The sequence below is a fragment of the Amycolatopsis sp. NPDC049691 genome (genome assembly GCF_040675005.1).
Taxonomy (GTDB): domain Bacteria; phylum Actinomycetota; class Actinomycetes; order Mycobacteriales; family Pseudonocardiaceae; genus Amycolatopsis.
In genome coordinates this window covers 560,686-787,235 of sequence record NZ_JBFANX010000001.1, presented here as the reverse complement: position 1 = coordinate 787,235, position 226,550 = coordinate 560,686, and the positions used below count along the sequence as shown (strand labels likewise).

General features: G+C 71.9%; 213 protein-coding genes (2 of these 213 only partly in view). 72 read left to right on the top strand and 141 right to left on the bottom strand.

Features of this window, described 5'->3' with window-relative positions; genetic code table 11:
• Positions 1 to 2,902: the 3' portion of a S8 family serine peptidase gene (locus tag AB0J40_RS03760; protein ID WP_364447001.1), read on the top strand. Its footprint begins 794 nt before the window's first position; the window shows 2,902 of its 3,696 coding nt (coding positions 795-3,696); the start codon falls outside the window, past its left edge; the stop codon is at positions 2,900 to 2,902.
• On the opposite strand, the gene AB0J40_RS03755 is transcribed toward AB0J40_RS03760, so the two are convergent.
• The gene (locus tag AB0J40_RS03755; protein WP_364446998.1) at positions 2,895 to 3,929 is read right to left on the bottom strand and encodes a helix-turn-helix domain-containing protein; all 1,035 of its coding nucleotides are present in this window, start codon (positions 3,927 to 3,929) and stop codon (positions 2,895 to 2,897) included. The two genes, AB0J40_RS03760 and AB0J40_RS03755, sit on opposite strands and share 8 nt — an antisense overlap.
• A 202-nt stretch (positions 3,930 to 4,131) precedes the next feature.
• Here AB0J40_RS03755 and AB0J40_RS03750 point away from each other — a divergent pair, with 202 nt between their 5' ends.
• From AB0J40_RS03750 to AB0J40_RS03730, 5 genes are all read left to right on the top strand, one after another.
• Entirely contained in the window at positions 4,132 to 6,720 is a 2,589-nt protein-coding gene (locus AB0J40_RS03750; protein ID WP_364446995.1) for a tetratricopeptide repeat protein, read from the top strand.
• 129 nt (positions 6,721 to 6,849) lie between these two features.
• Entirely contained in the window at positions 6,850 to 7,593 is a 744-nt protein-coding gene (locus tag AB0J40_RS03745) for an SDR family oxidoreductase (protein ID WP_364446992.1), read from the top strand.
• Positions 7,594 to 7,617: 24 nt separating this feature from the next.
• A complete protein-coding gene (locus tag AB0J40_RS03740; RefSeq protein ID WP_364446989.1) occupies positions 7,618 to 8,472 on the top strand; it encodes an SDR family NAD(P)-dependent oxidoreductase in 855 nt (284 codons plus the stop codon).
• A gap of 150 nt (positions 8,473 to 8,622) precedes the next feature.
• Positions 8,623 to 9,924 (top strand): DUF1800 domain-containing protein, encoded by a 1,302-nt coding sequence (locus AB0J40_RS03735; protein ID WP_364446987.1) that lies wholly within the window; start codon positions 8,623 to 8,625, stop codon positions 9,922 to 9,924.
• On the top strand, positions 9,921 to 11,129 hold the full coding sequence (locus tag AB0J40_RS03730) for a DUF1501 domain-containing protein (protein ID WP_364446984.1): 1,209 nt from the start codon (positions 9,921 to 9,923) through the stop codon (positions 11,127 to 11,129). Before AB0J40_RS03735 ends, AB0J40_RS03730 begins: the two co-directional genes overlap by 4 nt.
• On the opposite strand, the gene AB0J40_RS03725 is transcribed toward AB0J40_RS03730, so the two are convergent.
• Together AB0J40_RS03725 and AB0J40_RS03720 are read right to left on the bottom strand one after the other, a co-directional pair.
• A complete protein-coding gene (locus tag AB0J40_RS03725; RefSeq protein ID WP_364446981.1) occupies positions 11,126 to 12,430 on the bottom strand; it encodes a HAMP domain-containing sensor histidine kinase in 1,305 nt (434 codons plus the stop codon). The genes AB0J40_RS03730 and AB0J40_RS03725 overlap by 4 nt on opposite strands.
• On the bottom strand, positions 12,427 to 13,107 hold the full coding sequence (locus AB0J40_RS03720; RefSeq protein WP_364446978.1) for a response regulator transcription factor: 681 nt from the start codon (positions 13,105 to 13,107) through the stop codon (positions 12,427 to 12,429). Before AB0J40_RS03720 ends, AB0J40_RS03725 begins: the two co-directional genes overlap by 4 nt.
• A 134-nt stretch (positions 13,108 to 13,241) precedes the next feature.
• Between AB0J40_RS03720 and AB0J40_RS03715 the strand changes: the two genes are divergently transcribed.
• Complete coding sequence (locus AB0J40_RS03715) at positions 13,242 to 13,682, top strand: hypothetical protein (RefSeq protein WP_364446976.1); 441 nt, start codon at positions 13,242 to 13,244, stop codon at positions 13,680 to 13,682.
• Between the two features lie 25 nt (positions 13,683 to 13,707).
• Here the strand turns inward: AB0J40_RS03715 and AB0J40_RS03710 are convergent, their stop codons facing one another.
• Positions 13,708 to 14,742 carry a DUF3592 domain-containing protein gene (locus AB0J40_RS03710; protein ID WP_364446973.1) on the bottom strand — a complete coding sequence of 345 codons (1,035 nt, stop codon included), beginning with the start codon at positions 14,740 to 14,742 and terminating at the stop codon, positions 13,708 to 13,710.
• 189 nt (positions 14,743 to 14,931) lie between these two features.
• On the opposite strand from AB0J40_RS03710, the gene AB0J40_RS03705 reads away from it, so the two are divergent.
• Both AB0J40_RS03705 and AB0J40_RS03700 read left to right on the top strand, forming a co-directional pair.
• A complete protein-coding gene (locus AB0J40_RS03705; protein WP_364446970.1) occupies positions 14,932 to 15,549 on the top strand; it encodes a TetR/AcrR family transcriptional regulator in 618 nt (205 codons plus the stop codon).
• Positions 15,550 to 15,626: 77 nt separating this feature from the next.
• Positions 15,627 to 16,715, top strand: a complete 1,089-nt coding sequence (locus AB0J40_RS03700) for a winged helix DNA-binding domain-containing protein (protein ID WP_364446967.1) — start codon at positions 15,627 to 15,629, stop codon at positions 16,713 to 16,715.
• Here AB0J40_RS03700 and AB0J40_RS03695 read toward each other — a convergent pair.
• The gene (locus AB0J40_RS03695) at positions 16,712 to 17,668 is read right to left on the bottom strand and encodes a YafY family protein (RefSeq protein WP_364446964.1); all 957 of its coding nucleotides are present in this window, start codon (positions 17,666 to 17,668) and stop codon (positions 16,712 to 16,714) included. The genes AB0J40_RS03700 and AB0J40_RS03695 overlap by 4 nt on opposite strands.
• A gap of 112 nt (positions 17,669 to 17,780) precedes the next feature.
• Between AB0J40_RS03695 and AB0J40_RS03690 the strand changes: the two genes are divergently transcribed.
• Entirely contained in the window at positions 17,781 to 18,239 is a 459-nt protein-coding gene (locus AB0J40_RS03690; RefSeq protein WP_364446961.1) for a nucleoside deaminase, read from the top strand.
• 21 nt (positions 18,240 to 18,260) lie between these two features.
• A complete protein-coding gene (locus AB0J40_RS03685; protein WP_364446958.1) occupies positions 18,261 to 19,226 on the top strand; it encodes a 2-oxoglutarate and iron-dependent oxygenase domain-containing protein in 966 nt (321 codons plus the stop codon).
• Here the strand turns inward: AB0J40_RS03685 and AB0J40_RS03680 are convergent.
• Positions 19,220 to 19,660: a hypothetical protein gene (locus AB0J40_RS03680; RefSeq protein ID WP_364446955.1), complete on the bottom strand. Its 441-nt coding sequence runs from the start codon at positions 19,658 to 19,660 to the stop codon at positions 19,220 to 19,222. The two genes, AB0J40_RS03685 and AB0J40_RS03680, sit on opposite strands and share 7 nt — an antisense overlap.
• Before the next feature lie 137 nt (positions 19,661 to 19,797).
• Positions 19,798 to 21,069, bottom strand: coding sequence for a GGDEF domain-containing protein (locus AB0J40_RS03675; protein WP_364446952.1), 1,272 nt, complete (start codon positions 21,067 to 21,069; stop codon positions 19,798 to 19,800).
• A gap of 228 nt (positions 21,070 to 21,297) precedes the next feature.
• Between AB0J40_RS03675 and AB0J40_RS03670 the strand changes: the two genes are divergently transcribed.
• A complete protein-coding gene (locus AB0J40_RS03670) occupies positions 21,298 to 22,257 on the top strand; it encodes a chitinase (RefSeq protein ID WP_364446949.1) in 960 nt (319 codons plus the stop codon).
• 134 nt (positions 22,258 to 22,391) lie between these two features.
• On the top strand, positions 22,392 to 23,780 hold the full coding sequence (locus AB0J40_RS03665; protein WP_364446946.1) for a cytosine permease: 1,389 nt from the start codon (positions 22,392 to 22,394) through the stop codon (positions 23,778 to 23,780).
• Here the strand turns inward: AB0J40_RS03665 and AB0J40_RS03660 are convergent.
• Together AB0J40_RS03660 and murJ are read right to left on the bottom strand one after the other, a co-directional pair.
• Positions 23,744 to 24,226 (bottom strand): hypothetical protein, encoded by a 483-nt coding sequence (locus AB0J40_RS03660; RefSeq protein ID WP_364446943.1) that lies wholly within the window; start codon positions 24,224 to 24,226, stop codon positions 23,744 to 23,746. The two genes, AB0J40_RS03665 and AB0J40_RS03660, sit on opposite strands and share 37 nt — an antisense overlap.
• Positions 24,227 to 24,352: 126 nt before the next feature.
• The gene (gene murJ, locus AB0J40_RS03655) at positions 24,353 to 26,134 is read right to left on the bottom strand and encodes a murein biosynthesis integral membrane protein MurJ (RefSeq protein ID WP_364446941.1); all 1,782 of its coding nucleotides are present in this window, start codon (positions 26,132 to 26,134) and stop codon (positions 24,353 to 24,355) included.
• Positions 26,135 to 26,257: 123 nt separating this feature from the next.
• Between murJ and map the strand changes: the two genes are divergently transcribed.
• A complete protein-coding gene (map, locus tag AB0J40_RS03650) occupies positions 26,258 to 27,040 on the top strand; it encodes a type I methionyl aminopeptidase (RefSeq protein WP_364446938.1) in 783 nt (260 codons plus the stop codon).
• Between the two features lie 36 nt (positions 27,041 to 27,076).
• Here the strand turns inward: map and AB0J40_RS03645 are convergent, their stop codons facing one another.
• Both AB0J40_RS03645 and AB0J40_RS03640 read right to left on the bottom strand, forming a co-directional pair.
• Positions 27,077 to 27,334 (bottom strand): hypothetical protein, encoded by a 258-nt coding sequence (locus AB0J40_RS03645; RefSeq protein ID WP_086672410.1) that lies wholly within the window; start codon positions 27,332 to 27,334, stop codon positions 27,077 to 27,079.
• A 327-nt stretch (positions 27,335 to 27,661) separates the two neighbouring features.
• Positions 27,662 to 28,744 (bottom strand): aldo/keto reductase, encoded by a 1,083-nt coding sequence (locus AB0J40_RS03640; RefSeq protein WP_364446934.1) that lies wholly within the window; start codon positions 28,742 to 28,744, stop codon positions 27,662 to 27,664.
• Between the two features lie 87 nt (positions 28,745 to 28,831).
• Here AB0J40_RS03640 and AB0J40_RS03635 point away from each other — a divergent pair, with 87 nt between their 5' ends.
• Entirely contained in the window at positions 28,832 to 29,671 is an 840-nt protein-coding gene (locus tag AB0J40_RS03635) for a helix-turn-helix transcriptional regulator (protein WP_364446931.1), read from the top strand.
• Here AB0J40_RS03635 and AB0J40_RS03630 read toward each other — a convergent pair.
• From AB0J40_RS03630 to AB0J40_RS03595, 8 genes are read right to left on the bottom strand one after another with little or no spacing between them, the layout of a single operon-like run.
• Entirely contained in the window at positions 29,631 to 30,227 is a 597-nt protein-coding gene (locus tag AB0J40_RS03630; RefSeq protein WP_364446928.1) for a TetR/AcrR family transcriptional regulator, read from the bottom strand. The genes AB0J40_RS03635 and AB0J40_RS03630 overlap by 41 nt on opposite strands.
• The gene (locus AB0J40_RS03625) at positions 30,224 to 31,060 is read right to left on the bottom strand and encodes an NAD(P)-dependent oxidoreductase (RefSeq protein ID WP_364446925.1); all 837 of its coding nucleotides are present in this window, start codon (positions 31,058 to 31,060) and stop codon (positions 30,224 to 30,226) included. Before AB0J40_RS03625 ends, AB0J40_RS03630 begins: the two co-directional genes overlap by 4 nt.
• Positions 31,061 to 31,070: 10 nt before the next feature.
• Positions 31,071 to 32,237, bottom strand: coding sequence for an acyl-CoA dehydrogenase (locus tag AB0J40_RS03620; protein ID WP_364446922.1), 1,167 nt, complete (start codon positions 32,235 to 32,237; stop codon positions 31,071 to 31,073).
• Positions 32,234 to 34,183: a biotin carboxylase N-terminal domain-containing protein gene (locus AB0J40_RS03615; RefSeq protein WP_364446919.1), complete on the bottom strand. Its 1,950-nt coding sequence runs from the start codon at positions 34,181 to 34,183 to the stop codon at positions 32,234 to 32,236. The genes AB0J40_RS03620 and AB0J40_RS03615 overlap by 4 nt, the downstream gene beginning before the upstream one ends.
• A 7-nt stretch (positions 34,184 to 34,190) precedes the next feature.
• Complete coding sequence (locus tag AB0J40_RS03610) at positions 34,191 to 35,789, bottom strand: carboxyl transferase domain-containing protein (protein ID WP_191984197.1); 1,599 nt, start codon at positions 35,787 to 35,789, stop codon at positions 34,191 to 34,193.
• Positions 35,786 to 36,934, bottom strand: a complete 1,149-nt coding sequence (locus tag AB0J40_RS03605; RefSeq protein WP_364446916.1) for an acyl-CoA dehydrogenase family protein — start codon at positions 36,932 to 36,934, stop codon at positions 35,786 to 35,788. Before AB0J40_RS03605 ends, AB0J40_RS03610 begins: the two co-directional genes overlap by 4 nt.
• A complete protein-coding gene (locus tag AB0J40_RS03600) occupies positions 36,931 to 38,619 on the bottom strand; it encodes an acyclic terpene utilization AtuA family protein (RefSeq protein WP_364446914.1) in 1,689 nt (562 codons plus the stop codon). The genes AB0J40_RS03605 and AB0J40_RS03600 overlap by 4 nt, the downstream gene beginning before the upstream one ends.
• Positions 38,616 to 39,407, bottom strand: a complete 792-nt coding sequence (locus tag AB0J40_RS03595; protein ID WP_364446911.1) for a TIGR03084 family metal-binding protein — start codon at positions 39,405 to 39,407, stop codon at positions 38,616 to 38,618. The genes AB0J40_RS03600 and AB0J40_RS03595 overlap by 4 nt, the downstream gene beginning before the upstream one ends.
• Before the next feature lie 141 nt (positions 39,408 to 39,548).
• On the opposite strand from AB0J40_RS03595, the gene AB0J40_RS03590 reads away from it, so the two are divergent.
• The 4 genes from AB0J40_RS03590 (at position 39,549) to AB0J40_RS03575 (ending at position 45,206) form a co-directional block, all read left to right on the top strand.
• Positions 39,549 to 40,388 (top strand): enoyl-CoA hydratase-related protein, encoded by an 840-nt coding sequence (locus AB0J40_RS03590; RefSeq protein ID WP_364446908.1) that lies wholly within the window; start codon positions 39,549 to 39,551, stop codon positions 40,386 to 40,388.
• Entirely contained in the window at positions 40,385 to 40,990 is a 606-nt protein-coding gene (locus AB0J40_RS03585) for an acetoacetate decarboxylase family protein (protein ID WP_364446905.1), read from the top strand. The genes AB0J40_RS03590 and AB0J40_RS03585 overlap by 4 nt, the downstream gene beginning before the upstream one ends.
• Positions 40,991 to 41,215: 225 nt before the next feature.
• Complete coding sequence (locus AB0J40_RS03580) at positions 41,216 to 44,116, top strand: ribonucleoside-diphosphate reductase subunit alpha (protein WP_364446902.1); 2,901 nt, start codon at positions 41,216 to 41,218, stop codon at positions 44,114 to 44,116.
• Between the two features lie 16 nt (positions 44,117 to 44,132).
• Positions 44,133 to 45,206, top strand: a complete 1,074-nt coding sequence (locus AB0J40_RS03575) for a ribonucleotide-diphosphate reductase subunit beta (protein WP_125310633.1) — start codon at positions 44,133 to 44,135, stop codon at positions 45,204 to 45,206.
• 46 nt (positions 45,207 to 45,252) lie between these two features.
• Here AB0J40_RS03575 and AB0J40_RS03570 read toward each other — a convergent pair whose 3' ends face one another.
• The gene (locus AB0J40_RS03570; protein ID WP_364446899.1) at positions 45,253 to 45,609 is read right to left on the bottom strand and encodes a DUF2255 family protein; all 357 of its coding nucleotides are present in this window, start codon (positions 45,607 to 45,609) and stop codon (positions 45,253 to 45,255) included.
• Positions 45,610 to 45,712: 103 nt separating this feature from the next.
• Between AB0J40_RS03570 and AB0J40_RS03565 the strand changes: the two genes are divergently transcribed.
• Positions 45,713 to 46,624 (top strand): alpha/beta hydrolase, encoded by a 912-nt coding sequence (locus AB0J40_RS03565; protein WP_364446896.1) that lies wholly within the window; start codon positions 45,713 to 45,715, stop codon positions 46,622 to 46,624.
• Here AB0J40_RS03565 and AB0J40_RS03560 read toward each other — a convergent pair.
• Positions 46,612 to 47,016: a pyridoxamine 5'-phosphate oxidase family protein gene (locus AB0J40_RS03560; protein ID WP_364446893.1), complete on the bottom strand. Its 405-nt coding sequence runs from the start codon at positions 47,014 to 47,016 to the stop codon at positions 46,612 to 46,614. The two genes, AB0J40_RS03565 and AB0J40_RS03560, sit on opposite strands and share 13 nt — an antisense overlap.
• 82 nt (positions 47,017 to 47,098) lie before the next feature.
• Between AB0J40_RS03560 and AB0J40_RS03555 the strand changes: the two genes are divergently transcribed.
• Entirely contained in the window at positions 47,099 to 48,040 is a 942-nt protein-coding gene (locus AB0J40_RS03555; protein ID WP_364446890.1) for an AraC family transcriptional regulator, read from the top strand.
• A 55-nt stretch (positions 48,041 to 48,095) separates the two neighbouring features.
• On the opposite strand, the gene AB0J40_RS03550 is transcribed toward AB0J40_RS03555, so the two are convergent.
• Positions 48,096 to 49,913, bottom strand: a complete 1,818-nt coding sequence (locus AB0J40_RS03550; RefSeq protein WP_364447310.1) for a diguanylate cyclase — start codon at positions 49,911 to 49,913, stop codon at positions 48,096 to 48,098.
• A 237-nt stretch (positions 49,914 to 50,150) separates the two neighbouring features.
• Entirely contained in the window at positions 50,151 to 51,611 is a 1,461-nt protein-coding gene (locus AB0J40_RS03545; RefSeq protein WP_364446887.1) for a cytochrome P450, read from the bottom strand.
• Positions 51,612 to 51,836: 225 nt separating this feature from the next.
• Between AB0J40_RS03545 and AB0J40_RS03540 the strand changes: the two genes are divergently transcribed.
• Positions 51,837 to 52,298, top strand: coding sequence for a peroxiredoxin (locus tag AB0J40_RS03540; RefSeq protein WP_364446884.1), 462 nt, complete (start codon positions 51,837 to 51,839; stop codon positions 52,296 to 52,298).
• Between the two features lie 196 nt (positions 52,299 to 52,494).
• Here the strand turns inward: AB0J40_RS03540 and AB0J40_RS03535 are convergent, their stop codons facing one another.
• The 5 genes from AB0J40_RS03535 to AB0J40_RS03515 all read right to left on the bottom strand — a co-directional run bounded on the left by AB0J40_RS03535 (position 52,495) and on the right by AB0J40_RS03515 (position 56,923).
• On the bottom strand, positions 52,495 to 53,016 hold the full coding sequence (locus tag AB0J40_RS03535) for a GNAT family N-acetyltransferase (protein WP_364446881.1): 522 nt from the start codon (positions 53,014 to 53,016) through the stop codon (positions 52,495 to 52,497).
• Positions 53,013 to 53,546, bottom strand: a complete 534-nt coding sequence (locus AB0J40_RS03530; RefSeq protein ID WP_364446878.1) for a GNAT family N-acetyltransferase — start codon at positions 53,544 to 53,546, stop codon at positions 53,013 to 53,015. The genes AB0J40_RS03535 and AB0J40_RS03530 overlap by 4 nt, the downstream gene beginning before the upstream one ends.
• A gap of 41 nt (positions 53,547 to 53,587) precedes the next feature.
• Positions 53,588 to 54,793, bottom strand: a complete 1,206-nt coding sequence (locus AB0J40_RS03525) for an LCP family protein (protein WP_364446875.1) — start codon at positions 54,791 to 54,793, stop codon at positions 53,588 to 53,590.
• 95 nt (positions 54,794 to 54,888) lie between these two features.
• A complete protein-coding gene (locus AB0J40_RS03520; protein WP_364446874.1) occupies positions 54,889 to 56,136 on the bottom strand; it encodes a cyclopropane-fatty-acyl-phospholipid synthase family protein in 1,248 nt (415 codons plus the stop codon).
• Between the two features lie 94 nt (positions 56,137 to 56,230).
• Positions 56,231 to 56,923, bottom strand: coding sequence for an alpha/beta fold hydrolase (locus AB0J40_RS03515; RefSeq protein ID WP_364446872.1), 693 nt, complete (start codon positions 56,921 to 56,923; stop codon positions 56,231 to 56,233).
• 116 nt (positions 56,924 to 57,039) lie between these two features.
• Between AB0J40_RS03515 and AB0J40_RS03510 the strand changes: the two genes are divergently transcribed.
• Positions 57,040 to 57,768 carry an SIS domain-containing protein gene (locus AB0J40_RS03510; protein ID WP_364446869.1) on the top strand — a complete coding sequence of 243 codons (729 nt, stop codon included), beginning with the start codon at positions 57,040 to 57,042 and terminating at the stop codon, positions 57,766 to 57,768.
• Positions 57,769 to 57,881: 113 nt separating this feature from the next.
• Positions 57,882 to 59,048 (top strand): serine hydrolase domain-containing protein, encoded by a 1,167-nt coding sequence (locus tag AB0J40_RS03505; RefSeq protein WP_364446866.1) that lies wholly within the window; start codon positions 57,882 to 57,884, stop codon positions 59,046 to 59,048.
• Positions 59,049 to 59,090: 42 nt separating this feature from the next.
• Here the strand turns inward: AB0J40_RS03505 and AB0J40_RS03500 are convergent, their stop codons facing one another.
• Positions 59,091 to 60,962 (bottom strand): ABC transporter ATP-binding protein, encoded by a 1,872-nt coding sequence (locus AB0J40_RS03500; RefSeq protein ID WP_364446863.1) that lies wholly within the window; start codon positions 60,960 to 60,962, stop codon positions 59,091 to 59,093.
• 97 nt (positions 60,963 to 61,059) lie between these two features.
• Complete coding sequence (locus tag AB0J40_RS03495; protein ID WP_364446860.1) at positions 61,060 to 61,494, bottom strand: MarR family transcriptional regulator; 435 nt, start codon at positions 61,492 to 61,494, stop codon at positions 61,060 to 61,062.
• Positions 61,495 to 61,566: 72 nt separating this feature from the next.
• Here AB0J40_RS03495 and AB0J40_RS03490 point away from each other — a divergent pair, with 72 nt between their 5' ends.
• Both AB0J40_RS03490 and AB0J40_RS03485 read left to right on the top strand, forming a co-directional pair.
• A complete protein-coding gene (locus AB0J40_RS03490) occupies positions 61,567 to 62,418 on the top strand; it encodes an LLM class flavin-dependent oxidoreductase (RefSeq protein ID WP_364446858.1) in 852 nt (283 codons plus the stop codon).
• A 33-nt stretch (positions 62,419 to 62,451) separates the two neighbouring features.
• Positions 62,452 to 63,810: a glycosyltransferase 87 family protein gene (locus AB0J40_RS03485; protein ID WP_364446855.1), complete on the top strand. Its 1,359-nt coding sequence runs from the start codon at positions 62,452 to 62,454 to the stop codon at positions 63,808 to 63,810.
• On the opposite strand, the gene AB0J40_RS03480 is transcribed toward AB0J40_RS03485, so the two are convergent.
• The 5 genes from AB0J40_RS03480 to dgt all read right to left on the bottom strand — a co-directional run bounded on the left by AB0J40_RS03480 (position 63,797) and on the right by dgt (position 71,394).
• The gene (locus AB0J40_RS03480) at positions 63,797 to 64,006 is read right to left on the bottom strand and encodes a helix-turn-helix domain-containing protein (protein WP_003071237.1); all 210 of its coding nucleotides are present in this window, start codon (positions 64,004 to 64,006) and stop codon (positions 63,797 to 63,799) included. The genes AB0J40_RS03485 and AB0J40_RS03480 overlap by 14 nt on opposite strands.
• Before the next feature lie 177 nt (positions 64,007 to 64,183).
• On the bottom strand, positions 64,184 to 65,812 hold the full coding sequence (locus AB0J40_RS03475) for an ABC-F family ATP-binding cassette domain-containing protein (protein WP_364446852.1): 1,629 nt from the start codon (positions 65,810 to 65,812) through the stop codon (positions 64,184 to 64,186).
• A gap of 137 nt (positions 65,813 to 65,949) precedes the next feature.
• Positions 65,950 to 66,591 carry an acVLRF1 family peptidyl-tRNA hydrolase gene (locus AB0J40_RS03470; RefSeq protein ID WP_364446849.1) on the bottom strand — a complete coding sequence of 214 codons (642 nt, stop codon included), beginning with the start codon at positions 66,589 to 66,591 and terminating at the stop codon, positions 65,950 to 65,952.
• A 58-nt stretch (positions 66,592 to 66,649) separates the two neighbouring features.
• On the bottom strand, positions 66,650 to 69,526 hold the full coding sequence (locus AB0J40_RS03465; RefSeq protein ID WP_364446846.1) for a S8 family serine peptidase: 2,877 nt from the start codon (positions 69,524 to 69,526) through the stop codon (positions 66,650 to 66,652).
• Positions 69,527 to 69,822: 296 nt separating this feature from the next.
• On the bottom strand, positions 69,823 to 71,394 hold the full coding sequence (gene dgt / locus AB0J40_RS03460) for a dGTP triphosphohydrolase (RefSeq protein WP_364446843.1): 1,572 nt from the start codon (positions 71,392 to 71,394) through the stop codon (positions 69,823 to 69,825).
• A 105-nt stretch (positions 71,395 to 71,499) separates the two neighbouring features.
• On the opposite strand from dgt, the gene AB0J40_RS03455 reads away from it, so the two are divergent.
• The gene (locus tag AB0J40_RS03455) at positions 71,500 to 71,889 is read left to right on the top strand and encodes a PASTA domain-containing protein (RefSeq protein ID WP_364446840.1); all 390 of its coding nucleotides are present in this window, start codon (positions 71,500 to 71,502) and stop codon (positions 71,887 to 71,889) included.
• Here AB0J40_RS03455 and AB0J40_RS03450 read toward each other — a convergent pair.
• On the bottom strand, positions 71,886 to 72,521 hold the full coding sequence (locus tag AB0J40_RS03450; RefSeq protein ID WP_364446837.1) for an SRPBCC family protein: 636 nt from the start codon (positions 72,519 to 72,521) through the stop codon (positions 71,886 to 71,888). The two genes, AB0J40_RS03455 and AB0J40_RS03450, sit on opposite strands and share 4 nt — an antisense overlap.
• Positions 72,518 to 72,868 (bottom strand): metalloregulator ArsR/SmtB family transcription factor, encoded by a 351-nt coding sequence (locus AB0J40_RS03445; RefSeq protein ID WP_364446835.1) that lies wholly within the window; start codon positions 72,866 to 72,868, stop codon positions 72,518 to 72,520. Before AB0J40_RS03445 ends, AB0J40_RS03450 begins: the two co-directional genes overlap by 4 nt.
• A 146-nt stretch (positions 72,869 to 73,014) precedes the next feature.
• Here AB0J40_RS03445 and AB0J40_RS03440 point away from each other — a divergent pair, with 146 nt between their 5' ends.
• Positions 73,015 to 74,679, top strand: a complete 1,665-nt coding sequence (locus tag AB0J40_RS03440; protein WP_364446832.1) for a GGDEF domain-containing protein — start codon at positions 73,015 to 73,017, stop codon at positions 74,677 to 74,679.
• Here AB0J40_RS03440 and AB0J40_RS03435 read toward each other — a convergent pair.
• On the bottom strand, positions 74,659 to 75,264 hold the full coding sequence (locus AB0J40_RS03435) for a TetR/AcrR family transcriptional regulator (protein WP_364446829.1): 606 nt from the start codon (positions 75,262 to 75,264) through the stop codon (positions 74,659 to 74,661). The two genes, AB0J40_RS03440 and AB0J40_RS03435, sit on opposite strands and share 21 nt — an antisense overlap.
• A gap of 41 nt (positions 75,265 to 75,305) precedes the next feature.
• Between AB0J40_RS03435 and AB0J40_RS03430 the strand changes: the two genes are divergently transcribed.
• Positions 75,306 to 76,478, top strand: coding sequence for a glycosyltransferase (locus tag AB0J40_RS03430; RefSeq protein WP_364446827.1), 1,173 nt, complete (start codon positions 75,306 to 75,308; stop codon positions 76,476 to 76,478).
• On the opposite strand, the gene AB0J40_RS03425 is transcribed toward AB0J40_RS03430, so the two are convergent.
• The 4 genes from AB0J40_RS03425 to AB0J40_RS03410 are packed head-to-tail and all read right to left on the bottom strand — an operon-like array spanning position 76,465 to position 80,067.
• Positions 76,465 to 77,607: a sulfotransferase gene (locus AB0J40_RS03425; RefSeq protein WP_364446824.1), complete on the bottom strand. Its 1,143-nt coding sequence runs from the start codon at positions 77,605 to 77,607 to the stop codon at positions 76,465 to 76,467. The two genes, AB0J40_RS03430 and AB0J40_RS03425, sit on opposite strands and share 14 nt — an antisense overlap.
• Before the next feature lie 8 nt (positions 77,608 to 77,615).
• The gene (locus AB0J40_RS03420; protein WP_364446821.1) at positions 77,616 to 78,404 is read right to left on the bottom strand and encodes an SDR family oxidoreductase; all 789 of its coding nucleotides are present in this window, start codon (positions 78,402 to 78,404) and stop codon (positions 77,616 to 77,618) included.
• Positions 78,401 to 79,591 carry a hypothetical protein gene (locus tag AB0J40_RS03415; RefSeq protein ID WP_364446818.1) on the bottom strand — a complete coding sequence of 397 codons (1,191 nt, stop codon included), beginning with the start codon at positions 79,589 to 79,591 and terminating at the stop codon, positions 78,401 to 78,403. Before AB0J40_RS03415 ends, AB0J40_RS03420 begins: the two co-directional genes overlap by 4 nt.
• Positions 79,588 to 80,067, bottom strand: a complete 480-nt coding sequence (locus tag AB0J40_RS03410; RefSeq protein ID WP_364446815.1) for a nuclear transport factor 2 family protein — start codon at positions 80,065 to 80,067, stop codon at positions 79,588 to 79,590. Before AB0J40_RS03410 ends, AB0J40_RS03415 begins: the two co-directional genes overlap by 4 nt.
• Before the next feature lie 39 nt (positions 80,068 to 80,106).
• Between AB0J40_RS03410 and cysD the strand changes: the two genes are divergently transcribed.
• The 3 genes from cysD (at position 80,107) to AB0J40_RS03395 (ending at position 83,481) form a co-directional block, all read left to right on the top strand.
• Positions 80,107 to 81,036, top strand: coding sequence for a sulfate adenylyltransferase subunit CysD (gene cysD, locus AB0J40_RS03405; RefSeq protein WP_364446812.1), 930 nt, complete (start codon positions 80,107 to 80,109; stop codon positions 81,034 to 81,036).
• Entirely contained in the window at positions 81,036 to 82,844 is a 1,809-nt protein-coding gene (cysC, locus tag AB0J40_RS03400; RefSeq protein WP_364446809.1) for an adenylyl-sulfate kinase, read from the top strand. Before cysD ends, cysC begins: the two co-directional genes overlap by 1 nt.
• Before the next feature lie 61 nt (positions 82,845 to 82,905).
• Positions 82,906 to 83,481, top strand: coding sequence for a hypothetical protein (locus tag AB0J40_RS03395; protein ID WP_364446806.1), 576 nt, complete (start codon positions 82,906 to 82,908; stop codon positions 83,479 to 83,481).
• Here AB0J40_RS03395 and AB0J40_RS03390 read toward each other — a convergent pair.
• From AB0J40_RS03390 to AB0J40_RS03375, 4 genes are all read right to left on the bottom strand, one after another.
• Positions 83,478 to 84,188: a methyltransferase domain-containing protein gene (locus AB0J40_RS03390; RefSeq protein ID WP_364446803.1), complete on the bottom strand. Its 711-nt coding sequence runs from the start codon at positions 84,186 to 84,188 to the stop codon at positions 83,478 to 83,480. The genes AB0J40_RS03395 and AB0J40_RS03390 overlap by 4 nt on opposite strands.
• Positions 84,189 to 84,207: 19 nt before the next feature.
• Positions 84,208 to 84,858, bottom strand: a complete 651-nt coding sequence (locus tag AB0J40_RS03385) for a response regulator transcription factor (protein WP_364446801.1) — start codon at positions 84,856 to 84,858, stop codon at positions 84,208 to 84,210.
• Positions 84,846 to 86,066 (bottom strand): histidine kinase, encoded by a 1,221-nt coding sequence (locus tag AB0J40_RS03380; protein WP_364446798.1) that lies wholly within the window; start codon positions 86,064 to 86,066, stop codon positions 84,846 to 84,848. Before AB0J40_RS03380 ends, AB0J40_RS03385 begins: the two co-directional genes overlap by 13 nt.
• 191 nt (positions 86,067 to 86,257) lie before the next feature.
• Positions 86,258 to 86,782 (bottom strand): snapalysin family zinc-dependent metalloprotease, encoded by a 525-nt coding sequence (locus tag AB0J40_RS03375; RefSeq protein ID WP_364446795.1) that lies wholly within the window; start codon positions 86,780 to 86,782, stop codon positions 86,258 to 86,260.
• A 167-nt stretch (positions 86,783 to 86,949) separates the two neighbouring features.
• Between AB0J40_RS03375 and AB0J40_RS03370 the strand changes: the two genes are divergently transcribed.
• A complete protein-coding gene (locus tag AB0J40_RS03370; protein ID WP_364446792.1) occupies positions 86,950 to 88,875 on the top strand; it encodes an AarF/UbiB family protein in 1,926 nt (641 codons plus the stop codon).
• On the opposite strand, the gene AB0J40_RS03365 is transcribed toward AB0J40_RS03370, so the two are convergent.
• Both AB0J40_RS03365 and AB0J40_RS03360 read right to left on the bottom strand, forming a co-directional pair.
• Entirely contained in the window at positions 88,799 to 89,029 is a 231-nt protein-coding gene (locus AB0J40_RS03365) for a hypothetical protein (RefSeq protein WP_364447320.1), read from the bottom strand. The genes AB0J40_RS03370 and AB0J40_RS03365 overlap by 77 nt on opposite strands.
• Before the next feature lie 185 nt (positions 89,030 to 89,214).
• Positions 89,215 to 89,547: a YnfA family protein gene (locus AB0J40_RS03360; RefSeq protein ID WP_364446789.1), complete on the bottom strand. Its 333-nt coding sequence runs from the start codon at positions 89,545 to 89,547 to the stop codon at positions 89,215 to 89,217.
• An 18-nt stretch (positions 89,548 to 89,565) separates the two neighbouring features.
• On the opposite strand from AB0J40_RS03360, the gene AB0J40_RS03355 reads away from it, so the two are divergent.
• On the top strand, positions 89,566 to 90,357 hold the full coding sequence (locus AB0J40_RS03355; RefSeq protein WP_364446787.1) for a DUF4184 family protein: 792 nt from the start codon (positions 89,566 to 89,568) through the stop codon (positions 90,355 to 90,357).
• On the opposite strand, the gene AB0J40_RS03350 is transcribed toward AB0J40_RS03355, so the two are convergent.
• From AB0J40_RS03350 to AB0J40_RS03320, 7 genes are read right to left on the bottom strand one after another with little or no spacing between them, the layout of a single operon-like run.
• On the bottom strand, positions 90,347 to 90,748 hold the full coding sequence (locus tag AB0J40_RS03350) for a metal-sulfur cluster assembly factor (RefSeq protein ID WP_364446786.1): 402 nt from the start codon (positions 90,746 to 90,748) through the stop codon (positions 90,347 to 90,349). The two genes, AB0J40_RS03355 and AB0J40_RS03350, sit on opposite strands and share 11 nt — an antisense overlap.
• On the bottom strand, positions 90,745 to 91,194 hold the full coding sequence (gene sufU, locus AB0J40_RS03345) for a Fe-S cluster assembly sulfur transfer protein SufU (RefSeq protein ID WP_364446784.1): 450 nt from the start codon (positions 91,192 to 91,194) through the stop codon (positions 90,745 to 90,747). Before sufU ends, AB0J40_RS03350 begins: the two co-directional genes overlap by 4 nt.
• Complete coding sequence (locus AB0J40_RS03340) at positions 91,191 to 92,480, bottom strand: cysteine desulfurase (RefSeq protein WP_364446782.1); 1,290 nt, start codon at positions 92,478 to 92,480, stop codon at positions 91,191 to 91,193. The genes sufU and AB0J40_RS03340 overlap by 4 nt, the downstream gene beginning before the upstream one ends.
• Before the next feature lie 38 nt (positions 92,481 to 92,518).
• Positions 92,519 to 93,289 (bottom strand): Fe-S cluster assembly ATPase SufC, encoded by a 771-nt coding sequence (gene sufC / locus AB0J40_RS03335; protein WP_364446780.1) that lies wholly within the window; start codon positions 93,287 to 93,289, stop codon positions 92,519 to 92,521.
• Positions 93,290 to 93,317: 28 nt separating this feature from the next.
• Complete coding sequence (sufD, locus tag AB0J40_RS03330; RefSeq protein WP_364446778.1) at positions 93,318 to 94,490, bottom strand: Fe-S cluster assembly protein SufD; 1,173 nt, start codon at positions 94,488 to 94,490, stop codon at positions 93,318 to 93,320.
• A gap of 2 nt (positions 94,491 to 94,492) precedes the next feature.
• On the bottom strand, positions 94,493 to 95,941 hold the full coding sequence (gene sufB / locus AB0J40_RS03325) for a Fe-S cluster assembly protein SufB (RefSeq protein WP_364446775.1): 1,449 nt from the start codon (positions 95,939 to 95,941) through the stop codon (positions 94,493 to 94,495).
• Positions 95,938 to 96,717: a metalloregulator ArsR/SmtB family transcription factor gene (locus tag AB0J40_RS03320; RefSeq protein WP_364447307.1), complete on the bottom strand. Its 780-nt coding sequence runs from the start codon at positions 96,715 to 96,717 to the stop codon at positions 95,938 to 95,940. Before AB0J40_RS03320 ends, sufB begins: the two co-directional genes overlap by 4 nt.
• A 171-nt stretch (positions 96,718 to 96,888) precedes the next feature.
• Here AB0J40_RS03320 and mptB point away from each other — a divergent pair, with 171 nt between their 5' ends.
• Genes mptB through AB0J40_RS03305 form a run of 3 tightly spaced genes read left to right on the top strand, consistent with a single transcriptional unit; the run spans position 96,889 to position 100,232 of the window.
• Positions 96,889 to 98,520, top strand: coding sequence for a polyprenol phosphomannose-dependent alpha 1,6 mannosyltransferase MptB (mptB, locus tag AB0J40_RS03315; RefSeq protein WP_364447304.1), 1,632 nt, complete (start codon positions 96,889 to 96,891; stop codon positions 98,518 to 98,520).
• A gap of 6 nt (positions 98,521 to 98,526) precedes the next feature.
• Positions 98,527 to 99,453 (top strand): ABC transporter ATP-binding protein, encoded by a 927-nt coding sequence (locus AB0J40_RS03310; protein ID WP_364446773.1) that lies wholly within the window; start codon positions 98,527 to 98,529, stop codon positions 99,451 to 99,453.
• On the top strand, positions 99,450 to 100,232 hold the full coding sequence (locus AB0J40_RS03305) for an ABC transporter permease (protein ID WP_364446770.1): 783 nt from the start codon (positions 99,450 to 99,452) through the stop codon (positions 100,230 to 100,232). Before AB0J40_RS03310 ends, AB0J40_RS03305 begins: the two co-directional genes overlap by 4 nt.
• Positions 100,233 to 100,243: 11 nt before the next feature.
• Here AB0J40_RS03305 and AB0J40_RS03300 read toward each other — a convergent pair whose 3' ends face one another.
• Positions 100,244 to 101,113 (bottom strand): hypothetical protein, encoded by an 870-nt coding sequence (locus tag AB0J40_RS03300; RefSeq protein ID WP_364446767.1) that lies wholly within the window; start codon positions 101,111 to 101,113, stop codon positions 100,244 to 100,246.
• A gap of 140 nt (positions 101,114 to 101,253) precedes the next feature.
• Between AB0J40_RS03300 and AB0J40_RS03295 the strand changes: the two genes are divergently transcribed.
• The 3 genes from AB0J40_RS03295 to AB0J40_RS03285 all read left to right on the top strand — a co-directional run bounded on the left by AB0J40_RS03295 (position 101,254) and on the right by AB0J40_RS03285 (position 103,667).
• Positions 101,254 to 101,553, top strand: coding sequence for a hypothetical protein (locus tag AB0J40_RS03295; RefSeq protein WP_364446764.1), 300 nt, complete (start codon positions 101,254 to 101,256; stop codon positions 101,551 to 101,553).
• Between the two features lie 181 nt (positions 101,554 to 101,734).
• Positions 101,735 to 102,700, top strand: coding sequence for a COX15/CtaA family protein (locus tag AB0J40_RS03290; RefSeq protein ID WP_364446762.1), 966 nt, complete (start codon positions 101,735 to 101,737; stop codon positions 102,698 to 102,700).
• A 37-nt stretch (positions 102,701 to 102,737) separates the two neighbouring features.
• A complete protein-coding gene (locus AB0J40_RS03285; protein ID WP_364446759.1) occupies positions 102,738 to 103,667 on the top strand; it encodes an acyl-CoA desaturase in 930 nt (309 codons plus the stop codon).
• 310 nt (positions 103,668 to 103,977) lie between these two features.
• On the opposite strand, the gene AB0J40_RS03280 is transcribed toward AB0J40_RS03285, so the two are convergent.
• From AB0J40_RS03280 to AB0J40_RS03270, 3 genes are all read right to left on the bottom strand, one after another.
• Positions 103,978 to 105,120, bottom strand: a complete 1,143-nt coding sequence (locus tag AB0J40_RS03280) for a hypothetical protein (RefSeq protein WP_364446756.1) — start codon at positions 105,118 to 105,120, stop codon at positions 103,978 to 103,980.
• A gap of 93 nt (positions 105,121 to 105,213) precedes the next feature.
• On the bottom strand, positions 105,214 to 106,074 hold the full coding sequence (locus AB0J40_RS03275) for a hypothetical protein (RefSeq protein ID WP_364446754.1): 861 nt from the start codon (positions 106,072 to 106,074) through the stop codon (positions 105,214 to 105,216).
• Positions 106,071 to 106,373, bottom strand: a complete 303-nt coding sequence (locus AB0J40_RS03270) for a hypothetical protein (RefSeq protein WP_364446751.1) — start codon at positions 106,371 to 106,373, stop codon at positions 106,071 to 106,073. The genes AB0J40_RS03275 and AB0J40_RS03270 overlap by 4 nt, the downstream gene beginning before the upstream one ends.
• A 92-nt stretch (positions 106,374 to 106,465) precedes the next feature.
• On the opposite strand from AB0J40_RS03270, the gene AB0J40_RS03265 reads away from it, so the two are divergent.
• A complete protein-coding gene (locus AB0J40_RS03265) occupies positions 106,466 to 107,434 on the top strand; it encodes a quinone oxidoreductase (RefSeq protein WP_364446749.1) in 969 nt (322 codons plus the stop codon).
• A gap of 45 nt (positions 107,435 to 107,479) precedes the next feature.
• Here AB0J40_RS03265 and AB0J40_RS03260 read toward each other — a convergent pair whose 3' ends face one another.
• Genes AB0J40_RS03260 through AB0J40_RS03245 form a run of 4 tightly spaced genes read right to left on the bottom strand, consistent with a single transcriptional unit; the run spans position 107,480 to position 111,981 of the window.
• A complete protein-coding gene (locus AB0J40_RS03260; RefSeq protein ID WP_364446746.1) occupies positions 107,480 to 108,043 on the bottom strand; it encodes an FKBP-type peptidyl-prolyl cis-trans isomerase in 564 nt (187 codons plus the stop codon).
• 10 nt (positions 108,044 to 108,053) lie between these two features.
• Positions 108,054 to 110,291, bottom strand: coding sequence for an ATP-binding domain-containing protein (locus AB0J40_RS03255; protein ID WP_364446743.1), 2,238 nt, complete (start codon positions 110,289 to 110,291; stop codon positions 108,054 to 108,056).
• A 60-nt stretch (positions 110,292 to 110,351) separates the two neighbouring features.
• Positions 110,352 to 110,978 (bottom strand): hypothetical protein, encoded by a 627-nt coding sequence (locus AB0J40_RS03250; protein WP_364446740.1) that lies wholly within the window; start codon positions 110,976 to 110,978, stop codon positions 110,352 to 110,354.
• Positions 110,979 to 111,000: 22 nt separating this feature from the next.
• On the bottom strand, positions 111,001 to 111,981 hold the full coding sequence (locus AB0J40_RS03245) for a heme o synthase (protein WP_364446738.1): 981 nt from the start codon (positions 111,979 to 111,981) through the stop codon (positions 111,001 to 111,003).
• Between the two features lie 283 nt (positions 111,982 to 112,264).
• On the opposite strand from AB0J40_RS03245, the gene tkt reads away from it, so the two are divergent.
• Genes tkt through pgl form a run of 6 tightly spaced genes read left to right on the top strand, consistent with a single transcriptional unit; the run spans position 112,265 to position 120,419 of the window.
• On the top strand, positions 112,265 to 114,367 hold the full coding sequence (gene tkt, locus AB0J40_RS03240; RefSeq protein ID WP_364446735.1) for a transketolase: 2,103 nt from the start codon (positions 112,265 to 112,267) through the stop codon (positions 114,365 to 114,367).
• 14 nt (positions 114,368 to 114,381) lie between these two features.
• On the top strand, positions 114,382 to 115,494 hold the full coding sequence (gene tal, locus AB0J40_RS03235) for a transaldolase (RefSeq protein WP_364446732.1): 1,113 nt from the start codon (positions 114,382 to 114,384) through the stop codon (positions 115,492 to 115,494).
• Positions 115,495 to 115,502: 8 nt separating this feature from the next.
• A complete protein-coding gene (locus tag AB0J40_RS03230) occupies positions 115,503 to 117,125 on the top strand; it encodes a glucose-6-phosphate isomerase (protein WP_364446729.1) in 1,623 nt (540 codons plus the stop codon).
• Complete coding sequence (zwf, locus tag AB0J40_RS03225) at positions 117,122 to 118,645, top strand: glucose-6-phosphate dehydrogenase (protein WP_364446727.1); 1,524 nt, start codon at positions 117,122 to 117,124, stop codon at positions 118,643 to 118,645. Before AB0J40_RS03230 ends, zwf begins: the two co-directional genes overlap by 4 nt.
• Entirely contained in the window at positions 118,642 to 119,643 is a 1,002-nt protein-coding gene (opcA, locus tag AB0J40_RS03220; RefSeq protein ID WP_364446725.1) for a glucose-6-phosphate dehydrogenase assembly protein OpcA, read from the top strand. The genes zwf and opcA overlap by 4 nt, the downstream gene beginning before the upstream one ends.
• On the top strand, positions 119,640 to 120,419 hold the full coding sequence (gene pgl, locus AB0J40_RS03215; RefSeq protein ID WP_364446722.1) for a 6-phosphogluconolactonase: 780 nt from the start codon (positions 119,640 to 119,642) through the stop codon (positions 120,417 to 120,419). The genes opcA and pgl overlap by 4 nt, the downstream gene beginning before the upstream one ends.
• 42 nt (positions 120,420 to 120,461) lie before the next feature.
• Here the strand turns inward: pgl and AB0J40_RS03210 are convergent, their stop codons facing one another.
• The 3 genes from AB0J40_RS03210 to AB0J40_RS03200 all read right to left on the bottom strand — a co-directional run bounded on the left by AB0J40_RS03210 (position 120,462) and on the right by AB0J40_RS03200 (position 123,416).
• Positions 120,462 to 122,369, bottom strand: a complete 1,908-nt coding sequence (locus tag AB0J40_RS03210) for a tetratricopeptide repeat protein (RefSeq protein ID WP_364446719.1) — start codon at positions 122,367 to 122,369, stop codon at positions 120,462 to 120,464.
• Positions 122,370 to 122,524: 155 nt separating this feature from the next.
• Entirely contained in the window at positions 122,525 to 122,779 is a 255-nt protein-coding gene (locus tag AB0J40_RS03205; protein WP_364446716.1) for a hypothetical protein, read from the bottom strand.
• A gap of 73 nt (positions 122,780 to 122,852) precedes the next feature.
• A complete protein-coding gene (locus AB0J40_RS03200; RefSeq protein ID WP_364446713.1) occupies positions 122,853 to 123,416 on the bottom strand; it encodes a helix-turn-helix domain-containing protein in 564 nt (187 codons plus the stop codon).
• A 126-nt stretch (positions 123,417 to 123,542) separates the two neighbouring features.
• On the opposite strand from AB0J40_RS03200, the gene AB0J40_RS03195 reads away from it, so the two are divergent.
• On the top strand, positions 123,543 to 124,631 hold the full coding sequence (locus AB0J40_RS03195) for an NAD(P)/FAD-dependent oxidoreductase (protein WP_364446711.1): 1,089 nt from the start codon (positions 123,543 to 123,545) through the stop codon (positions 124,629 to 124,631).
• 291 nt (positions 124,632 to 124,922) lie between these two features.
• Positions 124,923 to 126,122 carry a histidine kinase gene (locus tag AB0J40_RS03190; RefSeq protein ID WP_364446708.1) on the top strand — a complete coding sequence of 400 codons (1,200 nt, stop codon included), beginning with the start codon at positions 124,923 to 124,925 and terminating at the stop codon, positions 126,120 to 126,122.
• A gap of 229 nt (positions 126,123 to 126,351) precedes the next feature.
• On the opposite strand, the gene AB0J40_RS03185 is transcribed toward AB0J40_RS03190, so the two are convergent.
• From AB0J40_RS03185 to AB0J40_RS03160, 6 genes are all read right to left on the bottom strand, one after another.
• Positions 126,352 to 126,696 (bottom strand): RNA polymerase-binding protein RbpA, encoded by a 345-nt coding sequence (locus AB0J40_RS03185; RefSeq protein WP_364446706.1) that lies wholly within the window; start codon positions 126,694 to 126,696, stop codon positions 126,352 to 126,354.
• A 107-nt stretch (positions 126,697 to 126,803) separates the two neighbouring features.
• Positions 126,804 to 127,034, bottom strand: coding sequence for a preprotein translocase subunit SecG (gene secG, locus AB0J40_RS03180; RefSeq protein ID WP_003071471.1), 231 nt, complete (start codon positions 127,032 to 127,034; stop codon positions 126,804 to 126,806).
• Between the two features lie 127 nt (positions 127,035 to 127,161).
• Positions 127,162 to 127,947 carry a triose-phosphate isomerase gene (gene tpiA / locus AB0J40_RS03175; RefSeq protein WP_364446703.1) on the bottom strand — a complete coding sequence of 262 codons (786 nt, stop codon included), beginning with the start codon at positions 127,945 to 127,947 and terminating at the stop codon, positions 127,162 to 127,164.
• Positions 127,947 to 129,161, bottom strand: a complete 1,215-nt coding sequence (locus tag AB0J40_RS03170; protein WP_364446700.1) for a phosphoglycerate kinase — start codon at positions 129,159 to 129,161, stop codon at positions 127,947 to 127,949. Before AB0J40_RS03170 ends, tpiA begins: the two co-directional genes overlap by 1 nt.
• A gap of 5 nt (positions 129,162 to 129,166) precedes the next feature.
• The gene (gene gap / locus AB0J40_RS03165; protein WP_364446698.1) at positions 129,167 to 130,171 is read right to left on the bottom strand and encodes a type I glyceraldehyde-3-phosphate dehydrogenase; all 1,005 of its coding nucleotides are present in this window, start codon (positions 130,169 to 130,171) and stop codon (positions 129,167 to 129,169) included.
• Positions 130,172 to 130,567: 396 nt separating this feature from the next.
• Positions 130,568 to 131,746 (bottom strand): winged helix DNA-binding domain-containing protein, encoded by a 1,179-nt coding sequence (locus AB0J40_RS03160; RefSeq protein ID WP_364446695.1) that lies wholly within the window; start codon positions 131,744 to 131,746, stop codon positions 130,568 to 130,570.
• Positions 131,747 to 131,817: 71 nt separating this feature from the next.
• Between AB0J40_RS03160 and AB0J40_RS03155 the strand changes: the two genes are divergently transcribed.
• A complete protein-coding gene (locus AB0J40_RS03155) occupies positions 131,818 to 132,462 on the top strand; it encodes a LysE family translocator (protein ID WP_364446692.1) in 645 nt (214 codons plus the stop codon).
• Here AB0J40_RS03155 and AB0J40_RS03150 read toward each other — a convergent pair.
• From AB0J40_RS03150 to AB0J40_RS03130, 5 genes are read right to left on the bottom strand one after another with little or no spacing between them, the layout of a single operon-like run.
• Positions 132,443 to 132,769: a helix-turn-helix domain-containing protein gene (locus tag AB0J40_RS03150; protein WP_364446689.1), complete on the bottom strand. Its 327-nt coding sequence runs from the start codon at positions 132,767 to 132,769 to the stop codon at positions 132,443 to 132,445. The two genes, AB0J40_RS03155 and AB0J40_RS03150, sit on opposite strands and share 20 nt — an antisense overlap.
• Entirely contained in the window at positions 132,766 to 133,557 is a 792-nt protein-coding gene (locus AB0J40_RS03145) for a TIGR03620 family F420-dependent LLM class oxidoreductase (protein WP_364446686.1), read from the bottom strand. Before AB0J40_RS03145 ends, AB0J40_RS03150 begins: the two co-directional genes overlap by 4 nt.
• A gap of 37 nt (positions 133,558 to 133,594) precedes the next feature.
• A complete protein-coding gene (locus AB0J40_RS03140) occupies positions 133,595 to 138,064 on the bottom strand; it encodes a hypothetical protein (protein WP_364446683.1) in 4,470 nt (1,489 codons plus the stop codon).
• Positions 138,065 to 138,074: 10 nt separating this feature from the next.
• Positions 138,075 to 138,875, bottom strand: a complete 801-nt coding sequence (locus AB0J40_RS03135; RefSeq protein WP_364446681.1) for a hypothetical protein — start codon at positions 138,873 to 138,875, stop codon at positions 138,075 to 138,077.
• Positions 138,875 to 140,347, bottom strand: a complete 1,473-nt coding sequence (locus AB0J40_RS03130) for a hypothetical protein (RefSeq protein ID WP_364446678.1) — start codon at positions 140,345 to 140,347, stop codon at positions 138,875 to 138,877. Before AB0J40_RS03130 ends, AB0J40_RS03135 begins: the two co-directional genes overlap by 1 nt.
• A gap of 62 nt (positions 140,348 to 140,409) precedes the next feature.
• Here AB0J40_RS03130 and AB0J40_RS03125 point away from each other — a divergent pair, with 62 nt between their 5' ends.
• The 3 genes from AB0J40_RS03125 to AB0J40_RS03115 all read left to right on the top strand — a co-directional run bounded on the left by AB0J40_RS03125 (position 140,410) and on the right by AB0J40_RS03115 (position 144,511).
• On the top strand, positions 140,410 to 140,847 hold the full coding sequence (locus tag AB0J40_RS03125) for a PPOX class F420-dependent oxidoreductase (protein WP_364446675.1): 438 nt from the start codon (positions 140,410 to 140,412) through the stop codon (positions 140,845 to 140,847).
• 38 nt (positions 140,848 to 140,885) lie between these two features.
• Entirely contained in the window at positions 140,886 to 141,725 is an 840-nt protein-coding gene (locus tag AB0J40_RS03120; RefSeq protein WP_364446672.1) for a coproporphyrinogen III oxidase, read from the top strand.
• 221 nt (positions 141,726 to 141,946) lie between these two features.
• Positions 141,947 to 144,511: a PQQ-dependent sugar dehydrogenase gene (locus tag AB0J40_RS03115; protein WP_364446669.1), complete on the top strand. Its 2,565-nt coding sequence runs from the start codon at positions 141,947 to 141,949 to the stop codon at positions 144,509 to 144,511.
• A 48-nt stretch (positions 144,512 to 144,559) separates the two neighbouring features.
• Here the strand turns inward: AB0J40_RS03115 and AB0J40_RS03110 are convergent, their stop codons facing one another.
• Positions 144,560 to 144,928: a hypothetical protein gene (locus tag AB0J40_RS03110; RefSeq protein WP_364446667.1), complete on the bottom strand. Its 369-nt coding sequence runs from the start codon at positions 144,926 to 144,928 to the stop codon at positions 144,560 to 144,562.
• Between the two features lie 163 nt (positions 144,929 to 145,091).
• On the opposite strand from AB0J40_RS03110, the gene AB0J40_RS03105 reads away from it, so the two are divergent.
• The gene (locus AB0J40_RS03105) at positions 145,092 to 146,207 is read left to right on the top strand and encodes a hypothetical protein (protein ID WP_364446665.1); all 1,116 of its coding nucleotides are present in this window, start codon (positions 145,092 to 145,094) and stop codon (positions 146,205 to 146,207) included.
• On the opposite strand, the gene AB0J40_RS03100 is transcribed toward AB0J40_RS03105, so the two are convergent.
• Positions 146,182 to 146,790 carry a TetR/AcrR family transcriptional regulator gene (locus AB0J40_RS03100; RefSeq protein ID WP_364446662.1) on the bottom strand — a complete coding sequence of 203 codons (609 nt, stop codon included), beginning with the start codon at positions 146,788 to 146,790 and terminating at the stop codon, positions 146,182 to 146,184. The two genes, AB0J40_RS03105 and AB0J40_RS03100, sit on opposite strands and share 26 nt — an antisense overlap.
• Positions 146,791 to 146,860: 70 nt before the next feature.
• On the opposite strand from AB0J40_RS03100, the gene AB0J40_RS03095 reads away from it, so the two are divergent.
• Complete coding sequence (locus AB0J40_RS03095; RefSeq protein WP_364446660.1) at positions 146,861 to 147,787, top strand: sterol desaturase family protein; 927 nt, start codon at positions 146,861 to 146,863, stop codon at positions 147,785 to 147,787.
• Here AB0J40_RS03095 and AB0J40_RS03090 read toward each other — a convergent pair.
• Entirely contained in the window at positions 147,673 to 148,569 is an 897-nt protein-coding gene (locus AB0J40_RS03090) for a helix-turn-helix transcriptional regulator (RefSeq protein WP_364446657.1), read from the bottom strand. The genes AB0J40_RS03095 and AB0J40_RS03090 overlap by 115 nt on opposite strands.
• A 164-nt stretch (positions 148,570 to 148,733) precedes the next feature.
• On the opposite strand from AB0J40_RS03090, the gene AB0J40_RS03085 reads away from it, so the two are divergent.
• Positions 148,734 to 150,122, top strand: coding sequence for an MFS transporter (locus tag AB0J40_RS03085; RefSeq protein WP_364446654.1), 1,389 nt, complete (start codon positions 148,734 to 148,736; stop codon positions 150,120 to 150,122).
• A gap of 1 nt (position 150,123) precedes the next feature.
• Here the strand turns inward: AB0J40_RS03085 and AB0J40_RS03080 are convergent, their stop codons facing one another.
• The 5 genes from AB0J40_RS03080 to uvrC form a co-directional block, all read right to left on the bottom strand.
• The gene (locus tag AB0J40_RS03080) at positions 150,124 to 151,140 is read right to left on the bottom strand and encodes a glucosyl-3-phosphoglycerate synthase (RefSeq protein WP_364446651.1); all 1,017 of its coding nucleotides are present in this window, start codon (positions 151,138 to 151,140) and stop codon (positions 150,124 to 150,126) included.
• A gap of 139 nt (positions 151,141 to 151,279) precedes the next feature.
• On the bottom strand, positions 151,280 to 152,272 hold the full coding sequence (whiA, locus tag AB0J40_RS03075; RefSeq protein WP_086671216.1) for a DNA-binding protein WhiA: 993 nt from the start codon (positions 152,270 to 152,272) through the stop codon (positions 151,280 to 151,282).
• Entirely contained in the window at positions 152,263 to 153,264 is a 1,002-nt protein-coding gene (gene yvcK / locus AB0J40_RS03070; RefSeq protein WP_364446648.1) for a uridine diphosphate-N-acetylglucosamine-binding protein YvcK, read from the bottom strand. Before yvcK ends, whiA begins: the two co-directional genes overlap by 10 nt.
• 1 nt (position 153,265) lies before the next feature.
• The gene (gene rapZ, locus AB0J40_RS03065; protein WP_003101350.1) at positions 153,266 to 154,123 is read right to left on the bottom strand and encodes an RNase adapter RapZ; all 858 of its coding nucleotides are present in this window, start codon (positions 154,121 to 154,123) and stop codon (positions 153,266 to 153,268) included.
• Between the two features lie 42 nt (positions 154,124 to 154,165).
• On the bottom strand, positions 154,166 to 156,121 hold the full coding sequence (gene uvrC / locus AB0J40_RS03060; RefSeq protein ID WP_364446646.1) for an excinuclease ABC subunit UvrC: 1,956 nt from the start codon (positions 156,119 to 156,121) through the stop codon (positions 154,166 to 154,168).
• Positions 156,122 to 156,287: 166 nt separating this feature from the next.
• Here uvrC and AB0J40_RS03055 point away from each other — a divergent pair, with 166 nt between their 5' ends.
• Together AB0J40_RS03055 and AB0J40_RS03050 are read left to right on the top strand one after the other, a co-directional pair.
• On the top strand, positions 156,288 to 157,019 hold the full coding sequence (locus tag AB0J40_RS03055; RefSeq protein WP_364446643.1) for a trypsin-like serine protease: 732 nt from the start codon (positions 156,288 to 156,290) through the stop codon (positions 157,017 to 157,019).
• Between the two features lie 56 nt (positions 157,020 to 157,075).
• Positions 157,076 to 157,852 (top strand): exodeoxyribonuclease III, encoded by a 777-nt coding sequence (locus AB0J40_RS03050; protein ID WP_364446640.1) that lies wholly within the window; start codon positions 157,076 to 157,078, stop codon positions 157,850 to 157,852.
• Between the two features lie 21 nt (positions 157,853 to 157,873).
• On the opposite strand, the gene AB0J40_RS03045 is transcribed toward AB0J40_RS03050, so the two are convergent.
• The 5 genes from AB0J40_RS03045 to rpe form a co-directional block, all read right to left on the bottom strand.
• Positions 157,874 to 158,269: a PH domain-containing protein gene (locus AB0J40_RS03045; RefSeq protein ID WP_364447301.1), complete on the bottom strand. Its 396-nt coding sequence runs from the start codon at positions 158,267 to 158,269 to the stop codon at positions 157,874 to 157,876.
• A 35-nt stretch (positions 158,270 to 158,304) separates the two neighbouring features.
• Complete coding sequence (gene ribH / locus AB0J40_RS03040) at positions 158,305 to 158,811, bottom strand: 6,7-dimethyl-8-ribityllumazine synthase (protein WP_364446638.1); 507 nt, start codon at positions 158,809 to 158,811, stop codon at positions 158,305 to 158,307.
• Positions 158,808 to 160,136 (bottom strand): bifunctional 3,4-dihydroxy-2-butanone-4-phosphate synthase/GTP cyclohydrolase II, encoded by a 1,329-nt coding sequence (locus AB0J40_RS03035; protein WP_364446635.1) that lies wholly within the window; start codon positions 160,134 to 160,136, stop codon positions 158,808 to 158,810. Before AB0J40_RS03035 ends, ribH begins: the two co-directional genes overlap by 4 nt.
• Positions 160,133 to 160,762, bottom strand: coding sequence for a riboflavin synthase (locus tag AB0J40_RS03030; RefSeq protein WP_364446633.1), 630 nt, complete (start codon positions 160,760 to 160,762; stop codon positions 160,133 to 160,135). Before AB0J40_RS03030 ends, AB0J40_RS03035 begins: the two co-directional genes overlap by 4 nt.
• Before the next feature lie 80 nt (positions 160,763 to 160,842).
• A complete protein-coding gene (gene rpe, locus AB0J40_RS03025; protein WP_364447298.1) occupies positions 160,843 to 161,514 on the bottom strand; it encodes a ribulose-phosphate 3-epimerase in 672 nt (223 codons plus the stop codon).
• 121 nt (positions 161,515 to 161,635) lie between these two features.
• On the opposite strand from rpe, the gene AB0J40_RS03020 reads away from it, so the two are divergent.
• The 4 genes from AB0J40_RS03020 to AB0J40_RS03005 all read left to right on the top strand — a co-directional run bounded on the left by AB0J40_RS03020 (position 161,636) and on the right by AB0J40_RS03005 (position 166,227).
• Positions 161,636 to 162,835, top strand: a complete 1,200-nt coding sequence (locus AB0J40_RS03020) for a histidine kinase (RefSeq protein ID WP_364446630.1) — start codon at positions 161,636 to 161,638, stop codon at positions 162,833 to 162,835.
• Positions 162,832 to 163,491 carry a response regulator transcription factor gene (locus AB0J40_RS03015; protein WP_364446627.1) on the top strand — a complete coding sequence of 220 codons (660 nt, stop codon included), beginning with the start codon at positions 162,832 to 162,834 and terminating at the stop codon, positions 163,489 to 163,491. The genes AB0J40_RS03020 and AB0J40_RS03015 overlap by 4 nt, the downstream gene beginning before the upstream one ends.
• A gap of 156 nt (positions 163,492 to 163,647) precedes the next feature.
• A complete protein-coding gene (phoA, locus tag AB0J40_RS03010) occupies positions 163,648 to 165,042 on the top strand; it encodes an alkaline phosphatase (protein WP_364446625.1) in 1,395 nt (464 codons plus the stop codon).
• 102 nt (positions 165,043 to 165,144) lie between these two features.
• Positions 165,145 to 166,227 (top strand): serine hydrolase domain-containing protein, encoded by a 1,083-nt coding sequence (locus AB0J40_RS03005; protein ID WP_364446622.1) that lies wholly within the window; start codon positions 165,145 to 165,147, stop codon positions 166,225 to 166,227.
• Between the two features lie 3 nt (positions 166,228 to 166,230).
• On the opposite strand, the gene AB0J40_RS03000 is transcribed toward AB0J40_RS03005, so the two are convergent.
• From AB0J40_RS03000 to fmt, 3 genes are read right to left on the bottom strand one after another with little or no spacing between them, the layout of a single operon-like run.
• Positions 166,231 to 166,728, bottom strand: coding sequence for a flavoprotein (locus tag AB0J40_RS03000; protein ID WP_364446619.1), 498 nt, complete (start codon positions 166,726 to 166,728; stop codon positions 166,231 to 166,233).
• The gene (locus tag AB0J40_RS02995; RefSeq protein ID WP_364446616.1) at positions 166,725 to 168,149 is read right to left on the bottom strand and encodes a transcription antitermination factor NusB; all 1,425 of its coding nucleotides are present in this window, start codon (positions 168,147 to 168,149) and stop codon (positions 166,725 to 166,727) included. The genes AB0J40_RS03000 and AB0J40_RS02995 overlap by 4 nt, the downstream gene beginning before the upstream one ends.
• Positions 168,146 to 169,072: a methionyl-tRNA formyltransferase gene (gene fmt, locus AB0J40_RS02990; protein ID WP_364446615.1), complete on the bottom strand. Its 927-nt coding sequence runs from the start codon at positions 169,070 to 169,072 to the stop codon at positions 168,146 to 168,148. Before fmt ends, AB0J40_RS02995 begins: the two co-directional genes overlap by 4 nt.
• A 100-nt stretch (positions 169,073 to 169,172) precedes the next feature.
• Between fmt and AB0J40_RS02985 the strand changes: the two genes are divergently transcribed.
• Positions 169,173 to 169,706 carry a GNAT family N-acetyltransferase gene (locus AB0J40_RS02985; RefSeq protein ID WP_364446612.1) on the top strand — a complete coding sequence of 178 codons (534 nt, stop codon included), beginning with the start codon at positions 169,173 to 169,175 and terminating at the stop codon, positions 169,704 to 169,706.
• A gap of 1 nt (position 169,707) precedes the next feature.
• On the opposite strand, the gene ggt is transcribed toward AB0J40_RS02985, so the two are convergent.
• On the bottom strand, positions 169,708 to 171,504 hold the full coding sequence (ggt, locus tag AB0J40_RS02980) for a gamma-glutamyltransferase (RefSeq protein WP_364446609.1): 1,797 nt from the start codon (positions 171,502 to 171,504) through the stop codon (positions 169,708 to 169,710).
• A gap of 213 nt (positions 171,505 to 171,717) precedes the next feature.
• On the opposite strand from ggt, the gene AB0J40_RS02975 reads away from it, so the two are divergent.
• Entirely contained in the window at positions 171,718 to 172,515 is a 798-nt protein-coding gene (locus tag AB0J40_RS02975; protein WP_364446606.1) for a lysozyme, read from the top strand.
• Positions 172,516 to 172,590: 75 nt separating this feature from the next.
• Here AB0J40_RS02975 and AB0J40_RS02970 read toward each other — a convergent pair whose 3' ends face one another.
• From AB0J40_RS02970 to AB0J40_RS02935, 8 genes are read right to left on the bottom strand one after another with little or no spacing between them, the layout of a single operon-like run.
• Complete coding sequence (locus tag AB0J40_RS02970; RefSeq protein ID WP_364446604.1) at positions 172,591 to 173,634, bottom strand: MSMEG_0565 family glycosyltransferase; 1,044 nt, start codon at positions 173,632 to 173,634, stop codon at positions 172,591 to 172,593.
• The gene (locus tag AB0J40_RS02965) at positions 173,634 to 174,464 is read right to left on the bottom strand and encodes a carbon-nitrogen hydrolase family protein (protein ID WP_364446601.1); all 831 of its coding nucleotides are present in this window, start codon (positions 174,462 to 174,464) and stop codon (positions 173,634 to 173,636) included. The genes AB0J40_RS02970 and AB0J40_RS02965 overlap by 1 nt, the downstream gene beginning before the upstream one ends.
• Complete coding sequence (locus AB0J40_RS02960; RefSeq protein WP_364446598.1) at positions 174,465 to 175,295, bottom strand: carbon-nitrogen hydrolase family protein; 831 nt, start codon at positions 175,293 to 175,295, stop codon at positions 174,465 to 174,467.
• Positions 175,292 to 176,662 carry an MSMEG_0567/sll0787 family protein gene (locus tag AB0J40_RS02955; protein WP_364446595.1) on the bottom strand — a complete coding sequence of 457 codons (1,371 nt, stop codon included), beginning with the start codon at positions 176,660 to 176,662 and terminating at the stop codon, positions 175,292 to 175,294. Before AB0J40_RS02955 ends, AB0J40_RS02960 begins: the two co-directional genes overlap by 4 nt.
• A 1-nt stretch (position 176,663) precedes the next feature.
• Positions 176,664 to 177,734 carry an MSMEG_0568 family radical SAM protein gene (locus AB0J40_RS02950; RefSeq protein ID WP_364446592.1) on the bottom strand — a complete coding sequence of 357 codons (1,071 nt, stop codon included), beginning with the start codon at positions 177,732 to 177,734 and terminating at the stop codon, positions 176,664 to 176,666.
• Positions 177,735 to 177,743: 9 nt separating this feature from the next.
• Positions 177,744 to 178,256, bottom strand: a complete 513-nt coding sequence (locus AB0J40_RS02945) for an MSMEG_0572/Sll0783 family nitrogen starvation response protein (RefSeq protein WP_003073383.1) — start codon at positions 178,254 to 178,256, stop codon at positions 177,744 to 177,746.
• 4 nt (positions 178,257 to 178,260) lie between these two features.
• The gene (locus tag AB0J40_RS02940) at positions 178,261 to 179,097 is read right to left on the bottom strand and encodes an amidohydrolase family protein (RefSeq protein ID WP_364446589.1); all 837 of its coding nucleotides are present in this window, start codon (positions 179,095 to 179,097) and stop codon (positions 178,261 to 178,263) included.
• Entirely contained in the window at positions 179,097 to 180,416 is a 1,320-nt protein-coding gene (locus AB0J40_RS02935; protein WP_364446587.1) for an MSMEG_0569 family flavin-dependent oxidoreductase, read from the bottom strand. The genes AB0J40_RS02940 and AB0J40_RS02935 overlap by 1 nt, the downstream gene beginning before the upstream one ends.
• Positions 180,417 to 180,737: 321 nt before the next feature.
• Here AB0J40_RS02935 and AB0J40_RS02930 point away from each other — a divergent pair, with 321 nt between their 5' ends.
• Positions 180,738 to 181,565: a carbon-nitrogen hydrolase family protein gene (locus AB0J40_RS02930; RefSeq protein WP_364446584.1), complete on the top strand. Its 828-nt coding sequence runs from the start codon at positions 180,738 to 180,740 to the stop codon at positions 181,563 to 181,565.
• Here the strand turns inward: AB0J40_RS02930 and AB0J40_RS02925 are convergent.
• From AB0J40_RS02925 to AB0J40_RS02875, 11 genes are all read right to left on the bottom strand, one after another.
• Positions 181,546 to 182,898, bottom strand: a complete 1,353-nt coding sequence (locus tag AB0J40_RS02925; protein ID WP_364446582.1) for a PepSY domain-containing protein — start codon at positions 182,896 to 182,898, stop codon at positions 181,546 to 181,548. The genes AB0J40_RS02930 and AB0J40_RS02925 overlap by 20 nt on opposite strands.
• Before the next feature lie 11 nt (positions 182,899 to 182,909).
• A complete protein-coding gene (locus AB0J40_RS02920; protein ID WP_364446579.1) occupies positions 182,910 to 184,544 on the bottom strand; it encodes a copper resistance CopC family protein in 1,635 nt (544 codons plus the stop codon).
• A complete protein-coding gene (locus AB0J40_RS02915) occupies positions 184,541 to 185,275 on the bottom strand; it encodes a DUF1775 domain-containing protein (protein WP_364446578.1) in 735 nt (244 codons plus the stop codon). Before AB0J40_RS02915 ends, AB0J40_RS02920 begins: the two co-directional genes overlap by 4 nt.
• A gap of 69 nt (positions 185,276 to 185,344) precedes the next feature.
• Entirely contained in the window at positions 185,345 to 187,663 is a 2,319-nt protein-coding gene (locus tag AB0J40_RS02910) for a copper oxidase (RefSeq protein WP_364446575.1), read from the bottom strand.
• Positions 187,664 to 187,862: 199 nt separating this feature from the next.
• Positions 187,863 to 188,369 (bottom strand): hypothetical protein, encoded by a 507-nt coding sequence (locus AB0J40_RS02905; RefSeq protein ID WP_364446572.1) that lies wholly within the window; start codon positions 188,367 to 188,369, stop codon positions 187,863 to 187,865.
• Between the two features lie 7 nt (positions 188,370 to 188,376).
• Entirely contained in the window at positions 188,377 to 189,342 is a 966-nt protein-coding gene (locus AB0J40_RS02900) for a PDR/VanB family oxidoreductase (protein ID WP_364446570.1), read from the bottom strand.
• 209 nt (positions 189,343 to 189,551) lie between these two features.
• Positions 189,552 to 190,385 carry a helix-turn-helix domain-containing protein gene (locus AB0J40_RS02895; RefSeq protein WP_364446567.1) on the bottom strand — a complete coding sequence of 278 codons (834 nt, stop codon included), beginning with the start codon at positions 190,383 to 190,385 and terminating at the stop codon, positions 189,552 to 189,554.
• Positions 190,386 to 190,515: 130 nt separating this feature from the next.
• A complete protein-coding gene (locus tag AB0J40_RS02890; RefSeq protein ID WP_364446564.1) occupies positions 190,516 to 191,325 on the bottom strand; it encodes a hypothetical protein in 810 nt (269 codons plus the stop codon).
• Positions 191,326 to 191,766: 441 nt separating this feature from the next.
• The gene (locus tag AB0J40_RS02885) at positions 191,767 to 192,486 is read right to left on the bottom strand and encodes a helix-turn-helix domain-containing protein (protein ID WP_364446561.1); all 720 of its coding nucleotides are present in this window, start codon (positions 192,484 to 192,486) and stop codon (positions 191,767 to 191,769) included.
• A gap of 411 nt (positions 192,487 to 192,897) precedes the next feature.
• Complete coding sequence (locus AB0J40_RS02880; RefSeq protein ID WP_364446559.1) at positions 192,898 to 193,524, bottom strand: hypothetical protein; 627 nt, start codon at positions 193,522 to 193,524, stop codon at positions 192,898 to 192,900.
• Complete coding sequence (locus tag AB0J40_RS02875) at positions 193,521 to 193,946, bottom strand: OmpA family protein (RefSeq protein WP_364446557.1); 426 nt, start codon at positions 193,944 to 193,946, stop codon at positions 193,521 to 193,523. Before AB0J40_RS02875 ends, AB0J40_RS02880 begins: the two co-directional genes overlap by 4 nt.
• A 347-nt stretch (positions 193,947 to 194,293) precedes the next feature.
• Between AB0J40_RS02875 and AB0J40_RS02870 the strand changes: the two genes are divergently transcribed.
• Positions 194,294 to 194,503 (top strand): Rv0909 family putative TA system antitoxin, encoded by a 210-nt coding sequence (locus AB0J40_RS02870; protein ID WP_364446554.1) that lies wholly within the window; start codon positions 194,294 to 194,296, stop codon positions 194,501 to 194,503.
• Positions 194,504 to 194,608: 105 nt separating this feature from the next.
• Positions 194,609 to 194,863 carry a hypothetical protein gene (locus AB0J40_RS02865; RefSeq protein WP_364446551.1) on the top strand — a complete coding sequence of 85 codons (255 nt, stop codon included), beginning with the start codon at positions 194,609 to 194,611 and terminating at the stop codon, positions 194,861 to 194,863.
• A gap of 10 nt (positions 194,864 to 194,873) precedes the next feature.
• Here AB0J40_RS02865 and AB0J40_RS02860 read toward each other — a convergent pair whose 3' ends face one another.
• A complete protein-coding gene (locus AB0J40_RS02860) occupies positions 194,874 to 195,473 on the bottom strand; it encodes a TetR/AcrR family transcriptional regulator (RefSeq protein WP_364446548.1) in 600 nt (199 codons plus the stop codon).
• A gap of 87 nt (positions 195,474 to 195,560) precedes the next feature.
• Between AB0J40_RS02860 and AB0J40_RS02855 the strand changes: the two genes are divergently transcribed.
• The 3 genes from AB0J40_RS02855 to AB0J40_RS02845 all read left to right on the top strand — a co-directional run bounded on the left by AB0J40_RS02855 (position 195,561) and on the right by AB0J40_RS02845 (position 199,164).
• On the top strand, positions 195,561 to 196,703 hold the full coding sequence (locus AB0J40_RS02855) for an epoxide hydrolase family protein (RefSeq protein WP_364446546.1): 1,143 nt from the start codon (positions 195,561 to 195,563) through the stop codon (positions 196,701 to 196,703).
• A gap of 134 nt (positions 196,704 to 196,837) precedes the next feature.
• A complete protein-coding gene (locus AB0J40_RS02850) occupies positions 196,838 to 198,097 on the top strand; it encodes a lipase (RefSeq protein WP_364446543.1) in 1,260 nt (419 codons plus the stop codon).
• Positions 198,098 to 198,108: 11 nt separating this feature from the next.
• Positions 198,109 to 199,164 (top strand): alpha/beta hydrolase, encoded by a 1,056-nt coding sequence (locus AB0J40_RS02845; RefSeq protein ID WP_364446541.1) that lies wholly within the window; start codon positions 198,109 to 198,111, stop codon positions 199,162 to 199,164.
• On the opposite strand, the gene AB0J40_RS02840 is transcribed toward AB0J40_RS02845, so the two are convergent.
• The 14 genes from AB0J40_RS02840 to pyrR all read right to left on the bottom strand — a co-directional run bounded on the left by AB0J40_RS02840 (position 199,161) and on the right by pyrR (position 214,664).
• Positions 199,161 to 199,958: a hypothetical protein gene (locus AB0J40_RS02840; protein ID WP_364446539.1), complete on the bottom strand. Its 798-nt coding sequence runs from the start codon at positions 199,956 to 199,958 to the stop codon at positions 199,161 to 199,163. The genes AB0J40_RS02845 and AB0J40_RS02840 overlap by 4 nt on opposite strands.
• A gap of 87 nt (positions 199,959 to 200,045) precedes the next feature.
• Positions 200,046 to 202,142, bottom strand: coding sequence for a primosomal protein N' (locus AB0J40_RS02835; protein ID WP_364446538.1), 2,097 nt, complete (start codon positions 202,140 to 202,142; stop codon positions 200,046 to 200,048).
• Between the two features lie 89 nt (positions 202,143 to 202,231).
• A complete protein-coding gene (gene metK / locus AB0J40_RS02830; protein ID WP_364447295.1) occupies positions 202,232 to 203,434 on the bottom strand; it encodes a methionine adenosyltransferase in 1,203 nt (400 codons plus the stop codon).
• Positions 203,435 to 203,527: 93 nt separating this feature from the next.
• Positions 203,528 to 204,748: a bifunctional phosphopantothenoylcysteine decarboxylase/phosphopantothenate--cysteine ligase CoaBC gene (gene coaBC / locus AB0J40_RS02825; RefSeq protein ID WP_364446535.1), complete on the bottom strand. Its 1,221-nt coding sequence runs from the start codon at positions 204,746 to 204,748 to the stop codon at positions 203,528 to 203,530.
• The gene (gene rpoZ / locus AB0J40_RS02820) at positions 204,741 to 205,010 is read right to left on the bottom strand and encodes a DNA-directed RNA polymerase subunit omega (protein ID WP_072480291.1); all 270 of its coding nucleotides are present in this window, start codon (positions 205,008 to 205,010) and stop codon (positions 204,741 to 204,743) included. Before rpoZ ends, coaBC begins: the two co-directional genes overlap by 8 nt.
• Positions 205,007 to 205,660, bottom strand: coding sequence for a guanylate kinase (gmk, locus tag AB0J40_RS02815; protein ID WP_364446533.1), 654 nt, complete (start codon positions 205,658 to 205,660; stop codon positions 205,007 to 205,009). Before gmk ends, rpoZ begins: the two co-directional genes overlap by 4 nt.
• On the bottom strand, positions 205,657 to 205,974 hold the full coding sequence (mihF, locus tag AB0J40_RS02810) for an integration host factor, actinobacterial type (RefSeq protein ID WP_003096398.1): 318 nt from the start codon (positions 205,972 to 205,974) through the stop codon (positions 205,657 to 205,659). The genes gmk and mihF overlap by 4 nt, the downstream gene beginning before the upstream one ends.
• 107 nt (positions 205,975 to 206,081) lie before the next feature.
• A complete protein-coding gene (pyrF, locus tag AB0J40_RS02805; protein ID WP_364446530.1) occupies positions 206,082 to 206,930 on the bottom strand; it encodes an orotidine-5'-phosphate decarboxylase in 849 nt (282 codons plus the stop codon).
• Positions 206,927 to 210,241 (bottom strand): carbamoyl-phosphate synthase large subunit, encoded by a 3,315-nt coding sequence (gene carB / locus AB0J40_RS02800; protein WP_364446527.1) that lies wholly within the window; start codon positions 210,239 to 210,241, stop codon positions 206,927 to 206,929. The genes pyrF and carB overlap by 4 nt, the downstream gene beginning before the upstream one ends.
• The gene (carA, locus tag AB0J40_RS02795) at positions 210,241 to 211,362 is read right to left on the bottom strand and encodes a glutamine-hydrolyzing carbamoyl-phosphate synthase small subunit (RefSeq protein WP_364446524.1); all 1,122 of its coding nucleotides are present in this window, start codon (positions 211,360 to 211,362) and stop codon (positions 210,241 to 210,243) included. The genes carB and carA overlap by 1 nt, the downstream gene beginning before the upstream one ends.
• Positions 211,359 to 211,853, bottom strand: coding sequence for a transporter (locus tag AB0J40_RS02790; RefSeq protein WP_364446521.1), 495 nt, complete (start codon positions 211,851 to 211,853; stop codon positions 211,359 to 211,361). The genes carA and AB0J40_RS02790 overlap by 4 nt, the downstream gene beginning before the upstream one ends.
• Positions 211,853 to 213,139 carry a dihydroorotase gene (locus AB0J40_RS02785; protein ID WP_364446519.1) on the bottom strand — a complete coding sequence of 429 codons (1,287 nt, stop codon included), beginning with the start codon at positions 213,137 to 213,139 and terminating at the stop codon, positions 211,853 to 211,855. Before AB0J40_RS02785 ends, AB0J40_RS02790 begins: the two co-directional genes overlap by 1 nt.
• Positions 213,136 to 214,068 carry an aspartate carbamoyltransferase catalytic subunit gene (locus AB0J40_RS02780; protein WP_086841743.1) on the bottom strand — a complete coding sequence of 311 codons (933 nt, stop codon included), beginning with the start codon at positions 214,066 to 214,068 and terminating at the stop codon, positions 213,136 to 213,138. Before AB0J40_RS02780 ends, AB0J40_RS02785 begins: the two co-directional genes overlap by 4 nt.
• A complete protein-coding gene (gene pyrR, locus AB0J40_RS02775) occupies positions 214,065 to 214,664 on the bottom strand; it encodes a bifunctional pyr operon transcriptional regulator/uracil phosphoribosyltransferase PyrR (protein ID WP_364446517.1) in 600 nt (199 codons plus the stop codon). The genes AB0J40_RS02780 and pyrR overlap by 4 nt, the downstream gene beginning before the upstream one ends.
• 248 nt (positions 214,665 to 214,912) lie before the next feature.
• On the opposite strand from pyrR, the gene AB0J40_RS02770 reads away from it, so the two are divergent.
• A complete protein-coding gene (locus AB0J40_RS02770) occupies positions 214,913 to 215,401 on the top strand; it encodes a helix-turn-helix domain-containing protein (protein WP_003096372.1) in 489 nt (162 codons plus the stop codon).
• Positions 215,402 to 215,491: 90 nt separating this feature from the next.
• Here the strand turns inward: AB0J40_RS02770 and nusB are convergent, their stop codons facing one another.
• The 3 genes from nusB to AB0J40_RS02755 are packed head-to-tail and all read right to left on the bottom strand — an operon-like array spanning position 215,492 to position 217,642.
• The gene (nusB, locus tag AB0J40_RS02765) at positions 215,492 to 215,947 is read right to left on the bottom strand and encodes a transcription antitermination factor NusB (protein ID WP_285453753.1); all 456 of its coding nucleotides are present in this window, start codon (positions 215,945 to 215,947) and stop codon (positions 215,492 to 215,494) included.
• The gene (efp, locus tag AB0J40_RS02760) at positions 215,947 to 216,510 is read right to left on the bottom strand and encodes an elongation factor P (RefSeq protein WP_125315891.1); all 564 of its coding nucleotides are present in this window, start codon (positions 216,508 to 216,510) and stop codon (positions 215,947 to 215,949) included. Before efp ends, nusB begins: the two co-directional genes overlap by 1 nt.
• A 43-nt stretch (positions 216,511 to 216,553) precedes the next feature.
• A complete protein-coding gene (locus AB0J40_RS02755; protein ID WP_364446514.1) occupies positions 216,554 to 217,642 on the bottom strand; it encodes a Xaa-Pro peptidase family protein in 1,089 nt (362 codons plus the stop codon).
• A 62-nt stretch (positions 217,643 to 217,704) separates the two neighbouring features.
• Here AB0J40_RS02755 and AB0J40_RS02750 point away from each other — a divergent pair, with 62 nt between their 5' ends.
• Entirely contained in the window at positions 217,705 to 218,256 is a 552-nt protein-coding gene (locus AB0J40_RS02750) for a B-4DMT family transporter (protein WP_364446511.1), read from the top strand.
• Between the two features lie 32 nt (positions 218,257 to 218,288).
• Here the strand turns inward: AB0J40_RS02750 and AB0J40_RS02745 are convergent, their stop codons facing one another.
• The 10 genes from AB0J40_RS02745 to AB0J40_RS02700 form a co-directional block, all read right to left on the bottom strand.
• Positions 218,289 to 219,770, bottom strand: coding sequence for a beta-xylosidase (locus tag AB0J40_RS02745; protein ID WP_364447292.1), 1,482 nt, complete (start codon positions 219,768 to 219,770; stop codon positions 218,289 to 218,291).
• A 226-nt stretch (positions 219,771 to 219,996) separates the two neighbouring features.
• On the bottom strand, positions 219,997 to 220,911 hold the full coding sequence (locus AB0J40_RS02740; RefSeq protein WP_364446509.1) for a GNAT family N-acetyltransferase: 915 nt from the start codon (positions 220,909 to 220,911) through the stop codon (positions 219,997 to 219,999).
• The gene (gene aroQ, locus AB0J40_RS02735; protein WP_086671145.1) at positions 220,908 to 221,339 is read right to left on the bottom strand and encodes a type II 3-dehydroquinate dehydratase; all 432 of its coding nucleotides are present in this window, start codon (positions 221,337 to 221,339) and stop codon (positions 220,908 to 220,910) included. The genes AB0J40_RS02740 and aroQ overlap by 4 nt, the downstream gene beginning before the upstream one ends.
• Positions 221,336 to 222,445 carry a 3-dehydroquinate synthase gene (aroB, locus tag AB0J40_RS02730; RefSeq protein ID WP_364446506.1) on the bottom strand — a complete coding sequence of 370 codons (1,110 nt, stop codon included), beginning with the start codon at positions 222,443 to 222,445 and terminating at the stop codon, positions 221,336 to 221,338. The genes aroQ and aroB overlap by 4 nt, the downstream gene beginning before the upstream one ends.
• An 8-nt stretch (positions 222,446 to 222,453) precedes the next feature.
• On the bottom strand, positions 222,454 to 222,975 hold the full coding sequence (locus tag AB0J40_RS02725) for a shikimate kinase (RefSeq protein WP_364446504.1): 522 nt from the start codon (positions 222,973 to 222,975) through the stop codon (positions 222,454 to 222,456).
• Entirely contained in the window at positions 222,972 to 224,159 is a 1,188-nt protein-coding gene (gene aroC, locus AB0J40_RS02720; RefSeq protein ID WP_364446501.1) for a chorismate synthase, read from the bottom strand. Before aroC ends, AB0J40_RS02725 begins: the two co-directional genes overlap by 4 nt.
• A 48-nt stretch (positions 224,160 to 224,207) precedes the next feature.
• On the bottom strand, positions 224,208 to 224,972 hold the full coding sequence (locus AB0J40_RS02715) for a prepilin peptidase (RefSeq protein ID WP_364446498.1): 765 nt from the start codon (positions 224,970 to 224,972) through the stop codon (positions 224,208 to 224,210).
• Positions 224,973 to 225,125: 153 nt separating this feature from the next.
• Positions 225,126 to 225,767: a zf-HC2 domain-containing protein gene (locus tag AB0J40_RS02710; protein WP_364446495.1), complete on the bottom strand. Its 642-nt coding sequence runs from the start codon at positions 225,765 to 225,767 to the stop codon at positions 225,126 to 225,128.
• Positions 225,764 to 226,276 carry a sigma-70 family RNA polymerase sigma factor gene (locus AB0J40_RS02705; RefSeq protein WP_364446492.1) on the bottom strand — a complete coding sequence of 171 codons (513 nt, stop codon included), beginning with the start codon at positions 226,274 to 226,276 and terminating at the stop codon, positions 225,764 to 225,766. Before AB0J40_RS02705 ends, AB0J40_RS02710 begins: the two co-directional genes overlap by 4 nt.
• A gap of 4 nt (positions 226,277 to 226,280) precedes the next feature.
• Positions 226,281 to 226,550 carry the 3' portion of a hypothetical protein gene (locus tag AB0J40_RS02700; protein WP_086678274.1) on the bottom strand. It continues 99 nt past the right edge of the window, so only the last 270 of its 369 coding nucleotides appear in the window; its start codon lies beyond the right edge, outside the window; its stop codon occupies positions 226,281 to 226,283.

Here is a 226,550-nt window from a genome sequence, read left to right as displayed (position 1 = left end):
CCGGCTCAAGGGCGCCGCGCCGGGCGCGAAACTGCTCGTCGGCAAGGTGCTCGACGACGACGGCTTCGGCTACGAGTCCTGGGTCCTCGCCGGGATGGAGTGGGCGGCGCACTCCGGCGCCAAGGCGGTCAACATGAGCCTCGGCGGCGGCCCGACCGACGGCACCGACGCGCTCAGCGTCGGCCTCGACGCGCTCAGCGCACAGACCGGCACGCTCTTCGTGGTGGCCGCGGGCAACGACGGCGAGCAGGGCGCCTACACGGTCGGCTCGCCGGGCACCGCCGAGGCCGCGCTGACCGTCGGCGCGGTCGGCCGGGACGAGAAACTGGCGCCGTTCTCCAGCCGCGGCCCGCGCCTGGGCGACAACGCCGTCAAGCCCGACATCACCGCGCCCGGCGTCGGCATCGTCGCCGCCCGCGCCGCGGGGACCGCCATGGGCGACGTCGTCGACGACCACTACACCGCCGCCTCCGGCACCTCGATGGCCACGCCGCACGTCGCCGGCGCGGCGGCGATCCTCGCCCAGCAGCACCCCGGCTGGACGGGCCGGCAGCTGAAGGACGCGCTGGCCGGCACGTCCCTGACCGCCACCGGGCTCTCGGTGTTCGAGCAGGGCGGCGGCCGGGTCGACGTGGCCCGCGCGGTCAAGCAGCAGGTCTTCGGCACCGGCACGCTCGACCTCGGCGCGGTCGAGGACGGCAAGGGCGCGGTGTCCAAAGAGGTCACCTACACGAACGTCGGCACCACGCCGGTTTCGCTGAAGCTCGCGCTCGACGCCAAGTCCCTCGCCGGTGTCCCCGCCGGCTCCGGGATCCGGGTCGACAAATCCACTGTGGACGTTCCGGCCGGTGGGCAGGCGAGCGTCACGATCACCGGCGACCCGGCGAAACTGGCGGCGGGCACCTACAGCGGGCGGCTCACCGCGACGGCCGACGGGGTGGCGGTGCACACCGCGCTCGGCGCGGACAAGACGGCGCCGAAGCACAAGGTCACCCTCACTGCGCTCGACCTGCAGGGCAAGCCGGCCGTCGCGCCGTGGCTGCTGATGTACGGCGAGGACTACCGCTTCGACGTCAACACCTGGCTGGGCGGCGGAAGCCTGACGGTCGAGCTCGGCGCGGGCGTGTACTACCTGACCGCCGAGGTCGACGGGACCCGCGACGGCCTCACCGTGTCCCAGGTCGTCCTGCCGGAGCTGCGGATCACCGGCGACACGACCGTCGTGCTGGACGCCCGCAAGGCGGTGAAGGTGGACATCCAGACCCCGCAACCGTCCGAACAGGCCGGGATCTGGAGCTACTACACCTACCGGGAACTCGGGCCACGCCGGATCGCGAACTACGCCATGCAGTTCGACTACACCCGCGAACTCCGCGTCACCCCGACCCCGAAGGTGACCACCGGCGCCTTCGAGTTCGGCTCCCGCTGGTCGAGGATCGCACCGCCGTTGACGGTGAACGTCCTGGGCGGCCGGGACGCGCTGACGAACCGCTACCTGGCCGGCTCGCCCAAACTGGACGGCCGGCGGTTGCTGCAGGCCGTCTCCGCGGGGCAGGGCAAACCGGCGGACTTCCAGAACGTGCGCGGGAAGGCCGCGATCGTCGACCCGGACCCGGCGGACTACAACCGCGACGACGTCTCCCGCGCCGCCGCGGACGCCGGGGCGGCGATCGTCTTCATCGTCGTGCCGGACGGCTGGGGCACCGCCTCGGTGCCGTCGAACAGCGTGCCGTCGATCAGCGCGGCGCCGTTCCTCAAGATCCCGACCGTCCAGCTCGACCGCGGCGAGGGGCTCGCGCTGCTCGAGAAGATCAAGCGCTTCCCGGTTCTCCTGAGCCTGCAAGGGGTCGCGGTCAGCCCGTACCTCTACGACGTGGTGCAGACCGAACGCGACCGGATCCCGGACCAGCCCGTCCACCGGGTCACCGCGGCGAACACCGCGACCGTCACCACCCACTACCGCCAGACCGGCAGCGGGGGTGAGGCCAAGGAACAGCGGTTCGCGTGGAAGCCGTGGCAGGACTTCGCCGTCAACGAGTACCAGCGGTACGTGACGACGCCGTCGACGCGGGTGGAGTACGTCAGCTCCGGGGACGTCCTGTGGCAGCACCGGGTCAAGCACGGGCTCATCTGGGACGAGATGTCCCCGCTCCAGGGCGGCATGACCGCGGCGCCGCGCACCTACACGGGGAAGGAGAACATCACCGAGGACTGGTTCGCGCCGGTCGTCCGGCCGGCCATCCCGCGTGGCGTGCCGGGCTCGGAGTCGACCCGTGAAGGGGACAAGCTGCAGATCCGGATCCCGGAGTTCGTCGACAGCCAGGCCGGGCACTACGGCTTCAACGAAGGCGACGACCAGGCCGGCCCCGCCGTCACGTCGGCGAAGCTGTTCCGCGACGGCAATCTCGTGTCGGAACAGCCGTACGCCTTCGGCACCTTCCCCGCCGGCGCGGACCCGGCGACCTACCGGCTCGACCTGTCGGTGCGGCGTGACTCGCCGGAGTGGCTGTTCGGCACCGGTACGCAGACGTCGTGGACGTTCCGCTCGGCCCGGTCGGCGGCCCCGGCGCTGCTTCCGCTGCTGCAGCTGGACTACACGGTCGACGCGGACGCAGGCAACCGGCTCCCGGCCGGACGCAAGGCCAGGATCGGCCTGACCGCCCGGTTCCAGGACGGGATGGCCGCGCCGGACGTGCGGTCGATGAGGGCCTGGGCGTCCTACGACGACGGCAAGACCTGGCGCGCCGTCGACGTCAGGCGCACCGGGAAGTCCTACGAGGCCACGATCGACCACCCGGCGCTCGGCGCCACGAACTCCTACGTCGCGTTGCGGGTGCAGGCCACCGACAACGCGGGCAACGCCGTCGACCAGACGGTGCTGCGGGCGTACGGGCTCAGCTAGGAACGACGTCGCTCAGGGGCTCCGGGTGCCTTCCGCCGCTTGGCTGCAGGAGGTACCCGGGGCTCGGCTCGTCCAGCCAGCCGAGCTTGCTGGCCTGCCAGGCCAGCTGCATCCGGGTGCGGGCGTTGACCCGGCGCATGAGGTCCTGCAGGCGCCGCTGGACGGTCCGGTAGCTGACGTTGAGCTGGGTCGCGATCGACTTGTCGCTGACCCCGCCGATGAGCAGGGACAGCAGCCGCCGCTCGTCGGGGTCGAGGTGGGCGGTGGGCGCGGTGTCGCCGATCCGCAGCGGCGACGCGCGTTCCCAGTAGACCTCGAACAACGCGACCAGCGCGGACAGCAGGCTGCTTTCCCGGACGAGCGCGGCGGTGGGCTCGCCCGTGCTGTCGTGGCTGACCAGCGGGCACAGCGCCACCTTGCGGTCGGAGATGGCCAGACGCACCGGAAGCTTCGAAATCGAGCGGGCGATCTCGCCGCCTTCGATCCCCTCCAGGACGTTGACGATCCGGCCGGGTTCTTCGAGCAGCCCGGTCTCGTAGATCACGCGGTACTGCACGCCGCGCGCCTGGGCCAGCGCCTCCTCGACGTTCTCGGACGCCGCCATCGCGACGTTGCCCTCCAGGCAGAACCACAGGGACTCTTCGCGGGCGCTGCGCTGGATGGCGAGGGCCTGCCGCCGGATCGCGTCCGCCCCGGTGACGACCTCGACGAGCTGCGCGGAGTCACGCCGCCGTGCGCTGCCGCGGTACTCCTCGGCGAGCTGGGACACCGCGGCCCTGGCGGCCTCCAGTTTCTCCTGGCCCCGCACCAGCAGCGGGCCGAGGGAGACATCCGGTGGCGCGGACATGTAGTGCCCGTCGGCCATGCTGACGAGCCCCTTCGCCAGCAGGACCTCCAGGATCGGCTCCACCTCGCCGCGGCCCACGCCGGTCTGGCCGGCGATCTCGTCGGGTGCGGTCCGGTAGCCGCCGACGATCACGCGGTAGACCCGTTCTTCGTCGGGAGTCATGCCCAGCGCTTCCAGCACCCTGCCTCCTAGCCACGCGGCCAAAGCGTCCCATCGGCGTCGACGGCTCGTGGACAACGTACAACGCGGGTGCGGACCGGTCCTGTCCCCCGGCGGCCTTCGACCGGTCGTTGCGGCGTCCGGTTGACGGCCGTTGTGCTCTCGTTCCTCGCCTGCTCATGCTGGGACGGCAGACGTTGCCGGAACGAGTGACGAGGTCGCCATGCCCGCGGTGCATCGCACGATCCTCGTCGTGGACGTCGAGCGGTACGGCTCGCCCGTGCGGTCGGACTCCGACCGCGTGGCCATCCGCGCCGGGCTCTACCGGGCCCTCGAAGACGCGTTCGCCAAGGCCGCGCTCCGGTGGGATGACTGCGACCGGCTGAACAGCGGCGACGGCGTCCTCGTCGTGGTTCCGCCGACGGTGCCGAAGAGCGCGTTCGTCGAGCTGCTGCCCGGCAACCTGATCGCCGGGCTGCGCCGGCACAACCAGCGCAGCGGCAGCACGAGGCAGATCCGGCTGCGGATGGCACTTCACGCCGGCGAGGTCCGCTACGACGAGCACGGGGTGGTGGGCACCGCGGTCAACCACGCGTTCCGGCTGATCGAGTCGCACGCCTTCGGGTCGATGTTCGCCCGCTCGGACGGCGAGCTGGGGCTGGTCGTTTCGGCGTGGTTCTTCGACAACGTGGTCCGGCACAGCGATCTCGGTGTCCCCGACGCGTACCGGCCGCTGTACGCCGCGGTCAAGGAGACCGAGACGACCGCGTGGGTGCGGCTCTGGGGCGGCCAGGCGACACCGCCGCCGGTGGTCACCGCCCCGCCACGCCAGCTTCCGCCGCCGAGCCGGCATTTCGTCGGCCGGACCGCGGAACTCGACGCGCTGGCTTCGTTCGTCATGGCCGGCGACGCGCAGACCGTGGTGATCACCGCCATCGCCGGCACCGCGGGCATCGGCAAGACGACGCTCGCGACCAGGTGGGCCAATGCGGTCCGCGGCCGCTACCCCGACGGTCAGCTGCACGTCGACCTGCGCGGCTTCGACCACCGCGCCGAGCTCGATCCCGTCCAGGTGCTGCACGGGTTCCTGGAAGCGCTGGGCGTCGCGGCGTCGGCGATGCCCGGCGACCTGGACGGGCGGTCGGCGCTCTACCGCGGGCTCCTCGCCGACCGGCGCATGCTGGTCATGCTGGACAACGCCCGGTCCGCGGAGCAGATCCGGCCGCTGCTGCCGAACTCCCCGACGTGCCTCGTGCTGATCACGAGCCGGGACCGCCTGGACAGCCTGGTGGTCCACGAGGGTGCGCACCGCCTGAGCCTGGACGTGCTGCCCGAAGACGACGCGGCGCGCGTGCTCGCCTGCCACATCGCGCCGGACCGGATCGCCGCCGAACCCGCGGCCGTCGCCGACCTCGTCGAGCTGTGCGCGCGGCTGCCGCTGGCGTTGAGCATCGTCGCGGCGCGCGCGGCGAACCAGCCGCTCCTGGCACTCAGCCGGCTCGCCGGGCAACTGCGCGACGAGCGGGATCGGCTGGACACGCTCGACCTCGGCGGGCACGACCTCGACTTCCGCGCGGTCGTTTCCTGGTCGTACCGCCGGTTGTCGCCGAAGGCAGCACGGCTCTTCCGCCTGCTCGGCGTCCACCCGGGACCCGACATCGACGTGCTCGCCTGCACGGCACTGCTCGACGACGGACGCGTGCGCCCCCTCCTCACCGAGCTCACCGCCGCGCACCTGCTCGAAGAGCACCGACCGGGTCGATTTCGCTTCCACGACCTGCTTCGCGTGTACGCCCAGGAGTGCGCGGAGCTTCAAGAGCCTGAACTCGAAGCGGTGAAGGTTCGTATCCTGGACCACTACGTGGCTGCCGCGCTGGTAGCGGACTGCCACGTACTCCCCTGGCGCGAAGGGGTGTTCCGCCCCGCTCCGTCCGCGGACACGATCCCGTACCTCACCGGCTACCACGAAGCCATGGCGTGGCTGGCGGAAGAGAACGCCACCCTGCTCGCGATCGTCGACTTCGCTGCCCGCACCGGTTTCGCCGACCACGTCGGCCGGCTCGCGTGGGCGTTGAACACCTTCCTCAACCGCACCGGTCAACGCCACGAACGAGAAGCGGTGCTCCGCAAGGCGCTCGCGGTCGCCCGCGACGACGACGCACGGCTGATCGCGTTGCCCGCCCTCGCCCGCGCGCTGTTCCGGCTGGGACGCCACGAGGAAGCGCAGGAGATGTTCGACGCCGCCGCCGCGATGGTCGCCGACCGCGACGACCGCGACGCGAAGATCAGGGTGCTGATGGGAAACGCGGACTTGTACGAGGACCAGAAGCTGCACGACAAGGCGCTCGAGTGCCTGCGGCGGATGTGGTCGCTGGTGCGGGAACTGCCGAACCCGATGCTCCACGCCGACACGCTCTGCAGAATCGCCCGGCAGCAATCCTGGCTCGGCTCACCGGCCGAGGCGCTCGAGCTGGCCGAGCGCTCCCTCGATCTGTACCGCGGCATCGACCATCGCGACGGCGAGGCGTACGCGTGCATCACGCTGGGTTGTACGTACCAGGCGCTCGGCGAGTACGAGCGCGCGCTCGAGTGGTTCGAGCTCGCGTTGGCGACCGACCGCGAACTGGGCGTCCAGTACTGGGAGGCGGAGGCCCTGATCCAGATCGGCGACACGCATCGGCTGTGGGGCGCCCGAGACGAAGCGATAGCGGCGTGGAGCGAGGCCGCCTCGATCCTGGATCGGCTGCACCATCCCGAAGTCCTCGACGTCCGGGCCAAATTGGACGGCTTCGCCACCGAGGTCTCATCGTGACGCGGCCGCGTCGGGCCACTCGGTCCGTACATCGGATCGACCCATGCCCACCGCTCTGACCGAAAGACGTCCGGCTGTGACCTGGTTCACACCTGGTCACAGCCGAGCCGGAACCGGTGTCTGGTGGGCATGACGAACACGGAACAGACCACGGTGTTGATCACCGGAGGCAACAAGGGACTCGGTCTCGAGGCGGCCCGTAGGCTCGGCGAGCTGGGCTGGACGATCTTTCTCGGCTCGCGCGACAAAGATCGCGGACAGGCGGCGGCCGACAAGCTGGCCGCCGGCGGCGCGCACGTGGTCCTGGTCCCGCTGGACGTGACTTCGGACGAGTCGGTGGCCGACGCCGTGCGGCTGGTTCGACAGCACACCGACCGGCTGGACGTGCTGATCAACAACGCCGGCGCGCCGGGCGGGGCCGTCCACCCCGCGGAGGCCACGGCCGACGAGATCCACTCCGTCTACGACACCAACGTGTACGGGCCGGTCCGGGTCACGCACGCGTTCCTGCCCCTGCTGCGGGCCGCCGATCAGCCTCGGGTGGTGATGGTGTCCAGCGGCGTCGGCTCCTTCGCGGTCGTGACCGACCCGAACCAGGCCGCCTCGAAGATGCACGAGCTCGCCTACAGCTCGTCCAAGGCGGCGCTGAACATGCTCACCGTCCGGTACGCCCAGGCGTTCCCGGACATCAAGTTCAACGCCGTCACGCCCGGCGAGGTCGCCAACCGCAAGTTCGCCGCCACGGACATGAACAACCACACGGGCACGCTGACGGTCACCGAGGGCACCGACCCGTTCATCGAGCTCGCGACGCTCGGCGCCGACGGACCGACCGGGATCTTCGTCGACCGCCTCGGCCCCGTGGCCTGGTAACCACCTCCACCGAAAGGGAAAGACGTGAACAGCAAGGTTTGGTTCGTCACCGGTTCCTCCCGCGGTCTCGGTCGCGAGTTCGTCGAGGCCGCCCTGTCCCGCGGTGACAAGGTGGCCGCGACCGCCCGAACGGCCGCCAGTCTGGACGACCTGGTCACCAAGTACGGCGACGCGGTGCTCCCGCTCGAGCTGGACGTGATCGACAAGGCCGCTGTCTTCGCGAGCGTGCAGCGGGCCAAGGACCACTTCGGCCGGTTGGACGTCGTCGTGAACAACGCCGGGTACGCCCAGGTCGGCGCGATCGAGGAGCTGACCGAGCAGGAGATGCGGGACCAGCTGGAGACCAACCTGTTCGGCGCGCTGTGGGTCATCCAGGCCGTGCTGCCCCACCTGCGCGAGCAGGGCGCGGGGCACATCGTCCAGCTGTCCTCGGCGGCCGGGCTCATCGCCGTCCCGCTCGGAGGCGCGTACCACGTCTCCAAGTGGGCGGTGGAAGCCCTGAACGAGGCCCTCGCCGGTGAGGTCGCCGGCTTCGGCGTCAAGGTGACCATCATCGAGCCCGGCGGCTTCGCCACGAGGGACGGCAAGAACCCGAACCCGCTCGACAACGGCCACCTGGCCCGGACGAACCCGGCCTACGACGACGTCCGCCGGCGCTTGGCCGGCTTCACGAACAAGCAGCCCGCCGGCGACCCGGCCGCCGCGGCCCGGACGCTCCTCAAGATCGCCGACATGGACAACCCGCCGCTTCGAGTCCTTTTCGGACAGGGTTTCTATCCCATGATCCAGCAGGCCTACGCCGACCGCCTCAAGACCTGGGCCGACGGGCAAGACCTTTCGGTGGCGGCCCACGGCAAGCTCGACCAGGACGCCCGGTGACGCGGGTCCGGCAACGAGCAGGCCTTCAGCCGCTGCCACGTCGCCATTGACACTGCGCGGGCAGCGTCCGGCGGTGGGTAGCTGTGGGTTGGCTTAAGAAAGGTCTCCGGACGTCGCGGCCCGGCCGCCCCGAAGCCCACCATCGGAGGCATGGTGGTGCTCTCCGAACGAGCGGCCGTCCGGCGGCTGCACGACCGCCTCGGCTTCGGGCCGCGGCCCGGCGACCTCGACCGGGGGTTCGCCGAGACCCGTGACCGGCTGCTGGGCGACGGGCCGGACGCCGGGGCGGCCGCGACGCCCATGCCCGATCTCGGGCCGCCGCCGGACAAACCCGGCAAGAACGCCGACCAGACCGCGAAGCAGCAGGCCCGCAAGCAGACCCAGGCGCAGGCCACGCAGGCCGTGAGCTGGTGGCTGGACCGGATGGTCGCCGCCGACCTCGCCTCCGTGGAGCGGCTGACCTGGTTCTGGCACGGCCACTTCGCCACCGGCGAGCAGAAGGTCCGCAGCCCGGCGCTGATGCTCGCGCAGAACCGGACCCAGCGCGAACACGCCCTCGGCAGCTTCACCGACCTCGCCCGTGCCATGGTCGTCGATCCCGCGATGCTGCTGTGGCTCGACGGCAACAGCAACAAGGCGGGCAAACCCAACGAGAACCTCTCCCGCGAATTCATGGAGCTGTTCACCCTCGGCGTCGGGCACTACACGGAAAACGACGTCCGCGAGGCGGCCCGCGCGCTCACCGGCTGGACCGCCAAGCGCGACGCCGCCGGCGCCCAGCTGGTCGCCAAGCGCCACGACGACGGCGTCAAACACATCCTCGGAGCCGTCGGCGACTTCGCCGCGCAGTCCTTTGTGGACCTCGTGCTCGGCAGGCCCGAATCGGCGCCGTTCGTCGCCGGGCGCGTCTGGTTCCGGCTCGTCTCCGCCACACCGCCGCCGGCCGACGCGCTCAACCGCCTGGTCGCCGCCTACGGCGGCCGCCGCGACATCCGCGCGCTGCTGCGTGCCGTCACCGACGAAGCCGCCTTCCACGACAGCGCGACCTCGCTGGTCAAGCAGCCCGTCGAGTGGCTGGCCGGGCTGCTGCGCGCCCTGGGGGTACGGCCGGCGAAGCTCGACGACAAGACCCGGACCCAGCTGCTGGCGGCGTTGCGCGGAATGGGCCAAGTACCGTTCCAGCCGCCCAGCGTCGGCGGGTGGGCGGCCGGCGGGGCCTGGCTGACGACGTCGGCGGGCGTGGCGCGCCTGCACGCGGCCCAGCTGGTCGCCGAGCACGCCGACCTGGGCGCGGTGGCGACGGCGCGGGACAAGGCCGGCGCGATCGGCGACCTGCTCGGCGTCGACGCGTGGTCGGACCGGACGCGCGCCGCGCTGGCCGGCGTGGCCGGCAACGTCCGCCAACTGTCCACAGTGGCCGCTTGTGCCCCCGAATACGTAGTGAGCGGGTGACGATCGTGCAGCAGGTGAACCGTCGCAGGTTCCTCACCGCGACCGGCGTGACGGCCGCCGCGGCCCTGGCCGCCGGCGCCACGCAGATCGACTGGGGGCAGCTGCTGTCGGCGGCGCAGGAGAACCCGCTCGACCCGGACGCGGGCGTGCTCGTGGTCGTCACCCTCTACGGCGGCAACGACGGCCTCAACACCGTCGTCCCCGCGGGCGACCCGGCGTACCAGGACGCGCGCCCGGAGCTGGCGTATAGGCCGGAAGAGGTGCTCGACCTCGGCGAGGGCCTCGGCCTGAACCCGGGCATGAAGGGGTTCAAGTCCCTCTGGGACGACAAGCAGCTCGCCGTGCTGCGCGGCGTCGGCTACCCGAAGCCCGACCACAGCCACTTCCGGTCGATGGCGATCTGGCAGACGGCCTCGCCGGAGACGTCCGTGCCGACCGGCTGGCTCGGCCGCTGGCTGGACGCCACCGGCGACGACCCGCTGCGCGCGGTCTCGGTCGACCCGGTGCTGCCGCCGCTGCTCGCCGGGGAGCGGACCGCGGCGGCGTCGCTGCCGGTCGGCGGGCTCAAGCTTCCGGAAGGCGCGCTGGGCAAGGCGTTCGAAGACCTCGGCGCCGCCCAGCCGGGCGAAGGGCTCTGGCAGGCACGCGCCGCGCGGTCGGTGACCGACCTGCACCGGGCCGTGCAGACCCTGGGAAAGCCCGGCGAGAGCGGGAAGAAGGCGAAGGGCGAGCTGGCCGCCCAGCTGGACGTGGTCGCCGGGCTGATCGAGGCGGGCGTGCCGACGCGGGCGTATTCGGTGTCGCTGGGCGGGTTCGACACGCACGCCGACGAACGCGGCACCCAGCAGCGGCTGCTGACCGAACTGGACGGTGCGCTGACGCCGTTCGTGCAGCGGCTGGCGAAGTCCGACCGCGGCAAGCAGGCGATCGTGCTGGTGTATTCGGAGTTCGGCAGGCGCGTCACGGCGAACGCCAGCCAGGGCACCGACCACGGCACCGCGGGTCCGGTGTTCGTCCTCGGCTCCCGCGTCAAGGGCGGGTTCCACGGCGCCGAGCCGAGCCTGACCGACCTGGACGACGGCGACCTGAAGCTGACCACGGACTTCCGTGACGTCTACGCGACGCTGGTGGAGGACGTGCTGGGCACGGAGGCGGGCAAGGTGCTGACCGGCCACTCCGGCCGGCTGGACGGCCTGTTCGCCTAGCCCGCGGCCGGCAGCCCGGTCAGCCGGAACCGGGCTCCCCCGCCTGGCGCGGCCTCGCACCACAGATCGCCGCCATGGGCACGGGCGAACCCACGGGCGATCGGCAGGCCCAGTCCCGACCCACCCCGGCTGCGCGCCGCGTCCAACCGGACGAGCCGGTCGAAGATGCGCTCACGCTCCGGTCCCGGGACGCCGGGCCCGGTGTCGGTCACCGTGACGCCGTCGCCGGTGACCTCCAGGGTGAGCGTGCCCCGGCCGTCCATCGCGCGGACGGCGTTGCCGGTCAGGTTGGCCAGGATCTGCGTGAGCCGCGCCCGGTCGCCGAGCACGATCGTGTCGGGGCCGGTGATTTCGACCGTGACGTCCGGCGCGGTCAGCCGGACCTGCTCGGCTTGCGCGGTGGCCAGTTCCCGCAGCGGAACCGGTGCCCGCTCGAGTTCGGCGCCGGCGTCGAGCCGGGCCAGCTCCAGCAGGTCGCCGACGAGTTTCCCGGCCCGCTGCGACTCGCGGACCACGAGCAGCTCCAGCTGCTCCCGCCGTTCGTGCGGCGTGTCCGGAGGTTGCTGCAGCAACGCCTCGGCCGCCGCTTGGACGCCCGCCAGCGGGGTCCGCAGTTCGTGGGCGGCGTCGGCGACGAACTGCCGGGTCCGTGCCTCGGAAGCCCGAGCCGCTCGCTCGGCGCCTTCGAGCGCGTCGAGTGCGGAGTCGAACGCCGCCGCCGCGCGGCCCAGCTCGGTGCCGGTCCGTTCCGGCGCGAGCCGGCCGCCCCGCTCGCCGGAGACGATCGAGCGCGCCAACCGCGTCATCGCGTCCAGCGGCGCGAGCGCGAACCGGACGGCCAGCAGCAGCGCGACCGCGGCGACGACCAGCGCGCCGACGCCGGTGGCCAGCAGCACCCACCGCAGGCTCTGCTCGGCGGCCGCGATCAGCGAGTCGTCCGCGGTGAGGGTCAGCTTCGCGCCGTTGATGCGGGCCGGCCCGGCCAGCGTCGCGCGCACCTGCCGGATCCGGGCGTCCGCCGGCAGGCCGGGCCCGCCGAGGACCGTGCCGTCGGGCAGGGTAAGCGACCCCTGCACCCCGCGCGTCTCGACGCGCCGGAGCAGGTTCGGCGGCGCCACGTTCTGCTTGGCGAGCTGCTGCGCCAGCTGGACCCGGGCGGTGAGCACCGCGTTGACGTCCCGTTCGGCCTGCGCGCGGAACACCGCGTCCACCACCAGGCCGACCGCGACGAGCACCACGGCCAGCACCACCAGCACGGTGACCGTGACCCGCCGGCGCAGCGAAGCGGTCCGCAGGCTCACGGCGCACCACGCAGGACATACCCCTGGCCGCGCACGGTGTGCACCACGCGGGGTCCGTGTGCTTCGAGCTTGCGCCGCAGCGTGCTGACGTTGACTTCGACGAGGTTCGGCGCGGAGTCGCCGTAGCCCCACACCGAGGTGAGGATCTGCGTCTTGGAGACGACCCGGTCCCGGTGCTGGGCGAGGTACAGCAGCACCTTCCATTCGGTGGAGGTCAGCTCGACATCCGCGGCGCCATAGCGGGCCCGGCCGCCCTCGACGTCGATCACGAGGTCACCGATCTCGACCGTCGGCCGGGTGCGGCCGGTCCGGCGCAGCACCGCGGTCACCCTCGCGACCAGTTCGGCGAGGACGAACGGCTTCACCACGTAGTCGTCGGCGCCCTCGCCGAGCCCGCGCAGCCGGTCTTCGACCCCGTCCCGCGCGGTCAGCATCACCACCCCGGCGGCCGAGGTCCGCCGGATCACCCGCAGCAGCTCGAACCCGTCCCGGCCGGGCAGCATCACGTCCAGCACCACCAAGTCCGGGCGGACGCGGACGAGATCGGTTTCGAGAGCGGCTCCGTCGGGCCGCGAACGCACCGAGAAGCCCGCGTCGGCCAGCGCCGACTCGACCGGCACGCGGATCGCCTCCGCGTCTTCGATCACCAGGATGCGCGGCGGCGTCGGGTCCTCCACCCGGCCCAGCCTAGAGGCGACCACCGCCGCGCCGGCTGCTTGCGACGTCGACGAACTGGTGCTAAATCAGAATTGGCACTCACGGCCACCGAGTGCTAACCATGCGGAGCGCCTACGACGGACGGAGGACGATCATGGGGCTGAACAAGGTCTGGATCCAGACGCTCAGCGACGGCCTGCTGCGCGCCGACCAGATCGTCGGCCTGACCGCGCACGCCACCCCGTCCCTGCCGGGCAAGACCTCACGGTGGCTGCTGGACGCCACCGTCGCCGTCCCCGCGGGCAGCGGCGGCGGCAACGGCTGGGACATCGGGATCCTGCACCGCACGTTGATCCAGACCCCCGCCGAACCGGCGGGCGCGCCCGAAGCACTCGCCCGTCTCCTGGCCGAGCTGGACCAACCGGACAGCGCGGGCGTGATCACGCCACTGGCCACCGACCCCCCGCTCACGGACGCGGCCGCGAGCACGGTCCGATTCGCCTTCACGTCCTTCACCGGCGACAGCCCCGAAGCGAACAGCACCCATTCGGCCGCCCAGCCGTCCGAGGCTTCGCAACCACAAGAAGTTCCGTGACGCGGGGAGTGATCGCGGCGCTGTCTCACCGCCGAGATCGGGTGACCCGCGGCCCTTCCGCGGAGCCGGGCACGGCGTGCGGGCGGGGCTTGCGGGGACCGTACGGGAACAGGACGACCATCCGCCGCCCCCAGCCGCCGATCCACGCTCGGCGATTCTCCTCGCCTGCCAGGAACCCGGTGCCGTGGCCCGACATCGTGGTCCGCAGCACCAGCTCGCTGCCGTCGCGGTAGCGGACCAGGACCTCCGCGGTGTGCCCGCGGGCCAGGAAACCGGGCACGACGGTCACCGCCGCGATCCGCCAGCCGGTGCGGGCCACCGCTCGGGCGCGGCGGCGCCAGCCCATCGCCGCCTTGGCCGCGAACGGCAGCCCGGCCACGCCGGCCACCAGCGGGAGCACGCTGAAGCCGACGAGGATCCGGTTCTCGTTCGGCTCCTCGGTGGTGCGCACGTGCCGCGGGTCGTCCGGGTCGTAGACGACGGTCACCGCGTCACCGGCGCGGTACGAGCGCGCGGAGTCGCGGGCGATCTCCTCGGTCCAGGACTGGCCCGGTGAGTGGTAGCGGACCCAGAACGACGACGGGCCCCGCGTCGGCTCGTGGACCGAGAGCACCACGCCTTCGACGCGGACCCCGGTGACGAGGAGGGCGGCCGAGGCATGGTCGGCGGCGATGATGCCGGCGAGCCCGCCCGCGAACACCGCGGTCCAGACCAGCGCCAGCGCCGCCGCGCGCCGGGCGATCCGGCGCAGCCCGGCGGTCTGCGCGTCGAGGTCGATGCGGCCCTCTCCGTTGGTCGCGTCGCGGGCGGGCAGCCAGGCGCCGTAGCCCGGCAGCTCGGCACGCAGCCGACGGTCCGGGATCCCCAGGCGATACGCGCCGAAGACGGTCAGGGCAAGGGATCCGGTCAGGATGGCGGCCTCGGTGGGGAGTTCGCCCTCCTCGAAGACGTAGGCCGGATCGAGCAGCGAGTAGGTCGTACCCGCGCCGACGAACAGGAAGACCAGCACCGCGACCACCGTCGCGACCAGCCAGGCGGTCCGACGTCTTCCAGGCTCCACCAGTCGAGAATAGGACCGCCGGACGGCGCCGTTCCTGCGAGAAAGGCACAGGCAGCTGCGGCAACCGAAGGGCCTCCGGCAGCGTGTCGACACCGGGATGGTTCCCCCGAAACGTCAGGTTAGCGCCCGCTTACAATGGGCACGACCGCGGCCGGCCATCCTGGGCGGTGGGGTCTGGGAGGATCACGGATGACGATGTCGCTGTCGGCCGATCTGTGGCCGGACGTGCAGCCCGAGACCGCTCGCCGGTTGATGCTGGCCGGGGTGGAGGCCTTCGCCAAGCGCGGGTACCACGCCACCACCACGCGGGACATCGCCGGGGCCGCCGGGATGAGTCCCGCCGCCCTCTACGTGCACTTCCCCTCCAAGGCCGCGCTGCTCTTCGCCATCAGCCGGTACGGCCACGAGCAGACCCTCGCCCTCGTCGAGAACGTCGTCGCGAAGGAGTCCGACCCCGTCGAACGGATCCGGCTGATCGTCGAGGACTTCGTCGCCTGGCACGCGCGACGCCACACCGTCGCCCGGGTCGTCCAGTACGAGCTGCAGGCCCTGCCCGAGCAGGAGTTCCAGGTGGTCGCCGAGCTGCGGCGGCGCATCGAGCGGATCGTCCGCGAGGTCATCGCCGACGGCGTCGAGGACGGCGTCTTCACCGTCTCCGACCCGCACATTTCGGCCCGCGCGGTGCTCTCCCTCGGCGTCGACGTCGCCCGCTGGTACACCGAGCGCGCCCGCCAGACGCCGGCCGCGCTGGGCAAGGAGTACGGCGGCCTGGTGCTGCGTATGCTCGGTGTGTCGCAGCCGCAATAGCGGACCCTCCCTGTCCGCTATCCCTGACACCCTGGGCCCATGACCTCGGATACCGAACCCGACGGGCAGAAGCCGACGTGACCGTGCTCGGCACCGCGGCCCTCAACCGCGCCACCCTCGCCCGGCAGCTCCTGCTCGACCGTGCCGACCTCGCCGTGCACGACGCCGTCGCGCACCTCGGCGGCCTGCAGGCCCAGGAACCGCAGGAGCCGTTCACCGGGCTGTGGTCGCGGCTGCGCGGGTTCGACCCGGCGGCCCTGTCGGACCTGCTCACCGGACGGCGCGTCGTGCGGACGCACCTGATGCGCCGGACCGTCCACCTGCTCACCGCCGACGACGTCCTGGCGTGGCGGGCGCGCTTCGACGCCATGCTGCGCCAGCGTGTCCTCGGCACCTACCGGCGTGAGCTCGACGGCGTCGACCTCGAGGAACTCGAAAAGGCTGGGCTCGCCATCCTGGCCGACGGCGAGCCGCGGTCGATGGGCGACCTCGCGCGGGCGGTCGCCCACCGGTGGCCGGATGCCGGGCCGCGGCCGCTCGGCGAAATGCTCGTCGCCGCGCTGATCCCCGTCGCCCAGCTGCCGCCACGGGGGCTGTGGCGCGTCAAAGCCGGCGTGCGGAACCTGCCCCTCTCGACGTGGCTGGGCCGCGAGGTCGACCCGCTCGCCGCGGACGACACGGTCGGGCGGGCGCTGGTCCGCCGCTACCTGGCGGCCTACGGCCCGGCGGCGACGGCGGACCTGCGCGCGTGGTCCGGCCTGGCCGGGCTGCCCGCGGCGGTGAAGGCCGTGCGCGACGAGCTGGTGGGCTTCCGCGACGAGCGCGGCCGCGAGCTGCTCGACCTGCCGGACGCGCCGCGCCCCGACCCGGGCACGCCCGCTCCCGTGCGGTTCCTGCCGGCCTTCGACAACGCGATCCTCGGCTACGACGACCGCACCCGCGTCATCGACGACGCCCACCGCGGGCTCTCGGTGGCCGGCGAGCGGGTCGTGCTGGTGGACGGCCGGGTCTCGGCGACGTGGACGGTCGAGCACGACACCGTCACCGTGGTACCGCTGCGAAAACTGGCCAAGGCCGAACGCACCGCCGTGGCCGAAGAGGGAAGCGCGCTGGCGGCGTTCCTCTCCGACGGCGAAAGCGATCGCGTCCGGCTGGCAGCGAGCTAACCGACCGCGCGCGCGAAGCGCTCGGCCACCTCCCGCAGCCGCTCCACCAACCCCGGCGGGGCCTCCTCCACCACGAAGTCGTACCCCCACTGCGCCAGGTAGTAGGGCACCGTGTCCAGGGTGTTCGCCCCGGTCCGGACCCGGCAGCTGTGCTCGTCGATCGGCTCCACCGCGCCGGCCGTCGGCGGGACGCGCCCGGCCAGCACCGCCGCCGGCGCGGCCACGCGCAGCACCAGCCGGTGCGGGTACGGCGCCGACGAAATCTGGCGGGACACGTACGCCGCCAGGTCCTCGGCCGGCGGCTCGCGCGGGGTGAACCGGAAGCTCGCCGCCGGCACCCCGGTGATCCGGTCGACGCGGAACGTGCGCCAGCCGGCGCGGTCCAGGTCGTAGGCGACCAGGTACCAGCGCCGTCCCGTGTGGACCAGCCGCAGCGGCTCGACCGACCGCTCCGTCTCGGTGCCGGCGTGGTCGCCGTAGGGGAAGCGCAGCCGCTCGTGGTCGCGGCAGGCCGCCGCGATCGCCGTCAGCACCGACGCGTCCACCACCGGGCCGCCGCCCGGGAGCGACACCGTCGCCGCGCCCAGTGCGCCCACCCGCGGCCGCAGCCGGGCCGGGAGCACCTGCTCCAGCTTCGCCAGCGCGCGCACCGACGTCTCCTCGATGCCGCTGACCGTGCCGTTCGCCGCCGTGCGCAGGCCGACCGCCACCGCGACGGCCTCGTCGTCGTCCAGCAGCAACGGCGGCAGGGCGGCGCCCGCGCCGAGCCGGTAGCCGCCGGCGACGCCGGGCGTCGCGTGCACCGGGTACCCCAGGGACCGCAGCCGCTCGACGTCGCGGCGGATCGTGCGGACGTCGACCTCCAGCCGCGACGCGAGGTCCGCGCCCGGCCAGTCGCGGCGGGCCTGCAGCAGCGACAGCAGCCTGAGCAGGCGTTCCGATGTCCCGTACATGGGACGCAGTGTGCCAGACATCGAGGACAGGATCCGTCCGCGATCCGCCCGGAAGGTGCAGTTGAATCGTCAAACACTTGCCACGGACGGGCTCGGGCGGAAAGAGTGACGCATGCCGATCGACCCGGACGCCCTGCTGGCCGTCGCCCGTGAAGAAGCCGAGCTGGGCAAGGCCGAGGGCGGCGTGCCGATCGGGGCCGCGCTGTTCGACACCGCGGGCACGCTGCTGGGCCGCGGGCACAACCGGCGCGTGCAGGACGACGACCCGTCGATGCACGCCGAGACCTCGGCGTTCCGCAACGCCGGCCGCCGCCCGCACTACCGCGACACGATCATGGTCACGACGCTTTCGCCGTGCTGGTACTGCTCCGGGCTCGTCCGTCAGTTCGGGATCGGGCGCGTCATCATCGGCGAGGCGACGACGTTCCACGGCGGGCACGACTGGCTCGCCGGGCTCGGCGTGGAGATCACCCTGCTCGACGATCCGGCCTGCACCGCGCTGATGACGGAGTTCATCGCCGCGCGCCCGGACCTGTGGTTCGAAGACATCGGGGTCGAAAAGTCCGAATAGGACAGTGCTTGAGGAGCCGGTATGCCGTCAACCGTTCCGCTCGTGGACCTCTCGCCGTGGTTCGCGGGCACGTCCGAGGGCCGGGCCGAGGTGGCGACGCGGATCGACGCGGCGCTGCGGGAGTCCGGGTTCCTGCTGGTCACCGGGCACGGCGTGCCGGACGACCTGCGCCACCGGACGCGTGAGCTGGCGCGGGAGTTCTTCGCGCTGCCCGAAGACGTCAAGCAGCGCTACGCCGTCACCGTCGGCGGTCGCGGGTGGCTGCCGCCGGGCGTCGAAGCGAACGGCTACGCCGAGGGCACCGAGACCCCGCCGGACCTCAAGGAGTCGTACTCCGCGGGCGCGGACCTCGGCGTCGGGGTCGCCGAGATCGACGGGTTCTGGTTCCAGCCCAACGTCTGGCCGGCCGAGGTCCCGGGCCTGGCCGAGACGGCGACGGAGTACATGCGCCGGATGCGCGCGCTGTCGGACCACCTCCTCGAGATCTTCGCCGCGGCCCTCGGCCTGGCCGAAAGCCACTTCACGCGGCACACGGCGCACCCGACCTACACGTTCAACATCAACTGGTACCCGCCGATGACCCACGTCGGCGAGCCGGCGCCGGAGCAGTTCCGGATCGGCCCGCACACCGACTTCGGCACGGTGACGGTGCTCGACCGCCAGGCCGGCCTCGGCGGCCTGCAGGTCTACACCGCCGACGGCGAGTGGGAGGACGCGCCGTTCCACCCGGACGCCTTCACGGTCAACATCGGCGACCTGATGGCCCGCTGGACGGGCGACCGCTGGCGCTCGACCCGCCACCGCGTCCTCCCGCCGGCGGCCGCCGCCCCGGACGAGGACCTGGTGTCGCTGATCTTCTTCTACGAGACCGACCACGACGCGCGGATCACGTCACTGGCCCCGCCGCTGGGCAAGACGACCTACCCCGAGGTCATCGCCGCCGACTACCTGCGCGAGAAGCTCGACGCCATCACGGTTACTCAGTAGCAGATCTGCTTCGCGGTCGCGGGCGGGACCTCTTCGCACAATTCCCCCGTTCCCCCGTTCACCGGAACCCAGGTCCCGTTCCGGTGGGTGAACAAAACGCTGCCCCCGTCGATTTCGTTGGTGAAACGCGCGAACGCCCACGGCAAGACGCATTTGATGCGCTGCAGGCCGTTGCCGTCGACGATCAGCGCGCCGGAGAGCTTTTCGTCCGCCTTGAGCGCGGCTTCCAGCGCCGCCTCGGTCGCCGAAGCGCAGACGCTCACCTTGGCCGGCGCGGGCTTCGCCGCCTGCGCGGACGTGGTGGCCTGCGCGGGAGCGACGACGGCCGTCGTCGCGGCCGGTGTCATGGTCGCGGGCGGCGCCGTCGTGGTCGACCCGACCGCCGGCGCATCCTGCTGACCGGTGCAGGCGGACAGAATTGCCGCCGCCGCCACGACGACGCCGGCTCCGATGGCATGACGAAGTGAACGCATTGTTTCCCCCTGGATTTCCCCGGCGGCCCCTCGCCGCCTTCCTGCCGTTCAAGACGCCCGGCGGTATGTCCGGTTGCCGGGCATTCCTAACGGACGGATCACGACGCGGGTTCGGCGCAGATCGTGCGGTTGCGGCCCGCCGCCTTCGCGCGCAGCACCGCCGCCTCCGCCGCCAGCAGCGCGTCCGCCAGTTCCGCCCCGGGCGGGCAGCCCGCGACGCCGATCGACACCGTCACGCCGACGAACTGCGGGCCGTCGCCGGACGCCTTCAGCGCCACCAACGTCGAGGCCACCCGCAACCGGATCCGCTCGGCGATCGCCATCGCGTCGAAGGGGCCGGTGCCCGGCAGCAGCACCGCGAACTCCTCGCCGCCGGACCGGCCCACGAGGTCCGCGGCCCGGACCTCGTCGCGCAGGGTGTCGGCGACCGCGCGCAGAACGGCGTCGCCGATGCGGGCGCCGTAGCGGTCGTTGAGCTGGCGGAAGTGGTCGAGGTCGAGCACCAGCACCGCCTGACCGGGGCCGTGGCGGCCGAGCCGGTCCAGTTCGGCTTCGGCGGCGCCGCGCCAGGACGCCGCGGTCAGCACGCCCGTGCCGGGATCGAGGGTGACGTGGTCGCGGCGGCCGTGGCCGAGCCCGCCGCGGTGCAGCACGACGGTCGCGCCGGCCAGCACCGGGACCAGGAGGGGCGCGGCTTCGACGGCCCAGGCGAGCGGCAAGGCGAAAGCCGTCATCGCGGCGTCGAAGGCGTGGCCGGGAAGGGCGGCGCGGAGCCGGCGGGGTCCGTCGGCGGCGGTGACGAGCGCGGCGTTCACCGCCAGGAACACCACGCCGGCGAGGGTCAGCAGGGCGACGGTGCGCGTATCGAGGACTTCGCCGAGGGGGCGGGCTCCGGTCGCGGTGAGGAACGCGCCGGCGACGAGACCCGCGAGCGCCGTCGCCGCGGCGCCGAACACCTGCCGGTACCCGGGTCTTCTGCGGACCCGGAACCACTGGTGCAGCGCGGAGAGCACGACCAGTGCGACGGCGAGACCCGGCCGGAGCACGAGGACCCCGGCGAAGATCCACGGCGTGTCGACGCCGGGGCCGAGGAGGGTGTCCTCGCGGTGGCGCTCCACGGTCCTGGCGAGCTCGGCCGAGGCGAGCATGCCGGCCAGGAGCAGCGCGAACGGCGTGAGCATGACCGCGAGCGGCGGGAACCGGACGGCGGCGAGCACGGTGGCGGCGACGGCGAGGACGTCGATCGCGACGAGGTAGAGGACCTGACCGCGGCGCGGCAGCCGCCAGAGCGCCCAGCGCCCCGGCACGACGGCGGGCAGGAACCGACCCGGGCGGCGTCCTCCGCCGGCGGCGACCGAATCCCCCACCATTTCGGCAAAGTAGCCGGAATGGCGGGCGGTGTCACTCCGCCTTCAGGGGAATCTCACGCCCGCCGACGCTGGGCACCCGCGCGCGCACCGTGGGTCATTTTCCGGCCGAAGGAGGGTTGACACGCAACATTGGTCTAGTCCACTGTGTGGTGGCACACACTGCTCCTCCCGGGTTGATCCCGCCGCCTCAAACCGGAGGTGCTCCACCTGCGCAATTGGAGGACCCCCATGAAATCAGTGCGCCGTCTGGTGACCCTCGCGCTCGCGGCGACAGCCGCGCTGGCGACGGCGGTCGGTCTCGCCCCGCAGGCCATGGCCGCGGTCGACCCGGTGCTCGCGTCCCCGTACCTGTACCAGTGGGGCGGGCAGACCAGCCCGACCGCGGCGATGTCCGCGACCGGCGTGAAAGCGTTTACCCTCGCGTTCGTCCTCTCCGACGGCACCTGCAACCCGAAGTGGGACGGCAGCCGCTCGCTGACCGGCTCCGACAAGACGATGATCCAGAACATCCGCAACGCGGGCGGGGACGTGATCCCCTCCTTCGGCGGCTGGTCCGGCACGAAGCTGGGCTCGAAGTGCACGTCGGCGAGCGCGCTGGCGGGCGCCTACCAGAAGGTGATCGACGCCTACGGCCTCAAGGCGATCGACCTCGACATCGAGAACACCGACGAGTTCCAGAACAACACGGTGCAGGACCGCATCTTGGGCGCGGTCAAGCTGACCAAGCAGAAGAACCCGAACCTGAAGGTCGTCATCACCATCGGCACCACCACGACCGGCCCCGACTCGTGGGGCAAGCGCCTGATCAACCAGGCCAAGGCGATCGGCGCGCCGGTCGACGTCTGGTCGGTCATGCCGTTCGACTTCTCCAGCGGCGGTGACATGGCGGCGATGACGAAGTCCGCGGTCGACGGGCTGAAGAACCAGCTCAAGACCACCTTCGGCTGGACCGACGACACCGCCTACCGGCACAGCGGCCTCTCGTCGATGAACGGCAAGACCGACAACGCGGGCGAGACGGTCACGGTCTCGAACTTCACCTCCATCCGCAGCTACGCGACGAGCCACCACCTGGCCCGCTTCACGTTCTGGGCCACCAACCGCGACTGCAGCGGCGGCGGCGAGTGCAGCGGGATCACGCAGGACAAGTACGCGTTCACGAAGATCGTCGCCGGGTACGCCGGCTGACGCGAGACCCGTAGTGGGGCTGTCGGAGGCCCTCTCACCGGCATCGGGGCCGGTGAGGGGGCCTTCGCGGGTACCGGTCAGCGGGACCGGGATTCCGTCACACCGCCGAAATCTTCGTCGCCTACCGTCTTCGCATGACGAGCACCGAGCACCCTTCCTACGGGCACCCTTCCTACGGCGACAAGGTCGTCGCGGTCGAGCCCGGCGGGGTCGAACCCGTGGCCGACGCCGACCGGCACGGCACGCCCCGGCAGCTCGCGTGGACGTGGGCCTCGCCCAACCTCGAGTTCGCCACCGTCTTCGTCGGTGTCCTCGCCGTCACCGCGTTCGGGCTCTCCTTCACCCAGGCCGCGCTCGCCGCGGTCGTCGGCAACGGGCTGGGCGCGCTCGCGCACGGCGTCCTGAGCGCCCGCGGCCCGCGGTACGGCGTGCCGCAGATGGTGCTCGGGCGGGCCGCCTTCGGCTACCGCGGGAACCTGCTGCCCGCCGCGCTCATGTCGGTCATGGCGGGCGTCGGCTGGTTCGCCGTCAACAGCGTCAGCGGTGCCTTCGCGCTCGCCAGCCTCACCGGGCTGCCGACGCTCGCCTGCCTGGTGCTCATCGTCGCGCTCCAGATCGTCATCGCCTTCTTCGGGCACAACCTCGTGCAGGCGTACGAAAAGTACGTCTTCGCCGTCCTGGCCGTGGTGTTCGCCGTCGCGAGCGTGGTCGTCTTCGGGCAGTCGGGCGCGACCACCAACTCCGGCAGCGTGGGCGGGTTCCTGCTCGCCGTCGGGACGGCGTTCGGCTACACCGCAGGCTGGAACCCCTACGCCGCCGACTACACGCGCTACCTGCCGAAGACCGCGTCCCGCCGGGCGATCGGCCTCTACGCCGGCAGTGGCCTGTTCCTGTCGACGACGGTCCTGATGCTCGCCGGCGCCGCCTCGACGACCATCGCGGGCCCGGCCGAGGACAACCCCACCACGGCGTTCACCGGGCACCTGCCCGGTTTCCTCGCCGCCGCGACGCTGCTGGCGATCACGCTCGGCGCCGTCGCCGCGAACGTCCTCAACGTCTACTCGGGCGCGCTCGCCTTCCTCGCGCTCGGCATCCGGCTGCCGCTGGCGTGGCGCCGCGCCGTCGTCGCGCTGGCGTTCGGCGCGGTCGGGTTCGTGCTGGCCTGGCTCGGGCTCGCCGACGCCGGACACGCGTACGAGAACTTCCTGCTCGTGATCGCCTACTGGATCGGCCCGTGGCTCGGCGTGCTGCTGGCCGACCACCACCTGCGCCGCGGCACGGAGTTCGGCGACCTGCTCTTCGACAAGGGCCACCGCAACGTCGCCGGGTTCACCGCGTTCCTCGTCGGGCTCGTGGTGTCGGTCGGGTTGTTCGCGAACCAGGCGCTCTACACCGCGCCGATCCCGAAGGCGGTGCCCGGCACCGGCGACCTGACGTTCGCCGCCGGGTTCGTGCTCGCCGCCGGCACGTACCTGCTGCTGCGCCGTCAGCGCACCGGCGTGCCGTCGCGGCGGCAGCCGTAGGGGGAGCAGCCGCTCCAGTCCCAGGTGGGCGAGGGCAGGGTGACCGTGATCGTCGGGGACGGCGGCAGCTCCACCGTCACCGTCGGAGTGGGAGTCGGCGTCTTGCGCGCGTGCATCACCACCGGGGACGGCGTCGTCGTGCGCGTCGGCACGGCGAGCACGGTCGACGTCGGGACGCCGGTGGCCGGCTGCAGCTGCGGGAACTGCGTGGTCCCCGGGACGGGTTCGGGCCGCGACGCCAGGACGACGACCAGCCCGCCCAGCACCACGAACACCGCCGACGCCAGCGCGATCCGGCCCGCCGCGCCGCGCGGCTCTTCGCCGGGATCACGGCGGGCCGCCGTCTCGGCCGAGCGCGAGCCGGGTCGCCGCGGGCGCACACCGGCCTGCTGCAGCAGTTCGTCGACCGAAACCCGGTCCCGCCGCTTGCGCGCCCTGCGCGTCATGCACGACCTCCGCCCATCGCTGATCGGGGTGGATATTAGGAAGCCGCGCCGGAATTGTAAACGCGCTGATCGCAGCGGTCTCGTTACCGTTTCGAGACATCCGGATCGCGTTCCCGGCCGTAGTCGTCAACGAGGCGCGAACCGCCGCAGGAGACCGCCCACGCGCCGGGTCACCGGAGTGAACTCCGGCAGCTTCAGCAACGCCAGCAAGCCGAACGGGACGGCCATCCCGAGCAAGGTCTGGACCGGCAGTTTCACCCACGCGCCCGCGATCGTGCCGAGGGAGCCGGGCACCGCGTAGCCGGCCAGCACCGCGGTCGCGACACCCAGCGCGCTGACCGAGAGGGTGATCAGCCCGACCCGCAGCGACCGCTTGCTGCGCAGGTGCCCGAGCCGGACCCACAGCCAGACCTGGCCGAGGACGGCACCGACGACGAACCCGGCGCCGTTGACGAGCATCACGCCGTAGACGACGTGTTCGCCGTCGAGCAGCCCGCGGCACAGCAGCAGCAACGGGATCTTGACCGCGGTCATCACGAGCATGATCAGCGTGGGCGTGCGGGCGTCCTTCATCGCGTAGAACACCCGCAGCTGCAACATGACCAGCGCGAACGGCAGCAGCCCGACGGCGGACACGGCGAGGGTCTGGCCGAGCCGCTCGGCGTCGTCGAGGGTGCCGCGGCCCCAGGTGAAGATCGCGATGCCGACCGGCGTGCCGACGACGGCCAGCACGGCGGAGATCGGCACGAACAGCACCGTCGAGATGCGGGAGGCGAGCGAGAGGTCGCCGACGAGCGCGACCGTGTCGCCGTCGGCCGCGGCGCGGCTCATCCGCGGCATCAGCGCGGTGAGCAGGGAAACGCCGAGGATGCCGTACGGGAGCTGGAACAGCAGGGACGCGTAGCTGTAGGCCGTGACGCCGCCGCTGCTGCCGTGCGTCAGCACGCGGGTGGTGACGACGAACCCGACGTGGCTGACCACGACGTAGCCGAGGATCCACGCGGCGAGCCCGCCGAACTCCCTGATCCGCGGGTCGAAGCCCCAGCGCCAGCGGAACCGGAACCCGGTGCGCAGCAACGCGGGGATCAGCACCGCGGCCTGCACGACGATGCCGAGCGTGGTGCCGAGGCCGAGGACCAGCAGCTTCGGATCGCCCATCCGGACCGGGTCGAGCGTCAGCTCCCCCGGCACGACGGCGAACACGACGAGCGTGCCGGTGACGACGACGTTGTTCAGCACCGGCGCCCAGGCCGGCGGGCCGAAGACGTTGCGGGCGTTGAGGATCGCCGAGAGCAGCGCGAAGAGACCGTAGAAGAGGATCTGCGGGAGCAGCAGGTACGCGAGCGCGGTGGTCAGCGCCGGATTGGCGGTCGGGGACGATTTGTCGACGTAGAGCGCGGTGAACAGCGGCGCGATGGCCACCGCGACCGCCGTGCCGACGGTGAGCAGCACCAGCGCCATGGTGATCAGCCGCTGCGTGTAGGCGCGGCCGCCGTCCGGGTCGTCCTGCGAGCGGACCAGCAGCGGCACGACGACGCTGGCGAGGACACCGCCGAAGAGCAGTTCGAAGACGATGTTGGGCAGGGTGTTCGCGACGGTGAAGGAGTCGTTGACGACCCCGGTGCCGACGACGGCGGCGAGCAGCAGCTTCGCGACGAACCCGGTGATCCGGCTGACCGTCGAGGCGACGGCCATCCGGCCGCTCGAGCGGGCAAGCGACGACCCCGCGCCCTCGCCGCGGCCGGCGGAGACGGGCGAGGCGGGCGGCCGCGCGACGATCTGGGTGGCGAACTCGTCGTAGGGCCGCCGGGACAGGTCGAGGTCGCGGGTCGGCCAGTGGGGACCGCGCAGCTCGCTGGGGAGGAAGACCGTCGCCTCGTCGTCGACCGGTGGTGGGGGTTCCGCCATGGCTCAAGCCTGCCAGGTCGGGCGGGCTTTCGTGACTCCGTGCGAGGCACTGGTATTCCTATACCGGGACCGTGCTACCGTTCCGGTATAACTATACCGACCCTTTGTGACGCGAGGTTTTTCGTGATCGAACTGAAGTCGCCCGCGGAAGTGGACCGCATGCACGTGACCGGCCGCTTCGTCGCCGAGATCCTCACCGAGATCGGCCGGCTCGCCGACGTGGGCGTCAACCTCCTGGACCTCGAGCACCACGCGCGCGGGATGATCAAGCGGCGCGGCGCGGAGTCGTGCTACTGGGACTACGCGCCGTCCTTCGGCAAGGGCCCGTTCCGCAACGTCATCTGCCTGTCGGTCAACGACGCCGTCCTCCACGGCCTGCCGCACGACTACGTACTGCGCGACGGCGACGTGCTGACCGCCGACCTCGCGGTCAGCATCGACGGGTGGGCGGCCGACTCGGCGCGCACGGTCATCGTCGGCACGCCCGCCGAGGAGGACCTGCGGATCGTCCGCGCCACCGAGGAAGCCCTGGAGGCGGCGATCGACGCGGCCCGCCCGGGCAACCGGCTGGGCGACATCTCGGCGGCGATCGGGGCGGTGGCCGCCGAGTACGGCTACCCGGTCAACACCGAGTTCGGCGGGCACGGCATCGGCCGCACCATGCACGAGGACCTGCACGTGCCCAACAAGGGCACCCCCGGCCGCGGGATGAAGCTGCGGCCGGGCCTGACGCTCGCGCTCGAACCCTGGTTCGCGCGCACGACCGACCGGATCGTCTACGACCCCGACGGCTGGACCATCCGCTCGGCCGACGGTTCCCGGACGGCCCACTCCGAGCACACGGTGGCGATCACCGAAGGCGACGCCCGGGTGCTCACCCGGCGCGAGTCGGAATCGAACACCTGATCGAGCCGCGACCGTGCGTGACGCACGTGCAGGTGCTCAGGCGGCGACGGTGATCTCCAGCGCCGCGCGTCCGGCCTCGGTCAGTTCGGCGGGGACGCGGCCGGTGGCGGCTTCGACCGCGGGACGCAGGTAGCCGCCGTGGGCCAGTGCGTGGGCCGTCATCTGATCGCAGCACGCGAATCCGTCGATGAACAGGTCGGGCTCGCAGCTGCACGACATCTGCGCACGTCCCGCCGCCACCGCCTTCAGCATCGCCATCGCGCGGTGGGTGAGCTCGACTCCTGAACCGGACACCGGACTGCCTTCCTCTGCTGATCTGCTACGTATAGTCATTCGCCCGTTGGGCCTATTGTGTTACTTACGACACTATGACGGTTCGGAGCAGGTTCGGGTTCCGGATGGGTGGGGGTTTCGTCGGTGAGCGGTTCGGGGGTCTCGGCGAACGGTCGCCTTGAACGGTCGCCTCGAGCGGCGGCCTTGAGCGGTTGCCTTGAGCGGTTGGCGGGCGCGGCGAACGGTCGCTCTGGCAGGTCCCCGTTTTGAAAGATGCCCTCGCCGGGCGGGCAGGCTCTGGGATGGCCCTCGCTGTCCTCTCGCCTTGGCTGGTGGGTTGCCGGGTGGTCATCCCAGCTGTTCTCTCGGGGTCCCGAGGGGACTCTGGCTCTCGTGGCTGGGTTCGAACTTCAGGTTGCCTCGCGTCACCGCTCGGATGTGGTCGCCTGCCAGCAGGTCGTGGGGGTAGCCCAGCTCGATCTTGCTCGCCTCCTCCAGCCGGGTCGCCTGCGCGTCGGTGAACTCGACCTCCAAGGCTCCGAGATTGCCCTCCAGCTGCTCGGGCGTCCGGGCGCCGATGATCGGGGCCGTCACGCCCGGGTTTCGCAGCAGCCATGCCAATGCGACCTGTGCCGGCGTGTTCCCCAGCTCCCCGGCCACCTCCGTCACTACGTCCGCTATCGCGAGGTTTCGCTCGGTGACCATGCCCAGTCCGGCGTTGAAGCTCTCGCGCGCGCCCGAGGGGGCGCCGGCGCCGTACTTGCCCGTCAGCAACCCGCCCGCCAGCGGTGAGTACGGCGTTACCCCCAGCCCCATCGTCCGGGCCATCGGGATCAGGTCGCGCTCCGCCGCCCGGTTGATCAAGTTGTACTCGACCTGCAGCGCCACCAATGGGGACCAGCCGCGCAGGTCCGCGGTCGCCTGCATGCGCGAGATCTGCCACGCCGGTGCGTTCGAGATCGCCACATACAGCACCTTGCCCCGGCTGACCAGGTCGTCCAGACCACGCAGGATCTCCTCGACCGGGGTCGTGAAGTCCCACACGTGCAGGAACAGCAGGTCGACGTAGTCCGTGCCCAGCCGCCGCAGGCTGGCCTCCACCGACGCCGCCAGGCTCTTGCGGTGGGCTCCCGTCGAATTCGGGTCGCCGGGGCGGCGCAGCGTCGAGTACTTCGTCGCCAGCACGAGGCTCTCGCGGTTGTCGCGGGTGAACTCGCCGAGCAGGCGCTCGGCACTGCCGTCGGTGTAGGTGTTCGCGGTGTCGATGAAGTTGCCGCCCCGCTCGACGTACGTGTCGAACAGCTTGCGCGCCTCCGCCTTCTCCGCGCCCCAGCCCCACTCGGTGCCGAACGTCGCCGTGCCCAGTGCCAGCGGGGAAACCCGCAGCCCGGACCGGCCCAGCAACCGGTAGGTGTCGAGTGTCGATGTCATGGCGGCGAGTCTTCGCTTTCGACAGACCGGCGTTAAGGGAAAGGACTTCCTGGGAACACGCGTCCCACCCTCGCCGTTGCAGCGATCATGACGACCCCCACCGCGGAGCTGGCCGCCTTCCTGCGGACCCGGCGGGAACGCCTGGACCCGCGCGACTTCGGCCTGCCGCCGCGGCGGCGGACCCCGGGGCTGCGCCGGGAAGACGTCGCCGAACTGGCCGGGATCAGCGTCGACTACGTCGTCCGGCTGGAACAGGCGCGCGGGCTGCGGCCCTCGGCGGATGTCGTCGAAGCCCTCGCCGAGGCACTGCGCCTGGGTCCCGACGAACGCGCCTACCTCTTCGACCTGACCCGGCAGCGCCCCCGGGACGACGGTGAGCTCGCCACCACCGCGACACCGCCGCTGGCCCGGCTCGTCACGGACCTTTCGCCGCTGCCCGCCATGCTCCTCAACCACCGCTACGACGTCCTGGCCTGGAACGCCGAAATGGCCCGGCTGCTGGTGGATTTCGGCACGCTGCCGCCCTCGCGGCGCAACGCGATGTGGCTGTGCCTGATGCACCCGCGGGTGCGCGAGTTCTACGTCGACCGGGAAACCGTGGTGCGGGAAGGGATCGCGCACCTGCGCGCCGCGTGGGCCGCACACCCCGACGACCGGGCGCTGACCGGCCTCATCGCCGAACTGACCACCGGGAACGCGGAGTTCGCGCGGCTGTGGGCCGAACGGGACGTCAAGGTCAACGGCCGCGGGCGCAAGGTCGTGCGGCACCCCGAGGCCGGCGTGCTCACCGTGCAGTTCGAGACGCTGCGGCCGGTCCAGGACCCCGACCAGCTGCTGGTGATCCACCGCGCCGCCGACGAGCGGAGCCGGGCGGCGCTCGACCGGCTCACCCGAGCCGCAGCTCCAGCGTCCGCGCCCACTCCCTGACGATCTGCTTGCGGCGGCGCGCGTCGTCGGTGAGCAGGTTCGCCAGGCCCAGGCCACGGCCCAGGTCCAAGGTGGCCTGGACCAGCTCGCGCACCCCCGGCCGGGACTCGTCGACGCCGAGCAGCTCCACCGCCACCCGGTGCGCCTCGCGCCCGACCCGCGCTTCCAGGGGCACCAGCACGTCCCGCAGCGCCTCGTCGGTCGCCGCGACCGCCCACAGCTGCAGGGCCGCGCGGAACAGCGGCCCGGTGTAGAGGTTCAGCAGCATCTCGACGACGCGTTCGGTGCGCGACGGCCCGCTCGGCAGGTCCGCGGCCTGCGCGCGCAGCTCGTCGATCTGCGCCTCGCCGAGCAGGTCGACCGCCGCCACCACGAGGTCCTCCCGCGTCGGGAAGTGGTGCTGGGCCGCGCCGCGCGAGACGCCGGCGCGCTCGGCGATCCCGGCCACCGTGACGCCGTGCCAGCCGCGCTCGCCGAACCCGTCGAGCGCGGCCTCGATCAGCCGCCGCCGCGTGGTGCGGCTGCGTTCCTGCTGGGGTTCGCGGACGCCGGTCAAGCCGGTTCGACCCAGAAGTCGAGCTGCAGGTCTTCCTCCGCGGTGTCGCCGACGCGGTACTTCGCGAAGTCGGTGACGCCTTCGGCCCGCAGCACCTCGTCGTCGAGGAAGAAGTTCCCGGTGACCTCCCGGCTCGGCTTGGTCAGGATCGCGTACGCGGCGTCGGCCATGATCTCCGGCGTCCGGCTGCGCGACGCCAGCTCCGCGCCGACGACGTTGCGGATCGCCGCGGTGTCGATCGTGGTGCGCGGCCACAGCGAGTTCGCCGCGATGCCGTCCTTCTTCAGCTCGGCCGCGAGCCCGACGGTCACCAGGCTCATCGAGTACTTCGCGATGCTGTAGGCGAGGTGCCCGGCGGTGAACCACTTCTCGTCGAGGCTGATCGGCGGCGACAGCGTCAGGATGTGGGCGTTCGCGGCGTTCTTCAGGTGCGGGATGGCCAGTTTGGACAGCAGGAACGTGCCGCGCGCGTTGATGTCCTGCATGAGGTCGTAGCGCTTCATGCTGACCTGCTCGGTCGGGGTCAGGTCGATCGCGCTGGCGTTGTTCACGACGATGTCGATGCCGCCGAACTGCTCGACGGTCTTCGCCACCGCGGCGGCGACCACGTCGTCGTCGCGGACGTCGCCGAGGATCGGCAGGGCGTGCCCGCCCGCCTTCTCGATCGCCTCCGCCGCGGTGTAGATCGTGCCGGGCAGCTTCGGGTGCGGCTCGGCCGTCTTCGCCAGCAGCGCCACGTTCGCACCGTCGGCGGCCGCCCGCAGCGCGATCGCCTCGCCGATGCCGCGGCTGCCGCCGGACATGATGATCGTCTTGCCGTCCAATGTGGCCATGTCGACTCTCCTAGTAGGACTTCGGCAGGCCGAGGCTGTGCTGACCGACGAAGTTCAGCACCATTTCCCGGCTGACCGGCGCGATCCGGCCCAGCCGCACCGCCGTGACGAGCGTACCGAGGCCGTACTCGGTGGCGAGGCCGTTGCCGCCGTGGGTCTGCACGGCCTGGTCGGTCGCGCGGATGGCCACCTCGGCGGCGGCGTACTTGGCCATGTTGGCCGACTCCCCGGCGCCGAAGTCGTCGCCGGAGTCGTAGAGCGACGCCGCCTTCTGCGTCATCAGCTTCGCCAGCTCCAGCTCGATCTTGATCTCCGCGAGGGGGTGCGCGAGGCCCTGGTGGGTGCCGATCGGGGCGCCCCAGACCTGCCGCTCGTTCGCGTAGCCGACCGCCTTCGCCAGCGCGTACCGGGCGATGCCGAGGGAGAACGACGCGCCCATGATGCGCTCGGGGTTGAGGCCCGCGAACAGCTGCGCGATCGCCGCGTCCTCCTCGCCGACCAGCGCTTCGGCCGGGAGCTTGACGTCGTCGAGGAACAGCGAGAACTGGTTCTCCGGCGCGACGATGTCCATCGGGATCTTCGTGTACTCGAAGCCCTCGGTCCCCGTCGGCAGGATGAAGAGCGCGGGCTTGAGCCGGCCGGTCTTCGCGTCCTCGGTGCGGCCGACGACCAGCACGGCGTCGGCCTCGTCGACGCCGGAGATGTAGACCTTGCGTCCACTGAGGACCCAGCCGTCGCCGTCGCGCTTGGCCGTGGTGGTGATCTTGTGCGAGTTCGAGCCGGCGTCCGGCTCGGTGATCGCGAAGACCATCCGCTTGCTGCCGTCGGCGATGCCCGGCAGCCACTGCTTCTTCTGCTCTTCGGTGCCGAAGCGGGAGATGACGGTGCCGCAGATGGCCGGCGAGACGACCATCAGCAGCAGCGGCGAGCCCGCGGCGGCGAGCTCTTCGAGCACCGCGGCGAGGTCGGCGATGCCCGCGCCCCCGCCGCCGTACTCCTCGGGGATGTTGACGCCGAGGTAGCCGAGGCGCCCGGCCTCGTCCCAGAGTTCGTGCGTCTTCTCGTCCGCGCGGGCCTTGCGGGCGTAGTACTCGTGCCCGTACTTGGCGCCCAGCTCGGCGACGGCCTTGCGAAGCGCGATCCGCTCCTCCGGCTCGATGAAGTTCATCGCGTTCATTCTGCTTCTCCCACCACCGCGAGGATCGTGCCCACTTCGACCTGTTGTCCGACCGTCACCGGCAGCTCCGCGACCACGCCGTCGGCGGGCGCGGCGATCCGGTGTTCCATCTTCATCGCTTCGAGCCACAGCAACGGGTCGCCCGCCTTGACGGGGTCACCGGCCTGGACGGCGAGCCGGACGACGGTGCCCGGCATCGGCGCGACCAGCGACCCGGCGGCCAAGGCCGCGTCCGGGTCGGCGAACCGCGGCTCGGCCTTCAGCGCCACCGAACCGAGCGCGGAGTCCACGTAGGACACGCCGTCGTGCCGGGCGACGTCGAACGCGCGCCGCACCCCGGCGACGTCCAGCACGACCCGTCCCGGCTCGGCGCTGACCAGTTCGGCCTCGTACCCGTCGGCTTTCAGGCCGTCCCGGGTGAGCGAATAGACGACCTCGTGTTCGCGGTCGGCCACGGTGAAGACTTTGCGCTGCCCGGCCGAGCGGACGTTGCGCCAGCCACTGGGCAGCCGGCCCTGCGTGGTCGCTCGCGCCCGGTTGCCCGCGGCGTCCGCCAGGGCCGCGGCGAGCGCGGACAGCCGTTCGGTGTCGGGTGTGGCCAGCGGCGCGGCGAGGGTGTCGAGGCCATGGCGGTCGAAGAACGCCGTATCGGTTTCGCCGGCCAGGAAGGCTTCGTGACGCAGGATGTTGACCAGGAGGTCGCGGTTGGTGACCACGCCGTGGATCTTCGTCGCGGCCAGTGCCTTGGCGAGCCGGCGGGCGGCCTCGGCGCGGGTCGGGGCCCAGGTGATCACCTTGGCGAGCATCGGGTCGTAGTGGACGCCCACCACCGAGCCGGTCTCGAAGCCGGAGTCCAGCCGGAGCCCGGGGCCGTGGGTGAACGACCGGTCCACATCGGGCACTTCGAACGTGTGGAGCGTGCCGCTCTGCGGCTGCCACCCGGCCGCCGGATCTTCGGCGTAGAGCCGGACCTCGATGGAGTGCCCCACCGTGGGTGGCGGATCGGCCGGGAGCCGCTCGCCTTCGGCGATCCGCAGCTGCAGCGCGACCAGGTCGAGGCCGGTGACGTTCTCGGTGACCGGGTGCTCGACCTGCAGCCGGGTGTTCATCTCCAGGAAGTAGAACCGGCCGTCGGGCCCGGCGAGGAACTCGACCGTGCCCGCACCGACGTAGTCGATCGCCTTGGCGGCCTTGCGCGCGGCTTCGAACAGCTCCTCGCGCATGGCCGCGTCGACGAACGGCGACGGCGCCTCTTCGACGACCTTCTGGTGGCGGCGCTGGATGGAGCACTCCCGCTCCCCCACCGCCCACACCGTACCGTGGGTGTCGGCGAGCACCTGGACCTCGATGTGGCGGCCGGTCTCCAGGTACCGCTCGCAGAAGACCGTGGGGTCACCGAACGCGGAGCCGGCCTCCGCGCTGGCGCCTTCCACCGCCTCGGCCAGCTCGTCGAGCGAGCGGACCACGCGCATGCCACGGCCGCCACCACCCGCGGATGCCTTGACCAGCAACGGCAGGTCGTCCTCGGTGACCGAAGCCGGGTCCAGTTCGGACAGCACCGGGACCCCCGCGGCCGCCATCAGCCGCTTGGACTCCACTTTGGAGCCCATGGTCTCGATGGCCTCCGGCGGCGGGCCGACCCACGTCAGCCCGGCGTCGAGCACGGCCCGCGCGAACGCGGCGTTCTCGGAGAGGAAGCCGTACCCGGGGTGTACGGCGTCGGCGCCGGTGTCGGCCGCGGCCTTCACCAGCAGCTCGGCACGCAGGTAGGTCTCGGACGGCGCATTGCCGGGCAGCCGCACGGCCGCGTCGGCCTCGAGGACGTGCGGCGCGGCGGCATCGGCGTCGGAGAACACCGCGACCGTACCGATCCCGGCGTCCCGGCAGCTCGAGAAGACGCGGCGGGCGATCTCGCCGCGGTTGGCGACCAGCAGGTTCTGGATCATCGCTCACTCACATCCGGAAGACGCCGAAGCCCTCGGCGCCCTTCACTGGTCCATTGTGGATCGCGGACAGGCTCAGGCCCAGCACGGTGCGGGTGTCGCGCGGGTCGATGATGCCGTCGTCGTAGAGCATGCCGGAGAGGAACATCGGCATCGACTCGGCTTCGATCTGGCCTTCCACCATGGCGCGCATCGCCTTGTCGTGCTCCTCGTTGTACTCCTGGCCGCGACTTTCGGCCGCCGCGCGGGCCACGATGGAGAGCACGCCGGCCAGCTGCGCCGGGCCCATCACCGCGGACTTCGCGCTCGGCCAGGCGAACAGGAAGCGCGGATCGTAGGCCCGGCCGCACATGCCGTAGTGGCCGGCGCCGTAGGACGCTCCCATGAGGACGGACAGGTGCGGCACCTTCGAGTTCGAAACCGCGTTGATCATCATCGCGCCGTGCTTGATGATGCCGCTCTGCTCGTACTCCTTGCCGACCATGTAGCCGGTCGTGTTGTGCAGGAACACCAGCGGTGTGTCGATCTGGTTGGCCAGCTGGATGAACTGCGCGGCCTTCTGCGACTCCTCGCCGAACAGCACACCCTGGGCGTTGGCCAGCACGCCGACCGGGTAGCCGTGGATGCTCGCCCAGCCCGTCACCAGCGAAGAGCCGTAGAGCGGCTTGAACTCGTCGAAGTCGGAGCCGTCGACGACGCGGGCGATGACCTCGCGCGGGTCGAAGGGCACTTTGAGGTCGGTCGGGACGATCCCGAGCAGGTCTTCGGCGTCGTAGAGCGGCTCTTCGTAGTCCGGCTTCGGCGTCGGGCCCTGCTTGGTCCAGTTGAGCCGCTTGATGATGTTCCGGCCGAGGCGGATCGCGTCCTGCTCGTCGACGGCCAGGTAGTCGGCCAGGCCGGACGTCCGCGCGTGCATCTCGGCGCCGCCGAGCGACTCGTCGTCGGACTCCTCGCCGGTGGCCATCTTGACCAGCGGCGGACCGCCGAGGAACACCTTCGCGCGTTCCTTGACCATCACGACGTAGTCCGACATGCCCGGCAGGTACGCCCCACCCGCGGTGGAGTTGCCGAAGACCAGCGCGACCGTCGGGCAGCCCGCCGCCGAGGCGCGCGTGATGTCGCGGAAGATCCGGCCGCCGGGGATGAAGATCTCCTTCTGCGTCGGCAGGTCCGCGCCGCCGGACTCGACGAGGTTGATCGACGGCAGCCGGTTCTGCGCGGCGATGTCCGCGGCCCGGAAGCTCTTCTTCGTGGTCCACGGGTTGCTCGCGCCACCCTTGACCGTCGGGTCGCTGGCCGAGATCAGGCACTCGACGCCTTCGACGACCCCGATGCCGGTCACCAGGCTGGCACCGACGCGGTAGTCGGTGCCCCACGCGGCCAGCGGCGACAGCTCCAGGAACGGCGAGTCCTGGTCGAGCAGCAGCTCGATCCGCTCGCGGGCCAAGAGCTTGCCGCGCTTGCGGTGGCGCTCGACGTACTTTTCACCGCCGCCGGCCACGGCCTTGGCCTGCTCGGCGTCGATCTCGGCGAGCTTCTCCAGCATCGCCTCGCGGTTCGCGCCGAACTCGGCGGCCCGCGTGTCCACTGTGGACCTCAAGGTAGTCACGAGGTGTATCCCAATCGCTTCGCGGCCAGGCCGGTGAGGATCTCGGTGGTGCCGCCGCCGATGCCGAGGATCCGGACGTCGCGGTAGTGCCGCTCCACTTCGGACTCGCGCATGTAGCCGAGCCCGCCGTGCAGCTGGACGGCCTCGTTGACCACCCACTCGGCGGCTTCGACGGCGGTGTTCTTCGCGAAACAGGCTTCGGCGATGACCTCTTCCCCCGAGACGTGCCGGATCGCGGCCTGCCGGGTGTAGGTCCGGGCGACGTCGACGCGCCGCGCCATCTCGGTGAGCTTGTGCTGCACGACCTGCCGCGAGATGAGCGGCCTGCCGAACGTCTCGCGCAGCCGGCACCAGTCCAGCGTCAGGTCGAGCGCCCGCTGGGCGTGCGCGTACGCCTGCACGGCCAGCGAAAGCCGTTCGGTGACGAACTGGGTGGCGACCTGCGCGAATCCGCTGTTCTCGGCGCCGACCAGGTTCTCCACCGGCACCCGGACGTCCACGTAGGACAGTTCGGCGGTGTCGGAGCAGAGCCAGCCCATCTTCTCCAGCTTGCGCGACACGGTGAACCCGGGCGTCCCGCGCTCGACGACGATCAGGGAAAGCCCGTGGGCGCCGTCGCCGCCGGTGCGCACGACCGTCGTGACGAAGTCCGCGCGGCAGCCGGAGGTGATGTAGGTCTTGGCGCCGTTGACGACGTATTCGTCGCCTTCGCGGACGGCGGTGGTCCGGATCCCGGCGACGTCGGACCCGCCGTCGGGTTCGGTGACGGCCAGCGAACCGATCTTGTCACCGGCCAAGGTCGGGCGGACCCAGCGTTCGATCTGCACCGGGTCGTTCGCCTCGGCGATGTGCGGGACGGCGATGCCGCAGGTGAACAGCGACGCGAAGAGCCCGCCGGACCCGCCCGCGTAGTGCATCTCCTCGGCGACGACCAGCGCGTCGAGGTAGTTGCCGTCGCCGCCGCCGACCTCCTCGGGGAAGGCGACGCCGAGCAGGCCCAGGTCCCCGGCTCTGCGGTGCAGGTCGCGCGGCAGCTCGCCCGCGCGCTCCCAGTCGTCGAGGTGCGGCAGGACCTCCTGCTCGACGAACCGGCGGACGGTCTTGCGCAGCTCGGCCCGTTCGGGCGTCCGGAAGGGATCGGTCACAGGAGCACCTCGGGGACGTCGATCTCGCGGGACCGCAGCCATTCGCCGAAGGCCTTGGCCTGCGGGTCGAACCGCGCCTGCGACGCGACCCCCTGGCCGAGGATGCCTTCCACGACGAAGTTCATCGCCCACAGGTTCGGCAGCAGGTAGCGCGTCACCGGCAGGTCGGCGGTCTCGGGCAGCAGCAGCTTGAACTCGGGCACGGTCAGCCGGTGCACCAGCCACCGCCACGCTTCTTCGGACCGCACCCAGACGCCGAGGTTGGCGTTGCCGCCCTTGTCGCCGCTGCGGGCACCGGCGATGGTGCCCAGCGGGACGCGGCGCACCCGCCCGTGGTCCAGGGGTTCGGGCAGCGCCGGCTCGTCCACATCGGACAAGTCCCGAGTGGACGTCGAAGGCGCGATGTCGACCCGCATCCCGTCCGGCAGCACGGCGACGTGCGGGACCTTTTCCGCCGGCACGTACGCCGCGGTGTAGACACCGAACGGCGAGGCGTCCGAAGGCGGCGCGGTGACGTGGAAGCCCGGGTAGCTGGCCAAGGCGAGTTCGACGGCGGCGCCGGTGAACGCTCGCCCAGCCACCTTCGGGTCGGCGTCCTTGACGGCGACGTGCAGCAGCGCACTGGCGGTCTGCTCGGTGTCGGCGTCGGCGTGGTCGGTGCGGGCGAGGGTCCAGCGGACGTCGGCGGGCGGCCGCTCCTTCAAGGAGGCTTCGAGCTGTTCCTTCACCAGCGCGGCTTTCGCCTCGATGTCGAGTCCGGTGAGGACGAACGTCGTCTCGTTCCGGAACCCGCCGAGAGTGTTCAGCGCGACCTTGAGCGTGGGCGGTGGAGCTTCCCCGCGGACGCCCGAGATGCGGACACGGTCGGGTCCGTCCTGGCTCAGGGAAAGCGTGTCGAACCGGGTGGTGACGTCGGGCCCGGCGTACCGCGCGCCGGTGATCTCGTACAGCAGCTGGGCGGTGACGGTTCCGGTGTTCACCACTCCCCCGGTGCCCGGGTGCTTGGTGATGACGCTGGAGCCGTCGGCTTCGATCTCGGCGATCGGGAAGCCCGGCACGCCCAGGGAGTGCTCGGTGAAGAACGCGTAGTTGCCGCCGGTGGCCTGGGCGCCGCATTCGATGACGTGCCCGGCCGCGACCGCGCCGGCGAGGGCGTCGAAGTCGTCGCGGGCCCAGCCGTAGTGCGCGGCGGCCGGGCCGACGATGACCGAGGCGTCGGTGACGCGGCCGGTGACGACGACGTCGGCACCCGCGTTCAGGCACTCGACGATGCCCCACGCGCCGAGGTAGGCGTTGGCCGTCAACGGCTTTCCGAGGTCCAGCTCGTCCGCGCGGGCCACGAGGTCGTCGCCTTCGACGTGCGCGATCTTGACGTCGAGGCCCAGTTTCGAGGCCAGTTCGCGGAGGGCGCCGGCGAGCCCGGCCGGGTTGAGCCCGCCCGCGTTGGCGACGATCTTGACGCCCTTTTCCCGTGCCAGGCCGAGGTTCTCCTCCATCTGGCGCAGGAACGTCTTGGCGTAGCCGCGATTGGCGTCCTTCATCCGGTCGCGGCCGAGGATGAGCATGGTCAGCTCGGCCAGGTAGTCGCCGGTCAGGACGTCCAGCGGGCCACCGGTGAGCATCTCGCGGACCGCGGAGAACCGGTCGCCGTAGAAGCCGGAGGCGTTGCCGATGCGGTAGGTCATGCGAACTGCCCCGGCTTCCGCCCCGCTCCGGGCGGCCCGGCGAAGGCCTGCGCGATGCCGAGCCACTCCTCGACGTCGGCGCCGTGCGCGACCAGGTCGGTGTCGGCCGGGTGCCGCCGCTGCGTGACGACCAGGCAGAAGTCGAGCGCGCTGCCGGTCAGCTTCTGCTCGGCGTCTTCCGGGCCGAACGCCCAGGTGGAACCGTCCGGCGCGGTGAGTTCGACGCGGAACTCCTCCGCCGGCGGGGCGAGCGAGTTGACCTTGTAGGCGAAGTCGCGGGTGCGCGTGCCGAAGCGGGCGATGTGCCAGATGCGGGCGGTCGGCTCGCGGGTGAGCCCGAGGGCGTCGAAGACGTCCTGGCCGTGTGCCCAGGTCTCCATCATCCGCGCGGTCGCCATCGAGGCGGCGCTCATCGGCGGGCCGTACCAGGGCAGCTTCTGCCCGTCCGGCACCGCGGCGAGCGCTTCGGCGAGCGCGGCCCGGCCTTCCCGCCAGTCCGCGAGGATCTCCGCGGGTGGCCGCCGCGCCCCGGCCTCGGCACCGTCGTCGACGTAGGTCTCCCCCGCCTTGAGCAGCTCCTCGACCTCGGCCTGCCAGTCCTCCGGGCGGGCCGCGGCGATCAGGGCCTTCCGGTCGGTCCAGGCCAGGTGCGCGATCTGGTGCGCGATCGTCCACCCTTCGGCGGGTGTCGCCCGCGCCCAGTCCGGCGCCGGCAGGTCCGCCACCACGTCGTCGATCGTCCGTGTCTCCGCGTCGAGATCCCCGAGGATCACGCCGAGGTCCGCCATCGCCCGCCTCCTTGCGTCCTGGCGCCCAGCGTCGCACCGGCCGCCGGAAAAATCAAGCACGCCTGATTGTTTCGGCCCGGACGCTGCGAACCCACTATTGACATCTTGCCAGTAGCGTCGGACTGCAATACTTTCCTGACCATGGCCGACTACGCCGAGATCACCTACGCCGTCGCGGACCGGATTGCCACGGTCACGCTGAACCGCCCCGAGGCGCGCAACGGCTACACGATCCGGATGGCCGACGAGCTCGGCGCGGCGATGGACCGAGCGGACCGTGACGAGGACGTCCGCGTGGTCGTGCTGACCGGGGCGGGCAAGGACTTCTGCGTCGGCGCCGACCTGTCGCAGGGCGGTTTCGACTTCGACCCGTCGACGGGTCCGGACGCGGCGTGGCAGGAGCCCGCCGGCCGGTGCTCGAAGCGGATCTTCACGATGAACAAGCCGGTGATCGCGGCCCTGCACGGCGCGGCGGTCGGCGGCGGCGTCACGATCACGCTCTCGTGCGACTACCGGCTCGCGTCGGAGGATTCCCGGTTCGGCTTCGTGTTCACCCGCCGCGGGATCTACCCCGAAGGCGCGTCGGCGTGGTTCCTCCCCCGGCTCGTCGGCATGGGCACGGCCCTGGACTGGATGATCAGCGGCCGCGTGTTCCCGGCGGCCGAGGCTCTGGAAAAGGGTCTGGTGCACAAGGTTTTCCCGGCGGGAACGGTGCTCGACGAGGCTTACGCGCTGGCTCGCGAGATCGTCGCGACGACCGCCCCGGTGTCGGTCGCGGTGACCCGCCAGCTGCTCTACCGGATGGCGAGCGCCGAATCGCCGTTTCCGGTGCACGAGCTGGATTCGAAGCTGATCGGCGGTCTGGGCGCGAGCCCCGACGCCGTCGAGGGCGTCCTGTCGTTCCTGCAGAAGCGGCCGCCGGAGTTCGGCATGCGCGTCGACAAGGACCTGCCCCCGTACCTCCCTTGGTTGGACGCATGAACCGCTACCCACCGCAGCCCTGGCACCTGACCGCCGACGCGCGGGTCTCGATCTGGCGGGTGCCGCCGTCCGCGTTGCCCGCCTTGCCCGCCGGCGCTTCCCCATTGCTGGTCGCCGGGATGGCGTCGGTGTTCACGGCGTGGATCGACTACACCCCGCCGGGCGAGATGTCCTACCACGAGCTGCTGGCGGCGGTGTCGATCAAGGCGCGCCGGGTGTCGTGCTCGATCACGGAGATCTGGGTCGACAGCGAGGCGTCGATGGCCGGCGGCCGCGAGCTGTGGGCGATCCCGAAGGGCCTGGCCACCCTGGACTTCACGAGCGGCCCCACCTTCACGGCGACCGCGGCCACGTCCGACGACTGGATCGCGACGGCGGCCTTCAAGCGCCGCCCGGGTCTGCCACTGCGGATCCCGACGTCGTTCGAGGTGGTCCAGGAGCGCGACGGCCTGCTCCGGACCCCGGTGAGCGCGAAGATCGGCCCGCGCCCGGCGTCGGCGGACTGGAGCTTCAACCCGGACGGCCCGCTGGGCTACCTCGACGGCCGCCGCCCGGTGGCGAGCCTGGAACTGCCTTCCTCGGAGTTGCGCTTCGGCGCCTGAACTGCACCTCTGGGTGATCACGTAACCCGCCAGGGTGAGCCCCCGACACGCCATCCCTTGGGTCCCGCGCGGGGACCGACCCCTACATGTAGTCTCTGGTGACCGGCAGCCCCCAGCGACGGGGAGACCGCTGCGGAGGGTCGCCGGGCAGCTTTGAAGAACCTGCAGCGCACGGCCTCGCGAGGCCGTGCGGCGATCCAACGCGCCCAAAACTTGGAGACACGCATGTCAGTCGAAACCGGTCAGCGGCCCTCCGCCGCCGACGCACCCACCGCGATCCGGGTCATCCGGCGGGACGGCAGCGTGTCGCCGTTCGACGCCGGGAAGATCTCGGTCGCGCTGACCAAGGCGTTCCTCGCGGTCGAGGGCGGCGACGCCGCCGCGTCCTCCCGCGTGCACCACGTCGTCGCCGAGCTGACCCAGCAGGTCGAGACCACCCTGCTCCGCCACGCCGGCCCCGAAACCGCCCTGCACATCGAGCAGATCCAGGACATCGTCGAACTCGCGCTGATGCGCGGCGAGCACCACAAGGTCGCCCGCGCCTACGTCCTCTACCGCGAGGAGCGCAGCAAGGCCCGCGAGGCCGCCAAGCCCGCCGCCACCGAGGCCGCCTTGAACGTCAAGGGCGCCGACGGCGTCCTGCGCCCGCTCGACTGGGCCCGCGTGTCCCACGTCGTGGGCGAGGCCGTCGCCGGGCTGGAGGACGTCGAAGCCGAGCCGGTGCTCGCCGAGGCCAAGCGCAACCTCTACGACGGCATCAGCGCCGACGAGCTGGCCCTGGCCCAGGTCCTGGCCGCCCGCGTGCTCGTCGAGCAGGAGCCGAACTACTCCTTCGTCTCCGCCCGCCTGCTGCTGGACAAGCTGCGCGGCGAGGCGCTGAGCTACCTGGCGGGCAAGCCGCGCCAGGCCAGCCAGGACGAGATGGCCACCGAGTACCCCGCGTACTTCCGCGCCTACCTGCGCCGCGCGGTCGAGCTGGAGCTGGTCGACCCCGAGCTGCAGCGCTTCGACCTGGACAAGATCACCGCCGCGATCCGCCCCGAGCGCGACCTCGACTTCGGGTTCCTCGGCCTGCAGACGCTCTACGACCGGTACTTCCAGCACCACGACGGCACCCGCTTCGAGCTGCCGCAGGCCTTTTTCATGCGCGTCGCCATGGGTCTCGCGATCCGGGAAGACGACCGCGAAGCCCGCGCCATCGAGTTCTACGAGCTGCTGTCGAGCTTCCACTTCATGGCGTCCACGCCGACGCTGTTCAACTCGGGCACCACGCGCCCGCAGCTGTCGTCCTGCTTCCTGACCACCGTGGACGACGACCTGGACTCGATCTTCCAGGCCTACAAGAACAACGCGCTGCTGGCCAAGTACTCGGGCGGCCTCGGCAACGACTGGACCCCGGTCCGCGGCCTCGGCGCGCACATCAAGGGCACCAACGGCCAGTCGCAGGGCGTCGTGCCGTTCCTCAAGATCGCCAACGACACCGCCGTCGCGGTCAACCAGGGCGGCAAGCGCAAGGGCGCGGCCTGCGCGTACCTCGAGACGTGGCACGTGGACATCGAGGAGTTCCTCGACCTGCGCAAGAACACCGGTGACGACCGCCGCCGCACCCACGACATGAACACCGCGAACTGGGTGCCGGACGAGTTCCTCCGCCGCGTCGAGGCCAACGCCGAGTGGACGCTGTTCTCGCCGAACGAGACGCCGGACCTGCACGACCTCTACGGCAACGAGTTCGCCGCCCGCTACCGCGAGTACGAGGCGATGGCCGACCGCGGCGAGATCAAGGTGTTCCGCCGGATCCGCGCGGTCGACCTGTGGCGCCGCATGCTGACCATGCTGTTCGAGACCGGCCACCCGTGGATCACGTTCAAGGACCCGTGCAACCTGCGCTCGCCGCAGCAGCACGTCGGCGTCGTGCACTCGTCCAACCTGTGCACCGAGATCACGCTGAACACGACCACCGACGAGGTCGCGGTCTGCAACCTCGGCTCGGTGAACCTGCTCAAGCACGTCACCCCGTCCGGTTTGGACACCAAGCGGCTCGAGAAGACCGTGCGCACGGCCGTCCGCATGCTGGACAACGTGATCGACATCAACTTCTACACGATCCCGGAGGCGCGCCGCTCCAACCTGCGCCACCGCCCGGTCGGCCTGGGCATCATGGGCTTCCAGGACGCGCTGTTCGAGATCGGCGTCCCGTTCGCCTCGGAAGAGGCCGTCAAGTTCGCCGACGTCTCGATGGAGCACCTCTCCTACTACGCGATCTCGGCGTCGACGGACCTCGCCGAGGAGCGCGGCCAGTACCAGTCGTTCGAGGGATCGCTGTGGAGCAAGGGCATCCTGCCGATCGACTCGATGCAGCTGCTCATCGACGCGCGCCAGGGTGACGGCCTCGACGTCGACCTGTCGTCCACCCTGGACTGGGCGCCGCTGCGCGAGCGCGTCAAGACCGTCGGCATGCGCAACTCCAACGTGATGGCGATCGCGCCGACGGCGACGATCTCCAACATCTCGGGCGTCGGCCAGTCGATCGAGCCGCTGTTCCAGAACCTGTTCGTCAAGTCGAACATGTCCGGCGACTTCACCGTCGTCAACCCGCACCTGGTGAAGAGCCTCAAGGAACGCGGGCTCTGGGACGAGGTCATGGTCAGCGACCTCAAGTACTTCGACGGCAGCCTCGGCCAGATCGACCGCGTGCCGGACGACCTGAAGGCGCTGTACGCGACCGCGTTCGAGATCGAGTCGAAGTGGATCGTCGACGCCGGTTCGGTGCGCCAGAAGTGGATCGACCAGGCGCAGTCGCTGAACCTGTACATCGCGGCGCCCAGCGGCCGCAAGCTCGACGAGCTGTACCGCTACGCGTGGCACAAGGGCCTCAAGACCACGTACTACCTGCGGGCGCAGTCCGCGACGCACGTGGAGAAGAGCACCCTGCGCGGCACCGACGGCAAGCTGAACGCCGTCTCGGCCACCCCGGCGCCCGCCGCGGTGCCGGCCGCGGCGCCCGCTCCGGCCCCGGCCCCGACGCCGTCCCCCGCGCCGAAGCCGGCGCCGGACGTCGACTTCGTGGCCACCGAAGGCGCCGCCTGCCGCATCGACGACCCCGACTGCGAAGCCTGCCAGTAAAGGAATCCCTGCACAGATGACGAACGTGGAGACGACGGACGCGACCGGCCTCGGGGAGATCGAGGTCGGCGCCGCCCGGATCAACGTCGACGACAAGCGCATGATCAACGCGCGCGCCGACGTCAACCAGCTGCTGCCGATGAAGTACAAGTGGGCGTGGGAGAAGTACCTCGCCGGCTGCAACAACCACTGGATGCCGACCGAGGTCGCCATGCAGGCCGACATCGCGCTGTGGAAGTCGCCGGACGGCCTCACCGAGGACGAGCGGCAGATGCTCAAGCGCAATCTGGGCTTCTTCGCAACCGCGGAGTCCTTGGTGGCCAACAACATCGTGCTCGCGGTGTACCGGCAGATCACCAACCCCGAGTGCCGCCAGTACCTGCTGCGCCAGGCGTTCGAGGAGGCCGTGCACACGCACACCTTCCAGTACATCTGCGAAAGCCTCGGCCTGGTCGAGGGCGAGCTGTTCAACATGTACCGCGAGGTTCCGTCCATTTCGGACAAGGACGCGTGGGCGCTGAAGTACACGCAGAACCTGGAGAACCCGGACTTCGAGACCGGGACGCCGGAGGCCGACCAGGCGTTCCTGCGCGACCTCGTCGCGTTCTACGTGATCTTCGAGGGCATGTGGTTCTACACCGGTTTCGCGCAGATCCTGTCGCTGGGCCGCCGGAACAAGATGGTCGGCATCGCCGAGCAGTACCAGTACATCCTGCGTGACGAGTCGATCCACCTGAACTTCGGCATCGACTGCATCAACCAGATCAAGATCGAGAACCCGCACCTGTGGACCGAAGAGTTCCAGGCCGAGGTGCGCGGGATGCTGCAGGAGGCGTGCGAGCTGGAGGTCGCGTACGCGCGCGACACGATGCCGCGCGGCATGCTCGGCCTGTCGGCGCAGTTGTGCGAGCAGTACATGCACTTCATCACCGACCGGCGCGCGCAGCAGATCGGCCTGGCGCCGATCTTCGGCGAGACCGAGAACCCGTTCCCGTGGATGTCCGAGGCGATGGACCTGAAGAAGGAGAAGAACTTCTTCGAGACCCGCGTCATCGAGTACCAGTCGGGCGGCGCGCTCGACTGGGACTGAGGTCCGCCGGGCCCGGCCACGCCTTTCGGGGCGTGGCCGGGCTTTTTCACGCCACCGGGTCGATCCGGACCGTCGCGGCCCGGGCCTCGGGGCTCGCGACGAGGGCGTCGGACACGGGTCCGTACTTGCCGGCGAAGGCGGCGTCGAGGCCGGCGGGCGGTTCGACGACGGGCGTGAACGACACCGCGCGGGTGATGCCGCCCAGCTCGATCCGGCCGTGGCCGTGCTCGCTCGCCGCGCGGTACCAGCGCGAGCGGACGCCGCGGTAGGCCCGGACGTACACCCCGCCGTCGACGACCGCCAAGCCGATCTCGACGCCAGGCCCGCCACCGTCCCCGGCGGTCAGGACGAGCGAGTAGCCGTCGGCGAGCCGGGCGAGGTCTTCGGGTGTCCAGGTGGTCATGGTTCCAGTGTGGAGCTTCCGCGACGCCGGTGCGGGGGCAGGATCCTGCCCAGGCAGGAACTCTCGGCTTTTCGCCCCCCGCTCGTCAGGCGATGGTGTCTTCATGACCAAGACCACCGTCACCTTCCCCAGCGCCGGCCTCGACATCGCCGCGCACCTCTACGTCCCCGACGACACCGGCGCCCCGCGCCCGGCTCTTGTCGTCGGCCACCCCGGCACCGGTGTCAAGGAGCAGACCTCCGGGACCTACGCGCGGCTGATGGCCGAGCGCGGGTTCGTCACTCTGGCCTTCGACGCCGCCCACCAGGGCGAGTCCGGTGGCCTGCCGCGCGGCCTGGAGGATCCGGCCCAGCGGATCGAAGACTTCAAGGCCGCCGTCTCGTTCCTCACCACCCGGCCCGAGGTCGACGCCGGCCGGATCGGGCTGCTGGGCATCTGCGCCTCCGGTGGCTACTCGCTCGCCGCCACCGGTGGCGACCACCGGGTCAAGGCCGTGGCGACCGTCTGCACGGCCGAACCCGCCCGCCAGTTCCGCTACGGCGCCGACGGCACCCAGGACCCGGCCGTCTTCCAGGGCCTGCTCGACGCCGCCGCGCAGGCGCGCACCGCCGCCGCCCGCGGCGAGGACCCCGGCGTGCTGACGATGTTCCCCGAAACCGCCGCGGAAGCGGGCGCGCTCGGCGGGCAGCACGGCATCGAAGGGTGGGAGTACTACTGCGGCGCCCGCGGCCACCACGAGCGGTCGGCGAAGTTCCTCACCTGGGACAGCGTCGACAAGATGGCCGCGAGCGACGTCTTCCACGCCGTCCCGCTGATCGGCCCGCGGCCGATGCTGCAGATCCTCGGCGAGCGCGCCGTCACCGCGTGGATGGGCCTGGAAGCGCACCGGCGCGCGACCGGCCCCGCCGAGATCCACTGGATCGCGGGCGCGAGCCACGTCGACCTCTACGACAAGCGCGAGTACATCGACCTCGCCGTCGACAAGCTCGCCGGCTACTTCGGTCAGTACGTGTAGCGGCGCACCTTCTCCGGGTGGATCACCAGCCGGAGCTGCTCCACAGCCAGGATTCCCTTGAGGTCCGCCGCACGGGACGGGTCGTCGAGGTCCCAGTACCGCGCGGCCAGTCGCGCCGCGAGGTCGTGCGCCCCATCGGGTTCGAGGGAAACCGGGCCGGCGGCCGAAACCCACCGTTCGCGCTCGCCCACCGGGGCCGCCACGACGAGCGACGCCCGCGGGTCGCGGCGCACCCGGCGCACCTTCGGCGAGTCCGGTTCCGTGAACAGCTGGATCGTGCCTTCGGCCGTCGCCTCGAACCAGACGGGCCGGGGCTCGCCGCCCGCCACCGTCAGGAAGCCGTGGAGGGGCCGGCGGAGGAAGTCGAGGTCTTGTTCGGTCAACGCGGTCATGACGACCAGTCAACCCGGTCCGCTCGGACGATCCCATGGGCAGAACACCGGAACACCTGCGTGATCGTCTAACCTCGGCGAGGTGGACGCCTTCGGTGACCTCTTCCGCGACGTGCGGGCCCACGGCTCGCTGTTCGGCAGCTCGGCCCTGTCCCCGCCGTGGGCCCTGCACTTCGTCGACGGCGCGCCGCTGACCCTGTGCACTGTCCTCGCCGGCGGTGGCTGGATCGTGCCGGACCACGGGACGCCCGAACCGCTGCGCGCCTACGACACCGTCGTCGTGCGCGGGCCCGGGACGTTCACCTTCGTCGACGAACCCGGCACCACCGCGGAACCGGTGGCGTGCGGGGAGTTCTGCGCGGCACCCGAGCAGGGCGGGACCCGGCACCGGCGCGGCTGGCACGATCCCGGCGAAGGCACGACGACCCTCATCACGGGCGCCTACCCCGTCCGCGGCGAGATCGGCCGCCGGCTGCTGGACGCCCTGCCGGTCGTGCTGCGCGTGGACGGCGGCGGCACCGGCGACGCCGTGCTGGACCACCTCGCCGCCGAGGTCGCCGTCGACGCGCCGGGCCAGCAGGTGGTGCTCGACCGGCTGCTGGACTGGATGCTGGTCTGCACGCTGCGCGAGTGGTTCGACCGGCCCGGCGGCGCACCCCCGGCGTGGTGGACCGCCCAGCGCGACCCGGTCGTCGGCCGAGCGCTGCGGCTCCTGCACGCCGAACCGGCGGCGCCGTGGACGGTCGGGACGCTGGCCGCCCGCACGGGGGTGTCGCGCTCGACGCTGGCGAAGCGGTTCGGCGACCTGGTCGGCGAACCACCGCTGACGTACCTGACCCGCCACCGCATGAGGCTCGCGGCGGACCTCCTGGTGGAGCGCGACACCGCGACGGTCGCGGAGGTCGCGCACGCCGTGGGGTACGCGGACGCGTTCTCGTTCAGCGCGGCGTTCAAGCGGGTGCGCGGCCGCACCCCTTCGGACGTCCGGCGCGCCCGGAACCACCGAGGGGCCGCAGCGCCATGACTCCGACCGCGGGTCGGCAAACAGGGGTCACCAAGGCCACATCGGTTCCGGCGGGTCAGGTGCCGGGGTGCCGCGCGATCAGCTCGTCGACCTCGTCGCCCGTTGCCGAGTCCGTCACGAACGGGCCGCGCGCCGCGATCACGCCCAGCTGTCGCAACCTGGCCGCCTGTTCGTACGTGCGGACCCCCTCCGCACCTACCCGGAGCTTCAGCTCGCGCGCCCGTGTCACCAGCTGCGTCAGGTGCCGCAACGCCGGCTCCGGCGGGGAATCGGTGTCCAGCGCGTCGACCACCGGGCCGGACAGGATGACGTGGTGGACCGGCAGCCGGTGCTGCGGGATCAGCTCCAGGTCGGCCGAGCCCGAGATCGTCAGCACCAGCTGCGTGCCCAGGTCGGCCAGCACCGCGAACGAGTCCAGAACCTCGCCGCGCGGGTCGAGGACCGAATCCCGGTCCGTGCACAGCCGCAGGGCGTTGGCCGGCAGCTCGTGCTTGTCCAGCTGCTCCTTCACCAGCAGGACCAGGTCCGGGTCGATGGCCAGGCGGGTCGGCAGCCGGACGCACACGTCCGGGGCCGCGTCGCCGAAGCGGGTGCGCCAGCGGGCCGTCGCCGCCAGGGACTCCGCCAGCAGCCAGCGCCCCAGGGGCACCGTCATCCCCGTCGTCTGCGCCAGCGGGTAGAACTCGTCCGAATCCAGCTCGCCCTTCTCCGGGTGGTTCCAGCGCAGGCCCGCGTTGACCGCGGCGAGGCGGTTGGGGTCGGCCAACCGCACCGTCGGCTGGTAGACGAGCGAGAACTCGCCGTTCTCCAGCGCCCCGGCGATCACCGCGCCCAGCTGGTAGCGCCCGCGGTCGCGGGCGTCGAGTTCGGGGTCGAACAGCATCCACTGCGCCTTGCCGGCCTCCTTGGCCCGGTGCAGCGCGATCTCCGCCGCCCGCAGCAGTTCCGCCGCGCCGCCTTCGACGGCCGCGCGCACCACGATGCCCGCGCTCGCGCTCACCCCGATGCCGTGCCCGCCCAGGTAGATCGGCTCGTTGAGGTCCTCCAGGGCCCGCTCGACGAGTTCGACGACCTCGGCGGCGGTGAGCTGCCCGCGCAGCAGCACCGCGAAGCCGTCGCCGGACAGCCGCGCGACGAACCCGTCGTGGTGGCCGGTGAACACCGCCGACAGCTTGCCCGCGACCCCGCGCAGCACCTGGTCGCCGACGCCGGCGCCGAGGCCGTCGTTGACCACCTTGAAGCCGTCGACGTCGAGGTAGATCAGCGCGATGTCGTCGCGCGCGCCGGCACCGAGCGCCGCTTCGAGCTTGGTGGTGAACGACGACGCGTTGGGCAACCCGGTCAGCGGGTCGTGGACGTTCTGGTGCAGCAGCCGTTCCTGCAGCAGGTGCAGCTCGTTCGCGTCGGACACCATCAGCACCGGGTAGACCGACCCCGGCCGGTCGCCGGGCAGCCGGGCGAGGGTGACGTCGGTCCAGAGCTGCCCGTCCTCGGTGTGGTCGAGCAGCATCCGCTCCTGGTAGCGCTCACGACCGGCCCGCACCTGCTCGAGCCCGGCCTTGAGCCGCGAGACGTCGTGGTCGGTCGAGCCGAGGTCGGTGAGGTGCCGGCCGCGCAGCTTGTCCGGCGAGCAGCCGAGCAGCTGGCCGAGCGCGAGGTTCGCCTCGACGATCTCGCCGCCGGGGTCGGCGAGGGCGATCCCCATCGGCGACGCGGCGTAGAGCGCCGTGAACCGCCGCAGGGCGCCGTCGTGGCCCGGGCCGGCGTGGTCGACCGCGTCGTGCGCGATCTCCAGCAGGAGTGGCTCCAGCTCCTCCGGGGGAAGTGTTACTCCTTTGGTGTCGGCCAACGTCGCCGCCCACCTGCGCGCCACGTCCAGCAGTCCTGGCGCGGCACCGGGCTCAGGCACACTCCACCTCTTCATGCACAGGTCAGGCCAGTTCAGCCACGGTGTCGGGGATCATGAAGCCACACTAGGTACCCCTCGGCCGCGACCGATGCCACGCCATCATGCGCGTAACGGGGTGTCTACCGGCTGAACGAGTGAACGAATCTCCACAAGCGGTAACTTTTCGTTACACCCTGTATGCAGTGGCAGACACTCCGCGGGTCAGCGACGGATCAACCGCACCGGAAGTCCGTCGGCGGGGACCGGAAGGGACACGTAGTCCCACTTCGCGGTGTAACTCTCCGGAACCGACCAGCGGTACGCCCGCAGCATTTCGTGCATCAGCAACTTCACCTCGAGACTGCCGAAGTGGAGCCCGATGCACTTGTGCGCGCCGCCGCCGAAGGGCATCCACGCCATCCGGTGCGACTTGTCCTCGCGCCGCGGCTCGGCGAAGCGCTCCGGGTCGAACTCGAAGGGGTTCGTCCAGCACTCGGGCGTGAAGTGGTTGACCGTCGGCGAGACGCCGCACAGGGTCCCGGCGGGGATGTAGTGGCCGAGGACCTCGGTGTCCTTGACGGTCTGGCGGGTCAGCGACGGCACCGGCGCGACGAGCCGCAGCGCCTCCTTCATGACGAGGTCGAGGGTCTCCAGCCGGTCGATCGCCTCGATGTCGAGGACGTCGTCGCCGAGAGCCAGCGACTCCGCGCGGGCGCGCTCCTGCCACTCCGGGTGCTTGGCGAGGTAGTAGGCCATGGCGCTGCTGGTGATGGTCGTCGTGTCGTGCGCGGCCATCATCAGGAAGATCATGTGGTTGACGATGTCGGTGTCGGTGAAGCGGTCGCCTTCTTCGGTGGTGGCGTGGCAGAGCGCGGTGAACAGGTCGTCGCCGTCCGACTTCCGCTTGGCGGGCAGGGTTTCGCTGAAGTAGCGCTCGAGCACCTTCCGCCCGTGCAGGCCCGCCGACCAGCGCCCGCCGGGCACCGGGAAGCGCACCAGCGCGGTGCCGGCGCGCACGGAGCTGACGAAGGCGCGGTTGATCCGGTGGGCGTCGGCGCCGCTGCGCATGCCCATGAACACGCGCGTCGCGACGTCGAGGGTCAGCTGCTTGAGCGCCCAGTACAGCCGCGGGCGCTCGGTGCCTTCCCAGCTCGCGACGCCTTCGCGCAGCGCCGGGCCCATTTCGCCGACGTAGCCCGCCAGGCGCGGGCGGGTGAACGCCTCCTGCATGATCCGGCGGTGCAGGTGGTGCTCGCCGAAGTCCATCAGCATCAGGCCGCGCTCGAAGAACTTCTCGATGAAGAACTTCCAGCCCTCCTGGGAGAACGCCTTGTCCTTGTTGACGAGCGCGATCTGCGTCGCCTCGGGCCCGGACAGCGCGACGATCCGCCGGCCGAAGCCGCCGGTCCAGGACACGGGGCCGTAGAGCTCGTAGCGGCGGAGGCCGAAGGCGGGCCCGAAGCGCATCATCTCGAGCATGTGCCCGACGACGGGCGGCCCTTCGTCGCCGAGGACGGGCTTGAGGCCGCTGCCCGCGGGCGGCGTCGCGAGCTCCTTGACCGGCCACCGCGACCGCAGCCACCGTTCGTCGACCTTGGGCGGCAGGGGCAGCGCGGTCAAGGGCGGAACGCGCTCGCGCAGCGCTTCGGCGGCTCGGCTGACGGTGCCCGGCAAAGTGACCATCTCCCCGCTGAGATCGGCTACCCCTCCACGATGCACCCTTGTTGACGGTCTGACAACACCTGGGCGGACCTCTTTTCGGGTGATCGGTCCGAGGCAACCAGGCGCCGAAGGCCGCGGCAAGATCACGATGAACGACCACGGCGTCACGCGGGAGACCAAGCCGGTGCGGCGGCGGCTCCGAAGAACCGGCAGGATGGGTTCTGCCGCCGACGAGAAGGGACGTCCATGGACGCCGGAGACCTCGCCCCCGACTTCACGCTGCCCGACGACCGGGGCGCCGAGCGCACGCTGTCGGACTTCCTGGCCACCGGGCCGGTCGTGCTGTTCTTCTACCCCGCCGCGATGACCACCGGCTGCACCGCCGAAAGCTGCCACTTCCGCGACCTCGCCGCCGAGTTCGCCGAGCTCGGCGCGCACCGGATCGGGATCAGCCCGGACGGGGTCACCAAGCAGCGGCAGTTCGCCGAGGCCAACGGCTTCGACTACCCGCTGCTGTCCGATGTGGAGGGTGCGGTCGCGAAGCAGTTCGGCGTCTGGCGGAAACTGCTGCCGCTGCACGCCAAGCGCGTCACGTTCGTGATCGGCGAAGACCGGACGATCCTCGAGAAGATCAAGAGCGAGCTGAACTTCACCGTGCACGCCGACCAGGCGCTCAAGGTGCTGCGGGAACGCAACAAGGTGTCCTAGCGGCGCCACCCCCGCGGGGGCCAGCCCGGCGGGCGGCGCACGCCGGCCGCCGGCCATCCCCGCGGGCGGTCGCGCCGGCGGCGCCGGCCGGCGTACTCGTGCGCCTCGGCGCGGTTGCCGCGCCTCTCGGCCCGGCTCGCGACCGTGCGTCGCTCGCACAGCCACCGGTGACCCGGTTCGGTCACGTAACCCAGGTTCACGGCTTCTCCCAACGCCAGACGTGGTTGACACCCGTGCACGACGGGGCGAGCGGCTTCTCGGCCGGCTCCTCGCGCACCTTCTCGAAGCCGAGGCGGGCGGGCACCGCTCCACTTCGGACGTTCAGCTCGTCGTGCTTGATCTCGACGTACCCGGCACCCAGCCGGAACGCCTCCTCGGCGAGCAACCGGACCGCGCGGGTCATCAAGCCGCGGCCGGTGTACCCGGACGCCAGCCAGTAGCCGATCTCGACCCCGCCCTCGCGCCTCATCGTGCCGATGCCACCCGCGACCGAGCCGTCGACGCGGATGGCGAAGTCGTGCGTTTCCCCGCTCTCCCAGGTCTTCCGGGTGCGCCGCAGGAACTCCGCGCTGTCTTCGGCGGTGTAGCCGTCGGTCGCCCAGATCAGCCAGGCCCCGAGGTGGCCGAGGGACCCGCCGACGGCCGCGGTGAGGTCCGGCTCGTCGGCGAACGTCCAGCGGGTCAGCGTGAAGCCGTCGCCGGCGTAGGTCTCCTTCACGGCTTCTCCTTCCGCCACACCTGCTTGACACCCGCACAGGCCGGCGGATGAACGCCTTCCTCCGCGGGTTCCTTGCGCACCACCGAAAACCCGAGCCGGTCCGGGACCGCTCCACTTCGGACGTTCGCCTCGTCGTGCTTGATCTCGACGTACCCCGCACCGCGCGCGAAAGCGTCCGAGACGAGCAGCGCCACCGCGCGCGTCACCAAGCCGCGGCCGGTGAACTCCCGCGCGAGCCAATAGCCGATCTCGACGCCGCCCTCGCGGGTCATCACGCCGACACCGCCCGCGAGCGAGCCGCCGACGCGGATCGCCCACTCGTACGCCCGGCCGGTTTCCCAGTTCTCGTGCGTCAGCCGCAGGAAGTCCGCCGCGGACTCGTCCGGGTAGCCGCCCACCGCCCACGGCACCCAGTCCGCGAGGTGCGCGCCGGAACCCGAAACGGCGGCCGCGGCCGCCGGCCCGTCGCCGGACCGCCAGCGGGTCAGCGAAAACTCGTCACGGGTGAACGACTCGGCCGGGGTCTCCATGGCGTCCATGGTGCCCCGGCCGAATCGAAACCGCGCCCGATTTAATTGACGATGACGCTGTCCGGGATCTCCGTGTCGTTCTTCAGCGCGTCGAACAGCTGCTTCGACTTGGCCTTGTCCCAGTTCTCCGCCGACCCGTTCGTCACCGGGACCGTCGTCGTCACCACGCCGCCCGAAGAGATGCCGCGCATCGCGATCGCCAGGCCGGCCAGGTTGTGCACGTGGTCGCCCGAGTCCATCGTCAGCGCGTCCGGGCCGGAGCCCAGCAGCGGGAAGAAGTGGAACGGGTTGAGCAGCGTGCCCGGGCTCGCGATCTGGCTCACCAGCGCGCCGATGAACTTGCGCTGGTTGGCGACGCGGTCGAGGTCCGAGCGCGGCGTCGCGTCGCTGTGGCGCATGCGGACGAAGCCCAGCGCCGAGCGGCCGTCGAGCGACTGGCAGCCCGCCTTGATGCTGATCCCCGTCACCGTGTCGTTCATGTCCTTGTCGATGCACATGTCCACGCCGCCGATCGCGTCGACGATCTTGGCGAACCCGCCGAAGCCGATCTCCGCGTAGTGGTCGATGTGCAGCCCGGTGGCGCCCTCGACGGTCTGCGCCAGCAGCGACGGCCCGCCCAGCGAGAAGGCCGCGTTGATCTTGTTCGTGCCGTGGCCCGGGATCTTCACCTGGGAGTCGCGCGGCAGCGACAGCAGTGTCGGCTTGGTGGAGTTGTCCGGGATGTGCGCGACCATGATCGTGTCGGTGCGCTGCCCGCCGCCCGCCGCGGCGACGTCGCCGGTGGCAAGCCGCTCTTCGTCCTCGGCGGTGAGGCCTTCGCGGCTGTCGGAGCCGACGATCAGCCAGTTGGTGCCGGACGCGGCGACCGGGCGGCCGGAGTAGTCGGTCAGCGCGTCGACGCGCTTGATGGAGAACTCCAGGTAGACCCAGATGCCGGCGAGGAACACCACGAACACCAGCAGCAGCGTCAGCAGGATCCTGCCGAAGCTCCAGCGGCGCCGGCGCGGCGGCCGGGACGGCGGGTAGTCGTCGTCGGGCCGCCGGGGCGGGTCCTGCCGGGGCGGCGGGGGCGGCGCGTACTGCGGCTCGTCCTCGCGGGTGCCCATCGGGCGGGTGCGCTCGTCGTACGGGCTGCGGCCGCGCCCGGGCAGCGGCATCATCTGCGCGCGCTGGTGGTCCCGGGGGCGTGCGGGAGGCCGGGGCGGCATGCGGCGCCCGCCGTCGTCGCCACGGTACGTCATCTCCATCACCCAATCCCGATCCGGACAAAACTGTCGTCGTCAGTACACCGCACGTCCTCTACAGGAGGACGTCCGGCACCGGGTCGGGTTGTCCGGCGGGGTTACCCGCCGGTCGCCTCGTAGCCGAACTGGTGGACCTTGAGGTACCCGGAGCGGAACCCGGCCTCCGAATAGGCCAGGTAGAACTCCCACATCCGGCGGAAGACGTCGTCGAACCCGAACCCGGCGATGTCGGCCCAGCGGTGCAGGAACCGTTCGCGCCACAACCGTAACGTGCGCGCGTAGTCCTGGCCGAACTCGCGCATCCCGGCCAGCTTGAGCCGGGTGTTCGCCTTGACGCCCTCCTCGATCGAGCGCACCGACGGGATGATGCCGCCGGGGAAGATGTACTTGTGGATCCAGGTGTAGGCGCGCGAAGCCGCCAGCATCCGATCGTGGTCCATGGTGATGGCCTGCAGGCCGAACCGCCCGCCGGGGCGCAGCCGCTCGCCGATCACCCGGTAGAACTCCGGCCAGTAGGACGCGCCGACGGCCTCGATCATCTCGACGCTGACCACGGCGTCGTACTGGCCGCTCGACTCGCGGTAGTCGCACAGCTTCACGTCGACGCGGTCGGAGAACCCGGCCGCGGCGATGCGCTCGGTGGCCAGCGCCCGCTGTTCCTCCGAAATGGTCAGTGACGTCACGTGCGCGCCGCGGGCGGCGGCGCGGATGGCGAGTTCACCCCATCCGGTACCGATTTCGAGGACTTCGCTGCCCTCGCGGACGCCGGCGTAGTCGAGCACGCTGTCGATCTTGCGGTGCTGCGCCCCGGTGAGGTCGTCGCCGGGGCCGAACAGCGCCGAGGAGTACGTCATCGACTCGTCGAGGAACGCGCCGAAGAGGTCGTTCGACAGGTCGTAGTGCCGGTGGATGTTGGCCCGCGCGCCCTCGAGGGTGTTCTCCTCGGACGGTGGCTGCGTGCGCTCGGCGATCCGCCGGAACTTCTGCAGCGCCGGCGGCACCAGGGTGGCCATCCGCTCGGCGAACGGCGTCAGCACCTCGGCCAGGTCGGAGGCGGTCCAGTCACCGGCCATGTAGGACTCGCCGAAGCCGATCTTGGCGTCGACGCCGAGGCGGTGGAAGAAGGACTCCGGCCGCAAAATGCGCATTTCCGGCGATTCCGGGCCACCGGCACCGAGGACGGTGCCGTCCGGGAACGTCACCCGCACGTCGAGCGGGCGGACGGCACGGCGGAACAACGCGGCGGCGATCCGCGCGCGCAGCGCGGAGTGCGGCGGAGCGGCCAGACCCGGCCAGCGGGACTCGTCGGGGATTTCCCGGGCACGGTCAACACTCGAGGTGGTCACGGTTCTCCCTCCGGCCGGCCAGGTACGCCGGTGATCGATCCTAGTCGCCGCACCCCCGCGGCGCGCTTCGCCGAATGCCCTGTTCGGGGCCCTTTCACACGGGTATCCGCAGGCGCTCGGGCCCCGGCGCGGCCCAGGCGCCGCGGAGCTCCGGGCCGGGGTTCCCGGCGAGCACTTCAAGTGTGAAAGCAATCGTCAGCCGGGTCCACACGGACGACCGGCGGAGCATCGCGTGGCCTTCGTTGGCGATCTCGAACCGGGCGACGCGGGCGGCGACGCCCTCGGCGCGTTCGGCGAAGGCGTGCGACTCGGCCGGGCTGGTCATCCGGTCGCGGGTGCCGTGCACGATCAGCACCGCCCGGCCGGCGACCGCGTCCACCGGCTCGCCGCGGGGCGTCCACGGCGCCAGCGCGCACACCCCGCGCACGGCCGGGTCATCGGCCACGCGCAGCGCCACCCGGGCACCCATGGAGTGGCCGACCAGCACGACCGGCAGGCCGGGGTGGTCGGCGCGGATGCGTTCGAGGGCCCACCGGGCGTCGTCGACGGGGTCCATCGCGGGGGCGTTCCAGCCGTAGCGGCGGTTGCGCACCAGGCGCACCTCGACGCCGTGGCCGCGGCCGGCGCGGTGCAGGGCGCGCGCGATCGGCACCATCCGCAGGAAGGCGAGCTTCCAGGGCGCCACCCTGCCGGTGCCGCGTTCGGCGCCGCCGTGCAGCACGAGCACGACCGCCTCGGTCCGCCCGCGCGCCGGCCACACCGACACCGCTGGTTCCGCTTCGCCCACCCCACGTCCTCCTGACACCGCATCCGGGTCAACCCCGCCCGCCCACCGGGCTATTCCACCGCGCACCACCATCTTCGCGGTAGATTCGGCGCCCGATCCCCTACGGAAGGGTGGGTGTGGTGAGCGCCACGGACATCTCGGGCAGCGTCGCCAAGCAACTGGCGGACGTCGAGCAGGCCAACGCCGAGGCGGTACGCGAAGCCGCGGACCTGGTGCTGGGGGTGATCCGGGCCGACGCACTGGTCTATACCGCCGGGGCCGGACACTCGCTGGCGGCCGTCGCCGAGACGTTCTACCGGGCCGGCGGCCTGGCCTGCGTCTACCCGCTGTACCACCCGGACCTGCTGCCGCTGCACGGCGCGGTGAGCAGCACGCAGACCGAGCGGCGCAGCGGGCTGGCCGCCGAAGTGCTGGCCGAGCGCGCGCCCGGACCGGACGACGTGCTGGTGGTCTTCTCGACGTCCGGGTCGAACCCGTACCCGGTCGAGCTGTGCATCGAAGCCCGCAAGCGGGGGGCCGCGGTCATCGCGATCACGTCGCGGGCGTGCGTGGCGGCGGCGCCGAAGCGGTCGTCGAGCACCCTCGTGGAGCAGGGCACGGTGGTGCTGGACTCGCTGGTGATCCCCGGCGACGCGAGCTACCCGCCGGACGCGCCGCGCACCGCGCCGCTGTCCACTGTGGTCAACGCGTTCCTGTGGAACCTCGTGCTGGCCCAGGTCTACGACCGCGGCACGGCCGAAGGGCTCGACGTCCCACTGTGGCGAAGCTCCAATGTGGAGGGTGGCGACGAGGCCAACGCGGCGCTGCTGGCCAAGTACGGCGAGATCGTCCCGCGGCTGCGCTAGCCCATCTCGTGAAAAAGCACCGGCCGGGCACGCCTTGACGGGCGTGCCCGGTCCCCTTTAGCGTCGACATACCGACTGGTCGGTGTGGACCGGTCGCTCCCCGAGGAGGTCCGATGGACAGCGCCACGGCGACGGTGCACGGCGAATGCGCTCCCGGCTTCGAACCGGTGCGCGCGGCCTTCGAGGAGAACTTCCGCTCCCGTGGCGAGCTGGGCGCCGCGTTCACCGCCCTCCGCGACGGCGAGGTCGTGGTGGACCTGTGGGGCGGCTGGTCCGGGCCCGAGCGCACCGCCGAATGGCAGCCGGACACCCTCGCCAACGTGTGGTCGACGACCAAGGGCATGACGGCGATCTGCGCGCACAAGCTCGTCGACGCCGGCGAGCTGGACGTGGACGCGCCGGTCGCGAAGTACTGGCCCGAGTTCGCCGCGGCGGGCAAGGCGGAAGTCCCCGTGCGGTGGCTACTCACCCACCGCTCCGGCGTCCCCGGGATCGGCCTGGACCGGCCCGTGCGGGTCGAGGAGCTGTACGACTGGGACCTCATGACGTCGCTGCTGGCGGCGCAGGAACCGTTGTACGTGCCCGGTTCCGCGGGCGGCTACCACGCGCTGGCCTACGGCTGGCTCGTCGGCGAGGTCGTCCGGCGGATCGCCGGGCAGGGCATCCGCGAGTTCTTCGCCGAGCAGGTCGCCGGGCCGCTGGACGCGGATTTCTCGATCGGCCTGGCGTCGGACGCCGACCTGGACCGCTGCGCGACGCTCGTCGACCCGGTCATGACCGAGGAGATGGCGAACGCGCTGGCCACGGCGTTCGCCGCGGCCGGCCCGGTCGCGCAGGCCGCGCTGACCAACCCGCAGCTGGCGGGCCACCACGCGAACGACCCGGCGTTCCGCCGCGCGGTGATGCCGGCGTTGAACGGCCACGGCACGGCCCGCGCGATCGCGACGATCTACGGGGCACTGGCCACCGGCGGCCTGCTGTCGGCGCCGACGCTGGCTCGCGCGCGGGAGAGCCAGGGCAAGGAGATCGACGCGGTCCTCGGCCTGCCGAACGAATGGGGGCTGGGCTTCTACCTGGGCAGCGACGCCCGGGGCTTCGGCCCGAACCCGGCGGCCTTCGGCCACGACGGCCTGGGCGGTTCGACGGGCGGCGCGGACCCGGAGAACGGCATCTCCTTCGGCTACACGCTCAACCAGCTGGGCCCGCTGATCCGCGACGACCCGCGGAAGATGGCGCTGGTCAACGCGGTGTACGAGAGCCTGGACGCGCAGCAGGGCTGACAGCGAGGTGGCGCGCGGCAACCCGCGCGCAACCTTGCCTGCTCACGCCACCGCCGGCTCCTCCTCCGCGAACTGCGTCGCGTGCAACGTCGCGTACCGGCCACCTGCGGCCAGCAGCTCCTCGTGCGTGCCGCTCTCGACGATCTCCCCGTGCTCCAGCACCAGGATCCGGTCGGCCGCCCGCACCGTCGACAGCCGGTGCGCGATGACCAACGCCGTCCGGCCGGCCAGCGCGTGGGTCAACGCCTCGCCGACCGCCGCTTCGGACTCCGAGTCCAGGTGGGCCGTCGCCTCGTCGAGGATGACCACCTTCGGCTGCGCGAGCAGCAGCCGCGCGATGGTCAGCCGCTGGCGTTCGCCGCCGGACAACCGGTAGCCGCGCTCGCCCACCGTCGTGTCGAGGCCGTCGGGCAGCGACCGCACCAGCTCGCCGAGCCGCGCCCGCTCCAGGGCCTCCCAGATCTCGTCGTCGGTGACGCCGGGCCGCGCGTAGGCGAGGTTGGCGCGGATCGTGTCGTGGAAGAGGTGCCCGTCCTGCGTCACGACGCCGACGGTTTCCCTCAGCGAAGCGAAAGTCAGGTCGCGGACGTCCACATCGGACAGCCGCACCGACCCGGAGTCGACGTCGTACAGGCGCGGCAGCAGCGACGCGATCGTCGACTTGCCCGCGCCCGACGACCCGACCAGCGCGACCATCTGACCCGGCTCGGCGCGGAACGAGATGCCGTGCAGCACCTCTTCGCCGCCGCGGTGGTCGAGGGTCGCGACGTCTTCCAGCGACGCCAGCGAGTACCGGTCCGCCGCCGGGTAGCCGAAGCGGACGTCCGAGAACTCCACCGAAACGCCGTCCGAAGCGGGCAGAGCACGCGCGTCCGGCTTCTCCTTGATCATCGGCTCCAGGTCCAGGACCTCGAAGACCCGCTCGAAGGACACCAGCGCGGTCATGACGTCGACGCGGACGTTGGCCAGCGCGGTCAGCGGCGCGTACAGCCGGGTCAGCAGCAGCGCCAGCGCGACGACCGTGCCCGGCGCGAGCACGCCGGTCAGCGCGAGGTAGCCGCCGAGGCCGTAGACGAGCGCCTGCGCCAGCGCCGAAACCAGGGTCAGGCTGGTCATGAACCAGCGGGTCAGCATCGCGGTCCGGACGCCGATGTCGCGCACCCGCCCGGCCCGCAGGGCGAAGTCGTCCGCCTCCTGCACCGGCCGGCCGAACAGCTTCACCAGCGTCGCGCCCGGCGCGGAGAACCGCTCGGTCATCTGCGTCGTCATGCCCGCGTTGAGGTTGGCGGCCTCGCGCTGCAGCCCGGCCATCCGGCGGCCGAGCCGGCGCGCCGGCACCACGAAGATCGGCAGCAGCACCAGCGCGAGCAGGGTGACCTGCCACGACAGCGTCAGCATGACCGCCAGCGACAGCGCCAGCTGGATCGTGTTGGTGACCAGGCCGGACAGCGTCGCGGTGAACGTCCGCTGCGCGCCGATGACGTCGTTGTTGAGCCGCGAGACCAGCGCGCCGGTGCGGGTGCGGGTGAAGAACGCGATCGGCATCCGCTGCACGTGCTCGAACACCGCGCGGCGCAGGTCGAAGATGATGCCTTCGCCGATGCGCGCGGACTGCCACCGCTCGACCAGGCCGAACCCGGCGTCGGCGATCGCCAGCGCGGCGATGACGACGGCGAGCCAGACGACCAGCGGCAGGTCACGCCCGCCGACGATCGCGTCGACCACCTTGCCCGCCAGCACCGGCGTGGTCACCGCGAGGACCGCCGAGACCACGGTCAGCACGAGGAAGGCCAGCAGCCGCCGCCAGTGCGGCCGGGCGAACCGCGCGACGCGTTTCAGCGTGCCGCGGCTCAGCCCCTTCGGCACGTCGTTGGCGCGCATCGCCGAGCTCAGCAGCGCCCAGGTGTTGTCCATGGGGAACCCCCAGTCTCAAAACCTCTACTATAGCTGAGGTTTTCTCCGGATATGACCTGGACAACGCGGCCGCTGTCCGTTTGCTTCCCGCCGCCGTTCACTCCCCGCGAACAACCCGCCCCAGCGCGTCCCGGAACTGCTCCGCATCCGCGAGGGGCGCCAGCAACCGTGCCTCGGCCCGCCCGGTGACCTCTTCGCCTTCCGCGCGGACCCGCTCGCCTTCGGCGGTCAGCGTAACGAGGCGCTTGCGGCGGTCGCCCGGCGCGACCTCGCGCCGGACCAGTCCCTTGGCTTCCAGCTCGTCGACGAGCGCGACCATCGTGGTCCGGTCGATGCCCAGGCGCGCCGCACCGTCCTGTTGGGACAGCGCCGGGCCGTCCCCGAACAGCGTGAGCAGCGCGAGCTGGCGGCCGGTGATCCCCAGCGGGGCGTACAACGGCTCGGCCAGCTCGGCGAGCCGCAGCTGGGCGTGCTTGAGCAGGTAACCGAGGCGCCGTGTGACGGCGGGCGGCGCACCGAGGTCGCTGGACATGTGAGAACTCTACCTCTACGCTGATCGTCAGTTGTACTGATGATTCTATGAGCTGATAATCAGGAGGTCACGATGACCACGGTCGGGCTCAAGCCACCCCAGCAGCACATCGGCATCGCCGCGCTCCGCCGGATCTGGGCCGTCGCCGACGACGCCGGGTTCGACGGTTGCTGGGTGTTCGACCACCTGGCCCCCATGGGCCGCGACCGGACCGGCGACATCTTCGACGGCTGGACGCTCCTCGCGGCGATGGCCGAAGCGACGAAGCGGGTGCGCATCGGCTGCCTGGTCTCGGGCAACACCAACCGCCACCCGGGCACGCTGGCCAAGATCGCGGCGACCGTCGACCACCTCTCCGGCGGACGGCTCGACGTCGGCCTCGGCGCCGGCGGCGACACCCTCACCGACGCGATGATGGGCACGCCGACACCACCGCCGGTCGAACGCGTCGAAATGCTCGCCGAGACCTGCGAGATCCTCGGTCTGCTGTGGACCCGGCCGGAAACCGGTTACGCCGGCCGCCACTACACGCTCACGGGCGCGGTCAGCGATCCGAAGCCGGTGCAGCCGAAGCCGCCGCTGTGGCTGGGCAGCAGCGGCGAGAAGCGCGGCCTGCGGGTCGTCGCGTCGCACGCCGACGTGTGGCTCAACGCGGCGCTGCCGGGCACGGAAATCGCCGAGCTGCAACGGCTTTCGCGCGTGCTCGACGAACACTGCGCGGCAGTGGGGCGCGACCCGGCGACGATCCGCCGGGCGGTGCAGTTCCGCCTGCCGTCCGATGCGGACAGTGCGGTGCGGCTGGCGCGCAGCTACGTCGAGGCGGGCTTCACCGAGCTGGTGCTGATGCCGACCGGGCACGACGACGTCGAGAAGGCGGTCGACGCGGCGGCGGAGCTGCTCCCCCGCCTGCGCGACGTCGGCTGAACCGGGCAGCGGGGCCCTCGGTAGCCTCAAGAGGTGGAAACGGAGGTGGGCCGGGCGCCCGCATGGCGGCGCGCGGCACAGCTCTTCACGGCCCCCGCGCGCGAACCCGGCGCGGCCGCCCTGCGCTGGGACCTGGGCTTTTACCTCGCCTGCCTGGCTTTCGCGCTGCCGACCGCGCTCGTCGCCGAGTTCTACGGCTACCGCGTCTGGGGCAACTTCGCGACCGTCGCGTACGGCTTCGGCGCGCTCCACAGCGGGTGGCTGCTGCTGCTGTCGGCGCGCAGCGGCCGTACGCCGCACGGAGTACTCGGCTCGCGCTGGTGCGGCATCGCCGCGGTCGCGCTGTTGGCAATGATCCTTCCGTTGCTGCTTCTGGTGATCCGTCGGCTGACCGGGGTGGACTGGCTGATCACGCCGTTCTCGTGGGCCGCGCAGCCTGAGGTCTGGGTGATCGAGCGGTCCGCGGATCTGCTGCTGCACCACGGAACCCCATACGTCGACGTCACCGCGCTCGGCCGGGCGCCGGAGGTCAACGACTACACCCCCTACGGCCCGGTCATGGCGGTCTTCGGCCTGCCGCGGGCGCTGTTCGGCGGCACCCCGCTCGGCGACGCGCTCACCGACGCCCGCTGGATGTTCGCCCTCGCCGCCTGCGCGTGCGTGCTGGGCACGCTGAAGCTGCTGAAGTGGCCGAAGGTGCCGGTCGGCGCCGCGCAGCTCGCGCTGGCCTGCCCGCTGACCGCGCTCACCTGGGCCGTCGCCGGGCCGGACCTGGCGATCGTCGGGTTGCTGGTGCTCGCCTGCGCGCTCGCCGCCACCGGGCGGGCCGCGTGGTCGGGCCTGGTACTGGCGCTGGTCGTCAGCGCGAAGCTCATCGTGGCGCCCGCGGCCGCGGTGCTGGTGGTGTTCGTGCTGGTGCGCCGGGGAAGGAACGGGCTGGACTGGCCCGCGGTCGGGCGGTTCGCCTCAGCGCTGGTGGCGACGACGGCCGCGCTGCACCTGCCCGTGTACCTGGTGGATCCGGCGGCGTTCGCCGAGCACGTCTTCCGGTTCCCCCTCGGGATGGGCGTCGTACGCTCGCCCGCGGCGAGCCCGCTGCCGGGTCACCTCGTCGCCGAGCTCGGCGTCCTCGGCCGGGTGACGGCGTTCGTGCTCGTCGGCGCCGCGGCCGTGGCCATGCTGGTCTGGCTGGTGCGCCGGCCCCCCGCGAACGGCTCCGGCGCAGTCCTGCGCATCGCCGTCGGACTCGGCGCGTTGATCCTGCTCACCCCGGCCACCCGCTACGGCTACCTGGTGTACCCGCTGGTCCTGCTCGGGGCCCACCTGGTGTTCCGCGTGGCCGAAGCTCCCGCTGCGCCCCCCGCGCAGCAGTCCGCGACTACTTCTTCTTGACCCGCGTGGCCCCGCCGCGCCCCCGCAGCTGGACTCCGGACTCCGACAGCACCCGGTGCACGAACCCGTAGGACCGGCCCGTCGACTCCGCGAGGGCCCGGATGCTCGAGCCCTTCTCGTATTTCTTCTTCAGGTCAGCGGCCAGCTTGTCGCGCGTGTTGCCGGTGATCCGCGCGCCTTTCTTGAGATCAGCCACGTCGATCGCCTTCCCGCCGAGAGTGTTCTGGGCCACATATCGGCCCCTGCCGGGGCAATGATCGAACACTGAGCGCCGGATTGCCAGACGACAGCCCTAAAACAGCCGAAATTGCGATCACATTGGGCCATTCCAGTGCCGGGCGGGAGTGATCTTGCACCCGAATGGACGCATCGATCACGCGAGCTGGACAAGTTCCAGGTAGTCCGCCGACCAGTGGTCCTCGGTGCCGTCGGGCAGCAGGATGACCCGCTCCGGCTCGAGCGCCTCGACCGCGCCGGGGTCGTGGGTGACCAGCACGACGGCGCCCGCGAAGCTGCGCAAAGCGTCCAGGACCTGGGCGCGGCTGGCCGGGTCGAGGTTGTTCGTCGGCTCGTCGAGCAGCAACACGTTGGCAGCGCTGGACACCAGGCCCGCCAGGGCGAGCCGGGTCTTCTCGCCGCCGGAAAGCGTGCCGGCCGGCTGGTCGAGTTGTTCGCCGGTGAAGAGGAAGGAGCCGAGCAGGTTCCGCAACTCCTGAGCGCCCGTGTCCGGGGCGAGATGTCGGATGTTTTCCCACACCGACGCATCATGATCAAGAGTTTCGTGTTCCTGTGCGTAATAGCCCAAACGCAATCCGTGACCCGGAACGACGGATCCGGTGTCCGGGGTTTCCATTCCGCCGAGGAGCCGGAGCAATGTCGTCTTTCCCGCGCCGTTGAGCCCGAGTACGACGACCTTCGAACCGCGGTCGATCGCGAGATCGACGCCGGTGAAGATTTCCAGTGAGCCGTAGGACTTCGAGAGGTCCTCGGCGGTGAGCGGGGTCCGGCCGCAGGGGGCGGGCTCGGGGAACTTGATCCGGGCGACCTTGTCGGCCTGACGGGTGTCCTCGAGCGCGTTGAGCATCTGCTCGGCCCGGCGGGCCATGTTCTTCGCCGCCACGGCCTTCGTCGCCTTCGCGCCGAGCTTCGCGGCCTGCTGCTGCAGCGCCGACGCCTTCTTCTCGGCGTTGGCGCGCTCGCGGCGGCGGCGCTTCTCGTCGGTGGCGCGCGCGTCGAGGTAGCGCTGCCAGCCCATGTTGTACAGGTCGAGCTCGCCCCGGGTGGCGTCGAGGAACCACACCTTGTTGACCACGTCGGCCAGCAGCTCGACGTCGTGGCTGATCACGACCAGGCCACCGTCGTGCTGCTTGAGGAACCCGCGCAGCCAGTTGATGGAGTCGGCGTCGAGGTGGTTGGTCGGCTCGTCGAGCAGCAGGATCGTCTCGGACTTGCCGCCGGCGCCCGCTTCGGCCGCGGCGAACAGGATCCGCGCCAGCTCGACGCGGCGGCGCTGGCCGCCGGAAAGCGTCTGCAGCGTCTGGGCGAGGATCCGGTCGGCCAGGCCGAGGTTGGAGCAGATCCGCGCGGCTTCGCTCTCCGCGGCGTACCCGCCGAGCGACGCGAAGCGCTCTTCGAGCCGGGCGTAGCGGTTGATGGCCTTGTCGCGCGCGGCGTCGTCGACGAGCTCGGCCATCGAGGCCTGCGCCTTCTCCATGTCGCGCATCAGCTTGTCGAGGCCGCGCGCGGACAGCACGCGGTCCTTCGCGGTGACCGAAAGATCACCTTCGCGCGGGTCCTGCGGCAGGTAGCCGAGCTCGCCGGTGCGGCGGACCTCGCCCGCGTGCGGCTCGCCTTCGCCGGCGAGGACCTTCAGCGAGGTGGTCTTGCCCGCGCCGTTGCGGCCGACGAGACCGATGCGGTCGCCGGACTGGATGCGGACGGTGACGCCGTTGAGCAGGATGCGCGAACCAGCGCGCAGCTCAAGGCCGGTGGCCGTGATCAAGGGAAACTCCCGTGGAAAGGGGGCGTACGGAGGACAGCGTCAGGCGGCCGCGAGGGCCGCGGCGTCACTCCAGCTGGATATCCACGAGGACCAGTGTACGGGCCGGGGTCGAGGGGTTTTTCCGGACGTGTGCGGTCTCACCCGTCGCGCAGCGTGACCTGCACCGACAGCGCCCGCGCGGCGGCGTCCTCGAGAACGGCGTAGCTCGGGTCGCCGACGTCCAGCACGCGCGGTTCCGCACGGGCGAACAGCGGGGCGAGCCGGCGGTCCTCGCGCAGCTCGTCGAGCGCGCGGCGGTCTCCGCCGAGCACCACGGCGTCCACTGCGGACAGTCGCGGGACGAGCACCTCGAAGGCGTCCTTCGCCGCGTCTTGGAGCGCGTGCCGCGCCTGTCCCGCGCGACGCCGGGCGAAGCGCTGCTGCGACCAGCCGCCCGCGGCGGAGCGGCCCTGCACCAGGTGCCGGTCGGTGCGGGAGACCTCGATCCGGCCGTCCCGGGCGATCCCGACGCTGTGGCCGCCGAGCCGCACCAGCAGGAGCGCGATCCGCCGGGGCACGAGGGCGTGGGCGGCGAGGGAACTGCCCTCGGGGAGCGGTCCGAAAGGGACGGTCGCGGTCGCGGAGGCCCCGTCGGCCGCGGTCACCCGGACCTCGAACGGCGCGGTTTCGGTGGCGGTGATCCCACCGTGCCGCTCGGCGAACCGGGCGAAGAACCCGTCCAGGCGCTCCGGCGGCACCTCGACCGCGCGGCCGCCGCCCGCGACTTCCCGTGGCTTCACGGGCGAAACGGTACGGGGCCGCCGCGATCACCGCGACGGCCCCGCTCCGGACCACTGCTTACAGCGGGTGCACCGGGCCGTTGTTCGTGTAGCCCCGCACGTTCGACGGCGCGCCGGCCGCCGGGGGCTGGACGAACCCGTTGATGTGCAGGGCGACCGAGCGGATCGAGCCGACGTCGCCGCCCGCCGCGTCGACCACGCCGAACGTCCACGTGCCGTCGACCGCCGCACCGGTCAGGCCGCCGGTCAGCGCCTGCGTCGGCCGCCACGAGCCGGTGAACGGCGCGTTGGCCGAGGTCACCGTGCTGAACGCGGCCGCGGCGTTGTCCGCGAAGACGACCTGGCACAGGTTCTTGCCGGAGCCGCCGTTGCGCTGGAACACCGTCGCCTTCGCACCCGAAGGCGCCGTCAGCGTGCCGACCAGGTCACCGACGTAGGAGTGGTTGAGCCCCACCGTCGTCGAGTTCGGGTCGGTGCTGCAGGTGGTGCCGTCGACCGAGAACGTCACCTTGGACGCGCGGCCGACCCCGGTGACCGGGATGGTCACCGACGCCCCGACCGGGCTGTTGTCCGGGATCGCCACCGGCGCGCCGGTGTAGGCGAAGTCCTGCGCGACCGGCGACGGGGTGCCGACCGGGAGCGAGAACGACGTCGTCGTCGGCGAGTGCGCGCCGGCGAAGGTGACGCGGGCGTTCAGCACGACCGGCGCGCCGAGCTGCTGCGTCGCCGGGACGGTGATGGTGAAGTCGTTGACGCCGGTCTGTCCCGGGCTGATGGTGCCGTAGGACTTCGACCGCGGCGCCACCGTGACACCCGGGGTCGGGCTGCTGAGCACGACGCTGGTGGACACGGCCGTGCCGTCGCCTTCGTTGGTCACCGGCAGGGTCACCTTGGCGGTGTCGCCCGGGTCGAGCGCGGAGCCGCCGTCGGCCGGGGTGACCGTCGGCTGCTTCGCCACCGCGAGGGGCTGCGGGCTGGCGCCGGTGTAGGCGAGCACCTTGTCCGCGAGGATGACGCCGGCGCCGGTGAAGTTGTCGCGGCCCGGGGTTTCGATGTCGATCGCGGTGTTGATCAGTGCCTCGCGCACCTCGGACGGCGGCAGGCCGGGGTTGCCGGACAGCACCAGCGAGGCGATGGCGGCCGCGTGCGGCGCGGCGGCCGAGGTGCCGAAGAACGGGTTGAACCCGGTCACGCTGGTCTGCACGCCGTCGGCCGCGGTGATCTCCGGCTTGTTCCGGACCTCGCCGCCGGTCGAGGACACGTTGCCCGGGGTGATGGGCGTGCCGTCGGCTTCGTAGAACACGCGGCGCGGGCCGTCGGAAGTGAACCGCTCGGCCTTGGTGGCACCGCTGAACGCCGCCGGGTACGGGCCCGCGGGGTTGGCCGGGTCACCGGGCTCGAGGGCACGGCCGAAGGCCTTGGCCGCCGGGGCCGCCGCGACGCTGAAGGCGTCCCGCGCGGCCGAGTGGCCGACCGTGACACCCGGGGTGTTGTAGGCCTTGAGGCCGTCCGCCGAGTCCTTGAACCGGCCGCGCAGCGCGGACAGCGACAGGTAGCGGTTCGCACCCGAGAACTTCACGACGGCCAGGCGCAGCCCGGTGCCGCCGAAGAGCGGCGTCTGCAGGATCTCGTACGGGTCCTGCGTGCCGTCCTGGACGTTCTGGCTGAAGCTGACCACGGCACCCGCGGCGTTGAGCAGGTAGAGGTCGTAGTCGTTGGCCGAGTGCCCGAGCGGGTCGGACCAGTGCAGCGTCACCGGGACGCCGGCCGAGGAGGCGTCGGAGATGGGCTCGTAGATCTGGTTGCCCGCGGCGCCGGCGAAGTTGTGCGCGACGCCGGCGAACTTGCCGACCGACTTGCCGGAGTCGACGAAGTCGCCCTCCCAGTGCGCGGCGGTGCCGTCGGCGACGTTGCCCTCGTTGCCCGCCGAGGAGAAGTACAGCGCGCCGTTCGCGGTCACGTCGTTCACGGCCTGGGCGATGATCCAGTCCTGGAACGGGGATTCCTTGAAGTAGATGACGTCGTCGACGATGACGTCGCAGTGCGACTCGAAGCGCAGCTTGCGGATGTTGTCCGCGAAGCTGGCGTCGGAGTTGAACGCCGAGGCGAAGCCGAGCTTCGCGTTGGGCGCGAGGTCGTGGATGATCTCGAGCATCGCGGTGCCCTCGTCGCCGTCGCCCTCCTGCCCGGCGATGACGTCGACGTCCGGCGGGAGCTCACCCTTGGCCACCGAGGCGGCCAGGGAGTCGACGCCGTCGGACAGCGCGCACGCCTTGACGCCGACGCCGGTGACGCCGAACTGCTGGCGGGCGAGGTCGGCGTTGTGGGCGCGGTCGCCCTCGCTGGTCAGGGTGGCGGCCGCCGCGGCGCTGCGCTGCGACTTCGCGGCAACCGCTTTCTGCAGCTCACCGGCGATGCGGTCGGCCTTCTGCTGCTTGGTTTCGGTCTTGGCCGGCGTCGTCGCCGGGGTGGCCAGCTCGCGGGCGGTCATGGCCTGGTCGGCCTGCTCGACGCGCTGGACGTCGCCGCGGGCGGCGATCGCGGTGACCTGGCTCAGCGGCACCTCGGCGCGGACGCTGCCGTAGCGGTCCGACACCGCGCGGATGCCCGCACCGGCCTTGGTCAGCGAGCCGATGAGGTCCGGGGTGACCTTGCTCGCGCGGATGTCGACCAGGACGGTCCCGGCCGAGGACACCGCAGCCCCCGACTGCAGCGCGGTCAGCTGCTTGGCGACGCCCTTTTCGGCGACGAGCAGCTTGCTGTCCACTTTGGACTCGGCGGCCGAGCGGCCCGCCTTGACCGCCTGCAGCGCGGCGATCTGCTGCTGGGCGGTTTCGGTGAAGGCGTCCGGAGTGGACGCGGTGGCGGCGCCCGCGACGGGCGGCGACACGAGGCCGAGCGCGGCGAGCAGTGCCGCGGCCCCGGCGGTGAGCACAGTGGATCTCGATCTCGTGGAACGGGTACGACGCACGAGCGCCCTCCGATATCTCCAAGGCGCGTGCCCCGACTCACGCTGACCGACGCCGGTGATCACCGGCTGGATCAAGCTAAGTACGGTGCGTTCATCGTAAAAAGCGGCCGTTGGAGTGACAAAGGACGGATAATTTCCCGAACCGGCCACAGGTCGTAGGCCGTTCAGCGCAACGGAATGCCGGTCACCGGACAACCACCGGACAACGGGTTCGCGACGTGCAACGGCCGTCCGCGGCGGCGGAACCCGTTACCGGCCGGTCAGAGCACGAACGAGTCCGACCACGGCTGCGCGGCGCGGCCCGACAGCGCGTCCAAAAGGGTCACTGCCTGCTTGTCGGTCAGCGAAGCCACGAAGTCCACGACCGCGCGGCCCCGCGCCAGGCCGCGCACGGCGTCCGGCCCGGACACCGGCTCCCCCGTCGCCCCGACGAGCAGCTCCGGCGCCGTGCGCGCCAGCCCCGTGTACTCCGCGTGCGCCAGCTCGACCAGGTCGTGCAACCGCCGCGGCAGCCGCGAAACCTCGTCGCGGTCGGACAGCCACGCGTCGAGCGCGTCGACCAGGCTGGTCACCAGCCCGGCCTGGCCACGCTGGTGCAGCGCGAGGTCCGGGCGCAGCAGCACGAACCGGCGGTGCACGAACTTGAGCACCTGGACTTCGTGCCACTGCGCGGGCCGCAGCGAGACGTGACCGGCGCGGGTGGAGGGGTCCGCCAGCACGAACACGCCGTCGACCAGCCTCGCGGTCCAGTTCGCGGAGAACGCCGCCGTGGCCTGCTCGGCCTCGATCGAGCCGTCGAACTCCCCGGCGAGCAGCCCGTCGACCAGTTCGGCGCGCACCCGCGCGACGGCGGCGGCGAACGCGTCGTCGTCGACGATCCACGCGTCCTTGACGTGCATCCGGCGGCGGACGCGCTCGAGCGAGCGACCCGGGCGGCGCAGTTCGGCGTGCAGCGTCTCGTCGTCGAGCGCGGCCAGCTCGCCCGCGTGCTCGAGCCACTCCCCCAGCTCCGCGGCCACCGGCGCGTGCTGCAGGACGCCGATGCGGTGGAAGTCCTGCAGGTCGTGGATGGCGTAGGCGATGTCGTCGGCGGTGTCCATCACGGACGCTTCGACCGTCTGCTGCCAGCCTTCGACGCGCCCGGCGAACGCCGCGCGCGCCTGCTCGAAGTCGTCGAGTTCGGTGGCGTAGGCGGAGAACTTGGCCGCGCCGGTGCCGGGCAGGTCCTCGGGTTCGCCGGCCCCGCGCGGCGGGACGGCCATCGCGGACGGGTGCGGCGCCGGGTGGTGCAGCCGCAGCCACGGGTACTTGAGGACGGCGGCGCGCACCGCCGTGGTGAGGTCGAGCCCGATCGCCGACGGCCCGCGCACGTCGGTCGTGGTGATGATGCGGAACGTCTGCGCGTTGCCTTCGAAGCCGTCGGCCAGGCCGAAGCGGTGCCGGGCGATGCGGTCGAGCGTCTGCTCGCCGAGGTGCCCGAACGGCGGGTGCCCGAGGTCGTGGGCGAGCGCGGCGGCCTCGGCGACGTCGGGGTCGCAGCCGCCGAGCTTGTCGGCCAGGCCGGCGTCGGGCCCGGTGGTGATCCGCTCGGCGATGGCGCGGGCGACCTGGGCGACCTTCAGGCTGTGGGTCAGCCGGTTGTGCAGCAGCCCGGCCCCGCCGGCGCTGACCACCTGCGTCACCCCGCCGAGCCGGGCGAAGAACGGCGAGGCGGCGATGCGGTCGCGGTCGATCCGGAACGGGCTGGTCGCCAGGTCGGTGAACCCGCCGACGTTGGCGACGGGGTCCCGCCGCGCCACCCTCGGGTCGGTGTGTTCGCTGCCCTGATCCATGCGCCCGACCTTATCCGGCGGGTTCCGGTTCACCCGATCGATGGGCAACATCACGAGTTCGCGGATCGATTGAAGGGGGTATCCGCCACAGGAAGAGGAGCCGCCATGAACCGCCCGATTCGCCTCGCCGCCGCCCTGGTGCTCGGTACCGGGCTCGCCGCCTGCGGCGCCGGGCCGGCGGGCGGCCCCGCGTCGACCACCGCAACCGTCACGACCGGCGCCGAAATCACGACCTCCGCCGCGCCGGCCCCGACCTCGGAGCCGGCAAAGCGGATCAAGGTCCCCGACGTCTCCGGCATGAACCACCAGGACGCCCAGGACGCGATGCAGCGCGCCGGCCTCTACAACCTGCGCGAGGTCGACGGCACCGGCCGGGGCCGGGCGCTGGTGATCGACCGCAACTGGGTCCAGACCGGCCAGGACCCGGCGGCGGGCACCGAGGTCCCGGCCGACGCGGTGATCACCCTGACCGCGGTCAAGTACACCGACCGCTAGGCCTCCGGCGGGGTCGTGTAGGCCTTGAGCGTGCGGTCGGCCGCCGCCCGGGCCTGCTCCGGGTCCGCGCCCGCCGCGACGTCGGCTTCGTACCAGGCCTCGCCCGACGCGGTCATGAACCGGATGCCGTCGGGCGACATCATCCAGGCCATCGCGGCCTCCGGGTCGACGGCCGTGCCCGGCGCGCGCAGGTGCAGGACCAGGCCGACCAGCGCGCCGTCCCAGCCGATGCCCACCGCACCCGGGCCGAACTCGCCCCAGCGCTCGTCGACGTGGGCGACGTGCTCCAGCTCGAACCGGGTGCCGTCGCCCTCCGGCGTCAGGCGCACCTCGATCCAGCTGACGTTGCCGCCGAACTCCCAGGTGGCGGCGAAGCTCTTCGGCGGGTCGCAGCGTTCGACCGTGCCGCCCGCGTTGCCCTCGAACTGGTACTTCCCGCCGACCTTCAGCTCGCCGCTGACCGGCAGGAACCAGCGCGGGATGCGCTCGGGGTTCGTGCAGGCGTCCCAGAGGTCGTCGACGTCGGTGTCGTAGACCTGGCTGATCGTGAGGACGCGGGCCTCCTTCCCCTCGAGCACCCGGTCGCCGAGCGTCCGGCGGACGGCGCTGATCTGGTGGCTGACCTCGATCACGAACCTTCTCCTTCTTCGGTGTTTCGCCGGGCGCGCTTGCCGCGGGCGATTTCGGTGGCCAGTGCGTCGAGCGGCGGGGTCCAGAACCGGCGGAACCGGTCGAGCCAGGCGTCGACGTCGCGCAGCGGGTCGTGCCCGACCGCGTACAGCCGCCGCGCGCCGTCCTGGCGGACGACCGCGAAGCCGTTGTCCCGCAACACCTTCAGGTGCTGCGACACCGCCGGCTGCGAGATGCCGAACTCGGCCCGGATCACCTCGGTCACCGCGCCGGCGGCCCGTTCGCCCTCGGCCAGCAGCTCGAGGATCCGGCGGCGGACCGGGTCGCCGAGGACGTCGAACGCGTGCACGTCGTCAAGCTACAAGCAGTGACTTATATAAGTCAAGGCTGAACTAGTGGCGGACATCACTCTGCGTTACTCCGATGTGGGTAACGGCGGTGAACATCAGTCGACATCCGTTTCGTTTCGCGGCCCGACCCGCGACGATCGGGGGCGTGAAGTCGCCACGCGCGGTCCGCTTCGCCTTCCAGCCGCTGTACAGCCTCCACACCGGGGGCGTCGTGGCGCACGAAGCGTTGGCCAGGCCGGGCCAGGGCACCGTCCCCGAGCTGCTCACCCAGGCGCGCCGCGAAGGCCGGCTCGCCGAGGTCGACCTCGGCCTCGCGATCGCCGCCGTCCGGCAGGACGAGACGGCGCTCCCCCTGCACCTCAACCTCTCCGCGCGCACCCTCGCGGCGCCGGCGGCGATGTACGACGACCTCCTGGCCGAGCTCGGCGACGCCGGGCGCCGCACGCGCGACGTCGTCCTCGAGATCGGGCCGCCGTTCGCGCCGCTGCCCGCCGACCGCGCGCTGGCCGGGATGCGGACGCTGACCGAGCTCGGCTTCCGGCTCGCGCTCGACGGCCTCGGCCGCGGCGACCTGCCGCTGGGCCTGCTCGTCGACGCGCCGGTCGACCTGGTCAAGCTCGACCGCACGGTGCTGCGCGGGCTGCCCGACGACCAGGCGTCGGTCGCCGTCGTCGAGGCGCTGCTGCACTACACGAACCGCACCGGCACGCGGCTGGTCGCGACCGGCGTGGAGACCGACGGGCAGCTCGACGCCGTCCGCGGTCTCGGCGTCCGGATCGCCCAGGGGAACCTGCTCGCCCCGCCGACCGCCGCCGGGCCCGCCCCGGCGCTGCTCACGCGGCCCCAGCAGGCCCCGCGTGCGCCGGGGCCGGCGCAGTGCGTCGGCGACTTCCTCCGGCCGGCCACGACGCTGCCGGAGTCCGCGACGTGCGACGAAGTCCGCGAGGTGCTGGCCGCGGCCGACGCGCCCTCGGGCGTCGTCGGGGTCGACGAGCTGAACCGGCCGCGCTGGTCGGTCGACCGGACGCGGTTCCTGGTCGCGGTCACCGGCCCGTACGGGCACGCGTTGCACGCGAAGCGCCCGGCGGCGCGGCTCGCGGACACGCCGCACACGATCGAGGCCCGCGCGGGCGCGATGGAGTTCCTCGAGCTGGTCACCGACGCCGACTGGGGCCGCACCGGCGACGACGTCGTGGTGGTCGACGAGGCCGGCCGCTGCCTCGGTGTGGTGCTGGTGACCGAGGTGGTGCGCGGGGTGGCCGAGGCGAAGGTCGAGGCCGCGGCGGCGCTGAACCCGCTGACCCGGCTGCCGGGCAGCGACACGGTGGCCCGCGACGTCGCCCGCCGGATCACGATCGGCGAGCCGTTCGTGGCGGCGTGGCTGGACATCGACGCGTTCAAGGCGGTCAACGACACGGCGGGCTTCGCGGCGGGCGACGACCTGATCCGCGAACTGGGCGGCGCGCTCACGGCGTTGTCCGGGCAGCTGCGGCGGATGCGGGTGAGCCACGTGGGCGGCGACGACTTCCTGGTGGTCTGCGACGTCGACGAGATCGCGACCGTGGCGGGAGCGCTGCTGGACCGCCAGTGGACGGCGGACGGGATGCCGGTGACGGTCTCGCTGGCGACGCTGGTGTGCGCGAGCGGGTCGATCCGCTCGTACCAGGAGGTGTCGCGGCTGCTGGCGCCGTTGAAGAAGCGCGCGAAGGCGGTGCCGGGGTCGAGCTGGGTGCTGAGCCGCCCGGGCGCGGACCGGGTGGAAGTGCTGCGCGGCATCGGCACCCGCGGCCTACAGGCGGCCGCCGGCTAGCTGGGCCCGGATCGCCTCGGCCGTCCAGGTCACGTAGTCCTCGTGCGGCCAGCCGCACACCCCGGTCAAGTGGTCGTAGGCCTCGTGCGACGTCAGCAACCCGATCGCGTCCGCGAGCCGGTCCGAAGCCGGTGCCCCCGCCTGCGTCAACCGCTCCTTGATCTCCGCCCGGCGGGCCACCGCCAGCTCCGCGCGGACCGCCGCCACCGCGGGGTCGGCCATCGCCGCCGTCGTGAACGCGCGCCAGATCGGCAGGGACCGGCGTACGCCCGACGCCAGCCGCGCGACCAGCTCCGGCAGGTCCTCCAGCGTGCTGCGCCCCACCAGGCCGTCCAGGTCCACCGCGTCCGGGTTGCCGGCGAAGCCGTCGCGGAACGCGGCCAGCAGCAGATCCGCCTTGCGGCCGGTCTGCGTGACCGTCTCCAGGCTCACCTCCGCCGCGGCCGCGATCTGCCGCATGCTCGTGCCCGCGTAGCCGCGCTCGGCGAACAGCCGCCCCGCTGTCGCCACCACGTGGGCGCGGGTCTGCCGGGCTCGCGCCGAGCGCACGGGTGACGAGTAGCGGCGTCGTTCGGGTATCGTCATCAATTGGATGGTACAGCGTATCGGTCAATCAAGGGGGAACCATGGCCCGCGTCCTCGTCTGCGTCCAGCCGGCCCGCGGCCACGTGGGCCCGACCAAGCCGATCGTCGAAGCCCTGCTCGCCGCCGGGCACGACGTCACCGTCGTCACGGGCAAGCGCTACCGGGAGGCCTTCGGGACGGCCACCGTGCGACTCCTGCCGCCGGAAGCCGACTTCGACGAAACCGACCTCGACGGCTCCATCCCCGGCCGGGCAGGAAAACGCGGGCTGCGGCTGGCGCGGTTCGAACTGGCGAACTTCGTGGGCGCGCTGCCCGCCCAGCTGAGCGTCCTGGACCTCGACGTCGACGTCGTCCTGTGCGACCCGCTCTTCATGGCCGGCCTCGAGCTGGTGCGGCGCGAGCACCGGCCGCGCGTGCTGGTGCTGGGCTTCCTGCCGTTCCTGCCACCGGTGCCCAGCGGCCCGAACAGCGCGATCCTCAAGGTGTTCGCGCCGTGGGTGCTCGGGCCGGCGCAGCGGCGGGCTCGTGAGGTGCTGGGCGAGGACCCCGGCATGCTGTTCGCGGACTGGCCGCTGCACAGCGACGGCGTCCTGCAGATGACCTGCCCCGGCTTCGAATACCCGCGCCCGAACGCCCCGCTGCACTTCATCGGCCCGACGACGGTCAGCGGCGCGAGCGAGCACCCGCTGCCGCCGTGGTGGCCCGACCTCGACGGCTCCCGGCCGATCGTGCACGTGACCCAGGGAACGGTGGCCAACGACGACCTGAGCCGGCTGGCCGAGCCCGCGATCGACGCCCTGGCCGGCGAAAACGTCCTGGTCGTCGTGACGACGTGCGGCGGCACGCTGCGGCCCGGCCCGCTGCCGGACAACGTCCGCGTCGCCGATTTCCTGCCCTACGACGACCTGCTCCCCCGCTGCGCCGCGGTGGTCACGAACGGCGGGTACGGCGGCGTCAACCACGCCCTCCGGTACGGCGTACCGCTGGTCGTGGTCGGCGCCAGCCAGGACAAGCGCGAGGTGGCCGCCCGGGTCACCTGGTCCGGCGCCGGGATCGGCCGCGCGCGGGGTTCGGCGTCACCGAAGACGCTGCGGCGGGACATCCGCACCGTCCTGGCCGAGCCGCGCTACCGCGACCGGGCGAAGGAGCTGGCCGCGGAGATGGCGGCCGCGCCGTCGATGGCCGAGGTGGTCGAGCTGATCACGGGGCACTGAACCGCTCGTCGACCTCCGCCGCCGTCAACCCGAAGTCCTCCAGCCGGTAGCGGTGCACCGGCTTCCGGTCCCCCGACCGGCTTTCCGCGTGCAACGCCGTCATCGCCGCGCGGGCCTCGTCCGTCAAGGACAGTCCGAAGTGGTCGTACACAGTGGACACCGTGCCGATCGGGTCGGCGACGAAGTCCTCGTACGCCACGTCGCAGAACTGGGCCGCGGCATAGCGGGCGCGGGCCGTGCGGAACTCCTCCGCGCCGCGGGCCCACAGGTCGAGCTGGGAGCGGCCGATCACCTCGCCGCGGAACTTCGTGGACCAGCCGTCGGCCGCCTTCTCCGCGAGGCTGCACATCGAGCCCATGATCGTGCGCGGCGCGCGGTGGGTCTGGATCACCAGCGCATCCGGGTACGCCGCCATCAGCGCGTCCAGCGCGAACAGGTGGCTCGGGTTCTTGAGCACCCAGCGCTTGCCCGCGTCCGGCAGCCCGATGAGCTGCAGGTTGCGCCGATGCCGGGCGTACGCGTCCGTCCAATCCTGCTTCGCCAGCCAGCGCGAGTACCGCGGCACGTGCGCGAGGCATTCGAAGGAGATCGACCGCATCGACTGCCGCAGCAGCTGCCAGCACTCCTCGACCTGGTCCGCGGACATGTGGTGCACGCCCATGAACTCCGGGTGCTCGACGTGGTGGCGCTCGTAGCCGGCCTGGATCCCTTGGTACACGGGGTTGTCCGGCCACGTCGCGCGCGGCGGCCGCGGCTGCGGGACTTCGGCGAGCCACACTTCGAGGCCCTGGTGCCCGGGGTCCTCGGCCAGCAGCCGGTGCAGGGCGGTCGTGCCGGTGCGCGGCAGGCCGGTCACGAAGATCGGCCGCTCGATCGCCACCGAAGCCGACTCCGGGTGCTGCTTCCAGCCCGCCTCGCTGAGCAGCCGCGCCACGAGCGCGCCGCGTAGGAACGCCCGGTGCACCTTGTTGCCGTACGGCGTGAGGTCCTCGTCCGCCTCGTACGACTCCAGCAGCACGCGCAGGCCTTCGAGGTACTCGTCCGAGCCGAAGTCGTCGAGCCCGGTGAGCTTGGCGGCCGACGCGTGCAGGTCCTCGACGGTGCCGACGTCTTCCCGGCCGGGACGCATGGAACCTCCTAGTGGTGGTACTCGCCGCCGTTGACGTCGAGGCACTGCCCGGTGATCGCCCGCGCCATCGGCGAGGCGAGGAACACCACGGCGTCGGCGATCTCGTCCGGTTCCGGCAGCTTGCGCAGGTCTATGGTGGACGCGGTTTCGGCGTAGACCTCTTCGGGGGTGATGCCGCGTTCCTTGGCCAGGTAGGCGAAGTACCACTTGAGGTTCGGCGCCCAGATGTAGCCGGGCGCGACGGTGTTGACGCGGATCCCGTCCGGCCCGAGTTCGCTGGCCAGGCTCTGCGAGAGCGACAGCAGCGCCGACTTCGCCATCTTGTACGCGCCGAACGTGCGCCGCGAATGCCGCAGCACCGCCGAATTGATCATCACCAGCGAGCCCTTGCTCTCCTTGAGCGCGGGCAGGAACAACCGGGTCAGCCGCAGCACCGAGATGCCGGCCGTCTCGAACCCGGCGCGGACGGCGTCGAGGTCCACAGTGGCCAGATCGGTCAGCGGCGGGACGGCGAAGGCGTTGTGCACCACCGCGTCCACCCGGCCGAACGCTTCGAGCGCCTCGCGCACCAGGTTCGCCGCGGAATCGGCGTCGTCGATGTCGGTCCGGACCGCGACAGCACGCCGCCCGAGGTCGGTCACCTCCTTGGCGACCTCGGTGAGCCGCGATTCGGTGCGCGCCGCGAGCACGACGTCCGCGCCCGCCTCCGCGCTGCGCACGGCGATCGACCGGCCGAGCCCCGGCCCGATGCCGGATACCACGACCACCTTGTCCCGCAACAGGTCCGGCACACTCACCCCAGCATCCGGGCGGCGACGGCGTCCTGCCGCGCCGCGATCCGCGCCGACCACTCGGCCGGCGTCACGCGTGCTTCCTCGTGGTACGGCAGCCGGTCCGGCAGCTCGTCCACCTTGACGACCTCGACGACCGGGCCGTCCTCCGGGCCGAGGTCGCGCGCCAGCCGCTGCCAGCGGATCTGGACGTACCCGCGGTCGTGGCCCGTGCGCTCCAGCCAGTTCGCCAGGCCGGGATCGCGCTCGCTGATCACGAACCGGATCCTGCCGTCCGGGTCGACGCGGGCCTGGTCGGCGGTGAGGCTCGTCTGGTGGTTGATGTAGTCGAGCGAGACGTACCAGAGGCTGCCGAGCTGGATGCCCTGGTACGGCGCGTCCGCACACCGCGGCACGGTGACGATCATCGCCTCTTCGTCGCTCAGCTCGTAGTGCCCGGCCGAGGAGAACTGCGTGGTCAGCCCGCCCGGCGTCGACCGCGGCTCGGTCATCGTGTTCACCGGCAGGTTGTCGTAGAACCACTTCGGGAACGCGAGGAACGTCTTCAGGCGGCTCAGCAGGATCTTGCCGGTGACGCCGTAGCGCTTGGCCAGCGCCGACCGGTCCGGCACCGGCGGCGCCTGGCCCGCCGTGTCGACGCACCGGATGCGGATCTCGCCGCGCTTCTCGGTCGCCCAGTCGCTGTGGACCTCGCGCACGACGAGCATCGACGCGCCTTCGCCGAGGACGAAGTAGTTCGGCCCCGGGTTCTCGCGGGCCGGGCCGAACCGCAGCTCGAACCGGCCGTCCTCGTCGATGTCGATGGCGCGGTCGTCGAACGCGGCGAGGCTGTCGGGCACCACGACCGGCGAGTAGTCGCCGTTGAGGATCTGGAAGCTCAGGTCGGCGGTGGTCCCGCGGACGCCGGTGACCACGTATTCGCGGTCGGCGCGGATGTTCGCGTTGAAGTACAGCGTGTCCGGGTTGTCCAGGCCCATCTTCGTGTACGGCCCGGTGGACGCGGTGAAGTACGGGAAGTCGCGCTGGTAGGCCCAGGCCATCTGCAGCGACGCGCGGATGCTGCCCGCGAGGTAGTCGAGCCCTTCCAGCAGGCCCTGCTCGGTCTGCGCCGGCGGCGCCTCGGTAATCAGCTTCTCGGCCTCGACGATCGCGTCGGCGAACGGCCGCGTCAACGAGAACTCGTTCTCGATCATGCCGGAACGGCCCAGCGGTTGGCGAGCAGCCGGAAGCCCGGGTTGCCCTCCCACGAGAGCATCGACTCGTAGGTCCGGACGTACCCGATGTGCGACATCCGCCAGGCGCCGTCGGCGTCCCGGCGGTAGGTGTCCTCGTAGAAGGCGGCGCCCTCGATGATCACCTTGTGGTCGGGGACGATGACCTTGTCGGTGAACGACCACCGCCCGGTCGCGGTGTCGCCGTCGACCTCGATCTCGGGCTGACCTGCGTGGTGGACGGTGATGATGCCGTTGCCGAGGCTCGTGGTGAGGAACTCGAGGATGGCCTCGCGCCCCTCGAACTTCTTCCCGTCCCCGCCCACGGCGTGCGTCCCGTAGTCGGCCGTGGCGTCGACGGTGAACGTGTCGGCCACCTCGTCCCACAGCTTCAGGTCCACCCCGCGCAGGTACCGGTACTTCAGCCGCTTGATCTCTTCGAGTACGACCAGGTCCATGTGCACAGGGTCCCGCACCGCTTGACCGATGACAAGAACATGTTCTACTTTTTTCCGGTGTCCGTGGCCTATGAGCTGTCCCACCTGGCCGCGCTCGAAGCGGAGGCCGTGCACGTCTTCCGCGAAGTCGCGGCGACCTTCGAACGCCCGGTGCTGCTCTTCTCCGGCGGCAAGGACTCGGTGGTGATGCTGCACGCCGCCGCGAAGGCGTTCTGGCCGGCGCCGCTGCCGTTCCCCGTGCTGCACGTCGACACCGGCCACAACTTCGACGAGGTCATCCGGTTCCGCGACGAGACCGTCGCCGCCCTGAACCTGCGCCTCGAAGTGTCCAGGGTGCAGGATGACATCGACGCCGGCCGCGTCGTCGAGGAGACCGGGCCGCGGGCCAGCCGCAACCGGCTGCAGACGGTCACGCTCCTGCGCGCGATCCGCGAAGGCGGCTTCGACGCCGTGTTCGGCGGCGCCCGCCGCGACGAGGAGAAGGCGCGCGCCAAGGAGCGCGTGTTCAGCTTCCGCGACGAGCACGGCCAGTGGGACCCGCGCGGCCAGCGCCCGGAGCTGTGGAACCTCTACAACGGGCGGCACCGGCGCGGCGAGCACATCCGCGTCTTCCCGCTGTCGAACTGGACCGAGCTGGACATCTGGCAGTACGTCCGCGACGAGCGGATCGCGCTGCCCCCGCTGTACTACGCGCACCGGCGCCCGGTGGTCCAGCGGGACGGCATGCTGCTCGCGGCCACGCGGTTCCTGTCCCTTGTGGACGGCGAGACGCCGTACGAGGCGACCGTGCGCTTCCGGACCGTCGGCGACGCCACCTGCACCGGCTGCGTCGAATCGTCGGCGGCGACACCGTCCGAAGTGGTCGCCGAGGTGGCCGCCACGCGCGTCACCGAACGCGGAGCCACGCGTGCCGACGACCGGATTTCCGAGGCAGGCATGGAAGACCGCAAGCGGGAGGGCTACTTCTGATGCAGCTGCTGCGGATCGCCACGGCGGGGAGCGTGGACGACGGGAAGTCCACTTTGATCGGCAGGCTGCTGTTCGACTCGAAGGCGATCTTCACCGACCAGCTCGCCGCCGTCGAACGCGCCAGCCGCGACCGCGGCGAAGACTACCCGGACCTCGCGCTGCTCACCGACGGCCTGCGCGCCGAGCGCGAGCAGGGCATCACCATCGACGTCGCCCACCGCTACTTCGCCACGCCCAAGCGCAAGTTCATCATCGCCGACACCCCGGGGCACCTGCAGTACACGCGGAACATGGTGACCGGCGCGTCGACGGCCGACCTGGCGCTGGTCCTGGTGGACGCGCGCAAGGGCGTGCTGGAGCAGTCGCGGCGGCACGCGTTCCTCGCGTCGCTGCTCGGCATCGGGCACCTCGTGGTGTGCGTGAACAAGATGGACCTCGTCGGCTGGTCGCGGGAACGGTTCGACGAGATCCGCGAGGACTTCCGCCGGTTCGCGATGAAGCTCGACGTCGCCGACCTGACGTTCGTGCCGGTCTCGGCGCTGCACGGCGACAACGTCGTCCACCGCAGCGCGAGCATGCCCTGGTACGAAGGGACTTCGCTGCTGCACCAGCTGGAGGAGGTGCACGTCGCGTCCGACCGCAACCTGATCGACGCGCGGTTCCCGGTGCAGTACGTCATCCGCCGCGCCGACTTCCGCGGTTACGCGGGCACCATCGCGGGCGGGGTGTTCAAGCCGGGCGACGAGGTCGTGGCGCTGCCGTCGGGATTCACCTCGCGGGTGCGCGCGGTGTGGGGCCCCGGCGGGAAACCGCTTTCGGAAGCCTTCACCGGGCAGGCGGTCGCGGTCGAGCTGACCGACGACCTGGATCTGGGGCGCGGCGCGATGCTGTGCCGGCCGGGCAACCGAGCGGAGTCGGCCCGCGAAGTCGACGCTCTCGTGTGCTGGTTCTCGGAGCGGTCGTCGCTGACGCCCGGCGCGACGTACGCGGTCCGCCACACGACCACCGAGACGCGAGGCACGGTGGAGCGGCTGGAGTACCGCCTCGACGTGACGACGCTGCACCGTACCGAGGCTAAGTCGTTGTCGTTGAACGACATCGGCCGCATCCGGCTGCGCACGCGGGCGCCGTTGCTGTTCGACCCGTACCGCCGCAACCGCGCGACGGGCGGGTTCCTGCTGGTGGACGAGCACACGGGCGACACGGTCGCGGCGGGCATGATCACCGGGGCGCCGACGTCCCCGGTGGTCTGGCACCAGGCGGCGGTCCGCCGCGAGGACCGCCCGACCCGCGGCGCGACGGTGTGGCTGACCGGCCTGTCGGCGTCGGGCAAGTCGTCGGTGGCGGTGGAGCTGGAGCGCCGCCTGGTGGCGGCGGGCCGCCCGGCGTACCTCCTGGACGGCGACAACCTCCGCCACGGGCTGAACGCCGGGCTGGGGTTCAGCCCCGAGGACCGCGCGGAGAACGTGCGGCGGGTGGCGGAGGTGGCGCGCCTGTTCGCGGACGCGGGCGTGGTGGCGATCGCGTCCCTGATCAGCCCTTATGCGTCGGACCGGGCTTCGGCGCGGGCGATCTCCGGGGAGCTGCCGTTCGTGGAGGTCTTCGTCGACACGCCGTTGGAGGTCTGCGAAGCACGCGACCCGAAGGGGATGTACGCGAAGGCGCGGGCCGGGGAGATCACCGGGTTCACCGGCATCGACGCGCCGTACGAGCGCCCGTCGTCGCCCGACCTGGTATTGAAGCCGGCCGACGGCGACCCGGCGACGATGGCGGCGGCGATCCAGGCCCTCCTCGACGACGTCGGCTGACGATACCGGTACGTTGCAAGATCGAGACCGCACGCGAGTGGTCAAAGGTTAGATTACCGACATGCGCTTTCTCGGGGGGATTCTCGCCGCCTGCCTGCTGACCGGTGTCGCCGCGTGTTCGGGCGGCACGCCGTCGGCCGCACCGCCGGCGTCGACCTCGGCGGCGCCGTCCAGCACGGTGAGCAAGCCGAAGACGACGGCACCCACCTTCACGCCGGCGGCCTCACCGGCCACCTTGACCGCGGCCTGCCCGTTCCTCAGCGCCGAGGAGATCATGCAGGCGCTGACCCAGGTGCTCGCCAGTGGATCGAAGGAGAGCGATCCGGTGCAGACGGGCGTCGGCAAGGCTTACGACTGCGAATACGGCGGCGGCCGGACGGGGAGCCTGTACGTCGCCACGGACTCCACCACGCCCGCGCAGTTCCTCGCGCGAACGAAGAAGGACTGCACGAACGTGGTGCCACTGCCGGGGATCGGCGAAGGTGCGCTGCACTGCACGACGAAGGACGCGGGCGAGCAGCTCGTCGTCGCCAAGCACAGCCACGGACAGCTGCGCACCGCGACCCTGTTCCTGGGCTCCGAGGGCCGCGCGGACAGCTACACCACCCTCGCGAAACTGCTGGCCGACCGGCTCTAACCGGCCTCGACCACGAAGAACAGGAAGCTCGGGAACGTGTCGAGCAGGTGGAAGTCGTCCGGGAACAGGTCCCGCGCTTCCGGCACCGGGTGCGGTTCGCTGATCACGGCGATCCGGAAACCGGCCGCGGTGAAGGCGTCGGTCATCGCGTGCAGCGGCTTGTGCCAGAACGTCATCCGCGCGGCTTGGCCGTGCAGCTCGAACTCGTCGGTCCAGGTGTAGGACTCGAAGTAGTCGGGCCGGGGGCCGGTTTGGCGGTGGATCAGGTTGTTCATGAACGGGTGGTTGACCGACGCGATGAGCCGGCCGCCGGTCTTGAGCACCCGCCGGAACTCCGCCAGCGTCGGCGCCCAGTCCCGCAGGTAGTGCAGCACCAGGGACGCGACGACATCGTCGAAGGCGTCGTCGGGATAGGGCAGCGGCTCGGCGAGGTCGGCGACGCGCAGGTCGGCGTCGGCGCCGAGCCGCTTCCGGGCGTGCTCGATCATCGCGGCGCTCTGGTCGAAGCCGGTCACCACGGCGCCCCGCTCGCGCAGCGCCGCGAACAGCGGGCCCGAGCCGCAGCCGGCGTCGAGGATCCGCCGTCCGGCCACGTCGCCGGCGAGCGCGAGGGTGGCGGGCCGTTCGTAGTAGGCGTTCATCAGGCTGGTTTCGTTCTCGGCCGTGTAGGCATCGGCGAACTCGTCGTACGCGGCAACCGGAGTCATGCGGCCCATAGTGCCCGCGTCAGCCCGCCGGCGCCACGAACCCCGAGTCGTACGCCCGGATCACCGCCTGGGTCCGATCGCGCGCCCCGAGCTTCGCCAGCACGTTGCCCACGTGGGTCTTCACCGTCTGGATCCCCAGGTACAGCTCGCCCGCGATCTCCACATTGGACAGTCCACTCGCCATCAACCGCAGCACTTCGCGCTCGCGCTCGGTCAGCCCCGCCGCCGCCAAGCCGTCCCCGGACGGGGCCCGGTGCGCCGCCAAGCGGCGGATCGCCGACGGGAACAGCACCGAATCGCCCGTCACCACCGTGCGGATCGCCGCCACGATCTCCTCCGGCCGCGCCCGCTTGAGCAGGAACCCGCTCGCGCCCGCGAGCAGCGCGTCGTACACGTAGTCGTCGTTTTCGAAGGTCGTCACCACGATCACCTTCGGCGGCCGGTCCACAGTGGACATCAGGTGCGCGGTGGCGCGGATCCCGTCCACCGCGGGCATCCGCACGTCCATCAGGACGACGTCCGGGCGCAGCCGCGCGACCAGGCCGGGCACCTCGGCGCCGTCGGCCGCTTCGCCGGCCACCGCCAACCCCGGCTCGCTCTCGACGATCGCCCGGAGCCCGGCGCGGATCAGCGGCTCGTCGTCGACCAGCAGCACGCTCAGCTCCCCCACGGCACCCGCACCTCGACCTCCCACCGCTCGTCCACCCGCCCGGCCGACAGTTCGCCGCCCAGCACCGCGACCCGCTCGGTCATCCCGCGCAGGCCGCGGCCGCCGCCGGCGCTGCCCGTGCCGCTGCCGAGCGGGTTGGCGACCCGGGCGGCCAAGCCGTGCGCGGTGACCGCGAGAGCCACCGTCACCGGGACCCTACCGGCGTGCCGGACGGCGTTGGTCAGGCATTCCTGCAGGATCCGGTACACCTCGCGCGACACCACCGCGGGCACGGCGGCCAGGTCGCCGTCGATCGACGCGGTGACGTCGGTGCCGGCCAGCCGGGTCGTGTCGAGCAGGGTCGGCAGCTCGGTCAGCGCCGGCTGCGGCGTCCGGGCCGCCGCCTCGTCGCGCAGCAGCCCGAGGACGTGGTCGAGGTCGTCGAGGGCGGTGCGGGCGGACTCCTCGATCGCGCCGAGCGCGCGTTCGGTGAAGTCCGGGTCGGTCCGCAGCGTCCGCCGGGCGGCGCCCGCCTGGAGGGTGACGACGCTCAGCGCGTGCCCGACCGAGTCGTGCAGTTCGCGGGCCAGGCGGTTGCGCTCGGCGAGCTGCCCGGTCCGCCGTTCCAGCTGGGCGATCCGGTCGGCGGCGGTCATCCCGAGCAGCCGGGCCGCGACCCGGCGCAGCACGCCCCCGACCACCCAGACGGCGTAGACGAGCACCACCGCGGCGAGGGTGAAGGCGACGGGCAGCCACACCGAAGACCAGCCGGCCGGCACGGTGACCTCGCCACCGCCGTCGGTCTGGAAGAGGTGCCCGGTGAAGACGGCGCTGACCGAGACACCGATCGCGACGGGGGCGGCGAGGCTGAAGAAGCTGACGACGAACCCGGCGACGACGTGCACGACGAACATGACGGCGGCCCGCCGCCGCCCGGGCCGGCTGCGCGGTTTCGCGGGCGCATCCGGAACGGGATCGTCGAGCAGCTCCCGGACGGCGGTGGATTCGAGGACGTGCACGGCGGGCAGGAAGGCGGTCCCGCCGAGGACGAGCAGGGTGATGGCGCCGCCGACGAGGACGGCCTGCTCGGCGGTGGTGACGAAGGGCAGCACCGAAGGCACGGCGACGGCGGAGAAGAGCAGGTAGGGGACGCTGATGGCGCCGCCGAGGACGAGGTAGACCCAGCGACGGTAGGTCGCTTTGCTCGTCAGGGGGCGGAGGATGCGCACGGGCCGATCTTCGCAGGCGGCGGAGGTGTGCGCCTCCCTCTCGAGGTGGAGGCAGCCCCCGCCCTCTCCGGGGGTCCGGCCCCGCACCCAGTGTATCGGGCCCGCCCGACCAAAAGCCGGAAAGCGCGGGGCCGGAGCCTGGTTGTCCACAACGCGGGCCGGATGTGGACAACCAGGCCGGCCGTGGTTGCTCAGGCGACCCGGTGCGGGGTTTCGGCCGCCGCCAATCCGTTGACCCACAACGACTGCACCTTCGCCGCCTCGGCCGCCGACGGCTTCGCGTTCTTGCACGACGTTCCCGGCCCGTGTCCGGACATCAACTCCGTGCACGGGCCCTCGTAGTGGTCCGGCAAGCCCAGGTTGTGGCCCAGCTCGTGCGCCGCGATGCAGGTCGGGTCGTAGCCCTCCGCCACCTGGCTCGTGTCCAGGTAGATGTCGCCTCGGCCGTGGCCGTTGGTGTTCGTGTACGAACCGCCGCTGTGGATCTCGTGGAACTTGATCGTCGCGCCCGTGCTGCGCTTGACCAGCTTCACGTCGGTGACCGCGGCGTTCCAGTTGGCCGCGCCCTGGTCGATCTGGGCGAGGTAGTCCGGTGCGCCCGTCGAGCTGTAGTAGAGCGTCGTGACCGCGGCCGCCGAAGCGGCGGGCGTGAAGCCCAGGCCCAGCGGGGCCACCAGGGCCAGTGCCGCGATCCGGCTGATCACGCGTGCGTCCATCGTGTCTCCTTCGTCCGATTCAGAGAACACTTCACCGTGGTTCGAGCGATCAGGTTAGAAGTCCACGGACACCGCGGCCACGGCCGAAAGTAGCTCCCTCGCCGGAGGGAGCCGCGTCCCGCCGCCGCGTGAGCCCGCCGGCCCGGCCGCCGTGGTCTGCTCGCCCCATGGACATCCTGCTGGGCCTGCTGACCCTCCCCCTCTACGCGCTCGTGCTGTGGCCGCTGGTGGTCGCGTCCCGGCGCGTGCTCGGGGTGCGGATCGGCGCCGTCCGCGCGCTGTGCGGGGCCGCGTTCGGCTGGCTCGTCGCGGGCGGTATCGGGCAGGCCTTCCCGGTATCCCTGCTGCACCACGGCGGGGCGGCCATCGGCCTGCTGATCCCGTTGGCGGGCAGCGCTTTCCTGGCGACGCTGATCTTCCTCTTCGTCGCCGAGCTGGCCCTGCCGCGCGGGTTCCGGCCGCGGTCGCTGCGCGCCAAGGTCCGGCGCGCCCGCCGCTACTCGCAGATCAGCCGGATCGCGGTCAAGCACGGCCTCGGCCGCTACCTGACCGGCCGCGACGAATCCGGCGTCCGGCACGCCAAGCTCGCCCGCTCCCTGCGCCACGCGTTGGAGGAGGGCGGCGTGACGTTCGTCAAGCTCGGCCAGCTGCTGTCGACGCGCGCGGACCTGCTGCCGCCGGTGTTCGTCGACGAGCTCGCCAAGCTGCAGGACCGCGTGGCGCCCGCGAAGGCCGACGCCGTGTGGGCCGTGCTCACCGAAGAGCTCGGCGGCTCGCCCGACGACGTCTTCGCCGAGTTCGACCCGGAACCCCTGGCCGCCGCGTCGGTCGCGCAGGTCTACCGGGCTCGTCTGCGAAGCGGTGAAGACGTCGTGGTCAAGGTGCAGCGCCCGGGCGTGCGGGAGCAGGCCGAACGCGACATCGACATCGTCCGCCGCGTCGCCGCGGCCCTCGAGGACCGCGCCGATTGGGCGCGCTCGCTCGGGGTCGCCGAACTCGCCGACGGGTTCGCCGAAGCGCTGGCCGAGGAGCTCGACTTCACCATCGAAGCCCGCAACATCGCCGCTGTGGCCGCCACGTCGTGCCCGAACGTCGCCCTTCCGACCGTCCACAAAGCACTGTCCACCGAGCGGGTGCTCGTCATGTCCCGATTGGCCGGAAAGCCACTGGAGACGGCCCCGGCGGCCGACCGGAAGCGGCTCGCGCGGGCGCTCCTGCGGTGCCTGCTCGACCAGGTGCTGCTCGGCGGCGTCTTCCACGCCGACCCGCACCCGGGCAACCTCATGCTGCTCCCCGACGGCCGGCTGGGCCTGCTCGACTTCGGCTCGGTCGGCCGGCTCGACGCCGGGCTGCGCGGCGGCCTGCAGAACCTCGTGCTGGCCCTCGACCGCGGCGACCCGGCGGCCCTGCGCGACGGCCTGCTGGAGATCGTCGACCGCACCGGCGACATCGACGAGCAGCGCCTCGACCGCGCGCTCGGCGCGCTCGTGGCCCGCCACTTCGGCCCCGGCCGCTCCCCCGGCCTCGACCTGTTCACCAGCCTGTTCCGGCTCGTCGCGGACTTCCGGCTGAGCGTGCCGCCGCCGGTCGCCGCGGTGTTCCGGGCGCTCGCCACCGTCGAAGGGACGCTCTCGGCGCTCGACCCCGGGTTCGACGTCCTGGCCGAGTCCCGCGCGTTCGCCGCCGAGCAGGTCGGCACCCGGCTCCGGCCGGACTCGCTGCGCCACACCGCGCTCACCGAAGTCATGGCGCTGCTGCCGGTCCTGCGCCGCCTCCCCCGCCGCGTCGACCGCATCGGCGCCGCGCTGGAGGAGGGCAGGCTGTCGGTGAACGTCCGGCTGTTCTCCGACGAGCGCGACCGCGACGTCGTCACGACGCTCGTGCACGAGGTCCTGCTGGCGTTCGTCGGCGCGGCGACGGGCCTGATGGCCGTCCTGCTGCTGGCCGGCGACGGCGGGCCACGCATCGCCGCCGGCCTGACGCTGCACCAGGCGTTCGGCTACAACCTGCTGGTGATCAGCGCACTGGTGGGGCTGCGGCTGCTCTTCGTCGTCTTCCGCCGCTCCGGACGGCGGTCACGATCAGCCCGATGACCGCGACGGCGACCAGCACGACCCCGGCGAGGATCCACCAGCGCAGGCCGGTGAACGTGGTGTCGTAGAACGGCGCGCCGGGCAGGCCCGCGTCGGTGAACGCCGTGGTGCGGGGCAGCGGTGACGGGTAGAGGACGGCTCCGGCGCCGACCACGAAACCCCACGCCGCGGAAACGCGAATCGTCCGCGTTGCCGCGCTGGTCCCCGAGCGCGAACACCTCACCCTCGTGCACGCGGGTGAGGTAGGGGGTGGTCACGACCGAGTCGTGCGCGTACTCGTCCTGGCTGAGGTAGTTCTCGGTCCGGTCATGGTCATCTATCGGGCCGCCCTCGGCTTCGTTACCCCGTCCGGGGCGCGTACATGATCACCGCGACCCCGGCCAGGCACAGCAGCGCGCCGAGGACGTCGTAGCGGTCCGGGCGGTAACCGTCCGCGACCATCCCCCAGGCCAGCGAGCCGGCGACGAACACGCCGCCGTACGCGGCGAGGATGCGGCCGAAGTGGGCGTCCGGCTGGAGCGTCGCCACGAAGCCGTACACGCCCAGGGCCAGGACCCCGCCGCCGATCCAGAGCCAGCCGCGGTGTTCCCGCACGCCCTGCCAGACCAGCCACGCGCCGCCGATTTCGCAGACCGCCGCGGCGAGGAACAGGACGATCGAACGCAGCGGCACCCCGGGATACTAGCTCCCGTGCCGTTCACGCTGAGTCATCCGGCCGCCGTGCTCCCGCTGGCGAGGCGTCCCCTGGTCCCCTCCGCCCTCGTCGCCGGCTCGGTGGCGCCGGACGTCTTCTGGTTCGTGCCGCGGCTGCCCGGGGTCGGCTTGACGAAGACGCACGAATTCGCGTCGGTCCTCTGGCTCGACCCGCTCCTCGCGCTGGCCGGCTTGGCCCTGTTCCAGCTCCTGCTGAAGCGGCCCCTGCTCGCCCTCGCGCCGAAACCCCTCGCCGAACGACTCCCCCGCCACTTCAGCTGGCGGCGGCCGGGCCGGCTGGCGCTCTCGCTGGTGCTCGGCGCCGCCACGCACGTCGGCTGGGACGCGTTCACCCACGAAAGCGGCGGCTTCCCCTTCCTCCGGACCCCGATCGTCACGGGGATCGACGTCGGACGGCTGATCCAGCTGCTCAGCACGATCGCCGGCGCCGCGGTCCTCGCGTGGTGGCTCGTGCGCTGGTACCGCACGGCGCCCACCCGGGAGGTCGCGCCGGGCACCCGCCACCGCAAGGCCGTCTCGGCGTTCCTGAGCGGCGGCGCGCTCACCGGCGTCCTCGTGCAGGTGCTGCCGTTCGTGGCCCACCACGATCCGATGACCCACGCGGGTGTCGTCGGCAACGCCACCTACCTCGCGGTCACCGGCGCCGGCAGCGGGTTTCTGGTCGCGCTCGTCGGCTACGCACTGGCCTGGCACGCGCGGTATAGGTCGTTATACACAAGAAGGGCCGCTCCGGAGAGCGGCCCTTCCGAGGAAGCGGTCAGACGGTGAAGCCGAGGGCGCGCAGCTGCTCGCGGCCGTCCTCGGTGATCTTCTCCGGGCCCCACGGCGGCATCCAGACCCAGTTGATCCGGAAGTCCTTGACCAGGCCGCCGCTGGTCAGCGCGGCCGACGTCTGGTCCTCGATCACATCCGTCAGCGGGCAGGCCGCGGACGTCAGGGTCATGTCGAGGGTGGCCGTGTTGTCCGGCTCGACGCGGATGTCGTAGACGAGGCCGAGGTCGACGACGTTGATGCCGAGCTCGGGGTCGACGACGTCGCGCATGGCTTCTTCGACGTCCTCGATCTTGGCGAGGTCGAGGTCCTGCTTCGCGGTGGTCTCGGCGTCGAGGTCGGCGGCGGTCCGGCCCTCGCGAGTGTCGGTGGCGGTGTCTTCGGTCATGCCTTTTCAGCTCCACTGGTCGTCCGGGCGACGGCGTCCTTGAAAGCCATCCAGCCGAGGAGGGCGCACTTCACGCGGGCGGGGTACTTGGCGACGCCGGCGAAGGCGACCCCGTCCTCCAGCACGTCCTCGTCCGGCTCGACCTTTCCCTTGCCCTGCATCAGTTCCACGAAGGCGTCCATGGTGGTGAACGCCTCCTCGATCGTGTGGCCGACGACGAGGTCCGTCAAGACCGACGTCGAGGCCTGGCTGATCGAGCAGCCCTGGCCGTCGTAGGAGACGTCGGCGACCTTCCCGTCGTCGACCTTGACCCGCAGCGTCACCTCGTCGCCGCAGGTCGGGTTGACCTGGAACGACTCGGCGTCGAACGGGTCGCGCAGGCCGCGCCCGTGCGGGTTCTTGTAGTGGTCCAGGATGATCTCCTGGTACATGCTCTCCAGGTTCACTGTCCCACCCCGAAGAACTTCTGCGCCTCGCGGATGCCCGCGACGAGGGCGTCCACTTCGGACAGGTCGTTGTAGAGGTAGAACGACGCGCGCACGGTCGCCTGCGCGTTGCAGGCCCGGTGCAGCGGCCACGCGCAGTGGTGGCCGACGCGCACGGCGATGCCGAGGCTGTCGAGCACCTGGCCGGCGTCGTGCGGGTGCACGCCGTCGATCACGAACGACACGGTCGCGCCCCGGTCCGCCAGGTCGGTCGGCCCAACGATCCGGACACCCGGGATCGCGCCGATGCCTTCCAGCGCCGCCGCGGCCAGTTCCTTCTCGTGGGCCGCGACCCGGTCCATGCCGATGGCCGAGAGGTAGTCGACGGCCGCGCCGAGGCCGATGGCCTGCGACGTCATCGGGACGCCCGCCTCGAACCGCTGCGGCGGCGGCGCGAAGGTCGAGCCCTCCATGCGGACCATCTCGATCATCGACCCGCCGGTCAGGAACGGCGGCATCGCTTCGAGCAGTTCGGTGCGGCCGTAGAGGACGCCGATGCCGGACGGGCCGAGCATCTTGTGCCCGGAGAACGCGGCGAAGTCGACGCCGAGGGCGTGGAAGTCCACGGGGAAGTGCGGCACCGACTGGCAGGCGTCGAGCACGGTGAGCGCACCGACGGCCTTGGCCTTCTCGACCAGCAGCGAGACCGGGTTGACCGTGCCGAGCACGTTGGACTGGTGCGCGAACGCGACCACCTTGGTGCGCGGCGTGATCAGCTCGTCCACATCGGACAGGTCGAGGCGGCCGTCGGAAGTGACCTTGAACCACTTCAGCGTCGCCCCGGTACGCTGGCACAGCTGCTGCCACGGCACGAGGTTCGCGTGGTGCTCCATCTCGGTGACGACGATCTCGTCACCCGGGCCGACCACGAACCGCGCGACCTCGGGACCGGCGGTGGCGGCGTTGCTCATCGAGTACGCGACGAGGTTGATGCCCTCGGTGGCGTTCTTGGTGAACACCAGCTCTTCGGGGTCGGCGCCGACGAACTCGGCGATCTTCGCCCGCGCGGACTCGTAGGCGTCGGTCGCCTCTTCCGACAGCTGGTGCGCGCCGCGGTGCACGGCGGCGTTCGACGTGAAGACGTACTCGCGCTCGGCCTCGAACACCGCGGTGGGACGTTGCGAAGTCGCCCCGGAGTCCAGGTACACCAAGGGTTTCCCGTCGCGGACCGTGCGCGACAGGATGGGGAAGTCGGCCCTCAGGGCCGCCACGTCCAGTGGCAAAGAGCTGGCCGAGGTGGTGGTCATCGGGCCGACTCCTCTCGTTCTCGGTGTGGTGGAACGGGTCAGACCGCGGCGGGCTCGGTCTTGCCGGTGTACTTGACGTACCCGTTTTCCTCGAGCTCGTCGGCCAGTTCCTTGCCGCCCGACTCGACGATCTTGCCGCCCGCGAAGACGTGCACGAAGTCCGGCGTGATGTGGCGGAGGATCCGGGTGTAGTGCGTGATCAGCATGACGCCGACCTCGCTCGAAGCCTTGTACGCGTTGACGCCCTCGGAGACGACGCGCAGGGCGTCGACGTCCAGACCGGAGTCGGTCTCGTCGAGGATGGCGATCTTCGGCTTGAGCAGCGCCAGCTGCAGGATCTCGTGGCGCTTCTTCTCGCCGCCGGAGAAGCCCTCGTTGACCGAGCGCTCGGCGAACTCCTGCGAGATCTCGAGCTTGCCCATCTCCTCCTTGACCTCCTTGACCCAGTGGCGCAGCTTGGGGGCCTCGCCACGGACCGCGGTGGCCGCGGTGCGGAGGAAGTTGGACATGGACACGCCCGGCACCTCGACCGGGTACTGCATCGCGAGGAACAGGCCCGCGCGGGCGCGCTCGTCGACGCTCATCTCGAGGACGTTCTCGCCGTCGAGCAGCACCTCACCCGAGGTCACTTCGTACTTCGGGTGGCCGGCGATCGCGTAGGACAGCGTGGACTTGCCGGAGCCGTTGGGGCCCATGATCGCGTGCGTCTCGCCCGACTTGATGGTCAGGTTGACGCCCTTGAGGATCTCCTTGGCGCCCTCGTCGGTCGTGACCGAGGCGTGGAGGTCCTTGATTTCCAGGGTAGCCATTTCTTCGTTTCCTAAGTTCGGTGAGCGGTCAGGCGCCAACGGCTTCGAGTTCGGCTTCGATCGCGGCTTCGAGGCGCTCGCGCACCTCGGGGACGTCGATCTTCACCAGGATCTCGTGGAAGAACCCGCGCACGACCAAGCGCCGCGCGGCTTCCTCGGCGATCCCACGCGACTGGAGGTAGAACAACTGCTCGTCGTCGAACCTTCCCGTCGCGCTCGCGTGGCCGGCGCCTTCGATCTCGCCGGTCTCGATCTCGAGGTTCGGCACCGAGTCCGCGCGGGCGCCCGGGGTGAGCACCAGGTTGCGGTTGAGCTCGTAGGTGTCGGTGGCCTCGGCCGCGGCGCGGATCAGGACGTCGCCGATCCAGACCGTGTGCGCGTCGTCGCCCTGCAGCGCGCCCTTGTACATCACGCGCGACTTGCAGTTCGGGACCGCGTGGTCGACGAAGAGGCGGTGCTCCTGATGCTGGCCCTGGTCGGCGAAGTAGACGCCGAGCATCTCGACGTCGCCGCCCTTGTCGGCGAAGGTCGCGGTCGGCGAGACGCGGACCAGGTCGCCGCCCAGGGTGATGACGGTGTGCCGCAGCGCGGCGTCGCGGCCGAGCTTCAGGTGCTGCTCGGAGACGTGCACGGCGTCGTCGGCCCAGTCCTGGACGCTGACCACGGTGACCTTGGCGCCGTCGCCGATGACGAACTCGACGTTGTCGGCGTAGGTGCCGGAGCCGACGTGGTCGAGCACGACGACGGCCTCGGCGAACGCCTCGGCGCGGACCTGCAGGTGCCCGTAGGCGACCTGGCCCTCGCCCGGGCCGTGGATCCGCAGCACGGACGGCTTCGACGCCTTCGTCTCCTTCGGCACCGTCACGACGGTGGCCTGCTTGAAGGACGAGTACGCCTGCGCGGCGATCCGGTCGCTCGGGACGCCGGCGGCACCCAGCCGCTCGTCGTCACGGCCGACGGTCTCGATCTTCAGCTCGGGCGCGGCCTCGGCGTCGAGCGTGATCTCGCCGGTGGCGACGGCGCTGCCGTCGTGCAGGCCGCGGAGGCGCTTCATCGGCGTGAAGCGCCAGTTCTCCTCACGACCACCGGGGACCTCGAAGGCCTCGACGTCGTAGGAGGTGAAGCGCTCCGCGCGGGAGGCGGCCGGGATGACCGCCCCCTCGCGAAGAGCCTCGGAAACGTTGTTCTCGGTAACCGACATGACTAGCCGACGGACCCTTCCATCTGGAGCTCGATCAGGCGGTTCAGCTCGAGCGCGTACTCCATCGGCAGCTCACGGGCGATCGGCTCCACGAAGCCGCGCACGATCATCGCCATCGCCTCGGCCTCGTCGAGACCGCGCGACATCAGGTAGAACAGCTGGTCCTCGCTGACCTTGGACACCGTGGCCTCGTGGCCCATGGACACCTCGTCGTTGCGGATGTCCACGTACGGGTACGTGTCCGAGCGCGAGATGGTGTCGACCAGCAGCGCGTCGCAGACCACGCTGGAGCGCGAGTGGTGCGCCCGCTTCGCCACGCGGACCAGGCCGCGGTAGGAGGTGCGGCCGCCGCCGCGCGCCACCGACTTCGACACGATGGTCGAGGACGTGTGCGGCGCGAGGTGCTCCATCTTGGCGCCCGCGTCCTGGTGCTGGCCCTCGCCCGCGAACGCGACCGACAGGACCTCGCCCTTGGCGTGCTCGCCCATGAGGAACACCGACGGGTACTTCATCGTCACCTTGGAACCGATGTTGCCGTCGATCCATTCCATGGTCGCGCCCTCTTCGCACTTGGCGCGCTTGGTGACCAGGTTGTAGACGTTGTTCGACCAGTTCTGGATGGTCGTGTAGCGGCAGCGGGCGCCCTTCTTGACGATGATCTCCACGACCGCCGAGTGCAGCGAGTCGGACTGGTAGATCGGCGCCGTGCAACCCTCGACGTAGTGCACGTACGCACCTTCGTCGACGATGATCAGGGTGCGCTCGAACTGGCCCATGTTCTCGGTGTTGATCCGGAAGTAGGCCTGCAGCGGGATCTCGACGTGCACGCCCTTCGGCACGTAGATGAACGAGCCGCCGGACCACACCGCCGTGTTCAGCGCGGAGAACTTGTTGTCCCCGGCCGGGATGACCGAGCCGAAGTACTCCTGGAACAGCTCGGGGTGCTCGCGCAGGCCCGAGTCGGTGTCCAGGAAGATCACGCCCTGCTCCTCCAGGTCCTCGCGGATCTGGTGGTAGACGACCTCGGACTCGTACTGCGCGGCGACACCGGCGACGAGGCGCTGCTTCTCCGCCTCGGGGATGCCCAGCTTGTCGTACGTGTTCTTGATGTCCTCGGGCAGTTCCTCCCAGGAGGTGGCCTGCTTCTCCGTGGACCGCACGAAGTACTTGATGTTGTCGAAGTCGATCCCGGAGAGGTCGGCCCCCCAGTTGGGCATGGGCTTCTTCTCGAAGAGCTTGAGCGCCTTGAGTCGCGCTTCGCGCATCCACTCCGGCTCGGACTTCTTCGAGGAGATGTCGGTGACGACGTCCTCATTCAGCCCGCGGCGGGCGCTGGCGCCCGCCACGTCGGAGTCCGCCCAGCCGAACGCGTACTTGCCAAGGGACTCGATGGTCTCTTCCTGGCTCAGTGGCGCGGTGGTGGGAGTGCGCTGCTCGGCAGCGGCAGTCATGCGGGTTTCCCTCCATTCGGGATCCGTGCTGTGTGCCCCTCGGGGGACACCGTTCTCACCGGCTCGGGATGGGCCGGCTGACCCGCCGTGACGGGTACGTGGGTGGTGCACGCGGAGTCACCGCGCGCGATGGTCGCCAGCCGCTGGACGTGGGTGCCCAGCAGCTCGGCGAACGCCTCGGTCTCCGCCTCGCACAGCTGCGGGAACTCCGCGGCGACGTGGGCGACCGGGCAGTGGTGCTGGCAGAGCTGCGCACCCACGTTCTGACCGGGTGCCGGGGCACCGACCTGGCGGGTCGACGCAGCGTAGCCCTCCCTGGTCAGCGCGGCCGCGAGGGCTTCCGCGCGCGCCGCGGGATCACTCGCCCCGGTGATCGCCGAGCGGTGCGGCCCGACCAGCTTCTCGATGCGGCGCTCGGCGAAGGCGCGGACGGCGTCTTCGCCGGCGTGCTCGGCGAGGAAGCGGATGGCCGACACGGCCAGGTCGTCGTAGGCGTGCCCGAACCGCGCGCGGCCGGGCTCGGTGAGCAGGAACAGCTTCGCCGGACGACCCCGGCCCCGGGGTCCGCGGCGCGGCGCGTCCCTGGTCTCGGCCTCGCCGTCGGCGAGCAGCGCGTCGAGGTGCCGCCGGACGGCCGCGGGGCTGATCCCGAGCTGCTCGGCGACCACGACGGCGGTCATGGGACCCTGTTCCAGCAGGAGCCGGGCGACCTCGTGCCGGGTCTTGCCCTCGGCGCTGACCTGCGACGGGACGTGCGGGTGCGCGGCGCGGGGCATGTCGCCGCCCGCCTGGTCACCCGCCTCCGTCTTTTTCACAACACAAGTGTGTCTTATTTCCGGATGACCCGCAAAGGCGGGGTCTTCGGCAGTGACCCGACTCACTCCCGGGCGGACCGATACCCTGCACGCGTGGCTGTGGGCGAACATCCTGCGCAGCAGGACCGGCAAGTGGCGGAGCTGGACACGGGCAGTGCCCACCCCGTCACGCTTTCGCCCGTCCGCCCGCTGGAGCCGCTGCCCCTGGAGGCCGACGAGCGGCGGGGCCTGAACGTCGTCCGCCGCTTCGGCACGGTCGGGTCGCTCTTCCTCGCCCTGGGGTCCCTGGGCGCCGGCGCCGCCCCGGTGATCAACCCGGTGCAGGAGATCCCGGTGCTGCGGCTGTTCACCCGGATCCCGACGGTGTCGCTGGCCATCGCCATCTCCGGGATGGGCATCCTGGTGCTGAGCTGGCTGATGCTCGGCCGGTTCGCCCGCCCCGACAGCGCGCGGCTCGCGTCGCAGGGCCAGCTCGCCCGGACCATCGCGCTGTGGGTGCTGCCGCTGCTGGTCATCCCGCCGCTGTTCTCCCGCGACGTCTACAGCTACCTCGCGCAGAGCGAGATCGTGCACCGCGGGATGGACCCGTACGTGCTCGGGCCGGCCCAGGCCCTCGGCGTCGCCGACCCGTTCACCGCGGGCGTGTCGAACATGTGGCGCGAGACGCCGGCGCCGTACGGGCCGCTCGTGCTGCGCCTCGGCGGCTGGCTCGCGCCGCTGGCCGGCAACAGCATCGCCGTCGGCGTGCTGCTGCAGCGGCTGCTCGCGCTCGCCGGCGTCGTCCTCATCGTCTGGGCGCTGCCCCGGCTGGCCCGCCGCTTCGGCGTCCAGCCCGCGACGGCGCTGTGGCTCGGCGCGCTGAACCCGCTGCTGATCTTCCACTTCGTCGCCGGCGCCCACAACGACGCGCTCGCCGTCGGCCTGATGCTCGCCGGCCTGGAGGTCGGCATCCGGCGGCTGCCGATCCGGGTGAAGGGCGACACGCCACCGCCGCTGGCGCGCGGGGAACTGCTGTACATCGGGCTGGGCGTGGCGATCATCACCCTCGGCGTCGCGGTCAAGCTGCCCGCGGTGTTCGCGCTGCCGTTCTTCGCCGTGATGGTCGCGCGGCGCTGGCACGGGCGGCTCAAGGACCTCTTCTACGCCGGCGCGCCGATGGCGGCGTGGTTCGGCGTCGTCCTCGTCGCCGTGTGCTTCGGCACCGGGCTCGGCTTCGGCTGGGTCGGCGCGACCTTCAACACCCCGGGCCTGGTCCGCTCCTGGATCTCGCCCACCGCCGAGCTGGCCAACCTCTCCGGCGTCCTCGGCATCGCCCTCGGCCTCGGCAACCACACCAACGGCCTGGTGCCGATCCTCGGCGCGCTCGGCTACCTCGTGGCCGTCGCGATCACGGTCAAGTTCCTGTGGGACAGCTTCAAGTGGCGCTACCGGCCGATCATCGGCCTCGGGGTGTCGCTGGGCGCGGTGATGATCCTGCAGATCAACCTGCAGCCCTGGTACGTCCTGTGGGCGGTCATCCCGCTGGCGGCCGCGGCCGGGACGTCCCGCTTCCGGGTGGCCGCGGCGGTGTTGTCCGCTGCCCTGCCGTTCCTGCTGCCGCCGACCGGCAGCACCTTCGACGGCCGCCCGTACGTGCTGCCGTTCGCCTACGTCGCGGCGATCGTCGTGTGCGGCGGCGGGATGCTGGTCGTGCGGCGCCTCGCGCCCGTCCTGCTGTCCAGGCCGTCCCCGCGGCTGCCCGCGCGGGCCGAGCCCGTATCGTGACCCGATGTGAGTGCCCCCGCCGTCGAGATCACCGGGCTGGTGAAAAGCTACGGCTCCACCCGGGCGGTCGACGGTCTCGACCTGCGGATGGAGCGCGGCAGCCTGCTCGCCCTGCTCGGCCCGAACGGGGCCGGCAAGACCACCACCGTCGAGGTCTGCGAAGGCTTCCTCAAGCCTGACGCCGGTTCGGTGCGCGTGCTCGGCCTCGACCCCGTCCGCGAATCGGCGCAGCTGCGCCCGCGCGTCGGGATCATGCCCCAGGGCGGCGGCGCCTACCCCGGCGTCCGCGCCGACGAAATGCTGAACCTGGTGGCCTCCTGCGCGGCGTCCCCGCTCGACCCGGCGTGGCTGCTGGAGGTCCTCGGGCTGGCTTCGGTCCGGCGGACGCCGTTCAAGCGCCTGTCCGGCGGGCAGCAGCAGCGGCTTTCGCTGGCGTGCGCCCTGGTCGGGCGGCCCGAGCTGGTGTTCCTCGACGAGCCGACCGCGGGCATGGACCCGCAGGCCCGCCGGCTGGTGTGGGACCTGCTTTCGGCGTTGCGCCGCGACGGCGTTTCGGTGCTGCTGACCACGCACCTGATGGAGGAGGCCGAGGCGCTCGCCGACACGGTGGTGATCGTGGACCACGGCAAGGTGGTCGTCTCGGGGGCACCGCAGTCGCTGACGGTGGACGAGAGCGGCACCGCGGGCCTGCGGTTCAAGGCCCGCACGAGGCTGGACACGGCGTTGCTGACGGCGGCGCTGCCGGCGGGCTACGCGGTGCGCGAGTCGGCGCCGGGCACGTACGTCGTGGCCGGGTCGGTCGACCCCCAGGTCGTGTCGACGGTCACGGCGTGGTGCGCGCAGCAGGGCGTCCTGCCGGAGGAGCTGCAGGTCGGCAGGCGGACGCTCGAAGAGGTCTTCCTCGAGCTGACCGGACGGGAGCTGCGGGCATGACTTTCGCTCCCGGCACTTTCACCCCGGCCCCCGGGCGCGGCTCCCTCGGCCGCATGCTGCGGACGCACGCGCGGGTCGAGGCGAGCTTGACCTTGCGCCACGGCGAGCAGGTGCTGCTGACGCTGCTGATCCCGCTGGCGCTGCTGATCGGGTTGTCGCTGCTGGACATCCTGCCGGCGTCGTCGCTCGGCTCGACGTCCAAAGTGGACTGGATCACGCCCCGCATCCTGGCGCTGGCGGTGATGTCGTCGGCGTTCACGGGCCAGGCGATCGCACTGGGCTTCGACCGGCGCTACGGGGTGCTGAAGCGCCTGTCGGCGACGGCGTTGCCGCGGTGGCTGCTGGTGGCGGGGCGGCTGATCGCCGCGCTGGTGGTGGTCGTCCTGCAGTCGGTGATCATCGGCGTGGTGGCCGCGTTCCTCGGGTGGTCGCCTTCGCTGTCCGGGCTTTTCTCGGCGGTGCTCCTGCTGGTGCTCGGGACGTTGGCGTTCGGGGCGCTGGGCGTGCTGCTGGGCGGCGCTCTGCGGGCCGAGGCGGTGCTGGCGTTGGCCAACATCGTGTGGTTCGTGCTGCTGCTGGCGGGCGGCATCCTGCTGGCGCCTTCGTCGCTGCCTTCCGGGCTGGCTGTGGTGGTCGAGCTGCTGCCTTCGGGCGCGCTGGCGGAGGGCATGCGTTCGGCCTTGGTCGATGGGGCTTTCGCGCCCGGGCCGCTCGCGGTGCTGGCCGTCTGGGCGGTGCTGGCGGGCGCGTTGGCTTCGCGCACCACGAAACTTACCTGACCGAGGCCGAGTCACCCTTTCGGAAGCGCTGTGCCCCACTTCCAGGCAATTCCGACCCGCTCTCCCGGTGACAAGCTCCGAGCAATGAACTCCACGTACCGCGACGAGGAAACAGTCAGCATCCGCCGTGAACCGGGCGGCGGCTCGTCGTATATGACGGCGTCGGGTGGACCGACGAGTTTCCAGCACGTCCGCGGGATGCTGTCACGTGAGAATTGGGCCCGGACCAGCACCTCCCGAGCGCCCTGACCGGTGATCACGCTCTCGGAGAAGCCGGTGTACCGAGCGGGGTGGACATAGCGGCTCCTCGTGGCGAAGAACCCGTATTCGCCTTCGTTGAGCGGAGCGGCCAGCATCACGTCGACAAGGAGCACATCGCCTCCTTCCGAAACCGAGACGGGCCTAACCTTGCCGATCGTGCAGTTGAGGTACGGCTCGACATTGACCTTCCCACGCCCGGAATGGCTCACTCCCCTCCGCGCCGCGGCCCGGACGACGTAGCGGTCCACCTCGTCGCTCGTGGCCCTGATCCAGCGCTCGACCGTGCGGGTCTCCCTGGTCCCCCTCCCGCTGACGAACGAGGTGACGACCAAGCGGTCCAGGTACACCGGATCCCAGAGGTCGTTGTGCGCTTCACCCCTTGGCAGCGGCGTCTTCCGAGTAGCCGACCACAGCGCCCATAACTCCTGTTCGTCACCGTCCAGGTAGAGGCCGACTTTCTTGACGAATTCCCATGCCGGAACCCGTGATCCTCGGAGCATTTCATTGACCGTCGTGTGGCTGACATCGCCCACCGCGGCGGCAATCTTCCGGGTGCTGGGCTTCCCGGCTCGAAGGTGCAGCTTGCGCAGTTCCGCCGCCAGTGACTCCTCGGGCGTCACGAAGACCTCCTTCGATGCGTCACCAGCATGAAAGAAGTTGCCAGCCACCGTAAGCGTCTGTAACGGCACTCATTACCGTCGGTCCGCTACCGACCGTCATCGTGGTTCGCACAAGTTGCTGGGACCAAGGAAGTGCCCCGATGCCCAAGTCGAGCCGGTCCACCTCACGAGCCAGCCGGTCGCGAACCTTGGTCGAGGTCGGCGGAGCCGCAGTCGTATCCCTGGGTTCGGCGGCCGGTCTGGTCGCTTGGATCAACGGAGAGCCGGTCACAGTCGCGGTTCTCTCCTCCGGCGCGGCGATCGCTGCGTTGCTGAACGCTCTGGTCGCTGTCGCGGCGTTCCTGGCCGGCCCCTCGGGTGACGACGTCGCTTCGGACCAATCACGCGGACGAGAGATCGGCATGAACGACGATCGGAAAGGCGAAGCCGAACCCGACTGAGTCACAACCTGCGGCCCCCAGAGCGGTCGACCCCGCCGGTCCTTCGTCCGGGTCTCCGTCCCGGCACATGACATTCGGTCTCCCCCCGCGCGTGACCTAGGTCCCTTGCGCCCCACGTCCCTCTTGTGGGCGCCGGGACCTGCCGAAAGCCCGTTTCCCGCGCGGTTCTACCATCGACGGCGTGCCGTTCACCAGCCTCGTCGCCCGCCTGCCGTTTCCGTCCGCCGCCGTGCAGCGGGCCGTCGGGATCGCCGCCGTCGTCGCGCAGGCGCTGATCGGCGTCACCGGCTCCATCGTGCGCGTCACCGGCTCCGGCCTCGGCTGCCCGACGTGGCCGCAGTGCGTCGCCGGCAGCCTCGTCCCCAAGCACGACTCCGGCATCGACGCCCTCAACCAGTGGATCGAGTTCGGCAACCGGCTGCTGACCGGTGTCGTCATCGTCGTCGCGGCCATCGCCGTCATCACTGCCTGGCGCGTGCAGATCGACCACCCCTCCCGCAAGCGCCTGGTGAAGCTGGCCTGGACGATGCCCGGCGGCGTCGTGCTGCAGGCCGTCGTCGGCGGGATGACCGTGCTCGCGAAGCTCGAGTGGTGGACCGTCGCGATCCACTTCCTCGCCACCACTCCCCTGGTGTGGCTCGCGGTCCTGCTGCTGCGCGCGTTCCGCGAGGGCGACGAGCCGGCGCGCTCGCTCGTGCCCGCGTCCGGCCGGGGCATCCTGGTGGCGCTGGCCGTGGTGATGTGGCTGGTCCTCGCGGCGGGCACGACGGTGACCGGCGCCGGCCCGCACAGCGGCGACATCAACACCCACCGCCTCGACGCCCCGGTGGAGTCGCTCGCCCAGGTCCACGGCGGTCTCCTGGTGCTCTACCTGCTGCTGCTCGCGGTGTTCGGCCTGCAGCTGATGCGCATCGGCGCGCCGAAGGGCCTCTGGCAGCGCTACATCGTGGTCTGGGTGGTCGCGGTGGCGCAGGGCGGGCTCGGTTCGCTGCAGTACGCGCTGGGCGTGCCGGAGGCGATGGTGTCGTTCCACGTGCTCGGCGCGATGGCGGTGATCATCGCGACGGCGTCGCTGTGGGTCGGCAGCCGCGACCGCGGCCCGGTGGTTTCCCTGACGGCGGCCCCTAAGGAACTCGCCACCGCCTGAACACACCACCGTAACTCGGTGCGGTTACGGTGCGCCCATGACGACGCGCTCCGCGCCCAAGCCGCTCATCTCCCACCGCCGGGGCACCGGCGAGATGCTCGTGCTGAAGACGTTCCTGCTGGTGCCGTTCGCGGCGCTCCTGCTCGCGGTCCCGCTGGTGTGGGGCTGGGGAATGACCTGGATCGACTTGATCCTCGCGGCGGCGTTCTACGTGTTCGCGACGCTCGGCGTGACGGTGGGTTACCACCGCTACTTCACGCACGGAGCGTTCAAGGCGTCCCGGCCGTTGCGCGTGGCTCTGGCGATCGCGGGGAGCATGGCGGTCCAGGGATCGGTGATCTTCTGGGTGGCGAGCCACCGGCGGCACCACGCGTTCGCCGACCGCGAGGGTGACCCGCATTCGCCGTGGCTGTACGGGACCTCGCCGTCGGCGTTGCTGCGCGGGTTCTGGCACGCGCACATGGGGTGGATGTTCTCGCGTGAGGTGACCAACGCGGACCGGTTCGCCCCCGATCTGGTGGCGGATCGCGATCTGCGAGTGGTGAACCGGTACTTCTGGTTGTGGATCACGTTGAGCCTGGCCCTGCCGGCTGTGCTGGGCGGGTTGCTGTCGTGGTCGTGGTGGGGCGTCGTTACCGCGTTCTTCTGGGCGGGGTTGGTGCGGATCGCTTTCCTGCACCACGTGTCTTGGTCGGTGAATTCGATTTGTCACCTGATCGGGGAAAGGCCGTTCGCTTCGCGTGACAAGGCGGCGAACTTTTGGCCGCTGGCGTTGTTGTCGATGGGCGAGTCGTGGCACAACTCGCACCACGCGGACCCGACTTGCGCCCGGCACGGGGTGCTGCGGGGACAGGTGGACGTGTCGGCGCGGGTGATCCGGACCTTTGAGCAACTCGGCTGGGCGACCGACGTTCGGTGGCCTCGAGCTGATCGGCTCACCGCCAAGCGGGTAAGCGAACAAGCATAATCTGCCTGCGACGCCACGAAAGAGAGACGGCCCGCTCGGTCGTGTCGCCCAGTTCCTCCTACGGTGAGCCAACTTTCCCATCACCGAAGGAGACTCATGGAGAAGTGCAGCACCACTCCGAGATGTGAACCGACCCAGCGACTCGTGACGGCGGGTACCTCGATCCTCGTAGTTGCCGCAGCAATCGCTATCGGATTGAGCAGTTACGGACCAGCGAGTACCACGGCTACCCTTGCGGCTACTGTCAACATCTCGGCTCCGCCCGCAGGCGGCGGGGGCGGCAACACCGGGAACCTCATTGGCGGAGGCTTCACCCTGGTGACGAGGACTCCCATCTGAACGCGATACCGTAGCTCTCTCGCGGATGACACCCGTCAACGAAAGTGTGGCGGACAAACCCGTCCCCTACGGGAAGCAGATGTGGATCACCGTCTGGTGGTTTCCGGGTCCGCTCGAATTCGAGCTGTTCCGAGTACCACCAGCACGCCTCGGGAAGGTGCTTCGCGTCGAAGCTCAGCTGGATCGTCAGTCCGCCGGGCTCGATGCCGTGGTGGTCGATATCGACGTTGAGCCACCGGCGTTCCTCGTCGAGCTGCCCGTCGAGCGCCTCGGAAACGAACGTGTAGCGCTCACCCTGCCGCAGCCTCCGGCGAAACCGCAGGCGCGCCTGGATCGGGTCGCCTGGGTGCACCCAGGGTGAGGCGACCACCCGGCACCCCCACAGGGCCGTCACCGGCAGGTCCTCCGGGTCGTGCTCCCAGCCGATCGCCGCGTGCGTGTCGTAGCCGTCGACGCCGTCCTCGCAGGCGATGATGTCGCGTTCGGTGATGCGGCGCCGGATCGTCCGGCGGTGCATCACCGCGGTGATGAGCATGCGCTCGATGAACACCGGTTGCGCCCCTTGCGACGCCGCCCGGGCGCGCCAGGTGCGCTCGTCCGCCGCCCGGCCGATGCTGATGTACGCCGGCCAGTCCGAACCGGCCGCCAGCTTTTCCCCCAGCGAGGGCGCCAGCGCCGCGAGCGACGACCTCCAGGCTTGGTGCATCGGCGTGGGAGTGGTTGGCGGCGGATCGCCGAAGACGCCCGGTGGCAGCATCAACTGCCGGAAGCGGTCGCCCAGCGTCGCTTTCCACGCGGTCCCGCCCGGCGCCGGCGGGATCCGGAACGCCGCCATCAAAGTGTGGCAACGGCGGGAATTCGCGGCCACGCCGATCTCGTCGACCAGCAGGCCCCACACCGCGTACGCGCGCAACTCGGGCGCCAACGACGCCGTCGGCGCCACCAGAGAGCGCAGTACGGTCGCCGGTTCGCCCGCCGGGTTTTCGATCGCGTCGCGGAAAAAGTGCAGCGGCTCGCCGTCTTTGCGTCTGGCCAACCAACGCAATGCGGTTTCGACTGCCTCGGGCGAAGCCGCGTCATCGCTCAACTCACTGCCCATTCCGATCGTCACCATGAGAGTACTAGTACACCAATAAAGGTGTAACACAGTGACCGAAGAAAGGACAAGCGAATCCGCGCGAGGCTCGCGCCGACGGCCGTGCGGTGACTACGCCAGCTGCTGCCGCACCGCCGAAGCGAACCGCATCGCCGCCGCCGGGTCCGTCTGGCGGAAGCCCAGCGACGGCTCCGTCAGCTCCAGCTCCAGCAGCAACGGCTTGCCGTCCTCGTCACGCACCAAGTCCACCCGCGCGTACAACAACTCGGCCCGCAGGATCCCCAGCAACGCCGAAGCCGCGTCCAGGACGTCCTCCGCCAAGGCCACCGCGTCCGCGGGCGGGGAAGCCGGCGCCAGCTTCTCCGAAAGGTACAGGCCCGATTCATCCATTGTGGACCCCAGCATCGCGCTCTTCGAAAACGCGTGCGAGTAGATCCCGCCCAGGTACACCAGAGCCAGTTCGCCCGAAGTGTCCACACTGGACTGGTACGGCTGGATCAGCGCCGTGTGCCCCTCGGCGTGCAAAGCCGAGACGTGCGAGGCTGCGTCGGCACCCAGAGCGAAGCGGGCCGCGCCGCGGGAACCCGCGCCCACCGAGGGCTTCACCACGAAGTCCGACGACGGGAAGCGAACCGGGTCGCCCGGCGAAACCAACACCGTCGGCACCACCGCGACACCCGCGTCGAGCAGCTCCACCAGGTACGACTTGTCCGTGTTCCACCGCACCACGTCGGCCGAGTTGATCAGCGACGGCACCGACTCGCACCACGACAGGAACTCCGCACGGCGATCCGCGTAGTCCCAGGTCGCCCGCAGGATCACCGCGTCGGCGGACGCGAAATCAAAAGCCGAATCCCACGCCGCCCAGGACACCGAAAAGCCCAGCGATGTCAATGCGGGCACCACGGCGTCGTCGTCGCCGTCACCCGAAGGGAGTTCCGCGCAGCCGACCAGGATCGCGCTGCGGGTCACCGGCCCGCCATCTTGCGGCGGTGCTCCGGGCCGATCTTCGTCTGCTTGACCGTCTCCGCGTCCCACTCGGCCGGCGAGAGGTCCTCGACCGCCTCGATCAAGGCCGAACCGGTCTCGACGCTGGGCACCACGACGTCGCCGAGCGCGCCGTCGGCACCCACCAGGACGACGCGCGCGCCCGCCCGGCCGATGTTCTCCACCACCGCGCGGGACGGCTTGCCGTGCGCCTTCACGAACTTGCGGGCCGCGCCCAGCTGCGCGCTGGTCGGCGGGACGACGGCTTCAGATGTTTCGGACACGTACCGAACCATAACCAAAGGAGAGCCGGAACGCGGAACAGCGTGGCGTCGGCCATAGTTGCTACCGGGAGAACCCGACCCGAGGAGGACGCATGCCCACCGCAGTGCAGGTGACGAAGACCGGCGGCCCGGAGGTGCTCGAAACGGCCGAAGTGGACGTCGCGGCCCCGCAGGCCGGCGAACTGCTGGTCGACGTCGCCGCGGCCGGCGTCAACTACATCGACACCTACCAGCGGCAGGGCATCTACCCCATCGACCTGCCGTTCGTCCTCGGCCTCGAGGGCGCGGGCACGGTCGTCGAGGCGGGTGCGGACACCGGCTTCGAACCCGGCGACCGCGTCGCCTGGCAGGGCTCGCTCGGCAGCTACGCGGCGCGCAAGCTCGTCCCGGCGTCGATGGCGGTGAAGGTGCCCGAAGGCGTGTCCCTGGAGACCGCCGCCGCGACGATGCTGCAGGGCATGACCGCGCACTACCTGGTCGCTTCGACGTTCGAGGTCAAGCCGGGCCACGACGTGCTGGTGCACGCGGCCGCGGGCGGCGTCGGCCTGCTGCTCGTCCAGCTGGCGAAGGCGCGCGGCGCCCGCGTGATCGGCACGGTGTCGACCGAGGAGAAGGAGAAGCTCGCCCGCGAGGCCGGCGCCGACGAGGTGATCCGCTACGACCGCGACGACTTCGCCAAGCTCACCCGCGACCTGACCGGCGGCGAAGGCGTCGACGTGGTCTACGACGGCGTCGGCAAGGACACCGTCGACGGCAGCCTGGCCAGCCTCAAGGTCCGCGGCCTGCTCGCGCTGTTCGGCGCGGCCAGCGGCCCGGTGCCGCCGATCGACCCGCAGCGCCTCAACTCCGGCGGCTCGCTGTACCTGACCCGCCCGACGTCGGCGCACTACACGCGCACCCGCGAGGAGATCGACTGGCGCGCGAAGGAGCTGTTCGACGCGGTCCAGGCGGGCGACCTGACCGTCCGGATCGGCGGCAAGTACCCCCTGGCCGACGCGCGCAAGGCCCACGAGGACCTGCAGGGCCGCCGCACCACCGGCAAGCTCCTGCTCATCCCCTGAACGCGGTGAAGGCCACCTCGGCTTCCCCGAGGTGGCCTTCCCGAACTACGCGGCGGGGACCGAAACGGCGTCGGTGACGAAGACGAGCGTCTCGTTCGGCTGGATGCCGCGGCCGCCCTGGCCGTACGCCAGGTCCGGCGGGATGATCAGCAGGCGGCGGCCGCCCTGCTTGATGCCGGCCAGGCCCTGGTCCCAGCCCGGGATGACCTCGCCCGCGCCGAGGTTGAGGTCGAACGTCTCGCCGCGGTCGTAGGAGTTGTCCAGGACCTTCTTGTCCGACCACGTCACCAGCAGGTAGTTCATCTTCAGCTGCTGGCCCGCCTTCGCCGCGCCGCCGGTGCCCTCGGACAGGTCCTTGGTGATCAGCTTCTTCGGCGGGTCGCAGTCGTCGGGGATGGTGATCGCCGGCTTCTCGCCGAACTTGCCCGTCGTCTTGATGTCGTCCGCGGTGCACTCGCGGCCCTTGCTCTGGGTCGCCTGGGCGGCGGCCGACGACGGCGGCACCGACGGCCCCGCGGGGGCGGCCGTCTCGGTCTTGGCCTGCTGGCCGCACGCGGCCAGCGACAGCGCCGCCGCGGCGGCGACCACGATCTTCCCGATCTTCTGCATGCGAGGCACCCTAGCCAAGCACGGAGAGTGCCGGGACGTCGTCACCCGTGGCGACCACGCCGAGCCGCCGCGTAGCCCGCGTCAGCGCCACGTAGAGGTCGTTGAGCCCGCGGGGAGAGCCCGCGACGACCTCGTCCGGCGCGACCAGCACCACCGAGTCGAACTCCAGGCCCTTCGACCGCTCGACGGTCAGCACGCTCAGCCGCTCGTCGTGCCCGGAAAGCCACGCCGACACCTCGTCGAAGCGCCCGCCCGGCACCAGGACCGCCACCGTGCCACCGTCCACTTCGGACAGCTCGCGGTCCACCAGCCCGGGCAGCTCCGCGGCCAGGGAGGCCGGGCGCGCCGACCACGGCGGCACCCCGGTCTCCCGCACCGAAGACGGCGCCGCCAGCCCCGGGGAGACCTCCGCGAGGACCCGCGCCGCGACCGCCATGATCTCGGCGGGCGTGCGGTAGTTCACGGTCAGCTCTTCGAGGCGCCACCGGTTCTCGACGTACGGGCCGAGCACCTCGTCCCACGACCGCGCGCCCCCGGCGGCGCCGGTCTGGGCGACGTCGCCGACCAGCGTCATCGACCGGTTCGGCGAGCGCCGCATGAGCAGCCGCCAGTCCATCGCCGACAGCTCCTGGGCCTCGTCGACGATGACGTGCCCGAACGTCCACGTCCGGTCCTGCGCGGCGCGCTGGGCGGCGGTCAGCTCGCTGCGCGCCTGCTGGCGTTCGGCGAACAGCTCGGCGTCGAGGACGTCGGAGACGCGCAGCAGCTCCTCGTCGATGATCTCCTCGTCCTGTTCGAGGATGTCGAGCACGCCCTCGGCGTACGCGCGGTCTTCGCGTTCACGGCGTTTGCGCTCGACGCGGGCCTCGGTGTCGTCGACGCCGATCAGCTCGGCCAGCTCGTCGAGCAGCGGCACGTCGGCCGGCGTCCAGCGCGCGTCGCGGCCGCTCTCCAGGAGGGCACGGTCCTCGGGAGACAGCAGCTTGCGGGCCGCGCTGTCGAGCCGTTCGCGGTCGGCGAACAGGTCGTCGAGCACGCCTTCCGGCGTCAGCACCGGCCACAGCGAGTCCAGTGCGGCGGCGACGTTTTCGTCGGCGGCCAGCTCGGCGCGGATGTCGGCCAGGTCCTGCCCGTCGAGGAGGTCCTCCCCCAGCTTCCGGGCGGCTTGGCGGGTCAGCGCGTCGAGGACGTCGGAGACGAACAGGCGCCGCGCCGGGTTGTGCGGCCGGCGCGAGCGGCGGGCGCGGGTCCGGGCGTCGGTGCAGGTCTTGCGGTCGAGCTTGAGGACGTCGTGCTCGTACTCGATCTCCAGGACCGGCTCGGGCACGCGCTGGCGGTCGCGCACGGCGTTGGCGAGCACATCGGCCATGACGAGGCGCCCCTTGACCTCGGTCGTCTCGCGGGATTCGACGCCGTCCGCGTCCAGGCCGGGGTAGAGCTGCCCGATGGTGGCCAGCAGCACGCCGGTCTCGCCGAGCGACGGCAGCACCTGGCCGATGTAGCGCAGGAACGTGCTGTTCGGCCCGACGACGAGCACGCCGCGGGTGGTGAGCTGCTGGCGGTGCGTGTAGAGCAGGTAGGCCGCGCGGTGGAGCGCGACGGCGGTCTTGCCGGTGCCGGGACCGCCCTGCACGACCATGACGCCGCCGAGCGGGGCGCGGATGATGCGGTCCTGCTCGGCCTGGATGGTCGCGACGATGTCGCTCATCTCACCGGTGCGCCGCTGTTCGAGGGCGGCGAGCAGCGCGGCCTCGCCGGCCAGCCCGAGGTCCTGGCCCTGGTCGGCGGCGGTGAGGTCGAGGATCTCGTCGTCGAAGCCGGTGACCTTGCGGGTCAGCGACCGCAGGTGACGGCGTCGGCGTACGCCTTCGGGTGAAGCCGCGGTGGCGAGGTAGAAGGGCCGCGCGACGGGCGCCCGCCAGTCGACCAAGAGCGGCCGGTAGTCGTCGTCCTCGTCGAACAGCCCGAGCCGGCCGATGTAGGTGGTTTCCTCGGCGCTGCCGGGGACGAAGTCGAGCCGCCCGAAGGCGAGGCTCTGCTCGACGGAGCCGAGCTGGGCGAGCCGGTCGGTGTAGAGGGTGGTGGCGACGTCGCGTTCGGTGCGGGCCTGCGGGGTGCCACCGGTCTGCCGCAGGGTCTCGTCGAGGCGGCGCTGGGCCTCGACGCGCTCGGCGTCGAGCTTCGCGTAGAGGGTGGTGACGTACGCCTGCTCGCGGGCGAGCTCGGCGGAGAAGTCGTCCGAAGACAAAGATCCTGCTTTCGCCTCAAGGAAAAGAGCCACCAGAGTTTAACGGCGACCGCAGCGCGATCATTCCGCCCCGAGGGCGCAGTACGGGTAGACCTCGCTGTGCGGCGGGAGGGTGACCGGCAGCACCTTTTCGCCCGGCGCGCACGACACGCTCGCCGGGGGCAGCTCGTCGCTCCGCAGAATCCGGCCCGTGTTGCCGCCGCGCTGGAGCACCACCGCGCCACGGCTGGTCAGTGCCCGGCAGTTGGCCGACGTGTAGCGGATGCCGCCCGGGACCGGCGTCGCGGTGATCGGGGTGTAGCCGCCCAGGCTTTCCGGGGCCAGCCAGACGACCGGGCCGAACGTCACCGGCCCCGCGCCCGCGACCGCGGTGCGTTGGCCGGGGGCGAGCAGCGGCACCTCGGCGTGAGTCGAGCCCGCCGCCACCGGGATCCGGTAGGCGAACTGGGCGCTGGTGTTCTCGAGCACGGTCCCGGCGCCCTGTTCGACGACGCGGAGACCGCCGCCACCGGGGGCCGCGTCGGCCGCGCCCGGGACCGCGGTGATGCGGGACGGGATGGCGCAGGCCGTGCCGAGCAGCTCGTTCGTATCGAGCGACACCCTGCCGCGGCCGATGAAGACCAGCAGGCCGAGGACCACGACGGCCGCCAGCACCGCCAGGATCCGGTCCTTGCCCAGGCGCGGCATCACGGCGTGCCCGGGGCCAGGCTCAGAACGGCAGGCCGAGCGTGGGCAGCCCGATGGCGGAGTCGACCGCCAAGGCGACGAACACGATCATCAGGTACGTGTTCGACCGGTGGAACAGCGCCATCGGCTTGGTCTCCTCGCCGCGCCGGACCGCCGCCTGGAGGCTGTGCGCGTAGAAGAGGAACCAGCCGCCCGCGAGGATCGCGAACGTGCCGTACAGCCAGGACGTCACCGGGAGCAGCAGCAGCGTCCACGCCACCATCACCCACGAGTAGATGACGATCTGGCGGGCGACGTGCTGGGCGGTGGCGACCACCGGCAGCATCGGGACACCCGCGCGCTCGTAGTCGTCGCGGTACTTCATGCCCAGCGCCCACGTGTGCGGGGGCGTCCAGAAGAAGATCACGCCGAACATCACGAACGCCGGCCACTGCACCGTGCCGGTCACGGCCGCCCAGCCGATGACCACCGGCATGCACCCCGCCGCGCCGCCCCAGACCACGTTCTGTGACGTGCGCCGCTTGAGGCCGAGCGTGTAGACGAAGATGTAGAAGAGGATCGTCGCCACCGCGAGGATCGCCGACAGCAGGTTCACCGTGAAATAGAGCACGACGGCCGAGGCGACACCCAGCACCAAGCCGAAGATCAGCGCGCCGCGCCGGGGCACCGAGTCCTTCACCAGCGGGCGGCGCTTCGTGCGGTTCATCACCTTGTCGATGTCCGCGTCGATCACGCAGTTGAGCGCGTTCGCGCTGCCCGCGGCCATCGTCCCGCCGACCAGCGTGGCCAGCACCAGCCACGGCGACGGGATCTGCCGGCCGGCGAGGAACATCGCCGGGATGGTGGTCACCAGGAGGAGCTCGATGACCCGCGGCTTCGCCAGCGCCGCGTAGGCGCCGACGACCCGGCGGAGGCTTCGCCGGTCACCGTGCGGTCGCTCACCGGTCGGGTGCACGGCGCTGGTGTCGTCACTGCGTCCGTGCGCAGCGTTCACCAACGACATTTCACTCCCTGCGTCAGGTTCGGGCGGGACCAGTCCGGGTAGCCGAAGAACCAGCCCTACTGAACCCTCGAACGATGTTAGACGTGGTGAATCCCGTGGGTGATCGCGGGTCCTCGACTGCCCGAAGCACTAGGCTGGCCGCGACGGGCCGCGATTGCCCCTGCGCATGGCCGCGAGCAGGAATATCGTCCCTTCGGGATCGATTGAGATAGGTAGCCGCGCGCACGGGTAACCGGAACGAGGAAGACCAGCCGCAACCATCATGACCGGGAGTTGGAGTTCAGTGTCCGAAACCGCCACTACCAGCGAGAACAACCCACTCCTCCGGCGCAACGTGCCCGCCGACTGGACCGACACCGACACCCGCGCCGTGGACACCGTCCGGGTGCTGGCCGCCGACGCGGTCGAAAACTGTGGCAGTGGCCACCCCGGCACGGCGATGAGCCTGGCGCCGCTGGCCTACACGCTGTTCCAGCGCACGCTGCGTCACGACCCGAACGACCAGCACTGGCCGGGCCGCGACCGCTTCGTCCTCTCGGCCGGGCACTCGAGCCTGACGCTCTACATCCAGCTGTTCCTCGCCGGCTACGGCCTCGAGCTCGAGGACCTCAAGCAGCTGCGCAAGTGGGGCTCCAAGACCCCGGGCCACCCGGAGTACCGCCACACCGACGGCGTCGAGACCACCACCGGCCCACTGGGGCAGGGCCTGGCGAACGCCGTGGGCATGGCGATGGCCGCCCGCCGCGAGCGCGGCCTGCTGGACCCGGACGCCGCGCCCGGCGAGAGCATCTTCGACCACTTCATCTACGTGATCGCCTCCGACGGCGACATCGAAGAGGGCGTCACCTCCGAAGCCTCGTCCATCGCGGGCCGCCAGGAGCTGGGGAACCTGATCGTCTTCTACGACGACAACAAGATCTCGATCGAGGACGACACCAACATCGCGCTGTCCGAGGACACCGTCGCGCGCTACGAGGCCTACGGGTGGCACACCCAGGTCGTCGAGGGCGGCGAGGACGTCGTCGCGATCGAGGAGGCCATCAAGGCCGCCAAGGCCGAGACGCAGCGGCCGTCGTTCATCGCGCTGCGGACCGTCATCGGCTACCCGGCGCCGAAGAAGATGGGCACCGGCAAGGCGCACGGCGCCGCGCTGGGCGCCGAAGAGGTCGCCGCGGTCAAGGAGATCCTCGGCTTCGACCCGAACCAGTCGTTCGTGGTCGAGGACGAGGTGCTCAAGCACACCCGCCAGGCGCTCGACCGCGGCAAGGCCGCGCACGCCGAGTGGCAGGAGAAGTACGAGGCCTGGGGCAAGGCGAACCCGGAGCGCAAGAAGATCGGCGACCGGATGGCCACCCGCACGCTGCCGGAGGGCTTCGCCGACAACCTGCCGAAGTGGGAGCCGGACGCCAAGGGCATCGCGACGCGCAAGGCCTCCGGTGAGGTGCTCAACGCCCTCGCCGAGCCGCTGCCGGAGCTGTGGGGCGGCTCGGCCGACCTGGCCGAGAGCAACAACACCACGATGAAGGGCGCCGACTCGTTCGGTCCCGAGAAGGCCGCCACCGACATGTGGCAGGCCAACCCGTACGGCCGGACGCTGCACTTCGGCGTCCGCGAGCACGCCATGGGCTCGATCCTCAACGGGATCGCGCTGCACGGCGGCACCCGCCCGTACGGCGCGACGTTCCTCATCTTCTCCGACTACATGCGCCCGCCGGTCCGGCTGGCCGCGCTGATGAAGGCGCCGGTCACCTACGTGTGGACGCACGACTCGATCGGCCTCGGCGAGGACGGCCCGACGCACCAGCCGATCGAGCAGCTTTCCGCGCTGCGCGCGATCCCGGGCCTCAACGTCGTCCGCCCGGCGGACGCCAACGAGACCGCGTACGCGTGGAAGGCGGTCCTGGAGGACATCCACCACCCGTCCGGCCTGGCGCTGACCCGCCAGAACGTGCCGGTGCTCGAGGGCACCAGCGCCGAGGGCGTGAAGAAGGGCGGGTACGTCCTGGCCGACTCCGACGGCACCCCGGACGTGGTCCTCATCGCCACCGGTTCCGAGGTCCAGCTGGCGGTCGAGGCGAAGAAGACCCTGGACGCCGACGGCGTCAAGGCGCGGGTCGTGTCCATGCCGTGCGTCGAGTGGTTCGACGCGCAGGACGCGGCCTACCGCGAATCCGTCATCCCGGCCGGTGTGAAGGCCCGCGTGTCCGTCGAGGCGGGCATCGCCCAGTCGTGGCACCGCTTCACCGGTGACGCCGGGGTGAACGTTTCGATCGAGCACTTCGGCGCCTCCGCCGATGCCGCCACACTGTTCCGTGAGTTCGGGTTCACCGCGGAAGCAGTCGTCGAGGCCGCGCGCCGCTCGATCCAGAACACCAAGAATTCCTGAAGGGGATGACAGTAATGAGCACCGACAAGCTCGCGCAGCTGTCCGAGGCCGGCGTATCGATCTGGCTGGACGACCTTTCGCGTGAACGCCTGAACACCGGCAACCTGGCCGCCCTGATCCGCGACAAGCACGTCGTGGGCGTGACGACCAACCCGACGATCTTCGCCAACGCGATGTCGAAGGGCGACGCCTACGACGAGCGCACGCGGGAGCTGGCCGCCCAGGGCGCCGACGTCGAGGCGACCATCCGCGACCTGACGACGACCGACGTGCGCAACGCCGCGGACCTGTTCCGCGACGTCTACACCGCCACGAACGGCGTCGACGGCCGTGTCTCCATCGAGGTCGACCCGCGCCTGGCCAAGGACACCGAGAAGACGGTGGCCGAGGCGAAGGACCTGTGGAAGACCGTGGACCGGCCGAACGTGCTGATCAAGATCCCGGCCACCGAAGAGGGCCTGCCCGCCATCACGAAGACCCTGGCCGAGGGCATCAGCGTCAACGTCACGCTGATCTTCTCCGTCGAGCGCTACAAGAAGGTCATCGAGGCCTTCTTCGCGGGCCTGGAGCAGGCGAAGGCCAACGGTCACGACCTGCGCGGCATCCACTCGGTGGCGTCGTTCTTCGTGTCCCGTGTGGACACCGAGGTCGACAAGCGCCTGGAAGCCATCGGCACCGACGAGGCACTGGCGCTGCGCGGCAAGGCCGCCGTCGCCAACGCGCGTCTCGCGTACGCGGCCTTCGAGGAGCTGTTCGCTTCGGACCGCTGGAAGGCCCTCGCGGCCGACGGCGCGAACGCGCAGCGCCCGCTGTGGGCCTCGACCGGCGTGAAGAACCCGGACTACTCCCCCACGCTCTACGTCGACGACCTGGTGGTGGCGAACACCGTCAACACCATGCCGGAGAAGACCCTCGACGCCGTCGCCGAGCACGCCGACCTCCAGGGCGACCGGGTCAGCGGCCACGGCAAGGACGCGCAGAAGGTGTTCGACCAGCTGGCAGCAGTCGGCATCGACATCACCGACGTGTTCCTGACGCTGGAGAACGAGGGCGTCGAGAAGTTCGAGAAGTCGTGGACCGAGCTTCTGGAGACCGTGAACGGGCAGCTCGAGCAGGCGAAGGGCTGAAGCACGACATGACGACTGCTGAGAAAACCGGCGTCGAGATCGTGGACGCCGCACTGGCGGAGCGGGCCACCCCGCTGGCCGAGCGGCTGGTCGCCGACCAGGCCGCGTCGAAGCTGGCGGCGCAGGACGCGACGCTCTGGGGGCCGGACGCCGAATCCGAGGCGTCGATCCGGCTGTCGTGGACGACGCTGCACAAGTCGTCGCGGCCGCTGATCGGCGAGATCGAGGCGTTGCGGACGGAGCTGCGGTCCGAGGGCGTCGACCGCGTCGTGCTGGCCGGCATGGGCGGCTCGTCGCTGGCGCCGGAGGTGATCACCGCGACCGACGGTGTCGCGCTGACCGTCCTCGACACCACCGACCCGGGCCAGGTCGCCGACGCGCTCGCCGGCGACCTCGAGCGCACGGTGATCGTGGTGTCGTCGAAGTCGGGCGGCACCGTCGAGACCGACAGCCACCGGCGGATCTTCGCGAAAGCGTTCGCCGACGCGGGGATCGACGCGGGACGGCGGATCGTGGTCGTCACCGACCCGGGCTCGCCGTTCCAGGAACTGTCCGAAAAGGAGGGCTACCGCAAGGTCTTCCTCGCCGACCCGCACGTCGGCGGCCGCTACTCGGCGCTGACCGCGTTCGGGCTCGTCCCGGCCGGCCTGGCCGGCGCGGACGTCGCCCGGCTGCTCGACCAGGCCGCCTCGGTGGCCGAAGAGCTCGCGGCGGACTCCGCGGACAACCCGGCGGTCAAGCTGGCCGCCGCCTGGGCCGCCGCGCACGAGGCCGGCGCCGAGAAGGTCGTGCTGGCCGACACCGGTTCGGGCATCAAGGGCTTCCCCGACTGGGCGGAGCAGCTCATCGCGGAGTCCACCGGCAAGCAGGGCACCGGCCTCCTGCCGGTCGCGGTCGAGAGCCCGGACGCACCCGGCTTCGCCGACGCGAAGTCCGACGCGACCCCGACCGCGATCGGCGGCCCGCAGGGCGCGGCGAAGATCGCCGTCACCGGCTCGCTCGGCGCGCAGTTCCTGCTCTGGGAGTTCGCGACGGCGCTGGCCGGCCGGCTGATCGGGATCAACCCGTTCGACCAGCCCGACGTCGAGGCGGCCAAGAAGGCGGCCCGCGCGCTGCTGGACGACCCCGAGAAGCTCAAGGGCGGCGAGACGGCGTCCAATGTGGACGGTCCGGTCGAGATCTTCGGCAGCGACGGGGTGTCCACGGACGGCAGCCTGACCGACGTGCTGCGCGCGTTCTTCGCTTCGGCGCCGGACGCGGGCTACATCGCGGTGCAGGCCTACCTCGACCGGCTCGACGACGCGTCGACGTCCCTGCTGCGCGGCGAGATCGCCAAGCGCACCGGGAAGCAGACGACGTTCGGCTGGGGCCCGCGGTTCCTGCACTCCACCGGCCAGTACCACAAGGGCGGGCACCAGAACGGCGTCTTCCTGCAGCTGACCGGCGCCGTCGAGACCGACCTCGACGTGCCGGACCGGCCCTACACGCTGGGGCAGCTGCAGCACGCGCAGGCCCTCGGCGACGGGCAGGTGCTCGCCGAGCACGGCCGCCCGGTGTTGCGCCTGCACCTGACCGACCGGGCCGCGGGCCTCGCGGCCGTCGTCCGCGCGGTACAGGAGGCCGGCGCATGACGTGGAAGAACCCGCTGCGCGACCCGCGGGACAAGCGGCTCCCGCGGATCGCCGGGCCGTCCAGCCTGGTGATCTTCGGGGTCACCGGCGACCTGGCCCGCAAGAAGCTGATGCCCGCCATCTACGACCTGGCCAACCGCGGGCTGCTGCCCGCGGGCTTCTCGCTCGTCGGGTTCGCCCGGCGCGACTGGGAGCACCAGGACTTCGGCGAGCTCGTGCACGACTCGGTCAAGGAGCACGCACGGACGCCGTTCAAGGAGTCGGTGTGGAACCGGCTCGCCGAAGGCATCCGGTTCGTGCAGGGCACCTTCGACGACGACGACGCCTTCGACCGGCTCGCCGAGACCGTCCGCGAGCTGGACAAGGAACGCGGCACGGGCGGCAACACCGCGTTCTACCTGTCGATCCCGCCCGGCGCCTTCCCGGTGGTGACCAAGCAGCTGGCCCGCTCCGGGCTGGCGAACGCCGACGAGAAGACCTGGCGGCGCGTGGTCATCGAGAAGCCCTTCGGGCACGACCTGAAGAGCGCCGAAGAGCTGAACGCGATCGTCAACGACGTCTTCCCCGAGGAGTCGGTGTTCCGCATCGACCACTACCTCGGCAAGGAGACGGTGCAGAACATCCTGGCGCTGCGCTTCGCGAACCAGCTGTTCGAGCCGATCTGGAACGCCAACTTCGTCGACCACGTGCAGATCACCATGGCCGAGGACATCGGCCTCGGCGGCCGCGCGGGGTACTACGACGGCATCGGCGCGGCCCGGGACGTCATCCAGAACCACCTGCTGCAGCTGCTCGCCTTCACCGCGATGGAGGAGCCGCTGTCGTTCGAGCCGCGGGCCCTGCGCGCGGAGAAGATCAAGGTGCTCTCCGGCGTCACGCCGGTGGGCCCGCTGAGCGCGACGACCGCCCGCGGGCAGTACGCCGGCGGCTGGCAGGGCGGCACGAAGGTGCCGGGCCTGCTGCAGGAGGAGGGTTTCGCGAAGGACTCGAAGACCGAGACCTACGCGGCCGTGACCCTCGAGGTGCAGAACCGCCGCTGGGCCGGGGTGCCGTTCTACCTGCGCACCGGCAAGCGGCTCGGCCGCCGCGTCACCGAGATCGCCGTCGTGTTCAAGCGGGCGCCCCACCTGCCGTTCGACTCGACGTCGACCGAGGAGCTGGGGCAGAACGCCCTGGTCATCCGGGTGCAGCCGGACGAGGGCATCACGCTGCGGTTCGGCTCGAAGGTGCCGGGGACCACGATGGAGGTCCGCGACGTCACGATGGACTTCGGGTACGGGCACGCGTTCACCGAGTCCTCCCCCGAGGCCTACGAGCGGCTCATCCTGGACGTCCTGCTGGGCGAGCCGTCGCTGTTCCCGGTGAACGAAGAGGTCGAGCTGTCCTGGAAGATCCTCGACCCGATCCTCGACCACTGGGCGAAGGAAGGCGCGCCGGAGCAGTACGCACCCGGCACCTGGGGCCCGGCCTCCGCCGACGAAATGCTGGAGCGCACCGGCCGGAAATGGAGGCGCCCGTGATCATCGACCTGCCGTCCACCACGACTTCGGCACTCAACAAGAAGCTGGTGGAGATCCGCGAACAGGGCGGCCAAGTCGCGCTGGGGCGGGTGCTGACGCTGGTCATCGTGGCCGATGACGACAGCCATCTCGAAGCGGCGATCGAAGCGGCCAACGGCGCGAGCCGCGAACACCCGTCGCGGGTGATCGTGGTGGCCAAGGGCGCCCGCACGGCGGCCCCGCGCATCGACGGCCAGATCCGGGTCGGCGGCGACGCCGGCGCGAGCGAAGTCATCGTGCTGCGCCTGTACGGCCCGCTGGCCGCGCAGGGGCAGAGCGCGGTGGTGCCGCTGCTGCTGCCCGACGCGCCGATCGTCTGCTGGTGGCCCGGGGCCGGCCCGAAGGACCCGGACAAGGACCCGCTCGGCGAGCTGGCCCAGCGCCGGATCACCGACTCGGCCGCGGAGAAGAACCCGGTCAAGGCGCTGACCACGCGGGCGAAGGCGTACACCGAGGGCGACACCGACCTCGCCTGGACGCGGCTGACGCACTGGCGCGCACAGCTCGTCTCGGCGCTGGACCTGCCGCCGTACGAGAAGGTCACCGGTGCGACCGTGACCGGCGAGGCCGACTCGCCGTCCACCGAACTGCTGGCGGCTTGGCTCGCCGAGTACCTGAAGGTGCCGGTCAAGCGGGTCAAGAGCTCGGGCGCGGCGGGGATCATCTCGGTGACGCTGGATCGCCGTTCGGGCCCGGTGGAGCTGCACCGGCCGGACGGCCGCGTCGGCACGCTGACCCAGCCGGGCCAGCCGACCCGGCGGATCGCCCTGCAGCGGCGCAACACGCAGGACTGCCTGGTCGAGGAGCTGCGGCGGCTCGACCCGGACGAGGTGTACGAGGCCGCGCTGCACGGGCTTTCGAAGATCACCTCCGGCACGAACGGCAAGACGGGGGCGCCGCCGAAGGCCGACGTCACGTCGCCCGCCGCGGCGGCCGCTGCCGCTGGTCCGAAGAAATGAGCAAGACGGAAGTAGTCGTCTACGCGAACCAGGACCTCCTGGCGGCCGCGGCGGCCGCCAGGCTGGTCACGCGACTGGTGGACGTCCAGGCGGCCAAGGGATCGGCATCGCTGGTGCTGACCGGCGGCGGAACGGGCATCGCGGTGCTGTCGGAGCTGCGGGCGTCCTCGGCCCGCGACGCGATCGACTGGTCCCGGCTGGACATCTACTGGGGCGACGAGCGGTTCGTCCCGGCGGATTCGGACGAGCGGAACGAGAAGCAGGCCCGCGAGGCGCTGCTGGACCACGTGCCGCTGGACCCGAAGCGGGTCCACGCGATGGCCCCGTCGGACGGCGAGTTCGGGTCCGACGTGGACGCGGCGGCTTCGGCCTACGCTTCGGTGCTGGCTGCGAACGCCGGCCCGGAGGACCACGGCGACGTGCCGTCGTTCGACATCATGCTGCTGGGCCTGGGCGGCGAGGGGCACACGGCATCGGTGTTCCCGGAGTCGCCGGCGGTGTACGAGACCGAGCGGTCGGTGGTGGCGGTCCGCAACTGCCCCAAGCCCCCGCCGACGCGGATTTCGCTGACGCTGCCGGCCATCCGCCAGGCGCGGGACATCTGGCTGATGACCGCGGGCGAGGCGAAGGCGGACGCCGTGGCGCTGGCGTTGTCGGGGGCTGGAGAGGTCCAGTTGCCGGTGGCCGGCGCCCGCGGGCACCGGCGGACGCTGTGGCTGTTGGATCGGGCTGCGGCGGGGAAGCTGACGAAGGTGTACCAGCCGCCCACGGCTTGAGTTGGTTTGCCGGTGAAGGCCTCCTGCTTCGGCAGGGGGCCTTCACTCATTTGCGCGGGCTCGCCATCGCTCGAGGATCTCTTCGCTCTTCACGACCTCCGGGTGGCCGGCACCGAGCACCCGCCGTTCGTCGGCGAGCACCTCCTCGAGCGCGGCAGCGGCTCCGGCCGGGTCACCGGCCCGCCCGCGCCAGGTGGCGAGATTGACCCGGGTCTTGAGGGTGAACAGGTGATCAGGGCCGAGCACGCGAAGGTAATCGCCGAGAACTTCCTCGTGAGCGGCGACAGCTCGTGCCGGATCTCCTGCGTGCCCGTGGTAGCTGCCGAGATTCGCCCGGGTCACGAGAACCCGCTCGTGGTCGGGACCGAGCACCCGGATCCGGTCGGCGAGGAGGTGTTCCAGGTCCCGCACCGCTTGGGCGGGATCGCCGGCTTCCCCGCGGTAGATGGCGAGGTTGTGGCGGGCGATGAGGGTGCCCTCGGCATCAGGACCGAGCACCCGGAGACGATCGGCGATGACTTCCTCGTAGGCGGCGATGGCTCCGTCCAGATCACCGGCTTGCCCGCGGTACCGAGCGAGGTTGGACCTGGTCGTGAGAACGTGCTCGTGATCGGGACCGAGCAGCCGGACGCGTGCTTCGAGAAGCTCCTCCAGCGCGGTGACCGCCGAGGCGGGATCACCTGCCTGGCCGGTCCAGTAAGCGAAGTTGTGGCGGCAGGTCATCGCGTCCACGTGGTCACCGCCGAGCGCCTCCGAGACCAGGCCGTGCAGGCGGCGGAAGTAGTCGGCGGCCGGGCCGGCGTGACCGCTCTCGCCGAGGCTGCTGCCGGCCCGGAAGACCAACGGATGGACCTCGGACGACCACAGGTGCGCTCCGGCGAGCCCGATGAGGGTTTCGACGTTGGTCCGCAGCACTTGCCCGAGCGTGACGTCCCGTTCGATCTCGGGCCACGCTTCCACCAATGCGTCCGCGGCCCCCGACGCGAGAACGGGCAGGTCCCCGGCGGGAATCCGGTCGCGCACGGCCCGCTGCACCAACGCGTGCACTCGGACCGAGCGGGCGTTGGACGTGGGATCGAAGGTGATCAGGCTCAGCCGGTGCAGGCAAGACAAGCCGTCGCGGGCGTGCTCCGGCGTCGCGTCCAGCGCTTCGGCGACGGCGTCGGTCGTGAAGACCGAGAGCGGAATGCCGTTCGGGTCGAGCAGAGCGGCGATCTCCAGCAACGGACGGGCGAGCCCGGCCGGCTCCAGGCTGTCGGCCAGCTCGATCGACATGGACCACGTAGTGGCGACCGTCTGCTGGTGACTGCCCGACGACCGCTGCCGGTCGGTGAACCGCGCGAGGTACTCGCGGCACGTCAGCACCCGGTCGAGCGCGTAGGCCGTTGCCTGCGCGAGGGCCAGGGGCAGGAAACCCAGCTCGGCGGCGAGTTCGTCGGCGCCGTCGAGGGACGCGGGGCGGTCGGCGAACGTCGCGACGAGATAGGCGTGGGCTTCCTCCGGGGTGAACACGTCCACATCGATGATTCGGCGGTGCCGTCCTCGTAGGGCGGCGTCCCGCCGGCGGGTCGTGACCAGTACCTGGCCGTTCTGCGGCGGCCAGAGGGCTTCGAGGTGTTCGGGGTCTTGGAGGTCGTCGAGGACGACAAGCCAGCGGGCTGAAGTCGCGCACAGCCACTCGAGGAATCCGCGGGCACCTTCCTCGGGGTCGTCGATGGCGATGCCCATGACCGCTTCGGCGACCTTCGCGTACGTCGAGACGATCGCCTCACGCGAGCCTGCCGTCACCCATACGAGCAGGTCGACCCGCTGGTCCGTCCAGAGCGTCTCGGCGTAGTTGACCGCCAGCTGCGTCTTGCCGACTCCGCCGAGGCCGGACAGGACCTTCGTCGGCTCCGACGTCAAAACCACCGCGTCGCCTTGCGCGACAGCCTCGTGCACCAGCCGCATAGCCGCCCGACTTTGGAACGCGGGCGCCGCCGGTGGCATCAACCCGGCTTGGTACGGCAGCTCCACCGGCTGTCGCCCGGGCAGGACGTAGGTGTTGTTCACATCCCGCCCGGCCTGCTGGACGACTCCGCTGTCGGACGCCCTGGCGTCCTGGGTCAGCCGGGCGGGTTGATGTCCCGGCCCGCCTGCTGGATCGTCGCGTTGCCCGAGGCCGTCGCCTGCTGGGTGATCGGTGGAGCGCCGGAAGACTGCAGCCAGCCGCTCACCCCAGCGCTGACCACCGTCAGCACCGCCACCGCCGCCCATGCCCACCAAGCGTCCTTCACGTCGGTGGCGATGTTGATCGCCACGCCCAGGCCCGACGTCACGACCGCTGCGCCCAACGCCCACGCCCAAGTTTTCCGGCTCACAGTGACTGGGTACGCCTGACACGCGCCCGGCGTTGCAAGGTCTCGCCACCGTCACCCGGACAGCGCATCGGACCTACTCCACCCGCCAGCCCCGGCCCAGGTTGCCGAAGATCGTCTCCGCCGCCTTCCTCGGGTTCGCGCTCGCCACGATCAGCTCCCGGGATGCCAGCGCGAACCTCGCCAAGGACGCGCACGACACGTCGTCCTCGGGCGCGCCCATCTCCTCCGCGATCGCCTTCGCCAGCGCTGTCTCGTGGCGCATCCACATGCTGCGCGCGTAGTCGCGCAGGACCGGGGTGCTCTCAATGAGACGGATGAACTCCGGGCTCGGGCCGCCGTCCGCGCTGTCCCTCAGCATGTGCTCGCGCAGCGCGTCCACGATCGAGTAGCCCGGTGGGCGGCCGTGGACCGCGCGGACCAGCCCCGCCTCGATGTCGTCGTCCTGGTCGAACAGCAGGGCTTCCTTGCTCGGGAAGTACTTGAACAACGTCGTCACCGAGACGTCCGCCGCGTCCGCCACCTCCTTCACCCCGACCTCGTCGTAGCCGCGCGCCAGGAACAGCTCCAGCGCCGCGTCGGCCAGCGCCTGCCGGGTCTGCGCCTTCTTGCGCTCGCGGCGTCCGATCACTTCGGTCATGCCTTCCACCCTACGTGATAGTGGACTCACTTCAAAAGTTAAGTCGTTGCATCTTTTGAGTCACTATGCTTTTCTGGGCGCAGGCCGCCGGACCAGCCGGCGGCCCCGGACTTCCAGGGGGAAGCCATGAACTCCATCGCGATCGTCGGCGCCGGCCTCGGCGGGCTCGCCTGTGCCCGCGTCCTGCAGCTCCACGGCATCGACGTCACCGTCTTCGAACAAGAACCCTCGGCCGGCGCCCGTCCCCAGGGCGGCACGCTCGACCTCCACGGCGACACCGGCCAGGTCGCCCTGCGCACCGCGCGGCTGTACGAACCGTTCCGCGCCCTGGCCCGCCCCGAGGGCCAGCAGATGCGGGCCGTCGACCCGCGCACCGGCGACGTCGTCATGGACGAGGTCCCTGCCGAGGGCGACGACTCCCGTCCCGAAATCGACCGCGGCCAGCTCCGCGGCCTGCTCCTCGAGTCCCTGACACCCGGCACCGTCCGGTGGGGCCACTCGATCACCGAGGTCACCCCCGGCCGCCTGACCTTCGGCGACGGCGGCACGGCCGAGTTCGAGCTGATCGTGGGCGCGGACGGCGCGTGGTCGCGCGTCCGCCGCGCCCTCACCGGCGTCCGACCCGAGTACAGCGGCGTCACGTTCGTCGAGTTCGGTCTCGACGACGCCGACCGCCGCCACCCGGACCTGGCCGCGCTCACCGGCCAGGGCACGCTGATGACGAAGGTCGACGGCAAGGCACTCGTCGCGCAGCGCACCAGCACCGGCCACATCCGCTGCTACGCGACGTTCTACGCACCCGAAGACTGGGCCACCGGCCTCGACTTCGCCGACCCGGCGGCCGTGCGCGCGAACCTGCTGGAGCGCTACGCCGGCTGGCACCCGAGCCTGCTCGCGTTCCTGCACGACGCCGACGGCGGCTTCGCGCACCGGCCGCTGCAGGTTCTGCCGGTGCCGCACGCCTGGACCCACACCCCCGGGCTCACGCTGCTCGGCGACGCGGCGCACCTGATGCCGCCGCTGGGCGTCGGCGCGAACCTCGCGCTGCTCGACGGCACCGAGCTCGCCACCGCACTGGCGACGTCGCCGAGCGTCGGGGAAGCCGTCCGCGCCTACGAGGCCGGGATGCTGCCGCGGTCGATCGAGACGGCGAAGGCGTGCGCCACCGGCCTGCACGACCTGCTCAGCGACGACCTCCGGTCCATGGCGGCCTGATGACCCCTTGCCGGGCGACCACACGTGGGTAACATGATTCCCACGATGTGGTCGTCTCGGTGCACAGTACGGAGCAGTACTCCCACTCCGGGTAGCACCCTTCCGTCGCCCTACCCCAGATGGAGCAGCCGACTACGGAATTCGGACGCCGAAACTCCGGCAACGGGTGAAACTTACCGTCTTCGTACGCGACCTCGTTAGCATCCGCACATTTGTCCGTTGCTGCGCGTCCCGATCGGGCCCTGAGCACCTCTCACCAACAAGTCCACAAGACGAATGGGGTCGCCAGCGATGAGTACAGAGGGACTCTCGATTCCAGGCATCTCGATCGCCGGCTCGGGGCCATCGGCCGCCGAGCGGGTGCGCAAGCGCGGATTCAGCCTGTTCGGCTCGGTGCCGCGCCCCGCTGTGGTCACGTTCGCCATCGAGGCGGCCGCGGTCATCCTGGCCGTGCTCGACGTGTGGCTGGTGATCCCCGAAAAGGCCCAGCCCTATTCGATCTGGCTTTCCGGCGCCGCCTGCCTCGCGGTGGTGTTCCGCCGGAAGTTCCCGTTCCTCGCCGTGCTCGTCGCGGTCCCCGGCTTCCTCGCCGGCTGGGCGCAGCTGGCGTCGATGATCACCCTCGGCATGCTCGCCACCCGCCGCCAGCTGCACTGGCAGGTCTGGGTCGGCGCGGCGCTGGTGTGGTGCTGCCGGTTCGTGCAGTGGCCGCTGGAGGACTTCGCCGAGCTCAGCTGGCGCGAACACATCCTCGACGGCATCTACGGCGTCCTCGTCGCCGGCATGCCGATCGCGATCGGCCTGCTCATCGGGGCGCGCGCGGAGGTCTCGAACAAGCTCGCCGAGCTGGCCACGAGCCGCGACCGCGAGCGCCGCTTCCACGCCGACGCCGTCCGCGCCGAGGAGCGCGCCCGGCTGGCCCGGGAGATGCACGACGTCGTCTCGCACCAGATCACGCTGATCGCGATGCAGGCCGGCGCGCTGCAGACCCAGTCGACCGACGAGCGGGCGCAGGAGACCGCGCAGGTCATCCGGACGCTGTCGAAGCGGACCCTGGAAGAGCTGCGTTCCCTGCTGAGCGTGCTGCGCGCGGGCGCCGACGACGACGGCCCGCGCCCCGGGATCAACGACCTAGACCGGCTGATCCGGACGTCGGAGGTGCCGGTGCACCTGTCGGTGGAGCACCTGCCGGAGGCGCTGCCGAACCAGGTGTCGGCGGCGGCGTACCGGACGGTGCAGGAGTGCTTGACGAACGTCCACAAGCACGCCCCGGGCGCGACGGCGACGATCCGCATCCAGGGTGAGCACGGAGCGCTCAAGATCGAGGTCCGCAACGAGCGCGCTCGCCGGGCGGCGGAGGCGCTGCCGTCGGGCGGGCACGGTCTGACGGGGCTGGCCGAGCGGGCGCGGCTGCTGGGCGGGAGCTTCGAGACGTCCGGGACGGAGGACGGCGGGTTCCGCGTGCGGGCCCGCTATCCGCTGGACCGCTGAGGGCGGCCACCGGCCCCCGGTATCCAGTCTATCGGCGGGGTACGACGATTTCGTTTTCGATGGAGCCGCGAACGGCGGATTCCGGACGTTGCGGGCCGGGATTCGCCGTTCGCGGCTTTTTCGCCCGGAACTGTCGGTGGCTCCCGGTAGCGTGGAAAACGGGGGCTGCTCAGGCTCGGAACGCGCGAAAAGCCACCCCGAGGTGTCCCGGGGTGGCTTTTCGCCGAACTTAGATGATCTCCCGGCGCTGGCGCAGGCGCTCGAGGGCTTCGGCCAGGATGGCCTCGCCGTCGGCGTCGCTGCGCCGCTCCTTCACGTACGCCAGGTGCGTCTTGTACGGCTCGGTCCGCGGTGCGGCCGGCGGGTTCTTCTCGTCCTGCCCACCGGGGAGACCGCAGCGGGGGCAGTCCCACTCGTCCGGGATCTCCGCGTCGAGCGCGAACGACGGGCGGGCTTCGTGCCCGTTGGCACACCAGTAGGCTACGCGGCGCCGCGGCGCCGACTCACCCCGTTCCGATTCGCCCGTAGGACCGGCACCCACCCGGGTGCCCCGAATCGCGTTACCGCCAACCATGAATCCTCACACCTAGGAATCGGCGGCGCGCCCCCCAATAGGCACGCCGAATCGCTGCGCCCTGCCGTCGTGACCCGGTCGCGATCGACGGCGGGACGCCGGACGCCTCACACCTTGAGCAGCAGACCCAGGCCCACGATGCTGATCAGCCAGACCGCGCCCAGCAGCAGGGTGATCCGGTCGAGGTTCTTCTCGGCCACGCTCGACCCGGCCAGGCTCGACTGCATCCCACCGCCGAACAGCGACGACAGGCCACCGCCCCGGCCACGGTGCAGCAGCACGGCGACCACCAGCAGGACGCTGGAGACGATCAACAGGATTTGCAGGAACAGCTTCATGTCATCCTCTGGGCTCTAGGAGAATGCAGGGGTACGGCATGGTCGTTTCCGACCACCACCGTACCCCTGGACTCGTCCACTGCTGTGTGACGGACCGGATACACAGGCTACCCGGTCGTGGCCTCGATCAGGGCAGCGGCCCGCCCGCGGCGAGTGCGCAGAGTTTCGTGAACTCCTCACCGTCCAGGCTCGCTCCGCCGACCAGGGCACCGTCGATGTTCTCGCAGCCCACCAGCTCGCTGATGTTGCCCGACTTCACCGATCCCCCGTAGAGCACCCGGACGGACGAAGCGACCTCGTCGCCGTACTTCTCCTGGAGGGTCGCCCGGATGGCCTTGCAGACCTCTTCGGCGTCCGCGGACGACGCGACCTTGCCGGTGCCGATCGCCCAGACCGGCTCGTACGCGACCACCACGTCCTTGACCTGCTCGGCCTTGAGGCCCTTCAGGCCCTCGATCAGCTGCGTCGTGGTGTGGTGGATGTGCTCGCCGGCCTCGCGGACCTCGAGCTTCTCCCCGATGCAGAGGATCGGCGTGATGCCGTGCTTGAGCGCGGCCTTGACCTTCTTGTTGACCAGCTCGTCGGACTCGGCGTGGTACTCGCGCCGCTCCGAGTGGCCGACCGTGACGAACTTGCAGCCCAGCTTGGCCAGCATCGGGCCCGAGATGTCGCCGGTGTAGGCGCCCGAATCCTGTGGCGCGAGGTCCTGCGCGCCGTAGGTCAGCGACAGCTTGTCGCCGTCGACCAGGGTCTGCACGCTGCGGATGTCGGTGAACGGCGGCAGCACCGCCACGTCGACCTTCGCGTAGTACTTCTCCGGCAGCGCGAAGGCGATCTTCTGGACGAGCGCGATCGCCTCGAGGTGGTTCTGGTTCATCTTCCAGTTGCCGGCGATGAACGGCTTGCGTGCCACTAGTTCTTCTCCTCCAGGGCGACCACGCCCGGCAGTTCCTTGCCTTCGAGGTACTCCAGGGAGGCACCGCCGCCGGTGGAGATGTGCGAGAAGCCGTCCTCGGGCAGGCCCAGCTGCCGCACCGCGGCCGCCGAGTCGCCGCCGCCGACCACGGTGAACGCGTCGCTCTTCACGAGCGCCTCCGCGACGGCCCGGGTGCCGCCGGAGAAGGCCTCGAACTCGAACACGCCCATCGGGCCGTTCCAGAACACGGTCCTGGCGTCGGCCAGCTTGCTCGCGAACAGCTCACGCGAACGCGGGCCGATGTCGAGGCCCTGGCGGTCGGCCGGGATCGCGGTGGCGTCGACGGCCTCGTTTTCGGCGTCGGCCGAGAACTCCGTGGCGGCCAGGACGTCGACCGGCAGGACCAGTTCGACGCCGCGCTTCTCGGCCTCGGCGAGGAAGCCCTTCACCTGGTCGAGCTGGTCCTCCTGCAGCAGCGACTGGCCGACCTCGTGGCCCTGGGCCTTGAGGAAGGTGTACGCCATGCCGCCGCCGACGATCAGCCGGTCGACCTTGGTCAGCAGGTTCGCGATGACGCCGAGCTTGTCGGACACCTTCGCGCCGCCGAGCACGACCACGTAGGGCCGCTGGACGTCGTCGGTCAGCTTCTTCAGCACGTCCAGCTCGGCCAGCACCAGGCCGCCCGCGTACGCCGGCAGCACCGACGCGACCTCGTAGACCGAGGCCTGCTTGCGGTGGACGACGCCGAAGCCGTCGGAGACGAACGCGCCGCCCGGGACGAGGGCGCCCAGCTCGGCGGCCAGCTCGGAACGGTCCACGGCGTCCTTGCTGGTCTCGCGTGCGTCGAAGCGCACGTTCTCCAGCAGGACGACGCCGCCGTCGGCCAGGCCGCCGGTCAGTGCCTTCGCGGACTCGCCGACCAGGTCACCGGCCAGCGCGACCTCGGCGCCAAGCAGCTCGGACAGCCGCTTCGCGACGGGCGCGAGGGTGTACTTCGGGTCCGGCTCGCCCTTCGGGCGGCCGAGGTGCGCGGTGACGACGACCTTGGCGCCCGCGTCGGCGAGCTTCTTGATCGTCGGCAGGGCCGCGCGGACCCGGCCGTCGTCGGTGATGCGCTCCCCGTCGAGCGGGACGTTCAGGTCGGAACGCACGAGCACGTACCGGCCCTGAACGCCCTCGCCCAGCAGGTCGTCGAGGTTCTTGACGCTCATCGGGTTCAGGAGATCTTCGTACCGACGAGCTTGACCAGGTCGGCGAGGCGGTTGGAGTAGCCCCACTCGTTGTCGTACCAGCCGACGACCTTGACCTGGTTGCCGATGACCTTGGTCAGCGGCGCGTCGTAGATGCAGGACGCCGGGTCGGTGACGATGTCGGCCGAGACGATCGGGTCGTCCGAGTAGCGCAGGATGCCGGCGAGGGGACCCTCGGCGGCGGCCTTGTAGGCGGCGTTGATCTCCTCGACCGTGGCGGCCTTGGTGAGGGTGACGGTGAGGTCGGTGGCCGAGCCGGTCGGGACCGGGACGCGCAGCGCGTAGCCGTCCAGCTTGCCCTGCAGCTCCGGCAGCACGAGGCCGATGGCCTTGGCGGCGCCGGTCGAGGTCGGGACGACGCTCAGGGCGGCGGCGCGGGCGCGGCGGAGGTCCTTGTGCGGCGCGTCCTGCAGGTTCTGGTCCTGCGTGTAGGCGTGCACGGTGGTCATCAGGCCCTGCTCGATGCCGAACGCGTCGTGCAGCACCTTGGCCAGCGGGCCGAGGCAGTTGGTGGTGCAGGAGGCGTTGGAGATGATGACCTGCGAGCCGTCGTACTTGTCGTCGTTGACGCCGAGCACGATGGTCAGGTCCTCGCCCTTGGCGGGCGCGGAGATGATGACCTTCTTGGCACCGCCGGCGATGTGCGCCTTGGCGGCGTCGGCGTTGGTGAAGAAGCCGGTCGACTCGACGACGACGTCCACGCCCAGGTCGCCCCAGGGCAGGTTGGCCGGGTCGCGCTCGGCGAGGGCCTTGATGGTCTTGCCGTCGACGACGATGCCCTCGTCGCTGACGCTGACCTCACCCGGGAACCGGCCCAGGATGGAGTCGTACTTCAGCAGGTGGGCCATGGTCGCGACGTCGCCGAGGTCGTTGAACGCGACGACCTCGATGTCGTGGCCGCTGGCCTGCACGGCGCGGAAGAAGTTGCGGCCGATGCGGCCGAAGCCGTTGACACCTACGCGAACGGTCACTGCTGCCACTCCTCTGGGGATCGGCCGGGTGACCCGGCCGTGACTTGCGGGCTCGCGGCAACCCTAGCGTGCGGGCGCGCGCGTCCCTGACTGCCCTGACGAGACTTCCACCACTTGGCGAACGGGTCAAGAATCGATTAAGAAGCGCGGGCCCGCCGACGGGTGCGAGTTACGCGCTCGACACCTGGACCATGGTGGACCGGTCCGGCTCGCGGTTCGGCGATTTCGGCTGGCAGACCGGGGTGCGAGCGGGCGCGGAACGGTCGGGCGCCGGAGACACTGGATCGATTCAGTCGATCTTGCGCAAACCCCGCCGCCAAGCCCTCGTCGGAGCGGGATCCCGCGCGGGCGCGAGCGAGCGTGAGGTCGGTGACTCGACCGATCCAGCGACGTCGTTCACCCCGTCAGCTCGCGTTCCAGCGGGGTCCGGAACCGCGGCACGGCCCTGACCTCGCCATACCAGCTCGCGCACCGGTCCGCCTCCTCCTCGATCCTCGCCGCGACCTCCGTGCCCACGTCCTCCAGGAGCCGGTACGCGATTTCGCCCGAGGCGCGCTGGGCCCAGCCGCCCACGATCCGCCCGGAGGACCAGATCGTCGGGCCGATGTTGCCGCTGCGGTCGAACAACGCCGGGCGGTGCGGGCCCAAGAACCAGTCGCGCTCCTGCCAGCCCATCGGGGTGGGGTCCAGGGCCGGGAGGAACGCCACCCACGGCGACGGCGGAGGCACCGGCGCGAGGTCGTCCGCCAGCGCCACGCCCGGTACGCCGTCGAGATCCACCTCCACCGGGGACACCGCGGCGAGGGCCTTCTTCGTCTGCCCCGCCGTCCAGCCCGTCCACCAGCGCAGGTCCGCCACCGGCGCCGGGCCGTACGCCCGCAGCCAGCGCCGCGCCAGCTCCGCGCGCGCCTCCTCCGCGGCCCACTCCCGCAGCCCCGGCGCCCAGGAATCCAGCGGGTGCCACACGTACTGGCTGCTGGTCCAGCTCCCCCGCGGCCGGCCGCGCACGATCCGGCCCTCGGCCGCCAGCAGGAACAGCACCCGGCTCGTCACGTTCCCGATCGCCTCGTACGGCTTGCCCGGCGCCATCCGCAGCTGCTGGCGCAACCGCGGCTCGTCCTCGCTCAACTGCTGCGCCGTCGCCGAGCCGCGGGCGCGCAACGCCGCTTCGACCGACGCCTCGACGTCCGCCAGCCACTTCCCCGGTTCCGGCACGTTCTCCGGGTGACCTTGCCGCCCGAGGTGCTGTTCGAGGAGCTTCCGCTGCTTGACGGCGATGTCCGCCGAGCACCCGGCCTGCACGAGCGCCGCGGTGTCCAGGGTCGTCACGAACACCGTGCGGCGCATGCCGAGCAGCCGCAGCACCGTCCGGTCCTCGTACAACGCTTGCTCGACCAGGGAAACCCCTGGCATCGCGAGCCGCGCGGACGCTGACAGGTGGACGGTCGCCGGGTCGGTGGCGTGCAGGGCCACCACCCCGGCCACGGCGTCGGTCACCGTGGCCGCGGGCGCGGCCAGGTGGTGGCGGACCCCGAGGCGGGCCCGGCGCTGGGAGGTGCTGATCGTCGGAGGCACCCGCAATGACTACCACCGGCCACCGACAAAAACCGCTGGTCACCCCCGCGCCCCGGAGCTAGCCTGCGGAAATGGTCTCCGGTGCGCACTTCGCGGCCTTCGCCGCGCTGACGTTCCTCATGGTCGTCGTCCCCGGACCGAGCGTGCTGTTCACCATCAGCCGCGCGCTCACCGTCGGCCGGCGTGACGCGCTGCTCACCGTGGTGGGCAACTCCGCCGGTGTCTACACGCAGGTAGTCGCGGTCGCGTTCGGCCTCGGCGCGCTCGTGACGACGTCGGCCGCGATCTTCACCGCGATCAAGATCGCCGGTGCGCTCTACCTCGTGTACCTGGGCGTCCAGGCGTTCCGGCACCGCCGGAAGCTCACCGACGCCATGGCCGCCAAGGTGCGCGCGACGCCCGGCCGGGTCCTGACGGTGCTGCGCGACGGGTTCGTCGTCGGCTTCGCGAACCCGAAGTCGATCGTGTTCCTCGCCGCGCTGCTGCCCCAGTTCGTCGACCCGGCCGCCGGGTCCGTGCCGGCGCAGATGCTGGTGCTCGGGCTGTGCCTGCCGGCGATCGCGCTGACCACCGACAGCGCGTGGGCGCTGGTCGCGGGCACCGCCCGCGCGTGGTTCGCGCGCTCGCCGAAGCGCCTGGAACTGGTGGGCGGCACCGGCGGCCTGGTGATGATCGGCCTCGGCACCACCCTCGCGTTCACCGGCCGGGGTGACTGAGCACCAGGTCCAGCAGCCCGGGGAACGCCGCGTCGAATTCGGGGCGCCGCAAGCGGTTCAGCCGCCGCGGGCCTTCGTCGCGCTGCTCGATCAGGCCCGCCGCGCGCAGCACCCCGAAGTGGTGGCTGAGCGTCGCCTTCGCCACCGGCAGGTCGAACGTGCCGCACGCCTTCGACCACTCCGGCACCGCGGCGAGCGAGCGCAGGATGCTGCGGCGCACGGGGTCGGCGACCGCGGCGAGGGCGTCCTGCAGGGACACCTCCGCCGGGACGCCGTGGGTGAGGCCGCGGGCCCGCGCCGAGGTCACCGGACCGCCTCGACGAGCCGCGGCCACCACTCCCGCGGCAGGCCGTCGAGCGGGACGACCACCTGGTCGGCGCCCGCGGCCCGGTACTCCCGCAGCCGCGCGGCGACGGTGTCGAAGTCGCCCCACACGGTGAGGCCGTCGACCAGCCGGTCGGACAGGTCCGCGATGTCCGCGTCGGTGAAGCCCATCCGCCGGAAGTTCGCCGCGTAGCCCGGCATCCCGGCCAGGAACTTCAGCGAGCCGCCCCGCACGGTCTCGCGGACCTCGGCCCGGTCGGCCGACGCGACCACGTTCATCAGCACCGCCAGCTGCGGGCCCGCGCCCAGGATCTCCCGCGCCGAGGCGACGTAGTCCGTCGTGACCAGGTACGGGTACGCGCCCGAGGCGCGGTCGCGGGCCAGCTCGAGCATCCGCGGCCCCAGCGCCGAGAGGATCCGCGCCGACGGCGGCACGGCTGCGTCGATCTCGTCGAGGTAGTCGCCGAGGGCCGCCAGCGGCCGGGGCCCGTGCGCGCCGCCCAGGCCGACGACGAAGCGCCCGGCGGGCAGGTCCGCATACGCGGCGGCCACCGCGGCCGACGGCACCCGGTCGACCGAGAGGATCCCGCTCGCCACCTGGATCCGCGAGGTCCCGCGGACGACTCCGGTGATCTGCGGCAGGTTGTTCCCCTGGCCGCCGGCCATCCACAGCGTGGCGTAGCCCAGCTCCTCCAGTTCGGCCGCGGTCGCCACGGCGGCGTCGGTGTCGAGTGCGGTGTGGGTGGCCCCCAGCGGCCCCAGGTTCGTCATGCGCCCGGCAACCACCGAACCCCGGCGGATGTTCCCGTCAGGCCGGCTGTTCGTCCTCAGCGGAATCGGCGGGCTCCTCGGCCGGCCGCGTGAACATCCGGGTCGCCGACAGCCGCGCGACGCCGTCGGGCTCGCCCAGGTCCTCCAGTGAGTTCCGGATCGTCGAGTCCACCGACAGGTACTTGCGGCCCGCGCGCAGGTCGGCGTCGTTGCGCAGCCGCACGATCAGCGGGAACTCCGACAGCGCGCCCGCGTCGAACAGCCCCGTCGTGTAGATCAGCTGCACGCCGAGCGCCTCGGCGACCGCGCGCTGCAGCTCCAGCAGGTAGCCCGCGGAGGCGCGGCCGATCGGGTTGTCGAGGAACAGCACGCCCGAGTGCCGGTTGCGCACCTTGCCGCGGTTGTTGGCCCGCAGCGCGGCCAGGGTGCAGTACAGGATGATCGCCGCGGTCAGCTGCTGACCGCCGGAGAAGACGTCACGGATCTCCGAGACCCGCTGGCGTTCGGTCCGCAGCACCGAGTCCGGCTTGAGCATGTCGACGCGGAAGCCCTTGGGCGCCGCGGCCCGGACCCCGCGCAGCACCAGGGAAAGCCCGTCGCGCTTGACGTCCCGGCCGTCCGCGGTCTTGCCGACGGCGGCCTCGTCGACGACCTCGCCGAGCTTCTCGGTGAGCGCGTTGTCCTCCAGCTCGGTGAACCGGATGCGGAGGAACTCCTGCCCGGACCAGTCGCCGAGCCCGTCCGGCAACCGCGAGACGCGCTGGGCCGAGCGCAACGTCCGGAGCGCGCCGTCGACCATGCCCTGCAGGCGGGTGATGATCCCGCCGCGGTGCCGGTCGATCTGCGCGAGGTCGTCGGTGAGCGACCGCAGCCGGGGCCGCAGCGCTTCGGCCCACTCGGCGGCGTGCGCCGGGAGCTGGTCGCGCTTGACGGAGACGACCTGCTGGCGCACCGGCGTGCTCAGCTTCTCGAACCGCTTCTCCGTCGCGTACTGCGCGAGCTGGTCCGCGGCCGCGCGCACCCGGCGGTCACCCGCGTCCGCGGCCTCCTGCGCCTGGGTGAGCGTCGCGTTCAGGCGGGCGTGCTGGGCGCGGGCGGTCTCGACATCGCCGTCGTAGGCCACCGCTGTGTCCTTCTCGGTGTCGGTCACCAGGTGGGCCATCGACTCCGCGAGCAGCGCGAACCCCGACGCCGAAGCGCGGGCCGACTCCAGCGTCGCTTCCGCCGCGGCCCGGCGTTCCTGCAGCTCTTCCCACTTGCGCGCGGCCGCCGACGCCTCCAGGCCCGCCGCGTCGATCAACTCCAAGCCGTGCTCGATGTCCCGCGGCTTCTCGCCGGTGACGCCGTTCTGCAGCGGCAACGCGTCCAGCTCGGCGCGCCGCGTCGAGACGAGCCCGATGGCTTCGGTCCGTTCGTCCTCCAGGCCGTCGACGACCCGGCGGGCGCGCGCCAACGCGGCCGCGCGGGCGGAAGCGTCGGAACCGTCCGGGGTTTCCAGCAGCTCGGCCGCGCGGACCCGGACCTCCTCGTCCAGGGACTCCACGGCCGAGCCCGCGGCCGCTTCGGCCGACTCGGCCTGTTCCAGCTCGGCGCGCAGGTCGCTGCCGACCTCGACCTTCGCGTACGACTCGGACGCCGACAGGTACGTCCGCCGCAGGGCGTCGACCGGCTCGGACGGCACCGGGCCCTCCGACGCCTCGGCCGCGCCGGGCACCTCGGCGAGTTCGGCGCGCGCGGTGGTCGCCGTGCGGCGGTGGCCGTCGGCGGTGCGCTGCTCCTCCCCCGCCTGCTCGCGCAGCCGCGCGGCCTTGGCCGCCGCGTCGGCGGCCTGCAGGTCGGCGCGCTCGGCGACCTCGGTGGCGCGCTCGACGTCTTCGGTCCACTCGGTGATCCGCGCGCTGCGGGCCCCCAGCTCCCCGAGCCGCCGCGCGCGTTCCTCGGCTTCGGCCGCGGCCGCGCGCAGTTCGGGGACGCGCTCACGCAGTGACGCCGCTTTCTCGCTCAACCGCGCGAATTCGGCGTCGGCCTGTTCCAGCGCCGTGCGCGCGGTCTCGCGCGCGGTGCGGGCGGCCTGGGCCTGCTCGGCCAGGGTCGCGATGGCGCCGGGCGGGTAGTCCTCGCGCCAGGTGGTGAGCTTCCACGTCAGCGCGCCGTCCGCGGACAGCTTGGCGGCCAACGCTTCGAGCCGCCGCTGCCGCTCGGTGTGCCGCCGGGCCACGGCTTCCCGCTCGGCGTCGGCGGCTTCTTCGTCGTACATCGCGGGGTTCGGCGGCACCAGGAATTCGACGCCGGGCGCGGCCGGGACCTCGGCCTGCAGGGCCTCGGTGGTGCCGACGGCGATGATCGCGCTCGGCAGCAGCCGCCGCTTGGCCAGCACTTCGCGGGCGCGATCGGCGTGCGCGGCGTCGTTCAGGAGCACGCCGGACACCAGCTGCGGCAGGGTTTCCAGCACCTCGGCCCGGCGCGAAGCGTCCAGTTTGGACAGATAGCGCCAGCCGGACCACGCCGTGATCCCGGCGTCTTCCAGCGCGTCGAGGGCGGCCTGGACGTCCTCCGGCGGCGGGAGCAGCCCGCCGGAGCCGAGGGCGGCCAGCGCGCGCTCGTCGGCGGACTCCTCCATCCGCAGCGCGGTCTGCTCCTTCTCGACGGCCGCGCTCGCCTCGCGCAGCCGTTCCAGCAGCACCGGAAGGTCGCTTTCCAAAGCGACGTCGTCCGCGCCGAGCAGCTCGATCAGGCGGCCCTCCGCGGCCAGCGCGTCGGTGCGGCGGTGGGCGCGGTCGAGGTCCTCGGTGGCGCGCTCGAAGCGGTCCTGGGTGGTGCCCGCGAGCTGGTGCGCCTCGTTCACGGCCCGTTGCGCCGCTTGGAGATCCGCCGCGACGCGGTCGAGTTCCTGCTCGCGCCGCGCGAGTTCGGCGGTGGCCGCCTCGGCCGCGCTCCGGGCGGCGCGGGACGCCTCGGCGACGTCGGCGCCCGAAGGCAGCAACCCCGCGCGTACGGCGTTCTGGACTTCTTCGCGCAGCTCGGTGATCCGGGCGGTGAGGCCCCGCGCCTCGGCGCGCCGGGCGGCCGCGAGGTTCGCGGCTTCGTCGCGTTCGGTCTGCGCCTTCTCGGCTTCGGCCCGCAATGCGCCCGCGTGCGCTTCGGCCTTGTCGGCCTGACGCTGCGCGTCCTGTGCCAGCGCGTGCAACCCGCGCGCGAGGGCCGAAGCGGCATCGTTGCGCGCCTTCAGCGCCGGCCGCGCCTTCTCCTCCCGGCTGCCGACGAGTTCGCGCAGGTCCTTCGCCTTGCGGGCCGCGTTCAGGGAGTTGAGCACGGTCGCCGTTTCGCGCCAGGCCTCCGCCGCGGTCTTCGCGGCGGCGAGTTCGGCGTCGACGCGCTTGCGGGCCTCCTGGGCTTCGTCCAGGCGCAGCACCGCGACCAGGCGGCGCAGCTCCGTGACGGCCGCCGCGAGCCGCCGGTGGTCGCCCTCGGCGAGCTTCTCCGCGGACTTGACCTCGGTGACGTGGTCCTCGAGCCCGGACAGCCGCGCGTTCTCGAGTTCGTTGCGCGCGACGACGCGCCCGGCCAGCTCGGCCATGTCGGCCTTCGCGGACTCGGCGATCTTCCGCGACTCCGCGGCGACGCCTTCCTCCGCGGCCAGCGGCCCCAGCAGGTCCAAGGCGCCGGCCACGAAGTCGCGTTCCGCCAGCAGATCCCCGCGCTGCGCCAAGTTGTGCGCGTACGTGGCGACTACCTCGGCGAGGTCCTTCGGCTCCTCTTCGGAGATCACCGCGCGCAGCAGGAACTCGACGAACGCGTCGTCGGTGCCGAACGCGAACGCGTCCGCCGCCTCTCCTTCGCCCGCGTTCATCGCCCGCTGGTAGCGGAACAGCTCGGTGTCGAGGCCGAGGGAGTCCAGGCGGCCGGTCCACTCGTGGTGGCGCCGGGTCCAGAACAGTTCCAGCTCGGGCTCGGCCAGCTGGGCGGCGGCGAGCTTGTCGTGGAAACCGGACATGGTGAGCAGCCGGCCGTCCTGGGTCATCGGCAGCGCGTCGAGCCCCAGCGCGGCGGTCGGGCGGAAGCAGTACCAGGAGTCGACGAGGTTCTCGGAGTCGGCGGACACGACGTGGCCACGCCATTCGGAGACCTTGCCGGTGATGATCCGGTGCCCGCTCTCGACGTGCAGCCACTCCAGCACGACGTGCGAGACGTCCTTGGCGGCGACGAACTTCTCCAGGACCTTGGTGCTCGTGGTGCCGACGACCTGGCGGCGGCCGGGCAGCATCACCGAGAAGATCAGCTTGATGAGCACCGACTTGCCGCCGCCGTTCTCGAGGAACAGCACGCTGGCCGGCGACGGGCGGCGCAGCTCGGCCGGCCCGGTCGCGTGGATGCCCGCGCTGAACAGGGCGTCCTGCTTGGGCGCGGTGATCTTGGCGCCGACGCCGCTGAAGTCGAGCACGACGTCCTGGTAGCGGGCACCCGCCGGGCCCACCGAGTGCAGGCGGACCCGCGAAAGCTCGTACATCGATTCCCCTCTACAGCGTGTCGGAAGCGGCCGCGCGCAGCGTGCCCCCGGCGTTCGCGACCGCCACGACGTCGAGCGCGAGCAAGTCGTCGAAGGCGGCGTCGGCGGCGAGTTCCCGCACCTGGATCTGGTAGCGCGGCGTGGTCCGGTAGGTGCCGCCCTGTTCGTCGCTCACCGGCACCAGGAAGCCCTGGTCGGCGAGGAAGCGCAGGGCGCGGCTGACCATGCCGCGGGTGGTGTCGGCGGCCAGCCGCCCGTCCTTGGTGGCCGCGGCCGCGGGGCGGCGGGTGTAGGCGCGCCAGGCCTGTTCCAGCTCGGGCGCGTCGGCCAGCGGGTCGTTGTTGGCCTCGGCCGCCGCGGCGCGCTCGTCGAGCATGCGGGCGGCTTCGCGGACCATCGCGTCGACCTGTTCGACGCTGACGCGGCCGATGTAGGTGTCGTTGGCCAGGTCGTCCGGCCGCGGGTAGCCCAGCGCGGCGGTGGCGAGGTGGATGAGGCCGTGCAGGACCTTCTCGGTGTCGCGGCGCTCGCGGATCTTGGCCTGGCGGGCGTAGGAGTCCATCTTGATCTCGAAGACCGACTCGTCGGTGGCCGCGAGGACCGCGCCGGCCTGCTGGTTGACCTCGAGGACCATGAGGCCGAGCCCGGCGGCGACGGCGTGGGTGAGCGCCTTGAACGCGTTGTCCTCGCCGTAGCGGCGCACGAGGTCGCCGTAGACGACGTCACGCGCGGGCAGCTGCTTCGGCCGCATGCCGAACGCGACCAGCCGGGCCGCGGCTTCGGCGTCCACGCTGCTGTGGGACAGCGCCATTACGCGACTTCCTCTTCTTCGTCGGCCCGCTCGACGGCGGCGGTGGACAGGAGCAGGTCGGCGCCGCCGAACTCCGGGTCGTCCAGGAGCGTGCCGTCGTCGACGGCGAGCAGCACCTGGCGGTCGCCCTGGCGGCGGGCCGCGCCGACCCCGGGACTGTAGGCGTGGACGGCGCGCAGCGCGACCAGGGCGGCGAGCCCCGGCTGGCGGCTGCGGCGCGCTTCTTCGAGCAGGCCAGACAGCCGCCGCGGCACCTCGGGCAGGTCGAGGAGTTCGTCGGCCGCGCGCCAGACGTCGTCGCCGAAGCGGTCGGTGGTTTCCGCGGGCATCAGCTCCGGCTCGGGGATCTCTCCGACGAGCTGGTCGCGTTCCGGGGCCGGGCGAAGGAGCAGCGAGACCAGGGACGACAGCGACGGCACGACCGGCGCGGTGATGCCGGCGGCGGCGTGGAAGAAGTGCTCGGCGGGCGCGACGGCGTCGGCCAGGGGCAGCCCGAGCGTCGGGACGAGGAGCTGGCCGAACAGGTCGAGGGTGGCGCGCTGGGGCGGGCCGGAGAACTGCTGGCGGTCCTGCTCGGCGCGGAACACCGCGCCCGCGTCGGCCAGCCGGGACTGCAGGCGGGTGTGGCGGCGGATGCAGTCGCCGACGATGTCGACCAGCTCGGCGGCCCGGCGCTTCTTGTCGAGGTCCTCGGTCTCGTCGCGGGCGGTGGTGATGTTCTTCAGGATGGCGTTCTCGGCGCGGAAGCGGGCCTCGATGTGGCTGAGCGCGCTGTCGAGCAGCTCCGGGACCTCACGTTCCCAGTCGACCGACCGGACGTCGCGGCGGGTGGCGTCGAGCTTCGCGCGCAGGGTCTCGCCGTACTGGACGGTCCGGTAGCGGGCCTGCTCGGCGGCCAGCTTCGCGTCGGCGAGGCGGCCGCGGTTGATCAGGTTCTCCAGCTTGACCTCGGCGGCGATCTGCGCGGACTCGACGTCGGTGTCGAGGGCGCCGACCAGGACGTTGATCGCCTCGTCGGTGGCGCGCAGGTAGACCTCGCCGTCCGGCGCGGCCAGCTCGACCAGCAGCTTGAAGTCGAACTGGCGCCGCTGGTAGCCGCCGGGGCCGATCGAGCCGTAGACGCGCCGGAAGCCGCGGTCGGTGGTACCGACGTTGATCAGGTTGTCCAGGACCCACTTGGCGACGCGGACGTGCTCCTCGGGCATCCGCGACGGCGCCTGCTGGGCGATGAAGGGCAGCAGCCGGTCGATGACCTGGTCGTGGCCGGCGCCGGTGTCGAAGTCCATCGCGATGGTGACCTGGTCGATCGTGTGCAGCGCGATCTCGGCCATCTGGTAGATGGTGGCGTCGGCCCAGTCGAGCTTCGCCTTCCGCGCGTCCAGGTCGTGCAGCGGCGCGGTGCAGGCCAGCGCCTTGAGGCGGCGCGTCAGCCCCTCGTCCGCCAGTCCGGTCGCCCCCGTGTCGTCTCGCACAGCAGGCCAGGCTAGTCGGCCACCCTCTGCGCACGCGCGGGTGACGGGATAACGTCCCCCTCATGCGTGAGATGAGCCGTGACGAGTGGTGGCAGTTCGCGTCCGAGGGCACCCGCACGGGCATGCTGGGCCTGGTGAGGGCCAACGGCGCCCCGATCGTGACACCGGTGTGGTTCCTGCTGAACGAGGGCCCGCACGGCGACGAGCTGATCTTCACCACGGGCACCGAGACGCTGAAGGGCAAGGCCATCACCCGCGACGGCCGGATTTCCCTCGCCGTCGACGACCAGAAACCGCCGTATTCGTACGTGCAGTTCACCGCCGAGGCGCGGCTGACGCACGACTTCGACGACATGCTGGCGTGGGCGACGAAGCTGGGCGCGCGGTACATGGGTGCCGAGCGGGCCGAGGAGTACGGGAAGCGCAACGCCGTCCCCGAAGAGTCCCTCGTCCGGGCGACGATCACCAAGGTCATCGCGCGCGCCGAGATCGCCGGCTGACCCGGATTTCGCGTACCCTGCCCGGTGGGGGTGGGGCCATGCTTCCGGGTGAGGACGACAGACGTGACGCCGTCAAGGCGATCCTGAACTCCGGCCAGCGCGAGCTGGTCGCCGAGCTGGAACGCCTCGACGGCGGGGCCCGCTTCGGCCGCGGCCGGGCGCGCCTGCTGGACAACGGGGACGTTTTCGAGCGCGCCGGCGTCTGCGTGACCTCGACCGACGACGGCGGGTTCTTCACCTGCGGGCTGTCGGTCGTGATCCACCCGCGCAACCCTTATGTGCCGGCCTTCCAGGCGCACTTCCGGTACTGCGAAGCCGGGGAGACCTGGTGGTTCGGCGGCGCCGCCGAGCTCATCCCCTGCTACGGCTTCGCCGAGGACGCCACCCACTTCCACCGCGTGCTCCGCGCCCACTGCGACACGCTCGACCCGGCGTTCCACGCGCAGGCCAAGCGGACCGCGGACGACCGCTTCCGGCTGCCGCACCGCGACGAGCCGCACGGCCTCGGCGGCATCGCCTACGACCACCTGCGCCCGCCCGGCCCGCACGGCTGGCGGCGCGCCGCGGCGTTCACGGCGGCGGGCATCGCCACCATCGCGCCCGCGTACCTCCCGATCGTGCGGCGGCGGCAGGACCTCGCCCACGGCGAACGCGAGCGGCAGTGGCAGCTGCACCGCCGGGGCCGGTACGTCGAGGCCGCCCTCCACCACGCCGCGTCCGCCCCGCGAGCCGACGCCGAGGCGAGCCTGCTGGCGTTGCCGCCGTCGGCGCGGTGGGAGCCGGGGCTCACGCCGGAACCGGGGAGCCCGGAAGCGGAGCTGGCAGCACTGCTCGTCCCCCGCGACTGGGCGGGCGAAACCGCCGCGGTGGCCGGCTGAGCCCGAGCGCGCGCTTGAGCCTGGCGCGCACCGGTGAGCGGGAAACCCTTCTTCACCAAGGGTGAGCGGTCCTGTCGAGTATTGACACGGCCCGCTCGGAGGGTGTGAGATCTGTCCCATAGATAGGAAACTTTCCTAACTATTAGGTCCGATTCCGGTGGTCCGCCGACCAGTTCCGCCCCGGTCACCCCCTGTCCCCCGACCCACGCAGGAGGCTCCCAGTGGCACCCCGTCCACCGTGGCGCGTGGTACTGGCCGGTACCGCCGTCGCGGCGCTCGGCCTCACCGCGCTCAGTCCGGTAAGCGCTTTCGCCGCGGACACCGACTACGAGTCCGAAAACGCCGTGATCTCCCAGGGCGCCGTCGAATCGAACCACGCCGGCTACTCCGGCACCGGGTTCGTCAACTTCGACAACGTCGCCGGCAGCTACGTCGAATACTCCGTGAACGCCGCCCAGGCGGGCACGCACACCCTGACCTTCCGCTACGCCAACGGAACCGCCGACAACCGCCCGGTGAAGCTCGTCGTCGACGGCGGGGACAAGGGGACCGTGGACTTCCCCGGCACCGGCGCCTGGACGACCTGGAAGACCGCCACCGCGACCGTCCAGCTGACCGCCGGCGTCAACAAGATCCGCACCACCGCCACCACCGCGAACGGCGGCCCCAACGCCGACAAGCTCACCGACACCTTCGTCGCGCCGACCGACGGCGAACCGCCGTCGCCGCCGTCGAACCTCAAGGCGAGCAACATCCTCCCGACCGCGGCCACCTTCAGCTGGACCGCGGCCACCGACAACGTCGGCGTCGTCCGCTACGAGATCAACCGCGGCGGCAACATCCTCAAGACCGTCGACGGGAACACCACCAGCGCGACCGTCGACAACCTGACCCCGAACACCGCCTACGACATCTCGGTCGGCGCGTTCGACGCCGCGGGCAACCCGTCGCAGCAGAGCAACGTGGTCACCTTCACCACGCCGCCCAGCGACGACACCACCCCGCCCACCGTGCCGGGCAACCTGCGCTCCACCGGCGTCACCGCGAACAGCGTTTCCCTGGCGTGGAACGCTTCGACGGACAACGGCGGCACCATCGCGGGCTACGACGTCTACCAGGGCACCGCGAAGGTGGCCACGACGACGTCCCTGAGCACGACGGTCACCGACCTCAACCCGAGCACCTCGTACACCTTCACGGTCAAGGCGCGCGACCCCGACGGCAACAGCTCCGCGGCGAGCAACGCCGTCACCGTCAAGACGTCCGCTCCGGGCGGCGCAGGGGGCATCCCGGAGTACGACAAGGACATCGCGAAGGTCGACCTCGCCTGGTCGGTGGACTTCCTGCCCAACGGCAACGCGCTGGTGACCGAGCGGGACCGGTTCGAGATCCTGCTGGTGACGCCGTCCGGCCAGAAGACCACGCTGGGCAAGGTGCCGGGCGCGGTCGGCACCAACGGCGAAGGCGGCCTGCTCGGCCTGGCGATCTCGCCGAACTGGGCCACCGACCACGCGATCTACCTGTACCACACGGCATCCGGCGACAACCGGATCGTGAAGATGACCTACGACGGCAGCACGCTGTCCTCGACGTCGACGCCGGTGCTGACCGGGATCGCGAAGAACCGCTACCACAACGGCGGCCGGATCAAGTTCGGCCCGGACGGCAAGCTCTACGCCACCGTGGGCGACGCCAAGAACAGTGACAACGCGCAGAACAAGAGCTCGCTCAACGGGAAGATCCTGCGGCTCAACCCGGACGGCTCCGCGCCGAGCGACAACCCGTTCTACGCCACCGGCGGCAACGCGCGGTACGTCTGGAGCTACGGCCACCGCAACCCACAGGGCCTGGCCTGGGACTCGCGCGGCCAGCTGTGGGCGGCGGAGTTCGGCGAGAGCAGCCAGGACGAGCTCAACCTGATCCAGAAGGGCGGCAACTTCGGCTGGCCCAGCTGCGAGGGCACGCAGGGCAGCTGCAGCGGCTTCATCGCGCCGAAAAAGACCTGGCCGACATCGCAGGCCGGGCCGAGCGGGCTGGAGATCGTCAACGACTGGATCTACATCGCCGGCGTCACCGGCGAGCAGATGTTCGCCACGCAGATCAACTCGGCGGGCACCGGGGTCGGGACCGTGTCGACCCTCTTCTCGGGCCGCTGGGGCCGGCTGCGGTCGGTCACCAAGACCCCGGACGGCGGACTGTGGCTGACGTCGACGAACAACGACAAGAACGGCGGCACGCCGTCGGTGCTGGACAACGTGATCGTGCGGCTGAAGTTCCCCGGCGGGTCGACGCCGGGTGACTTCAAGCTGACCAGCTCCGCGTTCGCCGACAACGCGACCATCCCGGACAAGTACACGTGCGCCGGCGACGGCACGGCGGGCCAGGACCCGTCGCCGCCGCTCGCGTGGGGCGCGGCCGCCGGCGCGAAGGCCTACGCGATCGTGTTCGCCGACGTCGCCAACGGCGGGAACAAGCTGCACTGGGCGATCTGGGACGTGCCGGCCGCGACGAAGTCGCTGCCGGAAGGCCTCGGCGCGGGCTACACCGTGCCGAACCAGGGTGGCGCCAAGCAGAAGGCGATGGGCAGCGGGGCGAACGCGCTGAAGTTCTTCGGCCCCTGCCCGGGCGGGTCCAGCCACCCGTACACGTTCACGCTCTACGCCCTGAACACCGCGACGGTCCCCGGCCTGAGCTCGTCTTCGACGATGGCCCAGATCGAAACGGCGATCAAGGGCGCGTCGACGGCGAACGCGGTGCTGCGCGGCAAGTCCAGCGCGGCCGCCTGAAAGCCGCGGCAGGGGTGACCGGAGCGGCGCCGGTCACCCCTGCCGCCCTCACCCCTGTTCGGTGAGCGTGCGCAGGTGCGCGTCGACGTCGAAGCCGTGTTCCTCCAGCCGGCGGCGGGCGAGCAGGAGCTCGTCGGGGGTGAACAGCTCCGAGTACTCCGCGCGGAGCATCGTGGCCTCGGAACTGCGGCCGAGCTGGTTCTTCTCCCAGAGGACGGTGAACCCGCCCGCGGTGCCGGCACCGCGCAGCAGGAGCCGGGCCGCTTCGACGCCGCCGTGCTCGCGGACCATGCGCTCGAACTGGGCCGGCCGATAGCCGTAGTCCTTGGCCAGGACCCGGCAGCCGTCGAGCAGGTCCTCGGTGAACCGCGCGGCGAGGCGGGGGTCGGCCGGGACGGGGGCGGCTGGTTCGGGCATGGGACACCTTCCGACGCGATGGCTTCCCTGATTAATCGCGAACGCTACCGGTTTCGCTACGCCGTTCGGGCAAGCATTCGGCAAACACCACTCTGCGTGGGCAGATTAACGGACAAACCCGGCCAAACGGAAACCGTCGGTGGCGCCTGCCATGCTGACCGGCATGCGAACCGTGGTGCACGGCGACGTTCATGTCCACTATGGACAGATCTACGTCCACAGCGAAGGCGGCGAGGACTTCGACGGCGACCTGTCGGCCTGCTTCGCCGGGCAGCGCAACGGGCTGTGCGGCGCCGCCGTGGCGGGCACGTTGTTCCTGCTCACCGGGCTGCACACCGGGGACGTCGGCTTCACCGCCGAGGTGCACGAGACCGAGCCGCCCGACGCCGGCGGGGAGGACGTCGTCGAGGCGCCGTTCCGGGCGGAGGGGCCGGCGAGGCTCGTGACCTGGGGCGGCGAGGACTGGTGGGACCTGGAACTGGCGCCGGGCGACTACCGCGTCCGCTACAGCGCCACCGCGATGGACGCGGGCCGCGAGCAGGACACCCGCCTCGACGGCGAGCCCGGGCGGGACCGCTACCTGCTGCAGTTCTGGCCCGCTCCCCCGGCGCCCGACGCGGTCGTCCGGCAGCACAGCGCGGCCGCCGCGTACTGGCACGACTTCGCGCGGAAGCTGCCCCCACCGCCGACGGCCGAGGAACTCGCCGAGGCCTGGGAGGCGCGGCAGCGGGCCGAAGAGGAGGCGCGGGCGAAGGCGAAGCACGAGGAGCTGCTGCGCGAGTGGGACGGCGAACTGCCGGGCGAAGAGATCTTGCGGCTGCGCGGCACACTCCGGCAGCTCGCGAAGCAGGACCGCGCGCTGATCGGTGCCGCCGTGGCGGCGCCGGCGGAGCTCCAGCGCGCGCTCGCCCGGTGGGTCGCGCGGCGGACGTGCGAACGGGCCGGCCTGGACGCCGTCGGCTGGATCGCCGAGGGCTTGCGCGCACTCGAGGAAGGCCGGCCGCTGCCCCCGCCGTTCGACGACTGGCAGGCGGCGTGGGACCGCTTGCTGTCGGACCCCGGGGTGCCGCACACGCTGGTCCGGACACCGGACGGGCGCCACGACAACGCGCTGCAGCAGGCCATGGCCTTCCCGGCGATCTTCGCCGCGGCGAAGGCCGATCCCCACGAGGCGCTGGGTCAGGCGCTTTCGGCCGCCACCGTGACCTTCGGGGACGATCGGGCGGCCTTCTTCGCCGAAGCCCGCGCCGAGCTCACCAGCCGAACAGGCCCGCCATGATGCGCGCGCACCGGGCCGTCATCGCCGCCGCGTCCTCGTCCGGGCGGTCGATCCACCAGCTGATCAGCGAGTCGACCACGCCGGTCCAGACCTGGGCGATCGCCTCGATGTCGACCGGGTCGGCCAGCCCGCGCGACGTCATCAGCTGCGTCGCCCCCACCAGCGCGAACGCGTCCAGGCGGTGCCGGTAGTCCGCCGCCGACGCCGCGATGTCGCCGGTGGCCGGGACGGTGTCGTCGCGCAGCAGGCGCCACGCGTAGCGGTCGTGGTCGAACGTCGTGAAGATCGCCGAGAGCACCTTCAACGGCATCTGGTCGGGCTCGCCGCCGGCCGCCATGGTCGTCGCGACGCCTTCGGTCAGCCGGTCGCCCGCGCGGTGCAGGCAGGCCAGGTAGAGCCCGTCCTTCGAGCCGAAGTACTGGTACAGCAACGGTTTCGTGACCCCGACCCGGCGCGCGATCTCGACCATCGACGCGCCCGCGTAGCCCACCCGGCCGAACTCCTCGGTGCCGGCGACGACGAGCTGGGCCTCGCGCTCCTCGCGCGGCATCCCCTTGGTCCCGACCGCCCTTGACTCCGTCACACGCGAGAGCCTACCGTGCGTAAAGTGACCCGAGGGTAAGTTACCGTCAGGTCAGATCAGAGGAGGCGACGTGGCCGAGTTGCTGGCGCACCTGCGCGACCCCGTGCTGTTCGCGATTCCGGTGTTTCTGCTGTTCGTGGCGATCGAGGTCGTCGCGGTGCACGTGCTCGGCCACGACGACAACGTCATCGGCTACAGCGTCGCCGACACCCGCACGAGCATGCTGATGGGCACGGTCGCGGTCGGCGTCAACGCGCTGTTCCGGCTGGTGATGCTCGTCGTCTTCGCCGCGCTGTTCGAGCTGGCGCCGGTCCGGTTCGACCCGCGCGACTGGTGGACGTGGGTGCTCATGCTGCTCGGCCAGGAACTGGTCTTCTACGCCTACCACCGCGCCAGCCACCGCGTGCGGCTGCTGTGGGCCGGCCACCAGGTGCACCACTCCAGCGAGCACTACAACTTCTCGACGGCGCTGCGCCAGAAGTGGACGCCGTACTTCCAGCTGCCCTTCTGGTCGGTGCTGGCGCTGTGCGGGATCCCGCCGTGGATGATCCTGACCGGCCTCTCGATCGACCTCGTCTACCAGTTCTTCGTGCACACCGAGAAGGTCGGCAAGCTGCCGCGCTGGTTCGAGTACGTCTTCAACACCCCGTCGCACCACCGCGTCCACCACGGCAGCGACGAGGAGTACCTGGACGCCAACTACGGCGGCATCCTGATCATCTGGGATCGCCTGTTCGGCAGCTTCGTGCCGGAGGGCAAGCGGCCGACCTACGGGCTGACGAAGAACATCGGCACGTACCACCTGCTCAAGGTCGGCTTCCACGAGTACGGCTCGATCCTGCGCGACCTGCGCACGGCCCGGACGTGGCGCGAGCGCGCGGGTTACGTGCTCGGCCCGCCCGGGTGGGCGCCCCGCACCACCGCCGGCGCCGGCGCCGACGCGCTGCCCAGGAGTTTGAGCGCGGTCTCCGACGGCGAACCGAGCTCGGCCGTGTAGGCGATCAGGCGCTGGCCCGACGTGCCCGGGATGACGAGGTTCTCGAAGCTGAGCTCCAGTTCGCCGACCACCGGGTGGCGCAGCAGCTTGACGCCGGAGGTGCACGTGCGCACCGGGTGCCGGGCCCACAGCTTCGCGAACTCGTCGGAGTTCATCGTGAGCCCGCCGACTAGCTCGGCCAGCGCGCGGTCGTCGTGGTGGCGCCCGGCGACCAGGCGCAGCGCCGCCACCGCGAGGTCCGCCTGCTCGTCCCAATTCCGGTAGAGGGCGCGGTACCGCTCGTCCAGGAACAGCATCCGGGTCAGGTTGGGCCGGGTCGCCGGGTCGTCCGGGGCGCCGGGCGCGAGGTGGGCCGCGAGCAGTGCGTGGCCCAGCTGGTTCCAGGCGAGGACGTCGGTGCGCCGATCCATGAGCACGGCGGGGACGTGGGTCATCGCCCCCAGCAGCTGCCGCGCCGACGCGCTCGCGTGCGCCACCCGCCGCGGCGCGGGGCGGGCGGACACGGCGGGCCGGGCGAGGTCCTTCAGGTGGGCCGTCTCGTCTTCGGTGAGCCGCAGGGTGCGCGCGATCGCCTCCAGCGTGCTGTCGGAGGCGTTGTTCGCGCGGCCCTGCTCGAGGCGCGTGTAGTGGGTGATGCTGACGTTGGCGAGCGTCGCCAGCTCCTCGCGGCGCAGGCCGGTGACGCGGCGGCGGGCCGGGTGCGGCGTGATGCCGACGTCCTCGGGACGCAGCGCGGCGCGCCGCGACTTGAGGAAGTCGCCCAGCTCGGACGGGGCTGCCATGGACACCTCCGGTGGTCACCCCCATGATGCCCGGACCGGAGGCGGTGAGCCTGGTGCTGTCGTGACCACCCTCGCGTGGACGGGGCGAAACGGGGTGCTGGCTGGGGTTCCGGGTACCGGCGATCGTTCTCGGTGATCGACGAACCCCGCTGGAAAGGACTCCCGTGTCCGTCACCGAAACCGAGGCGCCCGCCCGGCTCACCCCCCGGCTGCGGCTGGTGCTCGTGCTGCTGCTCGCCACGCAGTTCATGCTCGCCGCGGACTTCGCCATCCTGAACGTCGCGCTGCCGGTGATCGGCGGGAACCTCGGCTTCCCGCTGGGGCACCTGCAGTGGATCGCGACCGCGTTCGCGCTGTGCGCCGCCGGGTTCACGCTGTTCTTCGGCCGGGTCGCGGACCTGTTCGGCAGGCGGCGGCTGTTCCTCGGCGGCCTGGTCGTCCTGGGCGCGGCGTCGATCCTGGGCGGTCTGGCGCGGAACCCGGAGATGCTGATCGTCGCGCGCGTCTTCCAGGGGCTGGCCACCGCCGCCGTGACGCCGGCCGCGCTGTCGCTGATGACGGTGTCGTTCCCGGAGGGCCCGTTGCGCCGGAAGGCGCTCGGCCTCAACGGCGCGCTGATGTCGAGCGGCTTCACCGCCGGCGCCATCCTCGGCGGCGTGCTGACCGACCTGCTGTCGTGGCGGTGGGCGTTCTTCGTCAACGTGCCGGTCGCGCTCGCCGTGCTGCTCGTCGCCCCGGCCGTGATCAAGGAGTCCCGGCCCGGCGATCGTCCCAGGCTCGACGTGCCCGGCGCCGTCACCGTGACGCTCGGCCTGCTGGCCGTCATCTTCGGCCTCACCCAGGCGAGCGAGGCGGGCTGGGGCTCGGCGACCGTCCTCGGGTCGCTGGCCGCCGGTGTGGTGCTGCTGCTGGTGTTCCACGCCGTCGAGCGCAGGGTGGCCGCGCCGCTCGTGCCGCTCTCCGTGCTCCGCAGGCGGTCGGTGGCCTGGGGCAATGTCGCGGGCCTGATCGCGTTCCTCACCGAGACCTCGCTGGTGTTCCCGCTGACGCTCTACCTGCAGGAAGTGCTCGGCTTCTCCCCGCTCGCGGCAGGCCTGTCGTTCGGCGTGCTCGGCCTGGGCACGGTCACCGGCGGCGTGCTCGCCCCGAAGGTCATCGGCAAGGTCGGCAGCAAGCGCACGCTGATCGTCGGCGGCATCCTGCAGGCGGTGTTCACCGCGGCCCTGCTCGGCCTCGGCGACGACCGCTCGTGGATGGTGCTGATGCTGGTCGCCGGCTTCGCCGGTGGCGTCGGCAACATGCTCGTCATCGTCGGGTTCATGGTGACGGCCACCTCGGGGCTGGCCGACCGCGAACAGGGCCTGGCCACCGGCCTCGCCACGATGACCCAGCAGGTCGGCATCACGATGGGGACGCCGATCATGAGCGTCGTGGTGACGTCGGCGGGAGCCACGGCCATCCTCGGCGGCTTGAAGGCGGCGATCGCGGTGAACGCCGCGATCGTCCTCCTCGGCCTGCTGACCAGCGCCCTGTTCCTGCGCGGCGACCGCTGACCTACGCCGTTTCGCGCAGGGCCAGCGCGTTCTCCGGGCGCAGCGCCGCCGACAGGGTCGCCAGCGGCGGGCGCTGCGGGGACGTCAGGTCGGTCAGCACGAGTTCGCGCTCGACGCCGTTCTCCGAGACCCCGCGCTGGAACTGCGCGAGCAGCGTGGCCGGCGGGATCGCGGTGACCAGGCGGCCGTGGTGCTCCAGGCGGTCGAAGAGCGTCTGCATGATCTGCCCGGACATCCGGCCCAGCGCCTGCGTGCTCTGGTGCCGGTGGACGCGGTGGCCGAGGTCGACCTGCGCGAGCGCGTCCAGGCCGCGCAGCTCCAGCAGGTCGATGAGGTGCCCGATCTCGACGCCGTAGTTGACGACGAACGGGATGCTCTCCAGCACCTCGCGGCGGCCCGCGTACTCGCCGGCCAGCGGCTGCACGAACCCGGCCAGCTCCGGCCAGAACATGTTGAGCAGCGGCCGGGCGACCAGCTCGGTGACGCGGCCGCCGCCTTCCGGCTCGCTGCCCGCCGCGCCGTTCAGCGGACGGTGGTAGAAGCCCTTGACGTAGGCCACCGCCGGGTCGGTCAGCAGCGGGCCGAGCAGCCCGGTGACGTAGTCGGTGGTGAAGTCGTAGAGGTCACCGTCGACGAAGACGACGAGGTCGCCGGTCGTCGCCGCGACGCCCTTCCACAGCGCCTCGCCCTTGCCCTGCAGCCCCTCCAGGGCGGGGAAGACGGCGTCCTGCGCGACGACCCGGGCCCCGGCCGCGGCGGCGACCTCGGCGGTGGCGTCGGTGGAGTGGCTGTCGACGACGAGGATCTCGTCGACCAGGCTGCCGCCCAGCTCCTCGCGGATGGCGGTGACGATCGCCCCGACGGTGGCTTCCTCGTTCCGGGCCGGGATGACGACGGAGACGGTGGTCCCCCGCTTGGCGGCGACGAGCTCGTCGGTCGTCCAGTCGCCGGCCTTGCTGCTGCGCCGGGCGAGCCAGGTACCGACCTCCGGCGACACCTGCAGGCGTGCGTTGCGCATGCTTTCCCCTTCCCTCGGTCGTCTCCGAGGTTCGAGGTGCCGCGTTTCGAGGGTGCCGCCCGGGTGCTACCGCGGTGTTACGAAGTGGCGGCCCCGGTTAACGCAGCATCGACGGCCGCGACCCGACGGCGGCCGACCGTCAGGCGTCTTCCTCTTCGAGCATCTCCGGGGTGACCGCGGATTCCGTGTCCGGGATGTTCAGGTCCTTCGCCCGCTTGTCCGCCATCGCCAGCAGCCGGCGGATCCGCCCGGCCACCGCGTCCTTCGTCATCTGCGGGTCCGACAGCTGGCCCAGCTCCTCCAGCGACGCCTGCCGGTTCGACAGCCGGAGCTTGCCCGCCGCCAGCAGGTGGTCCGGCGCCGTGTCGCCCAGGATCTCCAGTGCCCGCTCCACCCGGGCCGCCGCCGCGACCGCCGCGCGGGCCGACCGGCGCAGGTTCGCGTCGTCGAAGTTCGCCAGGCGGTTGGCCGTCGCGCGGACCTCGCGGCGCATCCGGCGCTCTTCCCACTGCAGGACGCTCGTGTGCGCGCCCAGGCGGGTCAGCAGCGCGCCGATCGCGTCGCCGTCGCGGACCACCACCCGGTCGGCTCCGCGGACTTCGCGGGACTTCGCCTGGATGCCCATCCGGCGCGCCGCGCCGACCAGCGCCAGCGCCGCCTCCGGGCCCGGGCAGGTCACCTCGAGCGACGACGAGCGGCCCGGTTCGGTCAGGGAGCCGTGCGCGAGGAACGCGCCGCGCCACGCCGCTTCCGCGTCGGCCACTCCCCCGGACACCACGGCCGCGGGCAGCCCGCGCACCGGGCGGCCGCGCTGGTCGATCAGCCCGGTCTGGCGGGCCAGGCCCTCGCCGTCCTTGACCACGCGCACGACGTACCGGGTGCCCTTGCGCAGCCCGCCGCTGGCGGTGATGACGTGGACGTCCGAATGGTGGCCGTACAGCTCGTGGATCTCCTTGCGCAGCCGTCGCGCGACCGAGCCCGTGTCCAGCTCCGCCTCCACGACCACCCGGCCGGCCACGATGTGCAGCCCGCCGGCGAAGCGGAGCAGTGACGCGACCTCCGCCCGGCGCGGCCCGATCTTCGTGATCTCCAGCCGGCTCAGCTCGTCCTTCACCGCGGCGGTCATCGCCATTGCTGCCCCTCCCTGCCTTTCGCTCCTCCCCCGTACTCCCCGCCCCTGCCGAGACCGAGAGCCTCCCGCATACTCCGCGCGAGCGCATCAGGATCATGCCGTCCCGCCACTTCGGGGTCGGCCACCGCCCCCAGGTGCGCCCGGCCGCCGAGCCGTTCCGCCGCGCGCCGGAGATTCGCCGGGTCGGGCACGGAATCGCGGTCCGCGATCACCGCGTCGACCCGCAGATCGGGCGCGTGCTCGAAGAGTACGTCCAGGTGCCGCTCCGGCGAGAACCCCGCGGTTTCCCCCGGCTGGGGGACAAGGTTGAGCACGAGCACCTTCGTCGCGGTGGTTTTCACGAGCGCGTCGTGCAGCCCGGGCACGAGCAGGTGAGGCAAAACGCTCGTGAACCACGAACCCGGGCCGAGGAAGACGACGTCGGCGTTCAGCACCGCCTCGACCGCTTCCTCGCACGCCAGCGGCGGCCGCCCAGGGCGGCCCGACGAGTGCAGGCTCACGCGCTGCACCTGCCCCGGCGTCGACGCCACCGCGACCTGGCCGCGGATCGTGCGCAGCGCCGCCGGGTCTTCGCTGTCGAGACCGCTGACCTGGCCCTCGATCTCCAGCGGCTCCGGCGACATCGGCAGCACGCGGCCCGAGACGCCCATCAGCCGGCAGGCTTCGTCGAGCGCCGCGACCGGGTCGCCGAGCACCTCGAACAGCCCGGCCAGCAGCAGGTTGCCCACCGCGTGGCCGGCCAGTGCGCCGTCGCCGCCGAAGCGGTGCTGGAAGACCTCGGCCCACAGCGTGCCGCCGTCCTCCGCGGCGAACGCGGCGAAGGCCTGCCGGAGGTCGCCCGGCGGCAGCAGGCCGAGCTCGCGCCGCAGCCTGCCGGACGATCCGCCGTCGTCGGCCACGGTCACGACCGCGGTGACGTCGGGGGTCACCCGCCGCACCGCGGACAACGTGGCGTGCAGCCCGTGGCCGCCCCCGAGGGCGACCGCGCGCACGTTATTCACGACCAAGGTCGCGGTGCACCACCTTCACGGCCATACCGTCCTCTTTGGACAGACGCTGGGCGAGCTCGACGGACAGCGCCACGCTGCGGTGCTTGCCGCCGGTGCAGCCGACGGCGAGCGTCAGGTACCGCTTGCCCTCGCGCTTGTAGCCGGCGCCGATCAGCCGCAGCAGCTGGTGGTAGCGGTCCAGGAACTCCTCGGCGCCCTCCTGCGAGAGGACGTAGTTGCGGACCTCGCCGTCGAGGCCCGTGTGTTCGCGCAGCTCCGGGATCCAGAACGGGTTCGGCAGGAACCGGACGTCCATCACCAGGTCGGCGTCCATCGGCAGGCCGTACTTGTAGCCGAAGGACAGCACGGTGACCCGGGTCTGGGTGCTCGCCTCGGAGCCGAACGCGTCCTCGATCTTGGCGCGCAGGTCGTGCACCGACAGCGACGACGTGTCGAGCACCAGGTCGGCCTCTTCGCGCAGCGGCTCCAGCAGCGTCCGCTCCGCGGTGATGCCGTCGGCGAGCCGGCCGTCGCCCTGCATCGGGTGGCCGCGGCGGACGGCTTCGAAGCGCCGCACCAGCACCGCGTCGGTCGCCTCCAGGAACAGCACGCGCGGCTTGTAGCCCCGCGCGTCCAGGTCCTTGATGACCGAGGCGAGGTCGTCGGTGAACGCGCGCGAGCGCACGTCCATGACGACGGCCACCTTCGTGATCGCGCCGCGCGCCTGCGCGCCCAGCTCGACCATCGTCGCGATCAGCTCCGGGGGCAGGTTGTCGACGACGAACCAGCCCAGGTCCTCCAGGCACTTGGCCGCCGTGCTGCGGCCCGCCCCGGACAGCCCGGACACCACCGCGACCTCCATGCCGGACCCGCGGATCTCCTCTTGCGCACTCACTGTCTTTCCCTACTCCCCTGCTTGTGTGCCGTTGCCCGCACCGGACTCCCCGGCCAGCGCGGCGACCACGGCCTCCGCGGTGCGCCTGCCGAAGCCGGGCACCGCCTCGATCTCCTCGACCCTGGCCTGCTTGAGCTTCTTCACCGAGCCGAAGTGCTTGATCAGCGCGGTGCGGCGAGCCTGCCCCAGCCCGGGCACACTGTCCAATTCGGACGTCACCAGCCGCTTGGAGCGCTTCTCGCGGTGGTAGGTGATGGCGAAGCGGTGGGCCTCGTCACGCAGCCGCTGCAGCAGGTACAGCCCCTCCGACGTGCGCGGCAGGATCACCGGGTCGGGGTCGGCGGGCAGCCACACCTCTTCCAGCCGCTTGGCCAGCCCGATCACGGAGATGTCGGTGATGCCGAGCTCGGCCAGCACGTCCGCGGCCGCGGTGGCCTGCGGGCCCGCGCCGTCGACGACCAGCAGGTTCGGCGGGTAGGCGAACTTCTTCGGCCGGCCGGTCTCCGGGTCGAGGCCGGGCTTGCTCGTGTCCTCCGCGGTTTCCTTGAGGTAGCGGTAGAAGCGCCGGCGCACGACCTCGGCGATCGAGGCCACATCGCCTTCTTCGGCCGCCTCGCGCAGCGCGAAGCGCCGGTACTCGGACTTGCGCGCGAGCCCGTCCTCGAACACCACGAGCGACGCCACGACGTCGCTGCCCTGGATGTGGCTGATGTCGATGCACTCGATGCGCAGCGGCGCGGTGTCGAGGGCCAGGTACTCCTGCAGCTCGGTCAGCGCCGCCGAGCGGGCCGTGAGGTCGCCGGCCCGCCGCAGCTTGTGCTGGGTGAACGCCTCCCCCGCGTTGCGCTCGACCGTCTCCGCGAGGGCCTTCTTGTCGCCGCGCTGCGGCACCCGCAGCTGCACCCGGGAGCCGCGCAGCCCGCTCAGCCACTCCGCGACCGCGTCGGCGTCGGCGGGCAGCTCCGGCACCAGCACCTCGCGCGGGACGACCGGCCCGGTGTCGACGTCGTCGCGGGCGTCGAGCTCGGCCTCGTCGCCGTAGAACTGGGTGAGGAAGTGGTCGACCAGCGCCGGGACGTCCATCTCCTCGGCCTTGTCGATCACCCAGCCGCGCTGGCCGCGGACCCGGCCGCCGCGCACGTGGAAGACCTGGACGGCGGCTTCCAGCTCGTCGTGCGCGAACGCGACGACGTCGGCGTCCGTGCCGTCGCCGAGCACCACGGCCTGCTTCTCCATGGCGCGGCGCAGCGCGCCGAGGTCGTCGCGCAGCCGGGCCGCGCGCTCGAACTCGAGCTCCTCGGACGCGGCCGCCATCTCGGCTTCCAGGCGCTTGATCATGACGTCGGTCTTGCCGGCGAGGAAGTCGCAGAAGTCCTCGACGATGTCACGGTGCTCGTCCGCCGAGACGCGCCCGACGCACGGCGCCGAGCACTTGTCGATGTAGCCGAGCAGGCAGGGCCGGCCGATCTGGCCGTGGCGCCGGAACACCCCGGCCGAGCAGGTGCGGGCCGGGAAGACGCGCAGCAGCAGGTCGAGCGTCTCGCGGATGGCCCACGCGTGCGCGTACGGCCCGAAGTACCGGACGCCCTTCTTGCGCGCGCCGCGGTAGACGTGCAGGCGCGGGAACTCCTCGTTCAGCGTCACCGCGAGCACCGGGTAGCTCTTGTCGTCGCGGTAGCGGACGTTGAACCGGGGGTCGAACTCCTTGATCCAGTTGTACTCGAGCTGGAGCGCCTCGACCTCGGTGGTGACGACGGTCCATTCGACGCTCGCCGCCGTCGTCACCATCTGGCGCGTGCGCGGGTGCAAGCCGGAGAGGTCGGCGAAGTAGGAGTTCAGCCTGCTGCGGAGGCTTTTCGCCTTGCCGACGTAGATGACCCGCTTGGTCGCGTCACGGAACTTGTACACGCCAGGGGCCTCCGGGATGCTTCCCGGAGCGGGTCGGTAGGTGGTCGGGTCAGCCACTCCCCCAGCCTATTTGCCACCACCGACACTTCTCGGCGGGCCCCCAGGCTGCCCGCCGGAAGTAGGGTGATCGTCGGCGTCCCGACTTCGGTAGGTGTCCCCCTGGGTGACGCGGTGGTTACTTTCCGACCGGCCGATCCGGCCCCCGTCCGAAAGGATCCCCACCGTGAGCTCTCTCCGTCTCCTCGGCGCCGCCGCTGTGTTGTCCTCGGCCGCCGTCGCGCTGACTCTCGCGGGTGGCGCCGTGGCTTCCGCCGGCGTCCAGCCGAACATCGTCGGCGGCACCACCGCCCCCACCGTGTCGTGGGGCGCGCAGGTGTACGTCAACACCCCCGGCCGTGACTTCGAGGGCTTCAACTGCTCGGGCACGGTGATCGCCGCGCGCTGGGTGATGACGGCGGTGCACTGCCTCGACCAGGACGGGTCGGGCATGCACGTCAAGGTCGGCAGCAACACGCTGTTCTCGGGCACCGAGATCGCGGTCGACGGGGAGTACGAGTCCCCGAACGGCGACATCGCGCTGCTGCACCTGGCCGCGGCGACGAGCGCGGCGCCGATCAAGCTGGGCGGCGCCGACCCGGCGACGGGCAGCACCAACCAGCTCTACGGCTGGGGCCGCACCACCCCGACCGGCCCGCCGGCGTCGGCGTTGAAGACGGCGAACGTCCAGGTGACGGGCCGCTCGACGGACGCGTACGGCGGCCGAGCGATCCAGAGCGTCGGCATCAACGGGTCGGCGTGGAAGGGCGACTCGGGCGGCCCCCAGCTCTCGGACGGGGTGCAGGTGGGCGTCGCGTCGACGGTCCAGAACCAGAGCGGCACGAACACGCGCGGGACGAACAACTACGCGAGCGTGGCGTCGAGCCGGTCCTGGATCCGGACGACCGCGGGCGTGTGAGCCTCCGGGGCGGCGCTGCCCCGGTTCTGTCGGTGGCGTGTGGGATGCTCCCCGGCATGCGGATCGCCACCTGGAACGTGAACTCCATCGTCCCCCGCCTGCCCCGGGTGCTGGGCTTCCTGGAGGAGACGGCGCCGGACGTGCTGTGCCTGCAGGAACTGAAGACCACGACGGAGAAGTTCCCGCTGGCCGAGATCGAGGCACTGGGCTACGAGGTGGCGGCGTACGGGCTCGGGCGCTGGAACGGCGTCGGCATCGTGTCACGGGTGGGGTTGTCGGACGTGGTGCGCGGACTGCCGGACGAGCCCCGGTTCGACGGCGAGGCGGAGGCGCGGGCGATCGGCGCCACGTGCGGCGGGGTGCGGGTGTGGTCGGTGTACGTGCCGAACGGGCGTGAGCCGGACAACCCGCACTACGGGTACAAGCTGGAGTGGCTGTCGTCGCTGCACTCGCTGGTGGCTTCGGAGGTGTCGTCCGGGCCGTTCGCGGTCCTGGGCGACTTCAACGTGGCGCCGACGGACGCGGACGTGTGGGACATCGCGTTGTTCGCGGAGTCGACGCACGTGACTCCCGCGGAACGGGAAGCCCTGGCCCGCCTTCGGAAGCTGGGGCTGTCGGACGTGTTCCCGCGGCCGCTGAAGTACGACCACCCGTTCACGTACTGGGACTACCGGGCCGGGAACTTCCCGAACAACAAGGGGATGCGGATCGACCTGGTGTACGGCAACGAGGCGTTCACGTCCGCGGTGACGGATTCCTATGTGGACCGGAACATGCGGAAGGGCAAGGGCCCCTCGGACCACGCGCCGATCGTGGTGGATCTGAACCTCTGACCCGCCGGGCGGGCGCTCTGGTCAGCCGCCGGTGGCCGCGCGGTGCAGTTTCCGCAACGCCCGCACCGCTTCCACCGCCCGGGTCCGGTCCACCGCCTGGATCGCCATCACCGCGTGGTACTCGTCGTCCGGCAGCTCCAGCCGCGCCCACGACGCGCCGTCCGGGAAGCTCACCGAAAGCACCTCGCCCCACTGGAACCGCCGGGTCACCAGGACGTTCCGGACCTCGATGCCCTCTTCGTCCGCGCGCACCCTGGCGGTCGCGAACAGCATCACCCCGCACGCCAGCAGGATCCCGATGCCGATCATCGCCGCCTGGTCGGAGCGCTGGAAGTGGACGCCCGTGTTGCCGTTGCGCAGCAGCACCGCCACCACCACGAACACCGCCAGCAGCGCCACCGCCAGCACGCTGCACATGATCAGCGCGCGCCGCGGGCGGATCACCAGGAGAGTCACACGAAACCCCGCTCGGTCCACGGCTGGCGCAGGCCCTTCAGCACGTGGGCCGTGTCCAGGGCCGCCACCGTCGCCTCGTAGCCCTTGTCCTCCTTGGCGCCCGGGCGGCCCGACCGGTCGACCGCCTGCTCGTGCGTGTCGCACGTCAGGACGCCGTTGCCGACCGGGGTGCTCTCGTCCAGCGCCACCCGGGTCAGGCCCGCCGTCACCGCGTCGCACACGTACTCGAAGTGCGGGGTGCCGCCGCGGATGACCACGCCCAGCGCCACCACCGCGTCGTGGTTGCGGGCCAGCGCCTGGGCCACCACCGGGAGCTCGATCGCGCCCGCGACGTGGACGACCGTCGGCTCCTCCTCCAGCTCCGCTTCCTTCGCCGCGACCAGCGCCCGCTCCAGCAGGACGTCGGTGATGTCCGAGTTCCACTTCGTGGCCACGATGCCGAGCTTCAGCGACTTGCAGCCGGTCAGGTCCAGCGCAACGTCGGGACGGCCTTCGCCGCTCACAGTGCTCCTCCGTCCGCGTGCTCGGTGCCGGCGCCGACCTGGTCGTAGTGCTCCAGCTGGGCCAGGTCGTGCCCCATCCGGTCGCGCTTGGTCCGCAGGTAGCGCAGGTTCTCCGGGTTCGGCGAGATGGGCAGCGGCACGCGCCCGGTGACGCGCAGGCCGTAGCCCTCCAGGCCGATCCGCTTGGCCGGGTTGTTCGACAGCAGCCGCATCGTGCGGACGCCGAGGTCGCAGAGGATCTGCGCGCCCGTGCCGTAGTCGCGGGCGTCGGCCGGGACGCCGAGCGCGAGGTTCGCGTCGACGGTGTCCGCGCCGTCGTCCTGCAGCTGGTAGGCCTGCAGCTTGTGCAGCAGGCCGATGCCGCGGCCCTCGTGACCGCGGATGTAGAGCACGACACCGCGGCCCTCGGCCGCCACGGCCTCCAGGGCCGCTTCCAGCTGCGGGCCGCAGTCGCAGCGCAGCGAGCCGAAGACGTCGCCGGTCAGGCACTCGGAGTGGACGCGGACGAGGATGTCCTGGCCGTCGCCGATCTCGCCGTAGACGAACGCGACGTGCTCGATGCCGTCCAGCAGCGAGTCGTAGCCGACCGCGCGGAACGTGCCCGCGGCCAGCGGGATCCGCGCCTCGGCGACGCGCTCGACCTGCTTCTCGGTGCGGCGGCGGTAGGCGATCAGGTCGGCGATGGTGATGATCGCGAGGTCGTGGTCGGCGGCGAACACCTCGAGCTCGTCGCGGCGCGCCATGTCGCCTTCGTCCTTCTGCGACACGATCTCGCAGAGCACGCCGGCGGGGGCGAGCCCGGCCATCCGGGCCAGGTCGACCGACGCCTCGGTGTGCCCGGGCCGGCGCAGCACGCCGCCCTCCTTGGCCCGCAGCGGCACGACGTGCCCGGGACGGCGGAAGTCCTTCGCCGTGGACGCGGGGTCGGCCAGCAGCCGGATGGTGTGCGCGCGGTCGGCGGCGGAGATGCCGGTGCTGATGCCCTCGGCGGCGTCGACCGTGACGCTGTACGCGGTGCCGCGCGCGTCCTGGTTCGTGTGGTACATCGGCGGCAGGTCCAGCCGGTCGGCTTCGCTCTCGGTGAGCGCGACGCAGACGTAGCCCGACGTGTAGCGGACCATGAAGGCCAGCAGCTCCGGCGTCGCCTTCTCGGCCGCGAAGATGAGGTCGCCCTCGTTTTCGCGGTCTTCGTCGTCGACCACGACGACCGGACGGCCCGCCGCGACGTCCGCGATCGCCCGCTCGATGGCGTCGGCGTCGAACACCGCGCCGGTGCCGCACGGGGTCCAGCCCGCCTCGGGCTCTGCCGCGCTCGTCTCACTCATGACCGCTCCTCCGTGCCGCCGTCCCGATTGTGCACCTGGTCGCGGATATGCGCCTCGGCCAGCTTTTCCACGTACTTCGCGACCACGTCGACCTCGAGGTTGACCACGTCGCCGGCCTCCCGGCCGCCGAGGGTGGTCGCTTCGAGCGTGGTCGGGATCAACGCCACCTGGAACCGGTCGTCGGTGACGGCGGCGACGGTGAGGGAGATCCCGTCGACCGCGATCGAGCCCTTCTCGACCACGTACCGCGCGAGGTGCGCGGGCAGCGAGAACGTCGTGACGCCGTTCTCGTCGCGGCCGAGGAACGTCCCGGTGCCGTCGACGTGGCCCTGCATGATGTGCCCGCCGAGCCGCCCGCCCGCGGGCGTGGCGCGTTCCAGGTTGACCCGGTCGCCGGTCGCGACCTTGGCCAGGCTCGAGCGCTGCAGCGTCTCGTTCACGACGTCGACGGTGAACTCGCCGCCGGAGACCTCGACGACCGTGAGGCACACCCCGCTGACCGCGATCGAGTCGCCGTGCCCGGCGTCGCTGGTGACCAGCGGGCCGCGGACGCGCAGCCGGGCCGCGTTGGTCAGCTGCTCGACGGCGGTGACTTCGCCGATCTCCTCGACTATGCCGGTGAACACGTGCGCTGCCTCCTAGTGAGCCGGTCCTTCCATCCAACACCCGCCGCGGCCCGGTGGCTTCTCCGGTGCCGCCGCGAGCGTCAGCCGGCGCGGCCCCGGGCCGCCTGCTCGCGCAGCGCGGCGACCGCCTTGCCCGGGTCGGCCGCCCCGTAGACGGCGGATCCGGCGACGAAGCAGTCGACACCCGCTTCGGCGGCCTGCTCGATGGTGTCGGCGTTGATGCCGCCGTCGATCTCGACGACCAGCTTGAGGTGCCCGGTGTCGACCAGCCGCCGCGCGGCGCGGACCTTCTCCAGGACGTCGGCGATGAACGACTGCCCGCCGAAGCCCGGCTCGACGGACATGACCAGCAGCGTGTCGTAGTGCTTGAGGACGTCCAGCCACGGCTCGAGCGCGGTGCCCGGCTTGATCGACAGGCCGGCCTTCGCGCCCGCGGCGCGCAGGTCCTTGGCCAGCGCGACGGGGTCCTTGGCCGCCTCGGCGTGCACGGTGACGTTGTAGGCGCCGGCCTCGGCGTACCCGATCGCCCAGCGGTCCGGGTCGTCGATCATCAGGTGGCAGTCGATCGGCACGTCGGTGCTCTTGAGCAGCGCCTTGACCACGGGCAGGCCGAGGGTCAGGTTGGGCACGAAGTGCGCGTCCATGACGTCGACGTGGACCCAGTCGGCGCGGGTCTCCCCCGCGCCGGCCACGGCGGCGATCTCCTCGCCGAGCCGGGCGAAGTCCGCGGACAGGATGCTGGGGGCGATCAGGGGTCGGTCTGCCACGTCCTGAGTGTAGGAGGAGCGTGCTAACGCTCACTAACCGGTTGTGACCAGGATCTGGCTCCGCGGAGGGAGGCGGCGGCCACACCGGCCGCCCTACGCTCGCCGCATGTCCGGATTCCTCCGTTCCCTGGCCCGGCTCGGCAGCTACCGCGGCCTCCCGTTCGCCGTCGCGGGCGCCCTCTTGATGGTGCCGGTGTCCCCCTTCGCCTTCGCCGCGGCGGTGTCCGTCGAGGCCGACTCGCGGGTGCGGGCGCTGCTCGCCCTGGTCGCCATCGCGGTGCTCACGGGACTGCTGGGCCTGCTGGGGCCGGTGCGGCGCGCCGGGATCGGGCTGGCGAACCTCCTGCTCGGGACCACCGTCCCGGCCCCGGCCGGGCGGCCCGACGCCGGTACGCGGCTGCGCTCGGGCCTGTGGCTGGCCCTGCACACGCTGCTGAGCGGCGTGCTGCTCACCGTGCTCGCGTTCCTCGGGCTCGGCTTGCTCGTCCCCGCGGTGTGGCTGGCCGGTGGGCAGGACCGCATCAGCCTGTTCTGGGACGACGTGCCGATCGGCGCGTGGACGGTCCCGTTCGGCCTCGTGCTGTTCTTCGGCGCGGTCGTGCTGGTCGCCGGCGCCACCCGCGCGTTCCGCACCGGCGCGGAAGCGCTGCTCGGGCCGTCCGATGCCGAACGCGCGGCACTCGCCGAACGCCGTGCCGCCGTGCTGGCCCAGCGCAACCGGCTGGCCCGCGAGCTGCACGACTCGATCGGGCACACGCTGACGACGTCGACCATCCAGGCGGCGGCCGCGGCCGAGCTGGTCGAAGCCGACCCGGCCCAGGTGCGGCGCGCGCTCGGCACGATCGAAGAAGCGTCTCGATCCGCCCTCGAAGACCTCGACCACGTTCTCGGCCTGCTGCGCGAGGAACCCGCGGCGAAGGAGCCGGCCCGCACGCTGGCCGAGGTCGACGTCCTCGCCGTGCGTGCCCGCGAAGCCGGGCTCGACGTCCGGCTCACCGTCACCGGGCCGGTGTCCGCGCTGCCCGCGGCGGTGTCGCGCGAGGGCTACCGGATCGTCCAGGAAGGCCTGACGAACGCGCTGCGCCACGCCGGCCCGGGTGCGGTCGACGTCCGCGTCGAGGCCGGGGCCGAGCGCCTGCTGATCGCCGTCGTCAACGCGCTGCCCGGCGGGGAGCCGCGGCCGGGGCGGCGCGGGCTCGCCGGGCTCGCCGAGCGCGTCGAAGCCCTGCGCGGCGAGCTCGACGCGGGCCCGGACGGGCAACGGTGGCGGCTGGCCGCGACGATCCCGCTGCGGGCGGGCGCGTGAGCCCCACCGTGCTCCTGGCCGACGACGAGCCCCTGGTCCGCACCGGGCTGCGGGCGCTGCTGGAGCAGCAGGGCATTCCCGTGGTCGGCGAGGCGGCCGACGGCGCCGAGGTGCTGCCCGCGGTGCGCCGCACCCGGCCGGACGTCGTGCTGATGGACGTCCGGATGCCCGGCACGGACGGCATCGAGGCCACCCGGCAGCTGCTCGGCTCGCTCGACGACCCGCCGAAGGTCCTCGTCGTCACGACGTTCGACCACGACGACTACGTGCACGAGGCGCTGCTGGCCGGTGCGAGCGGGTTCCTGCTGAAGCGGGCGCGCAAGGAGGAGATCGCGCACGCGGTCCGGACCGTCGCCGCCGGGGAATCGCTGCTGTTCCCCGAGGCGATCCGGCGCCTGGTGACCGCCCGGCCACCGGGCGGGGCGTACGCGAAGGCCGCGAAAGCGCTCACCCGGCGCGAGGCGGAGGTGCTCCGGCTGGTCGCGCGCGGACTGTCCAATCAGGACATCGCCGCCGAGCTGGTGATCAGCCTGGAGACCGTGAAGACCCACGTGGGCAACATCTTCGGCAAGCTCGGCGCGACCGGCCGCAGCCACGCCGTCGTCATCGCCTACGAAGCGGGCGTCGTGCGGCCGGGTCATCTCGCCGGTCAATAACCAACGTGCTCCCGGTCACCCGTGCGCAGCCATGAGTTCGATCAGCGGCCACGCGGTGGCCACCTTCAGTCTCTTCGCCCCACACATGCGGGAGGACTAATAGCCCGTGTCCGAAATCCGGGCCGTAACCCCCGAAGTCCCCCAATGAGGAGAAACATGGCTTCGCTGTTCGCCGGCCGCCGCCGGTGGCTGGTCGCGGGCGCGCTCGGCGCCGCGTTGGTCGCCGCCGCCCCGGTCGCCCTCGCCACCAGCGGCTCCGACTCCGCCGACGCGCGTTCGTCGGCCGGCACCGGTGACCGCACGAACGACGTGCGCGCCGCGATCCAGGGCGGCCACGCCCGCAACGTGATCCTGTTCATCGGCGACGGCATGGGCCAGTCGGAGATCACCGCCGCCCGCAACTACGAGCGCGGCGCCGCGGGCCGGCTCGCCATGGACGAGCTGCCGCTGACCGGCGACTACACGACGTACGCCGTGGAACAGAACAACCCGGCCAAGCCGAACTACGTGACCGACTCGGCCGCGTCCGGCACCGGCTGGGCCACCGGCACCAAGACCTACAACGGCGCCATCTCCGTCGACGCGTACGGCAACGACGTGCCGACGATCCTGGAGATCGCCAAGCGCAACGGCCTGCGCACCGGCGACGTCACCACCGCCGAGGTCCAGGACGCGACCCCGGCCGTGCTCGGCTCGCACGTCGTCAACCGCGACTGCAAGGGCCCGGTCGAGACGACCGCGAAGTGCGCGAAGAACGCCAAGGAGAACGGCGGCCTCGGCTCGATCTCCGAGCAGCTGGTGCAGACCCGCCCCGACGTCCTGCTGGGTGGCGGCGCGAAGTACTTCAACCAGCCCGTGACGGCCGGCAAGTTCCAGGGCAAGCCCGTGCTGGAGCAGGCCAAGGCGGCCGGCTACACCGTCGTGAACACCGCGGCCGACCTGGCCGCGGCGAAGAAGGGCAAGCCGGTCCTCGGCCTGTTCGCCGACGGCAACATGCCGGTGAACTGGACCGGCCCGGCGGCCGTGCACGGCGGCACCGCGCCGACCCGCTGCACCCCGAACCCGAAGCTGCCGCCGACCCAGCCGAAGCTGGCCGACCAGACCCGCAAGGCGCTCGAGCTGCTCGACGACCGCCGCAGCGACAAGGGTTTCTTCCTGCAGGTCGAGGGCGCGAGCATCGACAAGCAGGACCACGCGGCCGACCCGTGCGGCCAGATCGGCGAGACGGTCGACTTCGACGCGGCGATCGCGGCGGGCACGGCGTTCGCCCGCAGCCACCCGGACACCCTGGTGCTGGTGACGGCCGACCACGGGCACAGCAGCCAGATCGTCGAGCCGACGGCCACCCCGGGCCTGACCGCGACGCTCGTCACCAACGAGGGCGCGAACATGACCCTGGCGTACGGCACGGCGGAGACGGGCGGCTCGCAGTCGCACACCGGGACCCAGGTGCGCATCGCGGGCCTCGGCCCGCAGGCGGCCAACATCGTCGGGCTGACCAACCAGACCGACCTGTTCGGGACCCTCAAGCGGGCGCTTCGCCTGCGCTGACGTGGTGGGGCAGGCCCCCGGAGCGTTCCGGCGGCCTGCCCCATGCCCCCTGGTGTCCCGGCTCCCTAGCGTGGGAGCACCGAGACACCAGGGGGTTCTTTCATGCGGAAGTCAGTGCGGATCGTCGCGGCCGGCACGCTGGTCGTGCTGCTGGCGGCGACCACGGCGGCACCGGCGCTCGCGGCCGGTTCGGTGCAGGCTCGCTTGGACGTGCTCACCGCCCAGGACGGCGTGCCGGGCGCCGAAGCGGTGATCCAGGACGGCCACCGGACGCGGGTGGTGCGCAGCGGCGCGGGTGACCTCGCGACCGGGAAAGCGTTCCCGCGCAACGGTTCGTTCCGGGCGGGCAGCGTCACCAAGTCGTTCGTGGCCACGGTCGTGCTGCAGCTCGTCGGCGAAGGCCGGGTGAAGCTCGACGCACCGGTCGAGCGATACCTGCCGGGGCTGCTGCCCGACCGGCGGATCACCGTGCGGCAGCTGCTGCAGCACACGAGCGGGATTCCCGACTACCTGCGGGACTTCGACCTGAGCGACCCGGAGGCGTTGCGGCACCGCGGCGCTTCGCCGGAAGAGCTGGTGGCGCTGGCGCTGAAGCACCCGGCGCTGTTCCCGCCGGGGACGAGCTGGTCGTACTCCAACACGAACTACATCGTGGCGGGGATGCTCGCGGAGAAGGTGACGGGGCGGGCTCCGAGCGACCTGATCGCCCAGCGGATCACCCGGCCGCTGGGGTTGCGCGACACGTACTTGCCGCGCCGGGGCGACGAGCAGCTGCCGGACCCGCACGCGGTGGGCTACACGTCGGACCTGGTGGACTTCAGCGACTTCGACGCGACGATCGCGGGCGCGGCGGGCGGGCTGGTCTCGACGCCGGCCGACCTGGACCGGTTCTACGGCGCGCTGCTGGGCGGCCGGTTGCTGCGGCCGGCCGAGCTGGCGGAGATGAAGCGCACGGTGCCGGCCGATCTCGGGGCGCCCGGGGCGCGGTACGGGCTGGGGTTGGGGAGCATTCCGTTGTCGTGCGGGGAGTTCTGGGGACACGAGGGCGGGATCATCGGCTTCACGAACCTGGCGGGCACCGGCCCGGACGGCCGCCGGGTGACGGTGGTGCTGAACCAGAACCCCACCCCGGCCGACACGAACGAGCACCTGCTGGCCGCGACCGATGCGGCGGCGTGTTCGTAGCGGCTAGGGCAGCAGGTCCAGGGCTTCCGTCCACGGCCGGCCGATGTCCAGCCGGTGCAGGGTCACCCCGGCGCCCGCCAAGGTGTCGAGGTGGCGCTGCCACGCCGGGTGGAACACCCGCGTGTCCTGGATCTGGTATGCCACCACGATCGTGATCCCCGGCGCGCCCAGGACGTCGCCGAGCACCGTCAGCGCCTGGTTGTCCGCGATCCCCAACGCCAATTTGGCCACCGAGTTGGCCGACGCCGGCGCGAACAGGAACACCGACGGGTCCGGGTGCGGCCGCGGCTCCCCCGGCAACCGCGACACGCTGCGCACCGGCAGGTCGGTCGACAAAGCAACCTCCGCGAGCGCACCCGTCGACTCCAGCCAGCGGTGCGCCGTCGGCGTCAGCGTGATCGCCGGACGCCAGCCGCGCTCGGCGGCGGGCCGGACCAGCTCGGCGGCGAACCGGGTGTCCAGCCCGCCGCACGAGCCGGCGACCAGCCCGAGATCCCTCACGGCTTGCGCAGCACGGCGCAGAACATCGCGTCGGTGCCGTGGCGGTGCGGCCACAGCTGGACGTACGGCCCGTCACCGAGCTCCGGCACACCCGGGAACAGCTCGCGCGCGTCCAGCACCTCGGCCTTCAGCCGCCGGGCCGTCTCGCCGATCACGCCCTCGGTCTCGGCCAGGTGCGGCGAGCAGACGACGTAGGTGAGCGCGCCGCCCGGCCGCAGCAGCCCGTACGCCGCCGTGATCAGCTCGCCCTGCAGCTTCGTCAGGTCCGCGACGTCCGAGGGCCGGCGGCGCCAGCGCGCCTCCGGCCGCCGCCGCAGCGCGCCGAGCCCGCTGCACGGCGCGTCGACCAGGATCCGGTCGTACCCCGGCTCCAGCCCGGACTCGCGGCCGTCCGCGACGTGCACCTTCACCGGCAGCCCGCTCGTGGCCTTCTCGACGAGCTTCGCGCGGTGCGGCGCCTTCTCGACGGCGTCCACCGTCGCGCCGCTCAGTGCCGCCAGCGCGCCGAGCAGCGCGGCCTTGCCGCCGGGGCCGGCGCACAGGTCGAGCCAGCGCTCGTCGGAACCCTCGACGGGCACCTTCGTCGCGGCGATCGCGCACAGCTGGCTGCCCTCGTCCTGGACGGCGGCCAGCCGCTCGCGTACCGGCTCGGCGTCGGCCGGGTCGCCGGCGCCCGCGGGCAGGCGGACGCCGTAGGGCGAGTACGGCGCCGGGTCGCCGCCGGTGATCGCGGCCAGCTCGTCGGCGCTGATCTCGCCGGGCCGGGCGACCAGGTGGACCTCCGGCCGCGCGTCGTCGGCCTCGAGCGCGGCCTTGAGGCCCGCGCCCTTGTCCCCCAGCGCTTCGGCGAACGACCGGGCGATCCAGCGCGGGTGCGCGGTGCGCAGCGCGTAGGCGCCGATCGGGTCGGTGGCCTCGTCCGGCGCCAGCTCGTCCAGCCACGCCGCTTCGTCCTTTTCGGACACCTTGCGCAGGATGGCGTTCGCGAAACCCGTGGCCCACGAACCGGCTTCCGCACGCACGAGGTCCACAGTGGACGTCACGGCGGCGTGCTCGGGGATGCGGGTGCGCAGCAGCTGGTAGACGCCGAGGCGCAGCGCGTCGAGCACCGCCGGGTCGGTCTGCGAGAGCGGGCGCTCGGCGCAGGCGGCGATCACGGCGTCGAGCAGGCCCTGCGCCCGCGAGGCGCCGTACGCGAGTTCGGTGGCCAGCGCCGCGTCGCGGCCGGTGATCCGCCGCTCGCGCAGCAGGTCGGGCAGGACGAGGTTGGCGTAGGCGTCCTTCGTGCGCACGGCCGCGAGGACGTCGAACGCGGCCTGCCGGGGCGCGTCCACCTCCGGCGGGCGACGCGGCCCTTCCTTGCGCGGCGCGGGGCGCCCCCGCTGCGGCCGTGACGGACGTCGTTCCCTGTGGTCGTTCACCGGAGGCGTTCTCCCTGCTCGATGCGTGATCCGCGAGCCCAGTCGGTGGCCGCCATCCGTTTCTTGCCGGGTGCCTGGACCTCGCCGAGCCGCAACGGCTTCGTCGCCGTCCCGACCAGCACCCGCTTGCGTTCGACCACGATCTCGCCCGGCGGCGGGCCGGGTTCGTCGAGCACCGTGACCGGGCCGAGCTTCAGCCGTTCCCCGCGGAACTCCGCCCACGCGCCCGGGTCCGGGGTGACCGACCGGATCTGCCGGTCGACCGCCGAGGCCGGGTCGGCGAAGGACACCCGAGCGTCCTCGACCGTCACCTTCGGCGCGTAGCTGGTGCCCTCGGCGGGCTGGTCGCGGGCGACGAGGCTGCCGTCGGCCAGACCGTCCATGGTGGACAGCAGCAGCTTGGCCCCGGACTCCGCGAGCCGGCTCAGCAGGCCGCCGGCGGTGTCGGTCGCGCCGATCGCCTCGGTGACGACGCCGTAGACCGGGCCCGCGTCCAGTTCCTTGACGATCCGGAACGTCGACGCGCCGGTGATCTCGTCGCCGGCGCGGATCGCGGCCTGCACGGGTGCGGCGCCCCGCCACGCGGGGAGCAGCGAGAAGTGCAGGTTCACCCAGCCGAGGCGCGGGATGTCGAGGGCGGCCTGCGGCAGCAGCGCGCCGTAGGCGACCACCGGGCAGGCGTCCGGCGCCAGCTCGGTCAGGCGCGCGAGGAAGGCCGGGTCGCTCGCCCGCGCAGGCGTCAGCACCTCGATGCCGTGTTCGTCGGCGAGGGCGCCGACCGGGGAGCGGACGACGCGGCGGCCGCGGCCGGCCTGCGCATCCGGGCGGGTGACGACGGCGGCGACCTCGTGGCGGCCGGAGTCGAGCAGGGCGCGCAGCGCGGGGACGGCCGGCTCGGGCGTGCCGGCGAAGACGAGCTTCATCGGCCCACCCCCGGTGGGGAGGGTTCAGGTGGCTGGAACATCGAGGCCGAGTCTAGAAGGCCCGCTCCAACAGGGCGCGCTGTGGTAGTCCGCCGAGCTGATGCGTGCGCGGGGCTTCGAGCCGGTGCGGTACTTCCGGCGCGTGGAGCACCCGCTCGGGGACGTCGCGCCGGTGCGCGCGCGGATCGAACCGTGGTCGGCGCAGACCGACGAGGACTTCCGGCGGGTCCGGAACGCGGCGTTCGAGGACGCCTGGGGCGCGGTGCCGATGCCGCCGGACATGTGGCGGAACAAGATCGTCAACCAGACGTTCCGGCCGGAGGTCAGCTTCCTGCTCCGCGACGAGGCCGGGACCCCGGCGGGCCTGCTGGTGACGATGTCGTGGGACGCCGACACTGAGGCCACCGGGATCCGCGACGCGCACTTCATGATCGTCGGGACGCTGCGCGAGCACCGGAAGCGCGGCGTAGCCACCGCGCTCCTGGCCCATGCGTTGCACACCGCGGCGGCGCGGGGTTACGACCGGGCGAGCCTGGTCGTGGACTCGGCGCGCCCGTCCGGCGCCTCCGGGGTGTTCGAGAAGGCCGGGTTCGTCCCGAAGACGCGGTACGTCCGCTGGGCGCTCGAAGCCTGAGCTACCAGCCGGCCGGCCACACCACCTGGGCCGCGCCCTGGCCGCGGCGGATCGGTTCCGCCGCCGCCAGCCAGCGGCCGTCGCGCAGGTGCTCCACGCCCGTCGCCGCGCCGATCTCCGCCGGGGCCGTCGAGAAGCCCTGGCCGCGCGCCCGCAGGTCCGCCGTCTCCGGCTGGTCCAGGAACGCCTGCTCGACCTGGGCGGCCGCCGAGTTGCGCTGCGACGCCCGGGGCGCCGCGATCGCGTCCTCCAGGGACAGCCCGCGGTCGAGGCGGCCGAGGATCACCTGCAGCACCGTCGTGATGATCGACGCGCCACCCGGCGAGCCGGTCGCGAAGAACGGGCGGCCGTGGTCGAGCACGATCGTCGGCGCCATCGACGAGCGCGGCCGCTTGCCGGGGCCGGGCAGGTTCGGGTCGGGCACGCCCGGCGTCACCGGCGTGAACGAGAAGTCGGTCAGCTCGTTGTTGAGCAGGAAGCCGCGGCCCGGCACGACGATGCCGCTGCCGCCCTCCTGCTCGATGGTCAGCGTGTAGGCGACGACGTTGCCCCACTTGTCCGCGACCGTCAGGTGCGTGGTGTTCTCACCCTCGTACGGTGTCGGCGCGGCGGTGGTGCCCACCGCGCACGGCGTGGGATGGCGAGGGTCGGCCGGCGCGACCGGGCTGGTCGCGGCCTTGTCCTTCGAGATCAGGCACGCCCGCGAGTCGGCGAAGCGCTGGCTCAGCAGCTGCTTGGCCGGGACGTCGACGAACGCCGGGTCGCCGATCCAGCGGTTGCGGTCGGCGAAGGCGAACCGCGTCGACTCCAGGAAGTACTGCAGGTAGTCGGCCTTGCTCGCGTGCTTCAGGTCGAAGTTCTCGAGGATGTTGAGCGCCTCGCCGACGGTGAGCCCGCCCGAGGACGGCGCCGGCATGCCGTAGACGTCGAGGCCTTCGTAGCGCGCGTGGGTCGGGTCGCGCTCGATAGCGCGGTAGGCGGCGAGGTCCGCGGTGCTCAGCTTGCCGGGACGCACGTTCAGCGTCGAGGCCGGGTCCTTCTGCGGCTGCTGGACGGTCTTCGCGATGTCGGCGCCGATCGGGCCGTCGTAGAGCGCGCCGACGCCCTGGCGCTCGAGCTGCGCGTACGTGTCGGCGAGGTCGGGGTTGCGGAAGACGGTCCCGGGCACCGGCGGGGCGCCGCCGGGCAGGTACAGCGACCGCGTCGAGGGGAACGCGGCGAACCGCGCGGCGTTGTTCGCGACCTGCGTCTGGAACGTCGAGTCGACGACGAACCCCTTGCGCGCCAGGTCTTCGGCGGGCTTCAGGGACTTCGCCAGCGAGCGCGTCCCCCACCTGCGGAGGGCCTCGGACCACGTCGCGGGCGTGCCGGGCACGCCGACGCTCAGCCCGCTCGTGACGGCGTCGTTGAACGGCAGCGGCTGGCCGTTCTCGACGAAGAGGTTCGCGTCGGCGGTCTTCGGCGCGGTCTCCCGGCCGTCGAGCGTGTGGACGCGGTGGGTCTTCGCGTCGTAGTAGACGAAGAACCCGCCCCCGCCGACCCCGGCGGAGAACGGGTCGGTGACTCCGAGGGCGGCGGCGACCGCGACGGCCGCGTCGACGGCGTTCCCGCCGTCGCGCAGGACCTTCGTGCCGATCGCGGTGGCGTCGGCGTCGATGCTGGCCACGGCGCCGCCGAACCCGACCGCGACCGGGGACTTCGGCGTCGGGGTGGCGGCGGCGGCGGGCGCGGCGACGCCGGCGGTGAGCGCGGCGGCAGCGGCCAGGACGAGCGTGGTTCGGCTCCAGTGCGCGGGCATGCGGGCGAGTCTGCCCCTCGGACCAAGCGCCTTCAAGACGCCAAAGGGCGCGGATCGGCCGATTCGCCCGGATTGCCAAGATTTCACGAGTTTCCCCAGACTTCGAAATTGCTTCACATGGAGCAGTGACGTTGTGGTTGCCGCTGTAACAGAATCATGCGGCGCGGCCTGCACACCGCGCATCGCGAGGGCAACCGAAAGGAACAACCGAAGATGACTGCACCACGGAGGTGGCGCCGCCTGCTCGGCGCCGCTGTCGCGGTCTCGGCCTCCCTGCTGGCCGTGACCGCCCCCGGCGCCTCGGCGGCGCCGGACCCGGACAACCACGAGATGGGCGCGGCGATCCGCGCCCACGACGGGGTGGCCCCGGGAGGGCTCCTGCCGGCGTCGGTCGACGCGAGCGTCCCCGGCATCGACGTCAGCTCCTACCAGGGCAACGTCAACTGGGCGTCGTACTGGAGCGCGGGCAAGAAGTTCGCCTACGTCAAGGCGACCGAGGGCACCGGATACCAGAACGCCTACTTCAGCCAGCAGTACACGGGGTCGTACAACGTCGGCATGATCCGCGGCGCGTACCACTACGGCCGCCCGGACACCTCGGGCGGCGCGGCCCAGGCGGACTACTTCGTCGCCCACGGCGGCGGCTGGTCGAAGGACGGCAAGACGCTCCCGGGCACGCTCGACATCGAGTGGGGCCCGAACAACGCCTGCTACGGCAAGACGCCGGCCCAGATGGTGGCGTGGATCAAGGCCTTCAGCGACGAGTACCACGCGAAGACGACCCGCTGGCCGGTGATCTACACGGCGACGAGCTGGTGGAGCCAGTGCACCGGCAACACGGGCGACTTCAGTTCGACGAACCCGCTGTGGGTTGCGCGGTACGCGTCGTCGGCGGGGACGTTGCCGTACAACTGGGGTTTCTACACGTTCTGGCAGTACAGCTCTTCGCCCATCGACCAGGACCAGTTCAGCGCGGACATCACGCGGTTGAAGGTCCTCGCGACCGGCTGACGGTCAGGGAGCGGGAGCACGCCCCGCGGCGGGTGGTGTGCTCCCGCTCCCCCGAGCCGGCGGTCGAACCACGAGTCAGCGGCGCAGGTTCCGGTAGCAGCGCCGGTGGGCCTCGGCGGCCGCGCTCCACCGGTAGCGCCGGGCCAGCGCCCGCCCCGGCGCCGGGTCGGCGCCGTCGAGCGCGGCCCGCAGCTCGCGCGCGAACCCCGGCGGGTCGGCGGCGAACCGCGCGGCACCGCCGAAGACCTCGCGCAGCACCGGCAGGTCACGGGTGACCACGGGCACCCCGGCGGCCAGTGCCTCCATCGCGGCCAGCCCGAAGCCTTCCTTGGTGGACGGGAAGGCGAACGCCGCCGCCGAGGCCACGAGTGACGGCAGCTCGTCGTGCGCGACCGGGCCCAGCACCACCGGCGTGACGCCCAGCTCGGCGGCGCGCTTCTCCCAGCGCGTCCGGTAGTCGCGGTAGTCGAAGAGCGTCTCGCCGCCCGCGATCAGCAGGCGCAGGTCCGGCTCGGCCAGCAGCGCGTACGCCTCCAGGAGGTCCAGCGAACCCTTGCGCGGCTCGATCCCGCCGACGGCGAGCACGTAGCGCCCCCGCGCCGAAGAACGGGGAGCCGTCGCGAAGCGCTCGTAGTCGACGCCGTTGGGGATCACCGTCGCCTCGATGCCCCAGCCGGCGCGGACCTCGGCGGCGACCGACGCCGACACGCAGATGTGCGCGTACGGCCGGACGATCGCGCGTTCGTGGCAGGCCGCCAGCTCCGGCGTGGTGAAGGTGTCCAGGTGGTGGATCGTCCGGACGCAGCGGTCGACGGCGTTCGCGCTGATGCAGTCCTGCGCGTGCACGACGTCGTAGGCGTCCGGGGTGAACGCCGCGCGCAGCACGGCGATCGACCGCAGGATGCGCTCCCCCACCGATTCGCCGGGCACGTCCGGGAAGGGGACGATCGACAGCCGCACCCGCGGGTCGACCGGCCGGAAGAACCCCGCGTCGCCGCCGCGCCCGAGGGTCCAGACGGTGACGTCCTCGCCGAGTTCCGCCAGCGCCTCGGCCAGGGAAAGGGTGTGCACGACCCCGCCGCGCGGTTTCGTCGAGTAGCTCAGCAGGGCGATGCGCATCAAGTCTCCCGGTACACCGACGGTTTCCGTTCTCCCAGGTGGTGCAGCACGCGCCGGGCGTTGGCGATCTCCTGCCCGACGTCCAGCTCGGCCACCGCGATCCCGGCCTTGGACCAGGTCCGCGCCAGGATTTCGCCGCCGGGCCCGACGACCTTGGCCTGGCCGAGGAACCGCATCCCGCCCATCGCGCCGGTCTGGTTGGACGACACGAGCACGACCTGGTTTTCCGCCGCGCGCGCCTGGTCGTAGAGGTCGAACAGGCGGGACTGCCGGTCCTGGGCCATCCGGGGCGCGCGGTTGGTGATGCTCGTCGGCCACGCGCTCAGGCAGGCGACGATGTCGGCGCCGTCGAGGGCGAGCGACCGGACCGACTCCGGGAAGGTCTTGTCGTAGTCGATCAGCATCCCCAGCCGCCCGACCGGGGTGTCGAACGCGGCGAACCGGTCACCCGGCTCGTAGGCGACGCTCTCCCCCGGCGGCTGGTGGACCTTGCGGTGCCGGCCGAGCACGCCGTCGCCGGTGACGCAGACCGCCGAGTTGTAGCGCCGCGGCCCGTCGGCTTCGCAGTACCCCACGCAGACGACCATTTCCGCGGCGAGCGAGGCGATGGTCTTCAGCTCCGCGCAGTCCGGGTCGAGCGCCGGGGGCAGGGCGTCCGGGTCGGGGTGGCGCAGGTCGGCGAGGTACCCGCCGAGGGCCGCGTCCGGCAGCACCAGCAGCGCGGCGCCGGCCGAGCGTGCGTGGTCGATCAGCGTCGCGATGCGCTGGAGGTCGAAGCCGAGGTCGCGGCCGAAGTGCGCGGCGACGGCGGCGATGCGGATCTGCCCCATTCACGGGACACTAACCGGGTAGGCGTCGGGTCGTCTGTCCGCCAGGTGTCCCATCGACCGCCGCGCCGTCGCCAGCGCCCGCGGCACGTCGAGTTCGGCGATCGCCATGCCTTCGGCGACGCCGGTGTCGGCGAGGACCTCGCCGCCGGGGTCGACGACCTTGGCGCTCGCGACGAACCGCAGGTCGCCGAAAGTGCCGGACTGGTTGGCCGAGAGCCAGACGATCTGGTTCTCCAGCGCGCGGGCCCGGTCGAACAGGTCGAACCGGCGTTTCCAGCGGTCTTCGGCGAGGTCGGCCGCCGGGTTGGTGCGGCTGCCGGGCCAGGCGCTCATGCACACGACGATCTCCGCGCCGTCGAGGGCGAGCGCCCGCGCGGATTCGGGGAACGCCTTGTCGTAGCAGATGAGCATGCCCAGCCGGCCGACCGGCGTGTCGAAGGCGGCGAACTCCCGCCCCGCGCCGTAGCTGGCGTTCTCGGCCAGCGGCTGGTGGACCTTGCGGTGGTGGCCGAGGACGCCGTCGCCGGAGACGCACACCGCGGAGTTGTAGCGGCGGCCGCCGTCGAGTTCGCAGTACCCCGCCGTGACGACGAGGTCGCCCGCCAAGGCGGCCAGCCGCTTCAGCTCCGGGCCGTCGGCGGCCAGCGCGGGCGGCCCTTCGGCGCCGCCGTCGAGGTTGGCCAGGTAGCCGCCGAGCGCGGCCTCCGGCAGGGCCAGCATACGGACGCCTTCGGCCTTCGCCTCGCCGATGAGCTTCTCGATGCGGGCGAAGTCGGCTTCGAGGTCGCGGTCGAACGGCGCGGCGACGGCGGCCATTCTCAGTGTCGTCATGAGTTCCCCAATCCGGTGACGCCGCCGTCGATGGCGGTCGTCCGTTCGCCGTCGGGCCAGCGCAGCGTGACCCCGGTGCCCGCGACCAGCTCGCCGCAGGCCGCGGTGACCGCGGGCTCGGCGGGTGCCGGGGCGCCGGCGGTGAGCATCGCGAAGCCCGGGAAGCAGGTCAGCCAGTCCCCTGTGGACGCTCCCCGCGGCCGCGGCACCTGCTCGACGTCGAGCACCGCGCCGCAGCCGGACGCCTCGGCGAGCATGCCGAGCGTGCCGGCGATCCCGGCCATCGAGACGTCCTTCGCCGCGGCCGGTCGCGCTTTGGCCACCGAACCCAGGAGTTCCCGCAGTTCGGGCGTGCGGCGGAAGCTCGTCGAATCCCACTGGCGGCCGGTGTGGCCGGGCCGCCAGCCACCGCCGAGGTCGGCGGTGAGCCAGACGCGCTGCCCGGGCTTCCCGCCCCCGCCGGGCACCGGATCGGTGGTCCGGCCCAGTGCCGTGACCGACAGCGAAGCCGGGACGCCGAACTGCGTGTGCCCGCCGAGCACCGGCACGCCGTAGGCCTCGCTCGCCTTCCGCAGTCCACTGAGGACACGCGCGGCGAAGGACGCGTCACGGGCGCCGAGCGCGTCCAGCAACCCGGTCGGGGTGGCGCCCATCGCGGCCAGGTCGTTGAGGTTGACCAGCACCGAGCACCAGCCCGCCCACTCCGGGTCGCGCTCGACCATGGCCGGGATGATCGCGTCACAGGCGGCGACGACGTCGGTGCCGGGCAGCGGTACGCCGTCGTCGCCGACGAAGCCGGGCACGCCGGTCAGCCCGCGCAGCAGCGGCCCGAGCGCGGCCTTCGTCGACCGGGCCAGCGCGGCGATCCGGCCGATCGGCCACCGCATCAGCACGTGGTCGTGACCGGCGACGGTCACCGGCCGCACGCGCTGCCAGCCGAGCCGGGTGAACAGCTTCTCGGTGCGGGTCTGCACGGTCGCTTCGAACCGCAGCGCGCCTTCGGCCTCGGCCCGCGCGCAGGCCGCGCGGACCAGTGCCGAGCCGATCCCGGGTGGCGAACCGGGGGCGACGACCAGGCGACCGCCCCGCCACCAGCCGAGGTCGGGCCCGTCGGTGGCCGGGCCGAGCCGGACGCCGCCGCGCACCTCGCCGGAGGTGTCCCTGGCCACCAGGACCCGGGTGCGCGGGTCGGTGTCGTGATCGTCGAGGTCGTGCCGGGCGAACAGGCCCTGCCTCGCCACGAACGCGTCGTGGCGCAACGCGCGGTAGGCGGTGAGTCCACTGTGGCCGGCTTCTTCGATGTGGAACGCGGGACGGGCGGCGACGCTGCGGACGTCGCCGAGCAGCGCGAGGATGTCGTGGTCCACGTCAGCCTCCCGCCGCGCTCAGCAGCCCGCAGGCCCCGCACGCGGCACAGCCCGCGCCCTGGTCCGCCCCGGTCATCCCGGCGGCCCGCAGCAGCGCCGCGACCCGGCTCGTCACCTCGGCGACCAGCGACGGCGACGGCGCCGCGGCCCCGTCACGGCGGGCCAGGGTGCCGAGCATCGGCCGCATCGGGACGACGAACGGGTAAACGCCGGCCTCGATCAGCCGCCCGGCGCCTTCGACGAGCGAGTCCGGGTCCTCGCCGAGCCCGATGAGCAGGTAGGTCGAGACGCGGTTGCGGCCGAAGACGCGCACCGCCTCGGCCCACGCGGCTTCGTACTCGGTCAGCGGCACCGTCGACTTGCCCGGCATCCACCGCCGCCGGACGTCGTCGTCGAGCGACTCGACGTGGATGCCGATCGACGTCGCCCCGGCGGTCCGCAGGTCCCGCAGCACCCCGAGGTCGCCCGGCGGTTCGATCTGCACCTGGATCGGCAGGCCCGGCACGGCGTCGAGCACCGCCCGGACGCACCGGACCAGGTGCCGGGCCCCGCGGTCGGGCCCGGCCGTGGTGCCGGTCGTCATGACCATCTGCCGGACACCGTCGAGGCGCACCGCCGCCTCGGCGACCTCCGCGAGCTGCTGCGGTGTCTTCGCGGCCACGGTGGCCCCCGACCGCAGCGACTCCTCGATGGTGCAGAACCGGCAGCGCTGGTCCTCGGCGTACCGGACGCAGGTCTGCACGACGGTCGTCGCGAGGACGTCCTTGCCGTGCAGCAGCGCGATCTTCCGGTACGGCACACCGTCCGATGTGGACAGGTCGTAGAACCGCGGCCGCGCCACCGGCGTCACGCTGAGGCCGAGGTCGACGGCTCCGCGGTGGATCCGGCCGTCGCGGACCTCGTACGGGCTGTCGGGGTTCAGCGGCAGCGTCGCGTTGGCACCGTCGACGACCAGGTGGCCGTCGTCGCTCGGCCCGGCGCCTTTGCTGCGTTGCACGGGTGCGTCCACCCGCACCCCGCGGACGGCGATGTCGGCGCGGGTGTCCAGATCCTCTTCGATGCCAACGCGCACGGACCGCTCCTAGAACATGTAGGTGGAGTTGATGATCGCGCCCTTGCGCGCGTAGTGGATCAGCGCGTCCTGCACGTCCAGGGGGTGCGTCGGGATGACGCCCTCGATGAGGTCCTCCTCGCGGGCACCGTGCAGCGACAGGCCGAACCGGCAGCAGTAGGCCTTGCCGCCCTCGGAGATGAACGTCTTGAGCTGGTCGTTGATGTTCAGCTCGCCCGGGAACGCGGCGTTGCCGGTGGTCGGGAAGCCGCGCGTGGCCAGGCAGTTCAGCGAACCCGGGCCGTAGAAGTAGATCGCCGCCTCGAAGCCCTTCCGCAGCGCGCGGGTGGCCTGCAGGATCGCCACGAAGCTCACCGACGACTCGTGCGCGATGCCGTGCACGAGGGTGAAGTAGCTCTGGCCGGGTTCGGCCTGGTAGTCCGGGAAGACCTTGGTCCCGCCGTACAGGTTGGAGCCCTGCGGCAGCGACGGGTGCGGGATCTCGTCGAGGCTGGTCTTCTCGGTCTCGGTCAGCTCTGCCATCGGTCTATTTCCCTTTCTTCGGTCCGTACAGCACGTCGAACGTGCCGCGGAAAACCAGGTCGGCGAGCTCGCCGTCGCCGGCCGCGGCGGCCAGCTTGGCGAGTTCGCCCTCGTGATCGCCCCAGGGCTCGTCGGAGGCGAACAGCACGCGGTCGTGGCCGAGGCCCCGCCGCGAGATCTCCTCGACGAGCCAGCGCGGGGTGAAGCCGATCGCCCAGGACAGGTCCGTGTAGACCTGCTTGCCGGCGGCGATCCAGTCGAAGAAGCGGCCGCCGACGAGCTTGATGTGCCCGCTCATCCCGCCGCCGAAGTGGACGAGGTGCAGCTTGACGTCGTCGCCGTAGGCGTCGACGAGCTTGCCCACCTCGTCGATGTCGGACGCCGCACCGGGCGAGGTGTGGACGTGCACGACGAGGTCGTGCTCCCGTGCGGTGGCGAAGATCCGGTCCAGCTGCGGCTTGCAGGCGGGGTCGGAGGCCTTGCCGCCCAGCAGGAAGCTGAGTTTCAAGGCCCGCACGCCCTCCTCGCCCGCCAGCGTCAGCGCTTCTCCGGTGCGCTCGGCGTCTTCGGCTCTCGGGGACACCCAGAGTGCGGCGCTGATCCGGTCGTCCTTGCCCGCCGCTTCGACGCAGAGTGCGTTGAAGGAGAACGCGATCGCCGGGTCGGGGACGCCGTAGTTCGGGATCACCAGCGCGCGTTCGGTGCCTTCACGGTCCAAGTCGGACAGCAGCTCGCCGATCGTCGCGCGGGCGCCGATCGCCGGGGCGACCGGTGGGCCGCCGTAGAACGGGTACGCCGGCAGCACGCCCAGGTGCCGGTGAGCGTCGTTGGTCCACTTCATCAGGCCACCGTCCGCGGGGCGACCCAGTCGTCGTCGGCCGGGTACGTGCTCGCCGGCGTGCCGGAGATCCACCGGACGTCCCCTCGGCCGCCGCCGGTGATCCGCCGGGTCAGGTACTCCGCGTCCGCGGCGACGCCGCAGAACCGCCCCGAGCCCCAGGTGTGCTGCCACGGCAGGCCGAGGAAGTACAACCCCGGACAGCTGGTGACGCCGCGGTGGTGCGTCGGGTAGCCCTTGCCGTCGAAGACCGGGACGTCGATCCAGCGGTGGTCGCGGCCGAACCCGGTGCTCCAGACGACGGCCGAAAGCGCTTCCCCGGCCAGGGTCCGCGGTCCGTCCGGCGGTTCCCACACCGGCCGGTAGCGAGCTTCGCGCGGCGCTTCGATCCCGTGGTGCGCGATGAAGGCGTCGATCGAATCCTTGATGCCCTCGGACACCGCGTCCGCCGCGTCGAGGTTGCGCCGCAGGTCGTCCGCGAACTCCAGCCGTCCACTTCGGACGCTTTCGAGCCGCCCGTAGAGCTGCATGCCCTCGGTGGCGAACGCGCGCAGGTCGATGTCGTGCCCGCCGTCGCGGCCGGTGACGTAGTGGTTGGCCCGGAACCGGACGGCGTCCGCGTCGGCGAACTCGTCGATCCCGCGGGCGTAGTAGCCCATCTCGTCGAGCCAGGCGACGACGTCCCGGCCCCGGTAGCGCCGGGCCACCCGCGGCGCCGACCCCACGGCCAGGTGCACGCGCCGCCCGGCCAGGTGCAGGTCCTCGGCGATCTGGCAGCCGGACTGCCCGGTGCCGACCACCAGGACGTCCCCGTCCGGCAGCTGGGCGGGGTTGCGGTACTCGGCCGAGTGCAGCTGGACGACGTGCTCGGGCAGCCGCTCGGCCAGCCGCGGCTTGAGCGGCACCTGGTACGGGCCGGTGGCCAGCACGACGTGGTCGGCGGTCAGCTCCCCGGCCGACGTCGTGAGCCGGAACCCGCCGCCCGGCAGCTGCCGCAACCGCGTCGCCTCGACGCCCTCGTGCAACGGGACGTCGAACTCCTTCACGTAGTTTTCGAGGTAGGCGACGATCTCGTCCCGGACCATGAACCCGTCCGGGTCGTCGCCCGCGTAGGGGAACCCGGGCAGCCGGCATTGCCAGTTCGGCGTGACCAGGCAGAAACTGTCCCAGCGGCGGGTCCGCCATTCGTGTCCCGCGCGCTCGCGTTCGAGCACCACGTGCCCGACCCCGGCAGTGGTCAGGCAGTGGGACATCGAGAGTCCCGCCTGGCCGCCGCCGACCACGATCACCGGCCGGTGCAGGCCGTCGAGCTGGAAGTCCATGCCGATCAGTGCACCGGCCGAGCATTTCCGGACTGTTTCGTCCGGAATATCGGCACGTTACCAAACCGGGTGCAGGTAACGCGTGGCCGCTTGATCCCGTAACACCACGAGCCCGGCGCCGGAAGACAAATAGGTGACACGACTTCCCAAGCACCACCAGGCGTTTGCCCGCGGTTTTCAGCCATTCCCGCATTGTCGACCGGTACATATTTCACTGTTCCGGAAGTGTCGGACGAGCTATTCAGTCGCCGACCATTGAAATCGCGAGCCAGGTCATCGATCATGGCCCACGTGGGGTATATTCGGCACCAGGAGGAACAAATGGGGCCAGCCCGGATCGCCACCGTCGCCGCGCACTTCGGGCGCGATCTCGCGTTCGGCACGGCGCGCGTCGCCGCGCTGATCGAGGAAGCCCGCCAGGCCGGTGCCGCGCTCCTGGTCCTCCCGGACGGCACGCTCGGCGGCTCCTTCGCCGACTTCGGCCGCGCCGATCCCGAACACCTCGCCCCGGCGTTGGATCCGGACGGGCCCGAGGTGCGGGCGGTCGCCGCGCTGGCCGCGGAACTGGTGGTGTGCTTCGGGTACACCGAAGCAGGCGAACGGGGCGAGCGGTATTCGGCGGCCGTGTGCGTGTCCGGTGACGGCGTGCTCGGCCGGCACCGCAAGGTCCACCTTTCCGCGGCCGAGGCGCTGCACCAGCGACCGGGCCGGGGGTTCGCCGCCTTCGACACCCCCGCCGGCCGGGTCGGCCTGCTGCTCGATTACGAAAAGGCGTTTCCCGAGCCCGCCCGCGGCCTCGCGGTCGACGGCGCCGAAATCGTCGCCTGCCTGTGCTCGTGGACGACCGGCAGCCGGGCGCAGACCCTCGCGCGCGACCGGCAAGCGCGGCTTTTCGACGTCTACGACTGCGTGCGCGCCGTCGAAAACCAGGTGGTTTTCGTTTCCGCCAACCAGGCCGGCGTCCTGAACGGAACCCGGTTCCTCGGATTGGCCAAAGTCGTCGGACCGGACGGCGTCACCCGCGCCCGGACCGGTTCCCGGGCCGCGCTCGTCGTCGCCGAGCTGGACGTCGCGGCGGAAATCGCCGCGACGCGCCGCGTCCGCCACCACCTCGAGGAACGGAAGGGAGCTACGCCGAGCGTCGCTTGACCCAGCTCACCACCGCGTCCACCGCCAGGAACACCACCAGGCTTGCGCCGGCCACCGGCAGGACCCACGCCAGCACCGCGACCCCGAGCAGGGTCACGATCAGCGGGCCGCCGGCCAGCTGGCGCCACACCGGGCGCGGCAGCGACGCCCACCGGCCGCGGTACGGGTTGTGGATCCACCACATGCGGTACCCGAGAGCCAGCAGGACGAGCGTGGCCACGGCCACGAGTGCGAGGACGAGCTGGTTCGCGAGCCCGAAGAGCGTGCCCGTGTGGAACTGCGTGCCCAGCGCGCTGAGCTTCGCCACCGGCGAGTAGTCGGCCCAGCCGATCCGCTCGGTCACCTCCGCCGTGTACGGGTCGATCGCGACGGCACCCCGGTGCGGCGGCAGCCCTTCCGCGATCTCGGTGGCGGTGTAGGGCGCGTCCGGCGTCGCCGGCGGGACCACGGCCAGCTCGCCGCTCAGCCCCGCGGCTTCGGCGGCCGCGAGCGCGCGGTCGAGGCCGATCGGCGGGACGCCGGGCCGGACCGGCACCGCGGCGGCGGCGAGCACCGGGGCCCGCAGGTGGATCGGGTCGGCCTCCGCGTCCGCGCGCCCGCCCGCGAACTGGCTCATCGCCAGCCCGGTGACCGCCACCAGCAGCAACCCGGCCGTGAGCCACAGGCCCGCGGCGCCGTGGACCGCGCGCAGCCGGGCCCACCCCGTCTTGTCCTTTGTGGACGGAAACAGGACCTCCCGCAGCGGGCGTTTCCGGCGCGTGCGCGCCAGCCACAGCACCAGGCCGCCCACGGCGACGAGCGGCACCCAGCTCGCGGCGAGCTCGGCGTAGAGCCGGCCGGGCGCGCCCAGCTGGAGGTTGCCGTGCAGCTGCCGCAGCCACGTGTTCGCGGGCAGCCGGTTCTCGACCGTGCTCAGCTCGCCGTTGATCAGCCCGGTGTAGGGGTCGACGAACACCGTGCGGTCCGCGGTGCCGGCCGGGCCGGGGACGGTCAGCACCACGCGGGTGGTGCGGTCCGGCGCGGGCGGGGTGAGGACGGACTTCAGCGTCGCCTCCGGGTGCGCCGTGAGCGCCGCCCGGACCTGGTCGGCGAGCGGGCGCCGCACCGCGCCGACCTCGTTCACGTGCAGGTCGGACCGGTAGAGGCTGTCGTGGATCTGCGGGCTGAACACGTAGACCAGCCCGGTCAGGCACAGCACCGCGAGGAAGGGCGCGACCACGATGCCCGCCAGGAAGTGCAGCCGCCTGGCCACGACCTGCAGGACGGTGCCCGGCCGCGGCCGCGGCGACGGACGGGTGGCCCGGTGCGCGGGGCCGGTGGGGGACGAAGACAAGGCGGCTCCGTTCATCGCACGTCGAGGGCTTGCTTGACCGTGCGCGTGCTCCCGTCGCCGGCCCGCAGGGTCAGGGTCAGCTCCCACCGGCCCCGTTCGGGCACGGCCGCCCGCCCCGCCCAGTAGCCGGTGCCGGCGGGGTCGAGGGACACCGGCGTCGTCCGGTTCCCGAGGGCGAGCGCGCCGGTCACGGTCGTTGTGGCGGCCTGCGGGCCGAGCAGCGCCACGTGCACGTCGAGCCGGTCCGCGGCCGGGACGAGCACCAGGTCGAGCGCGCCCGTGTCGTAGGTGAGCCGGGCGGGGGCGGCCTGCTGCCGGATCGCCGCCGGGGCCTGGCCCGGCGGGCCTTGCGCGTGCGCGCTCTGGCCGGGGTGGAGCGCGAGCAGCGTCGCGGTGGCCACCGTGACCACCACCACCGAACCCACCACCGCGGTCACCGCGCGCCCGAGCCGCTCCTTCGCCGGACGGCGGGGAACGAGCCAGGCGAGGACGGCGAGGAGCGCGGCCAGCACGAGGGCGCCGGCGGGGAGCCAGCCGAAGCGGTGGCCGGTCCACGCCTGGGCCGTCCCGGCGACGGCGAGCAGTACCGCGCACGCCGTCAAGGCACGCGCGAAGCGCGACACGGTGTGCCGGTGGCGGGCGACCGGGAGCCGCAGCAGCACCAGTCCCCCGGCCGGGACCGCGAGGGCGAGGAGCAGGCCGATGTCCGCGGCGAGGGCCAGTGCGGCCGGCTCGCCCGGACCCCGCGGGTCGGCGAACGTCCAGGTGGCCAGGACCGCGGACGCGCAGCCCAGCACCGCCGCCGCGCGCAGCCGCCGGTCCCCCGCGGGCTCGCTCCGCAGCAGCAGCACGAGACCGAGCGTGGCGGGCACGAGCGTGGCCAGGCGGGCGAGCAGCGCGCCGCCGCCGTCCGACTCGAAGGTCCCCGACAGCAGCTGCGGGTCGAGCGCGGCGCGCCACGGCACCCAGGCCGCGTACGGCCCGAACGACAGCACGGCGACGAGCGTGCTCCCGGCCGCGAGCCACCAGGTGGTCTTGACCAGCCGCCGGGTGGCCCGCGCCCGGGCGGCGGCCGGCCCGATCGCCGCGACGAAGAGGGCGAGACCGGCCAACGCCACCATGGCCGCGACCGCGACCGCGCGCGCCGTCAGGTGGACGGCCGCCACGACCGGGTCGTGCGTCGTCTCGATCTCGGGCACGCCGTCGGGCCGGATCGGGTAGGACACGTCGAAGGTGAAGGAGCCGCTCACCGGCTCCAGCCGGCTCGACGGCAGGGTCCACGCCACGGCGTAGGTGCCTTCGTGCCGCTCCGCCGGCATGGGCACGGAGATCGCGTCGGCCCGGCCGTCCGGGTGCGCCGGCCGGGTGAAGACGACCTGGCTGCCATCGGGGTCGAGGATCCGCACGGTGGCCAGCGCCGCCGGCACCGGCCGGTCGAAGGTCAGCACGACGGCGTCGGGCGACTTGACGACCTCGGTGTTGCCCGGCGACGTCGTCACGAGGACCGGGTCGCCGGTCGCGCCCGGGGTCGTGGCGAGCAGCGTGCCCCAGCAGGCGGCGACCAGGAGCAGCAGCGCGACGAACCGTCCGGCTCCGTCGCGCGGCCGCGGGGCCGCGGCCCGGGGACGTTCCTTCACCACCGTCATTCGACGCCCGCCTCCGCGAGCTCGGGCTCCGGGGTGGCCGAGCGCAGCCGGCGGCGGTGGGCCCGGTACCCGACGACCGCGATCACGACGAGCGCGAGGCCGAAAGCACCCCACAGCAGGGCGAACGGCGGCCCGCCGGTCGGCTGCGGCACCGGGGAGGCCGGGACCGCGCCGGCGTCGACGGCGGCCGGAACCGGTTGCCGCCCACCGGCTTCGCCCGCGGGGGCGACCGGTCCGGACCCGAAGGTGATCGCCGGTGCGGGCGACGTCGCCTGGTTCCAGTGGGCGACCGCGCCGTTGGCGAAGGTCTGCGTCGCTTCGAAGAGCAGCCTGCCGTCGGCGGGCAGCGGGCCCATCGTGACGAGGAACTGCTCGAACTGCCGCGGCGCGACCGCACCGCCCTCGACGACGAGGGCGTCGGCCACCTCGCGGACCACCTTGCCGCCGATCTCCACCGGCGGGTTCAGCGGCCGCGGGTGGACAGTGGCGGTCCAGCCCGGCGCCGGGTCGACCTTGACGTAGGCGACCGGCGGGGTCGCCGGGAAGACGAGTTCGAGGCGGGTGGACTTCGTGTCGGTCCGCTCGTTGGCCAGCCGGAAGGCGAAGGTGTGCGTGCCGCCGCCGTCGACGCGGTCGGGCACGATCGACACCTGCGCCGCCGCGGGCGGGGCGAGTGCCAGCACGCCGAGCACGGCGGCGAACAACGCGAACAGGGAACTGCGGTGCGCCATGGGATCTCCTGTCGACGGAGAGGTCCGGGGCCGGTGGGTTCCCGGCCCCGGACCACTACCGCGTGATCGTCAGCAGCCGGACTGGCTGAGGGGGTTGAGCTGCTTGCAGGTCAGCTGCGACCGCCAGCTCCCCTGGTTCTGCTGGACCCAGCCGTTGTAGACCAGCGGAACGGCCAGCACGCCCTGGCCGCCGTAGCCCGGCTTCCCGGAGATCGAACCGTCCATCTTGGTCGTCGCCGTCGGGTCGAGCGTCAGCTGGCCCGCGACCTTCGCGTCGTCGATGGCGCCGTCGCCGTTCGGGTCGACGTCGATGATCTGCATGACGTTGGAGAACTTGTTCGACACGTAGGCGTAGTAGCCACCGCCCTTCTTGGCCCCGAAGTTGATGCCGTGGCAGCCCGCCGTGCACGGCAGGTCCTTGACGATCTTGTCGGTCCTCGGGTCGATGACCGTGACCGTCTGGGACAGCACGTTCGCCGCGAGCATCGCCTTGCCGTCCGGGCTGACCGGCAGCTGGATCGTCAGGCCCCCGAACGGTGCGCCGCTCTTCGGGCCGTCCTGCGGGCTGTAGTTCGCCCACAGGTCGATCGTCTTGCTGTGCACCCTCTGCCCGTTGTCCGCACAGGCCGCCTGCGCCAGCGAAACGCACGTGATCGATTCGCCGAGGAAGTCCGCCGTGTAGAACTTCGAGGAGTCCGGGGTCATGCTCGAGGCGATCGGGAACTGGCCCGTCTTCTCGGTCCGGACGGTGCCGGTCGGCAGGTCGATCACCGACGCGTTGTTGGTCAGCACGTTCGGGGTGACGACGGTCTTGCCGTCCGCGCTGGTCCAGTGCGCGTGCGGGTGCCGCACCTCACCGGTCGGGCTGACCGTGATCTTCCGGAGCACGTTCGTGCCGCCCGGCGCCAGCTCGACGATCTCGTTGCCGGCGTTGATGCCGATGACGAGCTTGTCGCTGCCCGGCTCGGTCATCACGTGCGCCGGGTTCTGGCCGACCTGCGTCTGCCGGACGAACTCGCCGGTCTCCCGGTCGAACACGTCGACCTTGTTGGAGAACCACTCGGTTTGGTACAGGTACTTGTAGTCCTTGTCGGTCCACATGTTGTGCGGGTTGTTCATGTTGATCGACGGGGCGCCGATCTTGCGGTCGACGGTCCAGTTGGTCACGTTGACCTTCGTCGCCGAGCCGACGGCCTTCTTGCCGGCCCACTCCTCGACCTCGGTGTCGATCCACACCTCGCCGACGCCCGGCGTCGCCGGGAGCTGGTTGCCCTTCGCGAGGGTCTTCGGGTACGAGAACTTCTTGTCGAAGTAGGCGTCCAGGTTCGGGATCAGCACCGGGTTGCCCGCGGCGTCGTACTGCAGGATCGGCACCGGCGGCTGGATAGCGTCGAACTTGTTCTCCGAGTCCGGCTTGAACTGCTGCCAGTTGTTCGGGTTGGTGATGTTGAAGAACGTGTTCACCAGCCGGTTGACGATGTCGGAGTTGGTCGGCACGACCAGGTTGCGCGAGTTCACCATCGACGCCTTGCCGAAGTCGAGGCCGATGGTGAGCGGGTCGTCGACCACCACCGCGCCCAGCATGTACGGCGTCACCATGTCGGTGAACGCGTACAGCCCGGGCTCGGTCAGCTGGATCGAGCGCTGGCCGAAGAACGCGCCGCCGGGCATGTCGTACGGGAAGCCCTCGGCCCCTTCGGGCGCGATGAGGCCCATCGGGTCGCGGGCGCCGGTCGACTCCTTCGGGTCGACGACGAAGTTCACGGTCACGGGCGGGCCCTTGACGGCGAACTGCGCGAGGTCGTTGAGCGCGCCCTGCAGGTCGAGGCCGACCGGCAGGGAGCTCAGGTTGAGCGGCTGGTCGGCCCGCATCGTGGTGAGCTGCTGGGCGAACTGCCCGAGCAGGTTCTCCGCCTTGAGGGCCGCCGGTGCGGCCTGCCGGTTGGTGGCGCCGATCGACTTGACCGCCGAGAGGGTGCTGTCGAGGTTCAGCGCCTTCCCCAGCTCGCCGCCGAGCGAACCGAGCAGCGGGACCTGGCCGAGGAGGTTCTGCGTCAGGTTGCCCACCGCACCGCCGAGGTCGGAGTTCAGCAGGCTGGCGAGCTCACCGCCGGTCGTCAGGCCGCCCAGCGTGCCGAGGCGGGGCATCTCGGCCACGGCGAGCGACTGGTCGCCGAACAGGTTCAGCCCGGAGTCGAACCACTTGCCGTTGTCGTCCTTCATGTGGAACGTGATCGGCACGGGACCGACCCCGATCGGCTGCTGCGCCGAGGCCGGGACGGCGGCCACCGCGGAGGCGCCGAGCGTCGCGACCGCGAGGGTGACCGTGACCGCCGACTTGGCGCGCCGCCGCCTCGTGCGTGCTCCTGGCGGAGCTTCTGGGGACATGGGCTTCCTTTCGATATTCGTTCGGCCCGGCGGGAAACGGGCCGTCCGGACGCAGGAAAGTGAATCACGGACCACGGAGACGATTCCCGTTTTTTCTGTTAACGAGACGTGAAATAATCGCCGGTGAAATGAGCCTCGCCAGTGAGGAATTGCGTCGATAAAAGGAAAGGAACAGTTTGCGTTGGATAGTTCCCTCGGTTCAGCCGAGCAGGCCGAGCACGGTGCACAGCAACGGTCCCAGCAATCCGCTCGCATCGCATTCCGGAGCGGGCGGCGGCGCGGGTTCGCCAGGCGCGGGTTCGGACGGCTCCGGCGGCGCCGGCGAGGTCGCGGGCGGCGGCACCGAAGACGGCGGCAGCGGCGGTTCCCCCGGCGGGGGCGGATATTCCGAGGTCGGCGCCGGTGGCCAGGACGTCGCCGGCGGCGGCGTGACCACCGGGTCGCGGCCGGCCCCGACGGGACGGCCGGGGAGCACGGGATCCGGCCCGGGCACCGACGGCGGTGGCGGGGGAACCGCCGACGCGGGAGGCGGTGCGGACGGCGTGACCGGGGTCGGGGCCGGCCAGGTCGTCCGCGGGGCGGCGACCTGGCTCACCCACGGCCGCCGCTCGTCGCCGAGATGACCGGCCACCGTCCACAGTGCCCAGCCACAGGACGCGGCGGCCAGCAGCGCGGCCACCCAGGTACCGAGTTTCTTCGTCGTCACCGGCATTTCAGAGGTCCAGTACCAGCTTCCGGCCGCAGGAGCGGGACACGCAGATCATCATGGTTTCGTTCGCGGCCCGCTCCGCCCCGGTGAGCAGGGAGTCGCGGTGGTCCGGGATCCCGTCGAGCACCGGGGTTTCACACGTGCCGCACGTGCCTTCGCGGCACGACGACAGCACCGGCACGCCGGCGTCCTCGGCCGCCTCCAGGATCGACCGGTCGGCGGGCACCGTCAGCGTCAGGCCCGACCGCGCGAGCTCGACGTCGAAGCCGGCCGCCGCTCCGGCGATCTCCTTGGGCGAGAACCGTTCCAGGTGGAGCTCGAGGTGCGGCAGACCGGCGCAGACCTCCTCGGCGACGGCCAGCAGCGGCTCGGGTCCGCAGCAGTAGACCGCGGTGCCGGCGGCCGCGGCGCCCAGCGCCCCGGGCACGTCGGGCAGCCCCGCCTCGTCCCGCGGCCACACGACCACCCGGTCGCCGTACTGTTCGCGCAGCCGCGCGGCGAAAGCCATCGAGGAGCGCGACCGCCCGCCGTAGAGCAGCCGCCAGTCCGCGCCGGCCGCGTCGGCCGCCGCCACCATCGGCAGGAACGGGGTGATGCCGATCCCGCCCGCGACGAACAGGTACCGCGCGGCCCGCACGAACGGGAAGTTGTTGCGGGGCGCGCGGATCCGGACCCGGTCGCCCGGGAGCAGCGCGTCGTGCACGAACGCGGAACCACCGCGCCCGGCGTGCTCGCGCAGCACGGCGACCTCCAGCACCGAGCGGTCGCCGGGGTCCCCGCACAGGGAGTACTGGCGGACGAGGTCCCGCCGCAGCAGCAGGTCCACGTGGGCTCCGGGCGCCCACGGCGGGAGCTGATCCCCCGCGGGGTGGCGGAACACCAGCCGGACGACGCCATCGGCGATCGTTTCCTTGTGCGCCAGCAGCACTTCGAGGTCGAGGTCGGCCGAAGGAAGGGTGTTGACGGTCATGGCTCTCCCGGTTGTCCGCGTCGGTTCGCAAAACAAGTCAAACCAGCGGCGGAAACAGCGGCATGGCTGGGAAATGAATTCCGTGTATCGCCGATTGCACAGCACGCGACGGGAGCGGTGAGATTTTCCGGGACCTCAATTCGGCTCTGCTGTCAAATACTACCCGGTTGTGGCGTGACCGCAAGACGTCCTTTTCCTTTCACAGGGTTTCAGCCGAGCGTGAAGCGCACCGACAGCCGGCCCGGGAGCGGCTCCGGCCAGGTCCGCAGCATCCCGTCGTGCTCGGCGGGCCACTCGCAGACGACGATGTTGAGCCCCCGGCCGAACTGGCCGGCCAGCCGCGTCAGGAACTCGTTCGCCTGCCGCTCGTCGAAGGGGCCCCGCCGCGCCAGGAAGAACACCATTCCGCGGTGGGACAAGGCGAGCAGGAGGTTGACGTCGCCGTAGTAGTCCCGGAAGCCCGTCAGCAGGTTCTGCCGTCCCCCGACCGGGCCGCGCCGCGGGTCGGCCGGCGTGTGCGGGCGCGTCCAGGCCAGCCACAGGACCTCCGCGTCCGGGATCCACTCGTTGCCGGGCCGGGGTTCGCGCGGACGGCCCGACAGGACCCGCCCGCGCCGCATCTCCAGCAGCCGGGGCTCCTCCACCAGTCCCCAGCGGGTCAGGTACTGCGACACCGTCGGCGAGCTGATCAGGATGCCGAACTCCCGGCGGACCAGCTCGGAGATCGCCTGCCGGGTCCAGAGCCGCTGCGGCAGCCCGCACAGCTCGGGCGGACCCGCCACGATCGTCCGCACGACCCACGCCTGCTGCGCGGCCGACAGCGCGAACTGCTCGCCGGGCCGCCGGCCCCGGCGCCGCGGCCGGAACGCCTCGTCGCCCTGGCGCTGGTAGGCCGCGACCCAGGCGCCGACGGTCTTGCGGGAGACGCCGAACAGGCGAGCGACCTCCGCGCGCGTCACGCCCGCTTCGACGGCCGCGACCGCCCGCCGCCGGAGCGCCTCGAGAGCGTCCGCGGAGAGACTGCGCGCGTCACGATCGGTCACGGTCAAGTCCCGAATGGTGGCAGCTGCGCTGTTCATGAGGAACTTCCTTTCGTGAACGGGATGTCACCGCTCGTCCCTCCTGCGAAGATCGCCGTAACCGGGGAGTAACGGGCTTCGCGGCCGGCCGCGGTCAGCGGGCGCGGCGGAAGCCCCACCGGCGCACCAGCTGGGCGCTCACCGCGGCCAGCAGCAGGATCCCGGCCAGCACCGGCCAGGAGAGCCCGTCGCCCGGCGGCGCCGCCAGCGCCTCCGCCGAGCCGGCCGAGCGCCGCGCGTCCAGCACCACCGGCGGCTGCCCGCCCGCCGGGGGCACTTCCGCGCCGGCCGGGAAACCCGATCCGGGCAGCTGCCCGGGGATCGGGGTGCCGAACACGGCACCACCGCCGGGCGTCGAGCCGGGCACGGCCGCGACCGTCCACTGCCGCCCCGCGATCGGGGTGCCGCCGTCCGGCGCACCGCCGGGTGCGGGCGCGGGCACGGGGTTCACGGGCGATTCGACCGGGGGCGCGCCCGGAACCCGGCCGCGCACGAGGATGCCGCAGAGCGAGGCGAGCGAGGTGCGCACGGTGGCCACCAGCGGCCCGAGGACCGGCGCGAGCACGGGAAGCTCGCCTAGGCGCGCGACCACGGCGTCGGCGATCCGCGTCCCGGGGATCTCCGCCTGCCCCACCGGAACCGTCCCCACCGGGATGGGGGCCGTGCCGGCCCAGATCGCCCGGAAGGTGCCCGTCAGCACGCCCAGCGGGTCCAGGCCGGCCAGCGCGGACACCACGGGTTCGGTCACCGACGCGGGAGCCAGCGCCACCTGTTCCCCCGGCACGCCGGTCACGGTGGCCGAGCACCCCGCCGCCGTCGCCGGCGCGTCGGCCGCGAAAGCGGGCGCGGGGCTCAGCAAAGCGAGGGTCAGCGCACCCGCGGTGAGAAATGCCGTTGTTCGCACGTGCCGCCTCCTCGGGCGCCGGACTCTTGGCCCGGTCTCAGGTATTCGCCGTCCGGATGTGCCAGGCTGGAAAAACCCGGCGACGGCATGGTGGCAGCTTGACCGCTTTGTTGACCAGCAGGGCGAAAACCGGCGTTGCGGCAATGTTGCCACGACCGTGAACAACGCCTCTACCAGGACTTATGGCCGCTTCCGCGGTTCGGCGGCGAAAACGGCGGGCCGACCGCGGCGGGCAAATAACGGACACCCGGGCGAGAGGGAGAGTGAGGTCGCGATCGGCCGCCTTGTAACCCTTTCAACGCGAACACGGAACTCCTTTCCGACGAAAACCACCGGACGCGATCCAGAAACCGCCGAACTGTTTACGCGGGGGTAACACGTGGTGAGCGCGCGAAAAACCGCCGATCCGGAATCCGGATCGGCGGTCGGGTGCTGCCGCGGTCAGGCCGGTCGCACGGCGTCCCGGCCGGGCACCTCGCCGTCGTCGAGCAGGGCCGCGTGGGCGGCGGGCCAGTCGTGCGGGACCAGCCGGACGTCGCGGCCGCACTGCATCCGCAGCCGGCGCCGGAACTCGGCGATGCCGGTGAACGGCGTCGCCGAGGCGAGGAACTGCAGCGTGCCGCGGCCGCTCACCGCGACGAGGGCGTGCAGCGCGCCGGTGCCCGCCGGCGGGCGCGGGTGGGTCCAGGTCACCAGCAGCGTTCCCGGCGGGCAACCGGGCCGTCGCGAGAACACCCCGTCCCGGCCGGTCAGTTCCCACCGGAGCAGGTACTTGTCGATCGTCGTCCCGGCCAGCACGACGCCGCACTCCCGCGCGACGAGCTCGGCGACGGCCTTGCGCGTCCAGACCAGCCACGGCAGCCCGGCCGCGTCGGGCGGCCCGGCGGCCAGGACGCCGACCACGCGGCCCTGCTGCGCCTCGGACAACACGAGCCGCTCCCCGGCCCGGCGCCCGCGGGGCCGGGGCCGCAGCGTCGACTCACCGCCGGATTCGTAGGCCCGCACCCAGGAGCCCACCGCCTTCCGGGACACGCCGAACATGTTCGCGACCCTGGTCTGCGACAGCCCCGAGCCGACCGCGGCCACGGCCTGGCGCCGCAGCTGTTCCAGCGCGTCCGTCGGCAGGCTCCGGGCGCCCGGGCCCCGCTGCACCTCCACCATCGCCACCCCATCCGGTTCCGTCGGGCCACAGCTGCCTCTTCCCGGCCACGACCGCGCCGCCTGGCGTCCTCATCGGACACTCCGGCCGAGCGGAACCGGCCGAGCGCACGACACCGCTGCCGCCGGCGATTCCGACCGGACCATTCCGGTACGGCCGGATGGCGGAACGGAGATCGTGGTCCGGCCAATGGTGCGGGACCACATGACCGATGGATGACGCTGCTGTTGACAGCTCTTTACCGAATGCTCCCCGCCCCCGGCGAGCGCGGTGATCCGCCCTGCGTCAGGGCCGAAAACGGCGGGGCGGCCGGAAATATGTGCCACGAGCCGCGCGTGGACGGCGGTACCGCGAGACCCGTCCGCCCACGTCAGCCTAGCGGCCCCGGCAGGCTCGTTACCCGTTGGAGTGAGTCACGTATTTGCCTGGCGGTCGTGTTCTTGACTTCGGCGCGCCGGCGTGAGCAGCCGGCGGGATCGCGGGGTCAGCCGACACGCCAACGAGACGGGCGCCGGTTCGACTTCCATGGCGGGCCGTGTGCCGTAGACCGCGTCGGCGACCGCGCGTTTCCGAGCGCGGCAGTGCCGGAGGACGTGCGGCGGGAAGCCGACGCCGGCAGGCTGGGCCGTGCCGTCGGCGTCCGAAAGCGTCCAGCCGGAGCCGAGGTCGATCAGGCCAAGGAACTCGGAACGGTCCAATTCGGACTCCAGCAGAGCCGGGACGGTCCGGTCCACCCGCGGGATGCCTTCGACGACCGTCAGCCGCCGGGGGTCGACCTCCCACGCCCGCAGGACGTCCACCAGCAGGTCCGGTGGGGTGGTGCCGATGTCGGAGTGCACGCACAACACGAACTCTCGCGCTTCCCTCCGCGCCGCCGGTGCGGGCAGCTCGAGAAAGACGTCGTCGCACGTGCTCGCGCCCCGGTTCAGCAACTCCGCGGACGGGTCGTCGCGCGCGTCGACCACGTCGAACTCGTCGGCCGGCGACCGGAACAGGGCGGTCGCGCGAGGCGGGAACGGCACGAGACCCTGGCCGGTCATGGCGGTGCGAGCGCCGGACCGGTCGCGTCCCGCGCGACCCGGTCCTTGCTCACGCCGAGCCCCTCGAGAGCCGACGAGATCGCCTCAGCACGTTTCTCGGACAGCGCCTTGGCCTGGTCCGCGTCGGGGTAACCCGCGTGGGTGGCAACGCTGATCTTCACCTGGTTGCCCTGGAGCGCCTTGGCGATCTCGCCGAGCGCCTGCGTCGCCTGCGCGATCGACGCCGTGACCTGCTGGGCCGGGGCTCCGGTGCCCTGCCTCGGCGAACTCGGCGCCCCGGCACCCGACGAGGCACTGCGCCTTCGGACGAGCCGAGGTCCGGTCCGCGCGGTGCCGTGTCGGTCGCGCCGCCGAGCCGCACGCGGTGACCAGGCACGCCACGATGGCCAGCACGCCGCCGTCCGGGCAATTGTGCCGCGCATGAATTCGAACTCCCTTTTTGCGTCGGCTGATGCCAGGGATATGAACACAGCTCGCCGTCTCCCACCAGGAAAACCCGGCACCGGCAACGGGTTCCGTCCCGCCGCCGGCCCAGGCGGTGCAGGCGCCGCGGTTCCACCCACGTGAGGGATCACCCGGCACCGTTCCACGGCGAAATTCGAAATGAACGACATCCGGCCGGCGCGGAAAAATGCGACAGCATAGCTTCGCGGGCGCCGATCACCTACGGCGGGCCGCGCTCTTCACCCTGCCGTCCGGTCCGAGTTGCGGGGTGCCGCACAGCACCTTTGATTGGGTGCGCCAACCCCGGCGGATTCGAGGAGCAGCAATGGGCATCGACTTCGACGAACTCAAGAACGTCGCCAACGGCGACAACGTCGATCAAGCCGCCGAGTTCGTGAAATCGCGGTTCGGCGATCACGCCGACAAGATCGACGAGATCGCGGACCGGGCGAAAACCTTCCTCGGCGGCGAGGAACGCGGCGAGCAACCGGGCGGGCGCGACGACGATGACGCCGAGCGCGGCTACGACGGTTGAGCCACCGCTGCCCTGGACGGCCGTCCGTACCGGCTACCCCCCGGGCGGGGGGTTGTGGCGCGTCGCAGCCATGACGGACGGTCCGGACATGTCACCCTCGGTCACATGCTTCGCGATCCCCACCACGGCACACGGAAAGCAGAACCCTTCAATGAGTTCCAGCGAAACCTCGACGAACTGATCCGGGAGATCGTCACCGCCCGTCGGCACGGCCGCAGCACCAACGACGCCACGCTCGACCTGCTGCAGGTGCTGCACCGTCGAGACCACAGCTGGGCCGTGGTGCACCTGGCCTTCGCGATCGCCGCTCTCGCACACCACCGCACGTTCGCCGACGCCGGCGAGCGCACTTCGCGGTAACCGGCTGCGGTCAGAGCCGGTCGTCCACGAGAGCGAGTGCCCGTGACTCGGGAACCCCCAGCAGCAGCAGGCTCGTGATCGTCGCCGCCCGGGCGCCGGGGGTCCCGTTCGGCAGTTCGCTGTCCGCGATGGCGAACACGGCGCCGTAGGCGAGCTGGCTCAGCACACCCGCCGGCAGGTGCCGTGCGAAGACGTCGCTGTCCTGACCCCGTCGCACGAGATCGGCGAGGAGCTCGTCGAGTGGCCCGAGCAGGCCGTGGATCGCCTCGCCGTACTCGCCGCGGCGCAGCGCCAGCAGCACCCGGTACCGGTGCGCCACCGGCCAGACGCGGGCGACGAAGCCGACCCACGTCGCGTCCGCTTCCGCGGGGGAAGCGTCGGCTTCGGTGAGCACGGCGGTCATCTCGGTGACGGCCCGTTCCGTCAGCGTCCGGATCAGGTCGAGGCGCGAGGGGAAGTGGCCGTAGACGGTGCGGCGGACGACACCGGCGGCGGCGGCGATGTCGCCCATTCCGGCATCGGGGTTGTCTCCCAGCACGTCGAGGGCGACGCCGAGGATGCGATCGCGGGTCTCGTTCGTCGAGCGCGCACGGGAGGACTCGGTGGGCACGGCAGCATTGTTGCACACCGGTGTGCAATCGAAGTAGATTGCACAGCAGTGTGCAACGAAGGGTTGTGCACTCCGAAGGAGAAGGCCATGACCCTCGTCCGCCCGTTCACCGTCTCGATCCCGGACCCGGAAATCGACGACCTGAAGCAGCGACTGGCCAGAACCCGCTGGCCCGCCCCGGAAACGGTGGACGACTGGTCGCAAGGGGTGCGCGTCGCGAACGCCAGATCCCTGGTCGGCTACTGGGAGCGCGGCTACGACTGGCGGCGCTTCGAGTCCGGGCTCAACCGCTTCCCCCAGTTCCTGACCGAGATCGACGGGCTGGACATCCACTTCATCCACGTCAGGTCCGAGAACCCCGACGCGCTGCCGCTGCTGCTCACGCACGGGTGGCCGGGCTCGATCGTCGAGTTCCTGAAGCTGATCGGCCCGCTGACCGATCCGGTCTCGTTCGGCGGAGACGCCGCCGATTCGTTCGACGTCGTCATTCCGTCGCTCCCCGGGTTCGGGTTCTCGCAGAAGCCGACGGAGACCGGGTGGACCGTGTCGCGCATCGCCGGCGCGTGGGTGGAGCTGATGAAGCGTCTCGGCTACTCGCGCTGGGCCGCGCAAGGCGGCGATTGGGGTGCCGTCGTCACCACCGCCCTCGGGGCCGCGCGACCCGAGGGGCTTCTCGGAATTCACCTGAACACCCAGTACGCCTTTCCCGCCCGGATCCCCGACACCCTGTCGCCCGAACAACGCCACGCCGTGGAGACCCTTGCTCTCTACACGGGCGAACTCGGTGGGTCGAACCACCTCCAGGGCACGAAGCCGGAGACCGTCGGCTTCGCCCTGGCCGACTCCCCCGCCGGTCAGGCTGCCTGGATCTACGAGAAGTTCCAGTCCAAGACCGACAATCGCGGGCTCGCCGAGGACGCCCTCGGCATGGACGACATGCTCGACGCGATCTCCCTCTACTGGTTCACCAACAGCGCAGCGTCGTCCGCGCGCATCTACTGGGAGAACAAAACGCTCACCTTCGCCGGCCCGAAGGTGACGCTTCCGGTCGCGGTGACCGTCTTCCCGAGGGACATCCCACGCCTGCCGCGGAGCTGGATCGAAGACACCTACAGCAATCTGATCCACTACGGCGAGGCGGGCCAGGGCGGGCACTTCGCGGCTCTGGAACAGCCCGAGATCCTCGTCAGCGAAATCCGCACCGGGCTGCGCACCCTGCGTTCTTCTTGACAACGACCGGGTATCCCTCGATGTGGTGCCCACGACCATGTCCGAGGCGCGCGGGACGTGGCCGACGCACATTGCCCCGGCGCGCCCGGTGGCCGATAGTTGCGGAGTTCTCCCGGTGTCGTGAGGAGCCCGTCGTGCGCCTGCTCAGCCTGGTGGCCGCTGCCGCCGTCGTCGTCGGTCTGGAGGTCGCCGCGCCGGCTCTGCCGGTTGCCGCGGCCGCTCCCGCCTACCTGACCAACGAGGCGACGTTCAGCACCGTCGCCAATGGATGGGACAAGGTGGAGCGCTACCGCGACACCACCCCGGGATTCGCCGACGAGCAGTACCCGCCGGACGGACGGGGCAACCAGGACGGGCAGCGGCTGACGTTCTTCGGCGGGGTGGCGCGGCCGTCCTCGTCGCGGTTCCTGCTGTACTCCGCACCCGGCTGGTCGACCGGCGCGAAGGCCACGCCGGTGCTGCTGGTCCACGGTGCCAACGACAACCCCGACCGGGCGTGGGCCAATCCGAACGAGTCCGGCGGCTTCGGATGCGGTTCGGCGACGTGCCCGTCGACCGGGCTGATGCAGTACCTCAGCTCGCGCGGGTACCGGGTGTTCGCCATCGGCTTCGCGCACAAGCAGGGCGAGAACCGCCAGCAGGCGCAGCAGGTCGGTGACGCGATCGCGCTGATCAAGTCACGGCTGGGCGTGGGCCAGGTCGATCTGGTCGGCTGGAGCAAGGGCGAGCTGTCCACCCGGATGTACGTGTCCTCGGTGAAGCCGCCGTGGGGACGGGCCTACGCCGGCGACGTGCGCAAGCTGATCACCCTCGGCGGGCCCAACGGTGGCTACGACTACCCGTTCGCGCACGGCTACGCGCACGACCTGTCGATCTGGCCGGAGTGCGGCGTCGGCATCAACGCGCCGAGCCCGCACACCAGGATGACGTGCTACGGCGCGTACACCTACCACCCGGAACTGTCGATCACCCCGACCGCCGGCTGGGACACCTACCCCGGGCAGCGGCAGATGCTGGCCCGCTTCGACGGCACGTTCGGCGTGGACGGCTCGCAGCAGGACTGGTACACGACCTACTACGGCGGCCAGGGTTTCTACACCGACGGGACGGGCATCCAGGCCGCGATCGACGCCGGGTCGATGATCTCCGCCATCCAGTCCGCCGGCACCCCGCCAAGCGTCTCGGTGTACCTGCTGGCCGGCGGCTCGCCCACCATCGTCGGCGTGTTCAACGAGAACCGCGGCCCGAGCGACGGCATCGTGTTCGTGGCCAGCGCGTTGGACAGCACGGGCATCGGCCACCTCGCCGCGACGGCGCTGATCGGTTCGGTGAACCACCTGCAGCTGGGCTGGGCGTCGGCGTCGATGTCCCAGGTGACGAGCTGGCTGGCGTGAAAGGGACGACAGTGACCACACTCCTCGACGGAATCACTTCGGCGAAGGTGCCGACCGATCGGCTGACCACGCACGTGCTGGAGGTGGCCGGCCGCGAGCACGGCGAGCCGGTCGTGTTCGTGCACGGCAACATCTCGTCCTCGGCCTTCTGGCAGGAGTCGATGCTCGACCTGCCGCGGCGGTACCGCCCGATCGCGGTGGACCTGCGCGGATTCGGCGGCACCGACCCGCTGCCGGTGGACGCGACGCGGGGTGTGCGCGACTACGCCGACGACGTGGTCGCCACTCTGGCCGCGCTGGGCGTCGGCGCCGCGCACCTGGTCGGCTGGAGCATGGGCGGCGGCGTGGTGCTGCAGCTGCTGCGCGAGCACACCGGGCTCGCGCGCACCGTGACACTGGTCAACCCGGTCTCGCCCTACGGCTACGGCGGCACCAAGGGCGCGGACGGCGAGCTGGTCGACCCGGCGGGCGCCGGCTCCGGCGGCGGTGGCGCCAACCCGGACTTCGTCGCCCGGCTCAAGGATGGCGACACCTCGGACGAGTCGCCGTTCTCCCCGCGACAGGTGCTGCTGGCCTTCTACGTCAAACCGCCGTTCCACCCCGCCCGCCTCGACGACCTCGTCGAGTCGATGCTCACCACCCGGGTCGGCGACGACCACTACCCCGGCGACTTCACCACGACCGACGCGTGGCCGGGCGTCGCGCCGGGCACCCGCGGCGTGCTCAACACCATGGCGCCCGGCCATTTCCGCCTCGACGACCTCGACGCGATCGAGCCCAAGCCCCCGATCCTCTGGGTGCGCGGAGCCGACGACCAGATCGTGTCCGACACGTCCATGTTCGACCTCGCCCACCTCGGCCGGCTGGGCGCGGTGCCCGGCTGGCCCGGCGAGGCCACCCGTCCCGCGCAGCCGATGGTCACCCAGACCCGAGCGGTCCTCGACCGCTACGCGGCGGCGGGCGGCGACTACCGCGAGGTGGTCATCGCCGACGCCGGGCACAGCCCGCACCTCGAGAAACCGAAGGAGTTCTCGGCGGCGCTGCTCGAGGTGCTGGCCAAGGGCTAAAGCGCATCCGGTGCCGGGCTTCGCACGAGCCGGCGGTGGAGATCGAGCGCGGCCCCGGCCCGGGCGAACTCCGCGGGGGTGAACGGCAACAGTGGCCGCGTCACCACCACCTGACGGCCCTCGGCGTCCACCAGCCGCATCGACGTCCCGGCGAAACCCTCACCGGACCTCCGGCGGCCCGCGGGAGGCTTCGTTTCGGCTTCGCAGTCACCCAGCACCGCACGCAGCAGCGCGGTCAGATCGGCTTCCGGCCGGGCGGCGATCGTCAACACCCGCGTCGGCAGGTCGACGAACTCGTGCGCGTCCGCCGGCACGACCCGCACCTCCCGGCCACCACCCAGTTCGACGACCGCGGCGATGTCCGCCGCGGTCGCCCCGTCCGGAGCGCGGACCAGGAACTCGTCCACCACACCGTCGGGCACGGTGAGCACCTGCAGCGCCACGATGTCGAACCGGTGCGCCGCCAACGCGGCCGTCACGCCCGCGAGGCTCCCGGGCACGTCCCGCACCGTGGCCCGGACCCGCCACGCCATCCCGGTCGGTGGCGGCTGCGCGGCCACGGCACGGCGCACCGGTGCCCGGTGGGCCCACGACCGCCGCCAGGCCGCGGTGAGGACCAGCAGCCCGCCCAGCGCGAACAGGACGACCGGCCCGACCCGGTTGTGCGACAACGTGCTGACGAACAGATCGGCGACGCCGGTGGCGATGAAGAGAGCGGCCAGTTCGACCAGTTCACGGGTGATCGAGGTCTTGGCACGCCCGGCGGACTTCGGCTGGCCCTCGGTTTCGGTCATGCGGCCAGGATCGGTGCCGTCCTTTGCCCCGGCGTCGTCGTGCTGTCACGATCCAGTTAACGCAGACGACCGATGCGCCGGCGGTCGCTAAATGAGGTCCAGCGGATCCAGCTGAATGCGAATCGGTTCCGTCGCCTTCTTCGCGTCCCGCCGGGCCGCGGCCGCGTGGATCGCCGACGACAACGCCTTTCCCTCGGAACGCGCGACCCGGACCAAAGCCCGTTCGCGCGAAGCGTTGCCCTCGTCGTCGATTTCGCCGAGGGGCACCGGACCGAGCACCTCGCCCGACGGCGGCAACGGCAGGTCCGCCAGCAGCCCGGCGACCGCGTCCGGGCTGCCCTCCACGCTCGCCATCCGCATCGCCGGGGGGAAACCCAGCTCGCGCCGCTCCGCCAGTTCCTGGCCCGCGTGCCACGCCGGGTCCCAGCGGACCAGTGCCTGGACCACCGCCAGCCCCGCCTCCGCCCCGACGATCACCCGGCCGCCGGACGAACCCGGGCGGACCAGCGCCGCCGCCGCCATCCAGCGGCGCAGCGTCTCCTCGCCCGCCCGCAGGTCCTGACGGCCCAGCAACGCCCAGCCGTCCAGCAGCAGCGCCGCGCCGTAGCCACCCTCGGCCACCGGCTCCGCCCCCGGTGTGCACACCACCAGTGCCGGCTTCCCGGGTACCGACGACAGCACCTCCGCCGCGCCCGAGGTGCGGACCGGGATGCCCGGGAACGCCCGGCCCAGCTCCTCCGCCGTCCGCTTCGCCCCGACGATCACCGCGCGCAGGCGGACCGAGCCGCAGGCCGTGCAGCGGAACGCCGTCTCCGGGACGCCGCACCAGCGGCACGCCGGGGGCTTCGGCTGCCCGTCCACCGATCCGCCGGGCAACGCCAACGGCCCCGCGCACCGGCGGCAGTGGGCCGGCGTACGGCAGTTCCCGCACGCCAAGCCCGGGACGTACCCGCGCCGCGGGACCTGGACCAGCGCCGGGTGGCCCGCCGCGAACGCCTGGCGCGCCGCTTCGAACGCCACCGCCGGCAGGCGCGCCACCCGCGCCGCCTCGTCGCGGGCCACGTCGAAGTCTTCGCCGACCGGTGTCACGCGGGGCGCCGCGGCCCGCAGCACCGTGCGGTCCGCCAGGACCGGCGCCGCCCAGCCGGACTCGACCAGCAGCTGCGCCTCGGCCGTCCGGGCGAACCCGCCGACCAGCAGGGACGCTTTCGCCGCGTGCGCGCGGTCCATCAGCACGTCCCGCACGTGCGGGTACGGCGCGTGCTGGTCGAGGTGCAGGTCGTCGCCGTCGTCCCAGACCACGAACAGGCCGGGGTCGTGGACCGGCGCGAACATCGTCGCCCGCGTGCCGACCACCACCCGCACCGCCCCGCGCAGCACCGCCAGCCAGCGGCGGTAGCGCTCGGCGGGCCCGAGCCCGGCGATCAGCGCCACGACGGCGTCCTCCCCCACGACCGCCGCGCACGCCTCGTGGACCCGGGTCAGGTCCCGGTGGTCCGGCACGACCAGCACCGCGCCCCGGCCGGCCGCGGCCACGACCCCGGCGGCCTCGGCCAGCCGGCGCGGCCAGTCCTCGCTCGGCAGGGCCTGCCAGACGGCGTTCGCGGGCTTGCCCTCCCCCAGGGCCTCCAGGAACGCCGGACCACGCTGGTAGCGCGCCCAGGCCGTCGTGTCGGGCTCGCCGGGAGCGGCCGCCGGTGCCGTGGGCGGTTCTCCTTCGGCCTTCGCGTGCCGGGGCGGGATCGCCAGGCGCAGGACGTCGGACAGCGTGCCGCCGTAGCGGTCGGCGACCGCACGGCAGACCGCGTGCAACGACGGCGGCAGGACCGGCTCCGGCGAGGTGACGCGGTCGAGGAACGCCAGCTTGCTGCCGTAGTCGCTGGTCTCGCCGCGCTCGATCAGGTAGCCGTCGACCAGCTGCCCGGCGAACCGGACGCGCACCCGGCACCCGGGCACGGCGGTCTCGTGCAGCTTCTCCGGCACGAGGTAGTCGAACGTGCGGTCCAGGTGCGCGAGCGGGATGTCGACGACGATCCGCGCGACCGGCCGCTCGGGCGCGGGCTTTTGCGCGCCCTTGGTCTTGGCTCCCGGCTTCGGCGGTTTCCGGGCACGCGAGGGGGCCGCCTTGGGTGCGGGCGGCGTCTCCGGGAGGTCCCAGAGAGCGGCGGGCTCGGAGCTACTCACGCCACGATCTCTACCAGACCCCTCCGACACCCCGGACACGAGGAAGGCCACCTCGAAGAGCTTCGAGGTGGCCTTCACCGGATCGTGCGTCAGGCGCCGGCCGCGGCCTTGAGGGCCTCGGCGCGGGCGGTGCTCTCCCACGGCAGGTCGAGCTCGGGCCGGCCGAAGTGGCCGTACGCCGCCGTCGGGGCGTAGATCGGGCGCAGCAGGTCGAGGTCGCGGATGATCGCCGCCGGCCGGAGGTCGAAGACCTCGGTGATGGCCTGCTGGATCTTCGACGGGTCGACCGTCTCGGTGCCGAACGTCTCGACGAACAGGCCGACCGGAGCTGCCTTGCCAATTGCGTACGCGACCTGGACCTCGGTCCGCTGGGCCAGGCCCGCGGCGACGACGTTCTTGGCCACCCAGCGCATCGCGTACGCGGCGGACCGGTCGACCTTGGACGGGTCCTTGCCCGAGAACGCGCCACCACCGTGGCGGGCCATGCCGCCGTAGGTGTCGACGATGATCTTGCGGCCGGTCAGGCCCGCGTCGCCCATCGGGCCACCGATCACGAACCGGCCGGTCGGGTTGACCAGCAGGCGCGCGTTCGCCGTGTCGATGCCCAGGCCCTCGATCTCGGGGCCGACGACGTGCTCCTTGACGTCGACGCTGAGCATCCGCTCGAGGTCGATGCCGTCGGCGTGCTGCGAGGACACGACGACCGTGTCGAGGCGGACCGGCTGGTCGCCGGCGTACTCGATGGTGACCTGCGTCTTGCCGTCCGGGCGCAGGTACGGCAGCACGCCGTCCTTGCGGACCGCGGTCAGCCGCTTGGACAGCCGGTGCGCCAGCGCGATCGGCAGCGGCATCAGCTCGGGGGTATCCGAGCAGGCGTAGCCGAACATCAGGCCCTGGTCGCCGGCGCCCTGGCGGTTGATCTCGTCCTCGTCGGACTCGACGCGGGACTCGTAGGCGGTGTCGACGCCCTGGGCGATGTCGGGCGACTGCGACCCGATCGCGACGTTGACGCCGCACGAGTTGCCGTCGAAGCCCTTGGCCGAGGAGTCGTAGCCGATCTTCAGGATGACGTCGCGGACGATCGTGGGAATGTCGGCGTACGCCTCCGTGGTCACCTCGCCGGCGACGTGCACCTGGCCGGTGGTGATCAGGGTCTCGACCGCGACGCGGCTGCGGGGGTCCTTCGACAGCAGGCCGTCGAGGATCGAGTCGCTGATGGCGTCGCAAATCTTGTCGGGGTGCCCTTCGGTCACCGACTCCGAGGTGAACAATCTGCTGCTAGACGCGGTCACGGTGGCCGTCACTTCCTCACCTTGTCGTCGGATGCCCCGAAAGTTAGGCACCCCTTACCTGTGCAAGCGTACTGACTATCGCTCGGAGGACGGTCAACGCTTCATGAAGCTCACAACAGCGTCCCACAGAGTGGACGCCAGTTCAGCCTTCGCGCCGAGAGGTATGGGGATTTCCGTGCCGTCGGACCCGAGCAGCCAGCCCGAATTGTCCTCCGTGCCGAATGCCTTGCCGTCGCCGACGGCGTTTACGACCAGCAGATCCGCGCCCTTGCGCTTGAGCTTCACGCGGGCGTGGTCGAGGACGCCGCCGTGCTCGTCGCCGGTTTCCGCGGCGAATCCCACGACGACCTGTCCGGGACGCCGGTTTCGCACCAGTTCCGCGAGGATGTCGGCATTGCGGTCGAGCGTGATCACCGGGTCGGGCTGGTCGTCCGACTTCTTGATCTTGTGGTCGGCCCGGTTCGCCGGCCGGAAGTCGGCGACGGCGGCCGCCATCACGACGACGTCGGCGCTCTCGGACGCCGCGTGCACCGCCTGGCGCAGCTCCTCGGCCGTCGAGACGTGCCGCACGGTCGCGCCCGCCGGGTCCGGCAGCGCGACGGTGTGCGCGGTGACCAGGGTGACCTCGGCGCCGCGCTGGGCGGCGACGCGGGCCAGCGCGTAGCCCTGCTTGCCGGAGGAGCGGTTGCCGAGGTAGCGGACCGGGTCGAGCGGCTCGCGCGTCCCGCCGGCGGACACGACGACGCGGACGCCTTCGAGGTCGCGCGGGAGGGCGTCCGGGCGGGCCAGCAGCAGCCGGGCGAGGTCGACGATCTCGGCGGGGTTGGCCAGCCGGCCCTTGCCGGTGTCGACGCCGGTCAACCGGCCGGAGTCGGGCTCGGTGACGATCGCGCCGCGCGAGCGCAGCAGGGCCACGTTGGCGCGGGTCGCGGGGTGCTCCCACATCTCCGTGTGCATCGCCGGGAAGAAGGCGACCGGGCACCGGGCGGTGAGCAGGGTGTTGGTCAGCAGGTCGTCGGCGAGGCCGTGGGCGGCCTTGGCGAGGAGGTTCGCCGTGGCCGGGACGACCAGGACGAGGTCGGCCTCCTTGCCGACGCGGACGTGCTGGACCTCGGGCACTTCGGTGAACACACCCGTGTGCACCGGGTGCCCGGAGAGGGCTTCGAAGGTGGCCGCGCCGACGAAGTTCAGCGCGGCTTCGGTGGGGACCACGCGGACGTCGTGACCGGACTCGGTCAGCCCGCGCAGGACCTCACAGGCCTTGTAGGCGGCGATCCCGCCGCCCACGCCCAGGACGACGCGGGGTTTACTCACCCTCGGTGTGTTCGAGCAGGCCGCCGTGGATCTCGCGCAGCGCGATCGAGAGCGGCTTCTCGCGCGGGCCCGGCTCGACGAGCGGGCCGACGTACTCGAGCAGGCCCTCGCCCAGCTGGGCGTAGTAGTCGTTGATCTGGCGGGCGCGCTTGGCCGAGTAGATCACCAGCGCGTACTTCGAGCTGACCTTTTCGAGCAGGTCGTCGATCGGGGGGTTGGTGATGCCCTCGAGCTCTTCGGTCAAGGCCACTTGGCTGGTCACTCGTGGTGCTCCACATCTTCGGAAGACTGATCAGTAATCAAGTTTAGCAAGTGCTCGGCCGCCTCCCGCACGTCGGCGTTGACGACGCGGTGGTCGAACTCCCCCGCCGCCGCCAGCTCGCGCTCCGCCTCGGCCAGCCGGGCCTGCACCGCGGCCTCGCTTTCGGTGCCGCGCCCGGTGAGCCTGCCGACCAGTTCCTCCCAGGACGGCGGCATCAGCATCACCAGCCGGGCCTCCGGCATGGCCGCGCGGACCTGGCGGGCGCCCTGCAGCTCGATCTCCAGGACGGCCGGGCGGCCCTCGGCGAGGGCCTTCTCGACGGGCTCGCGCGGCGTGCCGTAGCGGTTGCCCGCGAACTCGGCCCACTCCAGCAGCCTGCCGTCGGCGACCATGGCGTCGAACTCCGCCCGGTCGACGAAGTGGTAGTGCGCCCCGTCGACCTCGCCGGGGCGTGCCTTGCGCGTGGTGACCGAGACGCTGAACCAGACGTCGGGCTCCAGCTTCCGCAGCTCGCCCACCACGCTCGACTTCCCGACCCCCGAAGGCCCCGATACGACGGTGAGCCGGTGCCGGGGGAGGTCCCCCGCCACCGGCTCACTGCCGCGGTCGGTGCCCGGGTTCACCGGGTAGTCACGACCGGCGCCGTTCACTCGCCGCTGAACTCGGCCAGCAGCGCCTTGCGCTGCCGGTCGCCGAGGCCGCGAAGGCGACGGCTGGGGGCGATCTCCAGTCGTTCCATGGTCTGCTGCGCGCGGACCTTGCCGACGCCCGGGAGGGCCTCGAGCAGAGCCGAAACCTTCATCTTGCCGAGGACTTCGTTCTCCTCGGCCTGCTTCAGCACGTCGACCAGAGTGGTACCGCCCCGCTTCAGCCGCTCCTTCAGCTCAGCACGGATGCGGCGGGCGGCGGCGGCCTTCTCCAGCGCCGCAGCGCGCTGTTCCTCTGTCAGCTGGGGAAGTGCCACGTTTTCCTCCGGTAGTTCTCAAATCTGGGTGGGTGACGCGACGGTACCCACCCGTGAGCACCGGCCACAATGCGGGGGTGCCTGGTGGGGGCCCGTTCCGGCCCCTGCTATTGGCCGTTTTCCTGCGGGTCGGCCAGCACTTCGGCGACCCGTTCGACCGCTTGGCGCAAAGCCGCTTGCTCCGGACCGTGCTTCAGGATGTCCCGGGACGACGCGGGCAGCACGCCTGGCAGTCCCGCTCCGAAAAGCGCCTTCAAATCGGCCACAGTGGCTCCCTGGGCCCCGAAACCGGGTGCCAGCACCGGACCGTTCAGCCCGGAGAGGTCCAGGTCGCCCGGCGCGATGGTGGCCCCGACGACGACCCCTACATCGCCGAGCGGTGCCGCGGCTGCGTTGAGCGCCGCCGCGGAATCGACGATCGACTGCCCGACCGTGCGCCCGTCGGGCAGCTTCGCGTTCTGCACGGCGGCCGCTTCGGGGTTGGAAGTCCGCGCAAGCACGAAGATGCCGCGCCCCGCGGAGACGGCCGTTTCGGCGCATTCGGCCAAAGAGCCGAACCCGAGGTACGGCGAAACGGTGATCGCGTCGGCCGCGATCGCCGCCCCGTCGGCCACGTATGCCGCGGTGTACGCCGCCATCGTCGAGCCGATGTCACCGCGCTTGACGTCCAGCAGCACCAGCGCGCCCGCCTCACGGGCGGTCTCGACGACCCGCTCCAGCACGCGCACGCCGGCCGCCCCGAAACTTTCGAAGAACGCCGACTGCGGCTTCACGACCGCCGCGCGGGCCGCCAGGACCTCCGTGGCGGACAGCGCGAACCGTTCCAGGCCCGAAGCGTCCACCGGGAGCCCCCAGGCCTCGATCAGGCCCGGGTGGGGGTCGATCCCCGCACACAGCGGGCCGCGGGCCGCGACGGCCTTCGCCAGCCGCGCCCCGAACCGCTCCCGCGTGCTCACGACTGCGCCTTCAGCGCCGCCTGCAGCTCCTGCAGGGACTTGACCCCGATGTCGCCCCGGATCAGCGCTTCGATGCCGTGCACGGCCGCCGCGGCGCCCTGCACGGTCGTCACGCACGGGATGTCGCGCGACACCGCGGCGGTGCGGATTTCGTAGCCGTCGACGCGCGGACCGCTGTTCCCGTAAGGGGTGTTGATCACCATGTCGACACCGCCGTCGAGGATGACGTCCACGATGTTCGGCTCGGCTTCGGTCGAGCCCTCGTAATGCTTGCGCACCACGGTGCACGCGACCCCGTTGCGCCGCAGCACTTCCGCGGTGCCGGACGTGGCGAGGATCTCGAACCCGAGGTCCGCCAGGCGCTTCACCGGGAACACCAGCGAGCGCTTGTCGCGGTTGGCGACCGAGACGAACACGCGCCCGGAGGTCGGCAGCGAGCCGTACGCGCCGCTCTGGGACTTGGCGAACGCCTTGCCGAAGTCGACGTCTACGCCCATCACCTCGCCGGTGGACTTCATCTCCGGGCCCAGCAAGGAATCCACGCCGTGGCCTTCCGGCGTGCGGAAGCGGTGGAACGGCAGCACGGCTTCCTTGACCGCGACCGGCGAGTCGGCCGGCATCCGCCCGCCGTCGCCGTCGGCCGGCAGGACGCCGCTCTCGCGCAGGTCCTTGATCGTCGAGCCGGTCATGATCAGCGCGGCGGCCTTGGCCAGCGGCACGGCCGTCGCCTTGGACACGAACGGCACCGTGCGCGACGCGCGCGGGTTGGCCTCCAGGACGTACAGGACGTCGTCCTTGAGCGCGTACTGGACGTTCAGGAGCCCGCGCACGCCGACACCGCGCGCGATCGCCTCGGTGGAGCGGCGGACGGCCTGCAGGTCCGTGTGGCCGAGCGTGATCGGCGGCAGCGCGCACGACGAGTCGCCGGAGTGGATGCCGGCCTCCTCGATGTGCTCCATGACGCCGCCGAGGTAAAGCTCCTCGCCGTCGAACAGGGCGTCGACGTCGATTTCGATGGCGTCGTCGAGGAAGCGGTCCACGAGCACCGGGTGCTCGGGGGTGACCTCGGTGGCGCGACGGATGTAGCCGGCCAGGGTCTCCTCGTCGTAGACGATCTCCATGCCGCGCCCGCCAAGGACGTACGACGGCCGCACGAGCACCGGGTAGCCGATCTCGTCGGCGATCCGCTTGGCGCCCTCGAAGGACGTCGCCGTCCCGTAGCGCGGCGCGGGCAGCCCGGCGTCGGTCAGGACCTCGCCGAACGCGCCGCGGTCCTCGGCCAGGTGGATGGCCTCCGGCGGCGTCCCGACCACCGGGACCCCGGCGTCGGCGAGCCGCTTCGCCAGGCCCAGCGGCGTCTGCCCGCCGAGCTGGACGATGACGCCGGCGACCGTGCCGGACGCCTGCTCGGCGTGCACGACCTCGAGGACGTCCTCGAAGGACAGCGGCTCGAAGTACAGCCGGTCGGACGTGTCGTAGTCGGTGGACACGGTTTCCGGGTTGCAGTTGACCATGACGGCCTCGAACCCGGCCTCCCGCAACGCGATCGCCGCGTGCACGCAGGAGTAGTCGAACTCGATGCCCTGCCCGATCCGGTTCGGGCCGGAGCCGAGGATGAGCACCTTCGGCTTGTCCGACTGGACGGCCACTTCGGACTGGGCGTCGGGGTCGGACTCGTAAGCCGAGTAGTGGTAAGGGGTTTTGGCCGCGAACTCGGCCGCGCAGGTGTCGACGGTCTTGAACACCGGCCGCACGCCGAGGCGGTGGCGCAGCGCGCGGACGCCGTCCTCGCCGGCCAGTTCCGGCCGCAGCGCGGCGATCTGACGGTCCGAGAGCCCGGTGCGCTTGGCGCGGCGCAGCAGGTCGCCGTCCAGCACCGGCGCGTCGCGGACCTCGGCGCCGACCTCGCCGATCAGGGCGATCTGGTCGATGAACCACGGATCGATGCCGGAGGCTTCGTGGACCTGCTCGACGGTGGCGCCGAGCCGCAGGGCACGCTCCACTTCGTACAGCCGGCCCTCGTGCGGCGTGCGCAACGAGTCCAAAGTGGACTCCAGGGTGACGCCCTCGGGATCGGGCAGCGTCCAGAACCCGGTCGCCTTGGTCTCGATCGACCGCATCACCTTCCCCAGCGCCTCGGGGAAGCTGCGGCCGAACGACATCGCCTCGCCGACACTCTTCATCGTCGTGGTCAGCGTCGGGTCGGCACCCGGGAACTTCTCGAAGGCGAACCGCGGCATCTTCACGACGACGTAGTCGAGCGCGGGCTCGAACGACGCCGGCGTCTCGCCGGTGATGTCGTTCTGGATCTCGTCGAGGGTGTAGCCGATGGCGAGCTTCGCGGCGATCTTGGCGATCGGGAAGCCGGTCGCCTTGGACGCCAGCGCGGAGCTTCGCGACACGCGCGGGTTCATCTCGATGACGACCATCCGGCCGTCGGCCGGGTTGATCGCGAACTGGATGTTGCAGCCGCCGGTGTCCACGCCGACCTCGCGCAGCACCGCGATGCCGACGTCGCGCATCACCTGGTACTCGCGGTCGGTGAGCGTCATGGTCGGCGCCACGGTGACCGAGTCGCCGGTGTGCACGCCCATCGCGTCGACGTTCTCGATCGAGCAGACGACCACGACGTTGTCGCTCTTGTCGCGCATCAGCTCGAGCTCGTACTCCTTCCAGCCGAGCACGCTCTCCTCGATGAGCACCTCGGTGACGGGAGACTCCGCGAGCCCGGTGGAAGCCAGCCGCTCCAGGTCCTCCGGCGTGTGCGCCATCCCGGACCCGAGCCCGCCCATGGTGAACGACGGCCGGATGACGACCGGCAGGCCGAGCTCCTTGACGGTGTCGCGGACCTCGTCCATGTCGTGGCAGACGCGGGAGCGCGGGACGTCGGCACCGACCGTGCGCACGATGTCCTTGAACTTCTGCCGGTCCTCACCACGCTGGATGGCGTCGATGTCGGCACCGATCAGCTCGACGCCGTACTTGTCGAGCACGCCGCGCTCGTGCAGCGCGACGGCGCAGTTGAGCGCGGTCTGCCCGCCGAGGGTCGCGAGCAGCGCGTCGGGGCGCTCTTCCGCGATGACCTTCTCCACGAAGTCCGGCGTCACCGGCTCGATGTAGGTGGCGTCGGCGAACTCGGGGTCGGTCATGATGGTGGCCGGGTTCGAGTTCACCAGGGAGACGCGCAGGCCTTCGCTGCGCAGCACCCGGCAGGCCTGGGTCCCGGAGTAGTCGAACTCCGCGGCCTGCCCGATCACGATCGGCCCGGAGCCGATCACCAGCACGTGCTGGATGTCCGTCCTCTTCGGCATCAGGCCTTCTTCTCCATGAGCGAAACGAAATCGTCGAACAGGGGGGCCGCGTCGTGCGGGCCGGCGGCGGCTTCGGGGTGGTACTGCACCGAGAACGCCGGGACGTCGAAGGCCCGCAGGCCCTCGACCGCGCCGTCGTTGGCGCAGTAGTGGCTGACCTGAGCCGCGCCGAAGGGCGACTCGAAGCGCTGCCCGGGCTCGCCTTCCAGGGCGAAGCCGTGGTTCTGCGCGGTGATCGCGACCTGCTTGGTCGCGACGTCGATCACCGGGATGTTGATGCCGCGGTGGCCGTAGCGCATCTTGTACGTCCCCAGGCCGAGCGCGCGGCCGAGGACCTGGTTGCCGAAGCAGATGCCGAACAACGGGATCTCGCGGCCCAGGACCTGCTTGGTCAGCTCGGTGGCGTGCGTCGTCGTGGCCGGGTCGCCCGGGCCGTTGGAGAGGAACACGCCGTGCGGTTCGACCGCCAGCAGCTCCTCCAGCGTCGACGTCGAGGGCAGGACGTGCACCTCGATGCCGCGCTTGACCATCTGGCGCGGGGTGTTGGACTTGATGCCCAGGTCCAGCGCGACCACCCGGAAGCGCGTCTCGCCCTCCGCGGGAACCACGTACGGCTTCGGCGTGGTGACCTGGCCGGCCAGGTCGGCGCCCTCCATCTTCGGGCTGGCCAGGACTTCGGCGACCATGTCGTCGACGGTGCCCAGCGCGTCGCCCGAGAAGACGCCGGCGCGCATCGCGCCCAGCTCGCGCAGGTGCCGCGTCAGCGACCGGGTGTCGACCTCGGCGATGCCGACGATCCCCTGGCGCACCAGTTCTTCGTCCAGCGTGCGCTTGGCGCGCCAGTTGGACGGCGTGCGCGCGGGGTCGCGGACGACGTAGCCGTTGACCCAGATCTTCGAGGACTCGTCGTCCTCGTCGTTCCAGCCGGTGTTGCCGATCTGCGGCGCCGTCTGCACCACGATCTGGCCGTGGTAGGACGGGTCGGTCAGCGTCTCCTGGTAGCCGGTCATGCCGGTGCAGAACACCGCCTCGCCGAGGGTTCGCCCCTGCGCGCCGTAGGCAGCGCCGCGGAACACCCGGCCGTCTTCGAGTACCAGTGCGGCCTGAGCGCGCGCGTTCACTGGGCACCTCCCTTGATCTGGATCTGTTCGATCCACTGTGGATAGTCGTCGAGGTCGTCGCCGCGGAAGCCGGTGTCCAGCTCGGCGTCGCCGAGCCGCCAGGTGAGCACCAGCAGCGCGTCCGTGCCCATCACCTTCCCGGCGATCTTCGTGTCGCGCCGGACGCCGGTGACCGCGTCGCGCGGGATCCAGAAGTCGGGCGCTCCCCCGCGTTCGACCGCGATACCCGCGCCGTGCAGGCGCCAAACCGCGCCGGTGCGCAGACCCGCGCCGCGGGTGACGATCCGGTTCTGCCACTCCCCCGCGACCGTCGTCGCCAGGTAGACGCCGGTCGATTCCAGCAGCACCTCGCCGGCGTCCGGCGGGATGGCGGGGAACGGCGGCACCTGGGCGCTCTGCGAGCGGGACTTACGCCGCCAGCCGACGTACATGCCCCAGAGGCAGAGCAGGAAGAAGGCGACGATCGCCAGCACGAGCCAGAAGCGCTCCATCAGCAGACCTTCCCGTCCCGCGCCGTGAGCCGCCCGCGCAGCAGGGTCGCGGTCACCACACCGGGGAGCCGCATTCCCTCGTACGGGGTGTTGGCCGCGATGCTGGCCAGCTCGGCACCCCGGACCGTCCACTCGGCGTCCGGGTCGACCAGCGTGAGGTTCGCCGGCTCGCCCACCGCGATCGGCCGGCCCTGGTCGGCCAGGTTGCCGATCTCGGCGGGCCGCTCGCTCAGCACCCGGGCGACGCCACGCCAGTCGAGCAGGCCGGTGCGGACCATCGTTTCGGCCACGATCGAAAGGGCTGTCTGGAGCCCGAGCATGCCCGGCCGGGCCGCGCTCCACTCGGTGTCCTTGTCCTGCACCGCGTGCGGGGCGTGGTCGGTGGCGACGCAGTCGATGGTCCCGTCGGCCAAGGCGGCCCGCAGCTTTTCGGCGTCGGACGCGGTGCGCAGCGGCGGGTTCACCTTGTTCACCGGGTCGTAGGTGGCCAGGCGCTCGTCGGTGAGCAGCAGGTGGTGCGGCGTGACCTCGGCCGACACCTTCGTGCCGCGGTCCTTCGCCCAGCGCAGCACGTCCGCCGTCCCCGACGTCGAGACGTGGCAGACGTGCAGCCGCGCGTTCGCGTGCAGTGCCAGCAGGCAGTCGCGGGCCACGATGGACTCCTCGGCGGCGGCCGGCCAGCCGGTGTAGCCGAGCCGGGCCGCGCGCTCGCCCTCGTGGGCCTGGGCACCGACGGTCAGCCGCGGCTCCTCGGCGTGCTGCGCGATGACGGCGTCCAGCGCCGTCGAGTACTCCAGCGCCCGGCGCATCAGCAGCGGATCGGCGACGCAGAGGCCGTCGTCGGAGAAGACCTTGACCCGGGCCTGGGAATTCGCCATGGTGCCCAGCTCGGCGAGCTTCTCGCCCTTGAGCCCGACGGTGACCGCGCCGACCGGGTGGACGTCGACCAGGCCGACCTCCTGCCCGCGCCGCCACACGTGGTCGACGACCACGGCGTTGTCGGCGACCGGGTCGGTGTTGGCCATGGCGAACACCGCGGTGTAGCCGCCCAGCGCTGCCGCGGCCGAGCCGGTGTCGATGGTCTCGGTGTCCTCGCGGCCGGGTTCGCGCAGGTGGGTGTGCAGATCGACGAAGCCGGGCAGCAGCACCTGGCCGGCCGCCTCGACGACCTCGGCGTCTTCGGGAACCTGGACGGCGCCGATCGCGGTGATCACCCCGTCCTCGATCAGGACGTCGACCGGGTCGCCCTCGCCGTAGGGGCGGGCGCCCTTGATCACGGTGGTCACGCGGCGGCTCCTTCGCTGGCCAGGAGGTGGTAGAGGACCGCCATGCGCACGTGGACGCCGTTGCGGACCTGTTCGGTGATGGCCGAGGCCGGGGAGTCGGCGACCGCCGAAGCGATCTCCATCCCGCGCAGCATCGGGCCGGGGTGCAGGACGACCGCGTGGTCCGGCAGCAGCTTCTGCCGCCGTTCCGAGAGGCCGTACGCGATGGAGTACTCCCGGGCGGACGGGAAGAACCCGCCGTGCATCCGCTCCGCCTGGACCCGCAGCATCATCACCGCGTCGACGGCGGGCAGCTCGGCGTCGAGATCGTGCGAGACGGTGACCGGCAGGCTCTCGACGCCGTAGGGCAGCAGCGTCGGCGGCGCGACCAGCACCACTTCGGCACCGAGGGCCGAGAGCAGGTGGATGTTCGAGCGGGCGACCCGGCTGTGCAGGACGTCCCCGACGATGGCGATCCGGCGGTCCTTCAGCGAGCCGAGACGTTCGCGCAGGGTCGCCGCGTCGAGCAGCGCCTGCGTCGGGTGCTCGTGGGTGCCGTCACCGGCGTTGACGACCGACGTGCCGGGCTCGGCCAGCCACTCCGAGAGCCGCTGGGCGGCGCCGCTGGCCGGGTGCCGGACGATCACGCAGTCGGCGCCCGCGGCGGCCAGCGTCAGGGCCGTGTCCCGCAGCGATTCGCCCTTGTTGACCGAGGAGCTGGACGCGGAGACGTTGATCACGTCGGCGCTCATCCACTTCCCGGCGATCTCGAACGACACCCGGGTGCGGGTCGAGTTCTCGTAGAACAGCGTGATGACCGTGCGGCCGCGCAGCGTCGGCAGCTTCTTGACCTCGCGGCCGAGCAGCGTGTGCTTCAGCTCGTCGGCGGTGTCGAGCACGGCGGTGGCCAGCGCCGGGTCGAGCCCGTCGGTGGCGAGCAGGTGCTTCAAGACTCTTCTCCCGTGACTTCGGCGGGGCGCAGCAGCACCGCGTCGCGGCCGTCGATCTCGGCCAGCAGGACGGACACGCCCTCGGTGCGCGCGGTCGGGACGTTCTTGCCCACGTAGTCGGCGCGGATCGGCAGCTCCCGGTGACCGCGGTCGACCAGCACGGCGAGCTGCACCGCGCGGGGACGGCCGTGATCACGGAGGGCATCGAGCGCGGCCCGGATCGTCCGGCCGGAGAAGAGCACGTCGTCGACCAGGATCACGACGCGGTCGTCGATGCCGTCGGTGGGCAGCTGCGTCTGCTCGAGAGCGCGCGGCGGGCGGCGGCGGAGGTCGTCCCGGTAGAGGGTGACGTCGAGGGCGCCGGTCGGCGGGCGGACCCCGGAGAACTCGCCGATCTTGTCGGCCAGCCGGACGGCGAGCGGGGTACCGCGGGACGGGATCCCGAGCAACACGGGCGGGGTAGTGCTTTCCGCACCGTTCGCGGTTTTTTCGATGACCTGATGGGCCATTCGGGCGATCGTGCGCGCGACATCGCCGGCCGTCAGGAGCTCGCGCTCCCCGGCCGAACCAGCCGCGCCACGCGGACGTGACGACACTTCGGACTCCTTCCCCGCCTCACCGGACGGGTCCTTAAAGGACGTCTGTTCCCCTGCTGGTCGGGGCTTTCGCACCGACAGTAGCAGGCACTTTGCTCAGTCTTACGGGTGGTGTGAGCTGATTCGCGGCAAGCTCGCGCTTGACCTGGTGACAACAATGCGTAACCATTACTCTGAGTATTCGACTCGAAGAGTCCCCTGGACCGGTCACCCCGACCGGGAGGGGGTGGAGAACGGAGAACGACCAGATGGGCGATTACGCCAAGGCGCTCGGGGCCAAGCTCCGCGGGATCCGCCAGCAGCAGGGCCTGTCCCTGCACGGGGTCGAGCAGAAGTCCGGTGGGCGCTGGAAGGCCGTCGTCGTCGGCTCGTACGAGCGTGGCGACCGTGCCGTCACGGTGCAGAAGCTGGCCGAGCTGGCCGACTTCTACGGTGTGCCGGTGGTCGAGCTGCTGCCCGAGGGCCGGGTCCCCTCCGGTGCCGAGCCCGCCACCAAGATCGTCATCAACCTCGAGCGCCTGCAGCAGCTGCCGGCCGAGAAGGTGGGCCCGCTGGCCCGCTACGCGGCGACGATCCAGAGCCAGCGCGGCGACTACAACGGCAAGGTGCTTTCGATCCGCACCGAGGACCTGCGGTCCCTGGCGATCATCTACGACATGACCCCGGGCGAGCTGACCGAGCAGCTCATCGACTGGGGCGTCCTGCCGCCGGAAGCGCGTCCTTCCAAGGAGGACTGATCCGCTCGTGTTGTTGCGCCGACGCAGTGAGCGTTCCCCGGTGGGGCACCGGAGACGCTCACTGACCTCGTCGGGGGGCTCGCAGCAGACTCAGAGCACCGCGCGCAGGCGGTCGGCGATCGTGCCGATGCGGCCCAGCACGCCGTTGACGAACCGCGGCGAATCGTCCGTGGACAGTTCCTTCGCCAGGCCGACGGCCTCGTCGATCGCGACGGGGTCCGGCACGTCCTCGGCCCAGAGCAGCTCGTAGACCCCGACCCGCAGCACCGCGAGGTCGACCTTCGGCATCCGCTCCAGGGTCCAGCCCTGCGCGTGCTCCGCCAGCAGCTCGTCGATCTGGGGCTTCCGCCCGGTCACACCCTCGACCAGGCTGATCGTGTAGTCCGCGATCGGGTCGACGTCCGTCGCGCCCACGCGGTCGGCCAGCAGCGTCACCGCGTCGGTGTCGCGCTGCGCGGCCTCGTACAGCATTTCCACCGCGCGGCGGCGCGCCTGCCTGCGGCTGATCGCGCCGCCGCGGTTCGGGTGGGGTTTCGACGTCGGCATCAGCTGGAGACGCGGCCCAGGTAACGGCCGTCGCGGGTGTCGACCTTGATCTTCTCGCCGGTGGACAGGAACAGCGGGACCTGGATCTCCGCGCCGGTCTCCAGCGTCGCCGGCTTGGTGCCGCCGGTCGAGCGGTCGCCCTGCAGGCCCGGGTCGGTGTGCTGGATGACGATCTCGACCGACGTCGGCAGCTCGACGTACAGCGGCTCGTTCTCGTGCACCGCCACCTGGACCTCGGTGTTCTCGAGCATGTAGTTGGCGTTGTCGCCGACGACCTCGGCCGGGACCGTGATCTGGTCGTAGGTGTCGCCGTCCATGAACACGAAGTCGGCGCCGTCCTTGTACAGGTACGTCATATTGCGGCGGTCCACCGTGGCCGTGTCGACCTTCGTGCCCGCGTTGAACGTCTTGTCGACCACCTTGCCGGTGAGCACGTGCTTGAGGGTCGTACGCACGAAGGCGCCGCCCTTGCCCGGCTTGACGTGCTGGAACGCGGTGACGGTCCACAGCTGGCCCTCGAGGTTGAGGACGAGCCCGTTCTTCAGGTCGTTGGTCGTGGCCACGAGCTTGCAGTCTCCTGTGTCGATCTACGGTTCGCGGCCGCTGTCAGACGACCACGAGGTTCTTGGTGCTCAGGGTGAGGAGTTCGGGCTCCCCAGCCCGCACGACGAGCGTGTCCTCGATGCGCACGCCACCGCGCCCCGCGAGGTAGACGCCGGGCTCGACGGTGACCGCCATACCGGCGGACAGTGTACCGACGCCCGTGGCGGCGAAGCTGGGCGCCTCGTGGATCTGCAGGCCGACGCCGTGCCCGAGCCCGTGCGCGAAGTGCTCGCCGTGGCCGGCGTCCGCGATCACCGCGCGCGCCGCGGCGTCCACATCGGACACCTCGGCGCCCGGCACGACGGCGTCGACGCCGGCCGCCTGGGCGGCGTGCACGAGGTCGTAGACCTCCCGCTGCCAGTCCGCGGGCTCGCCGAGGACGAAGGTGCGGGTCATGTCGGAGTGGTAGCCGTCGACGGTCGCGCCGAAGTCCATCTTCACGAAGTCGCCGCGCTTGAGCTCGGCGTGCGTGGGCTGGTGGTGCGGGATGGCCGAGTGCGCGCCGGCGGCGATGATGGAGGCGAAGCTGGGCGCGGACGAGCCGTGCTCCAGCATCCGGTTCTCCAGGTCGCGGGCGATGTCCAGCTCGGTCCGGCCGGGCCGCAGGCCGCCGGCGGCGAGCAGGTCGTCCAGCGCCCGGTCGGCCGCGGCGCACGCCTGGCGCAGCGCGTCGATCTCGGCTTCGTCCTTGACCAGGCGCAGCTGCTCGACCAGGCCGGGGGCGCGTTCCAGCGGCACGTCCTTCTTGAGGGATTCGTACTCCTCGACGCTGACGTGCCCGCTCTCGAAGCCGACGCGCCCGTAGGTCTTGGGGTCCTCCGCGGCCTTGGCGACGAGGGCGGCGGCGCTGGCCCGGTCGACGACCGTGGCGAGATCGGGCACCTCGGCGGCCGACTGGGTCGTGTAGCGGCCGTCGGTGCAGAAGAGCGTCTTGGCGTCGCCCTCGGCGTGCAGCAGCACGGCGGCGTTCGAGCCGGTGAAGCCGGTGAGGTAGCGGATGTTGAGCAGATCGGTGACCAGCAGCGCGTCCAGGCCGGCTTCGGTCAGAAGCCCGCGCAGCGCCGCCCGGCGTCGTCCATGGGTTTCGGGCACGGTCCCAGCCTAGTGGGCGTGCGTGGGGCAACTCGCCGGTAACCTGGCCTACACTCCGCAGGATGAGCGCTTGGGTGATCCGCGGGCTGGGGATGGCGCTGCTGCACGCCGTGGCGCTGACGCTGCTGGCCAAGTACGCCGTCTACCACCCGACGGACCAGACGCTGATGACGTCGGTGGCCCTGGCGGTCCTGGTGGGCGCGGCGGCGCTGTGGAGCGCGCTGGACGCGTGGCGGGGCCTGCCGGACCGCGGCCGCGCGTGGTTCATCGCGGCGCTGGTGGCGGGCGTCGTGTCGGGGATCCTGTACGTGATCGGCCGGGCGGTGTTCGTCGACCAGACGGGAGTTTCCGAGCTGGGCGGCGCGTTGACCGGCGGGGCCGCGTTCTCGGCGTTGCTGGTGCTCGTGCCGGCGGGGCTGGGGTTGTTCGTCGGCGGGCGGATCGGCCGTCGGCCGGCGGACGAGGAGGCCGCGTCGGAGGAGCCGGCTCGCGAGGTGCCGTCGCCCCGGCCGCGCGCCCGTGATCGGGCGGCTGCGCCTTCGCCTCGGCCGGTCGAGCGTTCGGATGCGGCGCCCTCGCCCCGTCCACGACGGCTGGGGTCGCGGAAGAACTAGCCCCGGGGCCGGTTCTCCGGCTCGTCGTCGCGTCAGCCGACCAGGGAGGGGCCCTGCGGGGTGCCGTCCCACTGGGCGTCCGTCACGGGCTTGGCCGTCGAGCCGTTGCCGGCCACGATGCCGCCGTCCGGGACGCGCCACAGGCGGCGGTCGTCGAGGACCAGGGCCAGGCCGCGGCCCGGTGCCTGGACCGCGTCCGCGCCGGAGCGCAGCCGCGTCGCCACCGGCAGCGCCGCCACCGCGGGCGGTTCCTTCTCCAGCAGCTCGCCCGCCAGGGCCGCCGCCACCCCGCGCCGGTCGACGCGCACCTTCTGCCCGGCGCGGACCAGGTCCATCGTGCGGTCGGGCGAGGGCATCGTCACGCCGTCGAACGTCGCCGCCACCCGGCCCGGGTTCGCGCAGGCCTGGCTGCCCAGCAGGTCGAGCCCGAAGTGCCGCAGGCCGGTCGGCGCGCCGGCGGAGCCGATCGCGGTCGCGCGCACGACATCGAGCGGCACCCGGTCGCACGGCGCCGCCGACGACAGCGGCGCGTGCCCGTCGGCGCGGCGCACCAGCCCCGGCCCTTCCTTCCACGGGCCGGGGACGACCACCGGCCGGTACGGGTTCTCGGTGAAGTCGGCGGTCCAGAACGTCAGCGTGGTCCCGGTGTCCGTCTCGTGCGCGATGACGAACGCGTCGAGCGCGCCCACCCACATCAGGTCGGCGCTGAACCCTTCGACGACCGAACGCCCACGCGGCGCCGACGTCGTCGCGACCGGCACGAACCCGCCGACGTCGAGTGCCTGCACCCCGGAGCCGAACGCGGGATCGCGCGACCGGAGCACGAACTGCCCGGCCCCGTTCCACGCGGCGGCGCGGCCGGTGGTGTCGGTGAACATCAGGTAGAACCAGCCGTCGAGGTAGACGGCCGAAGGCTGGCCGGCGCCGTAGACGTTGGCGCGGTGCACGTCGTGCGACGGCCCGAGGATCGGTTTCCCGCCGGCGGCGCGGGTCCAGTGGACGCCGTCCTGGCTGGTGGCGAGCCCGACGGCGTTGCCGAGCGCGTGGTCGCCCGCCGCCCCGGTGTAGTAGAGGTAGTAGGTCGTGCCGACGCGCAGGACGGACGGGTCGCAGGTGTGCATCCCGTCGAACTGCCCGGGCGCCCCGGAGAAGACGGCGGCCGGGATCCCGCCCCCGGGCCCGGCGAACGGCCCGTCGATCGACTGGGCCTGCGCGTAGAGAATGTCGTCGCCGGCGGGCCCGGCGCCGCCGTACTGGCTGCACCACCACATCCGGGTCTGCCCGCGGTCGAGCATGACGGAGGGCCCGTAGTTGTAGACGGCGTCCGCTCCACCGGCGGCGATCACGCCACCACTCTGCCGGGGGTCACCCGAAGCGAGCTTGACATCGACGGGCCGCGGCGCGGCGGTCGGCTGCCCGCCGGCGATGGCGGGTTTCTCGCCCGCGGCTTGCGGCTGGGCGTAACCCTCGGTGCACCCCGCGACGAGCAGCCCGGCCAGAACACTGGCGAGCAGGGCACGGCGAAACGGGCGCACGACACCGGAGTGTAGCGAGAGCTGAATCGATCGGGTGACAGCACGCCTGGTCGACGGTCGCTCGATCGTGGGCAAGATCGCGGGCGGGGTAACGGTTTTCGGAAAGGCGCCGGTCAGACGGTCGTGAATGAGAAACAGGGTTTCTCACTCACGACAAGCCGCGGCAGACCCGGGAACCGGACCTCGGTCGCGATGCCGGTGAGGGTCAGCTCGTCGCCGGTGGGCCTTCGAGCGCCACCAGCTCGACTTCGAAGCCGGCGTCGTTCTCGAGGTAAGCCGCGTAGTGGGCGTCGCCGCCCGCGTACGGGTAGCGAGCCGCGAACATCTCGCGCCAGCCGTGCGCCGGGGCGCGCGCGGCCAGGTCGTCGACCTCCGCGCGGGTCGCCACGTGCAGGGCCAGGTGGTTCAGCCCCGGCCGGGTGCGCTCGTGCTGCCCCGCGCTCATCGCCGGGGAGGCCTCGACCACCACGTACGTGCCGCCGCGGCGCCAGCTGACTCCCGCCGGCCAGCGTTGGAACTCCTGCCAGCCCAGCTCGCCCAGCAGCCAGCCCCAGCTCCGCTCCGCCTCCGCCAGGTCCGGTACCCACAGCTCGATGTGGTGCGGCCGCCCCGCCACCGGCGCCAGTGCGACCAGCACCCGGTGCAGGTCGCCGTAGTGGATGCCGCTGCCCACGTCCAGGAAACCCAGGCGGGCGGCCACCTTGCGGCTCGCCGCGTTGTTCTCGTGCACCAGCGCCCAGACCGCCGGGAGCCCGAGCGCGTCGAGGCCGTGCCCGAGCACCGCCCGGGCCGCCTCGGTCGCCAGGCCCTGACCGGCGTGCGCGCTCGCGACGTAGTAGCCCAGCTCGGCCACCCCGCCCGGCAGCTCCGATGACGGGCGCAGGTGCGCGACGCCGATCACCTCGCCGTCGCGCTCGATCACCCAGTGCCCCTGCCCGGCCGGGCCGCGGTAGGCCAGGCGGCGGTCGACCATCGCGCTCGCCGCCGCCGGGTCCGAAAAGTCCGCCGCGAAGAAGCGGCTCATCTCCGGGTCCGAGAACACCTTCACGACGGCTTCGCGGTCGGCCTCGACCAGCCCGCGCAGCGTCAGGCGCGCCGTCGTCAGCGTCGGCAGCGTCATCCTGGGTGCGCGGCGAGCCACCGCAGGGCGAGCGGGTAGCCGTCGACGCCCAGGCCCGCGATCACCGCCGTCGCGATGTCCGACAGCACGCTGTGGTGCCGGAACGCCTCCCGCTTGTGCACGTTCGAGATGTGCAGCTCGATCAGCGGCGCGGACAGCTGGGCCGCGGCGTCGCGCACCGCGATCGAGTAGTGCGTCCACGCTCCCGCGTTCAGCACCACCGGATTGCCGCCGTCGGCCGCTTCGTGCAGCCAGCCGACCAGCTCGCCTTCGTGGTCGGTCTGCCGGACCTCGACCTCGATCCCCAGCTCCTCCCCCGTCTTGACGCAGAGCGCCGCTAGGTCGTCGTGGGTGGTCGAGCCGTACACCGACGGCTCGCGCTTGCCGAGCCGCCCGAGGTTGGGCCCGTTGAACACGAACGCCTTCACAGCAGCACGCTCCCGCCGCTCTTGGGAGCATCCGCCGCGATCGCCGAGTACGCCGCGGCCAGCAGCGACGGGTCCGGGCCCTCGAGCCGGCCGGGCTTGCCGAGACCGTCGAGGACGACGAACCGCAGCACCCCCGAGCGGGTTTTCTTGTCCCCCTTCATGGTTTCCAGCAGCTGCGGCAACGCGTCGGCGTCGTACGTCGTCGGCAGGCCGAGCAGCTTCAGCACGGCCGCGTGGCGCTCGGCCGTCGCGTCGTCGAGCCGCCCGGCCAGGCGCGCCAGCTCGGCGGCGAACACCAGCCCGACGCTCACGGCGGCGCCGTGGCGCCACCGGTACCGCTCGCGGCGCTCGATGGCGTGGCCGAGCGTGTGGCCGTAGTTGAGGATCTCCCGCAGGTCCGACTCGCGCAGGTCCGCGGCCACGACGTCGGCCTTGACCTGGATCGACCGGCGGACCAGCTCGCCCAGCACCTCGCCGGTCGCGTCGAGCGCGGCGGCCGGGTCGGCCTCGATCAGCTCGAGGATCCGCGGGTCGGCGATGAAGCCCGTCTTCACGACCTCGGCCATCCCGGCGACGAGCTCGTTCGGCGGCAGCGTCTCCAGCGTCGCGAGGTCGACGAAGACCGCGCTCGGCTCGTGGAACACCCCGACGAGGTTCTTGCCCGCCTCGGTGTTGATGCCGGTCTTGCCGCCGACCGCGGCGTCGACCATGCCGAGCAGCGTCGTCGGCACGTTGACCAGCCGGACCCCGCGCATCCACGTGCCCGCGACGAACCCGGCGAGGTCGGTGACCGCGCCGCCGCCGAGGCCGACGACGACCCCGCGCCGGTCCAGCCCGATCCGGCCGAGGACCTCCCAGCAGAAGCTGGCGACGGTCAGCGCCTTGCCGTCCTCGGCGTCGGGGATTTCGACGCGGTGTGCGTCGAGACCGGCCGCGATCAGCTCCTCGCGGATGGCCTCGGCCGTGGTGGTCAGCGTGGGCGGGTGGATGAGCGCGATCTTCGAGGCGTCGGCCAGCTGCGCGGTGAGGTCGCCGAGCAGGCCGCGGCCGACCACGACGTCGTAGGGATGGGCAGTGGCGACCGGGATGCGCACCGGATCGGACACGGGGAAGATCACTCCTTGGCTTCGGCGGGGGCGAGCCGCGCGGCGAGGTCCGCGACGATCTCGGCGGGCGTCCGGTCGTCGGTGACGACCTCGACGGTGGCGACCTCGCGGTAGACGGGCACCCGCTCGTCGAGCAGTTTCTTGAACGTGGCGCGGGGGTTCACCCCGGCCAGCAGGGGCCGCGCGCTCGACAACCCGGTGCGCTGCACGCCGGCGGCGAGGCCGACGTTGAGGAACACGACGGTGTGCTCGGCCAGCCGCGCGCGGGTGCCCGGGGTGAGCGGGGCGCCGCCGCCGAGGGAGAGCACGCCTTCGTGCTCCGCCAGCGCCGTCGCGACCGCTTCTTCTTCCAGCGCGCGGAAAGCGGGTTCGCCGTCTTCCGCGAAGATGTCGGAGATGCTGCGTCCGGCGCGCGCGACGATGTCGTCGTCGCTGTCGCGGAATTCGACGCCGAGTGCCTTGGCGAGCAGCGGGCCGACCGTGCTCTTGCCCGAGCCGGGCGGGCCGACGACCACCGCGCGAGGGCTCACCAGCGCTCCTCGAGGGCCTTCAGGTACGCCTCGGCGTTGCGCTTGCTCTCGGCGAGGGAGTCGCCGCCGAACTTCTCGAGCGCGGCGTCGGCGAGGACGAGCGCCACGACCGACTCGAGCACCACGCCGGCCCGCGGCACGGCGCAGACGTCCGACCGCTGGTGGATCGCGACGGCCGGCTCACCGGTCTTGACGTCCACTGTGGACAGTGCTTTGGGGACGGTCGAGATCGGCTTCATCGCGACGCGCACCCGCAGCGGCTCGCCGTTGGTGATGCCGCCTTCGAGGCCGCCCGCGCGGTTGGACCGGCGGGTGACGCCGACCGGGCCGGTGCCGCGGTCGATCTCGTCGTGCGCCTGACTGCCCCAGCGGCGGGCGGTGGTGAAGCCGTCACCGACCTCGACGCCCTTCATCGCCTGGACACCCATCAGCGCGCCGGCGAGCCGGGCGTCGAGCCGGCGGTCCCAGTGGACGTGGGAGCCGAGGCCCGGCGGGAGGCCGTAGGCGAGGACCTCGATCACGCCGCCGACGGTGTCGCCCGCCTTCCGCACGGCGTCGACCTCGGCGACCATCGCGTCGGTGCCCTCCTGGCTGAACGCGCGCACCGGGCTCTCGTCGATGGCGGCCAGGTCGGCCGCGACCGGCAGCGGACCCTCGGGGGCGTCCGCACCGCCGATCGAGACGACGTGGCTGAGGATCTCGACGCCGAGCAGCTGCTTGAGGAAGTTCCGCGCGACGGTGCCGAGCGCGGTCCGCGACGCCGTCTCGCGGGCGCTGGCGCGCTCGAGGACGGGGCGGGCCTCGTCGAAGCCGTACTTCTGCATGCCGGGCAGGTCGGCGTGGCCGGGGCGGGGCCGGGTGAGCGGTTCGTTGCGCGCGAGGCCTTCGAGGACCTGCGGGTCGACCGGGTCGGCCGCCATGACCTGCTCCCACTTGGGCCACTCGGCGTTCTCGATCTGGATCGCGACCGGGCCGCCCTGGGTCAGGCCGTGGCGGACGCCGCCGAGGAAGTCGATGTGGTCGGTCTCGAAGCCCATCCGCGGGCTGCGCCCGAAGCCGAGGCGGCGCCGGGCGAGCTGCTCGGTGACGTCGGCGGTGGTGACGCCGACGCCGGCGGGCATGCCTTCGAGCACGGCGGCCAGCGCGGGTCCGTGCGATTCACCTGCGGTGATCCAGCGCAACATGGGCTCAATCCTGTCACGGGGGCCGGTCGGGGCCGAAGGGTGTTCCGGTCATGGCGCAGCCGGGAAGAGGGCGCACAGCCAGGTGGCGGCGAGGAGGCCGGGGCCGTGGGGCACGCGGGGGCCGCCGAAGGGGGCAGTGAGGCGGGGGATGTGTGCCGGTCGGGAGGTGGATGCGGGCCGCGGGTTCGGGGCGGGTGCCGCTTGGGGGCCTGGTGCCGACGACGCCGGGTGAACGGCGGCGGCTCGGGCACCGGCACGGCTTCGGGCGGCGCGGGCGAGCGCGAGGGCCAGGCTGAACACCGCCGCCAGGACCGCCGCCAGCGCGACGTGGGGCCGGCCGGCCGCTCCCAGGACCATGCCCAGGCTGCCGGACAGCTTCACGTCTCCCGCGCCCAAGCTGCCCGGGGCCAGGCGGGCCACCAGTGCGTGCGCGCCGCCGAACAGGAAGGCGCCCATCGCCGCGCGGAGTGCCACGGACGGGCCTCCGCCGCCGAGTGCCGCCGCGCCGATCGCGGCTCCGATGAGCGGGTACGCGGGCAGGGTCACCGTGTCCGGCAGGCGTAGGTGGCGCAGGTCGGCCAGGGCCAGCGGGACGGCCACAACACCCAGGACCACCGGGATCGGCAGCCACCACGCCGGGCAGGCTCCGGCCGCCCAGCGAGCGGCCGCCGCGGCGGTCACGAGCGCCGTGAGGACGGCCGCGAGCCGGCGCGGGATCGGGGCCCGGGCCCGGGCGAGGACGTGGGCGGTCACCGGTGCGGTAGCGGCGCCGGCGGCTGCCGCGGCGAGGGGGAGCAAGATCGTCGGGGACATGCGTCCAGGGTGCTGGCGGAGACCTGACCAGGGCAAACGCCGAGCGTCGCGAACGGACCGTTCGCGACGCTCCAGCCCCGGATTCACTCCTGTGGGCGACACGACAAGGGGCTCGTCCGGGACCCCCTGCGTCCCGGACGAGCCCCACCCCCGTCACAACGTCAACCGCAGCAACGGGCGTCCGCTGCCCCCGCGCACCTCCAGCGCCGCGAGATCCGTCCTCTTCAACGCCGTCCCGATCACGATGCGGGCCGTGTTGTCCGGCACCGCCTTCCACGTCGCCAGCTGCGTCTCCTCGCCGGACCGGGAGATCGCCACCAGCACGTACTCGCCGCTGCTGCGGTCGCCCGTGTAGCTGCACTGCATGTCGACCTGCGTGCCCCAGTCGAACGCGTCCAGGCGGGCGTCCGCGCGGACCGGGAACTGGCCCAGCGCCGTCATCGCGAGCGAGGGCGGCGAAGCGGGCGGAGGCGCCGAAGCGACGACCGCCAGCGCCACGCACGCCGACACCGCCAGCGCCGCCGAAGCCGACGTCACCGCCAAGCGGATCCGGCGGCCGCGGCGGACCCGGCGCAGCACCTTCGGCAGCAGGTCCGGCGGGGGTGCCGACAGCTCGGGGACGGCCGCCGGGGCGTCCACCCTCGCCAGCAACCCCGGCAGCCCCGCCAGCTCGCGCACCGAGGCCGCGCAGCGGTCGCACGTCCGCAGGTGGGCTTCGAACCGCCGGCGGTCCTCGGGGGACAGCGCCCCGAGGACGTACGCCGCGTCGAACGTCGCGAACGGGTCCTCGCTCACTGGGTCACCCCCCTCTCCTCGAGCACCAGGCGCAGGGCGCGCAACGCGTAGTGCGTGCGCGACTTGACCGTCCCTTCGGCCACTCCCAGCCGCAGTGCCGCGTCCGCCACGGAATAGCCCTGGAAGTAACACAGCACCAGCACCTCGCGGTGCCGCTCCGACAGCTCCGCGAGCGCCTCGGCGACGAGCCAGCCCTGGACCGCGCGGTCGGTCCCGTCCGCGACCGCCCGTTCCGGCGGCTGGTCGGTGACCACCTCCGAGCGGGCCGACGCCGAGCGCCAGCCGTCGATCGCGATGCGCCGCGCCACCGTGAACAGCCACGCCCGCGCCGAGCCCGTCGACTGGTCCAGCACCGTCGTCGACCGCCAGGCGCGCAGCAGCGTCTCCTGGACGACGTCCTCGGCCCGGATCCGGTCCCCGGACGTCAGGTGGAGCGCGTACGACCACAGAGCGCCCGCGTGCTCGTCGTGGAGCGCGCGCATCAACGCGTCTTCGGCGACCTCTCCCACGAACTCAGGCCGAGACCCGGCGCCGGTCCTTCACGAACAGCAGCGCGAGGCCGCCGACGATGCAGACCGCTTCGGTGATCACGCCCCAGTACTCCGGCTGGCTGTTGAACTGGTCGTGGTTCCCGGCGAACCCGACCGTCGCGGCCAGCACGTACGCGCCGAGCGTCAGCACGCCGAACCCGACCGCGCCCAGCGCCGGCAGCCAGTGCCGCCAGGCCAGCACCGCGATCGCGATGACGAGGCCGCCGATCGCGTCGAGCAGGAACAACGGCCC

Coding starts and splice junctions, on each gene's coding strand:
- AB0J40_RS03750 (WP_364446995.1), top strand. CDS start 4,132: ATGCCCGCGGTGCATCGCACGATCCTCGTCGTGGACGTCGAGCGGTAC.
- AB0J40_RS03745 (WP_364446992.1), top strand. CDS start 6,850: ATGACGAACACGGAACAGACCACGGTGTTGATCACCGGAGGCAACAAG.
- AB0J40_RS03735 (WP_364446987.1), top strand. CDS start 8,623: ATGGTGGTGCTCTCCGAACGAGCGGCCGTCCGGCGGCTGCACGACCGC.
- AB0J40_RS03715 (WP_364446976.1), top strand. CDS start 13,242: ATGGGGCTGAACAAGGTCTGGATCCAGACGCTCAGCGACGGCCTGCTG.
- AB0J40_RS03705 (WP_364446970.1), top strand. CDS start 14,932: ATGACGATGTCGCTGTCGGCCGATCTGTGGCCGGACGTGCAGCCCGAG.
- AB0J40_RS03695 (WP_364446964.1), bottom strand. CDS start 17,668: ATGTACGGGACATCGGAACGCCTGCTCAGGCTGCTGTCGCTGCTGCAG.
- AB0J40_RS03690 (WP_364446961.1), top strand. CDS start 17,781: ATGCCGATCGACCCGGACGCCCTGCTGGCCGTCGCCCGTGAAGAAGCC.
- AB0J40_RS03685 (WP_364446958.1), top strand. CDS start 18,261: ATGCCGTCAACCGTTCCGCTCGTGGACCTCTCGCCGTGGTTCGCGGGC.
- AB0J40_RS03675 (WP_364446952.1), bottom strand. CDS start 21,069: ATGGTGGGGGATTCGGTCGCCGCCGGCGGAGGACGCCGCCCGGGTCGG.
- AB0J40_RS03670 (WP_364446949.1), top strand. CDS start 21,298: ATGAAATCAGTGCGCCGTCTGGTGACCCTCGCGCTCGCGGCGACAGCC.
- AB0J40_RS03665 (WP_364446946.1), top strand. CDS start 22,392: ATGACGAGCACCGAGCACCCTTCCTACGGGCACCCTTCCTACGGCGAC.
- AB0J40_RS03660 (WP_364446943.1), bottom strand. CDS start 24,226: ATGACGCGCAGGGCGCGCAAGCGGCGGGACCGGGTTTCGGTCGACGAA.
- murJ (WP_364446941.1), bottom strand. CDS start 26,134: ATGGCGGAACCCCCACCACCGGTCGACGACGAGGCGACGGTCTTCCTC.
- AB0J40_RS03640 (WP_364446934.1), bottom strand. CDS start 28,744: ATGACATCGACACTCGACACCTACCGGTTGCTGGGCCGGTCCGGGCTG.
- AB0J40_RS03635 (WP_364446931.1), top strand. CDS start 28,832: ATGACGACCCCCACCGCGGAGCTGGCCGCCTTCCTGCGGACCCGGCGG.
- AB0J40_RS03625 (WP_364446925.1), bottom strand. CDS start 31,060: ATGGCCACATTGGACGGCAAGACGATCATCATGTCCGGCGGCAGCCGC.
- AB0J40_RS03620 (WP_364446922.1), bottom strand. CDS start 32,237: ATGAACGCGATGAACTTCATCGAGCCGGAGGAGCGGATCGCGCTTCGC.
- AB0J40_RS03615 (WP_364446919.1), bottom strand. CDS start 34,183: ATGATCCAGAACCTGCTGGTCGCCAACCGCGGCGAGATCGCCCGCCGC.
- AB0J40_RS03600 (WP_364446914.1), bottom strand. CDS start 38,619: ATGACCTACCGCATCGGCAACGCCTCCGGCTTCTACGGCGACCGGTTC.
- AB0J40_RS03595 (WP_364446911.1), bottom strand. CDS start 39,407: ATGGCGGACCTCGGCGTGATCCTCGGGGATCTCGACGCGGAGACACGG.
- AB0J40_RS03590 (WP_364446908.1), top strand. CDS start 39,549: ATGGCCGACTACGCCGAGATCACCTACGCCGTCGCGGACCGGATTGCC.
- AB0J40_RS03585 (WP_364446905.1), top strand. CDS start 40,385: ATGAACCGCTACCCACCGCAGCCCTGGCACCTGACCGCCGACGCGCGG.
- AB0J40_RS03580 (WP_364446902.1), top strand. CDS start 41,216: ATGTCAGTCGAAACCGGTCAGCGGCCCTCCGCCGCCGACGCACCCACC.
- AB0J40_RS03575 (WP_125310633.1), top strand. CDS start 44,133: ATGACGAACGTGGAGACGACGGACGCGACCGGCCTCGGGGAGATCGAG.
- AB0J40_RS03570 (WP_364446899.1), bottom strand. CDS start 45,609: ATGACCACCTGGACACCCGAAGACCTCGCCCGGCTCGCCGACGGCTAC.
- AB0J40_RS03565 (WP_364446896.1), top strand. CDS start 45,713: ATGACCAAGACCACCGTCACCTTCCCCAGCGCCGGCCTCGACATCGCC.
- AB0J40_RS03560 (WP_364446893.1), bottom strand. CDS start 47,016: ATGACCGCGTTGACCGAACAAGACCTCGACTTCCTCCGCCGGCCCCTC.
- AB0J40_RS03545 (WP_364446887.1), bottom strand. CDS start 51,611: ATGGTCACTTTGCCGGGCACCGTCAGCCGAGCCGCCGAAGCGCTGCGC.
- AB0J40_RS03540 (WP_364446884.1), top strand. CDS start 51,837: ATGGACGCCGGAGACCTCGCCCCCGACTTCACGCTGCCCGACGACCGG.
- AB0J40_RS03530 (WP_364446878.1), bottom strand. CDS start 53,546: ATGGAGACCCCGGCCGAGTCGTTCACCCGTGACGAGTTTTCGCTGACC.
- AB0J40_RS03525 (WP_364446875.1), bottom strand. CDS start 54,793: ATGGAGATGACGTACCGTGGCGACGACGGCGGGCGCCGCATGCCGCCC.
- AB0J40_RS03505 (WP_364446866.1), top strand. CDS start 57,882: ATGGACAGCGCCACGGCGACGGTGCACGGCGAATGCGCTCCCGGCTTC.
- AB0J40_RS03500 (WP_364446863.1), bottom strand. CDS start 60,962: ATGGACAACACCTGGGCGCTGCTGAGCTCGGCGATGCGCGCCAACGAC.
- AB0J40_RS03495 (WP_364446860.1), bottom strand. CDS start 61,494: ATGTCCAGCGACCTCGGTGCGCCGCCCGCCGTCACACGGCGCCTCGGT.
- AB0J40_RS03490 (WP_364446858.1), top strand. CDS start 61,567: ATGACCACGGTCGGGCTCAAGCCACCCCAGCAGCACATCGGCATCGCC.
- dgt (WP_364446843.1), bottom strand. CDS start 71,394: ATGGATCAGGGCAGCGAACACACCGACCCGAGGGTGGCGCGGCGGGAC.
- AB0J40_RS03455 (WP_364446840.1), top strand. CDS start 71,500: ATGAACCGCCCGATTCGCCTCGCCGCCGCCCTGGTGCTCGGTACCGGG.
- AB0J40_RS03435 (WP_364446829.1), bottom strand. CDS start 75,264: ATGACGATACCCGAACGACGCCGCTACTCGTCACCCGTGCGCTCGGCG.
- AB0J40_RS03430 (WP_364446827.1), top strand. CDS start 75,306: ATGGCCCGCGTCCTCGTCTGCGTCCAGCCGGCCCGCGGCCACGTGGGC.
- AB0J40_RS03425 (WP_364446824.1), bottom strand. CDS start 77,607: ATGCGTCCCGGCCGGGAAGACGTCGGCACCGTCGAGGACCTGCACGCG.
- AB0J40_RS03415 (WP_364446818.1), bottom strand. CDS start 79,591: ATGATCGAGAACGAGTTCTCGTTGACGCGGCCGTTCGCCGACGCGATC.
- AB0J40_RS03410 (WP_364446815.1), bottom strand. CDS start 80,067: ATGGACCTGGTCGTACTCGAAGAGATCAAGCGGCTGAAGTACCGGTAC.
- cysD (WP_364446812.1), top strand. CDS start 80,107: ATGTTCTACTTTTTTCCGGTGTCCGTGGCCTATGAGCTGTCCCACCTG.
- cysC (WP_364446809.1), top strand. CDS start 81,036: ATGCAGCTGCTGCGGATCGCCACGGCGGGGAGCGTGGACGACGGGAAG.
- AB0J40_RS03395 (WP_364446806.1), top strand. CDS start 82,906: ATGCGCTTTCTCGGGGGGATTCTCGCCGCCTGCCTGCTGACCGGTGTC.
- AB0J40_RS03390 (WP_364446803.1), bottom strand. CDS start 84,188: ATGACTCCGGTTGCCGCGTACGACGAGTTCGCCGATGCCTACACGGCC.
- AB0J40_RS03375 (WP_364446795.1), bottom strand. CDS start 86,782: ATGGACGCACGCGTGATCAGCCGGATCGCGGCACTGGCCCTGGTGGCC.
- AB0J40_RS03370 (WP_364446792.1), top strand. CDS start 86,950: ATGGACATCCTGCTGGGCCTGCTGACCCTCCCCCTCTACGCGCTCGTG.
- AB0J40_RS03350 (WP_364446786.1), bottom strand. CDS start 90,748: ATGACCGAAGACACCGCCACCGACACTCGCGAGGGCCGGACCGCCGCC.
- AB0J40_RS03340 (WP_364446782.1), bottom strand. CDS start 92,480: ATGACCACCACCTCGGCCAGCTCTTTGCCACTGGACGTGGCGGCCCTG.
- sufC (WP_364446780.1), bottom strand. CDS start 93,289: ATGGCTACCCTGGAAATCAAGGACCTCCACGCCTCGGTCACGACCGAC.
- sufD (WP_364446778.1), bottom strand. CDS start 94,490: ATGTCGGTTACCGAGAACAACGTTTCCGAGGCTCTTCGCGAGGGGGCG.
- sufB (WP_364446775.1), bottom strand. CDS start 95,941: ATGACTGCCGCTGCCGAGCAGCGCACTCCCACCACCGCGCCACTGAGC.
- AB0J40_RS03320 (WP_364447307.1), bottom strand. CDS start 96,717: ATGCCCCGCGCCGCGCACCCGCACGTCCCGTCGCAGGTCAGCGCCGAG.
- AB0J40_RS03305 (WP_364446770.1), top strand. CDS start 99,450: ATGACTTTCGCTCCCGGCACTTTCACCCCGGCCCCCGGGCGCGGCTCC.
- AB0J40_RS03295 (WP_364446764.1), top strand. CDS start 101,254: ATGCCCAAGTCGAGCCGGTCCACCTCACGAGCCAGCCGGTCGCGAACC.
- AB0J40_RS03285 (WP_364446759.1), top strand. CDS start 102,738: ATGACGACGCGCTCCGCGCCCAAGCCGCTCATCTCCCACCGCCGGGGC.
- AB0J40_RS03280 (WP_364446756.1), bottom strand. CDS start 105,120: ATGGTGACGATCGGAATGGGCAGTGAGTTGAGCGATGACGCGGCTTCG.
- AB0J40_RS03265 (WP_364446749.1), top strand. CDS start 106,466: ATGCCCACCGCAGTGCAGGTGACGAAGACCGGCGGCCCGGAGGTGCTC.
- AB0J40_RS03260 (WP_364446746.1), bottom strand. CDS start 108,043: ATGCAGAAGATCGGGAAGATCGTGGTCGCCGCCGCGGCGGCGCTGTCG.
- AB0J40_RS03250 (WP_364446740.1), bottom strand. CDS start 110,978: ATGCCGCGCCTGGGCAAGGACCGGATCCTGGCGGTGCTGGCGGCCGTC.
- AB0J40_RS03245 (WP_364446738.1), bottom strand. CDS start 111,981: ATGTCGTTGGTGAACGCTGCGCACGGACGCAGTGACGACACCAGCGCC.
- tal (WP_364446732.1), top strand. CDS start 114,382: ATGAGCACCGACAAGCTCGCGCAGCTGTCCGAGGCCGGCGTATCGATC.
- AB0J40_RS03230 (WP_364446729.1), top strand. CDS start 115,503: ATGACGACTGCTGAGAAAACCGGCGTCGAGATCGTGGACGCCGCACTG.
- zwf (WP_364446727.1), top strand. CDS start 117,122: ATGACGTGGAAGAACCCGCTGCGCGACCCGCGGGACAAGCGGCTCCCG.
- pgl (WP_364446722.1), top strand. CDS start 119,640: ATGAGCAAGACGGAAGTAGTCGTCTACGCGAACCAGGACCTCCTGGCG.
- AB0J40_RS03210 (WP_364446719.1), bottom strand. CDS start 122,369: ATGCGGCTGGTGCACGAGGCTGTCGCGCAAGGCGACGCGGTGGTTTTG.
- AB0J40_RS03200 (WP_364446713.1), bottom strand. CDS start 123,416: ATGACCGAAGTGATCGGACGCCGCGAGCGCAAGAAGGCGCAGACCCGG.
- AB0J40_RS03195 (WP_364446711.1), top strand. CDS start 123,543: ATGAACTCCATCGCGATCGTCGGCGCCGGCCTCGGCGGGCTCGCCTGT.
- AB0J40_RS03190 (WP_364446708.1), top strand. CDS start 124,923: ATGAGTACAGAGGGACTCTCGATTCCAGGCATCTCGATCGCCGGCTCG.
- AB0J40_RS03185 (WP_364446706.1), bottom strand. CDS start 126,696: ATGGTTGGCGGTAACGCGATTCGGGGCACCCGGGTGGGTGCCGGTCCT.
- secG (WP_003071471.1), bottom strand. CDS start 127,034: ATGAAGCTGTTCCTGCAAATCCTGTTGATCGTCTCCAGCGTCCTGCTG.
- AB0J40_RS03170 (WP_364446700.1), bottom strand. CDS start 129,161: ATGAGCGTCAAGAACCTCGACGACCTGCTGGGCGAGGGCGTTCAGGGC.
- AB0J40_RS03155 (WP_364446692.1), top strand. CDS start 131,818: ATGGTCTCCGGTGCGCACTTCGCGGCCTTCGCCGCGCTGACGTTCCTC.
- AB0J40_RS03145 (WP_364446686.1), bottom strand. CDS start 133,557: ATGACGAACCTGGGGCCGCTGGGGGCCACCCACACCGCACTCGACACC.
- AB0J40_RS03140 (WP_364446683.1), bottom strand. CDS start 138,064: ATGTACGAGCTTTCGCGGGTCCGCCTGCACTCGGTGGGCCCGGCGGGT.
- AB0J40_RS03135 (WP_364446681.1), bottom strand. CDS start 138,875: ATGGCGCTGTCCCACAGCAGCGTGGACGCCGAAGCCGCGGCCCGGCTG.
- AB0J40_RS03125 (WP_364446675.1), top strand. CDS start 140,410: ATGCGTGAGATGAGCCGTGACGAGTGGTGGCAGTTCGCGTCCGAGGGC.
- AB0J40_RS03120 (WP_364446672.1), top strand. CDS start 140,886: ATGCTTCCGGGTGAGGACGACAGACGTGACGCCGTCAAGGCGATCCTG.
- AB0J40_RS03110 (WP_364446667.1), bottom strand. CDS start 144,928: ATGCCCGAACCAGCCGCCCCCGTCCCGGCCGACCCCCGCCTCGCCGCG.
- AB0J40_RS03105 (WP_364446665.1), top strand. CDS start 145,092: ATGCGAACCGTGGTGCACGGCGACGTTCATGTCCACTATGGACAGATC.
- AB0J40_RS03090 (WP_364446657.1), bottom strand. CDS start 148,569: ATGGCAGCCCCGTCCGAGCTGGGCGACTTCCTCAAGTCGCGGCGCGCC.
- AB0J40_RS03080 (WP_364446651.1), bottom strand. CDS start 151,140: ATGCGCAACGCACGCCTGCAGGTGTCGCCGGAGGTCGGTACCTGGCTC.
- whiA (WP_086671216.1), bottom strand. CDS start 152,272: ATGGCGATGACCGCCGCGGTGAAGGACGAGCTGAGCCGGCTGGAGATC.
- rapZ (WP_003101350.1), bottom strand. CDS start 154,123: ATGGAGGTCGCGGTGGTGTCCGGGCTGTCCGGGGCGGGCCGCAGCACG.
- AB0J40_RS03050 (WP_364446640.1), top strand. CDS start 157,076: ATGCGGATCGCCACCTGGAACGTGAACTCCATCGTCCCCCGCCTGCCC.
- AB0J40_RS03045 (WP_364447301.1), bottom strand. CDS start 158,269: ATGTGCAGCGTGCTGGCGGTGGCGCTGCTGGCGGTGTTCGTGGTGGTG.
- AB0J40_RS03035 (WP_364446635.1), bottom strand. CDS start 160,136: ATGAGTGAGACGAGCGCGGCAGAGCCCGAGGCGGGCTGGACCCCGTGC.
- AB0J40_RS03020 (WP_364446630.1), top strand. CDS start 161,636: ATGTCCGGATTCCTCCGTTCCCTGGCCCGGCTCGGCAGCTACCGCGGC.
- phoA (WP_364446625.1), top strand. CDS start 163,648: ATGGCTTCGCTGTTCGCCGGCCGCCGCCGGTGGCTGGTCGCGGGCGCG.
- AB0J40_RS03005 (WP_364446622.1), top strand. CDS start 165,145: ATGCGGAAGTCAGTGCGGATCGTCGCGGCCGGCACGCTGGTCGTGCTG.
- fmt (WP_364446615.1), bottom strand. CDS start 169,072: ATGAAGCTCGTCTTCGCCGGCACGCCCGAGCCGGCCGTCCCCGCGCTG.
- AB0J40_RS02985 (WP_364446612.1), top strand. CDS start 169,173: ATGCGTGCGCGGGGCTTCGAGCCGGTGCGGTACTTCCGGCGCGTGGAG.
- ggt (WP_364446609.1), bottom strand. CDS start 171,504: ATGCCCGCGCACTGGAGCCGAACCACGCTCGTCCTGGCCGCTGCCGCC.
- AB0J40_RS02975 (WP_364446606.1), top strand. CDS start 171,718: ATGACTGCACCACGGAGGTGGCGCCGCCTGCTCGGCGCCGCTGTCGCG.
- AB0J40_RS02970 (WP_364446604.1), bottom strand. CDS start 173,634: ATGCGCATCGCCCTGCTGAGCTACTCGACGAAACCGCGCGGCGGGGTC.
- AB0J40_RS02965 (WP_364446601.1), bottom strand. CDS start 174,464: ATGGGGCAGATCCGCATCGCCGCCGTCGCCGCGCACTTCGGCCGCGAC.
- AB0J40_RS02960 (WP_364446598.1), bottom strand. CDS start 175,295: ATGACGACACTGAGAATGGCCGCCGTCGCCGCGCCGTTCGACCGCGAC.
- AB0J40_RS02945 (WP_003073383.1), bottom strand. CDS start 178,256: ATGGCAGAGCTGACCGAGACCGAGAAGACCAGCCTCGACGAGATCCCG.
- AB0J40_RS02940 (WP_364446589.1), bottom strand. CDS start 179,097: ATGAAGTGGACCAACGACGCTCACCGGCACCTGGGCGTGCTGCCGGCG.
- AB0J40_RS02935 (WP_364446587.1), bottom strand. CDS start 180,416: ATGGACTTCCAGCTCGACGGCCTGCACCGGCCGGTGATCGTGGTCGGC.
- AB0J40_RS02930 (WP_364446584.1), top strand. CDS start 180,738: ATGGGGCCAGCCCGGATCGCCACCGTCGCCGCGCACTTCGGGCGCGAT.
- AB0J40_RS02920 (WP_364446579.1), bottom strand. CDS start 184,544: ATGACGGTGGTGAAGGAACGTCCCCGGGCCGCGGCCCCGCGGCCGCGC.
- AB0J40_RS02915 (WP_364446578.1), bottom strand. CDS start 185,275: ATGGCGCACCGCAGTTCCCTGTTCGCGTTGTTCGCCGCCGTGCTCGGC.
- AB0J40_RS02910 (WP_364446575.1), bottom strand. CDS start 187,663: ATGTCCCCAGAAGCTCCGCCAGGAGCACGCACGAGGCGGCGGCGCGCC.
- AB0J40_RS02900 (WP_364446570.1), bottom strand. CDS start 189,342: ATGACCGTCAACACCCTTCCTTCGGCCGACCTCGACCTCGAAGTGCTG.
- AB0J40_RS02885 (WP_364446561.1), bottom strand. CDS start 192,486: ATGGTGGAGGTGCAGCGGGGCCCGGGCGCCCGGAGCCTGCCGACGGAC.
- AB0J40_RS02880 (WP_364446559.1), bottom strand. CDS start 193,524: ATGACCGGCCAGGGTCTCGTGCCGTTCCCGCCTCGCGCGACCGCCCTG.
- AB0J40_RS02875 (WP_364446557.1), bottom strand. CDS start 193,946: ATGCGCGGCACAATTGCCCGGACGGCGGCGTGCTGGCCATCGTGGCGT.
- AB0J40_RS02870 (WP_364446554.1), top strand. CDS start 194,294: ATGGGCATCGACTTCGACGAACTCAAGAACGTCGCCAACGGCGACAAC.
- AB0J40_RS02865 (WP_364446551.1), top strand. CDS start 194,609: ATGCTTCGCGATCCCCACCACGGCACACGGAAAGCAGAACCCTTCAAT.
- AB0J40_RS02855 (WP_364446546.1), top strand. CDS start 195,561: ATGACCCTCGTCCGCCCGTTCACCGTCTCGATCCCGGACCCGGAAATC.
- AB0J40_RS02840 (WP_364446539.1), bottom strand. CDS start 199,958: ATGACCGAAACCGAGGGCCAGCCGAAGTCCGCCGGGCGTGCCAAGACC.
- carB (WP_364446527.1), bottom strand. CDS start 210,241: ATGCCGAAGAGGACGGACATCCAGCACGTGCTGGTGATCGGCTCCGGG.
- AB0J40_RS02790 (WP_364446521.1), bottom strand. CDS start 211,853: ATGGAGCGCTTCTGGCTCGTGCTGGCGATCGTCGCCTTCTTCCTGCTC.
- AB0J40_RS02770 (WP_003096372.1), top strand. CDS start 214,913: ATGGGCGATTACGCCAAGGCGCTCGGGGCCAAGCTCCGCGGGATCCGC.
- nusB (WP_285453753.1), bottom strand. CDS start 215,947: ATGCCGACGTCGAAACCCCACCCGAACCGCGGCGGCGCGATCAGCCGC.
- AB0J40_RS02750 (WP_364446511.1), top strand. CDS start 217,705: ATGAGCGCTTGGGTGATCCGCGGGCTGGGGATGGCGCTGCTGCACGCC.
- AB0J40_RS02740 (WP_364446509.1), bottom strand. CDS start 220,911: ATGACGCTGCCGACGCTGACGACGGCGCGCCTGACGCTGCGCGGGCTG.
- aroC (WP_364446501.1), bottom strand. CDS start 224,159: ATGTTGCGCTGGATCACCGCAGGTGAATCGCACGGACCCGCGCTGGCC.
- AB0J40_RS02715 (WP_364446498.1), bottom strand. CDS start 224,972: ATGTCCCCGACGATCTTGCTCCCCCTCGCCGCGGCAGCCGCCGGCGCC.